This window comes from Herbaspirillum camelliae, assembly GCF_001929405.1.
Classification (GTDB): Bacteria; Pseudomonadota; Gammaproteobacteria; order Burkholderiales; family Burkholderiaceae_D; genus Herbaspirillum; species Herbaspirillum seropedicae.
The window spans coordinates 3,394,178-3,622,991 of sequence record NZ_KV880769.1 but is presented as its reverse complement, the minus strand read 5'-3'; the positions used below and the strand labels follow the sequence as shown (position 1 = coordinate 3,622,991).

Genomic DNA, 228,814 nt, shown 5'->3' with positions numbered 1-228,814 from the left:
GATACTGGATGCGGTCGTGAACACTGATCCCCACACCGCCGATCTCGCCAAAATCATGCGACAACTCTGAATAGACGACCGATGTCTTGCTACGATAATGGAGTTGAGGATTAAGCTGCAAAGTACCGCGTGGGATTTCAATGATCGGATTTTTAGGATCGTATCCCGTTCTAGGGATAAAAGTGTATTGATTGGGAGTCCGTTTCTGAGAAAAATAACGTACCCCGGCTAATATGGAAGTCCGGCCATCGTCCCACTTCACTGCAGGCGAGACCAGATATTCTTCGGGATTATCAAACCCGGCATAGTTTCGATTTGCGCCGCTTCCCGATATATTGAAACGGTATGTCAGATGATCGACCCCGGTGACCGGCCCTCCCAGGTCTAGCGCCAGGCCCTTATAGTCATTCGTCCCGTAACGCATGGTCAGCTTGCGAATCACCTTGGTGGTGGGTTGTTTGAGAACGATGTTGACAGCACCGCCACTTGCACTACTGCCCGTCAAGATAGAAGTAGGTCCTTTGAGGACATCAACTCGCTCAACGTCATCAATGGGAATTTGGCCGCTACCTCGGCTCCCATCAAAGCCGGAGACACCTGCACCGTCACTGTAGACCGCCGAAGACTGAAATCCACGAATCGTAAAAGTAGGAGCGTTCGCCTCACTTGAACCAAGAGTGACACCTGCCACGTTCTGTAGCGCATCGATGGCATTCGTCAAGGCTTGGGAATCGATCACATCCGCCGTCACCGTATTAACCGTCATCGGCAATTCCTTAGCCGCAGTACCAGCTAGCCGCATCGTATTACTTGAACCGACCGCCTGAAATCCGACGTCACCGAAGCGCGAGTCGTCCACGACGCCCACCACATCAACGGCATCCAGATTAACCGGCGCAGCCAGTTTCTGCGTACTCGGCACACTACTACCAAGTGGTGCCGCAGCAGGTGTCACAGCGGCACCACCTAGCACAACGGTGACACTGTCGTTCGACGAGACCATGAGCTGAAGACCACTGCCAGCCAGCACCCGTTCGAGCGCTTCACGCACACTGAGTCGCCCTTTGATTTCAATAGAGCGCCGCCCACTGACAAGTTCAGGCGCGAAAGAAATAGCAACATGACCCTGTTGCGAAATTGCGATCAAAACTCCTGCCAGATCACCAGATGGCATACTCACATCAATCGCATCATTCAGGCCGGCAAAAGCCGATTCCATGTAGATGACACAGCCAGCGACCACTGACATTTTCAGAAAAGTGACAACCCTTAATTTTTTAGACATTTTCACTCCCTCATTTTTAAGATTCTCATCTCCTTTGTGAAACCAGAATGAAAAAGACCCACAGGTTTTTGCAAAAAAAAAGTCACATTGACTTTTTCAACCGACTACTCTCAGAGACCGATTTTTCGGTCAGCGGCGGGGATACATATATTTCCATCGCACTCCATGGGTAAAGCTCCGGCATTTGCAGAAATCCGGCTCAATAATTCCTCGACCCGCTGTACCGGCGCTTCACCGAGCTTTGCTGACAATTCTTGAACAGCTATCATCCTTACTCTTGCTTCAGCTATGTTTCCTAGCGTCAGCAAGGCCTCAGAAATTGCGCATGAAATCCGCATCTGCACTTTCATGTCAGTGTTAGCTTCAGTACTGAGCACGGACTCAAGCTTTAACAGCGCAAGCAGTGCCAGATCCGCTGACTCGCGCGCCAGGCCATCCCGTTCAGGCAACACCGTCTTCTCAAGCAATCTTTCTGCGACATACAACAACGCAGGGAATGACTCTGGATAAATCTCATTCACCAGCCGGTGGGCATAGTTCATCGCGGCATCTCCTGTTTGAGCGAGCAGCAATTTAAAATATGCCAGACCATACGATGCCTCCAGTACCGGATAAGCCCCGAACGCTTCATGATAAACAGCAATTGCGTCAGCACGACGATCCTCGGCCAGCAGCCTGGAGACTGTCGCCTCCATGCGCCGTGCTTCTCGCACCCTGCTGTCAGTGAGCCACCGACGATGCGCCTCCGCCTCTTGCTCAAGATCCCAATCACCGTTCACTATGGCCGATAAGGCATGATCGATTTCCTGTGGGTGCCCCATCCAGGCAATACGTCCATCGCGATCCACGATAAAAGCGCTGGGAACACCTTGCTGGTATGCCGCCTCACACCAGACCAAGCGACTACGGCTATAACGCTCCCCAGGATTTCCCGCTCGATCCAGCGCAATGCGATAAGAGATTGCGTCACCCTGCTCGCGCACAAAGACTTCGACAATATCTGCATCTTTCCAGCCGACTGCGATGCCAAGGATGCACACTTCGGGATAATGTTGCTGCAAAGAACTCAAATGAGGAATGCTGGCCTTGCAGGGAGCACACCATGTCGCCCAGAATTCGATGACGTACACCGAACCGCGCTCGAAACGCTGAATGGGCTTACCCTTCAAAAAACATTCGATCTCAAGCGCGGGCGCCGGATCTCCCACAAGCAACTCATTGATTTGCATAAGAATGTCCAATATTTGTTAAGTCGCAGCCAGTCCGGCGAGAGCTTCTGCTCCGCGTCTTTTTGCGAATGAAGCTTGAATGTATCCGTATGAAATAAGATCTACCGGTACAGAATTTCCTTACTACTTAAGCTTTGTCGAACGAAACTGAAAAAATCCCACGATTGGGAAATATAAATGAGCACAGCGCATCTTTAACGTGTAGGCGCAGGAGTACAGCGCTACTCAAGAGGAGCAAGATGGGGTCTACCCGGAAAGGACGTTGGTTATGGTCGGGCGATGAGAGGAGCGCCGGATCGTATTCAATGCCGACAATACGTCGGAAATAATGAAAAAAAACCTACCTCACTGGCTGGCACCAGTGGAAGCCTAGACCTTCCCCGTCAAACGAGGAATCTCTTAAGAGCGCGGCTTCAACTCCCAGGCCTGTGCAAGCCTGGGATCAGAATATATCGTAGCCCAATGGCATTGATCACCTATCAGATGCCGAGGTGCACCCAGAATCCACTTGCTTGCTTCATGCTAAGCCCAACAGAACGTGCCATCATATGCAGTGAACCAATGGGATCGTACAAATTGAACAGGCCGGAAGCATGTCGCTGCCCAGCCATCGGACTTACGCGGATGATCCCGGCAAAATAAGGTCGTATTTGCTCGACAATCCGATCGATGGATTCATTGTGAACAATGGCCCAACCGGTCGTCCAGGAAACCGCAGCGCTGGCATCGACTATGCTGGCAGTGAGGCCATTCTGATCGAACAGGAAACGACTGCCAGGGCTCACGCCTATCGAGCCAACACCTCGTCCGGCAAGAGATCCATATCCCTTCACACCGACGATAACAAGCCCGTCAGGACGACGATCCAGCATGAATGTACCCGTGGCCGCGCTCAGCACCAAGTCGTCGACCTTGGCGGCAAAAGGCCTGGAATCGTTCGCATCCACCTCGACCATCATCAAGCCCTGCAATAAATCTACCCGACGTTGTGTGGGCTGCAACATGACGTTGATCGCCGACCTGGGTGCCAACGTGACACGAGTGCCGTCAAATAGCGCGAAACGGCTTTGCTCGGCAGTTTTAGTGTAATGGTCGCTCAACATCTGGTCGAGTGGCAGAAACCGCTGCACGACAGCTGCGCCGCCAGCTGCTGCCACTAACACACCTAATCCACCTCGCATCAAGGTACGCCGTCGACGCGAAGGAATATCAGACACCTGGCTTACCGCCTTGGCACCGATTCCGGTACGAGACACGATGCCAAAAGGCTGCAAACCAGAAGATATGCGCTGCCACGCAAGCATATTGGATTGATCGGCCTTGAGCCATGCCTCGAATTCGAGGCGCTGAATTTCCGTCATCTCGTTCGATGTCATCAACACCATCCATGACACCGCAGCACGACCTGCCGCATCGCCTTTCATTCGCATGCTGCCCTTGCCTGAATCAACCGACATCAAGACTCTTTCTTGCCAGATAAACCGCAGTGAAACCCTGCGTCATATATTTGCTCACCGCCCCCATCGAAACGCCGAGTGAAGCCGCAATTTCCTTGTTTGAAATACCATCAAGCTGACTCATCAGAAAGGCTTGTCGCGCACGCGAAGATAGACTCGACAGAGCCTCATCTATAGTAGTCAATGCCTCAATGAACATACATCGCTCTTCCGGGGAAATATGTACCGTCTCAGGTAAAGACATCAGTGCCTGTTCGTAAGCCAGTTCCAATTTCTTACGGCGGCGGGCATCGAATAACAAACGCTTTGCTATCGTCACCATCATTGCACGTGGCTCACGCACTTGTGCGACATTCGGGTGCGAAAGTAGCGACATAAATACGTCCGCCACAAGATCGTCAGGTGTATGAATGGTCCAAGATTGCTTGCGAAACCATAAATTTAGCCATCGGGAATGTTCTTTGAAAAGAACATCTATCAATGGTCCGTTGGCACTGGCTAAGGAATCTGGCATAGGCTTAATTCTCCTTATTTTCCTGCGAATAAACTACCCCTATACCTGAGGCAGATATATGCACGAAGAGCAAATTTTGTGCCAGATTTTTTAGGCGCTAGCTGCTTACCTTCGGTAAGTTTTGCACTTGAGCGGAAGGCACCAAGTTGTCAACAGCGCAAACACCGTGTTTTAGTTCAAGTACTGGCTTAGCAATGAATGCGTACAGACGCTCAAAACTGGCGCAATTTTTGTCCATAATAATGCAATTGTTGTATTTGGCGATACGTGACCTTACCTGCCCCTACCCCAATAAACAGTAGCATTTAAAAGTAGAATTTCCGACTTGATTTTTCATAATATGAAATTGGCGTCATGTCGTGAAGAAGAGCAAATTTACTGAGCAGCAGGTCGCGTTTGCACTGAAGCAGAAAGAGCTCGGCCCGGGGCGACATCGTTCCGGTGCGCGAACGGGTGGCGGCATCCTTTCAGCCGATTCTGAAGCAAGCGGACCGCCCGACAAGGCACGACGTCCTCCAGGACGTGTAGCGCTTACCTCCACGCTGGTGAACGCGGACGCCTCGAGCGAGGAGCATGATGCCGGGCACCTGGCTGCGCGGACCGGGGCCGTCCATTCATTCATGCACGGCTGGCTTCGACACCTCATTAGCCGCTACGAGGCTCGGAAGGTAAGCGTCAGGGAGTCTGCGCCGGCGGGAACGCGACGCGATTCCCCACCAGCGTGGATGGCAGCTAGCTTGATGCAGCCGCACTGAGGCCAAGGCTTGAAGCAATTGCCATCCGGCTTTCGAAATTAGTCTGCAACCAATCGAGGAAGACACGCACAGCGGGGTTGGCTCCACGGTTGACAGGCCAGAGCGCCGTAATGTTGTTCCGCTCGACGGCGAAGTCGGCCAACACCGGGACCAGTTCGCCGCGCGCCAGATAGGGCGCGGCAAGGAATGTTGCGGTGACGCCGATCCCCCCGCCCGCCGCCATCACCGCGACCACCGCGACCACCGCATCGCTCACGTCGACCACGATGCTCGCCGTCGGCACGACCTCAATCGTCCGCTCGCCGATTTGGAACGGCCAGTGAAAGGCTTGACCGCTGCTTTGGTAGCGCAGGTTAACCATGTCGTGCCCTGCCAGTTCGTCCGGGTGCACCGGGGTCCCGCGCGCCGCGAGATAGGCTGGAGCCGCATATGCGCAAAGATGACAGGGGCCAAGACGGCGCGACTTCAGGCCTGTGTCAGCGACCTCCCCGATGCGGATCGCTACGTCGATGCCCTGGTCGATGACGTTGACGACCTGATCGCTGATGCGAAGGTCGATCGTGACCTTGGGGTGAAGTTTGCGGAAGGCCGGCAGCGCAGGCGCGATGACATGCACGCCGAGCGGCAGCGACGTGGCGATGCGCAGTGAACCCGATGGTTCGGCCCGCGAACTCTTAGCCGCCAGTTCGATTTCCTCGGCATCACGAAGCAGCTTCAGCGCGCGCTCGTGGAGGTCGCGTCCTTCCGTCGTCAGGGTCAATGTACGGGTGGTGCGGGTGAAAAGCGAGATGCCGAGATGGCGCTCCAAGCGCTGAACGCTCTTGCTGACTGCCGATGGCGAGATCGATAGCGTTCGCGCCGCTGCGGTGAAGCTGCCCAGCGAGCCGGCTCGCGCGAACGCGATCAAACCGGTCAGTCGCTCCAAAGCTATTTGTTCCTTCATGGCATGAAATTAGCGACCTAAAGCAATATTGTCAACTTTTATTCCATTTGGCAAAATCTAGGCAATATATAAGTTTTCTGGCGGAGCTACTCATGACCAACATGATGAAGGTAGTACGGCTGCATACTTTCGGCGGTCCCGAAGTACTGCGCTATGAGGATGCGCCTCGCCCCGAACCCAAGACCGGTGAGGCGTTGGTGCGCGTCCACGCGGTTGGCCTCAATCCGCCGGATTGGTATCTGCGCGATGGCTATCGCTCGCTTCCGCCCGAATGGCAGCCCAGCCCATCCTTTCCACTCATCCTCGGATCCGACGTGTCGGGCACCGTTGCGGCCTCTGCGGATGACATAACCAGATTCGACGTCGGCGACGCGGTCTACGCGATGGTGCGGTTTCCGGCCGACGTCATGAAAGGTGGCAAGGCCTATGCCGAGTACGTCACCGTGCCGGTATCCGAACTGGCACCCAAGCCTTCGGGGATTGACCATATCCATGCCGCGGCTGCGCCGATGTCGCTGCTCACCGCCTGGCAGTTCCTGATCGAACTTGGTCATGACGAACTGAATCCGTTCCAGTCGTTCCGTCATGCGCCGGTGCCGCTCGAAGGCCGAACCGTCCTCGTCAACGGCGCTGGTGGCGGTGTCGGGCACTTTGCGGTGCAACTGGCGAAGTGGCAGGGAGCGCGCGTCATCGCCGTGGCGTCGGCCAAGAACGAGGCGCTCATGCGCGAGTTCGGCGTCGACCAATTCATCGATTACCAAAAGATCAAGGTCGACGAGGTGGTCCGCGACGTTGATCTAGTCCTTGATGCGGTCGGGGGCAAGGAGACGGTCCGCTTTCTCAAGACCTTGAAGCGCGGCGGAGCATTATTCCCGGTCTTCCCAATGGGTTTTGCCGACCGGGACGAAGCCGATAGGCTCGGTATTACCGTGTCGTCGACGCAGGTGCGCTCAAACGGCGCGCAACTGCTCAAGGCCGGCCGCTTGCTCGATGACGGCACTGTCCGCGTCGTCGTCGACAGCACCTATCCGCTTGCCGACGCCGCCCGCGCGCACCAGCGTGCCGAGCACGGCAGCATCCAGGGAAAGATCGTTCTGACCGTCGCATGACGGGCGGTGGCCGAGCATCGAGGGAACTAGCATGACCAAACGCGAGGTGATCCTTCCGGCAGAGTGGCGCACCTTTGACTTCTATATCAAGGTGGTTGCGCGACCGCCGTCCCTGGAGGAGCGGTGGATGGCGGAAGTCACCAAGATACGGCAGGGAACACCGGGCTGTTTGAGATGGTGGGTCATGTGATGACCGAAGCCGCCGAGCAGGCGGGCCTCTCCCCGAATCATAACGTCTCGCTGGTCGAGCGCTGCACCGATGGTGCCGATCTTGGTGATGGCCTGGTCGAGGGTCTGCGGTTCGACATAGTTGGCGGCAAGCCGTCATACCGCGTCGGAGTGCGGCCGGACGAGCACGGCGCCATCACTGTCGAGATCACGTCCGCAGCTGCGCGCGATCTGAACCGGCTACGCGGTGATGCAGTGGTGGCCGCGCTGGAGCGATATTTGGCTTTCGGCAAGCTTCGCCAGGATGGAGATCCGTCACACCTCGGCCCATGGATCGCGGCAACGAAAGAACCGATCGTCGATCGCACCGGCTGACGCGGACACCTTTGCCACCTTCCGATAAAAAGCAAAGCAATCCAGTCTGCGATGCAGTCGCCCTTGCTGAGCTCGGCGGAAACGGTCATGTCACAGCCGCAGCCAGCCGCCGTCGACGACTAGTGTCTGGCCGGTGACGAAGCGAGCGTCTTCGCTGGTGAGGAAGGCGACGGGTCCAGCAATGTCGGCTGGCGTGCCGAGCCGCTTAATCGCCTGCTGCATGTAAACCTGTGCTTTCTGTTCGTTCGGCATGCCGCTCGCGCCCTCGGTATCGGTAATTCCGGGATGGACGGCGTTGACGATAATGTTGTCAGGTGCAAGTTCACTCGCGAGCGCACGGACGAGACCGACCACCCCCATCTTCGAGGTGATGTAGTGCGAGAAGCCGAAGCCCGGCGGCGTCACCATACCGACCGCGTCGGAGCCAATCGCCACGATCGATCCGCCACCGGCCTTCTTCATCAACGGCACGATCGCGCGCGCTCCGAGCAGGTGGGAGTCGAGGTTCAGCGCCATCACGCTGCGCCATGTCTCGGGCGTCATTTCGGCCAGCGAGGCCATCGGATAGGCACCGGCGGCGTGAACGAGGATGTCGGCGCGGCCGAACGCGTCTTCCATCGTGCTCGCGACCTTGGACCAATCGGATTCGCTCGTGACATCCGCAGCGATTGCCATCGCGCCATGACCGATCGCTTGCGCCGCATCTGCCGCATCCGTGCGATTCACAATGACAACCGTGGCGCCTCGCCGAGCGAGCAGATCCGCCACGCCCCGGCCGATACCCTGCCGACCGCCGGTGACAATCGCTACTTTTCCTTCATGTGTGTTCATTTTATGGTTCCTTATCTGATTTGTGAGGAAGCGAGCGCGCGCAGTCGCAGCTCGCCGATTTCCGACAGCATGTCGGTATGGTGCGGAGACCAGTCGAGGGCCGCTCGGCTTGCCGCATCGCGCACGCGGCTTGACACGCTCATGATCAGCGCGCCGAACTCGCCCCAGATCTTGACTGCCTCGGTCATGCTGACACTGCGCGCGGCCAAGCCCAGATCGCGGGCGACAGCTTCGGCGATCCATCGGTTGGGGATTTCGCCGGCCACGGCATGGTAAAGCCCGCCCCTCTCACCCAATTGCAGTGCTTTGGCAAAGAGGTCGGCGATATCGTCAACGTGGACATTGCCGTAGGTCGCCAGACCCTCGCCGACATAGCAGGCGGCACCGGTAACAGAGACCGAGCTATACACCATCGACACATGGCCGTGATCGCCAGGCCCCCAGATGAGCGGCGCTCGCACCACCATCGCCCGTACACCGCGCCGTGCGGCAGCGCGTACGCGCTGTTCCGTCTCGACCCGGGCGACGGCGAGCGGCTCGGGCACGAAAACGTCATCTTCAGCAAAGCTGTCCGCGCTCCAGGCCCCTGTGGTGCGTTGGCACAGGACGCCCGATCCCGACAGGAAGAGAAAACCCTTTCCGGTGTCGGTCAGCGCTTCCAGCAGGTCAACGACCGCTTGCTTTTCGGCGAGCGGCGCGATCTGCGCGGCATAGATGACGGCATCTGCTGCGCGTGCGGCCGCAAGAACTGAAGACAGATCCGTTTCGATATCGCCATAGACAGGATCAATACCTGCATCGACGAGTTGTACCGCTTTGACGTCGTTGCGCGCCAGTCCGCTAACCCGATGGCCACTTTGAACAAGATGGCGTGCAATGGCACCTCCTACGAAGCCCGTTGCTCCTAATACGAAAATATGGGGCATGTTCAAGATCTCCTTGAACATAAGATACGACCGTCCTCTGTTTTAAAGAAGCCTATATAATTAGATGGCATCCATCGTAAGGAGCGATACATGCTCGATGGCGTTTCCCTCGATCAATTGCGCACTTTTATCGCCGCTGTGGATCACGGCAGCTTCTCGGCCGCAGGGCGAGCGCTCGGCCGCGCCCAATCGGTCGTCAGCCAGGCCATCGGCAATCTGGAAGGCCAACTTGGCGTCATGCTGTTTCAGCGCATCGGCCGTTACCCGCAACTGACTATCGAGGGCACCCATCTCGTCGCCGACGCGCGCCGCATCGTGACCGGCGCAGATGGACTAAAGGCTAAGGCGCGCAGCTTCGTTTCCGGACTGGAGCCAGAACTCTCGATCGTGGTGGACGTGATGTTCCCTCAAGCCTGCCTAACGCACGCCCTGTCGAGCTTCAAGCAGCGCTTTCCGTCCACCCCGCTGCGTCTCTACGTCGAAGCGCTGGGCGCGGTGGCGCAGATGGTCATCGAGGGTCGATGCAGCCTCGGAATTACCGGCACATTGCCTTACCCGCCGCCAACATTGATGGCCGAGCGGCTGTTCAGCGAGCGGATGATGACGGTCGTCGCGCCCGGCTCGCCCCTCTCAGGCAGAACCGGGCCGGTGCCCTTGAAGGACCTGATGGTCGAAACCCAGCTCGTTCTCACCGATCGCTCGTCTCTGACGGACGGCACCGATTACGGTGTGCAGGGCAGCAACATCTGGCGACTGGCCGATCTTGGGGCCAAGCACGCCTTCCTTCTTGCCGGCCTCGGCTGGGGACACATGCCCCGCTGGCTCGTCCTCGATGATTTGAAAGAAGGCCGGCTGGAAAGTATCGAACTCGAAGGCCCTGCCGCCGGGATCATGCCGTTCCAGGCGGTCTACCGGGCTGGACAGTTGCCCGGGCTCGCAGGCCGCTGGCTGCTCGAACGGTTTTGCACAGAGATGAGCGGCTTCCAGGCCTCAACCATCCGATACCCGTTGAAAGATGAGCGATAAACTACTGGAGATGGAGGTGTTCTTCCGTAACGCCGATAACGGCTCATTGACGGCTGCGGCTTTGGATCTCGGGCTCAGCGCCCAGACGGCGGGGCGATACCTTAAGGCGCTTGAGGAGCGGCTTGAAGTCACATTAATCGTTCGTCAAACCGTCCTCAGCACCTTTCGGAGGCTGGGGTGTCTTTCCTAGCCTCCTGCAGGACGATCCTTGCTACAGCATATGAGAGCGAGCAAAACACGAAGTCCCATGCCACACGTCCTGCCGGACGCCTACGTCTGACCGCCCCGGTTGGGTAGGGAACGCAGGTTCTAACTCCGCGCCTCGCCGAGTAACTCTGCTCTTTTCCGGATGGAGAATGCGTTGGTGTTGGTACGCGCTCACTACGATCGAATCGATAACACATGCTTGATTTCGGTTTCGTCCACCACAGCATCGATCAAACGTTCCTAGACATCCGTGCGACGCCACCTGGAGAACGCATATACACAGTGTGCCATCGGCCGAATAGCTTCGGCAAATCGCGCCACAGGCAACCGGTCCGGCCGATCCCAAGAACAGCTTCGACAAAACTAACAATTGTTGGCCGCTGGATGCCTTGCATCGCCCTCCTTGCCCGATAGACCGATTCGATTCTTGCCCGTACCGTAGTACTTCATCGTTCAATAAACTTCAAATCATTTTGTTCTGCTCGCTCGAAAGACAAGATAAAAACACATTTTTTCGAATGTGAACATACCCTAACCTATCTTAAACAACACCACTCTTGCTGGAGGAAAATTAAGCCAAGCGATAGCAGAATCCTGAAAGGCGAAGCGAGATGATAGGTGACGCAATGGTCCCCACAAGGCATACGTGAACTGTACGAGCCACGCTCCATGTGGTGCTAGCTTGCACCACTGACTGACGATAGTCTCAGCATCTTCAAACGGTAGAGAGCGCAGTGGGATACTGGAAACTATCGCATCAATTTTGATACTAGCAGGAATAAAATCTCGGCAATCGGCGGCGTCCGCGAGCACGACGCGCAATTGTGGAAAGCGCTTTTGTAGATATTCAAAAAGCACTTGTGAACGCTCTACGATCAGTAGCCGCTCTGGCTCGACGCCGTGATCAAGCAAAGCTTGCGTAACTACCCCAGTTCCAGCCCCAAGTTCAACGATGAGACCCGATCCTCCCACTGGCATAGCGGCGGCCATCTTGATGCCAAGTTGACGAGAGCTTGGCCATGGGGCTCCTGTTGTTGCTGGATTAGAGAAGAGCTCGCGTATGAACAATAGCGGTCCAACGTTCTGTGCAAACACGAGAGTGCGATCTTTGCACTGTCGAAAAAATGACATCAATAAACTGCGCTGAAAGCGCATACCCTATCTCCGTAATCCATTAAACACCACAGCATTAATGCCATTTCTTCCAGAAGAACGCATCGACTTTTTATTGCAATACCTTGAACGAACGCACCTCAAGCTTGGAGTCGCCTACCATTTCTTTGTCATATTTACCCGTGAGTTCGACTACTGTCTTTTCGTTGACCGATACTCCTGCAGGCCAATGCTTTTTATCGATTTTGACGAGCACTTCGCCGGTCTCATCGCGGAAACGGTATGTTTCGTCCCCAAGCTGCTGGATTAGGTAGCCGCGTATCACTACGCGCTGGTCATCCTTAGCATTGGCGCTCAATTCCTTGGCCGTAATAACCGACGGCGTTGCGCCAGGACCGGCATATTGTGCGTTAGCGGACATTACTACGCATGTTAGTAAGCTCGCAAGAATCAAGGTTCGCATCGTTTTTGCTCCTTTAGGTGGATTGAAAAAATAAAACCGATGAAATGCATTCTAGAAAAACAAAAATGAAGCCTGACTTAAGAAAATCGTTTCAATATACTTCTTCAGTCAATCTGAAACGATCATGTTCTGAAATACCAAATTCAAAGCGGGAGAAACGACGATGCGAATTCTGTTGATTGAAGACGACCCAATCATTGGGAACGGTTTACAACTAGGTCTGCGCCGGCAAGGCTACGCTGTCGACTGGGTTCAGGACGGCGCGGCCGCCAGTCTCGCTAGGCGCACTGTCCCTTATGAATTGCTCTTGCTCGATCTAGGCTTGCCGCATCAGGATGGAATGTCTATCCTGATGCAGATGCGTAATACTGAAGATGCAACGCCCGTCATCATCATCACGGCACGTGATGCTGTCTCCGATCGTGTGACCGGACTGGACGGCGGCGCCGACGATTACCTCGTCAAACCTTTTGCATTAGAGGAACTGCTGGCACGCATCCGACTGGTTACCCGACGTCAGGTCGGACGCATACAGTCAGTTATGACAGCAGGCGTCTTGCGCATCGATACAGCGCAACGCCGTTGTTGGCAAGCTGAACAGGAAATTTCCATTACCGCGCGCGAGTTTTCACTCCTCGAAGCTCTGATGCGTGAACCCGGCACCGTGGTCAGCCGTGAGCAGTTGGAAGAAAGCCTTTTCGGCTGGAACGAAGAGGTGGAAAGCAATGCCATTCAGGTGCACGTTTACAACCTGCGGCGCAAGTTTGGAGCTGACGTTATCCGCAATGTACGCGGCGTCGGCTATCGGATCGGAGTAGATCAATGAACGCCATTCCATTGAGCATGCGTCAGTGGTACATGTCGTCACTTCGGCGTAGATTGCTGTTGTGGCTGGTGCCTGCAACGTTGGTGGCGGGTATGCTTGCAAGTGCGGCCACCTGGTGGAAGTCGGTGTCCGACTTGAACGATCTTCTCGACGACCAGATGAAAGTCATTGGACGGCATATCCAAGTGGACAAAGAGGGCAAGCTGAATCTGGTTGGGAAAGACCGCAAGGGCCGCCTCTCTGGCCAACGGGCCGATGGGGTACTGCTGCAAGTCTGGCATGGAGGGGAGCTTCGCTTTAGTTCAGATGACGACGCCACCCTCCCAGCCCCAGGTCAGACGGGGCTCAACGAGATAGAGGCCAACAATGTAGTCTGGAAGACTTATGTCAGTCGCACCGGCGACATCGCAATCCGCGTTGCCCAAGCCAAAAATGCTCGCTGGACCGCCATCGCTGAGGTAGCAGTACATCTGTTCTGGCCGGTGCTGTCTATCTTGCCCATAGTGGCCTTGCTGCTGTGGTTCGGCATCGGTTATGGCTTGCGCCCCTTGCGACAGGTTTCAAGTGGTCTGGAACATCGAGACGCGAACAATTTTCAGACTATCAGCACAGCAGGAATTCCTAGCGAAGTCATTCCTTTAGTCACCTCCATCAACGATCTCCTAGTGCGTTTAGAACGGGCGTTTACCACGCAGAAGAATTTCATCGCCGATGCAGCGCATGAACTACGTACCCCGATCACAGGGCTTAGTTTGCAGGTCGGGCTGCTACCCCAAGCGGCCAACGCCGAGGAACACCATGCCATTATGATGCAGATTCAAAATGGAACTGCAAGGCTTGGACGCCTGGCGTCACAATTGCTGACATTAGCCCGTCTGGATCCAGAAAGTCATACTATGTCCACCGGCAATGTCGACTTGCATATGCTGGCAAAAGCCGTGGTGGCCGAACGTTCGCTCATCGCGGAAGCCGTTCCTGTAGATCTCGGCATCGATGAGCTATCGCAAACAGTCCAAATCAACGGCAACAGCGAAGAATTGCGGATATTACTCAACAATTTGGTCGATAACGCCGTCCGCTATAGTGGTACTCACGCTAGGGTTGATGTCGGTGCATTTCGCTCCGGTGCGTTTGCAATCCTTCAAGTACGCGACACTGGACCAGGAATCGCACCCGCTGAGCTAAAGCGCGTGGGTGAGCGGTTCTACCGCGGCACCGCCTCGGGTATGATCGGCAGCGGCCTTGGCCTGTCGATCGTGCATCGAATTGCGGAACAACATAAGGCTAGCGTCAGCATCGGAAACGGCGTAGAAAATCGCGGTCTATTAGTTAGAGTTGCGTTCCATCTTCCCTAAAAAAGCGCGGGCCATTGACAGATGCAAGTTGTGGCACAGATAAAATATCAGCCGATATCGAAATCCGAAACGACCTCGGGAAGCCTCCGGACCACTCGCTCGACCATGCCGTTTTGCTGCGAGCAATGTGGGGTAATGAACGCTTGTAATGACCCACTAAAAACCTGCTCAGTAGATAATCCTAAAAGGGAATCAAAATGAGCAAGGTCATGGAAGAAGAATTCAAACGTTGGACAGCCAAGCGCAAAGCGGCGCTGGTGATGGAAATCATCCAGGGAAAGACGACGGTAGCCGAGGCTAGCCGGTCGTTTGATATCCCGCCATCCGAGATCGAAGAATGGGTCGATGAAGGCCGCAAAGGGATGGAGAACGCCCTGCGCGCCAAGCCGCTGGATGTGAGAGAACAGTACGAGCGGCAACTCAAGGAGCTGCAGGAAGCCTACGGAGAAGCCATGCTGGAGCTGCGCGCCAGAAAAAAATTGGCGTCCCTGTTGGGCGAGGAAGACAAGTAATCGAGACCATCCGCCAGGGACTCAAACAAGACGGTTTCGATGTGGCTGTCAGCAAGATATGCGCGTGGTTTGGGATTGCCAGGCGCAGCGCTTACTACAAGCCGGTGAAGGCTGAGCCCAAGGTGCAGGAGCGCTTTGCCGAACCCATTCGCAAGATGATCCTGGAAGAGCCGTCCTTCGGCTATCGCACGGTGGCTGGCCTGCTCGGGTTCAATAAGAACACGGTGCAGAGGATCTTCCAGATCAAAGGTTGGCAGGTCAAGAAGCGTCCTATTGGTTTCCGGCCCAGGGTGAAGGCCTTGCCGTCGGTAGCCACAGGACCAGACCAGCGCTGGGCAACCGATCTGTGTCGGATCTGGACAGGGCGAGATGGCTGGGCGGTGCTAGCCTTGGTGATTGATTGCCACACGCGGGAATTACTGGGCTGGCATCTGTCGCGTTCGGGCAAGTCGAAGACGGCAGAGTCGGCCTTGGAGCAAGCGCTGATCGCGCGTTATGGCTCACTGGGTCGCGTGACGGCGCCGTTCTTGCTGCGCTCAGATAACGGCTTGGTGTTCACCAGCCGTAGTTACACCGCGTTGGTCCGCAGTTACGGGCTTCAGCAAGAGTTCATCACGCCGCATTGCCCACAGCAGAATGGCATGGTCGAACGCGTCATCAGAACCCTAAAGGAGCAATGCGCTCATCGACATCGCTTCGAAACATTGCAGCACGCCAGTCGCATCATTGGTGACTGGATCGGCTTCTATAACCACCGCCGGCCGCATCAGGCGCTGGGCATGAAGACACCGGCTGAGGCGTTTGCTTTAGCCGCATAACTTGAGCAGGTTTCGCTGGGTCATTACACGCTTGCTCCAGACTCTAACTACGAACCAAGGCTGTGTAGTTGCGAATGGTGAAGACAAAGCCGTTGTCCACTTTGATGGCCGCCGGCTTGCCGCGGTGAGCGACCAGGCGCGTCATCGCTTCGGCCACGTGTTCGCCACGCAGCGATTGATCCACCACAATGTCCAGGCACTCGTGAGTGAAATGGTCGATCACCGTCAGTAACCGAAAACGACGACCATCGAAGAGCGCGTCGCTGACGAAGTCCATACCCCAAAGCGTGTTGGCCGCCGTTGCCAACCTGATCGGCTGCCGACGACGGGCGCTGCGGCTGCGACGCGGCCGGCAAAGCCGCAATGAAAGGCCTTCTAGCTTATAAAGACGGTGAACGCGCTTGTGATTGTCCCGCCAGCCCTCACGCCGCAGCATGATAAAGACTCGGTCACACCCGTAGTGAATTCGCGTCTGCGTGATCTCTCGCATCCGCTGCCGGATCGCACTGTCGTCGCGCGCCTTGGCTTGATACGAATACGACGATCGTGACATCGACATGATCCGTAAGGCGCGTCGCTCGCTTGCGCCGAAGCTCTCCTGCAGCTGGCCTACCCAGGCTCGCCTTTGGGTAGGCCTTAGAGTTTTTTTGTTACCACCTCTTGGAGCATGGCCTTGTCCAGGCTCAGATCGGCCACCAGTTGTTTGAGCTTGCGATTCTCGTCTTCTAGCAAGCGCAATCGCTTCAGCTCCGAAGGCCCTAGACCGCCGTATTTTTTCCGCCAGACGTAGAACGTAGCCTCGGAGATACCCATCTTGCGGCAAATCTCACCGACCGCCGTGCCCAACTCGGCCTGCTTGAGCGCGTAGGCCATCTGCTCCTCGGTAAAACGCGACTTCTTCATGCGCTGACTCCTCGTTTGGTAACGGGGCCCAGACGGCCGAAATCTATACTTTACGACGAGCCAGTTATCAGGGGGTGGGTCACATCATGCAGGCCCCTGCCTGGTGTATCAGGGCACGCTCCTTGGCCGGCGATCCGAAGATGCTCGCTACGACAGTTTTTCGAGCGCCGGCGTCTTGCTTGCCGGTTGTGGAACGATTTGCTGAACGGGCCGAGCTTATCGCGACCAGTCGAGCACCTGGGCGCACTCGGGCTCCTCACGAGGCATGATGGCCTGTACCACCTTGTTCACATTCGTAGGGGTCACGACATCGATCGGTACACGGTCGTCCAGTCCGGGATGCGACGTCGTCAGTAAGCGATACAGCATCCATGAATCGCAGTTCGGACATTGCTTGATGAGCGTTTGGGCAAGCCTTTTCTTCAGCTCAACGAGCTGCCACTCAGGAACACGCTGGCCCCGGTTGCCCAAGCTGATAGAAAGCAACTTGCCGGCTTTCAACTCACGGTTGATCTGGTCTCTGGACTTCCCGGCCAGCTTGCCAAACAGCGGGATCGGCAGACTGCTCGGCGACTCGTAGATGGCCAGCATTTCCTCGCGTTCACGCTGGATTGCGGATACTTCCGGCTCTGGCGCATGCGTCGGGGGTGGAGGTACTTGCGACAGCCGCTGAAACGTGATGCCCCCGTTGTTCGGCGTCACGACGATGGGAGCGGCCACCACAGGCGGGGCTGAGGCGGCAGAGGGAGCTGCAACGAAGGTGTCGAGCTTGTCCTCCTCCACCATGGCCGGCACACCCTCGATGTGGATGGTGAGGTGCGCACTGGCTGCTTCCACCTGTCCCTGTTCGAGTAGATCGAGGCGATCGGACCAGTCCTGCATCATCCGCCGACGCGGCTCCACATATTTGGCGTGGTTGTAAGCCGAACTCACTTTGTTCGGGTCGGAGTGCGAGAGCTGCGCGTCCACCCAAATCTTGGGATAGCCGATCTCGTTGAGCGCCGTCGAGATGGTTCCGCGGATACCGTGGCCGGTCAGTTGGTCCTCGTAGCCCATCCGCTTCAAGGCTGCGTTGAGGGTGTTCTCGCTGATGCGCTTCTTGAGTTCGCTGCGGTGGGTGAGCAGATGAACCTGGGCTGGCCTCATCACCCCGAGGAGATAGCGCAAGATCTCGATGGCCTGAACGGACAGTGGCACGATATAGGGCGGCACGTCCTGCGGGCGCTTGCCGGCCTTGCGCATCTCGTCCTGAAGCTGTTTGACGATCTGCGGCGGGATGATCCACAGGCCGCGGTCGAGGTCGAACTGATCGGGGGTCGCCAGTCGCAGCTCGCCGGTGCGTACCCCGGTCAGGAACAGCAACCGGATACCGAGCTGGGTCTGCCAGCCACGCGGGTTGTAGAGCCTGAGCTTCTGCAGAAATTCGGGAAGCTCCGACAGGTGGAGGTACGGATTGTGGGTCACCGGGGGCTTAGGCTCGGCCACCACGTCCAGGTCGGACGCTGGATTGACTTCAAGCGCTTCCACGATGACAAGGGCGTAGCGGAACAACTGGCCCAGCCAGGTGCGGACCTTCTCGGCGGTGGTGAACGCCTTTCGCCACTCGATCCTCACCAAGACCCCCAGGAGCTGCGGCCGGCGAATGTCGTATATCGACATCTTCCCAATGCTGGGCAGCACATCCTTCTCGAAGATCCGCTTGATCTGCGACAGCGTGCTGTTCCTGCCTTCCTTGAGTTCCTTGGCGCGGTGCTCGACCCAGGCATTGAAGACTGCCTTGAACGTGTAGTCGAAGGCCAGCTTGACCGCGTGCCGCTTCTGCTTGCGGTCGGTATGGGGGTTGATGCCTTGGGCCAGAAGTACCCTGGCTTCGTCACGCAAGGTGCGTGCTTCGCGCAGGCCGATCTCGGGATAGCTGCCCAGGGAGATGCGCTTTTGCTTGCCGAGCCAGTAATAGCGCAGGTGCCACGATTTGCCCCCGGTGGGAGCGACCACCAAACCGAGGCCATCGGCGTCGGGGATGCTGTAGGTTTTCTCGGCGGCCTTGGCTTGCCGCACGGTCAGATCAGAGAGTGCCATCATCAAACTCCTAAGTCGTAAGACTTAGGCTCGATGCTGTTGCTCTTCCTGATCCAACCCCAGCAACAACCCGGAACCGACGCCACCCGCATTCTTTGGCCTCAATTCTGGCCTTAAAAATGCTGGCTGTCGGTGGATTTCCGTGGCTTTTGCTGGAATGAAAAAAGGAGCCGAAGCTCCACTTTTCAACGACTTACAGACATCACTGGAGGTCTGTAGATCATAACTTGGAGCGGGAGAAGAGTCTCGAACTCTCGACCTATACCTTGGCAAGGTATCGCTCTACCAACTGAGCTACTCCCGCATGGAGCGTACTGGAGGCGGGGGTCGGGATCGAACCGGCGTAGACGGCTTTGCAGGCCGCTGCATAACCACTTTGCTACCCCGCCTTGGGGACACGCATACTACCTAAAACGCGTGTTGTTTGCAAACATCTTTTTTGACTTTTTTCGACATCTGCCGAAGCCAAACTTTCAATGCTCGCTCACCTATCACAATAAAAAAAGGAAGCTTTGTTAGGCTTCCTTTTTTCCAAGTAACCTGGAGCGGGAGAAGAGTCTCGAACTCTCGACCTATACCTTGGCAAGGTATCGCTCTACCAACTGAGCTACTCCCGCATCGAAAACAGAACGCTATTATAAGCTGCCGTTGGCCTTTGTCAACTATCAATCTTGGTTTTTTAATTATTTATTTAATTATCTTCTTTCGATTCTCTGCATCGGCCTCTTTGATCATGGGCATCGCGCGGCGCAGGTAATACAGCATCGACCACACCGTCAGCACGGCCGCCACCAGCAGCAGCAGGCTGCCCCACAGACGGGTGTCGATGAAGCCGAACAACTGGTCGTAGTACAGCAGCATGGGAATGGCGATCATCTGCGCCGTGGTCTTGATCTTGCCCAACGAACTCACGGCCACCGACTTGGACGCGCCGATCTGCGCCATCCATTCACGCAGCGCAGAAATGGCGATCTCACGGCCGATGATGACAAAGGCGATCACCGGATGAACCCGGTCCAGATGGACCAGCACCAGCAAGGCGCCCGTGACCATGAGCTTGTCGGCCACCGGGTCGAGGAAGGCGCCGAAGGCTGAGGTCTGGTTCCAGCGCCGGGCCAGGAAGCCATCGAACCAGTCGGTGGCAGCCGCCACGATGAAAATGGCAGTGGCGGCAATGCCCTGCTCATAACGGTTCAGGCCGATCTCGGGCAGATAGTACACACCGACGACCAGAGGAATGAGCGCCACCCGCAACCAGGTCAGCAGAATCGGAATATTGAAAGGCATACGTCTTGAAGGGTTGGAGCGGCGTACACGAAAAAAAGTTACCGAATAGTAGCAGAGTCGCCCGCTGCTGCGCCCTCCTTTACGTGGGAGAGTGCGTGGCAAAACAACCAGGCCGACAAGATCAGTGCAATTGCCGGTAGATTTCCTCGGCCAGCTGGCGCGAAATGCCTTCCACGGAAGCCAGGTCGTCCACGCTGGCATCGGCCACGCCACGCAAGCCGCCGAAGCGCACCAGCAGGCGCTGGCGGCGCTTGGCGCCGATGCCTTCGATCTCTTCCAGGCGCGAACTCTGGCGCGCCTTGGCGCGCTTGGCGCGCATGCCAGTGATGGCAAAGCGGTGCGCTTCATCGCGGATCTGCGCGATCAGCATCAGCGCGGCCGATTCCTTGCCCAGTTCCTTGGGCGCGCGGCCATCGGCAAAGACCAGGGTTTCCAGGCCGACCTTGCGCCCTTCCCCCTTGGCTACACCGACGATGAGGCTGATGTCCAGGCCCAGTTCGGTCAGCACCTGACGCGCCATCTCGACCTGGCCTTTGCCACCGTCGATCAGCACGATGTCCGGCATCACGCCCTCGCCGTTGGCCACCTTCTCATAACGGCGCGTGAGCACCTGGCGCATGGCGGCGTAATCATCGCCGGGGGTGATGTCATTGATGTTGTAGCGGCGGTATTCGCCGTTCTGCATGGCATGGTGATGGAACACCACGCAGGAGGCCTGTGTGGCTTCGCCTTGCGTGTGGCTGATGTCGAAGCACTCGGCACGCAATTCGTCGAGGTCTTCGCGCTCCAGCTCCAGCACATCGGCCAGCGCGCGCGTGCGGGCCTGCTGCGAGCCCTGCTCCGACAGCAGCCGCGCCAGCGCAATCTCGGCCCCTTTGACAGCCATCTCGAGCCATTGGCGGCGCTGGCCCTGGGGCTGAAAGGTGAGCGTGATGCGATGGCCGCATTGCTCCATCAAGGCCATCATCAGCGCCGGGTCATCGAACTCGGTGCCGACGATGAGCGAGCCGGGAATGAACTTGTCGATGTAGTGCTGGGCCAGGAAGGCCTTGAGGACTTCGACGTCGATGCTCTCCTCGGCGGTGTCCATGGCATCGTCCACATGCGTGGGGAAGTAGGCGCGGTCACCCAGGTGGCGGCCGCCGCGCACCATGGCCAGGTTCACGCAGGCACGACCGCCCTGCACCACCACGGCAATGATGTCGATGTCGGCGTCGCTGACGGTCTCCATGCTCTGCTGGTGCAGCACGCTGGAGAGCGAGCCGATCTGGTCGCGCACGGCGGCGGCCTGCTCGAACTTGAGGTCGGCGGCGAAGGCGTGCATCTTCTGCTCCAGCGCTTCCATCACTTCGCTCTGGCGACCACGCAGGAATTTGGAGGCATTCTCCACATCGATGGCGTAATCCTCGCGACTGACCAGGTTCACACAGGGACCGCTGCAGCGATGGATCTGGTGCAGCAGGCAGGGCCGCGTGCGATTGGCGAAGACGGTGTCTTCGCAGGTGCGCAGCAGGAACACCTTCTGCAGGATCTGGATCGATTCCTTGACGGCGCCGGCATTGGGGAACGGGCCGAAATACTGGTTGCGCTTGTCCACCGCACCGCGATAGTAGGCCATGCGCGGGAAGGCATGGCCGGTGATCTTCAGGTAGGGATAGGACTTGTCGTCGCGGAAGAGGATGTTGAAACGCGGACGCAGCGTCTTGATGAGATTGTTTTCCAGCAGCAGTGCTTCGGCCTCGCTGCGGGTGACCGTGGTTTCCAGCCGGGCGATGCGCTCGACCATCATGGCGATGCGCGGGCTGGTCAGGGTCTTCTGGAAATAGCTGGAAACGCGTTTCTTGAGATCACGCGCCTTACCCACGTAGAGGACATTGTCCTCGGCGTCAAAATAGCGATAGACGCCCGGCAGGTGCGGCAGGCGGGCGACCGTCTCCAGTACGGCTTCGCGCGGGTCGGGCAGCGGGGAGGCAGGCAGGTCGGACATGGGCAACAGCGAAGACTGATCTACAGCGACTGCACCAGCGCGCGCGCAGCCAGATAACGCGGGTCGGCCTGCAGCGCGTCCCACTCCAGGGCCTCTCCGCAAGGCAGCAAGGTGGCGCGACGCGCAGCCGAGGCTGCATCCGCGCCGCCCTGCAAGCCTGCCAGGATGGCATCGGCCTTGTCCGGCGAATTGCAGATCAGGGCCACATCGCAACCTGCATCCAGTGCAGCCTGCGCGGCCTCCAGCGGACCACCGGCGACACTGGCGCCATGCATGCTGAGGTCATCGCTGAAGATCACGCCCTGGAAGCCGAAGCGCTCGCGCAGCATGGTCAGCCAGACCTTGGAGAAGCCCGCCGGCTGCGCATCCACCTTGGGATAGATGACGTGCGCCGGCATCACGGCGGCCAGGCTCATGCCCAGCCAGTCGTAAGGCGTGGCGTCGTCGCCGAGGATCTCATCGAGCTCGCGCTCGTCCACCGGGATGGCTACATGCGAATCGGCCGTGACGAAACCGTGACCAGGGAAATGCTTGCCGCAATTGGCCATGCCCGCCAGCGCCAGACCGTGATTGAGGCTCTTGGCCATCAGCGTGACCACGCGGGGATCACGATGGAAGGAGCGGTCGCCGATGACGGTGGAGGCTCCGTAATCGAGATCGAGCACCGGCGTGAACGACAAATCGATGCCGCAGGCGCGCAGTTCAGCGGCCAGCACGAAGCCGGTGGCAGTGGCCACCTTGGTGGCCTGCAGCACGTCGCGGTCCCACAGCTGGCCGAGCTGGCCCATGGCGGGCAGGCGCGTGAAGCCATCGGTGCGGAAGCGCTGCACGCGCCCTCCTTCATGGTCCACGGCGATGAGGATGCCGGGACGGGCCTGGCGGATCGCGCTGGTCAGGGCGACCAGTTGCGCACGGCTTTCGTAATTGCGGGCAAACAGGATGACCCCGCCGGTCAGCGGATGCTGGAGGCGGGCGATATCGGCCGCATCCAGCCGGGTGCCGACCACGTCCAGCATCACCGGACCGAGCGGTTTGACGGCTTGATTCATGACTTCTCCACGATGACAAAGGCGACGGCGTATTCCACTTCGTCGGTGAGGGACACCTGGGCCGTCAGGCCCTGCTCTTGCATCCATTCCTGCAAGGCGCCGCTACAGACCACCACCGGCTTGCCGCTGGGTGCATTCAGCACCTGCATGGCGCGCCAGGTCATGGGCATGCGCATGCCCAGGCCGATGGCCTTGGAAAAAGCTTCCTTGGCGGCAAAGCGGGTGGCCAGGAAGCGCACGCCACGGGCTTCCACCTTGGCCTTGCGGCGCAGGTATTTTTCCATTTCCTGCGGACCCAGGATCTTGCCGGCGAAGCGGTCGCCATTGCGTTGCAGGGCGGCCTGCAGGCGCGAGATCTGGAGGATGTCGGTACCGATGCCGTAGATCATGCGGTGCGCCTCAGGCTTTGGCCTTGAGCGCTTCCAGGCGCGCCTTGATCATGATGGCCTTCATCTCCGAGACCGCATTGCGCCAGCCGGCAAAGACCGCATGGGCCACCACCGCATGGCCGATATTGAGTTCGGCAATCTCGGGGATGGCGGCGATGGGCTGGACATTGGTGTAGTGCAGGCCATGGCCGGCATTGACCTTCAGGCCAAGCTTGACGCCTTCCTGCACGGCCAGGCGGATGCGCTCCAGCTCTTCCTGCTGTTCCTGCTCGCTGGTGGCGTCGGCATAGCGGCCGGTATGCAGCTCGATGACCGGCGCGCCGGACTCGGCGGCGGCCTTGATCTGCTGGACATCGGCATCGATGAACAGCGACACCCTGATCTGCTCCTGCTGCAACTGGCGGATCGCCGCCTGCACGTCGGCGAAATGGCCGGCCACATCCAGACCGCCTTCGGTGGTGACTTCGGTGCGCTTTTCCGGCACCAGGCAGACATCCTGAGGGCGGATGAAGCAGGCGAAATCGATCATCTCGCGGGTCACCGCGGCTTCCAGGTTCATGCGGGTCTGCAGCAGCGGACGGATGGCTTTCACATCGTCGTCGCGGATGTGGCGGCGATCTTCGCGCAGGTGCAGCGTGATGGCGTCGGCGCCGGCTTCCTCGGCTTCCAGTGCGGCCCGGATCGGGTCGGGATAGCGCGTGCCGCGCGCATTGCGCAAGGTGGCGACGTGGTCGATGTTGATACCCAGTTCAATGGCCGGGCCGGCGGGCTGCAGGAAACTCATGGCGTCAGGAAGCTTCGTGTGAATGATGTTCGGATGTGCTCAGGACTGCACCTCGATGACGGTGCAGCCAGATCTGGATTGTAGCGGCATGGGGGCGGATGTGGGCAGAGCGCTGCGCAGACGGCGGCGCGATGAGCGCGGCCGCATCACAATTGCATGAGGTCGATCAGGATCTGGCGCGTATTCAACTGCGCGCCACCCAGATGGTGCGCCAGCAGGTAGCGCATGAGGAACTTGCTCTGCAGTTGCGTGGTGGGATCGCTGTAGTCCTCGCGCTCCATGTCCAGCAGGGTCTTGCCGCTGACCTTGGGGGCGCGGTCGGACAGGCGCTCGGGACGGGTGCCCTGCTCCGGATCGACCACGTAGATAAGATCGGGCCGCACGGTCTTGCCGCTGGCCACGCAATGGCTCCAGTTGCCGGCTACGCCAGTCTGCTTCAACAGGATGCGCTCGAACTGGCGCAGCACGATGGGGGCATTCTCGCCGTGGGCCAGCTTGTTGAGCGTGGCCACGTAATGGTCGAACAGCGCCGGGTGCGCATCTTCGCGCGCCAGCAGCTTGACCAGCAATTCATTGAGATAGAAGCCGCACAACAGGGCTGACTTTTCCAGCGGCAGCAGGCCGCCGACCCATTCGGCATCGGTCAGCGTACGCACTTCGGACTTGCCGCTCCACGACAGCGAGAGCGGCTGGAAGGTCTGCAAGGCCCCGCGCAGCTTGGAATGCGGGCGCTTGGCGCCCTTGGCCACCAGCGCCACGCGACCATGATCACGCGAGAAGACGTCGATGATGAGGCTGGTTTCCTTGTAGGGATAGCTGTGCAGCACGAAGCCCGGCTGCGCCAGGACCTTGTGCTCCTTCTCTGGCACGGCGCGGCTGCGCGCACGCGGGGCGGCCGTCTTGCGCGCGGGCGTCTTGGCAGGCGCCTGCGGCGCGACCACCGGCGCTGCGGCGTTGGCCGGGTCAGCCTGACTGTCGAGCTGGGATTCGGTGAGCATGGTGGTCATGGATATCCGTCCTGAATGCGTGAAGCCACGTCGTTAGGGCGCGGCGTAATGCCATGATGATGCAGGAATTCCGTGCAGCCCGCAGGACGGGCTGCAGCCGGGATCATTCGTAGCCGTAGGCGCGCAGGCCGGCTTCGTTGTCGGCCCAGCCCGATTTGACCTTGACCCAGATTTCCAGGTAGACCGGACCGCCAAAGAGACGCTCCATGTCCAGCCGCGACTGGGTGGAGATTTCCTTCAGGCGCGCGCCCTTCTGGCCGATCACCATGGCCTTGTGATTGTCGCGCTCGACCAGGATGGCGGCGAAGATGCGACGCAGGTTGCCTTCCTGCTCGAACTTCTCGATGAGCACCGTGCTGGTATAGGGCAGCTCTTCGCCGACGAAGCGGAACACCTTTTCGCGCACGATTTCGGAGGCCAGGAACTTCTCGCTCCGGTCGGTGATGTCGTCTTCGTCGAACATCGGCGGATTCTGCGGCAGCAGCTTGCGCACCTCTTCCTGCAGGCGATCGAGCTGGAAGCGCTGCTTGGCCGAGACCGGCACCACGGCGGCGAAATCATGATGCGAGGCCACTTCGCGGGCGAAGGGCATGAGCGTGGTCTTGTCCTTGTTACGATCGGCCTTGTTCAACACCAGGATGCAGGGCACGTTGGCCGGCAGCAGGTCCAGCACCTGCTTGTCGGCCGGGCCGAAGGTGCCGGCTTCGATCACGAACAGGATCACGTCGGCCGCAGTCAGGGTGTTGGTGACGGTGCGGTTCAGGGTCTTGTTGAGGGCATTGCTGTGACGCGTCTGGAAGCCAGGCGTGTCGACATAGACATACTGGGTATTCTCGATGGTCTGGATGCCAGTGATGCGGTGGCGCGTGGTCTGGGCCTTGCGCGAGGTGATGCTGACCTTGGCGCCGACCAGCACGTTCATCAGGGTCGACTTGCCGACGTTGGGACGACCGACGATGGCGATGTAGCCGCAACGGTAATCGCTATCGGGGGTCTGCGCCGACGCGTCGTCGGCCATGGGGGAATCTGTCATGCTGTTCTGGATTGCGTGGCGGATGAAGCCGCCGAAATGGGTTCTGCCGCGGCCGTTTCAGGGCGGTCGCTGGTATTCTTGGCCTCGCTGCGGGCAGTTGCAGAAGCACTCTTCTGCTCCTTGGCAGGCTTGGCCGGCTTGCCGGTGCTGGCTGGAGGGGCGTCGGGGCGATTCCCCTTGCCGCCTTCGTGCTCCGGCGCATCCGGCTGGATGGTGGCAATGCCGGCCAGCTTCAACTGGGTAGTACGGGTACGCGGCTTGCGGCCGGCCGAGGGCGTCTTGGCCAGGGCCAGTTGCACCGCCTCCAACGCCAGCTTGGCAGCGGCCTGCTCGCCTGCGCGCCGGCTGCCGCCGGTGCCGAAGACCTGGATGTCCAGCTTGGGCACCAGGCACTCGATCTCGAATTCCTGGCTGTGGGCAGCACCGTGGGTGGCGATGACGTTGTACTGCGGCAGCGGGATCTTCTTGCCTTGCAGGAATTCCTGCAGCAGCGTCTTGGCGTCCTTGCCCAGGGTGCGTGGATCGACGTGTTCCAGCACGGGCACGTAGAGCGAGCGGATCACTGCGCGCGCGGCCTCGAAGCCGGAATCGAGGAAGATGGCGCCAAAGAGCGCCTCCAGGGTATCGGCCAGGATGGAGGGACGGCGGAAACCGCCCGACTTGAGCTCGCCCTCGCCCAGGCGCAGAAATTGCGACAACTCCAGCCGCTGGGCGATCTCGTACAGCGATTGCTGCTTGACCAGGTTGGCGCGCAGACGCGAGAGGTCGCCCTCGTCGATCTTGTCGTAACGTTCGAAGAGCAGCGAGGCCACCACACAGTTCAGCACCGAATCGCCGAGGAATTCCAGCCGCTCGTTATGCAAGGCGCTATGGCTACGGTGGGTCAAGGCCTGCTGCAAGAGCGAAGCATCCTTGAAAGTGTGGCCTAGCCGTTGTTGCAAGAGTTGAGGATCCATTTTTTCATCCGTCATTCAGTCTGCCGCCCCGGCGCGCAGCGGCGCGATTGTCGGGGATTACCAGCCTGACCAGTCAGCGGGATCGGTTCAAAGCAAAGCTGAAAACTGCTCCGGGTCTGCCTCCACAATGCAAAGTTGCCAAATGGAAACTGCGGAAACTACGAAAGCTGCTGGACCAGGATGCGGCGCGCTCTTAGTGGAAGCTGCCGATCCGCTTGATATCGCCCAGGTTCATCCAGACAAAGAAGGCCTTGCCGACGATGTTCTGGTCCGGCACGAAGCCCCAGTAGCGGCTGTCGAGGCTGTTGTCCCGGTTGTCGCCCATCATGAAGTACTCGCCCGGCGGCACCGTGCAGGCGAAACCTTCGGCGTTGTAGGTGCACAGCTCGTGATGCGGGAAGGCATCGGGATTGGGCACGAAGTTGGGAGCGCGCTCATCGGTCAGAATCTTGTGCTCCACGCCGGTCAGGTTTTCCTGCCACTGCTTATAGTACGTCAGATTTTCCTCGTCCAGATAATCCGGCAGCGCTTTATAAGAAATTTGTTCACCATTAACCGTTAAGCGCTTGTTTTTATAGACTATTTTATCACCAGGCACGCCCACTACGCGCTTGATGTAGTCCACCGACATGTCCTTGGGGTACTTGAACACCATCACGTCGCCACGCTGCGGCTGGTTCACTTCGACGATCTTCTTGTTGATGATGGGCAGGCGGATACCGTAGGTGAATTTGTTCACCAGGATCAGGTCGCCCACCAGCAGGGTCGGCACCATGGAGCTGGACGGGATCTTGAACGGCTCGTACAGGAAGGAGCGCAGGCAGAACACCAGCGCGATCACCGGGAAGAAGCTGCCCGAATACTCGATCCAGGCCGGCTGCTTCAGGTGATGGGCCTGCAGGTCGGCGCGGCTGCTGGCGACGCTGCCATCGCGCTTGATGCCTTGCGCCTCGTCGCGCGCCACGCGGGCGTCGAACTCGGCCAGGGCGGCGTCGGCGCGGGAGCGGCGCTGCTTGGAGAGGAAGAAGGTATCGGCAAACCAGATCACGCCGGTCACCAGCATCAGCACGAACAGAATCAGTGCGAAGTTGCCCAACAAAGCCTGCATGTTATTTGTCTTCCACTTGTAAGATTGCCAGGAATGCTTCCTGCGGAATTTCGACCGAGCCCACCTGCTTCATGCGCTTCTTGCCGGCCTTCTGCTTTTCCAGCAGCTTGCGCTTACGGGAGATGTCGCCGCCGTAGCACTTGGCCAGCACGTTCTTGCGCATGGCCTTGACGTTTTCACGCGAGATGATGGTGGCGCCGATGGCGGCCTGGATGGCCACGTCGAACATCTGGCGCGGGATCAGTTCGCGCATCTTGGCCGCCACCTGACGGCCACGGATCTGCGCGGCGGCACGGTGCACGATGATGGCCAGCGCATCGACCTTTTCGCTGTTGATCAGCATGTCCACCTTGACCACGTCGGCGGCGCGGTATTCCTTGAACTCATAGTCCATGGAAGCATAGCCACGCGAGGTGGATTTGAGGCGATCGAAGAAGTCCAGCACGATCTCGGCCATCGGCATTTCATAGGTCAGCTGCACCTGCTTGCCGTGGTAGCTCATGTTCATCTGGATGCCGCGCTTCTGCGTGCACAGGGTGATGACCGAGCCCACGTATTCCTGCGGCATGTACAGGTTGACGGTGACGATGGGTTCACGGATTTCTTCGATCTTGGACACTTCCGGCATCTTGGACGGGTTGTCCACCATCAGCAGGGTGCCGTCGCGCTGCTGCACTTCGTACACCACCGTCGGCGCGGTGGTGATGAGGTCCATGTCGAACTCGCGCTCCAGGCGTTCCTGCACGATTTCCATGTGCAACAGGCCCAGGAAGCCGCAGCGGAAGCCGAAGCCCAGCGCCTGCGAGACTTCCGGCTCGTACATCAGGGCAGCGTCATTGAGCTTCAGTTTTTCCAGCGAGTCGCGCAGGGCGTCGTACTGGTTGGCCTCCACCGGGAACAGGCCCGCGAACACCTGCGGCTGCACTTCCTTGAAGCCAGGCAACGGCGCCGGGGCGGGCTTGCCGGCCAGGGTAATGGTATCGCCCACGCGCGCGGACTTCAGTTCCTTGATACCGGCGATGACGAAACCGACCTGCCCTGCCGACAAGGATTCACGCGATTGCGACTTGGGCGTGAACACGCCGATGCTTTCAGTCAGGTACTGGGTTTCGGTGGCCATCAGCAGGATCTTGTCCTTGGGACGCAAGGTGCCGTTGACGATGCGCACCAGCATGACCACGCCGACGTAGTTGTCGAACCAGGAATCGATGATCAGCGCCTGCAGCGGTGCATCCGGGTCGCCCTTGGGGGCCGGCACCTTGGCCACGATCGCTTCGAGCACGTCTTCCACGCCCAGACCGGTCTTGGCCGAGCAAGGAGTGGCGTCGGAGGCGTCGATGCCGATCACGTCTTCGATCTCGCTCTTGGCGTTGTCGGGATCAGCGGAGGGCAGGTCGATCTTGTTCAAGACCGGCACCACTTCCACGCCCAGGTCCAGGGCGGTGTAGCAATTGGCCACTGTCTGCGCTTCCACGCCTTGGGAGGCGTCGACCACCAGCAGCGCGCCTTCGCAGGCCGACAGCGAGCGCGAGACTTCATAGCTGAAGTCGACGTGACCCGGGGTATCGATCAGGTTGAGGTTGTAGATCTGGCCATCCTTGGCCTTGTAGGCCAGGGCTGCGGTCTGGGCCTTGATGGTGATGCCGCGCTCGCGCTCGATATCCATCGAATCCAGCACCTGAGCTTCCATCTCGCGGTTGGACAAGCCCCCGCACAACTGGATGATGCGGTCGGCGAGCGTGGACTTGCCGTGATCGATGTGGGCGATGATCGAGAAATTACGGATATTGTTCATTAACAGACTGGAAACGATGAAAAAAGGCGCTCAGTAGCGGGCTTTGCCCAGCCGAGCGCCTTTGCAACAGCTTATTCGACCCGGCATTTTACCGGAATTCACAGGGACAAGCCCGACTTTCCGGTGCAGGCTGGCGCGTCGGCGCACCGAAAAGCATCAGCCTACGCGCGGGCTCAATTACCGTGAAGCAAGAAATTTGCGCAAGGCCGCCTCATCCAGATGGTAGTGGCACAGCTGCACCCACCGCCCCTCCCGGTCACACCCCATCAGCACCGGGACCAGCTCGTCATATTGCGCCACCAGCGCGGCGTCGGCGTCCACATCCACCATCTCGACCCGGGCTGCCGTCTCCCCCAACGCGGCTAGCAAGGCCTCTCGCAAGTCTTCGCAGAGATGGCAGTAACTGCGCGAATAGATCAGGAACTGCAGGGCATCGGAACCGGAAGGGTTCGGAGACGAGGTGAGGGACATAAAAAATTACAAGCGGATAATAGGATGGAAAAAGGCTGCGATCCACGCGGAATCGCAGCCTCGACGTCACAAGCCCACCTGGGGCTGCGAGGGATCAGTTACCGCCGTTGGGGCGCAGCGGCACGAACTGCGAAGAATCGCCACGACGCACCAGGACGGCGGCGCGCTTCTTGGCGTCCAGCTTGGAGACGAGCTGGGCGAACTGCTTGGCGTCCTTCACATCCACTTCGTTGAGGCGCTGGATGACGTCTCCCGGGCGGATGCCGGCCGCGGCAGCCGCACCATTGACGGCCTCGACCAGCACACCGTTATCGACCTTCAGTTCCTTGCGCTGGGCATCGGACAGGTCACTGACCACCAGACCCAGGGAATTGGGCGCGTTGTCAGGCTTGGCCTTCTTCTCTTCGGCCTGCTTGGGCTTGTCGGCTTCCAGCTCGACCACGGTCACGCTGACGTCACGCGCACTGCCCTTGCGCCAGATGCTGACGGTCGCCTTGGCGCCCGGCTTGGTGGAACCCACCATGCGCGGCAGGTCGCTGGGACGCTCAATAGCGGCGCCGTTGTACTTGAGGATGATGTCACCGGCCTCCAGCCCCGCCTTCTCCGCCGGGCCGCCGGCCTCGACCCGCTGCACCAGCGCGCCCTGAGCACGCGCCAGCCCCAGCGATTCGGCGACATCCTTGGTCACCTCACCGATCTGCACGCCGATACGGCCACGGGTCACGCGACCGCTGGCCTTCAACTGATCGGCCACACGCAGCGCCTCGTCGATGGGCACGGCGAAGGAAATCCCCATGAAGCCGCCGGAGCGGCTATAGATCTGCGAATTGATGCCGATCACCTCGCCCTTGAGGTTGATCAGCGGACCACCGGAGTTGCCCGGATTGACGGCCACGTCGGTCTGGATCAGCGGCAGGTAATCGCCGGTGTCACGGGCCTTGGCCGAGACGATGCCGGCAGTGACCGTGTTTTCCAGGCCGAAGGGCGAACCGATGGCCAGCACCCATTCACCCACGCGGATCTTGTCGGAGTCGCCCATGTTCAGGCGCGGCAGGTTGCTGCCATCGATCTTGAGCACGGCCACGTCGGTGCGGGTATCGGAGCCGACGATCTTGGCCTTGAATTCACGCTTGTCGGTCAGGGTGACATAGACCTCGCTGGCGCCCTCGACCACGTGGGCGTTGGTCATGATGAAGCCATCGGCCGAAATGATGAAGCCCGAGCCGACCCCGCGCGGCACTTCCTCCTGCTGCCCTTGACCACCCTGCTTGCCATTGCCGCGCGGAGTGCCAGGCTGTTGCTGGCGTGGAATGGGGATGCCGAAGAAGCGGCGGAAGAATTCCTGCATCTCCGGATCATCGACACCGCCCTGCCCCTGGGCATTCTGGCGCACGCGTTCGGTAGTGCGGATATTGACCACGCCCGGACCGGTGCGCTCGACGATATCAGCGAAGTCCGGCAAGGCAGCCACAGCGGGCGACGCCACTGGCGGAGCGGCCAGCGCGACGGGGGCGGCAACAAATACGGAAGCGGCCAGCAAGGCGCTGGCAAGGGTAGTCTTCAAGGGTGTCATTGCAACAGTCTCTTTTATTTGGATTTCAATTCTATGGAATCAGCCACTTGCCGGATCGCGGCCGCCGGCACTTCCCCCACCACGGTGAGCCAGTAGTCCCCCTGGGGACGCCCGAGGATATGCATGGCGCCCTGCTGGGCGCTGCCCTCCTCACGACCCGGGCTGCCCGGCTCGATGAACACCGAGATGGCGGCCAGGCCATCGGAAAACACGATCTGCGACACTTCACGCTCGGCGGCCCTGTTCTGGGCCGGCGCCGCACCTTCGGCCGCACTCCCAGCCATCAGTCGACGCACTTGCTGGATCTTGCGAAACCCGGGCGGCGGCGTGACCTGCCACTGTGGCAGCTCGATGGGCGTCATGACGGCCTTTTCGATATGCCAACCATGCGTGTCCTTGTAGCTAGGGCTGACCCGGGCGCGATCAATCCCGCCGATCTCGATCTGGGTGAAGGCAATCTGCTCGATCACTTCGCCCTGGCCATCCAGCGTCTGGGCGCGCAGCAGCAAGCCAGTGGCCTTGTCGGTCCAGAAGCGGTAGCCATAACGCAGTTTATCGCGCGGCTCCAGCACGACGACCTGGCAATCGCGCCCGGCTACGCGCTCGTCGCTACCGGCACGCAGACGGTATTGCGCACCCAATTCCTGCGGCCGGACATCGACAATGGCGGGAAAGACGTCACGGGTGACGCGCTTTTCCATCCGGATCGTACGCGATTGCGGCAAATAACTGGCCACTTCGTCGTTACTGCGGATGAATTCAGCAGGCTTGCCGTCGAGCAATTCGAGTTTTTCCAGCTCATTCTTGCCCACGACCACATGCGTGACACGTGAACTGCGTATCAGCGCAGCCTGCTGATAGACGAAACTACCGGAATAATTCAGGTGCTGGGCGGACGATTGCATTTTCTGCAATTGCGCCATCAGCGAGGAAGAAGCGGAAGCCTGCTCGCCATCCGCCGCATGGGCGGATGGCAAGAGCAACGCGGGAAGCAAGCACAGTACGCCTAACAGACGCCCCGTTTGACGCATATTACTTGTCAGCGTCAGTGGAGAAGGCTGCGGAACGGGCGTATTGCGCCGAGCTGTAGGAGGGCGAGAAACGCTGATGGGCGAACAGGTAGTCGTCAATGCGCGGATCGCGCTTGACTTCACCCTGCTGGGCCAGCGAACTCACCTGGGTGACGTTCTGGGGATTGGCATTGGTGGTGGACACCGTGGCAATCGCCGAAGGCACATTGACCGGCGCCACGGCCACCTGGCTGACCGGCGCAACCGCCTTGGCGTCGGCAGTCACCATGGCCTGCTGCTGCGGCATGGCCACGAAGACAGCGGCCACGGCAGCTGCTGCGGCAGCCGCACTGGGCATCAAGAAGCGCACCAGGCGCCCCGGACGGGCGGCGCGATGATCGCCATTGGCTGCCGCCTTGGCAGCCTGCACGGCCACGGCCGGCTGCGCCGCAGGAGCAGCCTCTGCGGCCGTCGCTTGCGGTGCAATGATAGTCGGTTCGGCATCCAGCAAGGCGCTCATGCGCGCGGAGAAACCGGCGCTCAGGGGAACATCCATCTCCTCCGAACGCAGCACCTCGCCAATGCGATGATAGTCTTCCCACGCCTGCTGCGCATCCTGGGAGGAACGCAGACCCGCGAGGGCAATGGTCATTTCTTCAGCACTCAGCTCGCCATCGGCAAGGGCTGAGGTCTGTTCTCTGGTCGTTACTTTGGTATCCATGAGCAGTCACCCGGCAAATATCTTAGTTCCATATCCCGCTTTGTTATTTTGCTTTTTCAACAACAGCCTTGCGGCTGCATCACCAGCGCTTGTCCGCTGCCGTATCCAGCAGTGGACGCAACTTCTCGGCAATTGCTTCCCGGGCGCGGAAAATACGGCTGCGCACGGTGCCGATCGGACAATTCATCGCATCTGCAATTTCGTCGTAGCTCAACCCCTCGATCTCGCGCAACGTAATGGCAGTACGTAATTCTTCCGGCAATGCTTCCATCGCCACGTTGACCGTCTGAGCAATCTGCTTGGTGGCCAACATCGACTCTGGAGTGTTGATGTCCCTCAGATGGTCTGCATCGTCAAAAGTTTCCGCTTCTTCTGCATCTGCTTCAGTCGATGTGGGCGCCCTTCTGCCCATGGTGACCAGATAGTTCTTCGCGGTATTGATACCAATACGGTAGAGCCAGGTATAAAAAGCTGAATCGCCACGGAATTGCGGCAGCGCACGATAAGCCTTGATGAAGGCTTCCTGCACCACATCCTCGGCTTCAGCCTGGTCGCGGACCAGCCGCGAGACCAGGCGCATCAGCTTGCGTTGGTACTTGACCACCAATAGCTCGAACGCCTTCTTGTCGCCACGCTGGACGCGCTCAACAAGCTGCTGGTCTATTTCGCGTTCTGTCGTCAAACCGGGTTCCTTGTTTTTTATGGCAGTATTGTTTTATCGTCATTGCCAGAGGCAGATGCTTCCACCTCGGCAATTTTCAAGTCTGCCGACCTTACTTTTCCAGCATCCTGGCTTTGGCCGTATTGTGACTGATCAGCCAACGACATGCCACGGAAAGTGCGCGGAATGTATCTTCGGAAACAGAATCCGACAGGACGGGGATAGTGCGGGTCTTGCCGCTTTCAAGGCGCAGCCGCAAAAACAGCATGCCGGGCCAGATCGTGCTGCCGGCCAGCAATTGCGCCAGTCCGGCGCTCATGACTTGCGGTTTGGCGCGGCTCGAGGCGGTCAGCAGATGTTCCACCACGCGAATCTGCCCGGTGCCGGAAATATGCAGCCAGATGGTCTTGCGCTCGCGCAACACCGTCAGCAGCGCCACGCCGGCGGCGATAATGCAAGCCAGCGCCAGTGCAATACGCGCGGGCCAGGACCACGATCCCGGCAGCCACACGCACAGCAGGACGCCGGTCAACGCCACGCACAGGCAGGCGAAACCAGTGACCAGCAGAAGCAGGCGGGAAGGTTTGATATCCGCAGAGACAGCTATCGACATGAGAGGCCCGGGCGCGAAGTGCGCAATGTGCGCCATTAAAACGACAAACCCGGCTTCCGCAGGGAAGCCGGGTCATGCATTTTACATCTTGCCGATGACCAGGGTACCGTTGGTGCCGCCGAACCCGAAAGAGTTCTTGACGGCAATATCGATCTTCATGTCCCGCGCCTGGTTGGCGCAGTAATCCAGATCGCATTCCGGATCCTGGTTGAAGATGTTCATCGTCGGCGGCGACACTTGGTTGTGTACTGCCAGCACGGTCAACACCGTTTCCAGGCCACCGGCGCCACCCAGCAGGTGACCGGTCATGGATTTGGTCGAATTGACAACCATCTTGTAAGCATGGTCACCGAAAGCGGCCTTGATCGCGTCCGACTCGTTCTTGTCCCCCAGCGGGGTCGACGTGCCGTGCGCGTTGAGGTACTGCACTTCATCCGGGTTCACGCCGGCATCGCGCAGTGCATTGAGCACGCAACGACGCGGACCATCCAGATTGGGCGCAGTCATGTGGTAAGCATCGCCGCTCATGCCGAAGCCGAGCAGTTCTGCATAGATCTTGGCGCCACGGGCCTTGGCGTGCTCGTACTCTTCGAGCACCATCACGCCAGCGCCCTCGCCCAGCACGAAGCCGTCACGATCCTTGTCCCAGGGACGGGACGCAGTCGCCGGATCATCATTGCGGGTAGACAAGGCGCGCGCCGAAGCGAAACCACCGATGCCCAGCGGCGAAACGCTGGATTCGGCGCCGCCGGCCACCATCACATCCGCATCACCGTACATGATCATGCGCGCGGCGGAGCCGATGCAATGCAGGCCGGTGGTGCAGGCGGTGACGATCGCCAGGTTGGGACCCTTCAGGCCGAACTTGATGGACAAGTTGCCCGAGATCATGTTGATGATCGAGGCCGGGATGAAGAAGGGACTGATGCGGCGCGGACCACGGTTGGTCAGTTCGGCGTGGGTTTCTTCGATCAGCGGCAAGCCGCCGATGCCCGAACCGATCATGACGCCAATGCGCTCGGCATTCTCATCCGTTACCGTCAGGCCACTGTCTTGCATGGCCTGGATACCGGCGGCCATGCCATAGTGGATGAAGGTATCCATATGACGCGCTTCCTTGGCGGGGATGTAATCCTCGATATTGAAGCCCTTGACTTCACCGGCGAAGTGCGTGGTGAAGGGGGTTGCGTCGAACTTGGTGACGGTAGCGATGCCGGACTTGCCTTCCTTGATGGCACTCCACGTATCGGCGACGTTGTTGCCGACAGGCGAGATGCATCCCAGGCCGGTGATGACTACACGACGTTCACGAGTGCGGCTCAAGCAATTCTCCTGAAACTTTGACCAAAGCCCTTATCAGGCCTTGACTTGCGACTTGGCGTAATCGATCGCCTGTTGCACGGTGGTGATCTTTTCGGCTTGTTCGTCGGGGATTTCCATTTCGAACTCATCTTCCAGTGCCATGACCAGCTCGACGGTGTCCAGCGAGTCGGCGCCCAGGTCGTCCACGAACGACGATTCGTTCTTGATGTCGGCTTCGGCGACGCCCAGTTGCTCAGCGACGATCTTCTTCACGCGTTGTTCGATATCGGACATAGTGTTCCTCCAGAGGGATGATAGGTTACAAAAGTGCGCGCATTTTAGCAGGTTTGCGCGCGGAAAATTTACTTTTAACTATTCCTGGCAAGATTGCGCCAAGTGCAGCTTAACTTCAAACAAAAGTCGTCAAAAGGACTTGAATCAAGCCCTCAAGACTTACTTAACCCATGTACATGCCGCCATTGACATTGAGCGTGGTGCCGGTGATGTAGGCCGCCTGCGGCGAGGCCAGGAAGGCTACAGCATAGGCGATCTCCTCGGCCGCACCGAGGCGGCCCAGCGGGATCTGCTGCAAGATGGCGGCGGACTGCTGCTCGTTCAAGGCGCGGGTCATGTCGGTATCGATGAAACCGGGGGCCACGCAGTTGACAGTGATATTGCGGCTGCCGATCTCGCGGGCCAGCGCACGGCTCATGCCGGCCACGCCCGCCTTGGCGGCGGCATAGTTCATCTGGCCAGGATTGCCGGCCTCGCCCACCACCGAGGTGATGTTGATGATGCGACCGGTGCGGGCCTTCATCATGCCACGCAGCACGGCGCGCGAGAGGCGGCCGACGGCGGTGAGGTTGGTGGCGATGACGCTGTCCCATTCCTCATCCTTCATGCGCATGGCCAACTGGTCCTGGGTGATACCGGCGTTGTTGACCAGGATGGACAGGGAACCGAAGTCCTTCTGCACCTGCTCCACCAGCGCCACGCTGGCCTGGGCATCATTGACGTTCAGGACCGCGCCGCGGCCGGCTTCCGGACCCAGCGCAGCCAGGTACTCGGTGCTCGCGGCTGCGCCCGACTCGGAGGTGGCGGTACCAACCACCTTGGCGCCCTGGCGGGCCAGTTCGGTAGCGATGGCGCGGCCGATACCGCGCGATGCGCCGGTCACCAGGGCGACCTGGCCTTGCAGATTCTGTGCACTCATTTCAGCGACTCCAATACTTTGTTCAGGGATTCCTGGTCGACGATGGCTTCACCCACCAGCTCGCCATTGATGCGCTTGGTCAGACCCGTGAGGACCTTGCCAGGACCGCATTCAACCAGATGGGTCACGCCCTCGGCGGCCATCTTCTGCACGGTCTCGACCCAACGCACGGGTGCTGCAGCCTGACGCACCAGCGCATCCTTGATGGCAGCCGGATCATTGACCACGGCGACGTCGACGTTATTGATCAATGGGATCTGCGGCGCGGAAAACGCGACATTGGCCAGGTAGGCTTGCAGACGATCCGATGCGGGCTTGAGCAGCGACGAGTGGAACGGCGCCGACACCGGCAACGGCAGCGCGCGCTTGGCGCCTTTGGCCTTGGCGATGTCGCAGGCGCGTTCGACCGCAGCCTTGTGACCAGCGATCACGACCTGGGCCGGCGCATTGAAGTTGACGGCCTCGACCACTTCGCCCTGGGCGGCTTCGGCACAGGCCGCACGCACGTCCTCATCGGACAGACCGAGAATGGCCGCCATCCCGCCCTGCCCGACCGGCACGGCTTCCTGCATGGCCTGGGCGCGGAAGCGCACCAGCGGCACGGCATCCTTGAAGGCGATCACGCCGGCGGCGACCAGCGCCGAATATTCACCCAGGCTGTGGCCGGCGACCAGCGCCGGCGCCTTGCCGCCCGCTGCCAGCCAGGCGCGGTAGAAGGCTACTGCAGCCGTCAGCATGACCGGCTGGGTGTTGGTGGTCAGGTCCAGGTCTTCCTTGGGGCCTTCGGCGATGAGCTTGCCCAGGTCGAACTGCAATGCATCGGAAGCTTCAGCGACGGTCTGGCGAACGACTTCATTGTCGGCAAAACCATTGAGCATCCCGATGGCCTGAGAACCTTGGCCCGGGAAAACGAAAGCAAATGTTGTCATGCTTGGATGTGATTGAAGTTGGATAAAAATGCCATGCGACGGAAGGCGGCTCGATGAACCGCCCCGCCCTGCTTACATGCGCACCAGCACGGCGCCCCAAGTGAAGCCGCCGCCCACGCCTTCCATCATGACGGTGTGGCCAGGCTGGATGCGGCCATCGCGCACCGCCTGGTCCAGCGCCAGCGGAATGGAGGCAGCCGAGGTATTGCCGTGTTCGGCAACGGTGACGACCATCTTTTCCAGCGGCAGGCCCATCTTCTTGGCCGTGCCCTGCATGATGCGGATATTGGCCTGGTGCGGCACCAGCCAATCCACGTCGGTGGATTGCATGTTGGCCGCTTCCAGCGCCTCGCGCGCCACCTTGTCCAGCAAGGACACCGCCAGCTTGAACACCGCCGGACCATCCATGTAAAGATAGGCGCTGCCAGCAACGGCGCCATTGTTGACGCTGCCTGGCACGCACAGGATGTGACCATGGCTGCCATCGGCGTGCAGCTTGGTGGCCAGCACGCCGGGCTCCTGCGAGGCGCTCATGACGATGGCGCCGGCGCCGTCGCCAAAGAGCACACAGGTAGTGCGATCCTTGAAATCGAGGATGCGTGAGAACACTTCGGCGCCGATCACCAGCACGTTCTTGTGGGCGCCCGACTTGATGAAGCTGTCCGCCACCGACATGGCATAGACGAAGCCGCTGCACACCGCCTGCACGTCCATGGCCGGCGCGCCGTTGGTGATGCCCAGCTTGCGCTGGACCACACAGGCGGTGCTGGGGAAGCCACCCAGGTGATCCGGGGTGGAAGTGGCCATGATGATCAGGTCGATATCATTGGGCTGCAGGCCTGCGGCTTGCAATGCGCGCTGCGCGGCCTGCAGCGCCAGGTCGCTGGAGAGCTCGGCGGGCTCGGCGTAGTGGCGCGCGGAAATACCGCTACGCGTGACGATCCATTCATCCGAGGTCTCGATGCCCTGCTCGGCCAGTTGCGCCGCCAGTTCCTGATTGGTCACGCGCTTGGCAGGCAGATAGCTGCCGGTGCCAATGATTTTGCTGTAAGTGGTCATGCCGTCTTCTTGCTCTGTTAGTTCGGTTGATCCAGCGAGACCGGCGCCGGCTCGGAAGCCACCGCTGCGACCTCGGCCGTGCGCCCCTGCCCCTGGGGCATCAGCTCCGCCATGCTGGCGGCAATACGGGCCAGCACATCGTACTTGGCCGCGTCGTAGGCGCGGCGGATAGCCCATTCAAACGCATACACATCGGCGCCACCGTGGCTCTTGAAGACCAGGCCCTTCAGGCCCAGCAGGCTGGCGCCATTGTAACGGGAAGGATTGAGCCGGCGCGACAGCGCCTTGATGGCGCCATAGGCGATCAATGCGCCCAACTTGTTCACCAGGCCCTTCTTGAATTCACTGGTGAGCACCTGCTTGACGAAGCGCCCCAGGCCTTCGGAGGCCTTCAGCGTCACATTGCCCACGAAACCGTCGCAGACCACCAGATCGGTGGTGCCTTCGAAGATGTCGTTACCTTCCACGTTGCCGTAGAAGTTGAGGATACCCTTCTCATGATCGGCACGCAGCAGGCCGGCAGTCGCCTTGACCAGCTCGTTGCCCTTCATGTCTTCCTCGCCCACGTTCAAGAGGCCCACCGTCGGCTTGGCCTTGCCTTCCATGACCGCCACCAGGGCCGAGCCCATCAGTGCAAATTGATGTAAATGCTGTGGCTCGCAGTCGACATTGGCGCCGAGGTCGAGCATGTAGGTGGGGCCATCCTTCTGGTTGGGCAGGATGGTGCAGATAGCCGGACGATCAACGCCCGGCAAGGTCTTCAGGACATAGCGCGACACCGCCATGAGCGCGCCGGTATTGCCGGCCGACACGGCCGCCTGGGCCTGCCCGTCCTTGACCAAGGTCACGGCTACGCGCAGGGAAGAATCCTTCTTGCGGCGCAGGGCCACCTCAACCGGATCTTCCATGGTCACCACCTCGGTGGCATTGTGGATACGGATGCGGGCTTCGCCAGCCAGCTTGTATTTCTTCAGCAGCGGCTGCAGCACGGCTTCCTGGCCGACCAGGATCAGCTCCGCATCAGATTGGCGCTTGAGGAAGGAGGCAGCGGCCGGGAGAGTGACTGACGGGCCATGATCGCCACCCATGCAGTCGATTGAAATTTTGATTGTCATCGATTTGATTCAGAGCCTTGCCAGCCCACATTATGAGGCAGTTTGGAGACCGTTCAAACAGGCACACTCGGACAATGCGCCTGATGAAGGTTCACGCAAGCAGGCAGGCGGATCCGCACACGGATGTCGCGGACATAAAAAAGCGGCGCAAAATGAACCTCCTTAAACAGAAGCTCATTGCGCCGCTTTTCTCCAAAAACAGCAAGCTCAATGAATGAGATTACTCGTCGTTCTTGGTCTTGAGCACCTTGCGACCACGGTAGAAACCGTTGGGGCTGATGTGGTGACGCAGGTGGGTTTCACCAGTCGTCGGCTCCACAGCCAGCGGGGGTGCAGTCAGAAAGTCGTGTGCACGGTGCATACCGCGCTTGGACGGGGTCTTTTTGTTCTGTTGAACGGCCATGATTACTCCTAAACCTTACTTAAGATTGAAAATTTTAACACACCGGATTCAGGTTTCCGTAAACCCGCTGTGCCGCTGCCCGGCACCTGCCAGACATCCCCAAACAATTACTGCTTCAACTTCTTCAGTACCTCAAACGGGGAAGCCCGTTCAGCACTTTTGGCCTCGACCGCCGCACTACCACCCTCGGGACACTTGTCATGCTTGGGTGCCACCGGCAGAGCCAGCAACGCTTCGTCCTCGATCAGGTAGTTCACATCGAAGGCTGCCGAACCGACAATGACATCGATCTCGTCATCATCGATCAGTTCTTCGATTGCGTCGGCCTGGGCCTCATCTTTTGCCAATACCAGCAGCGACTTCGAATCAATCTCGAAATTCAATGCCATCAGGCAACGCTGACAGATCAGATTAACTGCACCCGACACTGCCAGACTGAGTTGAGCATGCCCCAGCTTGTCGATATCGCCGGACAGAGCCCAACGAATCGTGCCGGAACGGTCAACCGTCTCTTGCGCCAGACGACCTAATTCAGCAACCGGAATCTCGCCCTGTGCCTGCTGTTTCAGCCGACAGAAGTCGAACGCGTCGATCACAAATGCATTCATAGCCAAAGCAGAATCCGGAAAACCTGCGATAATAACAGAAAATTTCCTTACCAGTCAAAGCCTTAGCGCGGCGTTTGCGAATTTCTCACAAAAAATATCCTGACGCGGCCTGATGAAAGGCTTCTGAGCCCATCTTCGGGCAAATACCACGATTGCCGCGCAAACCCATCCCTTCCGGCCACCGACCATGTCGCATTCCCACCTCACCGCTCCAACCACCCGCCTCATCCTGGGCTCCAGCTCGGTGTATCGCAAGCAACTGCTGGAGCGCCTGGGTCTGCCCTTCGAGACCATGACGCCGGATATCGATGAAACGCCGCACGCCGGCGAGACGCCGGAAGCGACTGCGCTCAGGCTGGCTCGCGCAAAAGCGGCCGCCATTGCCGCGCGCGCTGGCGCCGCCCTGGTGATCGGCTCGGATCAAGTGGCCACCCTGGATGGGCAGCAGATCGGCAAACCCGGCAATCACGCCAATGCCTTGAGACAACTGCAGATGATGCGCGGACGCGAAGTGATCTTCCATACCGCATTGTGCCTGTGGGATGGCCGCCGCCCTGACGCCGCCCAGGCAGCCCAGCTCCGCAATGTGCAAACCCTGGTGCGCATGCGCGACCTCTCCGACGCCGAGCTCGATGCCTACCTGCACATCGAACAACCCTACGACTGCGCCGGCAGCGCCAAGAACGAAGGGCTGGGTATTGCCATCTTGGAAAGCATCCGCAGCGACGACCCCACTGCCCTCACCGGCCTGCCGCTCATTGCCCTGACCACGATGCTGCGCCAGGCGGGCGTAGGCTTTTTCGGACTGGCCTCGCCTCAGTAATTGCGACGCGGGTAACCCTGCTCCAGGATACGCTGCCACACCCGCTCACGCTGGTCCACATCCATGAAGACCCATTGCGCCACCTCATCGACGGTACGGCCGCAACCGCGGCAGACATCATCAAAGGTCGTGGAGCAGACCGCCACGCAAGGCGTGTCGGGCCGCTCAGGCAGGGACTGGGGCGACGAGGGGGAGACGGAAGCTGAAGACATTGAGGTGTTCTGAACGAATGACAGGAAGCAGCGCACCCGTGGATCCCGGCGCTGCACACGCCATCTTACCAAGAAGCGGCGCATCCCCGGCCCTGATGCCGGAAGGGACAATCATTTCAGCGCGACGGCAGAAGAAGAAAAAGGCAAAAAAAAAAGCCCGCGACCAAGAGGTGCGGGCTTGAATCCAATTTCTTAAGGAGGAGATTGGAGGAGACAGGTGCAACTATAGTCATCCCCGCCCATCACGTCTGCTTTATTGTGGCAATAGCAGATATTCACCAGAAAAATATCTAGCAAGGCTACAAGCTGCCCGCCATCCGATCAACCCGCCTCTATTTGAGCCTCCAGCGCCGAGGTGACCGGCTTGGGCGGATTGGCCTCCTGGCGCTGGCAAGCCTGCAGCACCAGCATGGCCGACAGCAGCATCAGCAACGCCTTGGTTCTCATCAGCTTCTCCTCACGTGTTCGCTCCAGCGGCGCACACCGCCATCGCCGCAGAATCCCCCTCCCCGCGCCACCTGTCAAGCCGCACTGCGCAAGCCCGGCCCGCTGCGTGCAGCAGCCAGGTTCTTTTCATACAGGGCGGCAATCATGTCCGACTGGGTCAGCATGCCCGCCAGCTTGCCGTCAGCCTGGACGACCGGAATCTGATGCAGGCCATCGGCCATGCGCGGCACCAGCTCCAGCAGCGGCGTGTCGACCTGGGCTATCACCACGGGCCGGCTCATGATCTGCCCGACCACTTCAGGCTTGTCGGAATGAAGCAGCGGCACGCGATGCAACAGCGCCCTCAATTGCGCCGTCAGCCCGGTATGCACCTGCACGCCGGCATGCTCCAGGAAATCGCTGCGGCTGATGATGCCGATGACATGGCGACCACGATCAATGACCGGCAAGGCGCGCAGGCGATGCGCCTGCAAGAGTCGCCAGGCTTCATCAAGGCCGGTGGCAAACTCCACCGCCACCACGTCGCGCGACATCACCGAGGCGCACAGGGTCTGGCCGAAACGGCGGTGATAGGCGCGCATCTCGGTCTGCAAGAAAATTTCTTCCAGGTCATCCCGGCCGATGTCGAGCACCTGGTTGTAGCGCTTGAGCACCTCGTCCAGGTCCTCATGGGAAAAGCCCAGCCGCGTAATCGGCAATTCATCCCGCGTATGGTGCGGATGAGGCGCGGCACTCTGCTGGGCATGCGGGTAGCGGCGACCGCTGGCATTGTTGAAGAACAGCGCCGTGGCCAGCAGCAATACCGAATTGAGCAATACCGGCGAGAGCACGAAACCGTACCCCATGGCCTGCACCGCCGGCCCACCCAACACTGCGGTGAGCGCGACCGCACCGCTGGGCGGATGGATGCAACGCAGATAGAACATCGCACCGATGGCCAGGGCAATGGCCAAGGCCGCTGCCAGGGCCGGCTCCGGCACCAGCTTGGCGCAGGTCACGCCGATGAGCGCTGCGCACAGGTTGCCGCCGATGATGGACCATGGCTGGGCCAGCGGACTGGATGGCACAGCAAACAAAAGCACCGCCGACGCCCCCATGGGCGCAATCAACCAGATCGTGCCGGCCTTGTGCGGCAGCACCGCATAGCTGACCACACCGACCAGCAGGATGCCAAAGAGGCTGCCAGCGCAGGAGCGCATGCGCTCGAAGCGATCGACATTGGCCTTGGCAGGAATAAAACTTTTGAACCACAGCGAGATAGAATCCGGCATATCCATTTCCGCGACGACGTTTCATACGAATTGGCCCTGCGCACCGCCACCCGCTGCGCCGGCCAGACCGCAATTACATCACAAGATGATATATATGTCCCGATTCCCCGCTGTCGAGCCGTCCTCCACCTCCATCGAAGAATGGAGCCAGCAGCCATGACAAGCCCATCCCGCCTGCAAAAGGATGATTTCGAAGCCCTGTCGGAATTTCGCTACCAATTGCGCCGTTTCCTGCGTTTTTCGGAAGAGGCGGCCCAGAGCGAGGGGCTCACGCCCCTGCAATATCTGCTGCTGCTGCACATCAAGGGATTTCCCGGCCGCGACTGGGCCAGCATCAGCGAACTGGCTGAGCGACTGCAATCCCAGCACCACGGCGTGGTGGCGCTGGTCACGCGCTGCGTGAAGGCCGGCCTGGTCACCCGCACACCCGATGACCGCGACAAGCGCCTGGTCCAGGTCCGCCTGACCACCCTGGGAGAGCAATACCTGCACCGCCTGGCGCAATTGCATCGCAATGAGCTGCAGTCCTTGTCCGGCGTATTCCAGGTCTCGTACATCTCGGCCTTCAATGACCGCGATTAGAAGGCGGCCCCGCGACTGCCTGTGGATGTCCGCAGGGGCGCTGCCGTCATGCTGCTGTTATGCTTGCGGCAACCTCTTTGACAGACCGCAACGATGAGCCACAAACCCGAGCCCCCTGCCATGCCAACGCGCGCCGTCACCAAGGAAGACGTCGCGCGCGCAGCCGGCGTGTCGCACATTACGGTCTCGCGCGTGATCAATACCCCTGAAAAGGTCTCGCCGGCCACGCGCGAGCGCGTCGAAGCCTTCATCGCCAGCATGGGCTATATCCCCAACCTGCTGGCCGGCGGACTGGCCTCGCGGCGCACCCGCATCGTGGCGGCCATCGTTCCCACCATCAGCCATTCCATCTTTGCCGAGACGCTGCGCGGGCTGTCGGAACAATTGTGCATGCAGGGATACCAGTTGCTGCTGGGCCAGACCAATTATTCGGAAGAAGCGGAAACGGGACTGGTAGAAGCTTTCATCGGCCGTCGCGTGGACGGCCTGGTGCTGACCGGCGTACAGCATTCACCGATGACCCGCCAGCGCTTGAAGGCGGCTGGCATCCCGGTCGTGGAAACCTGGGACCTGACCGACACGCCCATCGACATGCTGGCCGGCTTCGACAATCACGCCGCTGGCCGCGCCATGGGGGACTACCTGTACCAGAAGGGATATCGGCGCATGGCCTTCGTGGGCGGCGACGATCCGCGCGGGATGGCGCGGGTGGCCGGATTGCGCGAGTCGCTACACCACCATGGCGCAGCCGAACCCGTGCATCTGGTGATGCCCATGGGCGCCTTCCTGCAAGCTGGGCGTGAAGCCATCGGCCGCCTGCTGAGCCAGCATCCGGAAGTGGATGCCGCTTTCTTCAGCAATGACGTGATCGCTGCGGGCGCAGTGCTGGAGTGCGCACGGCGCGGCGTTGCCGTCCCCGGGCGCATTGCGCTGGCCGGCTTCGCCAACCTGGAGATTGCCACCGAAGTGCTGCCGGCGCTGACCACGGTACAGATCAGCGCACACCAGATCGGCCTCACCGCGGCCGAGATGCTGCTGACCCGTTTCGACGGCGATCCTCTGGACCAGGCGGTACACGACCTGGGCTACTCCATCCTGGAGCGCGACAGCACCTGAGCCACGGCTCAGGACGGCGCCCCGTCCACGCCCTCCTCCTCGCCGGCCAGCTCGACGCGATTGCGCCCCAGCTTCTTGGCGCGGTAGAGCGCAATGTCGGCCTGCTTGATCAGATGCTCCAGCCCCGGTCCGCCGTTTTCGGCGGCTACGCCGAAGCTGGCCGTGACACGAATGCGGCGACCACCATCGATTTCGAATTCACCCGCCGCCAGCGCCGCGCGCAGCTTTTCGCTGGCCGCAGCCGCCTGCAGCAGGCTGGATTCGGGCAGGAGAATGATGAATTCCTCGCCGCCGTAACGCGCCAGCACATCGACCTTGCGCAAGAGTTGCGACACCGACTGCGCCACACCGCGCAGGATGGCGTCGCCGGCCTGGTGGCCGTAGGAATCATTGATCTGCTTGAAGTGATCGATATCGAACAGCACCACCGCCAGTTCGCGTCCGTAGCGCTTGGCGACGGTCATCTGCTGCTGCCCATGGGTAAAGAAGGCGCGGCGGTTCAAGACCCCGGTCAGGAAATCGGTATTGGAAGAGGTCTGCAATTGCGTGATCAGCGCCTCGCGCTCGCGTGCCAGGCTGTTGCGTTCGCGCATGCGCTGGCGCAGCACCTTAAGCGCCCGCATCATGGCGCTGATCTCGTCCTCGTAGCGGGGCTGCGGAATCTCCTGGTCCAGCCGCCCCTCCACGAGGCCTGAGACCAGATCGGTCGCCAGCACCAAGGGCTGCACCACGCGGCGGCGGATCAGCACCATCAGCACCTGGAAGAACAGGCAAGCCACCACCGTTACGGCGATCACCAGCAGCAGGTAGTTGCGGGCGCGCCGGTTGTGGCGCTCGGCCTGCTCCATCATGTCGTCCAGCAGCAGATCGCGCAGGTCGGTGATGGACTTCATCTGTGGCACGTAGAAACGGAACAGGTCCACCGACGTCAGGCCGTAGTCGCCTGAGGCGACACCCGTCTGCAAGAGGAAATCGAGGAACTGGAAGCCATTGTCGAAATATTGCTTATCCACCAGCTCCAGCGCGCGGGCGAACTCCGGGCGCTGGACGTAGCTAACCATCTGGGTATTGAGCAGACCGCGCAGCAACTCGATGCGGCCATAGAGCCGTCCGATCTCGATGACCTCGTCCTGGGTCAGCTTGCGATGGGCGATCAAGGCCGGCGTAAACCGCGACCCGACCTGCCCGGCGTATTCGCGCAAGCTGGCGGCGGCACGGATGGCGGCCAGCCCCTCGCGCAACTCCGGATCGGCATGATCGACTTCGCTGCTCAGTTCGGACGCCACGCGGATCATCAGCGGAATCATGTCGACCATGCCGCCCACGGCCGAGAGTACATAGACATTATTGCGCTCGGCCTCAGGCTGGCGGCCGATACGGTCGATGGCGGCGCGCGCCGGCTCCAGCGCCTGCTGGACCGTCTTGACCTTGTCCAGCGACCATGACTGGCGTAGTCGGGCATGCGATTGCAGCGCCTGGCGCAAGGCTGCCAAGGCGGCGTCGGTCTCGGCCCGGGCGCTCTTGAGCTTGTCGGCGACAGCCTCGCGCTGGCTGGCCGACGCGCCCATGTAGGCATTGGCCGGCCCCCGCTCGGCCGACAGTTTTTCCAGCGCCACCAGCGCCAGCCTGAACGTGCGCAAGGCCGGCACACTGTTGGCGCCGTTGCGATAGCTGTTCCACTCGGTCCAGACCAGCGAGACTGCAAATGCCAAAAACAGCAGCAGCAAGGCGATGGAAATGAGCCGGAACAGTCGATTCAGGGACATGATGAATCCGCTACGAAGGCAAACGCGTTGGACGACTATATCAAGGCCGGCGGGCCGGCGACACTGCTTCTTGGCGCAGGGGGTGAATAACCACCACGCCAGCGAAGGCCGCGCGGATCGCCCTGTAAGGCGGGAAGGATGACAGCCTGGCGACCCGCTCCCCCCACGAGAACGCGCCGCTGGCAATGATGATGCCGTCGCACAGCCGGCCACTCCCCTCGAGCAGCCTGCCAAAGCGACAGATAAAAAAATAAGGCCCTGAAGAATCAGAGCCTTATCTCAACAACTTCTACAACTTGTGAGCCAACTGGCGGAGAGGGTGGGATTCGAACCCACGGTACGGGAAACCGTACGCCTGATTTCGAGTCAGGTACATTCGACCACTCTGCCACCTCTCCGGTTAACTTCGGTCGTTTCACTGCGTGGTGCAGCAAAGACAGCGACTATAGCAGAACTATTTTCAGAGTGGAACTATTTTCACAAAAAAAAGTTTAAAAAATAATGTCCACCTGATAACGCCGCCCCAGCACGCAACGTAGGTGAAGGAATTTTCATCTCCCCTAGCGCAGAGCTGCCCGGCATCATCATCTTGTCATAAATCACTTCTAGCATCCGTAAACTATTTGCCGTTCTTTCGACCATTCCAACCCGGTACCTGCCAGATGGCGCCCCTTTCCAACCTTTCCTTCCCGCTCGGCGCTGAAGTCGCCGACCTGATCGCCCGCGCTGCGGGAGGTACGATGTCCGGGACCGAGGACCCGATGCTCTCGCTGCTGCATGAGATCATTGCCCAGCGCAAGCTAACGGCCCTGTTCCAGCCCATCGTGCGCATGCGCAATGGCGAGATCCTGGGCTATGAGGGCCTCATCCGCGGCCCTTCCAATACCCCCCTGCATTCGCCGCTGGCGCTGTTCAAGGTAGCGCGCGCACACAATATGTCGGTACAGATGGAATACCTGTGCCGCCACATCGTGCTGACCCGCTTCGCCCAGCTGGGCCTGCCGGGCAACCTGTTCCTCAACGTCTCGCCGGGGGCGCTGATGCAGCCCGAGGCGATCCAGGGTGAAACCCTGCGCTATCTCGATACCCTGGGCGTGAACCCGCAGCGCATCATCATCGAACTGACCGAGAACGAACCCACCTACGACTACGCCCAACTGCGCAATGCCGCCATGCATTACCGCGACATGGGATTCCAGATCGCCATCGACGACCTGGGCGAAGGTTTTTCCAGCCTGCGCCTGTGGTCGGAATTGCAGCCGGAATACGTGAAGGTGGACATGCACTTCGTCCAGGGCATCAACCACGACCCGATGAAGCTGCAGTTCGTCCGGTCGATCCAGGAGATCGCCGAGAAGTCCGGCTCCATCGTCATCGCCGAAGGCATCGAATCTCAGGCCGAACTGCTGACCATCCGCGACCTGGGCATCGCCTGCGGCCAGGGATATCACATCTCGCGCCCGCTGCCGGAGCCACCGGTGTCGATCTCGGATGACGTCACCAAGACCCTGCGCCGCGACAAGGTGCCGCTGGACGCCAAGAAATACGGCCCCGGCAAGCACAACGCCACCGTCTTCAAGCTGTTGCGCGAGACCCGTTACGTCAGCCCCGAAGTGAGCAACGACACGGTCTACGACATGTTCGTCAACGATCCCCAGCTGCAGGCCCTGCCGGTGGTCAGCAACGGCCTGCCGATCGGGCTGATCAACCGCTACAGCATGGTCGAACGCTTCGCCCGCCTGTACGGGCGCGAGCTGTATGGCAAGAAGTCCTGCGCCTTCTTCATGGACCCCAATCCCATCCTGACCGAGCAGAGCACCAGCCTGCAGGACCTCTCCAACCTGCTGGTGCATGCCGAGTCGCACCACCTCTCCAACGGCTTCATCATTACCGACCGTGGCCAGTACATGGGCCTGGGCACCGGCCACGACCTGCTGCGCGAGATCACCCAGATGCAGATCGACGCGGCCCGCCATGCCAATCCGCTCACGCAATTGCCGGGCAATGTGCCCATCAACGACCACATCGAATACCTGCTGCAAAGCGGCGTGGAGTTCTGCATCTGCTATTGCGACCTGGACCTGTTCAAGCCCTTCAACGATGTCTACGGCTACCGCAAGGGCGATGACATGATCCAGGCCACCGGCCGCGTACTGCAGCAGGCCTGCGATCCTGAACTGGATTTCATCGGCCATATCGGCGGCGATGATTTCCTGATCCTGTTCCAGAGCGAAGACTGGGAAAAGCGCTGCCGCAGCATCCTGGACAATTTCGACGCCGAGACCCGCAGCTTCTACTACGACGAAGACGTCGAACGCGGCGGCTACTACACCGACGACCGCCAGGGCAACCGGATCTTCCATCGGCTGGTGTCGGTGTCGCTAGGTGCGGTCAAGATCGAGCCCTCGCAATACTCCTCGCCGCACCAGATCGCCTCGGCCGCCACACGGGCCAAGAAGCAAGCCAAGAAAATCCCCGGCAACAGCCTCTTCATCGAGCGCCGCATCCCGGCAACCTTCTCGTGGGCACTCAAGGACGCCTAGCCAGCGCCATCAAGAAAACGTTTTCACCGTCCGCAGCAAAAAAGCGGCTGCCTCAATCAGAGGCAGCCGCTTTTGCATGCAGCGCAGCGGGAATGCTCAGGTGTCAGGCATCCGGGGCCAGCCGGATCACGCCGCCCATGTAGGGCTGCAGCGCCTCGGGGATATCAACGCTGCCATCGGCCTGCTGGTAGTTTTCCAGCACGGCCACCAGGGTGCGGCCCACGGCCAGCCCCGAACCGTTGAGCGTATGCAGCAGTTCCGGCTTGCCCTGGGCATTGCGGAAACGCGCCTGCATGCGACGTGCCTGGAAGGCTTCGCAGTTGGAGACCGAAGAAATCTCGCGATAGGTGTTCTGCGCCGGCAGCCAGACTTCGATGTCATAGGTCTTGGCCGCACCAAAGCCCATGTCGCCGGTGCACAGGGTGATGACGCGGTACGGCAGGCCGAGCTTCTTGAGGATGGCCTCGGCGTGGCCCAGCATCTCGTCCAGCGCTTCGTAAGACTTCTCGGGATGGACGATCTGCACCATTTCCACCTTGTCGAACTGGTGCTGGCGGATCATGCCGCGGGTATCACGGCCATAGGACCCGGCTTCCGAGCGGAAGCAAGGCGAATGGGCGGTGAACTTCATCGGCAGCGCATCACCGGCCACGATCTCGTCGCGCACGAAGTTGGTCAGCGGCACTTCCGCGGTGGGGATCAGGTACAGCGCGGCATTCTCGGCCTCGCCTTCCTGGCCGCCCTTCTTGGCCGCAAACAGGTCGGCCTCGAACTTGGGCAACTGGCCGGTGCCGCGCAGGCTGTCGGCATTGACGATGTAGGGGGTGTAGCACTCGGTGTAGCCATGCTCGATCGTGTGCGTGTTGAGCATGAATTGCGCCAGCGCACGGTGCAGGCGGGCGATGCCGCCCTTGAGCACGGCAAAGCGCGAACCGGTCAGCTTGGTGGCGGTATCGAAGTCCAGGCCCAGCGCAGCGCCCACATCGACGTGATCCTTGATCTCGAAGTCGAACTGGCGCGGCGTGCCGACCTTGCGCAGCTCGACGTTGCCGCTCTCGTCATTGCCCACCGGCACCGATTCGTGCGGCAGATTGGGTACCGCCTGCAGGAACAGGTTCATCTGCTGCTGCACTTCTTCCAGACGGGTGGCGGAAGCCTTCAACTCGTCGCCGATGCCGTTGACCTCGGCCATCACTGCGGAAGCGTCTTCGCCCTTGCCCTTGAGCATGCCGATCTGCTTGGACAGGCTGTTGCGCTTGCCCTGCAGTTCTTCGGTACGGGTCTGGATCTGCTTGCGCTCGGCTTCGAGCGCATTGAAGCCTGCCACGTCCAGGACGAACTTGCGGGCCGCCAGGCGGGCCGCGACGTTCTCGATGTCTTTACGGAGGAGTTGGATGTCGATCATGGGAAGAAAATACGATAGGTTTGGTGCTCGAAACCGCGATTGTACCAAGTCAGGCGGCCACCACGGGCCTCCAGCAACGCCAGTCCGCAAGAAAATGCCACTTCAGCGCCGGCCAGGGTTATCCGGGGCCTATCCGGGCGGGTTACCATTCGGCCAATTCCGCCATCCAGAGACCCTGTCCCTTTCGCCATGTCTGCACCGCAAGATCCCCGCGCCCCGCGCGACGTCCCTGTCCTGTTTTCCTTGCTAGGTCTGGTAGCCGCCTTCACCCTGGGACTGTGGGCCGGCATCCATTACATGTCCAACGACGCCAGCCTGTTCTACGGACTGATCGCCGGCCTCTCCTTCGGGGCGGCCTTTGCCTTCGGCCAGCAGATCAAGAACCGCTTCGTCCCGCCCAAGGCGCGCAAGAGCGACTGGAAGGTGCAGGCTCCGGGCGCCGCCGAGCTGTCTCCGGCCCGGCTGGCGGCGCAGCAGGCGCGCAAGATCAGCGTCGCATTCGATGACGAAGAAATCCGCACCATGGTGCGCGGTGCCAAGCGCGAAGGCATCGCCTGGGCAGAGGTCAAGGACGTGACCATCCGCATCAGCGAAGGCCACTTGCCGCAACCCGAATGGATACTCTCGGGCCAGAGCGCCGAAGGCATCAAGGGCATCCTGGTCCCGAACGACGCCGAGGGCCTGGAAGCGCTGATGGAAGCCATGAAGCAGCGCCTGCCCGGCTATGACAACGACCAGAACTACAGCATCGTGATCGCCGCCATGTCGGCCATGGAAGGCAGCTTCCATGTCTGGAGCCGCCCGGCCGCCTGAGGCCCCCTCAGCGCGCCGCCTTGCCGCCGCCCGCCAGCGTCGGCTCCTGCGCCAGCCGCTGGGCCAGGAACTGGACGAAGGCGCTCAGGCGCGGCGGCAGATGGCGCGTGGCGGGATACAACGCCCACAGCTCGCCGCAGTAGTGCGTCCTGAAGCTCCATTGCGGCAGCACCTGCACCAGACTGCCCTCCTCCAGCGCCGGCCTGGCGATGAAATGTGGCAGGCTGGCAATGCCCAGATGGCGCAGCACGGCATCGAGCCGCACGCCGGTATGGTTGGCCGCATACCGTCCCTGCACCTCGACATTGACCGACTTTCCCTGCCGGCGGAAACGCCAGCGCGCATCCGCCGGCGATTCGCCGAGATAGATGCAACTATGCTCCTTGAGGGCCTGGGGATGGGCTGGGGTACCGTGAGTGGCCAGGTAATGCGGCGTGGCGCACAGCAGATGATCGATGCGCATCAGGCGCCGCCCCATCAGGCCCGGTGGCGGATGATCGGTGATGCGGATGGCCAGGTCGACCTGATCGTCGATGAGGTCCATATAGCGGTCTTCCAGCCGCAGCAACACGTCCACCTTGGGATGCGCGGCCAGGAAATCCGGCACATGCGGATGCACCAGCGCATGCCCGACCGCCTTGGGCACGCTCACCCTCACCTGCCCCTGCGGCTCGGCGTCGAAAGCGCCTGAGACAGCCAGTACGGCCTGGGCCGCATTGAGCATGTCGCGGCAACGGGCGTGGATGTCCTGGCCGCTCTCGCTCAGGCGCAGCTTGCGGGTGGTCCGCTGCAGCAATTGGGTGCCCAGGGCCTTTTCCAGCCGGGCGATGGCGCGGCTGATGGCTGAGGGCGTGGCGCCCAGCTGGCGGGCCGCTTCCGAAAAGCTTCCGGTCTCCACCACCTTGGCGAAAACCGCCATTTCGTTCAGCAGCGCGATGCTTTGATTTGTGCTCATGGTGCAAAGATCATTTGCTCAGGAGCTGGATTATCGCAACTCCAGCCGATCGATACAATGCAGGACACTTGCTGCCAGCCAATCGGAAAGCCTAGCCATGACAGAACGCCTTTACCTCACCGACCGCGCCCTGCGCGCCGACATCCACGTACTGGACTGCACCCCGCAGGACGATGGCCGCTACGCCATCCGCCTCTCCGCCACGCCCTTTCATCCGCAAGGCGGCGGCCAGCCCAGCGATACGGGCTTGATCGCTGAAGCCGAGGTACTGCGCGTGGTCAGTGAAAGTGACGGCGTCGTTCATTACACCACTGCCCCCGTCACACCCGGCCCAGCCGTCGCACTGGTCGACGCCCAGCCGCGCCAGCTGCATACGCGGCTGCATTCGGCGGGACATGTGATTGGCCAGGTCATGACCGAACTGGGATGGAAGCCGACCAAGGCCCACCACTGGCCGGGAGAAGCACGCGTCATGGGCGTGGCCGCCTCGACAGAGGTCGCGGCGCAAGAGCTGGTGCCGGCGGAGCTGGAGCGCCGTTGCAATGCCTTGCTGGCGCAGGACCTGCCCTGTGTGATGGCGATGCAAGACGGTTTGCGGCAGATCGGCTTTGGGGATTTGCCCGCCTATCCTTGTGGCGGGACGCATGTCGCCGCTCTGGGAGAGATCGGGCAGATCCGCATTCAATCCGTGCGGATCAAGAAAGGCGAGGCGTCGGTTCGCTATGAAGTAGTTGAATGAATGCCGACTTGGCTCAATTAAACGTGTAGCCAGAACCTTGCCCTGATTGCCGAAAAAATTAATTATTCACTGGCGTATTGGCAATGTCGCACTGACCTGCCCCAAGAATGAGCAAAAAGCACCTCATCGGGTGCTTTTTTGTATTGATAGTAATGCGTCTGAGACTAACTTTCTTCCGATTCATGAGCATCGACCTTCGGCTTAAGGAGGCTGGTCAGCTTTTCTACTTGCTCATTTCTCTTCGTTATGGCCTCAGTACCAACCCTTTGAGAAGACTTTAGGAACTTCTCTGCCAGCTCATTGGCAAGACCCGCACTTCTGACCTTACCGGCTACCTTCACTGGCTCGCTAGACTTGATATGAGTCACATCTTTGACTTTCTTCAACTCGCCTTCAAGATAGGCCCAGAACGGTTGCGAGGCGTAATGGGCTTCTGCTTTTGTGATCGAATCTTGAGCAGCATAGAAATCAGGAATGACCACGGACTTGCGAAGATCCAGCCATTCCACGAGCTTTTTAGGCTTCCCATTGCTGGCTTCCTTGAGGACATCCAGCGCATGCATGATGGGCAAGTCCTCTGAAACCGCGAGTTCACACACAGGAAGCAGATCCAGCATGAGATGAATAGCGGTGTCTTCCAAGTCGCCATCGACCAGACCACCATGAGCGACCAAATTCCTCAGCACCGGGAACTTGAAGGAATAGTATTCAAAAAAGAAAAAGCTCCGCATCTTGCCATCAATGTGTTGAAGCTTGTCGTTCAATGACGAGATGTCTAGCTGGCTTTCGGAGACACCAATTTCTCTACAAATATCGGCAAAAATCCCCTCAATCTGCAACGGGGCCATGCTGACCAAGGAAATGTAGTCCTTTGCTTCGAAGTGCCGAAGCATTGTCTCAATGATATGTTTTCGGCTGGACAGGATGTGAGATTTCCCCACTAGATCCAGAAGCTTTTCCCGAACGCTTGGAAGCTCACCAGGAAATCCGTTGATATAAGCAAGCGCATATTCCTTGAACTTCGCTGGTGAACTCTTGCATTCCTTCATCATTTCCCGGTAGCCGGACACTGGCAGATCCATGAATTTATTGGAATACGAGTCCAGCGAACGAACGTCGTAAGGATCGGCTGGTGCCCAATGGAACCTCCGACCAAAAGCATACGGACTATCCCCAAACAAAGAAGTAGAGAATGCAAAGACAGGACTTTTCACGGAGGCTTTGGAGATTGCATATGGCCTGATCTTGTTTGTCATGAAATCAACGATCTCATCCTTGGCCACAAGATTCTTGTTCTCAAAGTATTCCAGTTGGTTCCTGTAGTACCGCTCATCCGCAGTCAGTCGCCCATCGTTCTTCTTTTTTTCCTCTAGGCTAACTAGCTCTTTCCTGATGAAAGAAAGGTTCTTTGCAAGTGCAACAAGATCCTCATTCACACGGAAGCAGATCTCGGAAAATTTCTCTTTTGGCTCATCCTCAAGGTGCAGATACTCTTTCTCCACGAAGCTCCAAAACTCCGCTGAATCAGCAGGAATTTTTTCTCGTGGGGAGCATGCCTTGTAAGCTGCCTCAAGCTCAGCTTCGGTGGAACTCACGTTGAGTTCAAGAAGCTCACAGAGAAAAATCTTCGCAAGCTTCCGCTTGCCCAACTTGAACACATCGTTCTCGGCTAGGACCTTGCCACTCAGACCGAGAATTTCCCCAAAGGTGGTGGATTCGTTATAAGCCATCTATAGAAAGTCCTTGTTTTTCTTTTTTTGTCTTTATCAACGTGCGTGGCGAGCAATACACCAGCCGCACAACCTCACATGAAGTTGAGCATGAGACGGCCGATGGAGTTGGTCAGATCACGAGCGAAGAGAGCAAGCCACCTCTGGGAGTCGTCACCAAAGTGGGACTCGCTGAATCCATTGCGCGAGTTCGCGATCGCGTTGGTCAGCGTGGGCATGGCATTGACGATCTCAACAGGAAACGGACCTTGTGCCTGAAGTTTTTTGCTGATGTCGTCCTTCACCATCTTGCACAACGGCATGAGATCCGTCAGAGCAGCTTGAGCAGGAACGTGCTTGCGAACATATGCCTTGTAGAGCCCTTCAAGACACGTGTAGCTCAGTGTCGTTGCCCGGTTGTAGTGGTGGGCATCGATAGCCTGGTCAATGTCCTTGAGGCTCTTGTTCAGCTTCTCCGAGTTCCAAAGATCAACAGGAACGACCGTGACAGGCACGGCCTGCCCACCGCCAAACACGATGTTCCGCACGTTGTCAGCGGCAGCCTTGTCGTGAGGCTCAACGTGGTCGACAAACACGCGGTACAGGCGGAAACGTTGCTCTTCTGGCAGATTCTGAATCAAGTCCCAGTAGAAGTCTTTTCGCGAGGTGGACTTACCCTGCTGCTGTCTCAACGCAATCAATTGCTGGTAGCTCGGAGAGCCAGGATCGACCTGCTGCAACATGCGGCAGAACGTAGAACCGCCGACATACAGCGCTTGGTTCTCGCTGTTGAAGGCCAAGAACAGGTAGTTGTAGGCGGCGATCCAATTCACGGAGGCGTTCATTTTTCCACCACCGGCTCTGCCTCCAAGAAATCAGACTGCTGCACGGCAATGGGCTCAATGAACTTGCACAGCTCTTCCTGCTGTGCCACAAGGAACGGGGCTTCTTTCACCTTGTCATAGAGCTTCAGAAGGCGCTGTTCAGCCCGGTTCAAGATGATACTGTACAGCAAGGGCTGAATCTTCACCCTGTCGTTGTCTTCGGTGCGGGTGCCACCCTCACCACTCTCAATCTGATCCCCAAGAACGAAGCCATCCACCCGCGTCTCCGGCTGGATGTACCCCTTCTGCTTCAACTCCTTCACATACTTCCAGATCTGTTCTTTTTCCTTGGACCCCAGTGAAAGCTTGGTGGTCTTCAGGTCAACAATGACAAGGTGGCCCACGCCCACCTCTTCATGTTCCTCGTTGTAGGAAGGCAGCGAGTAGAAGCCGATGCTGCCATCACCGCGGATCACAAAGTCTGGCCTGTTCAACGAAGCCTTTTCAGCCTTTCCGTCAAACAGCTCGCGGATGACGGTCGTCATGCCCTTGTTGGACGTGAAATGGATGGACTCAAACTTATCTCCGAACATCCACAAACCCTTGGCAAAGAGCGGTTGGAGTTCCTTGACCTCATCGATTCCAGCAACCTGAATCTTGATCCGCAATTCGTTGATGACCTTCAGGCGGCCCTGGATTTCGTCAAGGACGACCTTCGCCATGCCAATGGTCCACTGGCTAAGCACTTCGTGAAGGGCATCCAGATCATTCGGATCTTGGTTGTGCAAGATTTCTAGCAAACCGTACTGCGACTTGCTCTTCTCCAGCTTCGCCAGGATGCCAGTCAGTTGAACGATCTCCTGCTCACCGAAATTCGGGCAGGTGTCCACAACCTCATTGACGAATGTGGTGACACGATCCTTGCTCAGAAGAGGAAGAGCGTTGACCGACTGACCGACTCGCTCAAGAACAGCACTACGCTTGTCTTCGCGTTCGGCAGCACTGGTGTTGTCAATGATCTCTCGAATCTTGTCTTGAACGATGGGTCTGGTTGCTTCCCATGCCGGGTTCTTTTCAATGAAGCCTGACCAGTCTTCCTTGACGGCGTTTTCCTTGTTCAGAAAGTCAGCTTGAACAATGAAGGTGAACCGCTTGGCCTTTTCGGTTCTGCCATCAAGAATGCGTTCAACGTCGGCGCCACGCCAACGGCAATCGCCCACTGCACGGTTCATGACCCACCACGCGATGCCATGCTGCTTCGTCGTCTTGTCAGCCTTGCGAGTGTCAATGTGGTAGATCTTGACCGTACCGTAACTGGGCACCTCAACATCCACGATAGACAGGGACGACTTGCTGATGTCGGAAAACGAAATCGGCGTTCCGTTCAGGATGACCTTGAAGGACGGATTGGCGAGGAACCGTCCACCTAGAAGCTCTCTGGCTTGCTCTACGGGGAGGTTGACTTGACGGATCTCACCGTCACCGACGATAGTCGTTCCGTGCCCCTCCACATCCTTCTCAACGAACTCCACAAGTTCAGTGATCAGCGGCTTGTTGGGCGTTCTGCTGACCTTGTAGACGAACTTCTGACCGTCTTTGATCGAGGTGATCTGGTAGTTCTTGGCGAGGCAAAAGCTGGCGAATCGGCCTTTGCCATTCTTGCCGAAGACGAAGCGCGGAAGACCTTCTACACCTGGTGGCGGTGCGGTTGTGACACCACCCTTGGCGATACGGTCATAGGACATGGCACGCCAGATGTAATCGAATTCGGCCTTTGTCATGCCCTTACCGTTGTCCGAGATGGAGAACTGCTTGTGGGTCTTTGGATCAGGCCAGCTTATCTTGACTTCGGTGGCGTAGGCATCCCAACAATTGGCAACGAGTTCGACAATAGCCGTGCTGGGATTGGTGACGATGGCACCCGCCCAACTTTCAAGAAAACGGTCCTCATAGAAGAGGTCTTCTTGCTGCAAGTTCTCATTGTTTGATGAATCAGACATCGCCCCTCCAGAAAAATCTTATTTTTCGCCAGCTTCCTCGTCCCACTTCTTCAGCATGGCGAGCTTCTCGCCGATCTTGATCTCCAAGCCCCTTGGCACTGGCTGATACCAGCTAGGTTCTGCAATGCCTTCAGGCAGGTAGGTTTCACCAGCAGCGTAAGCATTGGGTTCATCATGAGCATAACGGTATTCATGCCCATAACCTAGTTCCTTCATGAGCTTTGTCGGAGCATTGCGAAGATGAACAGGAACCTCCCGGCTCTTGTCTTGCTTCACGAAGGCTCGTGCTTGGTTGTAGGCGTTGTATCCAGCATTGCTCTTGGCAGCGACAGCTAGATAGATGACCGCCTGACCAAGTGCAAGCTCACCTTCTGGACTTCCAAGCCGCTCATAGGTCAAGGCAGCATCGTTGGCTATCTGCATGGCTCTTGGATCAGCCAAGCCAATGTCTTCCCACGCCATACGAATAATGCGGCGGGATAGATACCGAGGATCAGCACCACCGTCTAACATTCTTGTTAGCCAATAGAGGGCAGCATCAGGATGCGAACCACGAACAGATTTATGCAATGCCGAAATCTGGTCATAGAAGTTGTCGCCACCTTTATCAAAACGCCTTGCATTGAGTGATAAAGCATTCTGTATGAATTCGGCATCAATCCTCTGCACACCAGCAGCCCCGGCAGCGGTCTTGCACTGCTCAAGCAGGTTCAAGAACCTCCTGGCATCACCGTCTGCATAGCCGACAATCGTATCAACAGCTTTGTCTTCAAACTCCAAATCGCCAAGAGCTTTTTCTTGTGCCCTCTTGAGCAAGAGCTTCAATTCGTCATCTGTTAGCGACTTCAAGACATAGACCTGAGCCCGCGACAACAAAGCCGAGTTCACCTCAAAAGAAGGGTTCTCAGTTGTGGCACCAATGAAGGTAAACAAGCCTGATTCAACATGAGGCAACAGGGCATCTTGTTGAGACTTATTGAATCGGTGAATCTCATCTACAAACAAGATTGTGTTCTTGCCCTGCGCAAGATATTGCCTTGCTTGATCCATTGCTTCCCTGATGTCTTTGACGCCAGAAAGAACAGCAGACAAGGCGATGAACTCGCACTTGAAGGCACTGGCCGTGAGCCGTGCCAACGTGGTCTTGCCAACGCCGGGAGGCCCCCAGAAGATCATGGAGTGCGGCTTGCCTGACTGGAAGGCCAGTCTCAGAGGCTTGCCTTCGCCCAGCAAGTGAGACTGCCCAATGACCTCATCCAAGGTTTGGGGGCGAAGGGCTTCAGCCAGTGGTGCAGATGGCTCTGGTGCGAACAGATCAGACATGGTTTCCCGCCTCAGAACAATGGGGGAGCCCAATAATTTGCACAATCAGGCTTGTAAGTCGTTGATTTACATATGACTTGACAGCTTTGTTGAAGCGGTGGATTTCATCGACGAACAAGATGGTGTGCTTGCCCATCGCCAGGTTCTGCTCGGCCTGTTCCATGGCCCCGCGTATATCCTTCACGCCCGAGAACACCGCCGACAAGGCGATGAACTCACACTCGAAGGCCGTCGCGGTCAGGCGCGCCAGCGTGGTCTTGCCCACGCCCGGCGGGCCCCAGAAGATCATGGAATGCGGCTTGCCGGACTGGAAAGCCAGGCGCAGCGGCTTGCCTTCTCCGAGCAGGTGCGACTGCCCGATGACTTCGTCGAGCGTCTTGGGCCGCAGCGCTTCGGCCAGCGGTGCAGTGGGCTCTTGGGCGAACAGGTCAGCCATGAGGACGCTCCTCCAGAGAGCTGGAAGCGACGAAGAAGCAGGACCGCTGCAGGGCAGCTGGGGAAATAAAGTTCATATTCATCAGGATGCGGGCGTAGCGCCGGATTGCCAGACGCGTTCACCAAAGGCCGTAGTCTAACGCAGCAGGCGGCGATGGGGGCGATGGGCGAGGCCTGCAGCCATCCGGCCCAGCGGTTAGAATGCGGCCTGCGCCTATTTCTTCACCCTGCCTTCTCCATGCCCTTCGTCGTCACCGATTCCTGCATCCAGTGCAAATATACCGATTGCGTCAGCGTCTGCCCGATGGACTGCTTCGTGGAAGGCCCGAATTTCCTCGTCATCGACCCGGACGGCTGCATCGATTGCTCCATGTGCGTGCCGGAGTGTCCGGTCGGGGCGATCTACAACGCGACCGACCTGCCGGCGACCCTGGCGCATTTCGAGGAATTGAATGCCCGACTGTCCCGGCAGCCGGGCTGGAAACCCATCACCCAGGCCAAGCCGCCCCTGCCCGGGCACGAGAAATGGAAGGACGTGGCGGACAAGCTACCGCTGCTGGAACAGCCGCAGGCCTGACCCAGTGCAACATGAAGACAGCCCCGCAAGCATATGCCTGCGGGGCTGTCTTCATTCTTGCCACTCGATCCGTGCAGATCAGTTTCAGTTGTTGAAGACGTCCGCGCCCTTGGGAATGGTGAAGCTGAAGCTGTTGACCTTCAGCGGCGGATTCTTCTCGAAGCTGTCGAAACTCAGCAGCGAGACCTGGCCGAAGGAATCATGCAATTCCATGGCCACCGGCGTGCCATTCTTCAAGCCGATGCCGATACGGTCGAAGGTGGTGTCCTTGCTCTTGGGGACGGCTTCCAGCCACTCCAGGCCGTCCTTGTCGCCGGCTTCCTTGAGGGTGAAGTTCTTTTCCAGATCATTGCTGCCGAACAGGATGGCCGCTGGCGAAGAGCCGAGCGCATTGCCCAGCTTCTTGGTGGTGACCTGGTTGAGGTCCTTGTCGTAGATGAACAGTTTTTCGCCATCGGCCTGGATCACCTGCTCGTACGGTTTCTGGTAGGTCCAGATGAACTTGCCCGGGCGCGAGAACACGAAGCTGCCGCTGGAGGTGTTGACCACCTTGGTGGTGCCATTCTCGGTCCTGACCATGCGCTGGGTGAATGCCCCCTTGGCCGACTGGGTGCTGCTGACGAATTGCTTGAACTGGTCCAAAGCGGCTGCCGAGGCGCGGCCCGGCGTCAACGCCGTGATGGTGATGGCGCCAGCCACTACCAGGGCCGACAGGCCGGCTGCCATGAGCCGACGGCGCAGCGTGGAGGCAGGCGCTTGCGCGGTGCGCAGGCGAGATGCGTATCTGGAATTGTCCATGTTATTTGATTCCTTCTTGAGGTGGGCCGCCGCCAGGGTGGCGGCCTGCTTATTCGACCTGCTTATTCGGCCGGCTTATTCAGCGGCATCGCTGGCGCCAGCCGGCACCAGGATTTCACGGTTGCCATTGGATTGCATGGTGGAGACCAGACCGCTCTGCTCCATCTGCTCCAGGAGGCGCGCGGCCCGGTTGTAGCCGATGCGCAGGTGGCGCTGCACCAGCGAGATGGAGGCGCGGCGATGCTTGAGCACCACGGCCACGGCCTGGTCGTACATCTCGTCTCCCTCGCCGCCGCCGGCTCCGCCAGCCGCAGCACCGCTGCCGCCGCCGTCGGCGTCTTCGAGCACGCCTCCCTCTAGGATGCCCTCGATGTAATTCGGTTCCCCCTGGGATTTGAGGTGTTCCACCACACGATGCACTTCATCGTCCGAGACGAAAGCGCCGTGCACACGCACCGGCAGCCCCGTACCCGGCGGGTTGTAGAGCATGTCGCCCATACCCAGCAGGGTTTCCGCACCCATCTGGTCGAGGATGGTGCGCGAGTCGATCTTGGAGGAGACCTGGAAGGCGATGCGCGTCGGCACGTTGGCCTTGATCAGGCCGGTGATGACGTCCACCGAGGGACGCTGGGTAGCCAGGATCAGGTGAATACCGGCTGCGCGCGCCTTCTGGGCGATGCGGGCGATCAGTTCTTCCACCTTCTTGCCCACCACCATCATCAGGTCGGCCAGTTCGTCGATGATGATGACGATGGTTTCCAGCTGCTCCAGCGGCTCCGGCGCGTCCGGGGTGAGGCTGAAGGGATTGGGGATCTTCTCGCCGCGTTTTTCGGCGTCGGCGATCTTCTGGTTGTAGCCAGCCAGGTTGCGCACGCCCAGCTTGGACATCTTCTTGTAGCGCCGCTCCATCTCTTCCACCGCCCAGTTCAGCGCGTGGCCAGCCTGGCGCATGTCGGTCACCACGGGCGCCAGCAGATGCGGGATGCCCTCGTAGATCGACAGTTCCAGCATCTTGGGGTCGATCAGGATCAGGCGCACCTGGCGCGGGGTGGACTTGTAGAGCAGCGAGAGGATGGTGGCGTTGATGCCCACCGACTTGCCCGAACCGGTGGTGCCGGCCACCAGCAGGTGGGGCATCTTGGCCAGGTCGGCCACCACCGGGTTGCCGGCGATATCCTTGCCCAGCGCCACGGTGAGGCTGGAATGGCTGTCGTTGTAGACCTTGGAGCCGAGGATCTCGGTCAGGCGCACGATCTGGCGCTTGGGGTTGGGCAATTCCAGGCCCATGTAATTCTTGCCCTGGATGACTTCCACCACCCGGATCGAGGTCAGCGACAGCGAACGCGCCAAGTCGCGCGCCAGGTTGACGATCTGGCTGCCCTTGACGCCGGTGGCCGGTTCGATCTCGTAACGGGTGATCACCGGGCCGGGATAGGCCGCCACCACCTTGACCTCGACGCCGAAGTCGGAGAGCTTCTTCTCGATCAGGCGGCTGGTGAATTCCAGGGTTTCCACCGACACCGTCTGCTGCGACGGCGGGGCCTCGTCCAGCAGCGACAGCGGCGGCAGGTCGGTGCTGACGTCATCGAACAGGCTGGTCTGCTTTTCCTTCTGGACGCGGTCGGATTTCTGCACCTCCACGATCTGCGGCTCGATGCGGATGGGCGGCGCTTCGACGATCTTGGCGCGTTCCTGCACCACGGTTTCCTCGCGCTTGACAGCGGCCTCCTGGCCAGCCTTGCGGTCGGCCCGGGCGGCGAAGAAGTCGCGCACCCAGAACAGGCCATCCTCGATGAGTCCGCCGATGCGCTCCACCGCTGCCAGCCACGAGACATGGAACAGCAGCGAGAAGCCCAGGCCGAACAGCATCAGCAGCAGCAGCGTGGAACCGGTGAAACCGAAGGTGGGCTGCACGGCCGAACCGATCATTTCGCCCAGCACGCCACCGGACGAATGCGGCAGCTTGGGGGCAAAGCGATGCATGCGGGTGAATTCGATGCCCATGCTGCCAGTGAGCATGAAGACGAAGCCGACGGCGCGGATGAGCGGCTCCTGCTGGTGTTCCGGTTCCACCGGCTGGGCCACCAGGAAGCGGTTGGACAGGCGCCGATAGCCGCTCCACACCGAGCGCGCGGCCAGCACGCACCACCACCAGGCCGACAGGCCGAAGATGTAGAGCATCAGGTCGGCCATCCAGGCGCCCACGCGCCCGCCCCAGTTGCCCACGCGCGGCACCGAGCTGGCCACCGACCAGCCGGGGTCGGTCTTGGAATAGCTCAGCAGGATCAGTACCAGGTAGACCAGCAAGGCGGACAGCGCCAGCCAGCGCGCCTCGGATAACAGCCGCACCAGACGGCTGGGCATGGGGGGCGCCGGCGCCTTGGTGTTGCGGATGTGGGCTTGACTCGTCTTCGACATAACTTCCGTGCAAAAAAAACCAGCCGCCATTGTAACGGCATTGAATTGGCGCTTCGCGGTTTTACCGGGCAGAGGCGTCCTACGCTGCACTGACCGGTCCCGACGGTAATCGTTCTTCTGTTGCTGTGTTGCCTGCGCGGCCCCCTGCGGCTATCGCCGGCATAGCGTAATTCCATCGGCCCGCAGGAGGGCTTGGACTATAATCTTACCCGTTTTGCAGCGCGGCAATCCGTTTGTCCGTTTGCCCGTGTGAATCCCGTCTCCTGAACGGCTGCGCAGCCCGCCCGTGGTCAGGAATTGAAATCCCGGGTCACGCCTCAAGCTAGGGAGGCGAACCCACAACATACGAAGAGTAGCTTATGAGCACGACGCCCAAACATGCCAAGGTCCTGATTCTCGGCTCCGGCCCCGCCGGCTATAGCGCCGCCGTCTACGCCGCGCGCGCCAACCTCAACCCGGTGCTCATCACCGGTGTGGAGCAAGGCGGCCAGTTGATGACCACCACCGACGTCGAAAACTGGCCGGGCGACCCGCTGGGCGTGCAAGGCCCCGAGCTGATGCAGCGCCTGCTGCAGCATGCCGAGCGCTTCAAGACCGAGATCATCTTCGACCATATCCACACCACCAAGCTGTCGGAGCGCCCTTTCCGCCTCATCGGCGACAGCGGCGAGTACACGGCCGACGCCCTCATCATCGCCACCGGCGCCTCGGCGCAATACCTGGGCCTGCCCTCGGAGCAAGCCTTCATGGGCCGTGGCGTGTCGGCCTGCGCCACCTGTGACGGTTTCTTCTACCGCGGCAAGGAAGTAGCCGTGGTCGGCGGCGGCAACACGGCTGTGGAAGAGGCGCTGTACCTCTCCAACATCGCCAGCAAGGTCACCATCATCCACCGCCGCGACAAGTTCCGCGCCGAGCCCATCCTGATCGACCGCCTGCTGCACAAGGTCAGCGAAGGCAAGATCGCCATCCAGTGGCACCACACGCTGGATGAAGTGGTCGGCGACGACAGCGGCGTGACCGGCATCAAGATCAAGTCCACCCAGGACGGCTCCATCACCGAGATTCCAGTGCACGGCCTGTTCATCGCCATCGGCCACAAGCCCAATACCAGCATCTTCGAAGGCCAGTTGGCGATGCAGAACGGCTATCTCAAGACCCGTACCGGCACCGAGGGCTTTGCCACGGCCACCAGCATCGACGGCGTCTTCGCCGCCGGCGACGTGCAGGACCACGTCTATCGCCAGGCCATCACCAGCGCCGGCACCGGCTGCATGGCCGCGCTGGATGCACAGCGCTACCTGGAAGGACTGGAATAATCTTGCTGCGCTGCGAGAACTCGCAGCGCGACGGAGCATCCAAGGGCCGGGACGAGCAGATCGTCCCGGCTTTTTTGTTTTCAATCCGGCAACTCCCTCTTTCCCCAAGGAAAACAACGTGCCCCGTCCCGCGTCCGCCATCACCGTCGCCCTCGCCCTGCTGGCCCTGGGCGGCATCCTGGCCGCCTGCAGCGCCTCGCGTGAGCCGCAGGGCACTGCCGCCACTGATCCGGCCGATGCTGCCGCCAGCCAGTGCGACGCCGGTAAGGTCCAGCGCTGGATAGGCGAAGACCTGAGCGGCTATGTGGAACGCCAGGCGGCCGCCGAGTCCGGCGCCCAGGAAACACGCGTGCTCAAGCCCGGCGACGCGGCCACGATGGACTTCAATCCGCGCCGGCTCAACATCCACGTCGACCCGGGCGGCGTCATCATCAAGCTGGCCTGCGGCTGAAGACTGCGCCAGCTTCTGCTACAGTAGCCCGCTCAGGGACAAATTCGCTACAGGGTTGGGGTGGCTGTCATGGCGACTATGAAGGATTTTGCGGCGCTCAAGGGATTGCGCCGCGACCTGCAAGAGCAGGAAAAAGCGCGCGCGCTGGCCTTGGCCGAGCGAGCGCGCCAGGAAGCGGCCATCCGCGAAGAGGCCAACCTCTTCCGCAACAGCATCGGCCAGATCGCGCCGCTGCGCAGCAAGGCCATCGACAAGGCGCTTCACTTGCCCGACGCGCCCTTGCCCATCCCGCGCCAGCACCTGGCCGATGAGCAGGCGGCGCTGCTGGAGTCGCTCTCCGACGAATTCACCATCGACACACTGATGGACAGCGACGAAAACCTCAGTTTCGCCCGCCCTGGCGTGGGCATGGACGTGCTCTCCAAGCTGCGGCGCGGCAACTGGGTGATCCAGGCCCAGCTCGACCTGCACGGCTACCGGCGCGATCAGGCGCGTGAAGCATTAGGTGAATTTTTGCGTCAATCGCGCCGCCGTGGCCTGCGCTGCGTGCGGGTGATCCATGGCAAGGGCCTGGGCTCGGTCAACAAGGAGCCCGTACTCAAGCACAAGGTACGCAACTGGCTGGCCCAGAAGGATGAAGTCATGGCCTTCTGCCAGGCCCGCGCGGCCGACGGTGGCGCGGGGGCGCTGGTGGTGCTGCTCAAGTCCAGCGAGCGGGCCTGACCGAACGGCCACCGGCAAGCTCCGCATCAGAACAGATCCATCTGCCCGTCCGACCTGGCTGGCTGCCGCAGCGCTTCAGGCGCCCACTGTGGCCGCTTGAAGCAACTTGCATCCAGCGTAGCAAACGCCCGGTTGCGATGATGGATACCCAGACGCCGGCTGGCCTTCTCGAAACGCTGATGCAGCAGGTCCGCCCAGACGCCCGTGCCACGCATGCGGGTGGCGAAATCGGCGTCGTAATCCTTGCCGCCGCGCATGTCCTGGATGCGGTTCATCACCCGCGCCGCCCGGTCGGGGAAATGCGCCTGCAGCCATTGCCGGAACAGCGGGCTGACCTCCCACGGCAACCTCAGCACGATATAGCCCGCCTGGCGTGCGCCAGCCTCTACTGCCGCCTCCATCACCCGTTCCAGATCAGGTTCAGTCACAAAGGGAATCACCGGCGCAATCGACACGCTCACCGGGATGCCCGCCTCGGCCAGGGTGCGGATCACCCGCAAGCGCCGCGCCGGGCTGGCCGCGCGCGGCTCCAGCGTGCGGGCGATGGCGGGATCGAGCGTGGTGATGGTGACAGCCACGATGGCCTGATCCTTGGCGGCCATGGCGGCCAGCAAGTCAATGTCGCGCTCGATCAGGGCGGACTTGGTGATCAGGGCGACCGGGTTTTCGCAATCGTGCAGGATCTGCAGAATGCGCCGGGTCAGTTGGCGTTCGCGCTCGATGGGCTGGTAGGCGTCGGTATTGATGCCCACGGTGATGGTGTCGGGCTGGTAGGAGGGCTTGGCCAGCTCGCGCAGCAAGAGCTCGGGGGCATTGGTCTTGGCCACCAGCCGGCTTTCGAAGTCCAGGCCTGGCGAAAGCCCCAGGTAGCTGTGCGATGGACGGGCAAAACAGTAGATGCAGCCATGTTCGCAGCCCCGGTAGGGATTCAAGGACAGCGAGAACGGCAGGTCCGGTGAGCTATTGCGGCTGATGATGGACTTGGCGGTTTCTTCGGTGACGATGGTCTTCAGGCGCGCCGGCTCCTCGTCGTGCTCAAGCGCGGCAGCACCCTCTCCCTCGGCCCAATGCATGGGCTGCCAGCCATCGTCGAACTCTTCCCGGCTCACCGATTCATAGCGCCCCCGCAGGTTGGTGACCGCACCCCGTCCCTTCTGGGCTACCTGGCTGCGATGGATGAAGGTCGCAGGCGTGAGGCTAGGATCGTCCTCTGCCGTGGGCGCTGGCTGGGTCGGAAAAGGTTGGGCGATGCCCTGCGGAAATTTGGGGAAGGAGGCCACCGGAAGCTCAACAATACTGTATTTATATACAGTATTCTGCCTTCACTTGGACGGCCCTGCAAATGCTGTTTCAATTTGTCCGGCTGCCGCATTAATCGGTTATGCTAATTCACCCTCAGCTTCCCAACAGAGAAGAAAGCCACCACAAGGGGGAACAAGGACCGCCAGAGGTCCCAAGGAGACAAGGATGCAATACCAGGCAAACCGGCCCGGCGCCGGTGCATTGCTGGGCACCTCGCCGCTGGTGCAGGCCAGCACCGATGGCGTGCCGGATCTGCAGGCCATCGAGCGCTCTCACCAGCGCAGCTCGTCCTACGGCATCACGCGCGGCCAGCGGCCCGACCTCGACTCGCTCTCGCGCGCCGACCTGGCGCAGACCCTCGAAGCCAACCAGACCCTCTCCGGCCACGCCCGCCCGGTCATGGAAACCCTCTACGACCAGATCCGCAATACCCACAGCATGGTGATCCTGTCGGATGCGGAAGGCACCATCCTGCATACCCTCGGCGACAGCGATTTCCTGGCCAAGGCTGATCGCGTGGCCCTTGGGCCGGGTGGTCGCTGGTCCGAGCAACTGCGCGGCACCAATGCCATCGGCACAGCGCTGTTCGAGCAGAAGCCCACTACCGTGCACGCCCAGCAGCATTACCTGGACGCCAATCGCTTCCTGACCTGTTCGGCCGCCCCCATCTTCGACCATCGCGGCCAGGTGCTGGGGGTGCTGGATGTCTCGGGCGAATGCGGCAGCTTCCACAAGCACACCATGGCGCTGGTGCGCATGTCGGCGCAGATGATCGAAAACCATCTGTTGGCCGGCAGCTTTCCTGATTGCATCACCCTGCATTTCCACAGCCGCGCCGAATTCGTCGGTACGCTGGTCGAGGGCATCGTCAGCTTCACGCCGGGCGGTCGCTTCCTGGCGGCCAATCGCAGCGCGCAGTTCCAGCTGGGGCTGACGCTCTCGGCACTGCAGTCGCATACCTTTGCGTCGCTCTTCGGGGTGCCGCTGTCGCTGCTGTTCGAGCATCATCGCAAGGCCGCCCCAGGCCTGCTGGAGCTGTGCCTGCACAATGGCATCCGCATCCATGGCCGCGCAGAACTGCGGCTGCGCGACCAGCATTTCCAGAATGCGCGCGAAGCCGTGATCGAGGCACCGGAAGTACTGCCCGCCAGCCCATCTGCTCGCCCAGCCCCACCTGTGCGCCCCCATCCGGGCCAGCCGCGTGGCGGCCTGCAAGCCCTCGATACCGGCGACGCCCGCATGAGCGCCATCATCGGCAAGTTGCGCAAGGTGATCGACCGCGACATCCCGGTCCTCATCACCGGTGAAACCGGCACCGGCAAGGAGTGGCTGGCACAGGCCATCCACCGCGAAAGCGCACGCTGTAGTACCACCCAAACCCGGGGCGGCGCAGCCCCCTTCGTAGCCGTGAATTGTTCGGCCATTCCCGAGAACCTGATCGAGGCCGAACTGTTCGGTTATGAAGACGGCGCCTTCACCGGAGCCCGCCGCAAAGGCGCGCTGGGCAAGATCGCACAGGCCCAGGGCGGTACCCTCTTCCTCGACGAGATCGGCGACATGCCGCTGGCCCTGCAAGGCCGCCTGCTGCGCGTGCTGCAGGAACGCGCAGTAACACCCTTGGGTAGCCAACGCGTCATCCCGGTGGACTTTGCGCTGGTGTGCGCCACCAACCAACCCCTGCGCGAGATGACTGCGCGTCATGCCTTCCGTGAAGATCTGTACTACCGCATCAACGGTTTGCAGGTAAAGCTGCCCGCCTTGCGCGAGCGCAGCGACCTGAGCGCCCTGATTGACCGCATCCTGGAACAGGAAGGCGGCCGCGATGCACCCCGCTTTGATACCCAGGCCCTCGCATTGCTGCAGGCCAGCCGCTGGCCGGGCAATCTGCGGCAACTGTCCAACCTGATCCGCACCGCGCTGGCCATGGCCGATGGAGAGGCCCGGATAGGCGTAGAACACCTGCCAGATGACTTTCTGGAAGAGGCAGCGCCGCTGCTGGCGGCGGGCGGGATGCCTGCCCCGGCAGCCTATGAAGAGATGGACGAAAAACCGCTGTCCATGCACGACAACGAATGGGCCGCCATCGAACGCGCCCTGCGCACCCATGACGGCAACGTCAGCGCCGCCGCCAAGGCGCTGGGGGTATCGCGCAATACGCTCTACCGCCGCTTCAAGTCACGCGGGCACTGAGCGGGGCCAGGGCGTCATACTCCTCATCGGTAAACAGCCGCGAGCGCGTCAGGAAGCGCTTGCCGCTGCCGTTCTCCAACGAGAACATGCCGCCATTGCCATTGACCACATCAATGATCAGTTGCGTGTGCTTCCAGTACTCGAACTGGTCAGCGCCGATGTAGAACGGCACGCCATCGATGTCGCCAAGATAGACATCGGTATCGCCCAGGGTGAAATCGCCCTCGGGATAGCACATCGGTGCGCTGCCATCGCAGCAGCCGCCGGACTGGAAAAAGATCAGCGCGCCATGCCGCGTCTTCAACTGTCGCAGCAGGTCCACGGTAGCGTCGGTGGCGGTGACGCGGGGTAAGGCTGTCATCGGCATCCTCCTGCCTCAATGATCCAGATAAAAACGGCGCCGGCCGCACAGAGCGGACCGGCGCCGAAGCTGCCTTGCTGCAAAGGAGACCAGCGAAGGTTCAGAAGAAGCCCAGCGCCTTGGGGCTGTAGCTGACCAAGAGGTTCTTGGTCTGCTGGTAGTGGTCCAGCATCATCTTGTGGTTCTCGCGGCCAATGCCGGATTGCTTGTAGCCGCCGAAAGCCGCATGCGCCGGATAGAGGTGATAGCAGTTGGTCCACACACGGCCAGCCTGGATCTCGCGGCCCATGCGGAAGGCGCGCGTGCCATCCCGGGTCCACAGGCCCGCGCCCAGGCCGTACAGCGTGTCATTGGCAATGGCCAGCGCTTCTTCTTCATCCTTGAAGGTGGTCACCGAGACCACCGGGCCAAAGATTTCTTCCTGGAAGATGCGCATCTTGTTATTGCCCTGGAACACGGTCGGCTTGACGTAGTAGCCCGAGGCCAGGTCGCCGCCCAGTTCTTCCCGTCCGCCGCCGGCCAGCACCTTGGCGCCTTCCTGCTTGCCGATGTCGATATAGGACAGGATCTTTTCCAACTGCTCCTGCGAGGCCTGCGCGCCGATCATGGTGCTTTTGTCCAGCGGATTGCCCTGCTTGATGGCCGCCACGCGCTTCAAGGCGCGTTCGATGAAGCGGTCATAGATCGATTCCTGCACCAGCACGCGCGAGGGGCAGGTGCAGACCTCGCCCTGGTTCAGCGCAAACATGGCGAAGCCTTCCAGGGCCTTGTCAAAGAAGTCGTCGTCCTTGTCCAGCACGTCGGCGAAGAAGATGTTGGGCGACTTGCCGCCCAGCTCCAGCGTCACCGGGATCAGGTTCTGCGAAGCGTATTGCATGATCAGGCGGCCAGTGGTGGTCTCGCCGGTGAAGGCGATCTTGGCGATGCGCTTGTTGGAGGCCAGCGGCTTGCCGGCTTCCACGCCAAAGCCCTGCAGGATGTTGACCACGCCGGGCGGGATCAGGTCGGCGATCAGTTCGATGAGCACCATGATGGAGGCCGGGGTCTGCTCGGCGGGCTTCAACACCACGCAGTTGCCGGCGGCCAGCGCCGGGGCCAGTTTCCACACCGCCATCAGGATGGGGAAGTTCCAGGGGATGATCTGGCCGACCACGCCGAGAGGCTCATGGAAGTGGTAGGCGTAGGTGTCATTGTCGATGGGGCAGATGCTGCCTTCCTGGGTGCGCACGGCAGCGGCGAAATAGCGGAAGTGATCGATGGCCAGCGGGATGTCGGCGGCCATGGTCTCGCGGATGGGCTTGCCGTTGTCCAGGGTTTCGGCGGTGGCCAGCAGCTCCAGGTTGGCTTCCATGCGGTCGGCGATCTTCAAGAGCATATTGGCGCGCTCGGTGGGAGAGGTCTTGCCCCAGCTCTTCTTTGCCGCGTGGGCGGCGTCCAGCGCCAGTTCCACGTCTTCGGCGCTGGAACGGGCCACTTCACAGAAGGCGCGTCCGATCACCGGGCTGATGTTCTCGAAGTATTCACCCTTGACCGGCGGCACGAATTTGCCACCGATGAAATTGTCGTAACGTTGCTTGAAGGGGTCGCGTACGCCGAGTTTGCTGATGTCTGCCAGGTTCATGTCGTCTCCGTTGGGGTTATGGTTGAAATCCCGCCACGGCCAAGGTCGCGGCGAACGTTCATCCCTCTGGATGGCAAATCGCATGCCAGCCCTGAAGCCCAGCGTGGACGCGCCTGCGTGGCCAGCGCCCCTGTCACGCTGTGTCAATCTGGCGCAGCCTGTGACACGCCAGGGCAACAGCCTGCAACACCCTGCCCGCCTGCAACGGACGTAAAAAAACCGGCCAGGTGGCCGGTTTCTGGTGATGCGCAACGCAGTTCGGGATCAGACGGCATCCGGCCCGGTTTCGCCGGTACGGATACGGATCACCTGCTCCACTTCCTGCACGAAGATCTTGCCGTCGCCGATCTTGCCGGTACGGGCCGCCTTGATGATGGCGTCCACGGCCTGCTCGACCACCTTGTCGTCCACCACGACTTCGATCTTGACCTTGGGCAGGAAGTCGACCACGTATTCGGCACCGCGATAGAGTTCGGTATGGCCCTTCTGGCGCCCGAAGCCTTTCACTTCGGTGACCGTCAGGCCCGTGACGCCGACTTCAGCGAGGGATTCACGCACCTCGTCCAGCTTGAACGGTTTGATGATGGCGGTCACTTGTTTCATGGCAATTCCTCTCTTGGTATGTCGTAAAGAAACGATCTGTTGAATAGCGGTTAAGCATTGTTGTTATTTTACGGGCAAGGTCGCGGCACCCTGCCCACTTGCACATTGTCAATCAGGCTTGCGCAGCTTTCAACCTCCGTACGCAGGCAGGACCGTAAAAAGCGCGTTTCAGCCCTCCAGATCGGGAATCCTTTCCAGATCCTGCAACCAGACGGTGGCCTCGCCATCGCTGGGCGCGCGCCAATCCCCACGTGGCGAGAGCGAGCCGCCACTCCCCACCTTGGGGGCGTTGGGCACGCAAGAACGCTTGAACTGGCTGGTCTTGAAGAAACGATAGACAAAGATGCCCAGGTTCTTCTTGATCTGCGGCAAGCTGTATTCGTTGTGCGTACCGTGCAGGCCGTCGGGCCAATGCCCGACCTCGCGGTCGTGCCAGGCGCTGTGCGCCAGGAAGGCAACCTTGGCCGGCGTGAAGCCGTAGCGCAGGATGTAGTAAAGATTGAAGTCCTGCAGCTCATAGGGGCCGATGAAGTCCTGGGTGCGCTGGCCCGGCTCGCCATCGGAGGCGCCCGGCACCAGTTCCGGACTGATCTCGGTTTCCAGGACGTGGATCAGCACTTCCGGCTGCTTCAGTTCCAGCGAACCCGATTCGGCCACCCAGCGCACCAGGTGGGTGATGAGGGTCTTGGGCACGCTGGCGTTGACGTTGTAGTGCGACATGTGGTCGCCCACCCCGTAGGTACACCAGCCCAGCGCCAGCTCGGAGAGGTCGCCGGTGCCGATGACGATGGCCCCATGGTGATTGGCCAGGCGGAACAGATGGTTGGTGCGTTCACCGGCCTGCACGTTCTCGAAGGTGATGTCATAGACCGGCTCGCCGCGCGAATACGGGTGGCCGAGGTCCTTCAACATCTGTTCGCAGCTGGGACGGATATCGATTTCCTGCGCCGAGCATCCCACCTGCGCCATCAGCTGGTGCGCCTGCACCAGCGTGCGGCTGCTGGTAGCGAAGCCCGGCATGGTATAGGCCAGGATGTTGCTGCGGGGCAGACCCAGCTTGTCCATGGCCTTGGCGCAGACCAGCAGCGCATGGGTGGAGTCGAGCCCGCCCGAGACGCCGATGACCACCTTCTTCAATCCCGCCGACGACAAGCGCTGCACCAGCGCCTGTACCTGGATGTTGTAGACCTCGCGGCAGCGCAGTTCGCGCTGTTCGGCATTGGCCGGTACATAGGGGAAGCGCGCCACCCGGCGTTGCAGCGGCAGCGCCTGCTGCTGCGGGATCTGCACCTCGAAGCCGACCACCTCGAAACGGCGCACTTCGTCGGCATGACGACGCACCGACTGGCCGAAGGTGGTCTGGTGGAAGCGCTCGCGGGAAAGGCGTTCCAGGTCGACATCGGCATAGATCACATGGCCGCCCTGGGCGAAGCGCTCGGACTCGGCCAGCAGTTCGCCGTTCTCGCAGATCAGCGCCTGGCCGTCCCAGGCCAGGTCGGTGGTGGACTCGCCATTGCCCGCCGACGAATACAGATATGCCGCCAGGCAGCGTGCCGATTGCTGCGAGACCAGCTGATGGCGGTAGCCCGACTTGCCCACCACGATATTGGACGCCGACAGGTTCACCAGCACGGTGGCCCCGGCCAGGGCCGCGAAGGAGGATGGCGGGATCGGCACCCAGACGTCTTCGCAGATCTCGATGTGGAAACGGAAGTCGGGGATATTGCGGATCTCGAACAGCAGATGGCTGCCGAAACCCACCTCCTGCCCCAGCAGATGCACGCTGCGCGTGACTGCGCAATCGGCGCTGCTGAACTGGCGCGCCTCGTAGAATTCGCTGTAGTTGGGCAGGTAGCTCTTGGGCACCACGCCCAGGATGCGACCGTGATGGACCACCACGGCACAGTTGTAGAGTTGGTGATCGACCTTCAGCGGCAGCCCCACGATCAGTGCCGCCGGGATGCGCATGGAGGCCTCCAGCACCGATTGCAGGGCCTGCAGGGAAGCGTCGAGCAAGGCGCGTTGCTGGAACAGGTCTTCGCAGCTATAGGCCGACAGGCCCAGTTCGGGGAAGGACACCAGCACTGCGCCACGGGCGGCGGCCTGTTCGGCCAGGGCGATGGTGCGCTGGGCATTGAAGCCGGGATCGGCCACCTTGCAGTCCGGCACCGCCACCGCGACGCGGGCGAAACCGTGGCTGTAGAGATTGAAGAAGGGGCTTTGCATAGCGTGTTCTGGACTCCGTGCACGTCGCCGCAGCGGCGACGCGTTTTGTTCATTTTGCGTAGAATGCCTGTTCGAGCGGGGCCGTGGGCCGCGCCATCTTTCGCAGGTCACTCGCAGTCCATGGATTATCGCACGCGAATCGTTTCTTCTCTGGCCGAGATCGGCCAGGCCCGCTGGGACGCTCTGGTAGCGGCCCAGGAGGAAGGCAATCCCTTCCTCTCCTACGCCTTCCTGCATGCGCTGCACGAGAGCGGCAGCGCCAGTCCAGAGTCGGGCTGGGAGCCGCACTACCTGACGCTATGGCAGGACGAGGCCCTGGCGGCCGCCCTGCCCCTGTACCGCAAGTTCCATTCCTATGGCGAATACGTCTTCGACTGGGCCTGGGCCGAGGCCTACCAGCGCCATGGCGTGGAGTACTACCCCAAGCTGCTCTCGGCCATCCCCTTCACGCCGGTGCGCGGCGCACGGCTCATGGCCATCGACGAGACCGCCCGCGCCGCCCTGCTGGAGGCGCTGCAAAGGCTGCAGCAGCAAGGCCAGCACTCGTCCACCCATATCCTCTACCCGCCTGAGCAACAGGCTGGACAACTGGCCGAAGCCGGCTTCCTGCTGCGTAGCGGCGTGCAGTTCCATTGGCACAATGAAGGATATGGCGATTTTTCAGAATTCGTCGATACGCTGGACCGCAAGAAGCGCAAGAACATCCTGGCCGAGCGTCGCAAGGTGGCCGAACAGGGCGTGCGCTTCGTCTGGCTGCGCGGCGCCGAGATCACCGATGCGCACTGGCGCTTCTTCAACCGCTGCTACCGGCACACCTATGCCGCGCACTACTCCACGCCTTACCTGAACCTGGATTTCTTCCGCCGCATCGGCGACACCATGCCGCAGCACCTGCTGCTGACGGTGGCCCTGCGCGGCGAGGAGCCGATCGCCTCCTCGCTGACCGTGCATGATGCCGATACCCTCTACGGGCGCTACTGGGGCGCGCTGGAACACGTCCCCTGCCTGCACTTCGAGACCGCGTATTACCAGCCGCTGGAATTCTGCATCGCCGAAAAGATCCGCTGGTTCGAAGGCGGCGCCCAGGGCGAGCACAAGATGGCGCGCGGCTTCCTGCCGCAGAAGACCTGGTCAGCGCACTGGCTGGCCCATCCGGGGTTCTACGATGCGGTGGAACACTTCCTGTCACGCGAAAGCAATGGCATCGACGGCTATATTTCCGAGTTGAACGAACACAATCCCTTCCGGGATCCGCCGCGCTGAACGGTGCCTGCCCCCTCCCGACGGGCAGGCATAAAAAAACCGGTCCATGCAGCGCATGGACCGGCTTTCCTTGAAAACGATATAAATCGTCTAAATCATTTATATCCGACACGATCCAGCATCTGCAACACCTTCTGCTGGTTGGCGCCCACTGCGCCGATATTGATCACCTCCGCCTTGAACGGCCCCATCTTGACCAGAGCCGGGTTCTCAGTCTTCACGCTCTTGACGGCGGGCCATTCGTTATTGCCCTCAGCGAAGTAACGCTGGGCCGAATCGCTGGCCAGGTATTCCAGGAACTGCACCGCTTCGGCCTTGTGCGGCGCATGCTTGGCCACACCACCACCGGCGATGTTGACGTGGGCGCCATAGCTCTTCTGGTTGGGCCAGACGATGCCGACCTTTTCCATCAGCGCCACGTCTTCCGGCTTGGTCGAGCGCATCAGGCGCGCCACGTAGTAGGAGTTGGAAATGGCCACGCCGCACTCGCCCGAGCCGACGGCCTTGATCTGGTCGGTATCGCCACCGACCGGCTGGCGCGCCTGGTTGGCGACCATGCCCTTCAGGATGGATTCGGTCTTGGCCGCACCGTCATGCTCCAGCAAGGCGCCGAACAACGACACGTTGTAGGGGTGCGAACCGCTGCGGGTGCACAGCTTGCCCTTGTTCTTCGGGTCGCCCAGGGCTTCGTAGGTCTCCACGTCTTCCGGCTTGACGCTGGCCTTGTTGTAGACGATCACGCGGGCGCGAGTGGAGAAGCCGAACCATTGCGTGCCATCGCTGCCTTCCTTGCTGTGCAGGTTGGCGGGAATGCGTTCATCCAGCAGCTTGGACTTGACCGGCTGGAACAGGCCATCGCTCTGCGCCTTCCACAGGCGGGCGGCGTCCACCAGCAGGATCACGTCGGCCGGGCTGGAGGCGCCTTCGCTCTTCAAGCGCGCCAGGATGCCGGCGTCGTCACCGTCGATGCGGTTGATCTTGATGCCGGTGGTCTTGGTGAAGTCGGCGTAGAGCGCTTCATCGGTCTGGTAGTGGCGCGCCGAGTAGAGGTTGATGACCTTCTCCTGGGCGAAGCTGGACGTGGCAATGGCAGCCAGCATGGCGCCGACGGCGAGTTGACGAGGGAACATGGACCATCCTTTTCAAAAAAAAGTAAACGACCACCGTGGCAAAACGGCGTTTTCTTTTGGCGCGGAAGACGGTCCGGGAGCGCGCTCCTGGGGGACTTGGCTGTCGCAGCGGGCGGCCTGATGGTCGCCTCGTTATGAGTATGAGTATGCGGTTGATAAACCGCAGGCGACTATATCACAAATAAGAAGCATTATCATCGGCAGAATCCCCCTGCCCGAGAAAGCAAAACGCCCTCGCCGGCGATTGCGCGGCAAGGGCGTTTGCGGGTAGCGCCAGACAGTCAGGCGCTCAGATCACCTTGACGGCGAAATCGACGCCGATGCCGGCCCACCACTCCTGCTCCTTCTGGAACCAGAAGGAAATGCTGGGATGCTCCTTGATGTAGTCACGGCGGATTTCCAGGTCGATCCTGCTCTTGAGCTTGACCCGCACCTTCTCCAGATCCAGCGTGATATGCGCATGACGGAACATCACCGCCAGGCGCAGGGCCAGCACGGCCTTGGCGAAATCGATGTCGGCCAGCATCTCGCTGATCTTCTTGAGGTTGCCCTTCTGTCCGAGGATGAGCGTGCTCATCAGGCGCTGCTCGCGGGTGGTGAACCCCGGCAGGTCGGCATTGGCGATCATGTAGGCCGAATGCTTGTGATAGCCGGTCGGCGAGACCACCAGCCCGGTCTCGTGCAACAGCGCGCTCCAGTAGAGGTAGCGGGCATAGGAATCGGTAGCGGGCTTCAAGAGCTCGAAGAAGCCCAGCGCCGTATCGGCCACGCCATGCGCGCGGGCGGCGTCGATGTGGAAGCGGCGGGCGAACTCCTCGACCGAACGGTCGCGGCGGTCGGCCTTGGTGGCGCGCAGTTGCAGGTCCCACATCACGCCCATGCGCAGGCCGGCTTCCACCGGGGTGATGACCTCGATGCCGAATTCCTGCATGAACCCGATCAGCACCGCCAATCCCCCCATGATCACGCCTGCGCGGTCGGGTTTCATGCCGTCCAGCGAAATCTGGCTGACGTGGCCGAAGTCGATCAGGCGTTGCATCAGGTCGGCCAGGCTGGGCAGGGAGATGCGACCGTCGCCCATATTGTTGCGGTCAATGGTGTCGGCAATGGCGCGCATGGTACCCGAGGAGCCGTAGACGTTGACCCTGCTCGCATCGAAGCTGAACAGATGGACAGCGTCCTCCACATGCGAGCGGGCCGAGATGATGGCACGCTCGAAGGCAGCGGCGGTAATAGCGCCGTCAGGGAAGAAGGCCAGGCTCTGGTTGACCGTGCCGATGCCGAAGGACTCGACGTGACGGATATGTTCGCCCAGCCCGCGGATGACCTCGGTGGAGCCGCCGCCGATGTCGATGACCATGCGCTCTTCACCCGCATCGGCCAGCACGCCGGCCACGCCCATGTAGATCAGGCGGCCCTCTTCCTCGCCGGAGATGATTTCCACCGGATAACCGATGGCGCGCTCCAGCGCCGGCAGCAGTTCACCGGCGTTCTTGGCCACGCGCAGCGTATTGGTGGCCACCACCCGCACAGCGGTCAGCGGATAGTCGCGCAGGATGGCGCGAAAGCGCGTGAGCGAATCGATGGCGCTCTGACAGGCCTGTTCGGTGAGATTGCCGGTCTTGTCGATGCCGGCAGCCAGGCGAATGGGGTCGCGCGCGCTCTTGATGACGCGTATGCCCTCGTCCTCGTACTTGCCGATGTGCAAGCGAAAACTGTTGGAACCGAGATCTACCGCAGCAAACATGCATTTCCTTCCGCAAGGGTTCCGGGCGGATGGCCCCCGAAACAATTGCTAAATAATTTAAACCGCATCCTGTCTCCACTCCGACAAGATAATGGGCGCGCATTACACTTTGATGACAGCTTGCACCCTGTAGAATGGCGGCTCAGCGAAGTCGTGCTGCGTTGCACATATTATTTTATACAATTTATCCAATTTTCCCCCCATGCCCGGCATTCTTTATCTGGTTCCCAACACGCTCGGCACCGCCGAACTCAGCGCAGAGCCCGGCGCCGCCCATCCGCTGGAGGCCATCATTCCACGCCAGGTGCAGGTCATCGCCGCTGGCCTGGACTACTTCGTGGCCGAGAACGCCAAGAGCACACGGGCCTTCCTGAAGCTGCTGGGCAGCAGCCAGGCGCTGGCCAAGCCGATCCAGGAAATCGAGATCAGCGAGCTCAACGTCAACACCCCGGCAGCCGCCCTGCCGACCCTGCTCGCACCCCTGCTGGCCGGTCGCGATGGCGGCCTGATCTCGGAAGCAGGTGTGCCCGCGGTCGCCGACCCCGGCGCCAACCTGGTACGGCTGGCGCACCAGCATGGCATCCAGGTGCGACCGCTGGTGGGCCCCTCTTCCCTGCTGCTGGCCGTCATGGCCAGCGGGTTGAATGGTCAGAGCTTCGCCTTCAATGGCTACCTGCCCACCGATGCCGAGGCGCGCAGCAAGCGCATCCGCCAATTGGAAGACCGTTCCCGCAAGGAAAAGCAGACCCAGCTGCTCATCGAAACGCCCTATCGCAACGGCGCCATGCTCGATGCACTGGCGCAGAGTTGCCAGCCTGGCACCTTGATCTGCGTGGCCACGGACCTGTCGCTGCCCACCGAAACGGTGCGCACGCAGACAGCGGCCCAGTGGCAGGCCGCGCTGGCGGCCAAGCAGGCCCCGGACTTCCACAAGAAGCCCACGGTCTTCCTGCTGCTGGCAGACTAAGTCGGCTGCACCACCAGCGTCAACAGCACCAAAGACCACCAAAGACCAGCAAAGACAAAGGCCGGTTGCACCACGCAACCGGCCTTTTTACATCCAAGAACCTGAAGCGTCAGCGCAACTGCGGCAGCGACGACGACATTACGGTCTTGGCGAAGCCGGCGCCAAAGGCGACGCCGAATTTCTTGAGCACGCGCTCGGAGAGGTTCTCGGTCTGGGTGTAGTCCACCACGTCCTCGGCCTTGATCTCATCGCGCGCCACGCTGTCCACCGTGCCAAAGCCATCGGCCAGGCCCAGTTCGACCGCCTTGGAGCCGGTCCAGACCAGACCGGAGAAGGTGTCCGGCGTTTCCTTCAGGCGCGCGCCGCGTCCCTGGCGCACCACTTCGATGAACTGCTGGTGGATCTCCTGCAGCATGGACTGCGCATATTCGCGCTGCTTGGGGCTCTGCGGGCTGAAGGGGTCGAGGAAGCTCTTGTTCTCACCGGCTGTGAGCAGTCGGCGCTCCACCCCCAGCTTGTCCATCAGGCCGGTAAAGCCGAAGCCGTCCATGAGCACGCCCACCGAACCGACCAGGCTGGCCTTGTTGACGAAGATCTTGTCAGCCGCCGCGGCGATGTAGTAGCCACCGGAAGCGCAGACCTCTTCGACCACCACGTAGATGGGCTTCTTCGGATATTGCTTGCGCAGGCGGGTGATCTCGTCATTGATCATGCCGGCCTGCACGGGGCTGCCGCCGGGACTATTGATCTTCAGGATCACGCCCACCGAGTCGTTGGCGGCAAAGGCCTTGTCCAGCGCGGGGATCACTACGCCAGCCGAGCCCTGGCCCTCGGAATCGATGGCGCCCTTGATCTCGACCAGGGCCGTATGCGGTCCCAGCGGCTCGTTCTCGATGCGGTTGAAGGTGAAGGCCATCCACACGCCCAGCACCACCACCGCCAGCAGCGCGATGCGGAAGAACACGCCCCAGCGGCGTCGTGCGCGCTGTTCCTTGACGGCGAACAGGGCCAGCTTTTCCAGGACATCGCGCTCCCAGCCGCTCTTCTTGTCATCGCGCACGCTGGCGGGAATGGAAGAAGGAGGTGCAGGCGGCGTGGATTGCTGTTGCGATTCCGGATGTTCAGATTCGTTGTTGCTCATAGGCTCACTCAAGACTGCGCAGCCAGCTGCGCCGGATTTCCCTCGAAGCTCATGCCTCGACGGGCTTGACGACATCGTCCGGGCGCCAGAACACCTGGCCGTCCCGCTCAACCGTCATGATCTTACGCAAATGCGCGCCGGTACAGGGACCGCCCGCGCATTTGCCGGTATCAGGCGCATACACTGCGCCATGTGTTGCACACATGAGATACAGGCCGCTGGACTCGAAGAACTCGCCCTCGGCCCAGTCCAGTTCCACCGGCACATGGGCGCAACGGTTCAGGTAGCCATAGACCACACCGCCATAGCGCACCACGAAGCCGCTGGCCTCATCGCCCCGCACCTGCACCGGAAAGCGCTTGCCCAGGCCGCCCTCGGCCAGCTCGGCCGAGGCGCAGATGAGGATGGCGTCGGAAGCGGTCATGGCTGCACCTTATGCGTGATCGCAGAGCCACTGGTGCAGTTCGCGGATGGAGCGCGCCGAGTACAGCGGCGACAGGGTCTGCAACTGTTGCGGCGGATGCGCGCCGAATTCTACCGCCACCCCGGCCGCGCCGGCATTGATAGCCATCTGCAGGTCGTGCGTGGTGTCGCCGATCATCAGGGTGCGATGCATGTCCTGACCCAGCTCGCGGGTCAGTTCCTGCAGCATGGCCGGATGCGGCTTGGAAAAGGTTTCATCGGCGCAACGGGTGGCGTCGAACATCGACAGCAATCCGGTCGTGTTCATGGCCCGGTTCAGCCCGACCCGGCTCTTGCCGGTGGCCACGGCCAGGAAATAACCCTGCTGCGACAGGTCGGCCAGCATCTCGGGCACGCCCTCGAAGAGGGTGAGGTCCTTGTCCTGGCCCAGGTAATGATGACGATAACGCTCGACGATGCGCGGGTAATACTTCGGGTCCACATCCGGGATGGCGGCCTGCATCGCATCCTGCAAGCCCAGCCCGATCACGTAGGAAGCCGCGCTCTTGTCGGGAATGGGCAGACCCAGGTCGCGCGCCGCCGCCTGGATGCAGCGCACGATGGTGGAGGTGCTGTCCATCAGGGTGCCGTCCCAGTCGAAGACGATCAGGTCGAATTGCTTTCTTGCCATGATTGAGATGCTCTTTGCTTGCCCGCCCGTCGCCAGATCCACATTGGCGAACGGGCATGCGATTCTGTTAATTCCGGGCAGAAAGTATCATATCCCGGCCAACTCCGTGTACTGTCCTTCAGCCCTCCGCGTCAGCCAGCATGCCGTAGGGCAACAGCTCGCCCTCCTCGCCGCCTTCCAGGCTGCGCAGGAAGCTGGCGCATTCCTGCGGCAGGCCGGCCTTGAGGGTGACGGTGTCGCCCGACTCCGGATGCCTGAAGCTGATGCGCCAGGCGTGCAGGAACATGCGCTTGAAGGCGATGCGGCGGCCATCGGCCTTCTGCAGCGCCTTGTTGAGGGCGAAATCGCCATACTTGTCGTCGCCGACGATGGGAAAGCCGCTGGAAGACAGGTGCACCCGGATCTGGTGGGTGCGCCCGGTCTTGAGTTCGGCTTCCAGCAAGGCGAAGTCGCCGAAACGGCGCAACAGCGAAAACACCGTATGCGAAGGCTGGCCATCGGCCTGCACCCGCACGCGGCGCTCACCATCAGGTGTGCTGTACTTGAAGAGCGGCAACTTCACATGCTGGCGGGCATTCTTCCAGTCGCCCTGGACCAGGGTGAAGTAGCGCTTGTCGGTGGTGCCCTCGCGCATCTGGTCGTGCAGGTTGGTCAGGGCCGAGCGCTTCTTGGCGATCAACAGGACGCCGGAAGTGTCGCGGTCCAGCCGGTGCACCAGTTCCAGGAACTTGGCCTGCGGCCGGGCCGCGCGCAACTGCTCGATGACGCCGTAGCTCACCCCGGAACCGCCGTGCACGGCCACGCCGGCCGGCTTGTCGATGACCAGCAGGTGGCTGTCTTCCAGAAGGATACGGAATTCCGCCCCCGGCACCACCGTTTCTTGCTTCTCTGCAACTCGTATTGGCGGCACGCGCACCACGTCGCCTTCGGCCAGCCGATAGGTCTGGTCGATGCGGCCCTTGTTGACGCGCACCTCGCCCGAGCGCAGGACACGGTAGATATGGCTTTTCGGAACGCCTTTGCAGACCCGCAGCAGGAAATTGTCAATCCGCTGGCCCGCCTCTTCGTCGGAAATGGTCAGCAACTGCACCTGAGGGACGCTCTGCGAGGCTGTTGCGTTCCGGGAGGCCGGCGCCGCTTTGGCGCTTTCAGAAGCCCCCCTAGAAAATCTCGCTAAGTCCTTCATTTTGAATATATAATCGTTCGACGCTGAACAAAAAAGCAGCGTCAGTAGAATAAAAAGGAACATTCTACACAAGAGGAGACTTCGTCAGCCTCGCTCATTTGCAAAATAGACGGAGGGGGCCCCGAAAACCACGACGCGCGGCATCGCAGACGCTTCAAAAGCGCTGCAACGGTTGACAATACAGCCGATCATCCGCTTGCCTGGTCCACATAAAGGCCTCGAAACGAGTACGCATCTTCCCTGCGCGAGTCCAGTTTGCACCGCAGTTGCAATCGGATAACGCACTTGGAAGCGGAACAGAATTGTTTGGATCATCAGGATAAAAGTCTGGCAAGACTCGCATCCGGCGTTCCGACCCAGGACAGCAGTGCACAGCCCACCGGCGACCAGCAGCGCAATAGCGGCAGGCTCATCCGCCTTCCCTCTTGCAGCGCATCGCACGGGCCATGCCGCAATCCAGGCCGAGCGTCGCGAAGCTTGCCGGTTGATGCAGTGAAACCCGATCGCCGTCGCCAACCCAATTGATATGTTACGTTTGGCTCCACAGACCAGCTTACCGTCCGCAGTTGCCTGCGCGACCGCCTATGGCGGAGCGCGCGGCGCGGATACGGCGCTGCCCGGCGTTCCGGTCCACCGCATCCGCGCCCCTTTGTGCTGGAGCGCCCGCTAAGGCGCACTCACACAATCAAGGCAATTCCCTCCCCCGATCACTTCGTTCCCGCGTACATCCCCTGTACTTTTGGCCCGCTACCACATACGGACGGGCCATTTGAAGGACCTACGGGTCCCGGAGTGAAAACATGAAACGTATGTTGTTCAACGCAACGCAGCAGGAAGAACTGCGCGTAGCGATCGTTGACGGTCAGAAGCTGATCGACATCGACATCGAAACGACTGGGCGCGAACAGCGCAAGTCCAACATCTACAAGGGCGTCATCACCCGCATCGAGCCCTCGCTGGAAGCCTGCTTCGTCAACTACGGCGAAGAGCGCCACGGCTTCCTTCCTTTCAAGGAAGTGGCCCGTACCTACTTCAAGGAAGGCATCGACGTCCGCAACGCCAGCATCAAGGAAGCGCTGCGCGAAGGTCAGGAAATCATCGTCCAGGTCGAGAAGGAAGAACGTGGCAACAAGGGCGCCGCCCTGACCTCGTTCATCTCCCTGGCCGGCCGCTATCTGGTGCTCATGCCCAACAACCCGCGCGGCGGCGGCGTCTCCCGCCGTGTCGAAGGCGAAGACCGCCAGGAACTGCGCGAGACCATGGACAAGCTGGACCTGCCCAATGGCATGTCCGTCATCGCCCGCACTGCCGGCATCGGCCGCAACGTCGATGAGCTGCAGTGGGACCTGAACTACCTGATGCAACTGTGGCGCGCCATCGAAGGCGCCGGCCAGTCCGCCTCGGGCGCCTTCCTGATCTACCAGGAGTCCTCGCTGGTCATCCGCGCCATCCGCGACTACTTCCAGCCCGATATCGGCGAAATCCTCATCGATACCGACGACATCCACGACCAGGCCCAGCAGTTCATGGCCCACGTGATGCCGGACATGGTCCACCGCGTCAAGCGCTACCGCGACGACGTGCCGCTGTTCTCGCGCTTCCAGATCGAACACCAGATCGAGACCGCCTACTCGCGTACGGTCCCGCTGCCTTCCGGCGGCGCCATCGTGATCGACCACACCGAAGCGCTGGTGTCGGTGGACGTGAACTCGGCGCGCGCCACCCGTGGCAGCGACATCGAGACCACCGCCTTCAACACCAACCTCGAAGCGGCTGATGAAGTGGCCCGCCAGTTGCGCCTGCGCGACCTGGGCGGCCTGATCGTGATCGACTTCATCGACATGGAGAATTCCAAGAACCAGCGCGAAGTGGAAGGCCGTCTCAAGGACGCCCTGCACCACGACCGCGCCCGCGTTCAGATGGGCAAGATCTCGCGCTTTGGCCTGATGGAACTGTCGCGCCAGCGCCTGCGTCCGTCGCTCTCCGAAGGCAGCCACGTGACCTGCCCGCGTTGCAACGGCACCGGCCACATCCGCGATACCGAATCCTCCGCCCTGCAGGTGCTGCGTATCATCCAGGAAGAGGCCATGAAGGAAAATTCGGCCGCCATCCACGTGCAGGCCCCGGTCGATGTGGCCGCCTTCCTGTTGAACGAGAAGCGTGGCGAAATCCTGAAGATCGAGACGCGCCATCGCGTCACGGTCATCATGATCCCCAACAAGCACCTGGAAACCCCGCACTACAAGATGGAACGGATCAAGCACGACGATCCGCGCCTGGACGAGGCCCAAGCCAGCTACACCATGGCCGAGCAGGCCGACACCGACATCGGCTACAGCAAGCGCCAGAAGGAAGAAGTGCGTCCGCGCCAGGAAGCCGTGGTCAAGGGCATCACCCCCGACCAGCCGGCCCCCATCGTCGAGCGCAAGGCCCCGGAACCGGTGGCTGCTCCTGTGCCGCCGCCGACGCTGGCGCCGGAATCGGGCCTGCTGGGCAAGATCTTCAGCTTCTTCCGCAAGAAGCCGGTCGCGCCGGTGGCGGCTCCTGCTCCGGTGGAAGCCAAGGCCCCCGCCAAGCGTGAAGGTGAGCGCAATGGCCGTGGCGGCGATCGCAATGGCCGCAGCCGCAACCGTAACGAGCGTGGCGAACGCGCAGAGCGCAATGGCCGCAACCCGGTTGCTACCGAACTGAAGGCAGGCGAAGCCGCCGAAGGCAAGCAGGTGCGCGCACCGCGTCCTCCGCGCGAACCCAAGGAAGGCCGCGAGCCGCGTGAACCGCGCGAACTCCAGGCCCAGGCCCGTGACGGCCAGGAAGCCAAGGAAGCCCGCCGCAACGAGCCGCGTGAAAACCGTGAGCCTCGCGAAGCCCGTGAGCCGCGTGAAGGCCGCGAAGGCCGTGAACCGCGTGCTCCTCGCGAGCCGCGTGAACCGCGCGCCCCGCGTGGCGAACGCAAGGAAGCCAAGTCCGAGGAAGGCCTGCCGCTGGAAGCCGCCCTGGCTGCCGGCACTGCCGGTGTGGCCGTGGCCGCTGGTGCAGCCGTCATCGCCAGCGATGAGGCCGCCACGCAAGTGGACGCCGCGCAGATCGAAGCTGGCGAAGCTGTCGAAGGCGCTGAAACCGCCGAAGGCGCAAGCGAGCCGCGTCGCCGCCGCCGTCGCGGCGGTCGCAACCGTCATCGCCGTGAACGCGACGAGAACGGCAACCTGATCGACAACGCCGAAGCTGGCGACGGCGCTGAAGGTGATGGCGCTGAAGCCGCAGAAGGTGCTGAGGCTGTCACCCCGGCCTTCGTGCCCGTGGCGGATGCCGCTGCAGCCTCGGCGCAGGCTGCCGTGGCCCAGGCCTCCTTTGCCGCATCGCCGGTACCGGCCGCAGAGAATGCCCCTGTTGCAGAGAGCGCAGCAAAGGTAGAAAGCGGCGTCAACTCGGTGGAAGCCGTGGCCGCTGCAGCTGCCGAAGCTACCGAAGCCGTCTTCTCGCACCAGCCCGCCATCGAGCCGGTCGCGCCGTCCATCGACGCCAGCTTCGCGCCAGCGCCGGTACAAGCGCCAGTGCAGGCTCCGGCAGCTTCGGAAGCACCTGTGGAAGTAGTCCCTGCGGTGGCTGCCGAACCTGTTGCAGCGCCCGCTCCGGTGGTGCAGCAGCAGATCAGCCTGCTGGACGCTGTGGAAGCAGCGCCGGTGGTTGCCTCCGCGCCTGCTGCACCAGCAGCGCCTGCCGCGCCAGCCCCGCAAGCAGCCCCTGCCCCGGTGCAAACCGCCGGCAATGGCGCCCAGTGGGACTCGCTGCAGCAGATGCTGTCGCAGGCCGGTCTGACCCTGGCCACCACCGATCCGGTCAAGCTGCGTGCAGCTCAGGAAGCCGCAGCGGCCTTCGAGCCGGCGCCGCGCGCGCCACGCGAGCGCAAGCCGTTGCCGCCGCAGTCGACCGAGCCGCTGGTGCAGGTGGAAACGCGTCGTTGATCGACCAGGCAAGCGCCTGATGGTCCAGAAAAAAGGGAGCTTCGGCTCCCTTTTTCGTTGTCAGCCTCATAGGCGGCGCGTCTTGCCATCGGCAATCCAGCCCCTATTTGGTGACAGTTGACCGAAGACCCGCGCGATACAGTGCAAGCCCTCTTTCCGCGCCCATTCTGCCTGGGCCGCGCCGGTGCTGGGGTTGCGCAGCACTGATCGGTTAGACGCCGGGAAATATGCATGATCATGCATCTACGCCGGATCGCCAGCCGTGCTATCGTTACACACCTGTTACCGCCAGCCAGCATGAACCAGCGCGTCATTCCCATCGTCGATTACCGGCAAGCCTTCCCCGCCAACGAGGCAGGACGGCTTGCGCCGATGGCAGTGCAACCCACCGGCTGGCTCAGCGACAGCCTGGGCCGCCCGCTGCATGACCTGCGCATCTCGGTCACCGACCGCTGCAATTTCCGTTGCGTCTATTGCATGCCCAAGGATGTGTTCGACAAGCAGTACCAGTTCCTGCCGCATTCGGATCTGCTGACCTTCGAGGAACTGACCCGCGTAGCGGCCCAGTTCGTCGCCCATGGCGTGCGCAAGATCCGCCTGACCGGCGGCGAACCCCTGCTGCGCAAGAACATCGAGACCCTGATCGGCATGCTGGCCGCCCTGCGCACGCCTGAGGGCGAGCCTGTCGATCTCACCCTGACCACCAACGGCACCCTGTTGAAGCAAAAGGCCCAGGCACTCAAGGACGCCGGACTCAAGCGCGTGACGGTATCGCTGGATTCGCTCGATGACGAGAGCTTCCGCCGCATGAACGACGTCGATTTCCCGGTGGCGCGCGTGCTGGAGGGCATCGCCGCCGCCCACGCCGCCGGCCTGGGTCCGGTGAAGATCAACATGGTGGTCAAGAAAGGCGTCAACGACGACCAGATCCTGCCCATGGCGCGCTATTTCAAGGGCACGCCGGCCATCCTGCGCTTCATCGAATACATGGACGTGGGTTCCTCCAACGGCTGGCGCATGGATGAGGTCTTGCCCTCGGCCGAGGTGGTGCGACTGATCGCCGCCGAGATGCCACTGGAAGTGGCCGATCCCAACTACACCGGTGAAACCGCCGAGCGCTGGCGCTATGCCGATGGCAGCGGCGAGATCGGCGTCATCTCCAGCGTCACCCAGGCCTTCTGCCAGGATTGCTCGCGCGCCCGCCTGTCCACCGAGGGGAAGGTCTACACCTGCCTCTTCGCCAGCGAGGGCCACGACTTGCGCAGCATCGTGCGCAGCGGCGGCAGCGATGCCGAGATCGCCGGAGCCATCGCGGCACTGTGGGGCCAGCGTGGCGATCGTTATTCCGAATTGCGCAGCGCCCTGCGGGAAGCACCGCTGCGCAAGGTCGAGATGTCCTATATCGGCGGCTGAGCCGGGGCCGATCATGCGCTCCGCCGCCACCACCAACCCCATCTTCTCCGCCAGCCACATCACCGGCCTGGTCTTGGCCGGCGGCCGTGGCACGCGCATGGGCGGCGTCGACAAAGGCCTGCAGTTGCTGCATGGCAAACCGCTGGTGCAGCATGTGCTGGAAAGGCTGGCGCCCCAGGTCGGCCCGCTGGCCATCAACGCCAACCGTTCCCAGCTGGACTATGCCCGCTTCGGCTATCCGGTCTGGCATGACCTGGAGGAAGGCTTCCCCGGCCCGCTGGCCGGCCTGCACAGCGGGCTGGTCCATTGCACCACCGATTTCCTGGCCAGTACCCCCTGCGACTCACCGCTGATTCCCTACGACATGGTGGCCCGGCTGGCCACTGCGCTGGCCGAGGCCGGCGCCGACGCTGCGGTGGCGCTTACCGATGGCGCGCATGGCCGGCAGCGCCATCCTGTCTGCTCCCTGCTGCGCCGCTCCACGCAAGCCTCGCTGCAAGCCTTCCTGGCCGCCGGCGAGCGCAAGATGGACCACTGGTTCGCTACACTGGCCTGCGTGGAAGTCGAGTTTCCCGACGAGCGTGCCTTCTGCAACATCAATACCGGGCTGGAACTGCAACGGCTCGAAGAAGAACAATGACCCCTCCTTCCCTGAACGATATCGTCAGCTGCATCAGCGGCTATGACCCGCACGCCATGACCGTGGAGCGCGCCCAGGCGGTGATCCGCGAGTTCATCCACCCCATCGAGGCGGTCGAAAAACTGCCTATCCGCAGCGCCCTCTCGCGCGTGCTGGCGCAAGACATCGTCTCGCGCATCGATGTCCCCGCGCATGACAACTCGGCCATGGATGGCTATGCGCTGCGCGGCGAAGACCTGGCCGAGGGCCGCGAACTGCGCCTGCAGATCATCGGCGAAGTCCGTGCCGGGGACCGCTTCACGGGCCAGGTCGGGCCTGGTCAGTGCGTGCGCATCATGACCGGTGCGCCCATGCCCGCAGGTTGCGACACGGTCATCCCGCAGGAATTGACGGTGGATGCAGACCAGAGCGCGGTCACCGTGCCACCCGGTCGCGTGCGTGCCGGTGACAACCGCCGTCTGCGTGGCGAAGACCTGGCGTTAGGCAACGTGGCGCTGCCGCGCGGGCGCATACTGCGGCCTTCCGACATCGGCCTGCTGGCCTCGCTGGGCCTGGCCGAGGTGCCGGTGCAGCGCCGCCTGCGCGTGGCCTTCTTCTCTACCGGCGACGAATTGCGTTCAGTGGGCGAGCCGCTCGATGAGGGCTGCGTCTACGACTCCAACCGCTACACCCTGCACGGCATGCTCACGCGCCTGGGCTGCGATGTGCTCGACATGGGCGTAGTGCCGGACGATCCGGTAGCGCTGGAAGCGGCTTTCCGCAGCGCCTGTGAAGAGGCCGATGCGGTCATCACTTCGGGGGGCGTGTCGGTCGGAGTGGCCGACTATACCAAGCAGATCATGGCCAGCCTGGGCGAGATGGCCTTCTGGAAGATCGCCATGCGTCCGGGCCGTCCGCTGGCCTTTGGCCGCATCCGTTCGCGCGGGCGGGAGGCCTACCTGTTCGGCCTGCCGGGCAATCCGGTGGCGGTGACGGTGAGCTTTTCCTTCTTCGTGCGCGACGCCCTGCTACGCCTGGCCGGGGCCGAAACCAAACCCTTGCCACGCCTGCGCGTGAAGACCGCCACGGCGATCCGCAAGAAGGCCGGGCGCACCGAGTACCAGCGCGGCATCCTGGCGCCTGATGACAGTGGAAACTGGAGTGTGCGCCTGACCGGCATGCAAGGCTCGGGCATCCTGCGCTCCATGTCAGATGCCAATTGCATCATCGAACTGGAGCATGATCGCGGCGATGTGGCTGCGGGTGAAGAAGTGGCGGTGGTCTTGTTCGACGGACTGGTGTGAATCAGTTCAGCCAGATCGACGCACCTCTCCCACCCCGTTCTCCCTGAGTAGACGCATCGCGTCGTATCGAAGGGCGCACCACCGGTAGCGCGCCTTCGATACGCTGCTTGCGCAGCTACTCAGTCCGAACGGGAGGTTCAGAACGCCAGCAAATCAAGGACGGACGGGTTCAATTTTCCGTGCTGCGATTGCATCGCGCTCACACTGCCTCGTCCGACTCGCCCAGGTCTGGTTCCGCCGCGCCCAGCAGCTTCTGCGCAGCGTCTGCCGGCAAGGCTTCCACCGACTTGAGCTTGCGGGTCATCTGGCGGGTCCGGGTCTCGGCCTGGTCGATGTTGCGGGCGGCGCGTTCCAGGGCGGTCTTGGTGGAGGCCAACACTTCACCGAACTTGCCGAACTCGGTCTTGACTGCGCCCAGCACCTGCCACACTTCCGAAGAACGCTTTTCCAGCGCCAGGGTGCGGAAACCCATCTGCAAGCTGTTGAGCAGCGCCGACAAGGTAGAGGGTCCGGCAATGGTGACCCGGCAGCTGCGCTGCAGATCATCGGACAGGCCAGGCCTGCGCATCACCTCGGCATACAGGCCTTCGGTGGGCAGGAAGAGGATGGCGAAATCGGTCGTCAGTGGCGGCGACAGGTATTTCTCGGCAATCGTCCTGGCCTCGGTGCGCACGGCGCGCTCGAGCTCCTTGCCGGCGGCGGCCACACCATCGGCGTCGGCGCGCTCGGCGGCCTCGACCAGGCGTTCGTACTGTTCCTTGGGGAATTTGGCATCGATCGGCATCCACACCGGCTCGCCCGCTTCCTTCCCGCCCGGCAGGCGGATGGCGAATTCGACCCGCTCGCCGCTACCGCGCACGGTCTCGACGTTCTTGCCGTACTGCTCGGGAGTGAGCATCTGCTCCAGCAGGATTTCCAGCTGGACTTCGCCCCAGGTGCCACGAGTCTTCACATTGGTCAGCACGCGCTTGAGATCGCCCACGCCGGTGGCCAGTTGCTGCATCTCGCCCAGTCCCTGGTGGACCTTGTCCAGGCGGTCCGACACCAGCTTGAAGGATTCGCCCAGACGTTGCTCCAGCGTGGCGTGCAGCTTCTCATCGACGGTCTTGCGCATCTCGTCGAGCTTTTGCGCGTTGTCGGTCTGCAGGTCCTTGATCTTGGCTTCCAGCGTGGCCCGCACTTCGCCCATGCGCTGGGCGTTGGACTCGGTCAGGGCCGACAGTTGCTGGTTCAGGGTATCGCCAAAGCGCTTGAGCGAGACCGCCTGCTCCTCGCGGCTGACCTGGGCCTGCAGCGTGATGGACTGACGCATGCTGTCCAGCTGCTGGGCATTGGTCTCGTTGAGCTTGACCAGTTGCTGGGCAAAGCCATCGATCTGCTGGTTCTGCAGGCTGGCCACGCTGGCCATCTGGGTCGCCAGCGTCTGTTGCAGCTGCGCGAAGCTGGCGCCCAGCTCCTGGCGCGTGCTCTGGGCGCTGGCCTGGACCTGGCTGCGCAGCTCGCGCTCGATGCGCTCGCCGATATCCTGCTGGTGGCGCTGGAGCACCTGCTGCATGTGCTCCAGCATCTCTTCGACCTCGGCGCTGGCCTCCTCGCGCTGGCCCGAACGCAGCAGCACCAGCACCTGCAGCACGATGCCGGCCACCACCAGGCCGGCCAGGATCATCTCGAATGGGTTCATGGGGAGCTTACTCGGGCTTGTTGCGCATCCAGTCAGCGGTCTGGTAGAGCGCTGCCAGCAGGCGTTTCATCAGGTCTTCCGGCAGGCCCACGTCCTGCATGGCCCAGGTCATGCAGCGCAGCCACTGGTCGCGCTCCGAAATGCCGATGGGGAAAGGCAGGTGGCGCGCCCGCAGGCGCGGATGGCCGAACTTCTCCATGTACAGGCTGGGACCGCCGGTCCAGCCGGAGAGGAACATGTAGGTCTTCTCGCGCGAACCCTCCAGCGAGGGCGGATGCAGGGCGCGGATGCCGGCGAACTCCGGCTCCAGGTCCATCAGGTCATAGAAACGGTCGACCATCTCGCGCAGTTTTTCCGCGCCGCCGATGAGTTCGAAGGTGGTGGGTTGGTTGGGGTCTTCGATTTGCATAAGAGCGTCATGATACCGCAGCCGGCCAGCCCACGGCGGGCCGCCCGGCGGCGATATGCAGGCGATTTGACCTGGCGCGCATCAGGCCTCGCGCAGCGTCTGCAAGGGCGGACGGCGCAGCACATGGCGCAACCCGGCCCAGCCACCCAGCGCCGAGCAGGCTGCACCCAGGCCCATGCCGGCCAGCCATACCAGCGGGCTGAAGCTCCAGTCGAAATTGAAGACATAGTGCACCAGCGCCCAGCCAATAGCAGCCGCCCCGCTGGCCGCCAGCAACCCCGCCAAGGCACCCACCAGCAGCACCTCGATGCGCTGGGCGCGCGCCAACTCCACGCGGGTGGCGCCCAGCGCGCGCAACAGTCCGGCCTCGCGCACCCGCTCGTCCTGCGAGCCTGCCAGCGCCGCATACAGCACCAGCACGCCGGAGCAGAGCGTGAAGAGGAACAGGAATTCCACCGCCGAGATCACCTGCCCCACCACGTCCTGGATCTGGCGCAGCACGCTGCCGATATCGACCACGGTGAGGTTGGGATAGTCACGCGTGAGGGTGTTGCCCAGCGCTTCCTGCTGCGGGTTCAGATGGACGGCGGTGATCCAGCTTTGCGGCGTGTCGCGCATCAGCGTGGGATTGAGGATGACAAAGAAATTCACCCGCAACGAGCCCCATTCCAGCTTGCGCAGGCTGGTCACAGGAGCTTCCACCAGTTGCCCGGCGATGTCGAATTGCAGGCGGTCACCCAGCTTGATCCCCAGCGTCTGAGCCAGGCCGCGTTCCACCGAGGCTTCCGGCTGGCTGTCGTCGTACCAGCGACCCGCCACGATGCCATTGCCAGGGGGGATCTCGCGCAGGGTCGAGAGATTGAACTCACGGTCCACCAGGCGCTTGGCGCGATCCTCGGCATAGTCGGCGGCGCTGATGGCGCGCCCGTTGATCTGCACCAGCCGGCCACGGATCATCGGATACAGCGCAACATCACCCACCCCGCCCTGGCGCAGCAACTGTTCCACCGCCTGGCGCTGGTCGGGCTGGATGTTGATGATGAAGCGGTTGGGAGCATCGGCGGGAGTGGCCTCACGCCAAGCACCCACCAGATCGCCGCGAATGACCGTCAGCAACAGCAGCGCCATGAGGCCCAATCCCAGCGCCACCACCTGCATCACGGCAGCAGCAGGACGGCGTTGCAGGCCGTCGATGGCAAAGCGCCAGCTCTGGCGATCCACCAGGCCGCGCAGCGAACGCAGTCCCCGCAGGCACAGCCACGCCACCAGCGCAAACAGGCCAAAGCCGCCGAGGAAACCGGCGATGGTCAGCAGGCCCAGCTTCAGGTCACCCGCCTGCCACAGCAGCAAGCCGGAGAACACCAGGGTACCCAGCCCGTAAGTCGCCACCGTCAAGGGTTGCGGTGCGAGCTGATCGCGGCGGATCACGCGGTTGTGCGGCACGTTGCGCAATTGCAGGATGGGTGGCAAGGCAAACCCCAGCAGCAGCAACAGGCCGGCCGCCACGCCCTGCACGGCCGGCTGCCAGCCGGCAGGCGGCAAGGCGGTCGGCATGAAATTGCCCAGCCATTGCAGCAGCGCGAAATGGGCGGCATAGCCGATGAGCATGCCCAGCACGCTGGCGGCCAGGCCGACCAGCAGGAATTCACCCAGGTACAGCCGCGTCACCTGCGCCTGCGTGAGGCCAAAACAGCGCAGCATGGCGCAGGCGTCCAGGTGGCGCAGCATGAAGCGGCGCGCCGCCATCGCCACGGCCAGCGCGGCCAGCATGGCCGACAGCAGGCCCACCAGGGAGAGGAACTGCTCGGCGCGGTCCAGCGTGGCGCGCATCTCGGGGCGGCCGTTTTCCAGCGATTCCAGGCGCACGCCGCGCAGCTTGTCGGCCTCGATCTGCCGCTCCACCTCTTGCTGGAATTGCTTGACGACTGGCGCCGGCCCGGCGAGAAGCAAGCGATAGGTCACGCGCGAGCCGACCTGCACCAGATGGGTGGCGGCCAGGTCGGCCTCGCCCAGCATCACGCGGGGGGCGAAGTTGACGAAGGCGCTGCCGCGATCAGGCTCCACGGCGATGACCGCCGCGATCTTCAGGGGCAGGTCACCGATCTTGAGGGTATCGCCCACCCGCACATCCAGTTGCGAGAGGATTTGCGGATCTACCCAGACCGTGCCTGGCTGGGGGATGCCCTCAGCCGGACGGTCAGCACCCGACGCCGTTTGCAACCTGAGCTGGCCGCGCAGCGGATAGCCCGCCGTGACCGCCTTGATGGACGCGAGCACCGCACGCGCCGCATCGCCCTCCCCGGCCTGGGCCATGCTCGGGAAGACCTGGGTCTGCGCCTGCTGCAGGCCCTGCGCGGCGGCACGCTGCATCCATTGCGGCGGCAAGGGCTGGTCTGCCGCCACCAGCAGGTCGGCGCCCAGCAACTGGTGGGCGTCGCGGGTCATGCCCGCGCGCATGCGGTCCACGAAGAAACCGACCGAAGACAGCGAGGCCACTGCCACGATCAACGCGATCAGCAGGAAACGGAGTTCACCTGTGCGCCAGTCGCGCCAGGTCATGCGCAGTGCTTGTAGGAACATGCGGAAAAGAGAGGTAATGGGATGAAAAAGGCGGCCTGTGCCTCAGCAAGGCCGCTTCAGAGTGTCCAAGGATGCCTAAGAATGCTTTAGCGCCACCACAGCGCCGCCAACCCCACCGCCAGCAGCACGCAGAAGGCCGTCTGCATGCGCAGGCGGCGGCGCATGCCATCGACGGTGGCCACCAGCTGTGCATTCTGCTCGGCCAGGGTGTTGATGAGCTGGGTGGCTTCCAACTGCTCGGCCTCGAGCTGGCCGATACGCTGGGCCAGCCGTTCGGCATCGGTGGCGGCGGGCGCGACCTGCGGGGCCTGGGCCGCCGTATTGGCCTTGCGGGTGCGCGACCACAGTTCGCGCGCGCCCTTGACGATGCCCGGCGTGGCCTGGACCACATCGCCCCAGGGAATCAACTTGATGGCAGACAACCAGCTCAATCCCATCGCTACCTCTCCTTTTTCGGCTCATGCCGGATACGGCTTGTTGCAAATGACCGAGAACCTCAGCCTTGCGCGTTCTTCTAAGACACGCAAAACGTGATTTTATCCCGACGAAGCACGGTACGCGGTCCCGCTGCGGCTTCGTCCTCGCCCATGGAGTCCCCAAAGATGAAAGCTCTCTTGCGTTCCCTGTCCCTGCTGGGCGCATTGCTGGTCCTGGGCAGTCAGGCCGCCCAGGCCGCCGACTGCACCAAGGCCGCCACCCAGGCCGAGATGAATGCCTGCGCCTCGCAGACCCTGACCCAGAGCGACGCCGACCTCAACGCCACCTACATGGCCTACCGCGACAAGCTCGACCGCGCCCGCCAGAACGAGTTGCGCGAAGTACAACTGGCCTGGCTGAAATACCGTGACCTGTCCTGCCGCTTCGAAAGCGCCGCCAGCGCCGGCGGCTCGGTCGCCGCCACGGTGCGCCAGACCTGCCTGGCCGAGAAGACGCGCCAGCGCACCGATGAGCTCAAGGCCCTGGCCGGTTGCCAGGAGGGGGACGTGGCCTGCGTACGCTAGTCAGTGGCAAACTTTCATGCTGTAATGCGCTCGTCTGAATTAACAGACACCGCATCCACCAGCCCCTGGGAGAATCCAATGAAAAAACTGCTCTTCGCCATGACCACTTTCGCACTGGCCGCACCGCTGCTGGTGGCTTCCCCCGCCATGGCGGAAAACGCCCAGCAGAACAAGATGAAGCAGTGTAATGCCGACGCCACCGCCTCTGGCAAGAAAGGTGACGAACGCAAGGCCTTCATGTCGTCCTGTCTGAAGAAGGACGCGCCCAAACCGGCCACCCAACAGGACAAGATGAAGCAGTGCAATGCCGACGCCGCCGGCAAGAAAGGCGACGAACGCAAGGCCTTCATGTCGTCCTGCCTGAAGAAGGACAAGTAATCCCCCTTCCGGCCACTGGCAATAAAAAACCCGCAAGTCACTGGCTTGCGGGTTTTTATTGGGTGGCGAGTTCAGTGCTGCGTGCGCTTGAAGAAGAACAATCCCGCCCCCACCAGCATGAGCACGCCGCCGAAGAAGCGGTTCTGCGCTCGGATCGCCTTCTGGCTGCGGAAGAAGCGCTGCAGGCGGCTGGCCGCAAAGGCATAGCCGTGCATCACCACCAGGTCCACCGCTACCATGGTCACCGCCAGCACCAGCAATTGCAGCCACAGCGGGCGGTCGTGGTCGATGAACTGCGGCAGCACCGCCACCATGAAGACAATACCCTTGGGATTGGTGGCATTGGTGAGAAAACCGGTCATGCAACGCTGCCACCAGGTCTGGCGAGCATGGGCGCGCGCCGAGGCATTGGCCGCGTCCAGCGCTTCGCCCTGTTCTTCGCTGGGCACGCGCGCACGCCATTGCGAGAAGCCCAGATAGATCAGATAGAGCGCCCCCGCCACCTTGATGACATTGAAGGCCGTCTCCGAGGCCACCAGCAGCGAACCCACGCCCGCACCCGCGATGATGAGGATCACCACCAGCGCGATCTCCAGCCCGAGGATGGTGGCGCTGGTGCGGCGCACACCGTAGTTCAGGCCATGGCTCATCGACAGCACCGCGCCCGAACCGGGGGAGATGGCGATGACGCAGGCAGCGGCGAAGAAGGCAAACCAGGTTTGATAATCCATGGGAATCTCGATGGGCAGACAGGAAAGCCCACCATTATAGAGAAGCAGCCCGCGCACTGCTGGGCCCGTCACACATCGGGCAAATCGGGCCGCGCCGACGCCAGCAACGAATGCTTACAAATCCACGATGAATTGAAACACTTTGACGTCGTCCTTCCCGTCGCCGGGTCGTTATAGGAAGCAAGGCGCAACGAAACGATGTAGCGATTACGCAAAATCAAGCGCCGAGCGTAATAACCACTTTCAAAAGGAAATTGCCATGAAAACCAAATCCGTCATCGTCGCTTCCCTGCTGACCGCGCTGGCCCTGCCGGTGTTTGCCCAGAGCGGCGCCACCGCCCCTGCCGCCGCCGCGCCGGCTGCGACCACGGCCGCTCCGGCCAAGGCGGAAGCAGGCAAGACCGAAGCGACACCCAAGGCCAAGTCCGAACATCACGCCAAGCACAAGAAGTCCGAGAAGAAGTCGGAAGCCAAGGCTGAAGGCAAGACCGAGAAGAAGGCAGAAAAGAAGGAAGCCGCAGGCGCTGACGCCAAGCCGGCCGCCGACACTGCCAAGACCAAGTAAGACCGGCACCACGCCGTACTACTGATTCATCAGATTCATTCGGTTCATTACTGACACCGTCACAGACATTACCGACATTACCGACATCCGTCTTCGAAAGGACACCATCATGAAAACCAAGACCATCATCGTTGCTTCCCTGCTGTCGGCCCTGACCCTGCCCGTGTTCGCCCAGACTGGCGCCGCTGCTCCCGCCACCCCTGCTGCTCCGGCTGCGACCGCCGCCGCACCGGCCAAGGCAGAAGCCGCCAAGAGCGAGACTGCACCCAAGGCCAAGCATCACGCCAAGCACAAGAAGGCCGAAAAGAAGGGCGAAGCCAAGGCTGAAAAGAAGGAAGCCGCTGGCACCGAAGCCAAGCCGGCCGCTGACGGCGCCAAGAAGTAAGCGCTGGCACTGAGCAAGACCGGGCGTGTGCAACGCCCACCCATGTCAGGGATGACAGGGATATCGCCCCCGCACCATCAGGTCCGGGGGCGATATTTTTTATATCATTTACATTATTTGACTGATTCAGTCCGGCTGCCAGCGCAGGCTGATGCGCTCTCCGCAAGCCGCAAACTGCCCGCAATCCATGCCAATCCCCGCCGCAAAGAGTAAGGACTCGCCCGCCCAGACCAGCGGCAGATAGGGACGCTCCCAGGCCGGCACGTCCGCGCTCTGGTATTGCTGCTTGAGACTGCGCGCCGGACGGTTGGTCGCCAGCCTGATGCGCTCCCCGCCGCTGCGTCCGCACGCCAGCAGAGACTGTCCCTGCAGCCAGGCGGGATCGAAACCTGGGCGGACGTCATCGGCGCCGATACGGTCGAAGTGCAGCGTCCCGTACCACGCCGGCAAGCGCCATTGCGCCTGGCCGTCCCACCGCAGCGTGGCCACGGCGCCCTCCTCGGGCGGCATACGGCGCGGCGCAAGGAAAACGCGCTCGCGATAGCGATGTACTTCACCATCAGGATGGGAGACGCACAATTGCGCCTCCACATCGGCTTGCAGCAATTGATGGCGCATTTCCTGCATCCACGCTGCCGAAGGCATGCGCATGCCGCGCAGGCCGAACCAGTGGCGCATCAGGTTCAGGAAACGCTGTTCGCTGAGCTCGCGCAAGGGCGGCATGCGTAGGTGCTCATCCTCACGGCAGTGCGCCAGGTCCTGCTCGGCCACTTCGCGCAGCAGTTCCTGCGCGCCCTGCGCGTGGCCTGCGGCGCGCGCCAGCCGCTGCTGATAGCCGGGGAAGACCTGGCCCAGCGCCGGCATGACCTGATGGCGCAAGGCGTTGCGGGTATAGCGCGGATCGCTGTTGGACTCGTCCTCGACCCACTTCAGCGACATCGCATCGGCCACCACCTCCAGCTGCGCCCGGGTCACGCCCAGAAAAGGCCGCGCCATCAGCAATCGATCGTCGCCCAGCAAGGCCGGGGCGGTATTGCAACGGTCCATGCCGGACAGGCCGGCCAGGCCGCTGCCGCGCAGCAGTTGCAACAGCACCGTCTCGGCCTGGTCATCCAGGTGATGGGCCATCAGCAGCACCCGCGCACCCTGCTGGCGGCACAGGCGGCCCAGCGCCGCATAGCGGGCCAGCCGCGCCGCTTCTTCGACGCCGCTGTCGGCCACCCCTTCCAGCTGCACACGCTCGGACTGCAAGACCAGCCCCAGTTGCGCGCAACAGGCCTGGGCATGGGCCAGCCAGGCATCGGCATGGGGACTGAGGCCATGATGCACATGCAGCGGCGCCAGCCTGCTAGTGCCGCCATTCTCACGCGCCCATTGCGCCGCTACCCACAGCAGCACGGTGGAATCGAGCCCGCCGCTGTAGGCCACGGCCAGCGTGTCGTGGGCGGCGTCAAAGCCGCTGGCGGACAGGCAGTCCTGCAGCGCCTGCTGCAAGAGGACAAGGGTGGTTTCGTGAGCGTGACGAGGATGAGCGGACATGGAAAAAATCAAAGCCGGAAAAGACAAACGCCAGCGAAGCAATCGCTGGCGCCTGGGCGGACAAAGCAAGCAGGGAGGATTATTCCGCCGAATTCAATTCCTTGAACTTGCCATAGGCCATCAGCTTTTCGTGACGCGCGGCCAGCAGGTCCTTGGTCTTCATGCCCTGGAACTGGCGCAGCGAATCCGACAGTGCGCGCTTGAGCAGGCCGGCCATCTGCTTGGGATCACGATGGGCCCCGCCCAGCGGTTCGTTGACGATCTTGTCGATCAGGCCGATGGCCTTCAAGCGATGGGCGGTCAGGCCCAAGGCTTCGGCCGCGTCGGCGGCGCGGTCGGCGGTCTTCCACAGGATGGAAGCACAGCCTTCCGGCGAGATCACCGAGTAGGTGGCGTATTGCAGCATCAGCACCGAGTCGCCCACGGCGATGGCCAGCGCGCCGCCGGAACCGCCTTCACCGATGATGGTGGCGATCAGCGGCACCTTCAGTTCGGCCATCACGTACAGGTTGTGGCCGATGGCTTCGGACTGGCCGCGCTCTTCGGCGTCGATGCCGGGGAATGCGCCCGGGGTATCGACAAAGGTAAAGATAGGCAAACCGAACTTCTCTGCCACCTTCATCAGGCGCATGGCCTTGCGATAGCCTTCCGGCTTGGGCATACCGAAGTTGCGCATGGCGCGTTCCTTGGTGTCGCGCCCCTTCTGGTGGCCGATCACCATGCAGGCCTGGCCGTTGAAGCGGGCCAGACCGCCGACGATGGACTGGTCGTCGGCAAAGGTGCGGTCGCCGTGCAGTTCGTGGAAGTCGGTGAAGATCTCGCGCACGTAGTCCATGGTGTACGGACGTTGCGGATGGCGGGCGATCTGGGAGACCTGCCAAGGGGTGAGCTTGGCGTAGATGTCCTTGGTCAGTTGCTGGCTTTTCTTGACCAGGCGTTCGATCTCTTCGGAGATGTCAACGGCCGAGTCGTCCTGTACGAAACGCAACTCTTCGATCTTGGCGTCCAGCTCGGCGATGGCCTGCTCGAAGCCCAGAAAAGTCGTTGTCGATTTAGTCATTGTGTTCCTTTTCAACAAGTCCGATCATGCGGCGAGGATCGGTGAAAATGCCGGCCCGGTGCGGGTTGCGGCGCGATGATCCCGGATGTATCGGTTTGCCTTCAATTCTTGCGAGGACGGGAGTATACACCAGCAGTGCCTGCGCCCTCTTCCCCTTGGATCAATAATCGGAGGGCAGCGGGTCCAGGCTGCGCCACAGATACCAGGTCGCCACGGTGCGCCACGGTTCCCAGTTCGCGGCGACTTCCCGCGCATCGCTGCGCGAGACGGGCTCGCCCGAGAAGTAGCTGATGCTGATGCCCTTGAGCAATCCCAGGTCATCCAGCGGCAGCACATTGGGGCGCAGCAGATTAAATATCAAAAACATCTCGGCTGTCCAGCGGCCAATGCCACGGATCTGGATCATCTCGGCAATGACGGCTTCGTCTTCCATCTCCGCCCATTTGTCGGGATGCACCGTCTTGGCCTTGAAATGCGCGGCCAGGTCGAGGATGTATTCGGCCTTGCGCTTGGACAGGCCGCAGCCGGCCAGCCCTTCCGGACCGGTGCGGATCACCTGGCCAGGCGTGCAGCGCGGGCAGGCTTCCAGGAAGCGCTGCCAGACCGCATTGGCGGCCTTGGTCGAGATCTGCTGGCCGATCACCGAACGCGCCAGCGTGGTGAAGGCGTCGCCGCGCACCGTCAGTTGCAGGTCCCCGAACTGCGGGATGATCTTGCGCATGATGCGGTCGCGCTTCATCAGCTCGGCCTTGGCCTCTTCCCAGTAGGCCGGCACGATCAGGCTGGGATCGACGTCGCTGGCTTTTCGGTTGGTATTCAAATCACGCTCTCCGCCATTCGGTCAGCCCGCCCGGCTTGTCTTCCAGGATGATGCCGGCCTCGGTCAGTTCGGCCCGGATGCGGTCGGCTTCGGCAAAGTTCTTGCCGGCCTTGGCGGCCTTGCGGGCAGCGATCAAGGCCTCGATTTCGGCTTCGCCCAGGCCGTCCGTGGCCGCCACGCCGCCCTTGAGGTACTCGCCGGGCTCCCGCTGCAACAGGCCGAGGATGCCGGCCAGCGCCTTGAGCTGGCGCGCCTGTGCGGGCGAACGGCTACGGTTGACCTCATTGGCCAGTTCGAACAGCACCGCGATGGCCACCGGCGTATTGAAGTCATCATTGAGCGCGTCGGCCAGGCGCAGGGCATGGGCGTCGTCGGCCACCAGACCGCCGGCTTCCGGCGGCACGTCCTTCAGGGCCGTATACAGACGGGTCAGCGCCTGGCGGGCGTCGTCCAGGTGTGCATCGGAATAATTGAGCGGGCTACGGTAGTGGGCGCGCAGGATGAAGAAGCGCAGCACTTCCGGGTCATACTTCTTGAGCACATCGCGGATGGTGAAGAAATTGCCCAGGGACTTGGACATCTTCTCATTGTCGATGCGCACGAAACCGTTGTGCATCCAGTAGTTCACGAAGGTGTGCTGGTGCGCGCCTTCGGACTGGGCGATCTCGTTTTCGTGGTGCGGGAACTGCAGGTCCTGACCGCCGCCGTGGATGTCGAAGTGGTCCCCCAGCAGGTCGCTGGACATGGCCGAGCACTCGATGTGCCAGCCCGGACGGCCACAGCCCCAGGGCGAATCCCACTTGGCCTCGTCCGGTTCCGCCGGCTTGGCCGCCTTCCAGAGCACGAAGTCCAGCGGGTCGCGCTTGCCGGTGTTGACATCGACGCGCTCGCCAGCGCGCAGGTCGTCCAGCGACTTGCCGGAGAGCTTGCCGTAGCCGGGGAAATCGCGCACCGAATAATTGACGTCGCCATCGCTGGCCTTGTAGGCCAGGCCGTTCTTTTCCAGCTTGCCGATCAGGTCCAGCATCTGCGGCACGTACCTGGTGGCGCGCGGCTCATGGTCGGGACGCTGCACGCCCAGGGCGGCGGCATCCTCGTTCATGGCATCAATGAAGCGATTGGTCAATTGGGCGATGGTCTCGCCGTTTTCCACGGCGCGCTTGATGATCTTGTCATCGATGTCGGTGATATTGCGCACATAGGTCACCTCGTAACCGGAGGCGCGCAGCCAGCGCTGCACCATGTCGAATACCACCAGCACGCGAGCATGGCCAATATGGCAATAGTCATAGACGGTCATGCCGCACACGTACAAGCGCACCTTGCCGGGTTCGATCGGAGAAAAGGTCTGCTTATCACGCGCTAGCGTGTTGTAAATCTTGAGCTCGCTCATGGGATGGGATTATGGATCTGGCGACGCCGCAGAAGGCGCCTGGTTCATGCATTGTGCGTGGGGTTCGCGCCGCGAAAGCCCGCGCGCCGAAACACCCCTGCCGGGGGATCATTGTTCTAGCAGCAGTTGCAACATGAACGGGTCACGGTCGCCAAACCTCTTTTGGTCTTACTTGTTTGATATAAAATGCCAGCTTTCTTCGAATCTCTTCGAGTATAGCATCGATAAAACCATGGCCCCAGAATCACAAGAACAGACACCCATTCATGGTTTGCGCGATCTGATCAGCAAAACTGCCCACAAGACGGCAGTGATGTCCAGCCTGGTGGCCGCCCTCTTCGCGGCGCCCGCCAGCCTCGCGCATGCCAGTGAAATGTCTGACATCAACAAGCTGATGCGGGCCGGACAGTATGCCGAAGCGCTGACCAAGACCGATGCCGTGCTGGCGAAACACCCGCGCGATGCGCAACTGCGTTTCACGAAGGGCCTGATCTTAGCAGAACAAAACCGTTCTGCCGAGGCCATCGCGGTATTCACCAAGCTGACCGAAGATTTCCCTGACCTGCCCGAACCCTACAACAACCTGGCCGTGCTGTACGCGGCCGATGGCCAGTACGACAAGGCCCGCGCGGCGCTGGACATGGCCATGCGCACCAACCCGACCTATGCCACCGCGCTGGAAAACCTGGGCGATGTCTATGCCAAGCTGGCCAGCCAGGCCTATGACAAGGCCTTGCAGATCGATCCGGGCGCCAATGTGCCGCAACCCAAGCTGACGCTGCTGCGTTCGCTCAACGGCAATACCACCGGCGGCACGGTGCCGCGCCTGGCCTCGGCAGCCGCCACCCAGCGCGATGCCAAGGCCAAGGCTGAAGCGAGCGCGGCCGAACAGCAGCAACGCGCCAAGGCCCTGGCGGCGGAAAAACTGGCCCAGCAGGCCGCTGCCGACAAGGCCGAGGCCGAGAAGAACGCCATCTCCAAGGCCACCAGCGAGAAGGAAAAGGCCGCTGCCGACAAGGCTGCAGCGGAGAAAGCCGCCGCCGAAAAGGCTGCTGCCGACAAGGCTGCCGCTGAAAAAGCCGCCGCTGACAAGGCTGCCGCCGAGAAGGCCCGTGCCGAGAAGGTGCGCGCCGAGCAACTGGCTGCCGAACAGGCGCGCGCGCAAAAGGCGGCTGCCGACAAGGCCGCCGCCGAGCAGAAGCAGAAGGAACTGCTAGCCCAGAAGGACAAGGAACAGGCCGACAAGCTGGCCCGCGAGCAGGCCGCCCGCGCCGAGAAGGAAAAGGCCGCCCAGGCTGCCGCCGAAAAGGCCAAGGCCGACAAGCTGGCCGCCGCCGAGAAGGCCAAAGCCGAGAAGCTGGCCGCAGCCGAAAAGGCCAAGGCAGACAAGGCCCGCGCCGACAAGGAAAAAGCCAAGGAACAAGCCAGCGCCGAACAGGACAAGACCGCCGTGCTGGCTGCCTTGAACGGCTGGGCCAAGGCCTGGAGCGACAAGGACGTGCGCAGCTACCTGGGTCACTACGCCAGCGACTTCGACACCCCCAAGGGCGCCTCCCGCAAGGAATGGGCCGAAGAGCGCCGCGCCCGTATCGAAGACAAGGGTCGCATCAGTGTCAAGGTCAGCAATGCCACGGTGAGCATCAATGGCAACACCGCCACCGTGCGTTATCGCCAGATATATAATTCGGATCGATTAACAGTAGACAGCCGCAAGACCCTGATCTTCGTAAAACAGGGCAATCGATGGCTGATCAAACAGGAACGATCGGGAGGGTAATTGGTGGCTAGCGCTTTGCAAGGGCGTCCCGCGCGCATGCTGGGACGCCTGCTGATCTTGTGTCTGGCGGGTCTGCCTTCGGTGGGCAGCGTCGCTTCCTCGTCTTCCATTCCGCCCCAGAGCGCCCCGGCCGGTGCGCCTGCCGCCAAGCCGGACCCGGAAGCCCTGTTGATCGACATCTACAAGGACCTGGGCGCCAACCGCCTGCGCGAAGCCCAGGCCAAGGCCGACGCCCTGGTGGCGGCCTACCCGACCTTCCGCCTGGGCCATCTGGTGCGTGGCGACCTGCTGTTGATGCATGCGCGGCCGGTGCGCAATTTCGGCGCGATGGCGGACGGCCCCGCCGACAAGCTCAAGGAATTGCGCGATGAAGCCATGGTGCGCATCCGCTCCCTGCAGGAAAAACCCGACCCCAACCTGATCCCCAAGGCCGTGCTGCAAGTGGGCGAAGACCAGAAGAACGTGCTGGTGGTCGACACCACGCGCTCGCGCATGTACGTCTATGAGAACCAGGGCGGCGAGCTGAAATTCCAGACCGACTTCTACATTTCCCAGGGCCGCTTCGGCGCCAACAAGTCCAAGTCCGGCGACCAGCGCACGCCCATTGGCGTGTACTACGTCAACAACCGCATCCCCGGCCCCAAGCTGCCTGATTTCTATGGCACGGGCGCGCTGCCCCTGTCCTACCCGAACGAATGGGACAAGCGCAATGGCCGCAGCGGCTATGGCATCTGGCTGCACGGCACGCCCTCGGACAACTTCAGCCGCCCGCCCCTGTCCTCGGACGGCTGCGTGGTGCTGGCCAACCCGGACCTGCAGAGCCTGTACTCCACCGCCGAGGTCGGCAAGACGGTGGTGGTGATCAGCCAGCATGTGCAGTTCGTGGACAAGAATGAATGGGCGCGCCAGCGCGACGCCGCCTCGGCCATCCTGGAACAATGGGGCCAGTCACTGGAAAACGCCGACCCCGAGAAGGTGTTGTCGTATTATTCCCCCGAATTCCGCTCGGCCCAGGGCGAAAGCCTGGCCACCTGGTTCGGTCGCCAGCAGAAGAGCCTGAACGGCGCGCGCTATACCAGTGTCAAACTGCGCGATGTCAGCCTGTTCCGCTACCCGGGCACACCGGAAGACATGATCGTCAGCACTTTCACCCAGGAAAGTGCGGTCGGCAAGAGCAAGAACGCGATCCGCAAGCGCCAGTACTGGGTGCGTGAAGGTTCGCAATGGAAAATCATTTACGAAGGCAACGCATGATCCTCTCCCGTCGTCACCTGCTGCGCATGGCCGCAGCATTGTCTCTGTCCGCTGCACTGGCCGCCCCGGCCCTGGCTGCTGACGCCCCGCGCGTGCTGCTCAAGACCAGCATGGGCGATATCACCGTCGAGCTGAACCCCGAAAAGGCGCCGGTCTCGGTGGAGAACTTCCTCAAGTACGTCAAGAAAGGCCAGTACAACGGCACCGTCTTCCACCGCGTCATCAATGGTTTCATGATCCAGGGCGGCGGCATGGACCAGAACCTGCGCGAAAAGCCCACCGACGCCCCGATCAAGAACGAGGCCAATAACGGTTTGAAGAACGAGGTTTATACTATCGCCATGGCGCGCACCTCGGCCCCGCATTCGGCGACCGCGCAATTCTTCATCAATGTCGCCAACAACCGCTTCCTGGACTATCCGGGCCAGGATGGTTGGGGTTACGCCGTGTTCGGCAAGGTCGTCGCCGGCACTGAGGTAGTCGACAAGATCAAGCAGGTGCGCACCGGCGCCGGCGATGTACCGACCACCCCGGTGGTGATCGAATCGGCCACCCTGGTCAAGTAAGCCAGCCGGCGCTACAGGCCTCGGCGGCATCAGAGGTATCAGAGGTATCACAAGGCGGGCCCATGTCGCCCGCCGGTTTTTTATTTCCCCTACATCAGCAAAGGATTCATCATGGCAGTTCTGCTCACCACCAACCACGGCACCATCAAGATCGAACTGGATGTGGAAAAGGCGCCCAAGACCGTTGAAAACTTCCTGGCCTACGTCAACGCCGGCCACTACGACGGCACCATCTTCCACCGCGTCATCGACGGCTTCATGATCCAGGGCGGCGGCTTCGAACCCGGCATGAAGCAGAAGGAAACCCGCGATCCGATCGAGAACGAAGCCAAGAATGGCTTGAAGAACGAGCCCTACACCCTGGCCATGGCCCGCACCGCCGCTCCGCACTCGGCCTCGGCGCAGTTCTTCATCAACGTCAAGAACAACAGCTTCCTGGACTACCCGGGCCAGGACGGCTGGGGCTACTGCGTCTTCGGCAAGGTCGTCGAAGGCACTGAAGTGGTCGACAAGATCAAGGGTGTGAAGACCACCCGTGCCGGCATGTTCGCCGACGTGCCTGCGGAAGACGTGGTGATCGAGAAGGCAGAAGTGGTCTGAGCCCGGCCTTGACCGCTGACTTCATCGACCATGACTGATTTCCAGTTCATGCAGAAAGCGCAACCGACGGTTGCGCTTTTTGTTTCCGACCTCCATTTGCAGGCCAGCCTGCCGCGCACCACGGCCGCCTTCCTGGCCTTCCTGCAGAGCCATGCGGTACAGACGCAGCAACTGTACCTGCTGGGCGACATCTTCGAATACTGGGCCGGTGACGACGACCTGGCCACCCCCTACAACCAGTTGATTGCCGACGCGCTCAAAACGCTACAGGCTCAGGGCGTGCAACTGTACTGGATGGCGGGCAACCGTGACTTTCTGGTCGGCCAGGCCTTTGCCGATGCCGCCGCACTGACGCTGCTGCCGGACCCGCACGTCATCACCGCCGCTGGTCGCACGCTGACGCTGGCCCATGGCGACGCCCAGTGTACCGATGACCATGCCTACATGGCCTTCCGCGCCCAGGTACGCCAGCCGGCCTACCAGCAACAGTTCCTGGCCATGCCGCTGGCGCAGCGCAAGGCCATCATCGAAGGCATCCGCAAGAACAGCCAGGACGCCAACCAGAGCAAGGAAATGGCGATCATGGATGTCAACGCTGGCGCCATCGACGCGCTCTTTGCGCAGACCGGCACCGATACACTGATCCACGGCCATACGCATCGCCCTGCCCTGCATCGCCTCGGTGAAGGCCACGCGCAGAAGCTGCGTTATGTCCTGCCGGATTGGGAATACGACGTGGAAACGCCGCGCGGCGGCTGGATCAGCCTGACTGCCGATGGCGCACTGCACCGGCATGATGTGAACGGCGACGAGATCGCCTGAGCGAAAGCCAAGACGAACCACGCAGCCGGTCTGATACCGGCTGCGCCCCTCCTCCTCAATCGACCAGCCGGTTCAGTTGCGCGGCGTCGAATTGTCCGGCCTCTTCCAGGCGTCGACACCCTATCCCCGCTCCCTGCAAGGCGGCCAGCATCACCTGGAGCTGCTGCTCCTGGGCCGCCACCTGGTTGATGAGCCCATGCAGGGCCTTCGACAGCGGATCGTCGCCGTTGGGCATCACGCCATAGGCCGCAAACAGCCGCGCAGCCGCCTGATCAGGCTCTGCCGAGACGATGTTGCGTTCGATGATGCGTGCCGGGTTACCCACCGCCGTCGCTCCGGCCGGCACTTCCTTGGTCACCACGGCATTGGAACCGACCTTGGCTCCATCACCGACGGAGAAGCCGCCCAACACCTTGGCGCCAGCGCCGATGATGACGCCACGGCCCAGCGTAGGATGGCGCTTGGCGCCCTTGGCCAGCGATGTGCCGCCCAGCGTCACGCCCTGGTAGATGGTGCTGTCGTCCCCCACGATGGCGGTCTCGCCGATCACCACGCCCATGCCGTGATCGATGAACACACGCCGCCCTATGGTGGCGCCTGGATGGATCTCGATGCCGGTGAGCATGCGTCCCAGCTGCGAGATGAAACGGCCCAGCCATTTCAGTTGCGCCTGCCAGCAGGCCTTGGCCCAGCGATGCAGGATCAGCGCATGCAGGCCGGGATAACAGGTCAGCACCTCCCAGCTGTTGCGTGCGGCGGGGTCACGCGCACGGATGCTGGCGATGTCTTCTCTGAGTCGGCTGAACATGATGACTTTCCTGAACGATATAAAAAGAATAAAAGGAATAAAAGGAATAAAAGAAAAGTGGAATGACAAAAAAAATCGCCGGACACACAGTCCGGCGATGCTGTCATGCGGAGATGACCGGACTTACTTGGGCAAGCGCTGGCGTCGCGCCTCGTACAGACACACACCCGACGCTACGGACACATTCAAGCTCTCGACCGAACCGAACATGGGGATGTTGACCAGCACATCGCAAGTCTCGCGGGTGAGGCGGCGCATACCCTCGCCTTCGGAGCCCATCACCAGTGCGGTGGGACCGGTGAAGTCGCCTTCGTAGAGACCCTTCTCGGCATCATCGGAGGTACCGATGATCCACACGCCGCGCTCCTTCAGGTCGCGCATGGTGCGCGCGAGGTTGGTGACTGTGATGTAGGGCACGGTATCGGACGCACCGCTGGACACCTTCATGGCCGTCGCATTCAAGCCCACGGCGCGATCCTTGGGAGCGATCACGGCATGCGCGCCGGCACCGTCGGCCACGCGCAGGCAGGCGCCCAGGTTGTGCGGATCGGTGATGCCATCGAGGATCAGCAGCAGCGGCGGGCCGACCACAGCATCCAGCAGCTCATCGAGGGTGCGCGCCAGCGACAGCGCGGCGGCCTTGGCCACCACGCCCTGGTGGCGGCGCGTGCCGACCATGGCCGCCAGGCGCTGGTCATCGGCCTGGATGATGCGCACATTGGCTTCCTTGGCCGCATGCAGCAGATCCAGCATGCGGCGGTCGCGGCGCTCGGCATCCACGTAGATCTCGTCCACCGAGGAAGCCTCGTGGCGGATGCGGGAGGTCACGGCATGGAAGCCGAAAATCATTTTGCTCTTCATAGATCCTGCTTGTGTCTTTCGTCTTGCTTGATGGGGCATCTGCCCCTGGTTCCATCAAACCCGGCCTGCGCATCACACCATCACGCCATCACGCGCGACCGGGGACATGCTCATCGCTTCTTCTTGCCCTTGGTGAAACCCTTGGACGCTGCGCGCTTGCGGTCGGCCTCACCGGGCCGCGCCGTGCTGGTGCGGGCTCCGCCAGCCTTGGCCTTGGCGCCGCCCTTGGCCTTGCTGCCAGCGGCGGCTGCCGCGGCTGCCGCAGTTGCTGGCTTGGCGGCCGCGCCCTTCTTGCCACGGGCGGCAGGCTGGCCTTCAGCCTGGACTTGCCTGCCACCACCGGACTTGCCGCGCGCGGCGTTTTCAGCACGCTTGGCTTCGTTCTTGATGAGGGTACGGATGCCCGGCTCGTTAACCAGCGCCAGGTCGATCTTGCGTGCATCCAGGTCCACGCGGCTGACCTGCACGGTGACGCGGTCGGTCAGCTGGTAGCGGATGCCGGTGCGTTCGCCGCGTAGTTCGTGGCGGGCCTCGTCGTACTGGAAGTAATCGGCGCCCAGTTCGGTGACGTGCACCAAGCCTTCGATGTAGAGCGCATCCAGTTGGACGAAGATGCCGAAGGTGGCCACGCCGGAGATGGTGCCGGTGAATTCCTCGCCCAGCTTGTCGCGGATGAAGTAGCACTTCAGCCAGGCTTCCACATCACGCGAAGCCTCGTCGGCGCGGCGTTCGTTGGCCGAGCAGTGCAGGCCCAGCGCTTCCCAGATCGCCAGCGCACTCTCGCCGCGCGGCTTCTTGCCGGCCGCCTTGTCGGTGGCACGCTGCAGCGCCTGCGCCTTGCGGGCGGCGGGCGAGATGGAGGTGTTGAGCGCAGTGCTGTCGATGCCCTTGGGTTCGTAGCGCTTACCTTGCAGCACGGCCTTGATGGCACGGTGCGTCAAGAGGTCGGGATAACGGCGGATCGGGCTGGTGAAGTGCGCGTAGGACTCGTAGGACAGGCCGAAGTGGCCGATGTTGTCAGGGCTGTAGACCGCCTGCTGCATGGAGCGCAGCAGCATGGTCTGGATCAGCACCGCATCCGGACGGGCCTTGACCTTGGGCATCAGCTCGGCATAGTCGGAGGCGCTGGGGGTGTCGCCACCGCCGAGCGTGAGGCCGACTTGCTTGAGGAAGGTACGCAAGGTCGTCAGCTTTTCCTTGGTCGGACCGGCGTGGATGCGATAGAGCGCCGGATGATCGTGGCGCTTGAGCAGGTCGGCCGCGCAGACGTTGGCGGCCAGCATGCATTCCTCGATCAGCCGGTGCGCATCGTTGCGGGTGCGCGGCAGGATCTTCTCGATCTTGCCGGCGGCGTTGCAGACGATGTAGGTCTCGGTGGTCTCGAAGTCGATGGCGCCGCGCGCCTGGCGCGCCGTCAAGAGCGCCTGGAACACTTCGTAGAGGTGCGTCAGGTGCGACACCAGGCCGATGCGGCGCGCCGCCTCCGGACCCTTGGTATTGGCCAGGATGGAGGCCACTTCGGTATAGGTCAGGCGGGCTGCCGAGTGGATCACGGCGGGATAGAACTGGTAGGCCTTGATCTCGCCCTTGGCAGTGATGACGGCGTCGCACACCAGGGTCAGGCGGTCCACGTCCGGGTTCAGCGAGCACAGGCCGTTGGAGAGCTTTTCCGGCAGCATCGGGATGACCCGGCGCGGGAAGTAGACCGAGGTGCTGCGCTCCAGCGCATCCACATCCAGCGCGTCGTTGGGCTTGACGTAGTGGCTCACGTCGGCAATGGCGACGATCAGGCGATAACCCTTGGTGCGGCCGATCTTGACCGGTTCGCAGTAGACCGCATCGTCGAAGTCGCGGGCGTCCTCGCCATCGATGGTGACCATCGGCACGTCACGCAGGTCGACACGATCCTTCAGGTCCGCCGCCTTGACTTCGCTGGGCAGCTTGGCCGAGAGCTTCTTGGCGGCTTCGGAGAATTCATGCGGCACGCCGTACTTGCGCACGGCGATTTCGATTTCCATGCCGGGGTCGTCGATGTCGCCGAGGATCTCGACGATCTTGCCGACCGGCTGCGTGTAGCGCGAGGGATGCTCGGTCAGCTCCACGCTGACCACCTGCCCCGCCTTGGCCTTGCCCGGGGGGCCGGCCAGCAGCACGTCGTGGCCGATGCGCTTGTCTTCCGGAGCGACGATCCAGACACCGTTTTCATTGAGCAGGCGGCCGATCACGTGGGTGTTGGCGCGCTCCACGACTTCGACGATGGTGCCTTCCGGACGGCCACGGCGGTCGGTGCCGACGATGCGCGCCTGGACGCGGTCGCCGTGCATGACCTTCTGCATTTCCTTCTCCGGCAGGAACAGGTCATCGCTGCCGTCATCGGGCAGCAGGAACCCGAAACCATCGCGATGGCTGGAGACACGGCCCAGGATGAAGTCGGGCGAATGGGTCAGTTTGTAGTGACCTGCGCGATCCGGCTTGATCTGGCCGTCACGCTCCATGGCGTTGAGGCGGCGCGTCAGGCCATCCATTTCTTCAGGCTTGACGCCGAGCGCGGCTGCCAGGGCGGCAGCGTTTTGCGCGCCGGACGAAGTGCGCAGGATGCCGAGGATTTCTTCCCGGCTGGGAATGGAATAGGGAAATTGGCTCAAAAGTTTCGTTTCGCGCAATTGTTAACAATGCCGGGACAGGAAAACAACGGTGTATCAAGCGCCCCGGCGGGTGGATGTGCCTAGTGTAACGGAGTTGCGGCCATTTACCTAACCGCAATAATAGGTGTTGAAGGGCTTGGAGCATCGTATTGCAACGAAAAATCCTTCACTGCAGCAAAAAAGCTGTTGACAGTTCTCGCAGACCGTCTATAATCACGTTCTTCGCTTTACAGCGCAGCCCACGTGGCGGAATTGGTAGACGCGCATGGTTCAGGTCCATGTGCCGCGAGGTGTGGGGGTTCGAGTCCCTCCGTGGGCACCAAACAAAAAAGGTCGATTGATGAAAATCAATCGACCTTTTGCGTTTTGGGACCACAACACACCCTCCTCCCGTTCGGACTGAGTAGCTGCGCCATGCGCAGCGTATCGAAGGCGCAAGGACGAATCACCATCCCATGCGCGCCTTCGATACGCGCCTGCGGCGCTACTCAGTCCGAACGGGCGGGATATCGTAGATCCGCCTTCCCTGCGCCCCAGCACCACCACCACCTGCACGCATCCTGTGTCAAAGCTGGGTCACCGCCCTCCCATCCGGGCCGATGCACTTCAAATCTCTTATCATCTGTGGCGACAGGGCTGCCCAGCAGCCATCCCGGATGCTATCCATCCCATCCTCCTCCACCGTTCATCATCATCGCAATGCCCCAATTCGACAGATCCCTGGTCTGGTTCCGCCGTGACCTGCGCATGACCGACCACGCTGCGCTCTACTACGCGCTTTCGCAGAGCCGGCAAGTGTGGTGCGTGTTCGTCTTCGACACCGACATCCTCGCTGCCCTCAAGGCCGAGGGCGTCACGCAGGATCGCCGCATCGATTTCCTGCTGGCCAGCGTGGTCGAGCTCGATGAAGCCCTGCGCCACGCCGGCGGCGGACTGATCGTGCTGCACGGGTCGGCCGTCACGCAGATCCCGGCGCTAGCCGCCGAGCTGGACGTGCAAGCGGTTTATACCAACACCGACTACGAACCCGCTGCCGTGGAACGCGATGCGACAGTGGCCCAGACCCTGGCCAAGAAGGGCGCACAATTGTTGAGCTACAAGGACCAGGTGATCTTCGAGAAGGATGAAGTGCTGACGCAATCGGCCAAACCCTTCTCGGTCTTCACGCCCTACAAGAATGCCTGGATGAGCAAGCTGGCCGCAGCCGACGGCGACTTCTTCCTCAAGCCCTATCCGGTCGAGAAGTACCTCAAGGCCCTCGCCACCCCACCCGGCAAGACCGGACACAACCTGCCGTCGCATCAGCAACTGGGCTTTGCGCCCAGCAATCTGCAGGAACTGAAGATTCCCACCGGCATGTCGGGCGCACAAAGCCTGCTGGACGAATTCCTCGGCCGCATCGGCAGCTATGGTACGGCGCGCGACTTCCCGGCAGTGAAGGGACCGTCCTACCTGTCGGTGCATCTGCGCTTTGGCACCATTTCCATCCGCACCCTGGCGCGGGCGGCCATGCAGGCCATGCATGCCGGACAAGGACCGGCGGGCGCGGCGGTGTGGCTATCGGAACTGACCTGGCGCGATTTCTATTTCATGATCCTGCACCACCACCCCCGCGTCACCCGCCGCGCCTTCAAGCCCGAATACGACGCCATCCAGTGGGAGCAAGGCCCGCAGGCCGAAGCACTCTTTGCCGCCTGGTGCGAGGGCCGCACCGGCTATCCGCTGGTCGATGCCGCCATGGCCCAGATCAACCAGAGCGGCTACATGCACAACCGCCTGCGCATGGTGGTGGCCAGCTTCCTGACCAAGGACCTGGGCATCGACTGGCGCTGGGGCGAGCGCTATTTTGCGCGTCACCTCAATGACTTCGACCTCGCCGCCAACAACGGCGGCTGGCAATGGGCCTCATCCTCGGGCTGCGACGCCCAGCCCTACTTCCGCATCTTCAATCCGGTGACGCAGTCCGAGAAATTCGACCCCGATGGCAAGTTCATCCGACGCTATCTGCCGCAACTGGCCAAGCTCCCCAACAAGCGCATCCATGCCCCGTGGACGGCTACACCAGATGAACGCATGGATGCCGGGGTGGTGCTGGGACAGAACTATCCCCGCCCTATCGTCGATCATGCGCAGGCGCGTGAGCGCACGCTGGAGCGCTATGCCGTCATCAAGAAAGCCGGGCAGCCGGAATAATCTCCATGCGCAAAAAAGGGACCGCATGTGGTCCCTTTGGTTTTATCGCGCCAAGCCTAGGGTTCATTCCGACATCACCGGCTCGACCTTCTTGTCCTGATCGAAGCGGATAGGCGGCACCCGGCGCACCATCCACAGCCCCACCAGCGCGGCGACGATGGCAATCGCAATACCCATGTGGATGGCTCCCACCAAGGCCTCGCGGGCCGCCTCCAGCAAGGCCGAACCATCATGGCCGGCTTGCATCAGCTGGGCCAGCAGCACCGACTGGATGTCGTGGTTGACCAGCACTTCAGGGTCACTGAAGTCCTTGAGCCATTGCGCGGCATGATCGCCCTCCAGCGCCTTCTCGACGCCCGCCCCATACATCTGGCTCACCAGCGTACCGGTGATGGCCGTCCCCAGCATCCCGCCTATCATGCGCAGCGATTGCAGCAAGGCCGTCGCAATGCCCAGGTGCTCGCGCGCGGCGGCCTGCTGGGCGAACACGGTCAGGTTGGGCAGGACCAGCCCCAGCCCGAACCCGCCGGCCAGCATCACCGCCAGCAGGAAGCCCTTGCCCGTGACGCGGTCGCACAGCACGATGCCCAGGCAGGACGCGGCGATCAGGGCAAAGCCCAGATTCATCATCAGGTTGGGATTGGGAATACGGGTGATGATGCGTCCGTTGACGATGCTGGCCACGGTGATACAGGCCACCAGGGGCGTGATCAGCAGCCCGGCCTCGCGCGGACTCAGGCCGAACCCGCCCTGGAACAGCAGCGGCGCATACATGAGCATCGAGAACATGGCAAAGCCGGCCAGCACCGACAGCAGGAACAGGCTGGCCAGCGCACGGTCACGCAGCATCTCGAAGGGCAGGATAGGCTGGGCGGCGCGCTGCTCCCATTTCCACAAGGCGTAGAAAGCCGCCACCGACACCGCCAGCAAGACCAGCATGCCGCTGGTGACGCCACGTTTGGGCAAGAGCTCCACCAGCAGTTGCAGGCTGCCCAGCGACAGCGAGATCAAGAGCGCGCCGGGCCAGTCCAGCCGCATCTTGCCGACATGCTGCATATGGCGGATATGCGGCACGAAACGCCACACGAAGAACAACGAAATCACGCCGATGGGCAGGTTGCAATAGAACACCCAGCGCCAGCCCAGGCCCTGGGTCAGGAAGCCGCCCAGCGAGGGACCCACCGCCGTGGCAATGCCAAAGGACACCGAGAGGATGATCTGCCAGCGCAACCGCACCCGGGGATCGGGAAACAGGTCGGCCACCGAGGCAAAACAGGTGCCCACCAGCATGCCCCCGCCAATGCCCTGCAAGCCGCGCGCCAGCACCAGGAACAACATGCTGTTGGCCATGCCGCACAAGGCGGAGGCGCCGACAAAGACGATGATGGAGGCGATCACGAAAGGCTTGCGACCGAAGTAGTCGCCCAGCCGCCCGAAGATGGGCACGGTGATGACCGAGGTCAGCAGGTAGGCTGTGGCGACCCAGGCGTAGAGCTCGAAGCCCTTGAGCTCGGCCACGATGGTGGGAAGCGCGGTGCCTACGATGGTCTGGTCCAGCGCCACCAGCATGATGACGAAGCAAATGCCCAGCGTGGCCAGCAAGGATTCGCGAAACGGCAGGACTTGGCCGCTGGAATGGGCGGCGTCGGTATGGAGGGCCATGTTGCGGGGAAGCTAATCCGGAAAGTCGCGCAAGGCGCAATCCGCCATTCTAGCGCTGCGCCGGACAGCTTGCCGGCGTGCTCACAGCAGCAGTTCGTAGCGCTGCTCCTTGAGCTTCAGGCTCCAATGCGAGCCGATGCGCTCGGCAGAGCAGCGCATCGCCCACGCCGCGCCGGCGCAGTTGCCCAGAGGTGATGAATCAGCACAGCCATGTCGCAAGACATGGCGGCCGGCGCCAGACTCAGTCGCCCGCGATGGTCATGCTTTCCAGCAGGATGGAACCGGTTTTCTTGGTGCCGCGGATGAGCGTGTCGTTGCCCACGGCCACGATCTGGCGCAGCATGTCCTTCATGTTACCGGCAATGGTGATCTCTTCCACCGGATACTGGATCACGCCATTCTCGACCCAGTAACCGGAAGCGCCGCGCGAATAGTCACCGGTGACGTAGTTCACGCCCTGGCCCATCAGCTCGGTCACCAGCAAACCGGTGCCCATCTTCTTCAACATGCCCTTGAAGGTATCGGCGCGAGTGGTCAGCGCCGAACGCAGCGTGAGGTTGTGCGAACCGCCCGAATTGCCGGTGGTCTGCATGCCCAGCTTGCGGGCCGAATAGGTGGACAGGAAATAACCCTGCACCACGCCATTGCGCACCACTTCGCGCTTGAGGGTACGCACGCCCTCTTCATCGAAGGGGGCCGAGCCGACGCCACCGATGACGTGCGGATCTTCCAGGATCTGGATGTGCTCCGGAAACACCTGCTGGCCCAGGGAGTCCAGCAGGAAAGTCGATTTACGGTACAGCGCACCACCCGAGACGGCCTGCACGAATGCCCCCAGGAGACCCGCGGCCAGCGGCGCCTCGAACAGCACCGGGCACTTGCGGGTGCTCAGCTTGCGGGCGTTCAGGCGCGCCAGCGCGCGCTCGGCGGCATAGCGGCCGATGGCTTCGGGCTGGGCCAGTTTCTTCGGATCGCGCTTGGAGGAATACCAGTCGTCGCGCTGCATGCTCCCGCCCTTGCCGGCGATCGGTGCCACCGAGATGGTGTGGCGCGAGAATGGATAGCCACCCATGAAACCACGGCTGTTGGCTGCGATGAAATGCGAGTGTTGCACGTAGACACCAGCGCCTTCGCTGTTGCTGATGCGGGGATCCGTCTCCAGCGCAGCGGTTTCGCAGCGTTGGGCCAGCGCCACAGCTTCTTCAGCGGAAATATTCCACGGCGAAAACAATTTCAGGTCGCGCGGCGACATTTCCAGCATGTCGGCATCAGGCAGGCCGGCGCAGTCATCGATGGAGGTGAAGCGGGCAATGTTGTAGGCGGCCTCGACCGTTTCCTTCAGGGCCTGCTGCGAGAAATCCGAGGTGCTGGCGTTGCCGCGCCGCACCTGGCGGCCTTCTCCGAGGAACACGGTCACGCCGATGCCCTTGTCCTTGTTCTGCTCGATGGTCTCGATCTTGCCCTTGCGCACCGCTACCGAGAGGCCACTGCCTTCGCTGATGTCGACGGCGGCGTCCGAGGCGCCCTTGTCACGGGCATAACGCAGGACATCCTGCGCCAACTGCTTCAACTGGTCCTGACTGTGCGTGAATGGGGTATCGCTCATGAGCCTGTTTTCTCTGAAATCCGGGTAAAGCGGTTATCATAGCAGCCGTTAAGCTTTATTTCTCGAAGTCACGATATGCCCAATGCCAACCGCGGCGCTGTCGGATTCCAGTCCAGCGAATTCGAACAGGAATACGACCGCCCCTCCAAGTCCCAGCTCAAGCGCGAGATGGATGCCCTGCAAAAGCTGGGCGAATCCCTGGTCAACGAACCGCGCGACCGCGTCAAGCGCGTGCCCATGCCCGAGGATGTGCGCGACGCCATCCTTGAATGCCAGCAGATCAAGGATCACGAAGGCCGTCGCCGCCAGATGCAGTACGTGGGCAAGAAGATGCGCACGCTGGAACCCGACGAACTGGCCATCATCCAGAAGACCATCGACAGCTGGCACGGCGCCTCCAAGGCCGAAACCGCCGCCATGCACGCGCTGGAACGCCGCCGCGAAAAGCTGCTGGCCGACGACCAGGCGCTGACCGAACTGCTGAACCGCCACCCCGAGGTGGACGTGCAGCACATGCGCACCCTGATCCGCAATGCCCGCAAGGAGCAGGCGGAAAACAAGCCGCCCAAGGCCTACCGCGAGATCTTCCAGATCCTCAAGCAGCTGCAGACCCAGGCCGCGCTGGCCAAGGGCGAAGCCGCCGAGCAGGCCGATGACGAGCAGGACGGCGATGGGCGCTGAAGCAGTTCAGCGTGAGGTGCTGCGGGTGGGGCTGGTGTCGATCTCGGACCGCGCCTCTGGTGGCGTCTATCAGGACCAGGGCATCCCGGCCCTGAAAGAATGGCTGGGCCGTGCGCTTCGCAGCGCCTTCGAGGTCCAGACCCGCCTCATCCCCGACGAACGCGCCCAGATCGAGCAAACCATCGTCGAACTGGTCGATCTGGCCCGTTGCGACCTGGTACTGACCACCGGCGGCACCGGCCCCTCGCGGCGCGACGTCACGCCCGAAGCCACGCTGGCCATCGGCACCAAGGAAATGCCGGGCTTTGGCGAGCAGATGCGCCAGATCAGCCTGCAGTTCGTTCCCACGGCCATCCTCTCGCGCCAGGTCGCGGTGATCCGCGAAACGGCCGACCATGCCGCGCTGGTGCTGAACCTGCCCGGCCAGCCCAAGTCCATCCGCGAAACCCTGGAAGGCTTGAAGGATGAAGACGGCAAGACCCGCGTAGCCGGTATCTTCGCCGCCATCCCCTACTGCATCGACCTCATCGGCGGGCCCTACATCGAGACCGATGACGCGGTCTGCAAGGCCTTCCGCCCCAAGTCGGCAATCCGCCCGACCAGCCCGGCCGGCAAGTAAGCCCGGCCAGTCCTAGTTGGGGCATCTGCCCTCGTCTGGCCCGCCGCACAGCGTGGCCGCATTGAGCAAGTCCAGGAACTGCTGCAGTCGCTCCGGACTGATCCGGTAGGCAAACTGCTTCAGTTCATTCTCGGTGGACGGACGCCAGCTGAACTGCACTACGAACAGACGCTCCTTGCCCTCGAAGACGGCCATCACCGAGCCTTCGCCATAGGGCGCGCTGGGTCCCAGCCGGTCGCAGAAACCACCGCTCACGGAAGTCGGAATATTGTTGGTCAGGCTGTCCTTCTGCCCCATCGGCACGAAACGGCCAGGACACTTGCGCTGTGCGATCTGCATCACTTCCGAGATCGCCACCTGCGGCATGGTCAGGTTGCGGGCGCGGATGTTGTCCCGCAGGGCGGCTTCCGGAAAGGTGCGGCGCTGCACGCTCATGTAGCCTTCGCGCCAGGAATCGTGGGCCTCGTTCTGCGGCAGGAAATCGACCACATAATCTCCCTCCGGATCGCCATCCATATAGGCCAGCCGCCAGCCGGCGGGCGGCGCGATCATCAGGTTCTCGCCGGTGGGCTGGAACAGCCGACCCTCGGCCTCGGCCTGCGCCAAGGGCGGCGGCAAGACCAGCAACAGGCTCAGGGCGCCGGCCAGCAGTCCGGAAAATCGTTTGCACTTCATCAAGGCTCCTTGTGACCGATCGCAGCAGGACGGCCGCGTTCATCGTATGATGTGAGCCCATCACCCAGGCGCACATCCTTGGACAAAACCGTATTGTGCGCCCGGGCAGCGAGACAGACAAATCGCCCCCCAACCGCACAGGAATCAGGAACCGCACGCCCATGGCCGCACAACTCGACACCATCCAGATCGATACCGCTCCCAACCCCACCGCCTCCGTCATCTGGCTGCACGGCCTGGGAGCCGATGGCTCGGACTTCGTGCCCATCGTGCGCGAGCTGGACCTCTCGGCCTGTCCGCCGATCCGCTTCATCTTCCCGACCGCACCGACCATGCCGGTGACCATCAACGGCGGCTATGTGATGCGCGCCTGGTACGACATCTTCGCCCCCGACCTGGTGCGCCGCGAGGATGAACCCGGCCTGCGCGCCTCGCAGGCCGCCATCGAAGCCCTGATCGCGCAGGAAAAGGCGCGCGGCGTCCCGGCCAACCGGATTGTGCTGGCCGGCTTCTCGCAAGGTTGCGCCATGACCCTGCAAACCGGCCTGCGCCATCCGGAACGCCTGGCGGGCCTGATGTGCCTGTCCGGCTACCTGCCGCTGGCCGCCACCATCGAGGCCGAACGCCACGCCGCCAACCACGACACGCCCATCTTCATGGCCCATGGCACCATGGACCCGGTGGTGGTGCTGGAGCGCGCCGTGCAGTCGCGTGAATTGCTCACGCAACTGGGCCATCCGGTCGAGTGGCATGACTATCCGATGCAGCACTCGGTGTGTGGCGAAGAAGTCGAGGATATCGGCGCATGGCTGACGCGCGTGCTGGCGTAAAGATGGATGGGCGAGAGAGGTGCAAGCCATTCCTTCGCGCCCCGCCGCCCGTTCGTCCTGAGTAGGCCCGCAGGGCCGTATCGAAGGCGTGCAGGCAGCAGCACCTTCGATACGCGGCTACCGCCGCTACTCAGGACGAACGGTTAGCAGGTACACAAAAGGCAAAAACGCAAAAGGCCCCTGGACACATGCATGCGTCCAGGGGCCTTTCTGCGTTCGAAGCAACGCGCCCTGCGCGACTTCACGCGCAGGGCAAGCGGAGGCAATTACTTCAGGCGGAACTTCAGCTCTTCACCCGCCTGGCGCATCGCCGTCTGCACCGCCGGCACCTTGGCCAGCACGTTCAACAGGCCAAAGTCGTGGATCATGCCGTTGTAGCGCACGCTGGTCACGGCCACGCCGGCAGCAGCCAGCTTGCGGCCATACTCTTCGCCCTCGTCACGCAGCACGTCCTTTTCGGCGGTCTGGATCAGGGTCGGCGGCAGGCCGGACAGTTGCGCCGGGGTCGCGTTCAAGGGCGAGGCGGTGATTTCCTTGCGCTTGGCGGCGTCGGTGGTGTAGCTGTCCCAGAACCACTTCATCATGTTCTTGGTCAGGAAGTAGCCATTGGCGAACTGGTTGTAGGATGCGGTCTCGAAGTTGGCATCGGTCACCGGCCACAGCAGCACTTCCGAGCGCAGCGCCGGGCCGCCCTTGTCCTTGGCCATCAGAGCCACCACGGCCGCCATGTTGCCGCCCACGCTGTTGCCGGCCACGGCCAGGCGCTGGCCATCGACGTGGATCTCCTTGCCATGTTCGGCCACCCACTTGGTCGCGGCATAGGCCTGGTTGATCGCCACGCCATAACCCGCTTCAGGCGAAGGCGTGTAGTTCACGAACACCGCCACTGCGCCCGAGTTGGCCACCAGGTCGCGCACCAGGCGCTCGTGGGTGGGGAAGTCGCCCAGCACCCAGCCGCCGCCGTGGAAGAACATGAAGGCCGGCAGCGTCTTCTTGCCCGAACCGGCCGGACGCACGATGGTCAGCTTGATCTGCTGGCCGTCGGCGCTGATGGTCTTCTCGGAGACGTCGGCCTTGGGCAGTTGCAGCTTCACGCTGGCTTGCGCCCCCACCAGCACGGCGCGGGCGTCGGCCGGCGAAAGCTGTTCCAGGGGCTTGCCGCCGCCGGCTTCGAGGGCCTGCAGGAAAGCCTGGGTGGTGGGTTCCACGCCGGCGTCGCCAGCGGCGTAGGCATTACCGAATACCAGGCCGATGGCGGCGACGGCGGCGAGTTGCTTGAACGATGTCATGATCTTCTTCCTTTATCAAATATCAATCGGTGCGTACACCGGGAAACTGCAACGAGGGGACTGCGTTGGGCTACGACAAAAACGGCGCTTCAATTAAAGAACTATTAAATAGCAAACTACTTATATGGCGCTATTGGCTCTCGGTATAACTGCCCTCTTCCGGACCTGTCGGAAGGAAAGAATGAACCTGCACATCAACCTGCGTACTACTTACTGAATGCGTAATTACATACTATTAAATAGTGCACTATATATTTGACTCTAAAAAGGGGGCACGCCATCCGGCCCATGTCCCTGTCTGCATTGCTCTTGCTCTGCGGCGTCTGACTAGTCGCCGGTATTCTTGTGCAGGCGCGCCCGCAACTGCATCAATTCTTCCTTGATCGCCGCCAGTTCCGCAGCGGTCGATTCGGTGGCGCGCAAGACTTCACGCGGCAACTCGACGGCCTTCTCCCGCAGCGCGTCGCCCTCGGCGGTGAGCGAAATGACCACCTGCCGCTCGTCGCTGGCTGCGCGCTCCCGGGTCACCAGGCCCTGCGCTTCCATGCGCTTGAGCAGGGGCGTCAGCGTGGCCGAATCCAGCACCAGGCGTTCACCGATCTCGGAGACGGTGAGCTCATCCTGCTCCCACAGCACCATCAGCACCAGGTACTGCGAATAGGTGATGCCCATGTCGCGCAAGAGCTTGCGGTAGAGCTTGCTCATCGACAGGGATGTCGAATACAGCGCAAAACACAACTGGGCATCCAGTAGCGGGGCCGCCTTGCGTTTGTCTGTTTTCGATACCATGGAACGCAGTTTAGCGAGGTCAAAATTAAATAGCAAGCTATTTAATTGAAATATCTGCCATCGTTGTCACGTCAGATTCCTGACAATACCCGCCCTCCTCCTGAAATCCCTACGGCGCTGTGCTAGCCTTCGCTCTTTGATCAGCGAGGAGACCGGGATGAAAGTCGCAGTGATGGGTGCAGGCGCGGTGGGCTGTTATTTTGCCGGCATGCTGGCGCGGGTCGGGCATGAGGTGGTGCTGGTGGGCCGGCCGCAGCATGTGGAGGCCTTCAACACCCGCGGCCTGCGCCTGGAAACCAAGGCCTTCGACCAGACCATCGCGGTCAAGGCCAGCACCGATGCAGCCATTGCCGCTGGTGCGGAGCTGGTGTTGTTCTGCGTCAAGTCGCCCGATACCGAAACTGCCGGCGCGCAACTGGCGCCCCATCTCGCGCCCGATACGCTGGTGCTGAGCCTGCAGAACGGCACCGACAACGCCGAGCGCCTGCGCACCGTGCTGCGCCAGCCGGTAGCGGCCGCCGTCGTCTATGTGGCCACCGAGATGGCCGGACCTGGGCACGTCAAGCATCATGGCCGAGGCGAGCTGGTCATCGAGCCCGCAGCGGGGAGCCGCGCTGCCGCCGATGCGCTCGTCGCAGCGGGGGTACCCACCGAGATATCAGACAATGTGCGCGGCGCGCTCTGGCTCAAGCTCATCATCAACTGCGCCTACAATGCCCTCTCGGCCATTGCGCAACTGCCTTATGGCAAGCTGGTCGAAGGCCCTGGCATCTCCGAGGTGATTGCCCAGCTGGTGACTGAATGCAAGGCAGTTGCTGCGGCCGAAGGCGTGAGCTTGGCCGGCGACGTGGACAGCGCCGTGCGCAAGATCGTCCAGACCATGCCCGGCCAGTTCTCATCCACCGCCCAGGACCTGGCGCGCGGCAAGCCCAGCGAGATCGATCACCTCAATGGCTTCATCGTGGCACGCGCCCAGGCGCATGGACTGTCCACCCCGGTCAACCTGACCGTCCATGCCCTGGTCAAGCTGATCGAAAGCAAGGCTCGCTAAACCTGTCCCCCCTCATCAGCCGAACAGTCTGGCGTCAAACTGGAACAGCTTCTTTTCCACCACCTTGATGCCAGACATCTGCGGATGCAGCGGATTGAGCAAGACATTGAAATCGCTCGGACTGACGACCGAGGGCACTTTCATCATCAGGTGTTTTCCCTCTTCTATCCAGTGCTGCCCGATGGCCGCCGTGCTGGCCGGGTCACGCGTGATATCGGCCCAGTCCGGCGGCAGGCTCGGCACGTAAGCCTTGCGCAGTTCGGCATCGGGCGCCTCCAGCACGATCAGATAGTAGTGGGCGCGGGGCATGAGCCCGGCCATGTGGACCAGGGATTCGAGCAAGGCCGTCGAGGCGCTGCAGCAGGTGTAGAGCACTCGCAAGCCACGCGGATTCCAGCGTCCGCCACTCAAGGCTGCGCCATTGCCTGAGATATCTTCTGCTGCGTAGTGACCTGGCTTGTCCTTGGCCAGGCGGTACAGTTTCACGCAGCCACTCCAAAGGCAATGCGGGAGAGAATATCGCGCACCCGGTCATAGCCGGGTTGGGTATCGAGCACTTCCAGCGGGGTCATGCCGCCCAGCGCCGCATTGGCGCGGCGCATCCATTCGGCGGCCAGCTCCTCATCCTCGAACACGTCCGCCGCCTGCTCGCGAATGTAGAGCACGCGGGCGATGCGGTCGGATTCGGAACCGGAGAGTCGTTCCTTTCGGGAAATCTTGCGCAAGATGGTGGAGCTGGGCAATCCCAGGCCGGCCAGCAGCGTCTGCAACGGAATCTGCAGCAGCTCCCTGGCCACCCGCTCGGCGATGATGGCGTCCATGCCATCGCGGATGGTGCGGCCCTGGCTGATCGGATCCATGCTGGCAAAGCGCTGGAAGTCATTAGGCCTGGCACCCAGTCCCTGGCTGCCTTTGCTCACTACGCGGATGCTGCTGGATCGGGTTGCCATGGCCTGCCTCTCATCTGGGAATTGTTACCCTCTCATCCTAGAACCTTCTCAAACGAGAGTCAACAAACAACCAAACGAGAAAAGAAGCAAAACGCAGCCGCTCAGCGCAACATCGCCGACATGGCCGAAAGACTGTTGAGCACCCGCACCGCATATTCCGCCGTGGGGGCATCAAACTCCACGCTGACATTGTCGCAACGTTCCACGATGGGCAACTGGCTGAACAGGTCGGCCAGCGCCACCGTCTGCGCCTGCAAGCGGCAGCGCAACGGCCCGCGCAGGGGTCGCGCAGGCATGGCCTGCGGATCGGCCAGCCAGGCCGCCACGGCCTGTTGCGCGCGCGCTTCCAGCAAGGCGCAGGACTGCTGGGGCGTGAGCGAGTCGCCGCTGTTGGCGCCATAGGCCTTCTTGGTCTCGGCAAAGACCGCGTGGGCAAACAGGGGCTGGTTTTCTTCGATGAAGGCATCGTCGCCACTGCCAAAGATCACCGGTGCCCCGTGTTCGGCAGCCAGCGCGCCATACAGGCCGGCCTCCCCCATTTCCTGCCCATCCAGCCAGACGCGGGCAAAGGCGAAGCTGTTGGTGGTGTGCGCCAGGATGCCGCGCCCCTGCGCCCGCGAGTGATAGCCCACCAGCATGACCGCATCGATGTCGTGATCCACGCCGCCCATCATCCCCAGCACGCGCGGCTTGCCCAGCACCATGCGCGCCTGCGGGTGCAGCAGGTCGGGCAAGAGGTTGCGGAAACCGCCGTGCGAATCATTGACCTTGATGGCCGTAGCGCCTGCGGCCAGCGCGCCCCGGATGACGGCGTTGGCCTCCTCGGTCATCCAGCGCCGGGCGCGTTCGTATTCGCCGTTGCCAGCGCGGGTCTGCTCGGGATGGAAGACCCCGGCCACGCCCTCGATATCGACGGAAACCAGGATGTTGGCGCGCTTGCTCATGGGAGGTTCTTTCAGGAATGCCATTCAGGAAGCCAGCCGCTCGCGCAGACTCATGCGTACATGGCCGTCGCGCCCGCGCACGGTCTGGGCGGCCAAGAGCGCATGGACGATGGCCTGCTCGACACTGTCAGCAGCGGCATGGAACAAGGGGTCCAGCAGGTGATCGGCCAGCAGCGCCATCTGCACGCAGTCGGCCTCGGCCTCGATCTGCTGCGCCGTGGAAAAGGCCAGCGCGATATCGCCGCTGCCATGGCCATAGGCCGAGCCGGTACGCGCCAGGCCCGCGCCGGCGCGGGTGGCCAGGCGCTTCAACTGGCGTGCATCCAGCGGCGCATCGGTGGCCAGGATCATGATGATGGACCCCTTCTCGGGCGCGCTGTCGCTGCTGCCCTGGCCCGCCAGCTGCGCGCCCAGTGGCTCGCCAGCAAGGATCAGCTCAGGCAGGCGGCCAAAATTGGAGAGCACCAGCGCGCCCACCGTAAAACCCTGCGCCGCCTTGCCCAGCGCCACGCAGCGCGAGGCCGTGCCAATGCCGCCCTTGAGTTCGAAGCAGGACATGCCCCGTCCCGCTCCTACCGCGCCCTGGACGACCTCTTCCGACAACGCCTGCAACGCCGCCTCGAAATGCGCCGGTTGCACCGCCATGCGCTGCAGGTCGTTGAGGTAACCGTCATTGCATTCCAGCACCAGCGGATTGACCGTGGGCAGGCTGCGGCCGCATTCGGGATTGGCGCGCAGGGTGTGGCGGATCTGGGCCTCCAGCAGCGCGCCCACGGCAAAGGTGTTGGACAGCGCAATGGGCGTCTCCAGCGTACCCAGCTCTTCCAGCTGCACCAGCCCGGCGCTCTTGCCGAAGCCATTGATGACGGCCGCCGCCGCCGGCAGCTTGTGGGTGAAGAGATTGCCCGGGTGCGGCGCGATCACGGTCACGCCGGTCTGCACCGCGCCGTCATCGAGCGTGCAATGCCCTACGCGCACGCCCGCCACATCGGTGATGCTGTTGCGCGGCCCGGCGGGCAAGCGGCCTATATGCGGTACCGGCAAACTCATTGCATCAACGCTGATCAATCTTGGGATCGAGCGCATCGCGCAAGCCATCGCCCAGCAGGTTGAAGGCCAGTACCGTAAGGAAGATAGCGATGCTGGGCACCAGCGCGACGTGCGGCGAAGTGACCATGTCGGCGCGGGCTTCGTTCAACATCAGGCCCCACTCCGGGGTCGGCGACTGCGCGCCCAGGCCGAGGAAGGACAAGCCTGCGGCAGTGATGATGGAGGTGCCGATACGCATGGTGAAATACACCACGATGGCCGAGATGGTGCCGGGGAAGATGTGCTTCCACATGATGGTCATGTCAGAGGCGCCGATGCTGCGGGTGGCCTCGATATAGGTCAGGTTCTTCAACTGCAGCGTATTGCCGCGCACCAGGCGCGCAAAGGCCGGGATGCTGAACACCGACACCGAGATGATGACGTTGATCATCCCGCCGCCCAGGATGGCGACGATGCCGATGGCCAGCAGGATGCCGGGGAAGGCGAACAGCACATCGCAGATACGCATGGTGATGCGGTCCCACCAGCCTTCGTAGTAACCGGCGAGCAAACCGAAGACGGTGCCGATCACCGCGCCGATGGCCACCGAGAAGAAACCCGCCGCCAGCGAGATGCGGGTGCCCATGACGATGCGACTGAAGATGTCGCGGCCCAACGAATCCACGCCAAACCAATGCACCCAGGTGGGTGGCGAATTGAGGGCGTCGTAGTCGAAGAAGTTTTCCGGATCGAAGGGGACGATCCACGGCGCCAGGACAGCCACGGCGACCAGGAACAGGATGAACACCCCCGCATACACGGCCAGATGCTGCTTCTTGAACTTGCGCCAGAATTCGCGCCAGGGCGTGCGGATCTTCTGGCCGCTGGCGGCCACAGCAGGACCGGGCGGCGGCAAGGGGGCGCCGGTATCGGAGACGGGTGCATTGGAGAGCGACATGATTCCCCTCACTTGAAGCGGATGCTGGGGTTGATCACGGCATAGAGCACGTCCACCACCAGGTTGATGAAAATGAATTCCAGCGAGAACAGCAGGATCTCGGCCTGGATGACGGGGTAGTCACGCATCTCGACGGCGTCCACCAGCAGGCGGCCCATGCCCGGCCAGTTGAACACCACCTCGACCAGGATGGAGCCGCCCAGCAGGAAGCCGAACTGCAAGCCCATCATCGTCACCACCGGAATCAAGGCATTGCGCAGGCAATGCTTGATGACCACCACGGTCTCGGTCAGGCCCTTGGCGCGCGCGGTGCGCACGAAGTCCTCTTGCAGGATCTCGATGAAGGAAGAACGGGTAAAGCGCGCCATCACCGCCGCCACCGCCGCGCCCAGCGTGATGGAGGGCAGGATGTAGTGAAGCCAGGTATCGTCGCCGACCGTGGGCAGCCAGCCCAGCTTGACCGAGAACACCTGCACCAGCAGGATGCCCAGCGAAAAGGCCGGGAAGGAAATGCCCGACACCGCCAGGGTCATGCCCAGCCGGTCCGGCCACTGGTTGCGCCACACCGCCGAGGAAATACCGATGATGAGGCCGAACAGCACGGCCCAGACCATGGCCACCACGGTCAACCACAGCGTGGGCCAGAAGCGCGCGCTGATCTCTTCGGATACCGGACGCTTGGTGCGGATGGAATGGCCGAAGTCGCCGCGCGCGGCATTGAGGAAGAAATTGACGAACTGCTCCGGCAAGGGCTTGTCCAGGCCGAGGTCGGCGCGCACCAGCGCGACGGTCTTGTCGTCGGCCTCGGGACCGGCGGCCAGCCGCGCCGGATCGCCCGGCAGCAGGTGCACGAACAGGAACACCAGCACCGCTACCAGCAGTAGCGTGGGAATGAGGCCTAACAGGCGTTTGATGACAAAGGAAAACATGATGCTCTCTAAGATGGCCTCGCCGGGGAAACCCACCCGCGCTGGTTGCCGCGACGGGCCGCCGCCCATCGCAAGAATACTGCCGGCGGCGCCGCTGCGACGCCGCCGGAGAGGTACTGCCTGACTACCGCCGTACTACGGCCGTACTACTGCGGCTTACTTGACCAGCTCGATGTTCTCGAACTCGATGGCCTGGTCAGGCATCACATAGACGCCCTTGAGGTTCTTGTTGCGCGCATAGAGCAGTTTTTCGGTGACCAGGAAGGCCCAGGGTGCGTCCTTCCAGATTTCCTGCTGGGCGTCCTTGTACAGGGCTTCCTTGTCCTTGCGCTCGGTCAGGGTCAGCGCCTTGGCGATGTCGGCATCGACCTTGTCATTCTTGTAGTAGGCGGTGTTGTACAGACGCGGCGGGAAGGATTCCGAGGCCAGCAGCGGACGCAACGCCCAGTCGGCTTCACCGGTGGAGGACGACCAGCCGATGTAGAGCAGGCGCACCGGTGCGGTGGCCGGGTCTTGCCAGCTTTCCACGCGTTCCACGCGCTGACCGGCTTCCAGGGCCTGGATCTTGGCCTTGATGCCCACCTGCGCCAGTTGCTGCTGCAGGAACTGGATGATCTTCACCGCCGTGCTGTGGGTATAGGCCGACCACAGTTCGGTCTCGAAGCCATTCGGATAGCCCGCCTCGGCCAGCAGCGCCTTGGCCTTCTTCACGTCATAGGGCCAGGGACCGGTCTTGTAGGCATAGTCCACGCCCTGCGGCACCACACCGTCCATCGGCACGGCGTAGCCATTGAAGGCCACCTTGACCAGCGCCTGCTTGTTGATGGCGTAGTTGATGGCTTCGCGCACCTTGGGGTTGTCGAAGGGCTTCTGCTTGGTGTTCATCGACATGTAGCGCTGGATGATCGAGGGCGCCGCCACCACATCCAGGTTGGATTTGCTCTTCAACAGGTCGGCCTGCTCATAGGGCAGCGGATAGGTGAACTGCGCCTCGCCGGTCTGCATCATGGCCGAGCGGGCGTTGTTGTCCACCACCGGTTTCCAGATGATCTCATCGACCTTGGGATAGCCCGGCTTCCAGTAGCCGTCGAACTTGGCCACCTTGACGTAGTCGGTCTGCTTCCATTCCACGAACTTGAAGGGACCGGTGCCCACCGGGTGGAAGGCGATGTCCTTGTTGCCGTATTGCTTGAGCGCGGCCGGCGAGATCATCACCGCAGACGGGTGCGCCAGCACGTTGATGAAGGCCGAGAACGGTTCCTTCAGGACCACCTTGACGGTGTAGTCGTTCAGGATCTCGGTCTTGGCGATGCGGTTGAAGAGGTTGTAGCGCTTCAACTTGTTGTCCGGGTTGGTCACGCGGTCGAACACGGCCTTGACAGCGTCGGCCTTGAAGTCGGTGCCATCCTGGAACTTCACGCCTTGCTTCAAGCGGATGGTGTATTCCAGGCCATCCTTGCTGACCAGGTAGCCTTCGGCCAGCACCGGGATCAGCTTCATGTCCTTGTCGAAGCCGAACAGGCCCTGGTAGAAGGACTTGGCCATGGACAGCGAGAGCGTGTCGTTGGCGTCGTACGGGTCCAGCGTGGTGAAGGTCGAATAGACCGCCAGGGTCACGGTCTTGGCCGCGAAGGCATGCGCTGCGGCGAACTGCAGCGTGGTACCCAGGGCGGCGACAGCCAGCCATTTGGCCGCCGACACTCCCTTGTGAGTTGCTGTTGTAGACATGTGGTCTCTCCTGATCAGTAGACGGTAAACAGAAAACAGTAAAGCGAGGTTGGTACGACGTAATTGATTTTTACTGCCTGGACTGCATTTTTGTACAACATCAAAAAACCGGAACGCACCGCTGCTCAGAAAGCGCCGGCAATACGGTGCTGGGCCACGAAATGCCCCGGCGCCACTTCCTGCAAGGGTTCGACCTTGGGCTCATCGCCTACCAGCCGGATCGGGCTGGGAATTTCATCGGTCAGCAGCTTCTTGCCCGGCTGGCGCAGGGTCGGATCGGCCACCGGCACGGCGGCCATGAGCTTGCGCGTATAGGGATGCTGCGGATTCTCGAAGATCGCCCGGCGCGGGCCGATCTCTACGATCTGTCCCAGGTACATCACCGCCACCCGATGGCTGATGCGCTCCACCACCGCCATGTCGTGCGAGATGAAGATGAAGGAGATGCCCAGCTCGGCCTGCAAATCCAGCATCAGGTTGACGATCTGGGCCTGGATCGACACATCCAGCGCCGACACCGATTCATCGGCAATGACGATCCTGGGGTTCAGCGCCAAGGCGCGCGCAATGCAGATGCGCTGGCGCTGGCCGCCGGAGAATTCGTGCGGATAGCGCTGGCCATGCTCGGGCGTGAGGCCCACGCGGGTCAGCAGCGCATCCACGCGTTCCTGCGCGCCCTCCTTCATTCCATGCACCAGCATGGGCTCCATGATGGAATAGCCGACCGTCATGCGCGGGTCCAGCGAGGCGAACGGGTCCTGGAAGATGAACTGGATGTCGCGGCGCAACTGGCGCAATTCCGAACGTGGCAACTGCGCCAGATCGCGCCCGCCGAACTCGACCTTGCCGCCGGCGATATCGACCAGGCGCAGCAGCGAGCGGCCCGTGGTGGACTTGCCGCAACCGGATTCGCCGACGATGGCCAGGGTCTCGCCGGCATACAGATCGAAGCTGACCTTTTCCACCGCATGCACGCGCTGCCTGACGCGACCGAAGAGGCCGCTCTTCACATCGAAGCGGGTGGTCAGATCGCGCACCTTGAGGATGGGCTGGCGTTGCGCGGCAATCTCGGCCTGGGCCTGCAATTCGCTGGCGATCAGGTCGGGACGCGCCTCGGCCTGGGGCGCGATGCCAAAGCGCAGCGGCTTGTCGGTGCCGCGCATGGAACCCAGACGCGGCACCGCGGCCAGCAGCGATTGGGTGTAGGGATGGGCCGGTGCGGCAAAGAGCGCCTTGACCTCGTTCTCTTCTACCTTCTCGCCCCGGCACATCACCACCACGCGGTCGGCCACTTCGGCCACCACGCCCATGTCGTGGGTGATGAAGATCACGCCCATCTGCATCTCCTGCTGCAGCGAACGGATCAGTTGCAGGATCTGCGCCTGGATGGTCACATCCAGCGCCGTGGTCGGTTCATCCGCAATCAGCAGCGAGGGCTTGCAGGACAGCGCCATGGCGATCATCACACGCTGGCGCATGCCGCCGGAGAGCTGGTGCGGATGGCGGCCCAGCACGCGCTTGGCTTCGGGGATGCGCACCATCTCCAGCATGCGCAGGGCCTCGGCCTGGGCAGCGGCGCGTCCCAGCCCCTGGTGCAGGCGGATCGATTCGGCGATCTGCTCGCCGACGGTGAAAACCGGGTTCAGCGAGGTCATCGGTTCCTGGAAGATCATGGCAATCTCCGCGCCCCGGATGCTGCGCATGGTGGCGTTGTCGGCCTGGGCCAGGTCCAGCCTCTGGCCGCTGCGGCGCAGGAACTGCATGCTGCCGCTGGCGATCTTGCCGCCGCCATGTTCGATCAGGCGCATGATGGCCAGCGACGACACCGACTTGCCCGACCCCGATTCACCGACGATAGCCAGGGTCTCCCCCTGGTCCACATGGAAGGACAGGTCGCGCACCGCATCCACGGTCCGCTCGGAGGTGGAAAAGCGCACGCTCAGGTGATTCACGTCCAGCACGCGTTGTGACTGTTGCATCTTGATTCTCTCCTGCTGGGCCGCGTCAGGCCTGGGCTGCGTAGATGGCCGTGACCGCGGCCAGCTCGCCGCGTCCGTAGGCGCGATACATGCCCTCGGTATTGAAAGGCAGGGCCAGGTTGCCCTGGCCGTCGATGGCGATGACGCCGCCGCGTCCGCCGACCTTGGGCAAGGTCTCGAACACCACGGCGTGGCTGGCCGCCTCCAGGCTCTGGCCGGCATAGGCCATGCGGGCGGCGATGTCGTAGCAGGCCGCAGTGCGCATGAAGGCTTCGCCGGTGCCGGTGGCCGAGACCGCGACAGTAGCGTTGTTGGCGTAGCAGCCCGCGCCGATGATGGGCGAGTCGCCCACGCGGCCCGGCTGCTTGTTGGTGATGCCGCCCGTGGAGGTGGCTGCTGCCAGGTTGCCGAACTGGTCCAGCGCCACTGCGCCGACGGTGCCGAACTTGTGGTCGGGGTCGATGGGCTCGGCGGGGGCTGCCGCTTTTTCCGCGAAGGCGAAGGAAGAGGCATCGTGGTCCAGCATGGCGCGCGACTGCCCGCGCACGCGCAGCCATTGCTCATGACGGGCATCGGTATGGAAATAGGCCGGCTCGACCGTGACCGCACCATGGCGCGCGGCGAAGGTTTCGGCAGCGGGGCCGACCAGGAGCACGTGCTCGCTGTGCTCCATCACCGTGCGCGCCGCCAGGACGGGATTACGCAGGCGGGTCACGCAGGCCACCGCACCCGAGGCGAGGTCGGCGCCGTTCATGACACAGGCATCGAGCTCGTGCTTGCCTTCGCTGGTATAGACCGCACCGTGGCCGGCATTGAAGAGCGGACAGTCTTCCAGCAGGCGCACCGCCTCGGTCACGGCTTCCAGCGCCGAGCCGCCGGCATTGAGCACGGCCTGGCCGGCGGCCACGATGTCGGCCAGGGCCTGGTGGTAGCGGGCTTCGTCCTCGGCCGTGAGCGAGGCACGGGTGATGGTGCCGGCGCCGCCGTGGATGGCGATTACGGGAATGGTCATGCTTTGGTCTTTCGTCGGGTTGAAACGTCCTTGGCGATCTTGGCGATCTTGGCGGTCTTGGCGGGCCGTGCGGCCCTGCTCACGACCGGGCGTTGTTGCTGCTGCGGCAGGTACAGCCAGGGCAGCACGAATTCGGCCATCTGCGAGGCGGCCTGCACCGAGCGCCGGGCGCGATGAGCCACGGCATCGCACAGCGCCTGGATCAGGATCAGCGCGGCTGCATCCGAGGTGGGTGAAAGCTTGCGGTCGGTCTGGGCATAGATGGTCACATCGGCCAGCGGCACCAGGGGCGAGCCGGGGCTGTCGGTGATGGCCAGTATCCTGGCGCCCTTCTCCACCGCGCGCTGAGTCAGCCAGACGGTATCGGCGGCATAGCGCGGAAATACCATGGGGATGACCAGGTCGCGGTTGTCGAGTTTGAAGAATTGCCGGCCTGCCTGCGAAGGACCACCGGCCAGCGCCACCGAGGACACCGTGCGCACATAAGGCTCCAGCGCATGGGCCATCAGGCCGGCCAGATAGGCCGATGCGCCAAAGCCGGTAATGAAGATGCGCTCGGCCGCCAGGATCATGTCCACCGCCGCTTCGCAATCGGAGGCCGTGAGCATGCGACGCGTGGCTTCGATATTGGCGATGTCGCTGTCGAAGGCCGCCGCCATGATCTCGGCGCTGGTGGCGGCGCGCTGGACTTCATTGCGCAGCTTTTCGACCGGCGCCAGGGTGGTGGCGAAGTCCGACACCAGCGCGGCGCGAAAGGACGCATAGCCGTCAAAACCCAGTGCATGGGCAAAGCGGTTTGCGGTAGCGACCGAAATGCCAGCCGCTTCCGAAAGCTCATCGATGGTCATGGTGGCCGCGCGAAACGGATTGCCCAGCACATAGTCGGCCGTCTTGCGGTGCGACTTGGACAATTGCGCATACAGCTTGCCCACCGCCTGCGCGACCGCGCCTGCGCCCTGCAAGCTGATGTTCTTCTGCTGTTGCGTCACCGTCGGCCATCCCGTTTTTCTTGATCGTCATGATGTCGTCGCCGAAAATGATATAAATCATTTCCATGCGGCTCACCACCCCACTACTGCACCGGTATTCAGGTCGTATTTATCATGCAGCGAGAGGTGATCAACTGTCCCTGCCCGCTGAAAAAATGTAAATATATTTTCATTTTCTTCGAGAGTAAAGAAAAAATACTTTCAAATTTCGAATATCGATATAACGCACCAGAAGCACACAAATAAGACGACGTAATGCACCAGATCAACACAGGAAGCCAGCAGTGTTATGGCGCAGCGCACCAAAACTGACGCGCCGGCTATTCGCCTGATGGCGATAAAATACGCCCTTCCTTCCGCCTGAAGCACGTATGAACATCCGCTTTCTCGAAACCTTCGTCTGGCTGGCCAGGCTGCGCAATTTCCGGCTCACCGCCGAACGCCTGCACACCACCCAGGCCGCCGTCTCCAGCCGCATCGCCTCGCTCGAACAGGACTTCGGCGTGCGCCTGTTCGACCGCAGCGCGCGCGAGGTGGCGCTCACCGCCGATGGCAGCAAGGCGCTGGTGCATGCCGAGCGCATGGTCAAGCTCATGCGCGAGATGAAGGAAGACATGTCCGACCGCGAAGTCTATGCGGGCGTCATCCGCATCGGCGTGATCGAATCCATCGTGCACAGCTGGTTCCCGGATTTCCTCGGACGCTTGCACAAGACCTTCCCGCGCCTGCAGATCGAGATCGTCAGCGACACCACTATCCACCTGCACGAACAGTTCAGCAAGGGCAACCTCGACCTGGTGCTGCAGGCCGAAGCGGTGATCGGCCCGCAGGTCAGCAATCTGGCGCTGTGCGAATTGCCCATGCGCTGGGTCGGCAGCCCCAAGCTCGACATCGGCAGCGAGACCTTGTCGCTGGCCGACCTGGCGGCCTTCCCCATCATCAGCTTCGCCCGCAACTCGGGGCCGCATGCGGTGATCGAGCGCCTGTTCTCGGGCAGCCAGCGCAGCGAGCGCACACTGCACATCAATTGCATCGCCTCGGTGGCCACCATGATCCGCCTGGCCACCGATGGCTTTGGCATCACCGCCGTGCCGCCAGCCATCATCCAGCGCGAACTCAATGAAGAGAGCCTGCACCTGCTGAGGGTGGATACGGAATTCCCGGCGCTGGTGCTGATCGCCTCGTTCCGCTCGGACCATGAGAATCCGCTGACCGAAACGGTGGCGCGCATTGCCCAGGAAACCGCTGCCGATTTCGCACTCAATTGGGGCCACGAGATCGCCCGCCTGCCCGCCCCGCTGAACTGAAGAGCGCGCCCGCCCCCGCCGCAGCGGGCCGGCGCGGCAGGCCGGGCTTGCGCGCACAGCACCATCCTGAAGCAAACCCTGCCCTGCTTTTGCTCATAAGATTTTTCAATCAAGCCTGCTCAGATTTTCTTGTTGGACAGCGCCTGCCCCGCATCCCCATACTGATTTCAGACCGAGACGGCAGCACCGTATGAACCCGGCATGCCGGATTGCCTCTGCAGCTCCGGCCACATCTTCATTTCCAACAGACCACAGCACGACGCCGCAGCAGCGGACGCCGGCATTACCCGAGGAGGTTTTCATGTCCTATTCCCCATCCGCAGCGGCCACGCCTGCGGCCCATGCCAGCGCGGCAGCGCCGCTGGAAGTCACCTACCGCAAGATCGCCTGGCGTCTGATTCCCTTCCTGGTCTTCCTGTTCGTGCTGGCCTGGATCGACCGCGTCAACGTCGGCTTTGCCAAGCTGCAGATGCTGCAGGACCTGCAGTTCTCGGAAGCGGTCTATGGCTTGGGGGCAGGCATCTTCTTCATCGGCTATTTCATCTTCGAAGTCCCCAGCAACCTGCTGCTGGAAAAGATCGGCGCCCGCAAGACCCTGGCGCGCATCACCATCCTCTGGGGGCTGGCGTCGATGGCCATGGCCTACGTCACCACGCCGACCAGCTTCTACGTGCTGCGCTTCCTGCTGGGCATCTTCGAGGCCGGCTTCTTCCCCGGCGTGGTGCTGTACCTGACCTACTGGTTCCCGGCCCAGCGCCGCGCCCGCGTCAATGGCCTGTTCATGACGTCGTTCGCCATCGCGGGCGCAGTCGGTGGTCCCATTGCTGGGCTCATCATGAGCGGCATGGAAGGCGTGGGGCATCTGGCCAACTGGCAGTGGCTCTTCATCCTCGAAGGCATTCCCTCCATCCTGGCCGGCTTTGCCGTACTGGCCTGGCTGCCGGAAAAACCGGCCAACGCCAAGTGGCTCAGCGAGGCGGAAAAGAACGCCGTCACCCAAGTGCTGGCCGCCGAGAACAGTGCGCCGGGCAAGCATTTCTCCTTCAAGGATGCCTGCACCAACTATCGCGTCTGGATCTGTGCCGCCGTGTATTTCTGCGTGGTCAGCGGCAACGCCACCATCGCCTTCTGGGCTCCGTCCATCATCAAGGAAATTGGCGTGAAGGGTAACCTGCAGATCGGCCTGATCTCGGCCATCCCCTTCGTGGCCGGCACGCTGGCGATGATCTGGAACGGCTTCCATTCCGACAAGACCGGCGAGCGCCGCCTGCACAGCGCCATCGCCACCCTCATCGCCTGTATCGGCCTGGTCGCCACCGGCATGACGCTGGGCAACGCCACCCTGGCGCTGTGCTCGCTGACACTGGCAGCCATCGGCATCCTGGCGGCCTTCCCGGTGTTCTGGTCCATCCCCGGCGCCTTCCTGGCCGGCACCGCAGCCGCTGGCGGTATCGCCCTGATCAACTCCATCGGCAACCTGGCCGGCTTCGTTGCGCCCTTCATGATCGGCGCATTGAAGACCAGCACCGGGTCGCTGTCCTCGGGCCTGTACTTCGTTGCGGCGCTGGAACTGCTTGCCAGCTTCCTGGTGGTGGTGTTCATCAGGAAGTCCTGAACCCGCCCTTCCCCTCTCCCATTGACATTGATTCACCCTGTTGGATAGACACTCATGAAGCTGACCTTTACCCTCCCCGATCAATCCTCCCTCCAGGCCGAGATCCACACCCTGGTCATCGCCGGCTGGGCTGGCCGCGACATGGCCGCCATCGAGCACCACATCGAAGAACTGGAAGCCCTGGGCATCTCCCGCCCCAGCGCGGTGCCGCTGTTCTACCGCGTCTCGGCCAACCAGCTCTCGCAAGCCGCTCAGGTGCAGGTGCTGGGCGAAGCCTCCTCCGGTGAAGTGGAGACCTTCGTCTTCAACGCCGGTGGCGAACTCTATGTCTCCATCGCCTCGGACCATACCGACCGCAAGCTCGAAGCGCACAGCGTGGCCTTCTCCAAGCAGGCCTGCGTCAAGCCGGTCGGCACGACCGCGTGGAAGCTGGCGGATGTAGCCGAGTACTGGGATGAACTGGTGATCCGCTCCTGGATCGAGGAAGACGGACAAACCAAGCTCTATCAGGAGGGCCCGCTGGCCTCGCTGCGCACCCCGACCGACCTGATCGAACGCTTCACCGAAGGCGGCGCGCAGCTGCCCGAAGGCTGCGGCATGACCTGCGGCACCGTGGGCGCCATCGGCGGCATCCGTCCGGCCGCCTCCTTCACGATGGAATTGTTCGACCCGCGCCGCCAGCGCGCCCTGCGCCATCGCTACGTGGCGCAGTCGCTGGCCGAAGTGGCCTGAGCGCTCCCCCGCTGCGGCCGGCCAGGCCGGCCGTTTTGTGGGATGTCCGCAGCAGTGCGATACTGCACGCTTTGATCGCCTGCGGGCGTCCCTGCCTGAGAACCACGACTTCCTCATCATGCCAAGCACACTCTCCCGACTGGCCGCCGACCTCGATGCCGGCCGCATCACTTCCCTGCAACTGACCGAACAAGCCCTGGCCCGCATCGCCGACCCGGCTGGCGAAGGCGCGCGTGTCTTCACCCGCGTCTATGCCGAGCAGGCGCGCGCGGCAGCCCGCGCCTCCGATACCCTGCGCGCAGCCGGACTGTGCCGCTCGCCACTGGAAGGTGTACCGGTCTCGGTCAAGGACCTCTTCGACGTGGCCGGTGAAACCACCCTGGCCGGCTCCGTCGTCCTGCGCGGCAAGCCCGCGGCCACCGCACATGCGGCCGTGGTGCAGAACCTGATGAAGGCCGGCGCCATCGTCATCGGCAAGACCAACATGACCGAGTTCGCCTACTCCGGCCTGGGCATCAACCCGCACTACGGCACGCCGCAGAACGCCTGGGAGCGCAACATCGGGGGCGGCCGCATCCCGGGCGGCTCTTCCTCCGGCGCGGCCATTTCGGTCACCGATGGCATGGCCTTTGCGGCAGTCGGTTCGGACACCGGCGGCTCGGTGCGCATCCCCTCGGCGCTCAATGGCCTGACCGGCTTCAAGCCGACGGCGGCGCGGGTGTCCATGCAAGGTGTACTGCCACTGTCCGCCTATCTGGATTCGATTGGCCCGCTGGCTGTATCGGTGCAATGCTGCGCCATCATGGACGCTGTCCTGGCCGGTGAAGACTATGTACCCGTCCTTGCGCACCCGCTGCGCGGGCTGCGCCTGCTGGCGCCGACCAATGTGGTGCTGGATGGCATGGACGACACCGTCGGCCAGGCCTACCGCACAGCGCTGGGCAAGCTGGCCGCCGCCGGCGCCATGATCGTGGAGGCCGAAGTGCCGGCCTTCAACGCCCTGGCGGCCATCAATGCCAAGGGCGGCTTCACCGCCGCCGAGGCCTACGCCTGGCACCGCGCGCTGATCGCCGAGAACGCCGCCGGCTATGACCAGCGCGTAGTCTCGCGCATCCTGCGCGGCAAGGACATGAGCGCCGCCGACCTGCTGGACGTGCTGCACGCCCGCCCGCGCTGGATCGCCGAGGTCGAGGTGCAACTGGCCGGTTATGACGCGCTGGTCATGCCCACCGTCCCCATCGTCGCCCCGCGCATTGCCGAGCTGCAAGCCAGCGACGATGCCTACTATGGCGCCAACGGCAAGATGCTGCGCAATCCCACGCTGATCAACTTCCTCGATGGTTGCGCGCTGTCCCTGCCCTGCCACGCCCCCGGCAGTGCGCCGGTCGGGTTGTCGTTGGCGGCCTGCGCCGGCCAGGACAAACGCCTGCTGTCCATCGGCCTGGCGGTGGAGGCCTTGCTGGCGGCCTAAGTCGCTTCTGAGTCGCTTATTTGCCACTTTGACAAGGCTTGTGCTTGCACAAGCCTTTTTTATGCGCGTAATTAACCGCAGTTACCAGCGGTTACCAACAGCTCCTGCCCTGAAGGGAACATTTCCTCGCCCCGGACGCCGAATTCCTGGAATTTTCATTAGAATGCGCTTTTGCAGCGCACGATAGCCCGAGCTGCGGGCCTCGGCGCTGGGCAAACAGAGACACGACAACCCTTCCGGCATCAGCCACGACCACTCATCTGCATGGCAACCAAGAAAACCTCCCCGTCCGACTACAGTGAATCATCGATCCGCGTCCTCAAGGGACTGGAGCCGGTCAAGCAGCGCCCGGGCATGTACACCCGCACCGAAAACCCGCTGCACATCCTCCAGGAAGTGATCGACAACGCCTCCGACGAAGCGCTGGGCGGCTATGGCAAGAGCATCATCGTCACCATGAACGCCGACGGCAGCGTCAGCGTGGAAGACGATGGACGCGGCATTCCCGTGGGCCTGCACCCGGAAGAAAAGGTCCCGACCGTCGAGATCGTCTTCACCCGCCTGCACGCCGGCGGCAAGTTCGACAAGGGTTCCGGCGGCGCCTACGCCTTCTCGGGCGGCCTGCACGGCGTGGGCGTATCGGTCACCAACGCCCTGGCCACGCGCCTGGAAATCACGGTCTGGCGCGAAGGTGGCGTCCACACCCTGGCCTTCTCGGGCGGCGACGTCATCGAAAAATTGCAGTCGCGTCCCGCCACCCGCGACGACAAGAAATCCGGCACCCGCGTCACCGTCTGGCCCGACGCCAAGTATTTCGACTCCCCCACCATCCCCATGGGCGAGCTGCAACGTCTGCTGCGCTCCAAGGCGGTGCTGCTGCCGGGCGTGAAGGTCACGCTGAACAATGGCAAGACCGGCGACAGCCAGAGCTGGCAATACGACCAGGGCCTGCGCGGCTACCTGATGGAACAACTGGCGCAGACCGGCAGCGGCGAGACCCTGATCCCGCTGTTCGAAGGCGAACAGTTCGCCGGCAAGGATGCCGAAGGCTTCGCCGAGGGCGAAGGCGCATCCTGGGTGGTAGCCTGGACCGAGGAAGGCGCGGTGGTGCGCGAGTCCTACGTCAACCTGATCCCAACCTCCAACGGCGGCACCCATGAATCGGGCCTGCGCGAAGGCCTGTTCTCGGCCGTGAAGAGCTTTGCCGAGATGCATTCGCTGCTGCCCAAGGGCGTCAAGCTGCTGGCCGAGGACGTCTTTGCACGCGTCTCCTTCGTGCTCTCGGCCAAGGTGCTGGACCCGCAATTCCAGGGCCAGATCAAGGAACGCCTGAACTCGCGCGATGCCGTGCGGCTGGTGGCCGGTTACTCGCGTCCGGCGCTGGAGCTGTGGCTGAACCAGCACGTCGAGTACGGCAAGAAGCTGGCCGAGCTGGTCATCAAGCAGGCCCAGAGCCGCCTGCGCTCGGCGCAGAAGGTCGAGAAGAAGAAGTCTTCCGGCGTGGCCGTGCTGCCCGGCAAGCTGACCGACTGCGAATCCTCGGATGTGACACGCAATGAAATCTTCCTGGTCGAGGGCGACTCTGCCGGCGGCTCGGCCAAGATGGGCCGCGACAAGGAATTCCAGGCCATCCTGCCGCTGCGCGGCAAGGTCCTGAACGCCTGGGAAACCGAACGCGACCGCCTCTTCGCCAACAATGAAATCCACGACATCGCGGTAGCCATCGGTGTCGATCCGCATGGCATCAATGACACCCCGGATCTGTCCGGCCTGCGCTACGGCAAGATCTGCATCCTCTCCGACGCGGACGTGGACGGCTCGCACATCCAGGTGCTGCTGCTGACGCTGTTCTTCCGTCACTTCCCCAAGCTGATCGAGAACGGCAACATCTGCGTGGCGCGTCCCCCGCTCTATCGCGTCGATGCGCCAGCGCGCGGCAAGAAGCCGGTGCAGAAGCTCTATGCGCTGGACGATGGCGAACTCGAAGCCATCGAAGACAAGCTGCGCAAGGATGGCCTGAAGGAAGGCGCCTGGAGCATTTCCCGCTTCAAGGGCTTGGGCGAGATGAATGCCGAGCAGCTGTGGGAAACCACCATGAACCCGGACACCCGCCGCCTCTTGCCGATCAGCTTTGGCGAGCCCGGCGTGCAGACCTCGGAAGAGCGCTTCAACATGCTCATGGGCAAGGGCGAAGCCGCCTCCCGCCGCGCCTGGATCGAAGAGCACGGCAACGAGGCTGAAGCGGACATCTGACATGCCCCGTGCCGCCTTGCCGCCTATCCATCTGCTCGCCACCGCCCTGCTGGGCGGAGTGACGCTGCTGTGCGCTGTACCGGTACAGTCGCAGCAAGTGGTCCGGTACACCGATGCCGATGGCGTGCAACACATGCGGGTGGAAGCGGCTGACAGCAGCAGCGATGGCGCCAGCAAGGGTAGCGGCAGCAAGAAGGCCCAGAACATTGTGTACCGGTACACCGACGCCGATGGCGCAGTCCATTTCTACGCCCAGACGCTGGATGACCCCGACAAGCTCATGGCCAGCAGCGCTGCCCTGTTGAATCACGCAGAGAGCAAGGAAGCGGTCACGCCCGCCGATCCGCCCTTCGTGCGCACCATGCTGTCGCACCGCGACGCCCGCAAGTACGACCCGCTGCTGACCCAGGCCGCCAGCGAATTCGGCCTGGACGCGGCCCTGCTCAAGGCCGTGATGACGGCTGAATCCGGCTTCAACGCCAAGGCGATATCCAGCAAGGGCGCGGTGGGCCTGATGCAGATCCTGCCCGATACCGCCGAGCGCTACGGCCTGCAGGGCGACCGTCGCAAGACCCTGCACCAGAAGCTGACCGACCCGAAGATCAACATCCGCCTGGCGGCGCGCTACCTGCGCGACCTGATGGCGATGTTCCCGCAGCATGTGGAACTGGCCATCGCCTCCTACAACGCCGGTGAAGGCGCGGTGCAGAAGTATGGCAACAAGATTCCTCCCTATCCCGAGACGCAGGGGTATGTGCGGCTGGTGTCGCGGTTCTACCAGCTGTATCGCCCCGATGGCGGCCCCACCCTGGCCTCGGCCGGATCGGCCCGCCTCAAGGTCACCCTGCCGCCCCATGCGCCTGTTACGGCCAGCGGCAATGACTGAACGATCAACCCAGTGACACAAGAAGACTACGCCCCATGACCGATCAACCGACCCTGTTCGACCAAGCCCCGAGCGCGCCCGATGGCGAATCGCTGACGCTGTCCACCTTCGCCGAGCGCGCCTATCTCGACTATGCGATCTCGGTGGTCAAGGGCCGCGCCCTGCCCGACGTGGCCGACGGCCAGAAGCCGGTGCAGCGCCGCATCCTCTATGCGATGAATGAACTGTCGCTGAACTCGGCGGCCAAACCGCGCAAGTCCGCCGCCGTGGTCGGCGACGTGCTGGGCAAGCTGCACCCGCACGGCGACCAGTCGGTGTATGACGCGCTGGTGCGCATGGCCCAGGACTTTTCGCTGCGCTATCCGCTCATCGACGGCCACGGCAACTTCGGTTCGCGCGATGGCGACGGCGCGGCGGCAATGCGCTACACCGAAGCACGCCTGACGCCCATCAGCAAGCTGCTGCTCGATGAAATAGACATGGGTACGGTGGAGTTCCAACCCAACTACGATGGTTCCACCGAAGAACCGCGCCTCTTGCCGGCGCGCCTGCCCTTCCTGCTGTTGAACGGCGCTTCCGGCATTGCCGTGGGCATGGCCACCGAGATTCCTTCGCACAATCTGACCGAAGTGGCCAAGGCCGCCGTGGCGATGATCCGTAACCCCAAGATCAGCCACGCCGAACTGATGGAGCTCATCCCCGGCCCCGACTTCCCCGGTGGCGGCCAGATCATCACCCCGCAGGCCACCATCGCCGACATGTACCAGAGCGGCCGTGGCAGCCTGAAAGTGCGCGCACGCTGGAAGATCGAAGAACTGGCGCGCGGCCAGTGGCAGGCGGTCATTACCGAACTGCCGCCGGGCGTCTCCTCGCAGCGGGTGCTGGAAGAAATCGAAGAACTGACCAACCCCAAGGTCAAGCTGGGCAAGAAGTCGCTGACGCCCGAACAGCAGGCCCAGAAAGCCGCCATCCTCGGCCTGCTCGACGCCGTGCGCGACGAGTCCGGTCGTGAAGCGCCGGTGCGCCTGGTGTTCGAACCCAAGTCCAAGAACCAGGACCAGACCGAGTTCATGAACACGCTGTTGGCCCAGACTTCGCTAGAAACCAGCGCCTCGCTGAACCTGGTGATGATCGGCGGCGATGGCCGTCCGCGTCAGAAGAACCTGACCGACATCCTGACCGAGTGGATCAGCTTCCGCTTCGAGACCGTGACCCGCCGCACGCAATTCCGCATGCAGAAGGTCAACGACCGCATCCACATCCTGGAAGGCCGGGAAGCGGTGCTGCTCAACATCGACAAGGTCATCAGGATCATCCGCGAATCGGATGAACCCAAGCCGGCCCTGATCGAGGCCTTCAATCTCTCCGACCGCCAGGCCGAAGACATCCTGGAAATCCGCCTGCGCCAATTGGCCCGCCTGGAAGCCATCAAGATCCAGCAGGAGCTGGCCGAGCTGCGCGGCGAGAAGACCACGCTGCAGGACCTGCTGGACAATCCTGCCTCGATGAAGAAGCTGGTCATCAAGGAAATCGAAGGCGACGCCAAGACCTATGGCGACGCCCGCCGCACCATCATCGAAGAAGCCGAGCGCGCCACCTTCGAACAGAAGGTGATCGATGAACCGGTGACGGTGATTATTTCGCAGAAAGGCTGGGTGCGCGCACGCACCGGCCATGGCCACGATGCCACGCAATTCACCTTCAAGGCCGGCGACAGCCTCTATGGCGTGTTCGAGTGCCGCACCGTGGACAACCTGCTGGCCTTCGGCTCCAATGGCCGGGTCTATACCATTGCCGTCAATGCCCTGCCCAATGCGCGTGGCGACGGCGTGCCTGTGACCACGTTGGTGGAACTGGCCAGCGGCAGCAGCATCCTGCACTACTTCGCCGGTCCCGCCGACACCACGCTGCTGCTGGCCTCGGATGCGGCGGCGGGCTTCATCGCCAAGGCTTCCGACATGTTTGGCCGGGTCAAGGGCGGCAAGGCCTTCTTCACGCTCGATGAAGGCGCCCTGCCACTGGCTCCGACCCCGGTGGCTGCAGATGCCAGCGCGGTTGCCTGCGTCTCCGGCAATGGCCGTCTGCTGGTGTTTGGCCTGGACGAGATGAAGACGCTCTCTTCCGGTGGCCGTGGCGTGAACCTGATGGAGCTGGAAAAGAACGAGAAGCTGGTCGCCGCCCAGGCCATCAGCCAGAAGGGTGTGGTGGTGTACGGCACCGGCAATGTGGGCAAGGCCAAGGAGATTGCCTTGTCGGCCGTCTCGCTGGCCCTGCATATCGGCAAGCGCGCCCGCAAGGGCAAGGCGCTGGAATCGCGTATCAAGGTGATGGGATTGCGGGCGCAGGTCTGACGCGCTTTCTGCTCACTGAAAATCGCCCCCTCGCCGGCAGGCATAGGGGGCGATTTTGCGTCCGCAACCCTGCTGAACCTAACATAGCGACAATACAATTCGAGCTTTCATGCAAGAAAGAGAAGATCAAACGATGGGCGTAGCTTATAAGCTACAATCATCCGCATGGTCGAATTACTCCGATATCAACGCCGGGACGGGCGTGAACCAGTTTCTGAATGGCTGGATCAATTGCGCGACAAAGTCGCGCAGGCCCGCATCCGGATACGCTTGCGTCAGGTTCAAGCCGGCAACTTCGGCGATTGCGAAGCCGTCGGCGACGGAGTAATCGAGCTACGGGTCCATGTGGGAGCGGGATATCGTGTCTATTGTGGTCAGCACGGAAAGACCCTGGTGATCCTTTTATGTGGCGGCGACAAGCGCTCACAGCAAGGTGATATCAGGTTGGCCAGGCAATATTGGGAAGAATGGAAGCGGAGGCAAACATGAACAAGATCAAAGCTGCGGTCTCTCATCATGAGCGGGAGATTGCCGAATTACGTGCGGATCATGCGCTGGCAGTTGCCTATTTGAAGGCAGCCATGGAATCGCTCGACAATCCTGATGACCGTGCTGCCGGTCTGCTGGCACTGCGTACCGTAGCAGAAGCGTATGGCGGATTGGCCGCCGTCGCGGCCGAGGCCGGGATCAGTCGCGAATCCTTGTACCGCACCTTGTCCCCCAAGGGAAACCCAACGCTCAAGACACTGCTGGCCGTGCTAAAGACGGTTGGAATGCGCTTGTCGGTCGAGCCGGAACATCCCGCGCACGCCTGATTTCTCCTCCGACGGGATCATCAAGCAATCGCCACCGACACCCGATACAACAACACCCCCAGCAAGCCAAACGCCCCGGCGAGCATGCAATACGGCGCCCAGCGATAGCGGCGCAGGCCATATCCGAGCAATAGCAGGCCGATGCTGGCCGCGGGGATCAGGGCGGAAGGACTGGTCAGGTCGGGCATGGTGGTTCTCCGGTCAAGTTGCCCCCGCCTGCGCCGGGCAGGCGGGGCGATATCGCCATCACGCCATCTGGCTGATGGTCTTCCTGAAGCGGCCCAGCGCCGCCATGAACAGCACCGCGCCAATGCCAAAGATGGCCAGCAGTTGCGGCCAGATCACTTCCAGGCCAGCGCCGCGGTACAGGATGGCTTGCCCGGCCGCCACGAAGTGCGTGGTCGGGGCGGCCAGCATGATGTCCTGTACCAGCACGGGCATGCTCTCGCGTGGCGTGGAGCCGCCCGACAGCAATTGCAGCGGCAGCAGCACCAGCACCGTCAACATGCCAAACTGCGGCATCGAGCGCGCCAGCGTGGCCATGAAGATGCCCATCGAGGTAGTGGCAAACAGATGCAGGCAAGTGACCAGCATGAACAGCGCCACCGAACCTTCGATGGGCACATGCAAGGCGCCCCGCACGATCAACAGCAGCGACGCCAGCGCCGCCAGCGCCACCACCACGCCCATGGACCAGACCTTGGCCAGCATGATCTCTGCTGGCGTCACCGGCATCACCAGCAGGTGTTCGATGGTGCCGTGCTCGCGCTCACGGATAAGCGCGGCGCCGGTCAGGATGATGGAGAGCATGGTGACGTTGTTGATGATCTCCATCAACGAACCGAACCAGGACTGCTCCAGGTTGGGATTGAAGCGCATGCGCAAGGCCAGGCTGACCGGCGCGCTGGCCGCGCCCTCCTGGCGCTGCACGAACTGCGTGACCTCGTTGGTGACCATCTGCTGGATGTAGCTGTTGCCGGTGAAGGCCTGGCTCATGCGGGTGGCGTCCACATTCAGTTGAACTGCTGGAGCGCGTCCGGCCAGCACATCACGCTGGAAGTCGGCGGGGATGTCCAAGACGAAGGTGTAGACGCCATCATCCAATCCGGCATCGGCTTGCCGGGCCGTGACCAGCCTGGCCACCTTGAAATGCGGCGGATAGAAGGAAGCGGCAATGCGCGCCGACAGCGGCGAACCGTCGTTGTCCACGATGGCGATGGCGGCGTTGTGCAGGCTCTCCGGCATGGCCGTGGCGGCCACGTAGATCGAGAGCGAAAAGGTGTAGGCAATGAGCACCAGCATGGCCGGATCACGCAAGAGGCTCCACAGCTCCTTGATGCCCAGACGGTAGATGTTGGCCCAGGAATTGCGCATCTCACCGCTCCTGCTTCTTGAGCAACAGCACCGACAAGCCCAGGATCACGGGCGCGGCCACTACCAGCGGCCAGAACGAGGACGTGAGGTCGCCCAGCGCGAGCGCCTTGCTGAACACACCCCGGCTGATGGTCAGGAAGTGCGTGGCCGGATAGATCTGGCCGATCAGCGCGCCCATGCCCTCCAGCGACGAGACCGGATTCAACAGGCCGGCGAACTGCACGCAGGGAATGATGGTGCCGATCATGGTCACGAACAGCGCCGCGATCTGGCTGTTGGTGAAGGTGGAGGCCAAGAGACCCAAGCCAGTGGAACAGATGACGAACACCAGCGCAGCCAGCGTCAGCGTCAACAGGCTGCCCTTGACCGGTACGCCGAACACGGTCACGGCCAGCAGCGTGAGCATGGCGAAATTGAGCATGCCCAATAGCAGGTAGGGCAACTGCTTGCCCAGCAGGAATTCGGTGCGGCTCACCGGGGTGACATACAGGTTGAGGATGGAACCCAGCTCCTTCTCGCGCACCACCGACAAAGCCGTCAGCATGGCCGGGATCATCATCAGCAAGAGCGGGATGATGGCCGGCACCATGGCCGGCAGGCTCTTCACATCGGGGTTGTAGCGATAGCGCGTTTCGATGCGGGCGGGCATGGCCAGGCTTTGCCCGAGCCGGTGCGTGGCCATGTCGGCCAGCCATAACTGATGCATGCCCTGGACGTAGCCGCGCACGGTCTCGGCGCGCGTCGGCATGGCGCCATCGACCCAGGCGCCCACCTCCACCGAGTGACCGCGCGCGATGTCGCGGGCAAAGCCGGGCGGGATCTCGATGGCCAGGGAAATCTCGCCGCTGCGCATGCGCCGGTCCAGTTCCTGGTAATCGCTGATGGGCGGCTTCTCGATGAAGTAGCGCGAGCCTGAGAGGTTCAGCGCGTAGTTCTGGCTCAGGCCGGTCTGGTCGCGGTCGAGCACGGCGTAGCTGAGGTTTTCCACGTCGAGGTTGATGCCATAGCCGATGATGAACATCAGGATGGCCGTGCCCAGCAAGGCCAGCGTGGCGCGCACCGGATCGCGGCGCAGCTCCAGGCTCTCGCGCTGGCTGTAGCTCAGCGCCCGGCCCAGGCTGGTGCGCCAGCGGCTCAGGCGAGGGGATGGGGTCGCGGCAGGCGGCGCCACGGCGACGGCCACGGCGCTGGCAGTCGCGGCGGTGCTGCTGCCCTTCCCTGCTGCCTCTTCCAGATAGCCGATAAAGGCCTGTTCCAGCGTATCCGCGCCGCGCTGCTGCATCAGCGCCTGCGGCGTGGCGCTGACCAGCACCCGGCCTGCATGCATGAGCGAGATGCGGTCGCAGCGCAGCGCCTCGTTCATGAAGTGGGTGGAAATGAAAATGGTCACCTGGTCTTGTCGCGCCAGGCCGATCATCAGTTGCCAGAACAGGTCGCGGGCGATCGGGTCCACGCCCGAGGTCGGTTCATCCAGGATCAGCAGTTCGGGCTTGTGGACCATCGCCACGGCCAGCGACAGGCGCTGGCGTATGCCCAGCGGCAGGCTTTCGGGCAGGCTGTCCATCACCTCCAGCAGGCCGAAGCGGCTGGCCATTTCTTCGGTGCGCGCGACAATCTGGTCTTCGGGGACGCGGTACAGGCGCGCATGCAAGACCAGGTTCTGCCGCACGCTCAGTTCGCCATACAGCGAAAAGGCCTGCGACATGTAGCCCACCCGCGCGCGCGTGGCCATGTCGCGCGGATCGACCTCGCGTCCGAACAGCCAAGCCTGGCCTTCGCTGGCCGGCAACAGGCCGGTGAGCATCTTCATCGTGGTGGACTTGCCGCAACCATTGGAGCCGAGGAAACCAAAGATCTCGCCACGCCGGATGCGAAAGTCCACATGGTCCACCGCCAGGAAATCGCCAAAGCGCATGGTCAGCCCCTTGGCCTCGATGGCCACGCCACTATCGATGGTGTCGTCCAGCGGCGTGACCTGCACGGCCTGGTGGCCGCGCCGTTTTTCTTCGGGCAGCAAGGCGATGAAGGCCTCTTCCAGCGAATCTGTACCGGTACGCTGATGCAACTGTACCGGTGTACCGGTGGCCAACACCCTGCCCTCATCCATGGCCACCAGCCAGTCGAAGCGGTCGGCCTCTTCCATGTAGGCGGTGGCCACGATGACGCTCATGCCGGCGCGCTGCTGGCGGATGTGGGCGATGAGGTCCCAGAACTGGGCGCGCGAGAGCGGGTCCACGCCGGTGGTGGGCTCATCCAGGATCAGCAGGTCGGGATCGTGGATGAGCGAACAGCACAAGCCCAGCTTTTGCTTCATGCCGCCGGAGAGCTTGCCGGCCGGGCGCGCCAGGAACTTGTCCAGGCCTGTGCTGGTGGTCAGTTCATCGATGCGGCGGCGGCGTTCGCTAGCATCCTGGCCGAACAGGCGGCCAAAGAATTGCAGGTTTTCTTCCACCGACAAGGTGGGATAGAGATTCTTGCCCAAGCCCTGCGGCATGTAGGCGATGCGCGGGCAGGCCTGCTGGCGATGACGCTGCTGGCGCATGTCGCCGCCCAGCACTGCCAGTTCGCCCTGCTGCAGCGCGCGTGCGCCGGCCACCAGCGATAGCAGGCTGGACTTGCCCACGCCATCGGGGCCGATCAGGCCGACCATGCAGCTGGCGGGGATGTCCAGCGACACCGCGTCCAGCGCCACGGTCTTGCCATAGCGCAGGGCGACCCGCTCCAGGCGGGCCACGCAAGCGCCGCCCGGGAGCGTATTCATTGCGGGACCTGCACGGCCAGTTGCGCCGGCCAGGGCTGGTTCTGGTCAGTCCTGACCCAGGCCACGCCAGGCAACCCCGTCTTGACCAGCGTCAGGTGCTGTTGCAGCAGCGCCGGATCGATCTGCGCCTTCACACGAAACATCAGCTTCTGGCGCTCGCTAGCCGTTTCCACCGTCTTGGGCGTGAACTGCGCGGTGCTGGCGACGAAGGAGATGCGCGCCGGGATCACGTACTGAGGCGCGGCATCAAGGATGATGCGGGCCTCGCTGCCCAGCGCCAGCTTGCCGGCCACCACCTCGGGCAGGAAGAAGGTCATGTAGACATCGCTGAGGTCCACCAGGTTGAGCACCTTGCCGCCACCGCCCAGCACTTCACCCGGCTGGGCGATGCGATATTGCACGCGGCCCGCGCGCGGTGCGGCCAAGGTGCTGTCGTCGATATCCACCTTGATGCGCTGGACCGTCGCCTGCGCCGCCGTCACGGTGGACCTGGCCCCGCTGACCTGGGTGCGCGCGGCCACCACGGCCGCCTCGGCCGCCGTCACCTGGGCCTTGGAGGCGGTGACCGCCGCGTCCATGCTGCGCACGCGGGCGCGGTCATCATCGACTTCCTGCACCGAGGAAGCGCCTTCGCGCACCAGCACTTCAGAGCGCGCCAGGCGACGACGGGCGGCGTCCAGTTCGCTCTCGCGCTGGACCGTCTGGGCCAGGGCCGCCTGGTAATCGCTCTGGCGCACCGCCACCTGGGCTTCGGCGCTGGCCACGGCGGAGAGGGATTGCTGTTGGTGCGCCAGGGCTTCGTCGCGCTGGGCCTGCAGCGACAGCACCTGCATGCGCGCCAGCGGCTGGCCGGCGCTGACGAAATCGCCCTCGTTGACAAGGATGGCCTCGACCCTGCCGCCCAGCTTGGTGGCCACATCCACTTCGGTCGCCTCGATGCGGCCATTGCCGCTGGCGAAGCCCTCACCGGGGCCGCTGTGATGCAGGCGCTGCCAGGCAAAGAACGCAGCACCCAGCAACAGCAGCAATGCGGCCCCGGCCAGCAGGGGTTTCTTGAGAAGGGGAAGCTTCATGATCATGACCCGGAACGAGAGGGGGAAGGTGATGATAGGACTGCGGCAACGCCCTCCCCGCCCAGCGCCGCATACAGCGCCACCGAGGAAGACAGCAGTGCGCGCCTGATCTGCACCAGTTGCTGCTGGGCGCTCAAGAGGTCGCGCTGGGCGTCGAGCACGTCGAGGAAAGGCGCAGCGCCATTGTCATAGCGCAGCGCCGACAGCCTTGCCCGCTCGCGCTGTACGCGCACGGCGGACTGTGCAATCTCCAGCTGCTGCGTGAGCCACTGGCGCGCGGCCAGGGCATCGGCGACTTCGCGAAAGGCCGTCTGCACCGTCTTTTCGTAAGCGGCCACGGCCAGGTCGCGGCGCACCTCGCTCAACGCCAGGTTGTTGCGCAGCCGGCCTGCGGTAAAGATAGGCAGCGTGATGCTCGGCGAGAAGGTCCAGGCATGGCTGCCGTCGCGGAACAGGCCGCTCAGTTCAGCGCTGGCCGTGCCGACATTGCCGGTCAAGGAAATGCTGGGGAAGAAGGCCGCGCGCGCCGCGCCGATATTGGCGTTGGCGGCCATGAGGCGATGCTCGGCGGCAGCCACGTCGGGCCGGCGCGTGAGCAACAGCGCCGGCAAGCCCGGCTGCAGCGGCGCAAACACGGCATCCAGCCCGGTGCGCGCCTGCCCAACCGGCAGCGCTACGGGGCTACCCACCAGCAGGGTCAGTGCATTGAGGCGCTGGGCGCGTTGCTGCTGCAGTTGTGCTCCCAGGGCCTGGGCCTGGGTGAGCAGGGTTTCGATCTGGGTCAGGTTCAGGCGCGAGGTCGCCCCTACTTCCACCCGGCGTGAAAAGATGCGGAAACTCTCTTGCCGGCTGGCGATGGTCTGGTTGGCGATCTCCAGGCGCTCGTCGAGTTCGGCCAGTTCCAGCCAGGCATCGGCCACTTGCGCCATCAGGCTCAGGGCGACGGCGCTGCGCGTGGCCTGGCTGGCGCGTGCGCTTTCCAGGGCGGCGTCGTCGAGACTGCGCAGGCGGCCCCACAGGTCGATCTCCCAGCTGCTCAGGCCCAGCCCGGCCTGGTAGGCGCTGCCCACCAGCGGGCGACGGGTCAGGTTGAGGTCAGCAGGTGTGCGCGAACGATCCAGCCCGGCCTGCGCGCCAATGGTAGGAAACAGGTCGGCATGCCCGATGCCATACAAGGCTTGTGCCTCCTGCACCCGCAAGACGGCTGTGCGCAGGTCGCGGTTGTTCTCCAGCGCCTGGGTGATGAGGGCTTGCAGATGGGGATCGGTGAAATAGTCGCGCCATGGCAGCGGCGCGCTGGCCACCTCATTGACTAGCCCGTCCGGATAGACGGAAGCCACCGGTGCAGCGGGACGTTGGTAATCCGGCGCCAGGCTCTGGCAGGCGGTCAGGCACAAGGGCAAGACCGCCAGCAGCAGGCGTGTTCTCGTCAGCAGCGGGCGCGTGGTGGTCATCGGCGTGGGCAGATAATGTGGCGACGAAGTTCGTCTTTTGTGTCCACATTATGAAGATCCAAGCCGATTGAGCCCTTGATGTGCGTCAGGTTACTGACTGATGGGTTGGTTATTTCAGGACCAGACCAGGCCATCCCATCCACGCCGGACCGGGGCCACTCTCCAGTGGCTCCGGTCCGGTGGCGATCAGTCTAGCAAGGCCCTGATCTGTGGCACGGTGAGGTCACGCCGGACCGCATGCTTGTCGAGGAAGGCGATCATCTCGGCGATATTGCCCAGATCGCCGTCCCGCTCCACCGAGGGTGGCACGGCCAACACTTCGCACAGGTACACGCTCAGGGCCGCCACATCCAGGCTGTCCAGACCGGCGTCATAGAAGCTCTCCTCTTCACCGGTCAGCTTGACCCCGTAGCGGGCCCCGCCCATGGTGTAGGGAACGACCTCATTGATGATATTGATCCATTCCATTTCATGTCTCCTTCTGGGATTGATGATCGGTGCTGCGCAACACCTTGGGCACTTCGATGACACACACGGAGGGTTCTTCGTCGCGATAACGGATGAAGGCCACGCCCTTGACCTCGCGCTGGTGCAAGCACTGATGGATCAGGTTGCGCAAGCTGAAGACCGGGTCGATATCGGCCGAGAGCAGATCGATGATGAACAGGTACGGTCCATCCTCGATCTCCTGGCCCCAGTAGTCCAGCCTGGATTGCGAGGCGCGCAGTTGCTCGACCCAGCTTTCGGAGACGAACTTCCAGGCCACGAACTGCAGCGGCCGGGCTTGCCCGGTTTCCTTGTGGCAGGCCTCCAGGTAGTTGAAGTTGTTGTTGGCCAGCGCTTCGCGCCAGCGCGCCAGCATGAAGCCCACCGGATAGCGCCCGTGCAGGGCCGAAGCTCCGGCCAGCAAGGTCGCGCCGCCAAGGATGCGCTGCAGATCGACGGGGTTGATCATGTTCTTCATCCGATCACCTGATGGGAAAGCACTACGTTGTCGAGATAGAAGTCCACCTTGGCCGGCGCCATATTGCGCAGGGCGTGTACCTCCATGACGTTGGTCCCCGCCACCGACACCGTCAGCAAGGACGCGCCGGTGGAGACGGTGTGGTCACCCACCTTGTAACTGCCGGCATCGTCCTTGTTGAAGGAGAAGCGGATATCTTCGGGTCGCACCGTGGTGGTCTTCATGAGGCTGCCAGCGATATTGCTCAGGTCGACACGATCGATGGTGGTGTCTTCCTTGCCGGCGCCGCCGTTGACGAACAGTTGGGCGGGCTTGGCCGTATCCAGCAGATCGTTCAGACCGAAGGAGAAGGCATTCTCCGACTGCAGGGAAGCCAGTCCCTTCCATGCCGCGCTCGAACGTCCCATGCCTGGTCCGTCCGAGCGCATCTGGAAGTAGGTCTTGGCGGCGGCATCATAGGCGTCCAGCTCGTTACCGCTACGCGCGGACAGCACGTAGAAGTCATCGGCGCTGCTGCCTGCCTTGTGAACCACCACCTTGTTGCCCAGGGTATTGGCGGCGACTTCGCCGGTGGCGCTGTAGAGATCGACCCGGCTGTTGTCAGCCTTGTCGGCCAGGATCACCACCGGCTGCTTGCCACTGTTGATGACGATCTGCTTGGCCGTATCGGTCACCAGCAGCGAGGCCGGATGATTGCCGTCCAACGAGAAGTCGATGCGATCGGTCTTGTCCGAGATGGCGAAGTTCTGGATGTTGCTGTAGCTCAGGCTGGCCTGCTTGCTGTCTTTGCCGTCCAGATACTCATAGGAAATCTTGCCTTCCTTGATGCTGACCGTGCTCAGGTTCAGGCTGTCGGCAAAGCCCAGGGTGTCGGCCTGTTTGGCGCTGCCGGTGACTACCTGGGTCTTGGCCGAGGCCAGGAAGATGGTGGCGGCGTGGTCGCTGCCGATCATCTCGCGTGCGCCCTCCAGGGTGCTGGCGCCATCCCCGGCATGCAGCACCATGTGTTGCTGCGCATCGCTGCTGGTGACCTTGATGAGGAAGTTGCCCTTCTCCAGGTAGAGATGCTCGTCCTTGCCCTTGAGGTTGGCGCCATCACCGATGAAGTAGAGATTGGCGCGCTTGCCCTCGGCGGTGCTCAGATGCACGCTCTCGCCCGACAAGCTCAGGCTGACCGCATTGATGACATCTGGATGCAGGTTCTTGTCGATGTCGGCCATGCGCGCCACCGGCAGGTACAGATCGATCGCGCCATCTTGGCCCAGTCGCCACAGCTGGTGGTACATGTGCGTAGGGGCGACGATCTTGGCCAGGCCGGTGTAGGGACCGATGTCGCTGAGCACGGCATAGGAATTCTGGCTGACCGCCTGGCCGTTGGGCAGCGTCGTATTCTTGCCGGAAGCGATGTTGAGCATGAAGCGGAAGTCCTGCTGATAGAGATTGCTCAGCAAGGCCAGCTTGTCGCGCACGGCCTGCTGGCCGCCCCCGCCGGCGCGGTACCGGCCCCAATCGATCAGGCCGCTGCCACCGCTCAGGTAAGGCACATCGGAGGTCAGGAAATTGAAGAGCAGGTTTTCCGCCAAGACCAGCTTGGCAAAGTTGGACTGGGCATTGACGTTGTTGCCGGGTGCATCGCTGAAGTCCGGTTCGTACTGGATGAGGTTCTTGAGGGTGGTGGTGACCGCAGCAGTGGCCGCAGGACCGACGAGTGCCCCCAACAGCATCGATGAACCGACCATCTGCCCGTACTGCGCGTTCTGCAGCATGTACAAGGACTTGAACGGCGCGCAGGAAGCCAGGTAGCCCTGCTCCAGGACGCCATCACGAGCCACGGCGGTGTTATAGCCGAGCAAACCGCTCACATCGCTGATCAGCGACAGACGGTCATACATGACAGCCGCCATGGCTGCGCTCTGGAAGTTGGGCATGGTCACTTCGAAGAGCACCACAAAGGGCAGCACCTCGGGGACGGCCATGGCGATGACGTCCAGGGTGATGAAGATCATGTCCTGGATCAGCGCCAACGTCGGTTGCAGGATATTTTGCGCCGTGTAATTCAGGCCATGCAGGATCATGTCCACCCCCGTGGCGATCAGGCTGAGCACCGCCCCCGCCGAGATGCCGGCGGCTTCGATGGCGGGCAGCGAGCTGGTGTACTTCGACAGGAAGCTGAACTTGTTGATGTTGACCATCGAATTGAGCCAGGAAGCCGCGTCGGAGGCCAGATAGGCAAAGCTGGAGATCGAGCTGATCAATTGCTGCAGCAAAGTCAGCGACTTGCTGGCAATCTCGGTGCTGCTCAGATCGTCCCCGTTTGCCAAGGCCTTGCCCGTGTCGACCGCCCCCCAGAGCGCCGTAATGATGCCGCCCACGTCGGCGCTCAGGCAGATCAGCGATGTGGTGCAGATACGGAAGGCCTCGGCGTTGTTGCTGCCGATCTTGAGCGGCTCGTTCTTCTTGCTCTCGAGCAGCCTGTCGAGCATGGACTGCAGCGATGTCCCGTCTTCGCCGACGATGTGGTTCACGCCATCGATCTCGGCCAGGGCGGCCACCTTGGACACTTCCGCCTTGAACGTCTTGAGGGCCTCGGTGTAATCGCCGACGATGGAACCGCTCTTCATGGGCGAGGCCATTTCGCCGCGCATCTCGAAGAGCTTTTTGAAGGGATTGGGCAAGTCCTTGTCTTTCAATGCGTTGCCGAACTCCGTGCCGTCGCCGAACTGCTTGAAGTTCCCGTCCACCGCATGACTGACGAGGGCATGCATCAGGTAGTTCACCGGCACCTGCAGGCAAGACGCCATGGTGGAAACCAGCTTGGTGACTGCCAGCGCTTTGGCCGTGCTGTCCTGGCCGCTCTTCTCGATATCGGCTCCCATGGCGCCCGCCGCCGACACCAGGCGGTACAGCGAGGCATAGAAGCGCACGCTCTGGTAGAGCCCGTTGACCTTGTCGACATTGGCGATCTGGTCCTTGACCGATCCGTAGGCTGCGTTGAGCTGGTCGAAGCTGTGCAGCAAGGACTGCTTGCTCGCGTCATCCTCTCCCGGGGTCCAGTGGTTGATGGTATCGCGGATCTGGCTGGCGCCCGCCTCCCATTGTCCTTCCGGTAGCGCCTTCTTCATGTCGTACACCCAGGTCGAAAAGAAATTGCGCGCCGAGGAAACCGTCGAATAGGCGAAGCCATAGGGCCACATCTTCCAGCCAGGCAGCTTCAGGTCGAGCACATTCTTGATCGCGACATCGTCCATCTCAGGGCGGATCTGCTGGAGCACATCCGCCGTCAGTCCTGGCATGTTGGTGAGCAGCGAGTACATGCCGTTCAGATGCGCACGTTGGGTGCTGGCGATATCGAACTGCTTGATCGCATCGTCAACCGCATGACGCTGGTCCGTGGAGAGCGTGCCATACAACGGCAAACCGGCCAGGCTGCGCAGGGTGCTCTCGCCCAGATGGCTGATCACCGGGGCCGGCAGCATCTGCGCCGTCAGCGGCGCGTTCCCTTCGTGCGACAAGGCATCGATGCGGCTGGCCAGACGCTGGTACAGCAGATCGGCGCCATCCGCAGAGAGTTTCTGGTCGCTGCCCTGGTTCAGCATTTCCAGCACCGTATTGATCGGCAAGGCTTTGATCTGCGGCTCGGTCAGCTTGGACAGACGTCCCGAATTGCCCCATTCGTTGAGCACTGCCGCCGACACATGGCGGAAGAATTCAGGGGCCAGCGTGGCAATGCTGACAGGATCGAGGTCCTTGAGCACGGCCACGCCATAGACGTTGTTGGCCAGCAGGTAATTCTGATAGGTGCTCAGGGTGGCCAGCTCGCCGACCTCCTGGGCCGATTGCGCATGGAGCACCCGCACGCCGCGCGCCCAGTCCAGCGCCACGCCCTGCGAGGTGGGGGTATCCACCAGCGCGGAGGCCGCCATCGACTCGGGCGACAGCACCACGTTGCCAAAACCGAAATCGTTGTAGGCAGGGTTAGGCTCCAGATCCTTGAGTTCGAGACGCACCGGAGCGCTGCCCACTGGAGCGCGGAAGCTGATGCTGCGAACGGCCCAGGCTTCCTCGGCCTTTGAGGTGATCACGGGGCCGGTAGCCACGCCGTTCACATAGAGCTGCAAGCGCGCCTGGTTGGGACCTGCGCTATTGATCATGCTCAATTTCAATGCATAGTCCTGGCCGGCTTGCAGTCCGCCTACATCAGCGCGCCAGAAGGCCTTGCTCACGTCGGGGCCGCCGTCGACCAGCAGGAACTTGCTGCCATCGCCGGTGGGACCGCTGCGCGTGGCAAAACCCCATCCCTCGGGCATCTGATCGGTCAGCGTCGCAGAACCGTAGCCAAGCGTGAGGCGGGGATTGTCAGTGATGCGATAGTCGGTGGAAAAGTCGGCCAAGCCGTGAGTGAAGTCGCCATTGGAGATCACGCCGAAGTTGGCAGTGTTGATGGGCTTCAACGACACTTTGCCAAAACCAAAATCGTTATAGGCAGAGTTAGACTCCAGATCCTTGAATTCAAGGAGCACGGGGGCGCTGCCGGCAGGAGCGCGGAAGCTGACGGTGCGATCAGCCCAGGCTTCTTCAACCCTTGAGGTGAGCACCGGACCGGTGGCCACGCCATTCACATAGAGCTGCAAGCGCGCCTGGTTGGGACCGGAACTGAGCATGCTCAGTTGCAGTGCATAGTCATGGCCAGCTTGCAGTCCAGCCACCTCGGCGCGCCAGAAGGCCTTGCTCACATCGGGGCTGCCATCGACCAGCAGGAACTTGCTGCCATTACCGGTGGGTCCGCTGCGCGTGGCAAAACCCCATCCCTCGGGCATCTGATCGGTCAGCGTCGCAGAACCCCAACCAAGCGTGGTGCGGGGATTGTCAGTGATACGATAGTCGGTGGCAAAGGCGGCCAAGCCGTGAGTGAAGTCGCCATTGGCGATCGCGCCGACGTTGGCGATGTCGACGGGCTTCACCGACACGTTGCCAAAAGCAAAATCGTTATAGGCAGGGCTAGGCTCCAGATCCTTGAGCTCAAGGCGCACCGGGGCGCTGCCATCAGGAACATGGAAGCTGATGCTGCGACCAGCCCAGGCGTCCTCGTATCTTGCACTGACCACCGGTCCGGTGGCCACGCCGTTCACGTAAAGCTGCAAGCGGGGCGGATTGATGGGGCCAGCGGCAACGATCATGCTGAATTGCAGGGCATAGTCCTGGCCGGCTTGTAGTCCGGCCACATCGGCACGCCAGAAGGCTTTGGTCACATCGGGGCCGCCATCGACCAGCAGGAACTTGGTGCCTTTCCCTGACGGGCTGCCGTGCGCCGCAAAGTTCCACGCATCGGGTATCCAATCGGTCAGCGTCGCTGAACCCGCACCAAGCGTGAGGCGGGGATCGTCAGTGATGCGATAGTCGGTGGAAAAGGCGGCCAAGCCGTGAGTGAAGTCGCCATTGGAGATCGCGCCGACGTTGGCAATGTCGACGGGCTTCACCGACACGTTGCCAAAAGCAAAATCGTTATAGGCAGGGCTAGGCTCCAGATCCTTGAGCTCAAGGCGCACCGGGGCGCTGCCCTCAGGAACATGGAAGCTGATGCTGCGACCAACCCAGGCGTCCTCGTATTTTGAACTGACCACCGGTCCGGTGGCCACGCCATTCACATAGAGCTGCAAGCGCGGCTGATTGATGGGGCCAGCGGCAACGATCATGCTGAACTGCAGGGCATAGTCCTGGCCGGCTTGCAGTCCGGCCACATCGGCACGCCAGAAGGCTTTGGTCACATCGGGGCCGCCATCGACCAGCAGGAACTTGCTGCCTTTCCCTGACGGGCTATCGTGCGCCGCAAAGTTCCACGCATCGGGTATCCAATCGGTCAGCGTCGCTGAACCCGCACCAAGCGTGGTGCTGGGATCGTCAGTGATGCGATAGTCAGTGGAGAAATCGACCGCGCCGCGCTTGAAGTTGCCGTTGGAGATCCCGCCGATGTTGGCCAGTCCCGGTAAGGTCAACAGGCTCTTGGCGCCCCACATCGACACCAGGGCGGACTGCAGCGATGCCTCCTCGCCGCGCGCGATGAAACTATCACTGCCGCTGCCAGCCCGATTGGCGAAGTATTTGAAGACCGCGTTCGCGCCCGTGCCCAGCAAGGGGCGCACCACGTCGCTGTTGAGATCCTTGAGCAAGAGACTGCCCTGACCGCCCAGGTCGATCTGCACCGAGGGCAGCGCGCCGGCCAGCTTCAGTGACTGGATGCGGTGGCTGACGGTATGCTTCTGGTCGTCCTGATAGACCAGGTAGAGATCCAGCTGAGGCCGGCTGGCATCTCCTGTCTTATAGAGCAGCAACTGGGCATCGGCCGGCAAGGTGATGGGAACGTGCATGACCACCGAAGATCCGCTGCCCAGCTCGGCCACTGCGCCGTTGGTCACCGTGGCCAAGGTGTGCACCGTCGTCGATGCGCTTTGCTTGGCCATCAAATTGCCGTGGGTCAGCAGCGCCGCATTGCCGTAGCCGCCGTCGAACCGGTATTGGCCCTGCCGGGCCAGATCCAGCACGACGTTGCCGTTGCGGCTGAAGCTGTAGGTGCTGCCGCTGTTACGGGCGTTGAGCACATAGTTGGCGTCTTGGCCCATGGCGATGTTGCTGGCCAGGCCTGCGCCGAATTCACCGTCGATCAGGCCATTGCCACTACGCGCGAAGTTGAGGTTGCCGACCACCCCGCCATTGTTGAACAGGAACAGGTTGCCGGCGCCGCTGTTGTTATGTACGTCCAGCTTCTGCCCCAGCAGATCGATGGTGGTCGCACCGGAGGTGTTGCGCACCACATCGGTCCAGACGACAATGGAGCCGTACTGCACGCCGGTGGTCAGATAGTTGTTGCCGCCGTTATCGTTGATGGTGGTACCCAGCAAGGCCGAGATCCGCAGCGAATTCTGTCCGGCCAGGCTGGCTTTGGCCCAAGAGCCGCCGAAGACATCGGCATACCAGGTCGAGCCACGGCTGTTGACGGACAGGTCGGCATTGCCCAGCGCATAGGTTTTCCAGCGCGCCACTTTCCAGGGCTGGCTGGCGTCCTGGTTGTCGATCTTCAGGTTCAGGCTGAAGGAGTTGCTGAAGCCGCTGACCTGGGCTGTCTGCGCGGTGATCTCCAGGCTGCCTGTCAGGTACAGCATCTGCGAATAGTCCAGGCGGCCCAGTCCCTTGACGACGCTGGCATTGATACCGCTGTTGATACGAACCCGGTCCGCGCCATCTCCGGTACTGATGTCGTTGTTGCGTCCGCCGACCACCACCGTGATGTCATCATCACCGTCGGCAGTACTGACGATGTTGTAGCCGGCGCTGTTCACGCGTACCGTCTGGTTGCCGTTACCCTTGGTGGCGTAGTACTTGTTGGCTTCCAGCCCGGAGATATCGACCACGAGCGGTGCGTCCACGCGGTCGATGTTGATGGTATTGCCATAGGCACGGGAGTGGATCTTGCTCTCGCCCGAGAGCACACCTGCGGCAACCGTGGTCCAGCCCGATCGATACTTCGAGCAGTCCAGCGACAAGGCGCCATTGCCCTTGATGATCTCGGTCGCGACCCCCAACCCGAGATGGATGCTATCCTTGCCACCGGCCACTGCGACGAGGTTGTAGCGGCCGCCTTCGGGGATGGTGATATTGTCATCGCCATCGGCGGTGCGCACCTTGACCTCGCCTGGGCCGGAGGCCGTGATCGTCTGATTGCCCCCTCCCACGTTGACGTCTACCCAGCATAAGCCATAGACGTCGATGGAAGACGAGTCGGCGCTGCCCCATATCCCCACGCCCCAGGCGGCGATGCCCATCTCCAGATACCTGGCCCGCTTATCAGTCCATAGCTTCACGGCCTCGGACTGGTGCGCGCTGGCCCTGACCACCATCGAACCGGTGCCGTGATAGTAGATATCGCTCCAGGTCCCTCCCCCCCATATCTGGGACTCATTGTCTCCGTAATAATCGTGGCGGCTTCCCATGTTTTTCTCCTTATTTATGATTGACGGAGCTGTCAAGTCAGCGCAATTCGCTTTGCGCTGACTGCTCCGCTTACGCCAACGCCTGCGGCAAAGCGGCCACGGAGTGGTCGCTTCGGTGCGCAGACGCAGATGCTTGACGTGCTGGTTGTAGTAGATGAGTGGACAGGGAGCCATCCGCTACCATGGCGGCTCCCTCACAAGCAAGCCCAACAGCGGCGGGATCGAAAAGACAGGAAACAGGCGCAATGTGCTGGTGCGGGCGACAGACGGCCTGTGCCGTTGCAAAGCGCGCAAAGCTCGTTGTGACCCCGTTGACAGTGGCGTCCATCGGCGTCTCCCCTCCGTGACGGATGATTATTCTTACTTGCTTGTGCGACGGAGTATTGATTTTGGGAGATGAACGAACAATTACCCCAAAGGACAGGGATACGAGTGCAAGTTCACTCGGAGAAGGCGGCGTGTTCTTCTTCTTTCACACGCGCAGAAGGGAAGCTGACATTTCGAGAAGAAACTCGAAATTTTTCTAGATCACTATTTTACCGATGCGGGACGCCACGACCGGATCGACACCGGCGGCGCGAGGAGGAGGAAGATGGGGCAGGAAACGCTCGTCAGTGCGCCACGCCTACCTGATCCACATAGTGCTGCACTTCGGCAGCGACTGCGGCGAACAGGGTCCGCAGCTCGGGCAGCGTGGCCCGGGCGCTCTGCGGCGGTTCGGTGCGCGACTGCACCTCGACGGCCTTGAGCATTTCGGTCAACACGGCCGCCCCGACCAGGGCGGTCATGCTCTTGAGGCTGTGGGCTTCGCGTTTGACCTGGGCAGCATCATCGGCCAGGATGGCCGCTTCCAAGCGTGCGAAGTTGGCCGGTGCACTCTTGGCGAAGGTGCCGAACATGTGGCGGCAGGCAGTCGCATCACCGCCCATGGCCTCGAGCAAGGGTTCAGGATTGATGTGCTGGTAGTGGTAGTCGTTCACGCTTTTCTCCCTTTGGCAGACACAATCACAATATACGCAAGATATTGCACTTCTGCCAACTTTAATGAGCAGCTTCCGGGGCGGTCCGATCAACTTGCCCGGTTCGTGAGCCGAAACACAAGGTAGAACCATAACGTAACCAAGCAGGTAATCGCCGTCAATCAATACTGCCGCCGCCCATGCAAAAAACCGCCCGATGAGACGGGCGGTTGGCTGCTTTTTCCTGCAGGACAGGACGGTGACGATCAGGCCGCGCGTTCGAGGCGCTGGACGTTGTCGTCCTGGCTGCCGATCTCGATCTTGCGCGGCTTGAGCGCTTCCGGAATCTCACGGACCAGCTCGATGTTGAGCAGGCCGTTTTCCAGGTTGGCGCCGACCACCTTGATATGGTTGGCCAGCTGGAAGCGCTGTTCGAAATCGCGGGCGGCGATGCCGCGATGCAGGAAGTTGACCTGCTTGTCTTCCTTCTGCTTGCGGCCGGTGATCTTCAGGGTTTCATTCTCGGTCTCGATGTCGATCTCGCTGCGGGCGAAACCGGCGACGGCCATGGTGATGCGGTATTTGTCCTCGGCCACCAGTTCGATGTTGTACGGGGGGTAGCTGGGCTGATCGGCACGCTGGGCGTTGTCGAACATCTGGGCCAGGCGATCGAAGCCGATGGCGGTACGGTACAGGGGGGAGAGATCAAAAGTACGCATAAAAATATCCTTTCAGTTAAGCGATGTTTTCGTCGCAGACCTCAACATCAAGCATCTGCTGGTACCGATCTAGGGATGCGTTTTTGGGTTTTCAAGAGATTTTTTTCAAAAAAATCGAGCGCCCCGGTCAAGCCGCCTTCAACGCCGCTACCAAGGCCCGCAACGCCCCCTGCAAGCGCGCCTCCTTGAGCCGCGAATGCAGCCTCACCTGCGCCAGTGGCAGGCGCGGCAGGCCCAGGCTTTCTCCTACGTCCACGGCGCCGGGCGGGGCGCTGCGGTACAGCAGCGCCGACACCGCCAGTCCCGCGCTCACGGCTGCGCCCACGGCCAGGATGCCGCCGCCCACGAACACTTCCACCCAGGCAATGCCCGCCGCATCCAGCCGCCGCAGCGACAGCTCACGGATGCGGCAGGCCTGGGAAAACGTCGCCACGCGCAAGGCTCCGCCAGCCCAGCATTGGGCATCGGGATGGGCGAACCAGCCGATGCGTTCTTCCATGACCAGCTTGCCGCCCCGGTCCTGCGGCTCGCGGCGCACGATCACGGCATCCAGCTCACCACGTTCATAGAGCGGCATGAGGTCATGCGAAGAACCGACCCGCACTTCCGCTACCACGCCGGGATCAAGCGCATGCACCTGCGCCAGCGCACGCGGCAGGCTGGCGCCCGCCACGTGATCGCTGATGCCCACCGAGAAACGGACCGGCCCCTGGTCGAGTTGTTCAAGCGCGCGCTCATGCGCGGCCAGCAATTCCCGCGCCGCCGGCAGGAACTGCTGGCCCTCGGCCGACAGCCGCACCTGGCGCGGCGTACGTTCCAGCAGGCGGCGGCCCAGGCGCTGCTCCAGCTTCTTGAGCTTGAGGCTGATGGCCGACTGCGTGCTCTCGAGCGCCTCGGCCGCGCGGGTGAAACTGTGCAGATCGGCCGCCAGGACGAAGGCCTGGACGGCGTCCAGGTCGAGGGGTTTTTCCATGGCTTGGGCTCCCTTCTGTTGAGCTATTCAATGATGATGAATTCAAATCATTGAAATCATGAATCAGTGGTTTTTCAAATCATTGCGCCAGCATAGCATGCAGGGCATGGGCTTCGCGCCCTGCCCCGCTTTCACACCACAAGGAGAACAGCATGCCCCTGGTCCGCATTTCCCTGTTGCGCGGCAAGTCCCGCGCCTACCGCAGCGCCATCGCCGAGAACGTCTACCAGGCCCTGCGTGAGAGTTTCAATGTGCCCGAGGATGACCGCTTCATGGTCATCACCGAGCATGATCCGGAAGAGCTCATCTTCAGCCGCAGCTACATGGGCATGGCGCGCACGGAGGACTTCGTGCTGATCCAGCTCACGGTCAGCAATACCCGCACGCAGGCGCAGAAGAACGACCTCTATGCGCGTATCGTGGAGCGTCTGCAGCACGACCCTGGCATCGCGCCCGATGACGTCATGATCAGCCTGGTCGAGGGCGACAAGGGCAACTGGTCCTTCGGTCGCGGGCTGGCGCAATACGTGATGTGAGCCGGCCCGGTGGCGGCCTCCTGCATGCCCTGCCGCCACCTGCTAGGATGTCGCTCATTCCATTGACTGCGCGCCCGGCTGCGCCTTTGCCATGCCCCCTGCGACATCCCGTTCCTGGCCGCGACTGCGGCGTGTTCTCGCCACGGCTGGCGTCCTGATGCAGGCGACCAGCCTGGGCGCCTGCTCTTCGTCCGGCAAGTATGCCGACCCCAGCAAATCGAATCGCACCGACAGCGGTTTTCGCAACAACTATGCGCAACCCGAGCGCGGCTCCTTCTGGAAGTGGCAGTGGGAGCGCCTGACCCAGGGCCTGCCCAAGCCGCCGGAAAACAATTACCAGTTCACCGTACTCAAGCCGGACCTGGCCTGGCTCAAGGACAATGATCGCCACCCCAGCGTGACCTGGATAGGCCATGCCACGGCGCTGGTGCAACTGGGCGGCAAGAATGTGCTGACCGACCCCATGTTCTCGCAGCGCGCTTCGCCCTTCGCTTTCATCGGCCCGTCGCGCAAAGTGCCGCTGCCCGTGCAGATCAGCGAGCTGCCGCACATCGACGTGGTGGTGATTTCGCACAACCACTACGACCACCTGGACCGCGCCAGCGTGGAGCAATTGAACCTGCAGCCGGGTGGCCCGCCGCTGTTCCTGGTGCCGCTGGGACTGCGTGACTGGTTCCTGGCGCTGGGCATCACCAACGTGCAAGAGATGGACTGGTGGGACAAGACTTCGCTGGACCAGCTCGACATCCATTTCGTCCCCGCCACGCACTGGTCGGCGCGCGGCCTGTTGGACCGCTCCGAAACGCTGTGGGGCGGCTGGGTGCTGCAAGCCATGGACTGCCCGGGCAAGGCCGATACGACGCGGCAGTCGCCGGTGGCGCCCTTCTCGGTCTACTTCGCTGGTGACACGGGTTATTCGAAGGATTTCCGCGACATCGGCGAGCGCTTCGGCCACTTCGACCTGGCGCTCATCCCCATCGGCGCCTATGCGCCGCGCTGGTTCATGCAGAACCAACACGTCGATCCGGCGCAGGCGGTGCTGATCCACCAGGATGTGCATGCCCGGCGCTCGGTCGCCATCCATTGGGGGACCTTCGAACTGGCTGATGACGCGCTAGACGAGCCTCCCAGGGAGCTGGCCAAGGCCATGCAAGCGGCTGGATTACCGCAGGAGCAGTTCGTCACGCTCAAGCATGGGGAGACGCTCAAGCTGGATCGATGAATCACCCGCGCATCAACAACAAGGCCCGCATCGTTTCCGACGCGGGCCTTGGCAAACGGGTGGCGGCGAGAACGCCGCCGAGGCTGCAATTCAATCCACGATAAACAACTTCGCCCCCACCTCCGTAGACGAGCGGTGCGGCTCAGCCCCATCGGCCACCTGATAGCTCATGCCAGGCTTGAGGACGAAACTGCGGCCATCCTCCAGCTCGGTATGCAGCTCCCCTTCCAGGCACAGCAGCACATGGCCCTTCACACACCAGTGATCGGCCAGGTAGCCGGGTGTGTATTCGACCATGCGCACGCGCAGCTCGCCGAACTGGCAGGTGCGCCACCAGGCCTTGCCGGTCACGCCGGGATGCTCGGTGGCGGGGACCTGGCTCCAGTCGGTGGTGCCGAAGGGCAGATTGGCGATCTTCATGCGTGGACCGACCCGCCTGATTACAGCTTGGAAGCGATCAGCTTGCCCAGGCGTTCCACACCAGCGCGGATCTGTTCCGGCGGCACGGTCACGAAGGACAGGCGCAGCGTGTTCTTCTGCGCTACGTTGGCGTAGAACGGTGCGCCGGGGACGAAGGCGACCTTTTCCTGCTCCACCGCTTCGTTCAACAGCACGCCCGCATCGATGTGCTCGGGCAGGGTCACCCAGATGAACATGCCGCCTTCCGGCTTGCTCCAGCTGCAGCTGGCCGGGAAGTACTGTTGCAACGCATCCAGCATGGCCTGGCACTGGTCGCCATAGAGCTTGCGGATGGTCGGCACGTGCTGGTCCAGGAAGCCGTCCTTGATGGCTTCGTACACCACCATCTGGGTCAGCTGGGCGGTGTGCAGGTCGGTGGCTTGCTTGGCCTGTTCCATCTTCAGGATCAGCGGACGCGGCGCGACCACGTAACCCAGGCGGATGCCGGGGGTCAGCACCTTGGAGAAGGAACCCATGTAGATCACGCCCGAGGGATTCATCGACAGCATCTTGGGCAGCGGAGCGTTCTGGTAGCTCAAGGCGCCGTACGGATCATCTTCGATCAGCGGCAGGCCCAGGCGGGCACAGGTTTCCACCAGCTTGAAACGACGCTCGGTGGGCAGGGTGCGCCCCGTCGGGTTCTGGAAGTTGGGCAGCGAATAGAGCATGCGTGCACCACCGGCGATGGCTTCGATGGTCTCGGGTTGCAGACCGAATTCGTCGCTGGGCACCGACTCGAACTTGGCGCCGTAGAGCGCGAAGGCTTGCAGCGCGCCCAGGTAGCTGGGGGTCTCGACCAGCACCTTGCTGCCTTCATCGATCAGGACCTTGCCCAGCAGGTCCAGGCCTTGCTGGGAACCGGACACCATCAGCACCTGTTCGGCGCTGATTTGCGCGCCATTGGACGACAGCGAGGCGGCGATCCATTCACGCAGCGGCAGGTAGCCGTCGGTGGGGCCGTATTGCAGGGCCATCTTGCCTTGCTGGCTCAGCACGCGGTCGAAGGCGGTCTTCATGTGCTCGACCGGGAAGGTCAGCGGCGACGGCAGGCCACCGGCGAAGGAGGTGATGTCGGGACGCATCGTCACCTTCAGGATTTCACGGATGGCCGAGCTCTTCATGGCGTCGGCGCGCTGGGAGAACTGCCACTGCAGCGGTGCGGGATTTTCGAGTTTCATACGGTCGTTCAGTCTGTTCTGTGTTCTGTGTGAGATGGTGCGGGGGCCGTGCGGCTTCTGTGGCCGCAGCAGCCGGCAAGGCGATGGATCAGGCGATCTCGGCGATCATTTCGATCTCGACGCAGGCGCCCATGGGCAGCTGCGCCACGCCAAAGGCGGAACGGGCGTGCTTGCCGGCCTCGCCGAAGACTTCGCCGATCAGCTCGGAGGCGCCATTGGTGACCAGGTGGTGCTCGGTGAATTCGCCGGTCGAGTTGACCAGGCTCATCAGCTTGACGATGCGCTTGACGCGGGTGAGGTCGCCGCCGCAGGCTGCCTGCAGCGTGGCGATCAGGTCCACGGCCACAGCGCGTGCGGCCAGCTTGGCGTCGTCGGTGCCGATATCGCGTCCCAGCTGGCCGACCCATACCTTGCCATCCTTCTTGGCCAGGTGGCCGGAGAGGAAGACGGTATTGCCGGTTTGCGCATACATCACATAGGCTGCTGCCGGGGTGGCCACGGCGGGCAGTTCGATGTTCAGTGCTTTCAGCTTTTCATAGACGGACATGCGGTACTCCCTGTTGGACAGCGCCCCTGCGGCTGTAGGCCGTGGGCTCTGCGCGTTAAGAAAAATAAGTGGACGATTATCTCAAATATCCGGACTTTTGGTCGGCTCCGGCCGAACTATTTCGGCTCGCAATGCCGTTCAGATTCGGGTCAGCAGCCCCGCCCGGCCTGCATCAGCGGCGTACCGCCATGCGCCGGCCAATGGCCACGACCACGATCACGGCCAGGGCGAAGAGCATATTGCTCGCATCCAGCGCCTCGCCGGCGATGACGGCTGCGCCCAGCAGGCTCATGAAAGGTTGCAACAATTGCACCTGGCCAACACGGGCAATGCCGCCCAAGGCCAGGCCCTTGTACCAGAAGAAGAAGCCGATGAACATGGAAAACAGCGACACGTAGCCGAAGGCCAGCCAGGCTGGTGCGGAAGCGCTCAGTCCATCCTGCCAGCCCAGCCACAGCGAGACCGGCAGCATCACCGGCAAGGCCACCACCAGCGCCCAGGCAATCACGTTCTGCCCGCCCATGCTCTGGGCCAACCGCCCGCCCTCGGCATAACCCATCGCAGCGGTGATGACGGCGGCGAAGAGCGCGAAGTCGGCCGCATGGAAACTGCCCCCACCCTCGCGCAGTGCAAAGGCAATGACGATGGCCGATCCGGCCAGCGCGGCCAACCAGAAACCGCGCGAGGGGCGTTCGCCGAAACGCAGCGCGCCGAACAGGGCGGTAGCCAGCGGCAAAAGTCCGACCACGACGGCGCCGTGGGCCGCCGGTACGTAGCGCATGGCAATCGATGAAAACAGTGGAAAGCCCACCACCACCCCCAGGGCGGTGATGACCAGGCCGCGCAATTGCTGCGCGTTCGGACGCGGCGCCCGCACCCACGCCAACAGTGCCAGCGAACACAGGCCCGCTATCACGGCGCGGCCAAAGGCGACGAAGGCGGGGCTGAGTTCAGCCACGGCGATGCGGGTAAAGGGCAAGGTGAGACTGAAGACGGCCACCCCGATGAGCCCCAGCCACATGCCCCGGCTTTCATTGCGCGCCACGTTGCCTGCGGGTGTGGCGGTCACGGCTGGTTTGCTGCTTGCCTGCATGAGAACTCCCCTGTGATCAAACAAATCGATGCCAATTGACTGAGGCCTGCGCGCCACCTTCAGCGCCAGATCAGAGCCAGATGGCCAATGCCGAATAGAGCGTGAGCAGCACCATGACCGCCGCAAAGGCCATGCGCCACAGCGGGCGCTCCAGGTAACGGCGCAGCACCGCCCCCGCGCCCGCCCAGACCGATACGCAAGGCAGGTTGATGGCGCAGAACACCAGGCAGTAGACCAGGATTGCCAGCGCGCCGGGCAGCTTATGCAGCATCGGCATGAAGGCCGAAGCGCCGGTCACGGCCATCACCCAGGCCTTGGGATTGGCGAACTGGAACAAGGCCGCCGCACCGAAGGACATCGGCTGGGCCGCCCGCTCGGTCGCGCCGGCCACGCCCATGCGGCGCAATTGCCAGGACAGGTACAGCAGGTAGGCGCAACCCATGGCCTTGAGCAGCCACACCAGTTGCGGCACGGCGATGACCAGTTCGCCTATACCAAAGGCGCATAAGGCCAGCAGTACGCCAAAGCCGAAGGTGATGCCCAGCATGTGCGGCAGCGAGCGGCGAAAGCCGAACCAGATGCCCGAGGAGGTCAGCATGATGTTGTTGGGCCCGGGCGTGATCGAAGAGACGAAGGCAAAGGACATCAGCGGCAGCAAGGTCTCGATCATGCGCTTCTCCTCTGAGGCAAAGATGTCAGCGGCAACACCTGCGCCGGCGCCAGCAGCATGTCGGCGGGAGCCGCTGCACGCGCCAGTACGCGCGCCAGCACATCGTGATCGACATTGCCGCCCGAGAGCGTGACGCCGACCTTCAGGCCGCGCAACCGCGCACGCAATTGCCAGGCCGCCGCCAGCGCACAGGCGCCCGCTCCTTCGGCCACGTTGTGGGTGGCGATGTAGGCCAGCTTGATGGCGTCCATCACTTCGTCATCGGTCACGGCCACGACTTCATCGACCTCGGAGAACAGCACCTCCAGCGAGGCCTGGTCCGGCACCCGGCAGGCCACGCCGTCGGCAATGCAGGTGCTGACCGGCGATTCGATCTTGCGCCCCGCTTCGAAGGACAGCTTGTAGGCCAGCGCATGGGCCGAGACCACGCCGATGATGCGGGTCGACAAGCCCAGCGCATTGCGTGCAGCCACTGCGCCGCACATGCCCGAGCCCTGGCCGATGGGGACCAACACCACATCCAGCCCCGGCTGGGCCGCGAACAGTTCCATCCAGTAGGTGGCCACACCAGCCACCAGGTCGCGGTGCAACGAGGGAATCATGTGCAGTTGCCGCTGGGCGGCGAGCTGCTGGGCATGCTCGCGGCTTTCCTGGAATTCGCTGCCATGTTCGATCAATTCCACACCCAGGGCGCGCATGGCGGCATTCTTCTCCTGGCTGTTGCCCTGCGGGACCACGATGGTCGCAGAGATGCCCAAGCGCCGCGCCGCCAGCCCGACAGACTGGCCGTGGTTGCCGCGGGTGGCCGAGATGACGCCGGAGAGTTGCGGCTGCTGGCGCGCCAGGTGATGCAGGTAGACCATGCCGCCGCGCACCTTGAAGGCGCCGGTGGGCGCATGGTTCTCGTGCTTGACCCAGACTTCCGCGCCCAGCGCTTGGTTCAGCAGCGGCCAGCACAGTTGCGCTGTCGGCGCCATGCCTGCGTAGACAATGCCGGCGGCCTGTTCGATGTCGGCCAGGCTGGGCAAGAGGGTACGGGCGGCGTGCGACATGGGGAATCTCCTCGGACGATGATGGTTCAGGCAGGCGGCAAGCGGCCTCTAGGGCGCCTGGCAAAAATGTGTCTGCGCTTGTAATGAAAGTCATCGTAGCCGACAATACCGATACAGTACCTGTACAGTTTTCCGAATAATTTTCATAGTGTCACGGCAATATGACCAATACAGTCAGGCAACACCCCACCAGACAGCAAGAGCTCAGCCCCCATGGCACGGGTCCCGACAATGGCCAGCCAGGCTGGCCGCTGTTGCTGCGCGAAAGCGGCGACTCCCTGGTGGAACAGATCGTGCGGGGCATCCGCGCCCGTATCGATGACAAGCTCTTGCGCAGCGGCATGCGCATGCCCTCGATCCGCCAGTTTGCCGATGCCAATCAGATTTCCCGCTTCACGGTGGTGGAGGCTTACGACCGGCTGGTGGCCCAGGGCTATCTGGAGTCGCGCCGGGGGTCGGGCTTCTATGTGAGGGAGCGCACACCGCTGGGCGGCAGCTACGGCGCGGCCCAGGCCGAGCTGGACACCGAACCGGGGCGCGGCCTGGATGTGGTCTGGCTGGTGCGCAACATGTTCCGCCAGATGCCCCCGGCCAAGATGCCCGGGGGCGGCTTGCTGCCGCCGGACTGGCTCGATGGCGAACTGATCGCCAATGCCCTGCGCGCGATCAGCCGCGACAATCCGCATCTGCTGCTGGGCTATGGCACGCCGCAGGGCTTCCTGCCGCTGCGCCAGCAATTGCAGTTGAAGCTGGCCGAGCTGGAGATTGCCGCCGCGCCCGAGCAGATCGTGCTGACCACCGGCGTCACGCAAGGGCTGGATACGGTGGCGCGGCATTTCCTGCGTCCCGGCGACGTGATCTTCGTGGATGATCCGGCCTGGTTCCTGATGTTCGGCTCCTTCGCCGCACTGGGCGCCAAGGTGGTGGGCATCCCGCGCCTGGGTGACGGCCCTGACATCGCCCGCCTGCGCGAGCTGGCGGCAGTGCACAAGCCCAAGCTGTACGTGATCAACTCAGTGCTGCACAACCCTACCTCGACCTCGCTGTCGGCGGCCAAGGCCTTCCAGGTGCTGCGCACCGCCGAGGAGCATGATTTCATCATCGTCGAGGACGACATCTATTGCGACATGCATCCCGGTTCTGCCGTGCAGCCGGCCACCCGCATTGCAGCGCTGGACCAGTTGCAGCGGGTGATCTATCTGGGTGGCTTTTCCAAGACGCTGTCGGCCAATTTACGGGTGGGCTATATCGCCACCTCGGCCGAACTGGCGCGCAGCCTGGCCGACCGCAAGCTGCTCTCGACCCTGACCACCGGCGAGATCGGCGAGCGGGTCGCCTACAAGGTGCTCTCCGAGGGCCATTACCGCAAGCACGCCGAGCGCGTGCGCGCGCGTCTGAACGGCGCGCGCGACAAGGTGATGCGCCAGCTCGAACGACTGGGCATGGACGTGGTGGAAGCGCCGCCCTGCGGCATGTTCCTGTGGGTCGATACCGGGCGCGACACCAATGTGATGACCGAGGCGGCCATGCAGGAGGGTTTCCTGCTGGCGCCCGGCAGCCTGTTCTCCCCGGCCCAGTTGCCCTCCACCTACATGCGCATCAACGTGGCCAGCATGGCCGACCCCGGCATCTGGCGCTTCCTCGCCCAGGCGATGGAGCGCTGAACACCGGCGCCTGCGCCTGCGCTACTCAGGCGGTCACCAGGTGGATGCGCGCCACCTCCGTGTTGCTGCTGTTGTAGAAGGCATAGTCGGTGGTGCCGGGGAAATAGACGTAGTGGTCCGAACCATTGGCCGCAATCTGCAAGCTCTCACCGGCGCTCATCTTCACGGTCAGGATGGTGGAGGTCGAGCCGCTGGGCATGCCCATGCGGATCACGTCCTGCGCCGTGATGAGGATGTTGGTGCTGCCCCCGGCACTGACGTCCAGCGTGGTGATGCCGCTGACCTTGCTGGAGAAGTTGCTCAGGTTCAGCGAGTTGCCCAGGTCGGCGAAGTGCAAGGTGGTCACACCCGCACTACCGGAAATGGAGTTGATGTTGGATTGACCGGTATTCTGGTTCACCATGTCGCTCTGCGCCCCCAGTGAGCTGTGCGAACCGGCGCTGACATTGATCAGGTTGTTGCCGCTGCCCACGGTCACCGTGTTGTGTCCGCCTTCGACCACGTTGTAGGTATCCGTACCGGAACTGGCCCCGCCGCCGCTGAGCGAGTTGGTGGTGCTGTCGCCGCGCGCGGTGAGCGTGTTGGCGCTGGCATTGCCGGTCAGTGAACTGTTCACGTTGGCGCTGCCCTCCAGGTTGGCGATGCCCGAGTAGGTATCGCCGCTGGCGTCGCCGCCACTGCCGACGGATCCGGCGACCAGGCTTACCGTGATGTCGCCGCTGGTCGAGTAGTAGTAGCTGACCGTATCGTTGCCGCCGCCACCGGTGAAGGCATTGGCGTCGCCACTGGCGTAGAAGGTGTCATTGCCGGCGCTGCCCACGACATTCTGGATGTGGGAGTAGGTGTCGCCTGCGGCATAGCTGTTGGCCACGCCGCTGGGGGCGCTGCCGGTGCCATGGAACAGGTCCACCACCACCCCCGCCGATCCGGAACGGGCATAGTTGACGGTATTGACGCCCGCCCCACCCTCGAAGGCATTGGCCGCGCTGCTGGCATAGAAGGTGTCATTGCCGGAGCCGCCGATGAGGTTGGCGATATTGGTGAACTTGTCGCCGACCGCGTACGCGCCGCTGGCGGCCAGGGTGTTGGTCAGGTCCACCGTCACACCACCGGTGTCGTTGGCGTAGCTCACCGTATCGGAACCGCCGCTGCCGCCGTCGAAGTTGTTGGCCTGGGTGCTGGCCACGAAGGTATCGGAATAGGCGCTGCCAATGACATTGTCGATGTTGACCAGGGTATCGCCCTGGGCGTCGCCGCCGCTGCCGGTGGCGTTCTTCAGGTCCACCGTCACCGCCGAGGACGATCCGGCATAGGACGCATAGGTGTTGGCGCGATTGGCCGCTACCGCCGTGATGACGTCAGCCCCTGCACCGCCTTCCAGCACCGAGCGCACGCCCACGGTGGCAAAACCGGTGAGGCGATCCTGATAGGCGCTACCCACGGCATTTTCGATGTTGGCGTAGGTATCGCCATCGGCATAGTTGCCGCTGCCACTGCCGGCGGAAAGATCGACCGTGACGCCGTTGACGCCATCGCTGCTGGTGGAGAGCGAATAGTTCACCGTATCCGAGCCGGCCCCGCCATCGAGCTTGTTGGCATTGGCGCTGGCGTAGAAGGTGTCGTTCTGGCTGCTGCCGATGAGGTTATCGATGTTGAAGAGCGTATCGCCCTGAGCGTCGCCGTTGCTGCCCACGCCCGTCTGCAGGTTGATGCTCACGCCATTGGCCGAGCCGGCGTAGGAGGCATAGGTGTAGGCGCGGTTGGCATCGATGGCGGTGAGCTTGTCGGCGCCCTTGCCGCCGGTCAGCACCGAGGTCACGCCGACGGTGGCAAAGCCGGTCAGGGTGTCGGCGAAGTCGCTGCCAATGACATTCTGGATGTTGGCATAGGTATCACCCTGGGCGTAGTTGCCGCTGCCGGTGCCCGCCGACAGGTCCACGGTCACGCCGGTGCTGCCGTTGCTGCTGGTGGAGCCGGCATAGCTGACCGTATTGGAACCCGTGCCGCCATCGAGGAAGTTGGCGACGGCGCTGGCGACGATGGTGTCGTTGCCGCTGCCGCCGGTGACATCCTGGATGTTGGCGTAGGTATCGCCATTGGCCAGGCTGCCCGCGCCGCCAGTGCCGGTGTTGCTGACCAGGTTGATGGTCTCGTCAACGGTGGAGTTGGCGTAGCTGACGCGGTTGTGGCTGCCGCCGCCGCCATCGAAGGCATTGGCTGCCGCACTGGCCACGAACGTGTCATCGGCGCTGCCACCGGTGGCGTCCTGGATGCTGGTGTAGCGGTCGCCATTGGCCAGGCTGCCAGCGCCGCCGCTGCCCTGGCCGAGGAACAGGTCCACCGTCTCGGCCACAGTGGAAGTGGCGTAGCTGACGCGGTTGTGGGTGCCGCCACCGCCATCGAAGGTGTTGGCCGCCGTGTTGCCGTAGAAGGTGTCGTTGCCACCGCCGCCCGTGACGTCCTGGATGTTGAGATAGGTGTCGCCCGCGGCCAGGGTGCCACTGCCCTGCCCGCTGACCAGGTTGATCGTCTCGGCTGCGTTGGAGTTGGCGTAGCTCACGCGGTTGTGGGTGCCGCCGCCGCCATCGAAGGCATTGGCCGCTGCGCTGGCGATGAAGACATCATCGGCCGTGCCGCCAGTGACGTCCTGGATGTTGGTGTAGGTATCGCCATTGGCCAGGCTGCCTGCGCCGCCAGTGCCATTGCCGTTGAACAGGTCGACCGTTTCGGAAACGGTGGAACTGGCATAGCTCACGCGGTTATGGCTGCCGCCGCCGCCATCGAAACGGTTGGCCGCCGCGCTGGCGATGAAGGTGTCATTGGCGCTGCCGCCGGTCACGTCCTGGATGTTGGTGTAGACGTCGCCGGCGGCAAAGCTGCCCGCCCCGCCACTGCCCAGGCCGGCGATCAGGTCGACCGTCTCGGCCACGGTGGAATTGGCGTAGCTGACCCGGTTGTGGGTGCCGCCACCGCCATCGAAGGTGTTGGCAGCCACGGTCGCCACGAAGGTGTCATTGCCAGCGCCGCCGGTGACATCCTGGATGTTGGCATAGGTGTCGCCATTGGCCAGGCTGTTGAGGCCGCCCGAACCGGTGCCGTTGTAGAGGTCGATGGTTTCATCGGCGGTCGAGCTGGCATAGCTGACGCGGTTGTGCAGCGAGCCGCCGCCGCCGTCGAACCGGTTGGCTGCCGCGCTGGCGATGAAGACATCGTCGGCGCTGCCGCCGGTGGCGTCCTGGATATTGGTGTAGCGATCGCCATTGGCCAGACTGCCCGCCCCGCCGCTGCCCTGGCCGTTGAGCAGGTCGATGGTCTCGGCCACGGTGGAGCTGCTGTAGTTGACCCGGTTGTGGGTGCCGCCGCCGCCGTCGAAATTGTTGGCGGCGGTGTTGCCGTAGAAGGTGTCGTTGCCGCTGCCGCCGGTCACATCCTGGATGTTGACGTAGGTGTCGCCATTGGCCAGGCTGCCCGTGCCGCCACTGCCCTGGCCGGTGACCAGGTTGACGGTTTCATCGACGCTGGAATTGGCGTAGCTCACGCGATTGTGCAGCGAGCCGCCGCCGCCATCGAAGTTGTTGGCGGCCAGGCTGGCGATGAAGACATCATCGGCCGTGCCGCCGGTGACGTCCTGGATGTTGGCGTAGGTGTCGCCGTTGGCCAGGCTGCCTGCACCACCGCTGCCGACGTTGTTGAACAGGTCCACCGTCTCGGCGACGGTGGAGCCGCTGTAGTTGACCCGGTTGTGGCTACCGCCGCCGCCATCGAAACGGTTGGCCGCCGTGTTGCCGTAGAAGGTGTCGTTGCCGCTGCCGCCGGTGGCGTCCTGGATGTTGGCATAGGTGTCGCCATTGGCCAGGCTGCCGATGCCGCCACTGCCCTGGCCGCTGACCAGGTTGATGGTTTCATCGACGGTGGAGTTGGTGTAGCTCACCCGGTTATGGCTGCCACCGCCGCCATCGAAGGCGTTGGCCGCCGCGCTGGCCACGAAGAGGTCGTCGGCGCTGCCGCCGGTGACGTCCTGGATATTGGCATAGGTATCGCCATTGGCCAGGCTGCCCACGCCGCCGCTGCCGACGTTGTTGAACAGGTCGACGGTCTCCGAGACGGTGGAGTTCTGGTAGCTGACCCGGTTGTGCAGCGAACCGCCACCGCCATCGATGTTGTTGGCCGCCGCATTGGCGATGATGAGGTCATCGGCGCTGCCGCCAGTGACGTCCTGGATGTTGGTGTAGCGGTCGCCCTGGGCGTAGGTGCCTGTGCCACTGCCATTGAAGAGGTCGATGGTTTCGCTGGCGCTGGAGTGGGCGTAGCTGACGCGGTTGTGCAGGCTGCCGGTGCCGCCGTCGAAGTTGTTGGCGGCCAGGCTGGCCACGAAGGTATCGTCGAACTGGCTGCCGGTGAGGTCCTGGATGTTGGAGAGCTTGTCACCGGTGGCATAGCCGCCGGAGGTGCCGGTGCCATCGGTGTAGGTCAGGTCCACCGTCACACCGGCGCCGGAATTGGCGTAGCTCACACGGTTGTGCGCGCCGGTCGCGCTGACGCCACCGTCGATGGTATTGGCGTCGCTGCTGGCGATGATCAGGTCGTCCTGGGCCGAGCCGACCACGTTCTGGATGTTGGTGAAGGTATCGCCATCGGCAAAGCCGCCCGTGCCGGTACCGGTGACCAGGTTCACCGTCACCGCTGCCGTCGAGTTGGCGTAGCTGACGGTGTTGGAACCCTGGCGGCCATCGAAGATATTGTGGTTGTTGTCGGCCACGAAGGTGTCATCGTAGGCCGTGCCGATCACGTTCTGGATGTTGGCATAGGTATCGCCGGCGGCAAAGCCGTTGCTGCCGCGGCCATTGAACAGGTCCACGGTCACGCCGTTGCCATCGCCGGCCTTGGCATAGCTCACCGTGTTGTTGCCGGCGCCGCCATCAAAGGCATTGGCCGCCAGGCTGGCGATGAAGGTATCGTCGAAGCCGCTGCCGGTGACATTCTGGATGTTGGCGTAGGTATCGTTGTTGGCATAGCCGCCCGTGCCCACGCCCAGCACCAGGTCCACCGTCACCGCCGAGGTCGAGGCGGCATAGCTCACGCGGTTGGAACCGGCTCCGCCATCGAAGTTGTTTTCGGCCAGGCTGGCGACGAAGGTATCGTTGCCGGCGCCGCCGGTGAGGTCCTGGATGTTGGTGAGCTTGTCGCCCTGCGCATAGCCCCCCGACGTGCCGGTGCCATTGCTGTAGTTCAGGTCCACCGTGACGCCGACGGTAGAGGCCGCATAGCTGACGCGATTGTGCAGCGAGCCGGTACCACCGTCGAAGCTGTTGGCGTCGGCGCTGGCCACGAAGGTGTCGTCGTAGACGCTGCCGATCAGGTTCTGGATATTCGTGAATGAATCGCCGGCCGCATAGTAGCCGCCAGTGCCGGTGCCGATGGTATTGGTGAGATCGACCGTCACGCCACCGGTCGAATAGAAATAGCTGACCGTATTGGAACCGCCACGGCCATCGAAATTGTTGACGTCGGCGCTGGCGATGAAGGTGTCGTCATAGCTGCTGCCGATGACGTTCTGGATATGCGCCAGCACGTCGCCCTGCGCGTAGCCGCCGCTGCCGGTGCCATGGAACAGGTCGACCGTGACGGCGGCATTGGAGAAGGCGTAGCTGACGGTGTCCGAGCCCCCCAGGCCGCCGTTGAAATTATTGGCAGCAAGGCTGGCGATGAAGGTATCGGAATAGGAACTGCCGACGATGTTCTGGATATTGCTGTAGCTGTTGTTCTGGGCGTAACCGCCGCTGCCGACCAGGTTGATCATGTCCACCGTGACCGCGCCGGTGGAGCCGCCGTAGTTGACGGTATCGGAACCTCCGCTGCCGCCATCGAAGTGACGACTGTCCACGCCAGCAAAGAAGACATCGTCAAAGGCCGAACCGATGGCGTTCTGGATGTGGTTGTAGGTGTCGCCCTCGGCATTGCCGCCAGTGCCACGACCAGAGACGAAGTTGACCGATACGCCCTGCGCCGACCCAGCATAGCTGACGGTGTCATTGCCGCCGCTGCCGCCATCGAAGCTGTTGGCGTCGGCATTACCCACGAAGGTGTCGTCGCCAGCCGTGCCAATGACGTTCTGGATGCGCACATAGGTGTCGCCCTGTGCGGCGCCACCGCTGCCCACACCGGTGAGCAGGTTCACGTTCACGCCCACCGCCGAATTCACGTACGACACCGTGTTGGACCCCGCACCACCATCGAAACGGTTGGCATCGCCGCTGGCGATGAAGATGTCGTTGAAGGCGCTGCCCACGACGTTCTGGATGTGGGTATAGGTATCGCCCTGGGCGTGGCCGCCGCTGCCGGTACCGGTCACCAGGTTGACGGTGACGGCGGCATCGGAAGATTCGTAGGAGACCGTATCGGAGCCGCCGCTGCCGCCATCGAGGCGGTTCACCGAGGCATTGGCCACGAAGGTGTCGCTGTAGGCGCTGCCCTTGAGGTTCTGGATGTTGGAGAGCTGGTCGCCCTGGGCGTCGCCGCCGGTGCCCACGCCGGTGACCAGGTTGACGTTCACGCCGGCGTTGGAGTTGGCGTAGCTGACCGTATTGACGTTGGTGCCGGTGCTGTTGACGCCGCCCACCAGGCGGTCCGCGCCTGCGCCGCCATCGAAGAAGGTATTGCCGCTGCCGCCATAGATGGTGTCGTTGCCGGTGCCGCCGTAGAGCAGGTCGTTGGCATTGCTGCCATAGATGGTCACGCCGCCATTGCCGGCATGCACCTCGTGCGGCAGCCCTTGCGCGGGCAAGACCAGCACCGGATCGCCGGTGGCCGGATCGAGGTAGCTCAGGTCGCCATAGGCGGTGGCGTCCTTGAGCGCGACATGGCGCACGTCATTGAGGGTCAACTGCCCCAGCGAGGTCGCCACCAGGGTGGTGAAAGTCAGGTCGAAATGCTGGTGCACCGGCGAGGCCGTATTGGCTTCTACCGTGTTGTACTGCAGCTGCATCGGGAAATCGGTCTGCCCGCTCGCCACCGACATCTGGTAGCGGCCACCGCCCAGGTTGGTGGCGTTGACGATGGACATGTTGGCCGGCACGCCCGAGACGATCACCGAGAGCACATTGCCGTTGCCACTGATGGTGACGTCAAACACCTTGATGAAGGTGCCGGCATTGTTGCCCGCTGCATAGATGGTGTGCACATCATTGCCGGCATTGATGACCTGGGTGCTGAACTGCAGCGGCAGGCCGGCGTCGGTGGCCGAGACCGGAATGCCGCCGCTGCCGAAGAGGCTGTCGCCGGTCTGGGTGATGGTGGTGAGGTTGACCAGCTTGATGGCCATCGACGGTTGCGACGGATCGACCACGATGGTCGAGGGAATCGTGCCCGGCTTTTCCGGCGGCAACTGCGGATCGACCGGCCGGATCGGCGCGTCATTCGAACTGGGGTTGAGGGCCGCCGCAATGGAGGCCGCCACGCTGACCTGGGACGAATCCCCCACGGTCGGCTGGGTCGGCACCGACAGGTTCTGGCTGCCATTGCTGGTCAACGAACCGGCATTGTCGGTGATGATCTTGGACAGCTGGCTGATGCCATCGCTGCCCACGCTGGCGGCATTGCGGTCCACCGTCACATGCGGCTGGGCCTGCGCATGGGCATCGAAACTGGCCACGTTGTCGGCCACGGCGATCGGATCGGAATTGAGGATGCGCGACTGGTCGTTGGGCTTGAGGGGGATCTTGCCGACGGCGTCGAGCAGCTTGCCGGTCTCCGAGCTGCTGTCGGCGAACTTGACCTTGGACTTGTCATCCATGGCTTCCATGGCGCCGCCGGCCAGCACCACCTTGCTGCCGTCGGCCATGTGCAGCACCATGTCCACATCGACCACCTGCACATGCTGGACCGCGCCACGGTTGGCGTTGATCTGGAAGCTGCCGCTCTGGTCGGGCATCACCACCCGTACCGGGCCGGTGACCTTGTCGCTGGAGTTCACTTGTGATGAGCTTGCGGTTGCCATGGTTTCCTCGCTATCGAAGATCGGTTCGAATCAGTCTGTCTGCGTAATCTCTGGTACGTAATACTTAGTACTTAATAAGCAATGCGTAATACGTAATGCTTAATGAGTGCTTAGTGAGTAATACGCAGCCTCATTGCAATATCTGCGCACGCGGCCCATCGGCCACGATGCGCCCGCCGTCGATGACGACGATACGGTCAAGGTGGCGCAACAGCGCCGGGCTATGCGTAGCCACCACCAGGGTGCGGCCGCCGGCATAGCCGACCAGGCGCTCGATGATGCGGGCTTCGGTCTGCTGGTCGATACCGGTGGTGGGCTCGTCCAGCAGCAGGATGCGCGGCGTGCAGGCGATCACCCGGGCCAGGGCCACCATCTGGCGCTGCCCACCCGAGAGATTGCCGGGAGCCTTGATGAGCTGGTCTAGGCGCAGCTCGCCGCGCGCGATCAGGTCATCCAGCGAAGACACCGCCAGCGCCGCCTCATACACCTGCCCCGGCACGCGGTCGCCCACGAAGATATTGGCCGCCACCGTCCCATCGAAGAGGAAGGGTTCCTGCGGCTTGAAGCCGATGCAGCGCATGCGCACTTCTTCGGCATAGGCCGTCACGGCCACGCCATCGATGAGCACATGGCCCTCTTCGGCCTGGTGCAGTCCGGCCAGCGTGCGCAGCAGCGTGGACTTGCCCGAGCCTGAGCGGCCCACGATGCCCACCTTCTCGCCCGGCTGGATGGTCAGCGAAATGTTCCTGAGCGTGGGTGTTTCCTTCTTGTCCAGGTGCAGCAAGAGATTGCCGACCTGGATCAGGCCGCGCATGTCCTGGCGCAGCACGTCGGCGGTGGGCACTTGCGCGGGCTCCTCGAAAAGCTGGTCGAATTCGGCGCGGGCGCGGCGGAACATCTCGATGCGCCCCAGGAAGGCCGCCAGCGACGAGAGCACCGTGGCCGCCCGGCTGATGAGCAGCGAGCAGGCGATCAGCGCGCCCACGGTCAAGAGATTGTCTTCCACCAGATACACGCCTACCACGAGCGTGGCCACCGAGATGAGGGTGTAGCCCACCGAGGAGATGGCATAGCTGGTGTTCATCCAGAAACGGCTCTTGGCCTGGGCCACCGCATTGGCCGAGGCATCGGCCAGGAAGGCGCGCATGAGGCGATGTTGCAGCGGCGAGGTCTTGAGCGTCTCCATGCCGTAGACGATGCTGGCCAGCTTGTCGACCTTGCCGGTGCCGGACTTCATGGCGCTGTTGGCGTAGTCGTTGCCGGGCACCTTCAACAGCAATTGCAGCCCCACCAGCAAGCCGCCGCCCACCAGCAGCACCCACACCATGTGACCGCCGATCAAACCCAGCACCACCAGGTAGAGCAACAGGAATGGCAGGTCCACCAGCAGCAGCATGTAGTTCGACGACATCAGGTCGCGCGCCGCCGAGAGATCGCGATAACGCGCCAGCACCACGCCCACCGGGGCCTGCACCCGGGCGGTGAGCATGCGCCGCGCCGAGACTTCATCGAACTCGCTGTCGAGGCGGCCAGCCAGCTGCTCCGTGTAGTACACGCGGATGATGCGCAACACCAGCTCCAGCGCCACGAACAAGAGCATGCCCAGGGTCAGCGCCCACAGGGTTTCGGGAATGTGGTTGCCGATCACCTTGTCGTAGATCAGCCGCGAATACAGCGGCATGAGCAGGCCCAGCACATTGACCACGATGCCGGCCACGATGATCTCGACGAAGCGGCTGCCATAGGCGCGCAACAGCGACAGGTAGCTGGGATCGGCGCGCAGGTCCTGCAGGACTTGCGGCTGATCGATGTGGACCTGTTCGCTGGCGTTCATGGGCGGCTATGGCTATCCATGGGGGGAAGGCTGCGCTTACGCGCCGCGCACGGCGGTGATTTCGCGGATGGCTTCGCGCATCTCCAGGCGCAGGTCCTTGACCATGGTCTGGCGACCAGTGCGCATCTCGTCGATGACGGTCTGCCAGTTGATGTTCTGGCGCATCAGCGCTTCGGTGATGGAAGTGAGCGACTGCGGGATCGCGCCCAGGTTCTTGACGCGGTCGTTCTGGGTCGCCATGTGCTTGGCCAGGTCGATCTGCAACTGGCGCGCCGAGAGGGCGTCGCGGGCCATGTTGCTGGAGTTCTCGCCGATGGTGTTGCCCAGCTCGTTCAGGCGCGCCGCCACGGTGGCCTGCAATTCGCCCTGGTACTGGATGGCGCCCATCTCGTCGGCCAGGCGCACCGAGATCTGGTTCAGCAGCGCCGGCAGTTGCGCAATGTTCTGCGCATTCTTCTCGTTCATGTTGGCGATCTCGCCCTGCTGCGTCTGCAGCGAGGTCAGCGCCGAGGACAGCGCCAGCTGACCGGCCTGGATGGTGGTGACGATCTGCGGCAGGACTTCGAAGGTGCGGTTGGCGATATCGCCGTTGACCGAGAGACGCTCTTCCAGCGAAGACAGGCTGTCGGAGAGGTCGCGCGCCGAGGTGATCTTGGTATTGATCAACTGGCCGACGTTGCGGATCTCTTCCAGTGTCTGCTGTGCCGTTTCGTGCATGCGCGGGCCGAAGGCCACCAGCTGGCGCAGGCTGCGCGATTCTTCCATGCTGTCGTTGAAGAGCTGGACGATGTTGTTCAAGCGGTCGTTCAGGCCTTCGAGCTTGATGCCGGCCTGCAGCGATGCTTCCGAACTGTTGCGGGCGGCCATGATGGATTCGCGCTGCAGCACCATCAGGTCTTGCAGGAACTCGGCCAGGAAGGATTCGGACACACCCTGGCGCTGGGTCGCAGCCGGGCCGCTCATGTCGTGCACGACGTGCTGCACCATGTCGCTGATGCATTCGCGGGCGCGGCTGACCAGCTTCTTGCTGGCCGCGCGCAGGGGCGTCAGCGTCAGGCCCAGGGCCAGCGAACCAATCAGGCCGAACATCGAGGCCGAGAACGCGGTGCCCATCGAGGCCAGCGGCTTTTGCAGGTCGGCCACCAGGTGCATGAAGGAGGCATCCATGTCGCCGCCCGAGCTGGCCTTGCCGAAGCCGTCGATCAGCGCGGCCGTGCTGACCAGGGTTTCCAGCAGGCCGATGAAGGTGCCCAACAGACCCAGCGCGATCATGAAGCCGGTCAGGAATTGCGGGAACTCGGTCTTGGCGTCGAGGTGGGCGCGCAGGTCATGCAGCGAACCTTCGATGGTTTCCTGTTCGATACGGGAGGTCAGCCGGCCCTTGGTGCTGGCCACCGAGACCAGCACCTGGCCGATCTCGGTACCCTCGAATTCAGGAGCCTTGACCAGGCTCTCCATGGATTCGCCAGCCTTGGTGCGCTCATAGAACTGCATCAGCTTGGCGTGTTCCCAGTTCACGCGCCAGAGGTTGTAGCCGATCAGCGCAATGCCGAACACCGCCACGGCGATGATGAACAGGTTCAGGAAGGGATTGATCTGGATCGCATGCAGCACGAAGCCCCGGAACAGGAACGCGCCCAACAGCAGCAACAGCGTCGGAATGGCAGCGAGTGCATAGAATTGGCGAAGATTTTTCATACGTACGATGTTCCGGAGAAAAGGACGCGATGGGAATGAAATCGGAAATGGAGGTGGATGGTGCAGAAAACGTCAACGGCCCGCCCACGCAAGAGCAGGCCCGACAAGCGCAGGCAGGCGGCGATCATCGCGGCTCCCTCAGCGCACCCTGACCGAAACGGGACAGTGGCGACATCAGGTACTGCCAGACCGTGCGGCGGCCGACGATGATGTCGGCGCTGGCGGTCATGCCGGGCATGAGGGCCAGCTTTTGCTGTACCTCGTCATGACCGCGCTTGACCTCGATCTTGAGGCGATAGAAGCGCTCGCCACGCGGACTGCCTTCGTCGGGAACGGTGTCGGCGCTGATCTCGGTGACCACGCCGTCCATGGCGCCGTAGACGCCATAGTCATAGGCCGAGACCTTGACCCGGGCACGCGCACCAGCGACCAGCTCGGCGCGGTCGGTGGGCGAGATTTTGGCTTCGATGACCAGCTTGTCATCGCTGGGGGTCATCTCGATGATGGGGTCGCCGGGACGCACCACACCGCCGATGGTATTGATCATCACGCGGTTGACCACGCCATCCATGGGCGCCTTGACCTCGGAGCGCGAGACGCGGTCATTGCGTGACTTGATCTCTTCCTGCAGGCGCGCCAGTTCGGTCTCGGCCGCGGTCAATTCGGTGCGGGCATCGGAGCGGAAGCGCGACGCCGCTTCGCCCTGCTTGGCCTGGGCTTCGGCAATGGCTGCGTTCAGGCGCGGGATCATGGCGTTGGTGGCGGCCAGCTTGCTCTGGGCGTCCTGCACGCGCGAGGCGGCCTGGATGTCTTCCAGTTGCGAGGCGGCATTGCGCACCAGCATGTCGTGGATCAGCTTGTACTGGCGCTGCGCCAGTTCCAGCTCACTGGTCTGGCTCTTCTGGCGGCTGATGGCCTCGCCCAGCTCGGCCTGGCGCTGGGCCGACTGCTCGCGCAGCACCGACATTTCCTGCATCAGCTTGGAAGAACGCGCCGCAAAGGCGGCCTGTTCACTCTGCACGGCCGGGTCGTCGCGTTCCAGGTCATCGGGCATCTGCAGGCTGGAAGCGCCCGAGGCTTCGGCGCTCAGACGAGCGATCTTGGCGCGCAGGCCGAGGATCTTGACGCGTCCCTCGCCCAGGTCGGCGTTGGCGCGCACATCCGAAATCGAGATCAGGGTCTGGCCCTTCTTGACCGCAGCGCCTTCGCGCACCAGGATGGCCGAGACGATGCCGCCCTCCAGGTGCTGGATGACCTGGTTGTGTTCGGACGCGACGATGCGGCCACTGCCGCGCACCACCATGTCGATAGGGGCCAACACCGACCACAGCACCAGCAAGGCCAGCAACACGGTCACGGCCAGCACCGCCAGGCGCGGGCGCGGCATGGTGGCCAGTTCGCCCAGACGGCGATCCAGCCGTGGCGCCAGGCGGCGCATGAAGCCCTGGCCGCGGGCGCCTATCCCGTGGGTAGCGTTGGGCTTGAGCGAGAGCGTCATTTTGCGCTGGTCTGGTATTGGACGACCACGCGGGAATCATTGGCCGCGCCATTGTCGGAGGTGGCCACGCGGCTGACCACGCGTTCCTTGTCCACGCCGGCGTCGATCAGGTAATTGCGCACCGCCACCGTGCGGTAATAGGCGCGGCGACGGCTTTCGCTGTAGGCGCCGCTGCCGATGACGCCGGTGATGACGATCTTGCCCTGGCTGGACTTGGCGCGCCGGACCCAGTCGCCGATGCTCTTGTCGAGGGCCTGGCTGCCATCCGCGCTCAACTGGGTGGAATCCACGTCGAAGTTAAGGGTGACGGCCTTTTCATTGGCGTCGATGCGCAGACCGGGGGCCACTTCCTTGTCGCTGGGCTCGGCCTTGACCTGGATGGCGTTGGGGCTGGAGGGCGCGGCGGCGCTACGCAGGCTGCCGGCGTCGGACTGCAGGGGCGGCGCGGCCAGCTTGGCCTTGAGGGTGGCCACCTCGCGCTTGAGCTGTTCGATCTCCTGCGCCTTCTCGCGCTCGCCCGGCGTCTCGGCGGCCTTGGTGCTGCTGCTCTCCGGGGTGGCCTGGGCGTCGGTCTGGCTGGCCTTCTGCGCGCCCACCACTTGCACATGGCCCTGCGAGATGAGCTTGCTGACCTTCATCTGCGCCAGTTTCTGCGAGTAGTAGAACAGCGTCACCACGAACACCACCACCACGAAGATCATCACCAGCACCACGTTGGACAACGCATCCACGAAGCCTGGCCAGAAATTCTGCTCTTTTCCACTCTCCATCTTGCCCTCGCCCTACTTCTCTGCCTGCGTCGGCGTGAGCACCGCGGCCGAAGCGCGGCCGGTGTTGCGCAGGATCTGGTAACTGATATCGGCCTGCTGGAACAGCAGGTTGGAGAAATCCACGCGCGCCTGGTAGGCCTGCTGGTAGGCGTCGAGCACATCGATCAACTGCTTGCTGCCCGCCGAGAGCTGATCGAGGAAGACATCGGCCACATTGGCATTGGTCAGGTAGGCCTGGCGCGAGATGTCCATGCGCTTTCTCACCGCGCCCAGGGTGCGGTAGTTGATCTCGATCTGCTCGCGCAATTTGCGCTCCAGGTCCAGCACCGTATTGCTCTTTTCCACGTACTTGGCGCCGGCCTGCTTGCTGTAGTAGACGTCGGAACCGCCATTGAGCAGGTTCATCGTCATCACCAGCATCAGGCGGCGGTCGGTGGACAGTTGCAGGCTGTTGGTGCTGGAGTTGGTGGTATCGATGGCACCACCGGCCCCACGGGTCTTGGTCTGGGTGAATTCCACGGCCAGCGTGGGCGAGAACTTGGCCCGCGCCGACTTCAGCTCCTGGTTGGCGGCCTCCACGTCCTGGCGCGCAGCGCGCACGCCGGGATTGGTGTCATAGACGTCCTTGAGGGCTAGCTTGGAGGTGTCCGGCACTGGCGGCATCATGTGGTCCGGCACTTCGAGCTGCTCGATCTTGCGCCCGGTGATCTGGTTCAGCGACACCATGGCGCTTTCCAGCGCGCCTTCGGCTTCGGCCACGGCGGCCTGGGCGGTCAGCGAGCGTCCGCGCACCCGTTCGAAATCGATGCGGCTGGCGCCGCCGCCTTCAAGACGCTTGCGCATGTATTCCAGCAAGGCGTTCATGCGCTGGGCATAGCTGCGCGAGAACGACAGCGTGGCATAGGCGCGCATGACGTCGTAATAGGACTTGATGGCGGTGTAGTACAGGGTCTCGCGGGCGTCTTCGCGGCGCAGGTCGGCCGCGTCGGCCAGGGAACTGGCCTTGCGGTAGTCGAAATAGGAGCCCGGCGCAAAGATGGGTTGGCGGCCGATCACCGTGACATCCCAGCGTTTGTGGTCGGACGCGCGCCGGACCAGGCCGGTATTGGGATCGATCACCGAGGACGGCGAGGAATACTCCTGCCCCTTCTGCGCCCGCACGTCCAGGGTCGGCCCCATCTGCCCGGCGGTGGCGCGGGCGGCATAGCGCGCCTGGTCGGCCTGGGCCGAGGTAGCGGCGTAGCTGTAGCTGTTGTTGATGGCCAGGTCCAGCACCTGGCGCAGGGTCAGGTCATTGACCGATTCGCCTTCGGGCACCACGCTGATCTGCGGCAGCACGATGGCGTTGCCCGAGAACTCGGGATCGGCCTGGCGCAGCAACTGAAGGATCTCGTCCTGCGGCGAGCCCATGGCGGACTCGCCCGGCAAGGCCGGCAATCTGAAATCGCCGACGGCGGCGCCGCCCGGGTCGGCGCCCAGGCGAATCTGCGGCGGACTGTCCAGCGGTGCGGCCGTAGCCGGTGAGACCACCTGCGTCGGCGCTGGCGGCTCGGTGAATGCGGGCGGCGTATCCGCCGCACTCACCATCTGATGCGTGGCCAATCCCAGTGAAACCCCAATGAGGAAACGCTTGCTTTTTACTTTCATCAACACCATCGGCCGGCATCACGCCAGCCACCCCTACCCCAACCTTCACCCAAGGAAAGATCGGCGGCACCCACGCCACCGGTCCGGTCATCCAGCTAGCCAAACCCATATTCTTTTTCTTTGCGGGCGATACCTGCGAGGTATCCTGAGAGAATGAAAACTTACCATTTTGGCAAGGTCATTTTACCATCGGTACATGGCAACAGAATTACAAAAGTACAAAAAACTCGTTTGTTTTCAATTGACTTGATCAAAGTTAAGACCACTGATTATGGTCAGCAAGTTGACCTCCCGCCAGCAGGAAATCCCCCATTCGTGCCGAAATACATAAAAACGCACAAAAACACAGGAAAAAGCATGAAAAAATGCGGTTGAAAAACCACAAGGCCCGCCCTATATCCAGCCCACCGGCAATTGTCTTTGCCTATCCACCCGATCCATTTCTTCAATAAGGACCTCAACATGGCAACCGAAAAACAGACCATGGGCTTCCAGGCCGAAGTCAAGCAACTGTTGCAACTGATGATCCACTCGCTGTACTCGAACAAGGAAATCTTCCTGCGCGAGCTGGTCTCCAATGCCTCCGACGCGGCCGACAAGCTGCGTTTCGAGGCGATCAACAACGCCAGCCTGTTCGAGGACGACCCCGAACTGAAGATCAGGATCAGCTTCGACAAGGCCGCCCGCACCATCACCATCTCCGACAATGGCATCGGCATGAACCGCGAGGAAGCCATCTCGCACCTGGGCACCATCGCCAAGTCGGGCACCAAGGAATTCTTCTCGCGCCTGTCCGGCGACCAGCAGAAGGACGCCGCCCTGATCGGCCAGTTCGGCGTGGGCTTCTATTCCGGCTTCATCATCGCCGACCGCATCACGGTCGAGACGCGTCGTGCCGGCACCCCGGCTTCCGAGGGCGTGCGCTGGGAATCCGAAGGCGCGGGCGACTTCTCGATCGAACAGATCGACAAGCCGCGCCGCGGCACCGATATCATCTTGCACCTACGTGAAGGTGAAGATGAGTTCCTCTCTTCCTGGCAGTTGAAGTCCATCATCCGCAAGTATTCCGACCACATCTCCCTGCCCATCCAGATGAACAAGGAAGAGTGGGATGAAGAGAAGAAGGAAACCGTCCAGAAGGACGAGCTGGAAACGGTCAACCAGGCCAGCGCCCTGTGGACCCGCAGCAAGTCCGAGATCACCCCGGAACAATACGAAGAGTTCTACAAGCACGTCTCGCACGACTTCGGCGCACCGCTGGCCTACACCCACAACCGCGTGGAAGGCCGCAGCGAATACACCCAGCTGCTCTACATCCCGGCGCGCGCCCCCTTCGACCTGTGGGACCGCAACAAGCGCGGCGGCATCAAGCTCTACGTCAAGCGCGTGTTCATCATGGATGACGCCGAGCAGCTGATGCCGGTGTACCTGCGCTTCGTCAAGGGTGTGATCGATTCGGCCGACCTGCCGCTGAACGTCTCGCGCGAGATCCTGCAGGAGTCGCGCGACGTGCGCGCCATCCGTGACGGCTCGGCCAAGCGCGTGCTGAGCCTGCTGGAAGAACTGGCCAACAGCGACGAGCAGGCGCAGAAGGACAAGTACAGCACCTTCTGGACCGAGTTCGGCCAGGTGCTCAAGGAAGGCGTGGGCGAAGACGCGGCCAACAAGGAGCGCATCGCCAAGCTCTTGCGCTTTGCCTCCACCCACAACGACAGCGACGTGCAGAACGTCTCGCTGGCCGACTACGTGGGCCGCATGAAGGAAGGCCAGGACAAGATCTACTACGTCACCGCCGAGACCTGGCAAGCCGCCAAGAACAGCCCGCACCTGGAAATCTTCCGCAAGAAGGGTGTGGAAGTGCTGCTGCTGACCGATCGCGTGGACGAATGGATGCTGTCCTTCCTGACCGACTTCGACGGCAAGGAACTGGCCTCGGTGGCCAAGGGCGGCCTGGACCTGGGCAAGCTGGAAAACGAAGACGAGAAGAAGCAGCACGAAGAGACCCAGGCCGAGTACAAGGACCTGGTCGAGAAGATGAAGACCGCCCTGGCCGACAAGGCCAAGGAAGTGCGCGTGACCTTCCGTCTGACCGACTCCCCGGCCTGCCTGGTGGCCGACGAGAATGAACTGTCGGGCAACCTGGTGCGTATGTTGAAGGCCGCCGGCCAGGCCGCGCCGGAATCCAAGCCGACCCTGGAAATCAACCCGGACCACCCGCTGGTGCAACGCCTGAAGTATGAAGAAGCCCGCTTCGACGACTGGTCGCACATCCTGTACGACCAGGCCCTGCTGGCCGAGGGTGGCGCGCTGGCCGATCCGGCCAGCTTCGTCAAGCGCCTCAACGACATGCTGTTGGCCATGGCCACCAAGTAAGCAAGCAACTAAGCAAGTTAAGCTTGCCGCCCCCGATCACGGGCCGGGAACGATGACACCGCCTTCCGGTCCAGCCGGAAGGCGGTGTTTTTTTGCTGGCTTGCCTGGCCTGTCTCTCATCGATAACATCGGATCCTCTGCTTACCGGCCCGCTCCATGGAACTGCACTTCATCAATCCACGCAAGAACGCCCTGGTCTACCTGATCAAGATCCTCTCGGGCTGCCTGGTCCTCTGGTATGGCCTGCGCGCGGTGGGCATTGCCGAGCCCTACTGGGCGATGATCTCGCTGATCATCGTCACCGAACCGGACATGACGGTAGCCAAGGCCAACTTCCGGGCGCGGCTGATCAATACCCTTTCCGGCTGCATCGTCTCCTGCATCGCGCTGGTCCTGTTCGGCCCGACTTTCCTGGCCATGCTGGCCGCGCTCACCGCAGCGGTAGTGGTGGCCATGCTGCTGCAGAACTATCCCAGCAACTGGCGGCTGGGGCCGGCCACGGTGGTGATCCTGCTATCGGCCGCCTTCAGCGGACAGGGCCTCAACGAGGAGCTGCACCTGGCGCTGATGCGGGTGGGTGAAGTCATCGTGGGCAGTACGGTGGCGCTGTTGCAGACGGTGGTCTATATCTGGCTGGTCAAGCGCAAGGAGGCTGACGATGGTCCCGCTGCCGGCGCCTGAGTCGCCGCTGCTGCGCGGTCCGCGCGTGCTGCTGCGACGTTGGCGGGCGTCGGATCGCGCGCCGATGGCGGCCATCAATGCCGATGCGCAGGTCATGCAGCATTTCCCGGCGCCGTTGTCGCGCCAGGAGAGCGATGCCCTGGTCGACCGGATAGAGGAGCACTTCGCCCAGCACGGCTTCGGCGCGTGGGCCCTGGAAATCCCCGGCGTGACCGAATTTGCAGGCCTGGTGGGCCTGATGCGGGTGGCGTTTGCCGCTCCCTTCACACCGGCCGTGGAAATCGGCTGGCGCCTGGCGCCCGCCTGCTGGGGCCAGGGCTATGCCAGCGAAGCGGCGCGCTGTGCGCTGCGCTATGGCTTCGAGACGCTGGAACTGGCGCAGATCGTCTCCTTTACCGTAGCGGAGAACCAGCGCTCGCTGGCCGTGATGCAAAGGCTGGGCATGCAATGCGATGTGCGCGAGGACTTCCTCCATCCACGCCTGCCGCCGGGCCATCGGCTGCGCCTGCACCGGCTCTACCGGATCGAGCGCCAGCAGTGGCTGGCGCAGAACAAGCCAGCCGGCTGAGGACGAAAAAAAGGCAGGACCGCAGTCCTACCTTTTTTGCTGCTGCAACCAGCGGCCAGCGTAACGGCGCTTAGTGCGTCACGCGGGTGGTGCGGCCGTTGGACAGCAGGCGCACGCGCTCGCCTATGCGGAAGGGCTCGTCGGCATCCTGGGTGATGGCGCGCAGTTCGCCGTTATCCAGGCGCACGGTGATTTCCAGGCCGGGACGGTTGCTCAGGTGCGCTTCGGCCTGGTTGCCCAGCACGCCACCGGCCAGGGCGCCGACGATGCCGGCCGCCAGGGCGCCATTGCCGCCACCGATATTGGAGCCGGCGGCGATACCGCCCAGCGCCGCGCCGCCCAGGGTGCCGACGCCGGACGAGCCCTTGTCGATGGTCACGTTACGGATCGACTCGACCACGCCCATGCGTACCGTCTGCTCGCCCTGCGCCTGGCGGGTGTTGTAGACGCTGGCCGAATTGGGGGTCACGGCGCAGCCGGCCACCAGGGAGCCCAGGGCTGCGATCACAAGCAATTTCTTCATAACAAAAATACTCCGACTGAATTAGGAGCCCGGCTTCGGGCGGCGTGGCATCCGGCAGGTGCGCACGGATGTGCAATGTTCGCGCATTTTCCGTTTGCGCCAACAACTTCTTACATCTTAATACAAAGATGATGTTTGACGCCTCAATAGGCGATGCGCCAGCGACGGTACAGGAAGGCCAGCACGAACAGCGGGCCGATCAGCAAGAAGCGCAGGTCCTCGAAGAAGGAAGGCTTGCGCCCCTCTATCCGGTGGCCGATGAACTGCCCTACCCAGGCCAGCACGAAGATCACCGCCGATACCGGCAGCACCGCCCCGGCAGGCAAGCGCGCCAGGAACACCAGCATCAGCGCCGCCATGGTCAGCATGCCCACGGCGAAAGGCGGCGACAGGCGCAGATAGTAGGCCAACGCAGCCGCCGCGACCACCAGCGCCACGGCCGGAGAAAGACTCCAGCACAATCCCAGCAGCGACAACACGATGGCCGGCACGCAGATACAGTGGATGCGCTCATTCATGGGATGGCGGTGACTCTGGGCATAGCGCGCCAGCAGCACATCGACGGGACGTTCGGAACGGGAAGAATGCATGCTGGCCTCCGCTGTGGGTCGGGGATCGGGGTTCAAGGATCGGAGTTCAAGCTTGGCACGACTGGCCGCCGCGCTCAACGGCCGCCAGAGACATCGATGAAGGTGCCGGTGGCATAGGAAGCCTCTTCGGAGAGCAGCCACAGGATGGCGTTGGCCACCTCGGCGGCGCTTCCTCCGCGCTTCATCGGCACGGCGTCCTTGAGCCTGTCCACCCGCCCGGCCTCGCCGCCGCTGGCGTGGATATCGGTATAGATCAGACCGGGACGCACCGCATTGACACGGATGCCTTCGGCGGCCACTTCCTTGGCCAGACCAATGGTGAAGGCATCGATGGCCCCCTTGGAGGCAGCGTAGTCCACATACTCCCCGGGCCCACCCAGCTTGGCCGCCATCGAAGACAGGTTGACGATGGCCCCACCCTGTCCGCCATGGCGGGTGGACATGCGCTTGACCGCTTCGCGGGCGCACAGGAGGCTGCCGGTCACATTGGCGATGAGCACGCGATTGATGCGTTCGGCGCTCATGTCCTCCAGGCGCGACTGATGGTCCAGCACGCCGGCGTTATTGACCAGGGCGGTCACGCGCCCCAGTTCGCGATCGACGATGGCGAAGAGCTGCAACACATCTCCCTCACGGGCCACGTCACCGCCCACTGCGATAGCCCGACCACCGCCGGCCTGGATCTGCGCGACCACCGCGTCGGCGGCCGCGCGGTTGCTCACATAGTTCACCGCGACCGCATAGCCGCGCTGCCCGGCCAGGAGCGCGGTGGCCGCGCCGATGCCACGGCTGCCGCCTGTGACGAGGATGACTTTATCTGCCATGTTCATGTCTCCCTGAACTGAAAAATCGGAAATGCCCCGCGACACTGCGGATGCGGTAGCTTGCAAGCTTCGTTAGGGCTTACGTTAAGATGTGCATTTTGCCGCAAGCACGCGCCCCGTGCAGCCGCCGCACCATTGTGCATGGCGGGGAACGGCGTGAGCGCTTGCTGAAATTCTTTTCATCTTCTCCGGCATCATGGCTGCACGCAAAACCATCCCCTCTTCTGCTCCCGCCTCCCCGCTGACGTTCACTGCCAGCGATCCCTTGCTGGCGAGCTTTCCCCCGGTGGTGGCGCGCGATACACGTACCCTGATCCTGGGCAGCTTGCCGGGCGCGGCCTCGTTGCAGATGCGCCAGTATTATGGGCATCCGCGCAACGCGTTCTGGAAGCTGGTCGGCGAGGTGCTCGGCGCGGACCTGTACGCAATGGACTACCCGACGCGCCTGCAAACCCTGCTGGCACATCGCGTCGGCCTATGGGACGTGATTGCCCAGGCGCGCCGCATCGGCAGCCTGGACAGCGATATCCGGGATCATTCGCGCAACGACCTTCAAACGCTGCTGGCCCAGTTGCCCGCCCTGGAAACGATCGCCTTCAACGGCGGCACGGCCGGGAAGATCGGTCTGCAAGCGCTGGGCGAACAGGCCGGACGCTACCGCATCCTGCTGCTGCCCTCCAGCAGCCCGGCCTATGCCGCACTCTCCTATGCCCAGAAACTGGCTAGCTGGCGGCAACTCGCCCAAGTAGCCAGTCTTAAGTGAGAGCTTGTTCCTGAACAGCAGGTAGTCGTAGAACTTCCCTTGACCAGGGAGTCTGTGCGCCCTATCCAGGCGCATCGACATTCCATTGCCGCTACCCGCCCAGCGTAGCCATCTGACGGCAATCGACGAAGGCTCGTAGGCCGGTTGAGCATATGCAGGCTTGGGCGCGGTCTATTGCCCCTGCGGATTTCACACCTTGGCTGATTCTACAAGCAGGATAGCAATCGCCAAGCATCGGGTCGCAAGCAGCTCGCCCTGCTCATCACATCATGACTCCAACCCGCGCGCGTCAAGGCTCTGCGTTAAAAAGCCAGGGACAAGCTGTGCGCCCCATCTCCGCCAAGCACTGCAATCCCCTGCATTCTTGATCTTCCGCATAACAATGAATATTAAAAATATGCGGTAAGTGCAACATTAAACAGTATACTGACCATCATATTTAACATATTTTTCATTATTTTCACTTTATGACGAGTGATACTTGAACACCTGCTTCCGCCCGCACGGCGAAAGCAGCGACGACAAGAGGCAAGAATATGTGGACCGTCAAGACATGACCGGACGCACGATAGAGGCTAGTTAAGCGTCAGGCCGATGTAGTTGGACGAACAGTTGACCATTTTTTTCCAGAAAGGCTGGCACGTCAAACCGTTGCACACAAGGTGTCGAGTGTGATGACAAACAGCTCAGACCAGGCCGCGAAAGCAATGAGGCGTGAGTCAGCGGATTCTAACTACCAAGGCTTGCGGCAAACCATCACTGCAACAAGGCCGGATATAGAACTGCAGCCTGGCTCGTCTGACAGCACGCGCACATTCGTGGCAAACGGGATGCGTCCAAGTGGAACCCTATGAAAGTATCGACACGGCTGATAGTGCTCACCATGGTTGCACTCGCGGGGCTTCTTGCGATCGGGAGCTGCGGGCTCTACAGCCTTCGCCAGGCAATGCTCTATGACAAACGCGAGCAGATCATCAATCTGCTTGAGATGGCGAACCACCTGGCGACCCATTTTCATCAAGAAGAGGTCGCCGGAAACATGACGACCGAGCAAGCTCAGGCGGCAACCAAGCTGGCATTGAACCAGTTGAATTACACCGCCAAGAGTTTTTTCTGGGCGCGGCGACCCAACGGCTTGACCCTGATCCACCGTGATCCAACGGTGATTGGAAAAATCAATATGGGCCGGGCGCCAGATGGCCGACCGGATGGCGAGCTCTATCAGGAAATGCTCAATCGGGAGCGGACACCGGTCATCATGGTGCAAGCCAAACACCCTGAAACAGGAGCCGTCGTCCAGAAGATGAATGGCCTGATCGAATTCAAGCCCTGGGGATGGTGGATCGGGACTGGCGTTTTCACAGATGATATCGACACCACATTCTGGAATATCGGTGGAATCCTGATCGGATTGATCGGATTGGTCACCATCGGCATCGGACTTATTTCCTGGCAGATCATTCGACGACTAACCGGGACACTCGGTGGTGAGCCGATCTACGCCGGAGAAGTCATGAATCGCATCGCGGCTGGTGATTTGGGCTTCGCCATCGATCTGCGCCAGGGCGACAGAACCAGCTTGCTAGCGGCAGTTGCACGTATGCGCCAAAGCCTGACGGAAATGATCTACAAGATTCGTTCAAGCTCAGATGCGGTCGCGGTCGGTTCTACGCAGATTGCCCAGGGGAACATAGATCTGTCATCTCGCACCGAGGAACAGGCCGCAGCGTTAGAGCAGACTGCGGCGAGCATGGAACAGCTCACCGAAGCCGTCAAACATAATGCCAGCAACGCCGACCAGGCGAGCAGCCTTGCCACTAGCACGTCCAATATAGTCATCGAGGGCAGCAAGCTTGTTGCCGAGGTGGTCCACACGATGACCGGCATTCAGGAAAGTTCGAACAAGATCTCCGAGATCATCGGCATCATGGAAGGGATTGCATTCCAAACCAATATCCTGGCCTTGAATGCGGCGGTGGAAGCAGCTCGCGCAGGTGAACAGGGACGTGGTTTTGCGGTGGTTGCGAGCGAGGTTCGCAATCTGTCGCAACGTTCGTCGACTGCGGCCAAAGAAATCAGGGACCTGATCAAAACGTCGGCAGATCGGGTACGTGGCGGGACGGAATTGGTGGGGCGCGCCAGCGAGGCAATGGAGCGAGTCAGCCGCGAAATCGGACGCGTGACCCACATCATGGATGAGATCGTCGAGGCCTCACATGAACAGAGCAACGAGCTTGAGCAAATCAATGATGCGATTACTCAAATGGACGATGTCACGCAGCAGAATGCTGCGCTGGTAGAACAGGCAGCAGCAGCAGCGGGCTCGCTGCAGGGACAGGTAGAGCAGTTGCGCAAGGCCGTCGCGATATTCCGTACCTAGCGCCTTGCCAGCATTCAATCTGCGAGCGCTTCCGCATGAGGCTATTTCCGGAAGAATAGATAATCGTAAAACTCGCCCGACAAGCCGCCGTTGAAGATCAGGTATTGCAGCGCCTTGGCAAAGAAGACGATGGCGGCAAACACCAGGGCAAGCTTCAGGCAGAGGATGATGTTCTTGAGCATGATGGCCGCAGTGTAATAGAGTGCGGTCCGGCTGGGCGCTCTTTGCGTCGGCAAGCGCACAAAAAAACGCCCGATGCACGGGCGGTTGAGCGGCTGGGGTGGCCAGGGTCGCCAGCCGCATCGGCGGCAAGGCCAGCATCAGAAGGCTGGTACCAGCGAGCCCTTGAACTCGGTCTCGATGAACTTGCGCACCTCCTCGGAGTGGTAGGCCTGCACCAGCTTACGGACCCAGGGACGATCCTTGTCTTCGGCGCGGGTGGCGATGATGTTGGCATAACGCCCGCGCGGGTCTTCCACGGCAATGGTGTCTTTCTGCAGGGATAGGCCGGCCTTGAAGGCATAGTCATTGTTGATCGATGCGGCCGCCAGATCATCCAGCGAGCGTGGCAGCTGCGCCGCGTCCAGTTCCACCAGCTTGAGCTTGCGCGGATTCTCGAACACGTCCAGCGGCGTCGCGTTCACGCCATTCTCACCTACACCGGGCTTGAGCCGGATCAGCCCGGCTTTCTGCAACAGCAGCAGGGCGCGATTGCCGTTGGAGGGATCGTTCTGGATGCCGATGGCGGCTCCCTGCGGCAGCTGTTCGACCGAACGGAACTTGCGCGAATAAATGCCCAGCGGCGCGGTGATGGTCAGCCCGACCGGCACGATGCGATAGCCGCGCGCGGCGATCTGGCTTTCCAGATACGGACGGTGCTGGAAGGCGTTGGCGTCGAGGTCGCCCGCCGCCAGCGCGGCATTGGGCTGGAGGTAATCGCTGAAGACCACGGTCTGGAGCTCCAGCCCGTCGCGAGCGGCCACCTTCTTGACGACCTCGAAGATGGCTTCCGCGCTGCCGACCGAGATGCCGACCTTGATCTTCTGCTTGTCCTGCGCCTGGCCAAGCTGCGGGACCAGGGCCAGAGACAGGGCGCCAACGACGGCGAGACGCTTGAAGTAGGAAGCGAAATGCATGGAAACTCCGGGAATGATGAGCCCCGCATGCTCACACGAGGGCGCAGCCGGATGAAGGAATGAATCCGCATGTCGATATGCGCAAAGTGCGTTGCCCCGCTGACCGGGGGCTGGGCAAGGTATCATTCGGCATCCGCAGGCCGCACCTTCCTCGTGCGCCTGGCCAGATTCATTCACATCATGCTTATCCGAAGAAAATCCATCGAAGCCCAGGCCAATACCAAGGCCGGCCCCAACCGTCGCCGCCAGCAGCTGGAAGCCGACGCCAGCAAGCCGCGCAAGATCAAGTACGCGCCCGTGACCCTGTCCGAACTGGAGGGGGTGCGCTACCTGCACTTCGGTACCGAATGGGTGCAGGGGGCCATGCGCATCCGCAAGCCGGACTGGATCGAACTGGAGTACGCCCAGCAGATGATGGCCTGGATGCTGTTCAATCGCGACCCGCGCCACATCGTGCAACTAGGCCTGGGGACGGGCGCGCTGACCAAGTTCAGCTATCGGCAGTTCGCCCAGGCGCAGGTGACGGCGGTGGAGTTGAATCCGGCCGTGATCACGATCTGCCACAGCATGTTCAAGCTGCCCGAGCCGGACGAGCGCCTGATGATCCTGGAGAGCGACGCCATGGACTTCATCGTCCATGCCGCCAGCCACGGCATCATCGATGCGCTGCAGGTAGACCTTTACGACGCCACGGCGCGCGGGCCGGTGCTGGACACGCCCGAGTTCTACCAGGCCTGCTACGACAGCCTGGCGGACGGCGGCGTGATGACGGTGAACCTGTTCGGCGATCATCCCAGCTATGCCAAGAATCTGCGCGCCATGGAATATGCCTTCGATACCGTGGTCTCGCTGCCGGAAGTCCATGACGGCAATGTCGTGGCGCTGGCCTTCAAGGGCGAGGTCCGGTTCGATTTCCCCGAGCTGTATGCGCGTGCGGCACTCATCGAGACCCAGACCAAGTTGCCGGCCAAGTCGTGGGTGAACGGGATCAAGTCGGCGTTGCAGTAAGGCCGCTCTTCATGCCCCCAGGACGGGGATGACAGTGAGGAAAACGCGCCACAGCCGGGGCGCAGCGGAGGGGGGTGAGCGTGGGCAGATAAAATATTTTCATATTTTGTTCACAAAATGCTTGCACTACCCCCGCCCCCCACCTATAATGCGCTCTCTCTTGCAGCACACAGCAACAACGAGTGCAGCAATGGGGCGTTAGCTCAGCTGGTAGAGCAGCGGACTCTTAATCCGTAGGTCCACAGTTCGAATCTGTGACGCCCCACCAAATTTCCAAAAGGCCTCCTCAATAGAGGCCTTTTTATATTCCCGGTCATCCTGCCTCTGGCGGGATCGGCGAACGGGGCGTTAGCTCAGCTGGTAGAGCAGCGGACTCTTAATCCGTAGGTCCACAGTTCGAATCTGTGACGCCCCACCAAATTTCAGCGCCCAACTGTTATCAGTTGGGCGTTTTCATTTGTGCGTCCTGCAAGAGACACAGGGCTCCCGCACATTCTGCGTGTGCCCCCCCGGCTCCAGCGGACTGGCAGGAACTTCCCCGGTCGCCCTCCCCCGCTCTTCTCTCGGAATCGGCTCCAGCTTCTTAGCCGTAGCGCATGACCTGCATCGAGCCCATTCATACATTCCAGAGTTGCAATCTGCGCTCATGGACGAAGACACTTTGCTGCAACACAAAGCGTTGTGGGTGGACGAATCGACGCAGCATCCAGCAACGGAACTGGCGCTACTGACAGAACAAGAGCAGCAACTCTAGCGGGACCTCAAGCAGCAGCGCTGGGGGCAAAACGTTCGCTTGGAGCAGGAGCGGATCGACTGGGCTACCGCACGCAGTGTGTCGCAGCGGACATTGGCCTAAAGCCACTGACCCACAATGATTGCCTGCCAATGGCAGAACCTATCAACGCAACGCGTTCAGCACTTTTTCGGCTTCCGGCCAGGGCAGCCGGCGCTTGCCAGACTTCATGCGGTCAAGCGCCTTGAAGGCGTCGTCGACCGACAGTAGCTGGTTCTCGATCATGGCGCACAGTAACCCAATGGTACCCATGACGCTGACCTGCTCCTTGTTGGCAACCATCCGCAAATTGGCGTCGCCGGTCAGCAAGGTGCAAGCCTCTTGCTTCGCAAGCGCCAATGCCAAGTAGTCGTTGTGACTGGGCTTGGGACCGTTTTTCGCGGGAAGCAGACGGTTGTACTGGGCAGCCAACCGCTCTGTATAAGCCACGAAGTCGCCGTTGACCTCCATGATTTGCAAGCCCAGGTCTTCAAGGCCAGGGCTGCCCGGTTCAATTTCTTCGTAGTACAGCAGATCAGGGATACCGAACTGCATTGGCAGCTGGAAGAGCGTCTCCATCAACGCTCCCGCTTCCATATCGATCAAGATGTTCGCATCACTGATGAGCAACCGCATCCGATGACTCCATCTGGCGTTCTTTGTGGAAGCGCATCATCGGAATGCCCAGCAGTTCCGCCGCCTTGCCTTCGGAAATGTATCGCTCAGCCAAGGCGCGGTACACCAACTGATCAAATAGTCTTGGGTGCTCTTGCGGCAGGGGCTGGCCAGGCTCGGTCTTGCGCCAGCCCCTGGCCGAAAACCGCTTGAACATAGAGAGATGAACGGTCTCGGTGATCACGCCACACTGTTTGGCGCGCTGCAGCCATCCGGTCATCGACAGACCGAACTCGTGCTTGAGCACATACAGCTCTTGCCATTCCAGCGCATGGCGCTGTACCCCAAGCAACTGCAACACTGCGACGCGCGGAGCCAGAAAGGCACCGGCGAACCAGTCGCAGGCTTTCTCTTCGTCGATGCCCTCAGCCAGTCGTCCTCCGAGCAGCAGATGTCCCAACTCATGCGCCAGCGTGAACCGCTGCCGATCACCGGGCCAGCGCTTGGAAACAGCCGCGACCGGATACTCGCGCCCATCTTCGGTCCGTGCCTTAGCCGTCAAGCCAGAAAAGCCCGGGTTATCTTCATCGACCACGATGACCAGCAAGCCAAGGCCTTCGAGGGTGTCGGTGAGGTCAGCAATCGGATTCAACCCCAACTGCCAAGCGTTGCGGACCGTATCCGAGAACGCATCGATCTCATCCAGCGAGGCGATGTGCTGGGGCAGATTCGCGGGCGGCGCAAACGCCGGGACCGGCAGTCGGGGAAATGCGCTGAGCAACTCCACGCGCCTTTCCACCAACTCGACGACCTTTATCTTCAGCGCATCCTGCGCCGTCTTGCCAAAGGACGCGAGCTTGCGGAACTCGGGATGCAGCAGTTCAACCGTATGCGTGCGGAAGAAGTATTCAGTACGGATGCCACAGGCACGGGCCAGCTTGAGCAGTTGCGTCGACGACGGTGTCAGTAGACCCTTCTCGTACTTCTGGATGGCGGTGTGAGAAACACCCACCTGATCGCCCAACGCACTCAGGGTCAGACCTGCCGCCAATCGTGCTTGACGAATGCGATCTGCAATCATGACGCCTCCTTGGGCTGGGTTTAAAACAGTCTCTATCTTACCAAATTTTTAAATCAAAGAGAGCGCCGCCCATCTCGCAGGCCGTGGCATCACTAGGGGGTGACTGCCTCCACGATGATACGGACGTCGATGGGGACGTTTCGGCACCGTTGAGATAAACTGTTTGAGTTTCTGCCATACCCCGCCACCAATATCAAAAAAGCACCATGAGCGATCACGGTGCTTTTTGATATTTCTGCCGCCTGCAAGCGCAGGCTAATCTTGCACGCTCTCACCGCTTGCATTGGTTTCGGCGCCCTCGTTGCCCTCTCCCTCCTTGGTACGGACTTCATTGAGAAAATCCTTCTGCTTGCGAGGACGGCCCACCGGCAACTTGCGCTGCCGACCGGGACGGACCCGCACCTCCTCGGGAACGGCGAAGAAATCACGCTTCTTGCGGCTGGCCCTGACCATGTCGGCCATGCCGGCCAGCAGTTGTGTCAGCGCGCTGCGCGTGGCCTTGTCGACGCTGCGGTAGCAGGCGATGAGCTGACTCTCTTCGGGGCTGGGCGTGGCGCCGCGTACACCGGTCAACACATAGGTGACATCGATGCCGATCGCATCCAGGCCGTGCAGATAGTAGGCGTCGGGGGCGGTTTCGCCAATTTCGTACTTGATCTGAGTGCGTGCGGTGATATCGAGATTATCGGCGATGGATTTCTGGGTGTGGCCGCAGCGGCTGCGCTCTTTGGCCAACCTATCACCAAGTGTTGTCAAATATTCGCTTTTATTCGATGACATATGAAAAGGACCTCTCCTAGGATATTGCTTTTGGACCAACAAGCCAGGAGACATCTTATGGCAGCGACGCAACAATCCGAACGCAAGCCCGCAAATGGAACATCCCGTCTGGTTAATTTTCGACTTACCCCGGCGGAATTCGAAGAAGCAGAACACTTTGCGAGACAAAGTTACCGCTCAAAGGCACTTTTCGTCCGTCTCATGTATTTGAGGGGACTGCAGGCCTATCAGCAGGATCTGAAAGAGGAGAAATAGCCGCGCGACCCTCTGCACGGGGCTGTTTTCGGCCTGCGGGATCGCCTTCAGCGCAGGAAATCCGCAACGGCGCGCAGCACCGCATCGGGCTGCTCCCGGTGGGGGACGTGGCCGCAACCTGGCAGGATGAGACTGCGCCCCTGCCCGGGAAATGCCTGCGGCTGCGTGGCGATCCTCTGCGGGTGCGCCAGCGATCCGTATTCATCCTCGTCGCCATGAATAGCCAGCACCGGGCAGTGCAGACGCGCCAGCGCCAGCGTCAGGGACCAGTTGGCAAACTCCGGCGCGAGCCAGGTCTCGGTCCAGGCTTCCAGCACCCACTGCGCCTTGTCCAGATCCTGGCCGTGATGACGCGCCAACCGGGCCAACTGGTCCGGATGGGCGAATTGTTCGCGCGCCTTGCGTATGCCTTGCAGGGTGCGGTCCTCGACGAAGGCTTGGGCCGATTCGGTGATCACCGCCACCACCCGCTCCGGCAGCGCCGCCGCGGCGGAGATGGCCATGCCGCCACCGACGCTGTGGCCCAACAGCACCACCTGGGCCAAGCCCAGTTGCTGCAGCACCGCCAGCAGCCATGGCCGGGCTTCTTCTGCAATGAAACCGGCCGCCAGACGATCCTGGCGCGCGCTGGACTGACCGAAGCCATAACGGTCGTAGGCCACTACTGCCCTTCCCGTTTGCTGCGACAGCTGCAAGGGGAAATCACGCCATAGCGACACCGCGCCCAGCGAATCGTGCAGCAGGACGATGGCCGGCAGCGGGCCATCCAGCCGGCCCCAGCTACTGGCATGCAGGCTGACCGCGCCAACCTCGATACGGTGATGCCTGGCCTCACTCATCTCGACCTCCCCATGGAAACAGGCGACGCCCACACTGGTTGCGCCAACGGCACAATCGGGATAGGGGCAGCCAGAACCTGGCCGATCCCCTCCCACACCACCCGGCGTGCGGGTCCGCACCGGGCGGTTCGAGTCGTTGAGGTCAACAGAGCCGAGGCACCCCGAGCCGGTCGAAGTAAGCGATGGGCATGGCTCGGTTCAGTCGATGGTAGCTGTTGCGCCACCATCGACAGCTATTGGCCGCCACCTTGGCGGCGTCCGCCTCCGAGGCGCCCAGCGCCCGCAATTTCCGGTATATCGTAGGCCCTCGACGCCAGTGCTTGAGTTGCAAGGCGCGTAGCCGGTGCCTGATCCACTCGTCGAGTTCACGGAACACCCGTGGCGTCTGCGCCAGCTGGAAGTATGCCTTCCAACCCGGCATATAGGTCCGCAGCCGTTCCGCTACCTCCGACAGGCTGCGCCCGCACGTGCGACGCGTCAACTCCCGGATACGCTGTTTGAAGGTCTTCATCGCCTTGCCCGCCACCGCGCATTTGATCTGTCCGTCCCGGCCTTGCCATAGGGCATATCCCAGGAACTTGCGGCCAGTCGCACGCGCCACCGCTGTCTTGGCTTCGTTGACCTTCAGGTGGAGTCGCCCATAGAGCTTGCGCAGGCCTTCCAGCACCCGTACACCCGCGCTCAAACTGCGTACATACACGTTGCAGTCGTCGGCATAGCGCACGAAGCGGTGTCCCCGTCTCTCCAATGCTCGATCCACCTCATCCAGCACCACATTGGCCAGCAGCGGCGACAGCGGCCCGCCTTGCGGCGTACCTTCGTAGCGTTCGCTGACCACCCCGCCATCCATGATCCCAGCCTCCAGGTAGCGACGTACCAGCCGCAGTACGGCCTTGTCCGCAATCCACCTCGATAGCCTTTCCATCAGTATGTCGTGGTTGACCCGATCAAAGAATTTCTCCAGATCCACATCGACCACCACCCGGTAGCCAGCCTGCACATGCTGCTGTGCCTTCAGCACCGCATCCCGTGCCCGCCGTCCCGGACGAAAGCCGTAACTGTGTTCCGAGAAGCTCGGATCAATCATGGGCTGCAATACTTGCAACAGAGCTTGTTGGATCAGCCTGTCCCTGACCGCCGGGATCCCCAATTCACGCAGGCCACCTTCAGGTTTCGGGATTTGGACTCGTCTGACCGGCTCCGGCCGGTAACTGCCATCCAGCAACGCTTCCCGTATCCTAGGCCATTGCGTTTTGAGGTCTTGCGCCGTCTCAGTGATCGACTTCCCATCCACCCCGGCACTGCCGCCATTGGCTTTGACGCGCTTCCACGCCTTCACCAGATTGGCTCTGGCGAGCACCTGCTCCAGCAGGCCTGCTCGCCCCGGACCTCCGGTGTCTTGATGCGCCGTCTGTGCTTCATCACGCAACCCTTCGGGCGTGGCTTCACCTCGCCTTACCGCGTCGCGCCCTGCTTGCGCAGGCTTCTGATGCAATGCACCTCCGAGCAACATGGCCTTCGGTCCTCCTACTCGTTCGGCCCTTCACCCCCAAATGGCGGCTACTATGGCCTCTGCTGACTCCTCGCTCCGGTTTCACACCGTCGCCCTTTCAGGCGTGAGGCGAGGTCTCCCCAGGTAAGAACGCACTCCTTCATCGCACAACCGCCGCATTTACGCCGCTTCGCCTTGGTCACAAGAGCTTCGCGGTTCTTTGCCCGCTCGCCCTGCTCGGCAGCGCCTTCTATGCGATTCTTGTTCATCGGCTCGCGATTTACGCTCCACGCTTCCTTCCCACACTTGGTCGCCCTCATGCAGTTGCGCTTCACTTCATTCACTGTGACCAGCTCATGGCGGGACTTGCACCCGCAGGAGTGCGCCCATGCTGGGCGCACAAAGAAAAGGCGCACCCGAGGGTGCGCCTTAAACAGCATTCAAGAGGTATGCCTCCCCCTTAATATACCGGACACGCTGTCAGCCAGGCGACGTGCGAGCCCCAGTATCACGCTGTGCGCATGCTGAGGCGGGCTCGTCGCCAGGCATCAGTGATGCGCACCGCCGCCCAGATAGGCGGCCTTGACCGCCGGGTCGTTCTGCAGTTTGTCGGCGGGTCCATGTACGGATATCTTGCCATTCTCCAACACATAGCCGTAATCCGCAACATTAAGCGCTGCCGCAGCGAACTGTTCGACCAGCAGCATGGTCACGCCCTGCTCCTTCAGACGCACGATGATGCGGAAGACCTCGTCGACCAGGATGGGCGCCAGCCCCATGGAGGGCTCGTCCAGCAGGATCACCTCGGGGTTCAGCATCACCGCCCGCGCCATGGCCAGCATCTGCTGCTCGCCGCCCGAGAGCGTACCGGCCAACTGGGCCTGCCGCTCCTTCAGGCGCGGGAACAGCTCCAGCGCACGCTCCAGGTCATGGGCGATGTCGCCCTTGGGACGCGCCCGGGTGAAGCGCGGGAAAGCGCCCAGGAGCAGGTTGTCGGTCACGCTCATGGTGGCGAAGACGCGCCGCCCTTCGGGCGAATGCGCCAGCCCGAAGCGGGCGATCTTGTGCGAATCCAGGCCGGTGATGTTCTTGCCGCCGAGCGTGACTTCCCCGCCCTTCGGTTTGATCATGCCGGAGATGGCGCGCATGGTGGTGGTCTTGCCGGCGCCGTTGGAACCGATCAGGGTCACCACCTTGCCCTTGGGTACCTCCATCGAAATGCCATGCAGCACCTCGACCTTGCCGTAAGCGGCGTGCAGATTGGAAATGGTCAGCATGTTCAGGCTCCCGCGGGGCTGGATGTGTTGTCGTGGGCATCGCCTGCGCCACTGCCGAGGTAGGCTTCGATGACCTTGGGGTCAGCCTGGACCTGGGCCGGCTTGCCTTCGGCGATCTTCTGGCCGAAGTCGAGCACGGTGACGGTATCGCAGATCGACATGACCACGTCCATGTGGTGCTCGATCAGGATGATGGTGATGCCGGCTTCGCGGATCTTGCGGATGATGGCGACGAGCTCCTTGATGTCCGGCGCGGTCAGGCCGGCAGCAGGTTCGTCCAGCAGCAGCAGGCTCGGGTTCAGGCCCAGTGCGCGGCCGATTTCGAGCAGGCGCTGCTTGCCGTAGGGCAGGTTGCGCGCCTCTTCATTGGCCAGGTTGGCCAGGCCGACGAACTCCAGGATGGCCGCTGCGCGTTCGCGTGCAGCCTGCTCTTCGCGCACATAACGCGGCGTATTGACCATCACATCGACCACATTGCTGTTGAAGGTGTGATGCAGGCCCACCAGCACGTTTTCAGTCGCCGTCATTTCACCGAACAGCTGCACGTTCTGGAAAGTACGCGCCACGCCGCCCAGGGCGATGGCCGAAGGCACATTGCCGGAGATCGGGCGGCCATCGTATTCCACCACGCCATCGGTGGGACGATAGATGCCGGTCAAGACGTTCATCATGGTGCTCTTGCCGGAACCGTTCGGTCCGATCAGGCCATGCACGGTACCCTTGCGCACATCCAGGTCAACGCGGTTGAGCGCCTTCAGGCCGCCGAACTGCATCAGGATCTGGTTGACCTTCAGCAGCGTCGCGCCGGCATCCTTGACCGAGTCGGTCGTGATGACGGCACGCTCCTTGTCACCGGCGATCTGCTGGGCCACCGGCACATGCTTGGTCAGCACGCGGCCAAACAGGGTGCGGCAGAAGCCGACGATACCGTCCTGCAGGTAATACACCACGAACAGGGTCATCAGACCAAAGATGGTCAGACGCCAGTCGGTGATGTTTTCCAGCTTATAGGAGAAGGCCGCCATGGCGATGGTCGCCACTACCGGCACGACCACGGCGCGCACGGTCTTGGTCTTGCGCGCCACCTGGACGCCCGCACCGGCCACTACAATCACCGCCAGCACGGTAGCGATCTGACGGAACAGCGCGATATCGGACAACAGGCTGGGCAGCATCACCACGATCAGCGCGCCGATGAGCGAGCCGATGCGCGACTTGCGACCGCCCATGATCACCGCCAGCAAGAACATGATGGTCAGCTCGAAGTTGTAGGTATTGGGCGAGATGTACTCTTCCGAATACGCGTACAGGGCTCCGGACAGACCGGCAAGAGCGGCGCTGATGATGAAGGCGTAGACCTTGTAGCGATACACTGACACGCCCATGCAGTCCGAGGCGATGGGGCTGTCGCGCAGCGCCTGGAAGGCGCGCCCCAGGTTGGACTTGAGGATACGGTGCACCACCAGCATGGAGAAGACCATCAGGATCGCCACCAGGTAGAAGAACTGCACTTCGCTCATCTTGTCGCCACCGATCATGGGCTTTTGCAGCTTGATACCCAGCGGACCTTCGGTGAGGAAGGTCATTTCGTTGATCAGGATCTGGATGATGGTGCCAAAGGCCAGCGTCACCATGGCCAGGTAAGGCCCGGTCACGCGCAGCGCCGGCAACGCCAGGATGGCGCCGAACACAGCCGTCACGGCAATGGCCGCCGGCACCGTCACGAAGATCGGCATGCCCAGCTTGAAGAAGAGCACGCCAGCCGCGTAGGAACCGATGCCGAACAGGCCGGCATGGCCCAGCGAGACCTGGCCGGTGTAGCCGACCACGATGTCCAGCCCGAACAGCAGGATGGCGTAGATGAGGATGGTTTCGATCAGGTGCAGGTAATACGGGTTGTGCACCACCATGGGAATGCCGCCCAGCGCGACAACGCCCAGCAAGGACAGCAGCAGGATTTTCTTGTTCATGGCATCAGACCTTCTTGATCGCAGTTTTGCCGAACAGGCCTGCAGGTTTCACCGCCAGCACCAGCAACAGCAGTACCAGTCCCGGAACTTCCTTGTAGCCGGTCGAGATGTAGAAGCCGGTCAAGGTCTCGGCCACGCCCAGGATCAGGCCGCCGACGATGGCGCCCATGCCCGAGGTCAGGCCGCCGATGATGGCCACCGCAAAGGCCTTCAGGCCCAGCGCCGCCCCCATGGTGGCGCCGGTCAGGGTCAGCGGCGCCACCAGCACGCCCGCGAACGCAGCCGTGGCCGAGGACAGCGCATAGGAGAAGGTGATCACCATGCTGGTATTGATGCCCATCAGGCCGGCGGCATCGCGGTCATTGGAGGTCGCCACCACGGCCTTGCCGTAGATGGATTTGCGGTTGAACAATTCGACCGCCGCCATGATCAGCAGCGCGCCCACCACCACCAGCACCTGCATGGGCTGCACGTTGGCGCCCAGGATCTGGAACGGTGCGCCCGAGATCGGCGAGGGGAACGGCAGGTCATCCTTGCCCCAGATGTTCTCGGCGACGTTCTTGAAGATGATGGCCAGTGCAATGGTGGACATGATCCAGCCGAACTCGGACTTGATCTTGATGGCCGGGCGTACCCCGATCCATTCCACGAACATGCCTTGCAGCGCGCCGAAGACCAGCACGATGGGGATCATCAGCCAGTAGTTGAGATAAGGTCCGCCGTGGATGTTGCCCACCACGGACAGCCCCACCAGCGCGCCCAGCATCAGGGCTTCGCCCTGGCCGAAGTTCAGTGTGCCGGAGGTGGCAAAGGTCAGTTGGTAACCGAAGGCGATCACGGCATAGATCATGCCGAGCGCGATCCCGGAGAAGACCAGTTGTAAAAGGATATCCATTGTATTTCCCAAGAAGCGGCTACCGCCGGGTGGCGGCACAGAGCTGCGACGATCCGCGGCGCGGTGCCACCGTGCCGTTAGGAATTCGTCAACAGATCGTATTAAAAAGGCCAGCCCCCGGATCGCAAGGACTGGCCTCTTCGACTACTGTGCGTGATGCGAGTCGAGTCTTATTTGCCGAGGATGACGCGGCCGTTCTTGACCTCGCCCATCACGACCATGGCAGGCTTGATGGCTTCGTGATCGTCGTGGGTGAACGGCTTGTCGTAGGTGGTGACCACGCCTTCGACCTTGGTGTTCAGGTTTTCCAGCGCAGCGCGGACCTTGTCGCCGTCAGTGGTGCCGGCTTGCTTGATGGCGGCGGCCAGCAGCAGGATGGAGTCGTAGCCTTGGGCTGCCGAGACGGCCGAGGGCATGCGGTCAACCTTGTAGGCTTTCTGGTAGGCCTCGATGAAGGCCTTGCGCTTCGGGGTGTTGCCGTCCTGGATGAAGGTCTGCGGCATGCGGGCGCCGTTGCCGTTCTTGCCGGAGTTGTCGATGAAGTTGCCCATCGACAGCGGCCAGCTGCCGATGATGGGCACGTGCCAGTTCAGCTTTTCCATGCCGTTGGCGATCTGCGCCAGTTCCGGGCCGATGCCATAGGTCAGCACCGCCTGGGCGCCGCCCTGCTTGGACTTGAGCAGTTGGGCCGTCATGTCCACATCCTTGATGTTGTACTTCTCGACGGCGACCGGGGTGACCTTCTTGTCAGCCAGCACCTTTTCCAGGTCTTCACGACCGAGCTGGCCGTAGTTGGTGGAGTCGGCCAGGATGGCGACCTTGGTGAACTTCTGCTTGTCCACGGCTTCGTCGGCGATCATCTTGGCCTGGATCTTGTCGGCAGCGGAGGTACGGAAGACGTAGTTGTCCTTTTCCTTCTCGAACTGCTTGGTGATCACGGTGCCGGTGGCCACGTTGTTGATGACGGGGATCTTGGCTTCCTGGTAGAAGCGCTGCGAGGCCAGGGCCACGCCGGTGTTGATGAAGCCGACGGTGGCGACCACTTTTTCCTTGTTGATCAGCTCCTGGGCGATCTGCACGCCGCGCTCGTTCTTGGCTTCGTCATCGCGCTCGATCAGCTGGATCTGGCGGCCCAGCAGGCCGCCGGCAGCGTTGATCTCGGCCACGGCCAGCTTGACGCCGTCACGCATGGACACGCCCATGGGGGCAGAACCGCCGGTGTAGGGACCGGACACGCCGATCTTGATCGGGTCGGCAGCCTGCGAGGTGAGCGCCAGGCTCATCAGGGCGGCAGCAACAAAGGCTTGGGTCTTGTATGTCATGTCATCCTCCAGAATGTAATTGTTGGCTTGCACATCGGTGACGGGCTAAGCGCTTTTTGAACCCGCTCCGTGTGAAACGAATTCTCCGCTCCCCCCGCTCTGTGGCGGTTCCTTGCGGGAGTGTCGGGCCGATTCTGTCCCAGTTTCCTTGCGCCAAACTTACAAGCTTGTCAGCAGCTGTCGCAGCTGTTCTGGCAGCGCGGTGGACTTTTCTTTCTTGAAATCAACCCAGACGATTTTTGCGGCACCGTCAGCATAAATGATCTGCTCGTCGGCCGCGTCGCGGATGATATACGTAGTTTCCACACTCGTGCGACCTAAATGACCCGCGGACATCTCCACACAGATGCGCGCCGGATACTTCATCTGGCGACGGAAATTGCAGTGGGCGTTGACGATGACGGGCCCCTCTTCGCCCGCGATGGTGGGTCCGAAGACCTCCTCGAGCCACTCGATGCGGCACTGCTCCATGAAGCGGAAATAGACCGTATTGTTGACGTGGCCGAACGCGTCCATGTCCCCCCAGCGGATGGTCTGCCGGGAGAGATACAACTGCTTGGAATTGGCCTGCGGGTGACTGCTCATCGTGGGTCCTTTTCAGGTTTGATTCATCAATGAATGTAATTTTTTTCATGCGGCGCGTCGGCGCGATGTCGCATTTACGACTCAGGGACCAAGTGCACTCTCAGGTCATTATCGAGTCATCAGACCACTAGGAGTGCTGCCCCTGCAGTCTGCGTCATGGCTGCCGGCTATGTCGAGACGACAAGACAATATAAGAGGACAGCGCAAAATCCAATAAAATAGCTGCATTCAGGGAAACATATTCCGGGTCCGGCACCCTGCCGCCCCGCACTTGCCTCTGCCTTGTCAACAGCAAACCGCCGGCAAGCGCACTAAAAGGATCTCAACTACAGGGAAATGCAGATTTCCTCTAGCGTTCCTTCGAAAAATAATTAACAATAGCACGATCGTTCGAAAACAGGCAGTTCATATAAACGGGACACCCATGACTTCTTCTCAAGACTTGATCGCTCAGTACGGCCCACGGGAATCGATGGAATACGACGTGGTCGTCGTCGGCGGCGGCCCGGCCGGCCTGTCGGCGGCCATCCGCCTCAAACAGCTGGCCGCCCAGCAGAACCGCGAGGTCTCGGTCTGTGTGCTGGAAAAAGGCAGCGAAGTCGGCGCCCATATCCTCTCCGGCGCAGTGATGGACCCGCGCGCACTGAGCGAACTGATCCCTGACTGGAAAGAGCAAGGCGCCCCGCTCAACACCCCAGTGACGGAAGACCGCTTCCTCTTCCTCTCCGCCAGCAAAGCCTACAAGACGCCCAACTGGCTCTTGCCCACCTGCTTCCAGAACCACGGCAACTACGTCATTTCGCTCTCCAACGTCACCCGCTGGCTGGGCCAGCAGGCTGAAGCCCTGGGCGTGGAGATCTTCCCCGGCTTCCCGGCAGCCGAGGTGCTCTATCACGAGGATGGCTCGGTCAAGGGCGTGGCCACCGGCAACATGGGCATCAACAAGGAAGGCGAACCCGGTCCGGAATTCCAGCTGGGCATGGAACTGCATGCCAAGTACACCTTCTTCGCCGAAGGTGCACGCGGCCACCTGGGCAAGCAGCTGATCAGCAAGTACCAATTGGACGCCGGCCGCGATCCGCAAACCTATGCCATCGGCATCAAGGAACTGTGGGAAGTGAAGCCGGAAATCCACCAGCCTGGCCTGGTCGTGCACACCGCCGGCTGGCCGCTGGACAACGATACCTATGGCGGCTCCTTCCTCTATCACCTGGAAAACAACCAGGTGGCGGTTGGCTACGTGGTCGGCCTGGCCTATGAAAACCCCTACCTCTCGCCCTTCGAGGAATTCCAGCGCTACAAGACCCACCCCGAGATCCGCAAGTTCTTCGAAGGCGGCAAGCGCATCTCCTACGGCGCCCGCGCCATTACCGCCGGCGGCGTGCAGTCCCTGCCCAAGCTGGTCTTCCCGGGCGGCGCGCTGCTCGGTTGCGATGCCGGTTTCCTCAATGCCTCGCGCATCAAGGGCAGCCATGCCGCCATCAAGAGCGGCATGCTGGCCGCCGACGCCGCCTTCCACGCGCTGGGCGAGAACCGCCAGTCCGATGAACTGTCGGCCTACCCCGCCGCCTTCGAGGCCTCGTGGCTCAAGGAAGAGCTGCACAAGGCGCGCAACTTCAAGCCCTCGATGAGCAAGGGCCTGGTGACCGGCACACTGCTGGTGGGCATCGACCAGGTGCTCTTCGGCGGCAAGGCGCCGTGGACGCTGCGTCACAGCCATGCCGACCACGAATGCCTCAAGCCGGCCAGCAACTACGCTCCCATTGCCTATCCCAAGCCGGATGGCAAGCTGACCTTCGACCGGCTGTCGTCGGTCTTCATCTCCAACACCAACCACGGCGAAGATCAGCCGGCGCACCTGACGCTCAAGGACAAGAACGTGCCGGTGCAGGTCAACCTGGCCAAGTATGCGGGCCCGGAATCGCGCTACTGCCCGGCGGGTGTCTACGAATTCATCAAGAACGAAGACAATAGCGACCGGCTCCAGATCAACGCCCAGAACTGCGTCCACTGCAAGACCTGCGACATCAAGGACCCGACCCAGAACATCGTCTGGGTCACGCCCGAAGGGGGCGGCGGACCGAACTACTCCGGCATGTAATGCAAAACGCTGGTTCCAGAAACACCAAAGCCGCATCCAAGGATGCGGCTTTTTTACGGGCTGACGCAGCGGCGGCTCAGACGCCGGCCGGACGCGGTGGCGGCGTCCATGCCCCGCTCAGGATCTTCTCCAGCCAGAACACGCCGATCACGGTCTTCACGTCGGTGATCTCGCCATTGCGCACCTGTTCCAGCAGTTCTTCCAGCGGCGCCTTGTAGATATCGAGGAACTCACCCTCATCGAGCTTGCGTTCGCCTTGCGTCAGTCCGCGCGCTACGTACAGCACCAGATGTTCGTCCGAGTAGGCGATGGCGTTATGGATGGTGCAGACATACTGCCATTCGGCAGCGCTGTAACCGGTCTCTTCCTGCAGCTCGCGCTTGGCGCAATCCAGGGTATCTTCGCCCGGATCGATCTTGCCGGCGGGGAACTCGATGAAGACGCGGTGCAAGGGGTAGCGGAACTGGCGCTCCATCAGCACGCTGCCATCGTCGAACAGCGGCAGCACCGCGACTGCGCCGGGATGCTTGATGTACTCGCGTACGGCATGCTTGCCGTCGGGCAGGATGACCGTATCCTGCTGCACCTTGAGGAAGTGGCCGGTGTAGACCTGGCGATTGTCTTTCTGGGTCTCTTTGAGATGGGCGTCCATGTGATGACCGTAGAAGGTGGAGGAGCGATCAGGGGAGATGGCCGGGCTCACGCGGCCTCGGGACGCCCGGGCTCATCGCCAGGCGATCCCCCAGCCCGCACTGGCCGGCGGGGCAGTCGGAAACTCAGGCGTTGCTCTTGCGCAGATAGCGCATCACATAGCCGGGGTAGGCCAACACCAGGAACAGACAGCCAGTGATGGCATAGAATTCCCAGCCCTGCGAGAAGACATTACCCACGCCGGCTTCGAGCAGGTGAGCAACGACGCCGACGACAAAGTAAAGCACCAGCAACTCGAGCAGACGCAGCCAGACCGGCTTGACCCAGGCGGCATCCTTCTTCAACGGGATGAGCGCGAACAATTGCTGGTTCAAGAACGGCAAATTGGCCGCGAGCGCGGCCAACAGGATGACGATCCAGCTGAACAGGGAAATATTCATTCCCCTGTTCCCTTAGGCGACGACCTTGCTGAGGAAGGTCGCCAGCGTGGTCACGATGGCATTGGTGCAGGCATCCATCAGGTGACCCGGCCACAGGCCGATGGCCAGGGCGGCGATACCGTTGAGGCTCAGCACGACGCGCATCTCGGGCGTAGCGACGATCTTGCTGTTGTCAGCCGGCTCGTCGAAGTACATCACCTTGACCACACGGATGTAGTAGAACGCGCCGATCAGCGAGAAGATCACCGCCAGCACCGGCAGCCAGATCTGGCCGGTGGCCATGGCCGCCTGCAGCACCGACAGCTTGGCGTAGAAGCCCACCAGCGGCGGGATGCCAGCCAGCGAGAACATCATGATCATCATCACGGCGGCAAACCACGGGCTGCGCTGGTTGAGGCCCTTGAAGTCATCCAGGGTGTCGGCTTCGAAGCCCGAGCGCGACAGCAGGATGATCACGCCGAAGGAGCCCAGCGTGGTGATCACGTAGGTCACCGCGTAGAACAGCGAGGAGCTGTAGGCGTTCACGGCCGAGAACAGGTTGCCGTCGACCACGCCCGACATCATGCCCAAGAGCATGAAGCCCATGTGCGAGATGGTCGAGTAGGCGAGCATACGCTTGATGTTGGTCTGCGCGATGGCGGTGACGTTACCCAGGATGATGGACAGCACGGCCAGCACCATCAGCATCTGCTGCCAATCCACGGCCAGCGGCAGCATGCCTTCGACCAGCAGACGGAAGGTGATGGCGAAGGTGGCCAGCTTCGGTGCGGCACCCAGCAGCAGGGTCACCGGCGTGGGCGAACCCTGGTAGACGTCAGGCACCCACATGTGGAAGGGAACAGCGCCCAGCTTGAAGGCCAGACCGGCCACCACGAAGACGATGCCGAACACCAGCGGAGTACGGTCAACGGTACCGGAGACGATGGCGCGGAAGACTTCGTTCAACTCCAGCGCACCGCCGGTCGCACCATAGAGCATGGACATGCCGTACAGCAGGAAGCCGGAAGCCAGCGCACCCAGGATGAAGTACTTCATGCCGGCTTCGGTGGAAGCAGCGTGGTCACGGCGCAGGGCCACCAGCGCGTACAGCGACAGCGACATCAGTTCCAGGCCCAGGTAAATGGACAGGAAGCTGTTGCCGGAGATCATGACCATCTGGCCCAGCAGCGCGAACAGCGCCAGGGCGTAGTATTCGCCGCCGAGCATGCCGCCGGTGATGCCGCGCGCAGTGTTGTACTGGCGCGAGTAGATCAGCGTGACGCCCACACCCAGGTAGGTGAACAGCTTCAACAGGTTGGCCAGCGGATCGGACACGAACATGTTGTTGAACGTGTAGACCGTAGCGCCCGTGTTGAGGTCGGCAAAGGTCAGTACCGCGCACACCACCAGCGCTGCCAGCGACAGCAGATAGGTGATGACGCGCTTGCTTTCCGGCAGGAACATATCGATCAGCAGGATCGCGGAAGTTGCGATCAGCAGAAATATTTCCGGATAGACAGGGATCAGATTCATGTTATTCATTTAGTTACTACCGCTTGTGTTCGCCCGCTTGTGTCGCGACTTCCCGCCGCGCCGCCCGACCGGCAATATCACACCGGCTCGTCTCGTTACTCGTTGTTGCCCAGCTTCTTTGTCGGCGGGACGCAAGCGCCCCGCCCTTCACATCTTTACTGCGCAGATCAGTTGATCTTGGAGACCGCCACGTGCTTCAACAGGTCGGTCACCGAGGTCTGGATGCTGTCGGTGATGATGCCCGGATAGACACCCATGACCAGGGTCGCAATCGCCAGCAGACCCAGGATCAGGAACTCGCGGCCATTGAGGTCCACCAGCTCGGCCACGTGATGGTTGGTCACGGCGCCGAAGATGACGCGCTTGGCCAGCCACAGCGAGTAGGCCGCACCCAGGATCAGGGCGGTGGCAGCCAACAAGCCGATCCAGAAGTTGAACTTCACTGCACCCAGGATCACCATGAATTCGCCAACGAAACCGGAAGTGGCCGGCAGGCCGCAGTTGGCCAGCGAGAACAGGATGAAGAAGAAGGCGAAGCGCGGCATCTTGTTGACCACACCGCCGTACTGCGAAATCTCGCGGGTATGCATCTGGTCATACAGCACGCCGATACACATGAACATCGCGCCGGAGACGAAGCCGTGCGAGATCATCTGCACGATACCGCCCTGCACTGCCATGTCGTTGAACATGAAGAAGCCCAGGGTGACGAAGCCCATGTGGGCGATCGACGAATAGGCCACCAGTTTCTTCATGTCCTGCTGTACCAGGGCCACCAGACCGATGTAGATCACGGCCACCAGCGACAGGAAGATCATGAAGCCGGACAGCGCATGGCTGGCGTCAGGCAGGATGGGCAGCGAGAAGCGCAGGAAACCGTAGGCGCCCAGCTTGAGCATGATCGCGGCCAGCACGATGGAGCCGCCGGTCGGCGCCTGCACGTGGGCGTCCGGCAGCCAGGTGTGCACCGGCCACATTGGCACCTTCACCGCGAAGGCTGCCAGGAAGGCGAAGAACAAGACCTTCTGCTCGATCATCGACAGCGGCACCTGATGCCAGGTCGGGATCTCGAAGCTGCCGCCCGACACGTAGTACAGGTAGATCAGCGCGATCAGCATCAAGAGCGAACCCAAGAGCGTGTACAGGAACAGCTTGAAGGCTGCATACACGCGGTTGTCGCCGCCCCAGACGCCCACGATGATGAACATCGGGATCAAGGTCGCTTCGAAGAAGGCGTAGAACAGCATCGCATCCAGCGACGAGAACACACCGACCATGATGCCCGAAAGGATCAGGAAGGCGCCCATGTACTGGGCCACGCGCTTCTGGATCACCACCCAGCCGGCCAGCACCACGATGACGGTGATGAAGGCGGTCAGCGGCACGAACCACAGCGAGATGCCGTCCAGGCCCAGGAAATAGCTGATGTTGAAACGATCGATCCAGGGCGTCTTTTCGACGAACTGGTAACCGTGCGCCAGCGGATCGAAATGCTGGATCAGCGGGAAAGTAACGACCAGGCCGACCAGCGAACCGAACAGCGCCAGCCAGCGGGCCAGGCCCGGATTGCTGTCGCGGCCCAGTGCCAGGACGAGGATGCCGAAGACGATCGGTACCCAGATCGCGAGGCTCAGGATGGGAAATGTTGACTGCATCATGGTTGTTATCTACTCGGACAGCTTATTTGGCGAACGGGAACGGCATGAACCACACCAGGAAACCCAGCACCCCGATGATCATCACGAACGCATAGTGATAGATGTAACCGGACTGCCAGAGACGCGTGAATTTCGAGAACCAGCCGACGACCTTGGCGCTGCCGTTGACGAACAGGCCGTCGATGATGCCACGGTCGCCCACGGTGGACAGTCCGCTGCCCAGCAGGCGGGCACCGCCGGCGAAGACGACTTCATTGAACTTGTCCATGTAGTACTTGTTGTCCAGGATGGTGTAGATGATGCTGAACTTTTCCTTGAACCAGGCCGGCACGCGCGGGTTGATCATGTAGCAGTAGTACGCCACGACCACACCGGCGATGGCCAGCCACAGCGGCGCGCTGGTGAAGGCGTGCAGCACCATGGCCACCGGACCGTGGTATTCGTGGGCCAGTTCTTCCATGACCTTGTGGTTGTCGCCGAAGAAGATCACGCCCTTGAAGAAGTCGCCATACAGCATCGGCGAGATCGCGAAGAAACCGACGATGACCGAGGGAATGGCCAGCAGGATCAGCGGCAAGGTCACCACCAGCGGCGACTCGTGCGGCTTCTGGCCCGGGGCCAGTCCGTGATGGTGTTCATCATGGCCATGGTCATCATGTGCATCGTGGGCATGGTCATCATGCACGCCATGGGCCGCAGCCGGGGCGTGATGATCATCATGGCCGTGGGCCTGACCGAAACGCTCCTTGCCATGGAAGACCATGAAGTACATGCGGAAGGAGTAGAAGGCGGTCACGAAAACGCTGGCCAGCACGGCGAAGTAGGCAAAGCCCGAACCTGCCAGGTGCGACTCGGCCGCGGCTTCGATGATCGAATCCTTGGAGTAGAAGCCCGAGAAGAACGGTGTGCCGATCAGGGCCAGCGAACCCAGCAGCGAAGTGATCCAGGTGATGGGCATGTATTTGCGCAGGCCGCCCATGTTGCGCATGTCCTGGTCGTGGTGCATGCCGATGATGACCGAACCGGCGCCCAGGAACAGCAGCGCCTTGAAGAAGGCGTGGGTCATCAGGTGGAACACGGCCACCGAGTAGGCCGATGCGCCCAGGGCGACGGTCATGTAACCCAGCTGCGACAGCGTGGAATAAGCCACCACGCGCTTGATGTCGTTCTGCATGGTGCCCAGGAAGCCCATGAACAGCGCCGTGATGGCACCGATCACCAGGATGAAGGACAGCGCGGTGTCGGACAGTTCGAACAGCGGCGACATGCGGGTGACCATGAAGATGCCGGCCGTCACCATGGTGGCGGCGTGGATCAGCGCGGAAATCGGGGTCGGGCCTTCCATCGAGTCCGGCAACCAGACGTGCAGCGGGAACTGGGCCGACTTGCCCATCGCACCCACGAACAGGCAGATGCAGGCCACGGTCAACAGCATCCAGTCAGTACCCGGCAGGGTCAGCTGGGCCAGCTCGGCGCGCTTGTCGAAGACTTCGGTGTAGTTCATCGAACCGGCATAGGCCAGCAGCAGGCCGATGCCCAGGATGAAGCCGAAGTCACCCACGCGGTTGACCAGGAAGGCCTTCATGTTGGCCTTGATGGCGGTCGGACGGGTGTACCAGAAACCGATCAGCAGATAGGACACCAGGCCCACCGCTTCCCAGCCGAAGAACAGCTGCAGGAAGTTGTTGCTCATGACCAGCATGAGCATGGAGAAGGTGAACAGCGAGATGTAGGAGAAGAAGCGGTTGTAGCCTTCATCTTCGGCCATGTAGCCGATGGTGTAGATGTGGACCATCAGGGACACGAAGGTCACCACGCACATCATCATCGCCGTCAGGCTGTCGACCATGAAGCCGATCTCCAGCTTGAGGCCGGCCACCGTCATCCAGTTGTACAGCGTACCGTTGTAGGTGGCGCCGTCCAGCACTGCGAGCAGGGTCTGGATGGAGATGATGGCGGCGATCAGCACGCCCAGGATGGTCGCGGTATGCGACACCTTGCGGCCAACGACGTTGCCGAAGAATTTGGTACCCAACAGACCGGCGATGGCCGAACCTGCCAGCGGCGCCAGGGGTACAGCAAGAAGAAGATGTGGGTTAAGTTGCCCAGCCATGATGAACCTTATCGCTTATTGGCTGCCCCGCCTGCACCATCTGCTGCAAGGGGGCCTCCCATCTTTAAATGAAATCCAAACCAGAACGCAAGAACAGGACGCTGCGGATGCCGACTCAGCCCTTGAGGCTGTCGAGGTCTTCCACGTTGATGGTATCCAGGTTACGGAACAGCACCACCAGAATCGCCAGACCGATCGCGGATTCAGCCGCAGCCACGGTCAGGATGAAGAACACGAAGATCTGTCCGCCCGCGTCACCGAGGTAATGCGAGAAAGCAATGAAGTTCATGTTGACCGCAAGCAGCATCAGTTCGATCGCCATCAACAGCACGATGACGTTCTTGCGGTTCAGGAAAATGCCGACGATCGAGATCGCGAACAGGATCGCGCCGATGATCAGGTAGTGGGAGAGCGTGATTGCCATGATTCTTGATCGCCCTTCTTAAGATTGTTGACCGGCGGCCGGCTTGTCTGCCGCAGCGGCGGCGTCGGCGGGCGGCTCGTTACGGGTGGACTCGGCCTTCATGCTGACCAGGCGCACGCGGTCCGACGCCTTGACCTTGACGGCCTTGGCCGGGTCGAAGTACTTGCTGTCCTTGCGGCGGCGCAAAGTCAGGGCCACGGCGGCGACGATGGCCACCAGCAGGATGACGGCAGCGATTTCGAAGGCGTAGACGTATTCGGTGAAGATCAGCTTGCCCAGCGGCTTGGTCTGGCCCAGCGTATCGGAGGCGGCAGGCACCTGCGTTTCCGGGGTCCAGAAGCTGCGCAGCAGCACGGCGGCCATTTCCAGCACGATGATCACGCCGATGGTCGCGGCCAGCGGGAAGTAACCCCAGAAGCCCTCACGCAGCTTGTCCATGTTGATATCGAGCATCATCACCACGAACAGGAACAGCACCATCACCGCACCGACATAGACCAGCACCAGCACGATGGCCAGGAACTCGGCCTTGAGCAGCATCCAGATACCGGCTGCCGAGAAGAAGGACAGCACCAGGAAGAGCGCCGCATGCACCGGGTTGCGGGCCGTGATGACGCGTACGGCGGCGATCACCAGGATCACCGCGAACACGTAGAACAAGACAGTTTTAAATTCCATAATCAACCAGAAGTTGGTTCATTCAATCAGCACGGGACGGCAAGCACCGGCCACCCCTCGCAATCCATCCGACATCGTCCTGCGACTTCCCCTACCCTGCCCGACCACCCTGTCCTGCAGGGCGGCCCGGCAGCACCATCAACGGTAGGCAGCGTCAGCGGCGCGGGCAGCGGCGATTTCGTTTTCGTAACGATCACCCACGGCCAGCAGCATTTCCTTGGTGTAGTACAGGTCGCCCCGCTTTTCACCGTGGTATTCCAGGATGTGCGTTTCGACGATCGAGTCGACCGGGCAGGACTCTTCGCAGAAACCGCAGAAAATGCACTTGGTCAGGTCGATGTCGTAGCGGCTGGTGCGACGGGTACCGTCAGCACGCTGCTCGGACTCGATCGTGATGGCCATGGCCGGGCAGACCGCTTCGCACAGTTTGCAGGCGATGCAGCGTTCTTCACCGTTGGGATAACGGCGCAGCGCATGCAGACCACGGAAACGCGGCGACATCGGCGTTTTTTCCTCGGGGAATTGCACCGTGATCTTGCGCTTGAACAGGTAGCGACCCGTCAGGGCCAGGCCCTTGAACAGCTCGCGGAGCATCAGGCTGCCGAAAAAATCCTTAATAGCTTCCATTTTTAGCCTCAGCCTTCCAACTTATTTCCAGATATTCCACGGCGACTGAATCCAGATCGCCACGACCACCAGCCACACCAGGGTCAGCGGAATGAACACTTTCCAGCCCAGACGCATGATCTGGTCATAGCGGTAGCGCGGGAACGATGCGCGGATCCACACGTACAGCGACAGGAAGAAGAAGGTCTTCAAGCCCAGCCAGATCCAGCCCGGGATGAAGTCCAGCGCCGACACCGGAGCCGACCAGCCGCCGAAGAACAGCAGTGCGGTCAGGATCGAGATCAGGATCATCGCGGCGTATTCAGCCAGGAAGAACATGGCGAAGGACATGCCCGAGTACTCGATCATGTGACCGGCCACGATTTCGGATTCACCTTCCACCACGTCGAAGGGGTGGCGGTTGGTCTCGGCCACGCCGGAGACGAAGTAGATCACGAAGATCGGCAGCAGCGGCAGCCAGTTCCACGACAGGAAGTTCAGGCCCATGCTGGCGAAGTGACCCTGGGTCTGGCCCATGACGATGTCGGTCATGTTCAGGCTACCCGAGACCATCAGCACCACCACCAGGCAGAAGCCCATGGAGATTTCGTAGGACACCATCTGTGCCGAGGCGCGCATCGCACCCAGGAAAGCGTACTTCGAGTTGGAGGCCCAGCCGGCGATGATGATGCCGTAGACTTCCATCGAGGTAATCGCCATCAGGTACAGCAGACCGGCGTTGACATTGGCCAGCACGTGTTCCGGCGAGAACGGCACCACCGCCCAGGCGGCCAGCGCCGGCATGATGGTCATCACTGGCGCCAGGTAGAAGAGCGCCTTGTTGGCCTTGGACGGGGTCGAGATTTCCTTGAAGATCAGCTTGACGGCATCAGCGATGGGCTGCAGCAGGCCGGCCGGACCGACGCGGTTGGGGCCCAGACGCACGTGCATCCAGCCGATCAGCTTGCGCTCCCAGTAGGTCATGTAGGCCACGCACACCAGCAGCGGCACCATCACCGCCAGGATCTTGACCAGCGTCCACACCAGGGTGAACAGGGTCGGACCCAGGTAGGCCGGGCCTACCGTATTGATTTGGGCGATCAGGTGATCCATTTTTACGCTTTCTCCACGACGATTGCGCCAAACATGCCGCCCAGTGCAGCCGTGGAGGCGTGCGCAGCAGCGACGCGAACCACGTTTTCCGGCAGTTTCTTATCGATGGCTGCGGTCAGCGCTACGCTGCCCGAGCCTTGCTTGACCTTGACCTGGTCGCCTTCGGCCACACCCAGCTTGGACGCCAGTGCTGCCGACAGCCATGCCTTGGGCGCCTGGCCGTCACGGGTTTCCAGCAGCGGCGCGGAACGGCGTGCAATCGGATCGGCGAAGTAGATGGGCACATCGGCCACGCGCTCGACTTCAGCGGCGGCGGTCGAGACAGCCTGCAGCGGTACGGAGGCGAGGTTGTTCAGGCGCGCCGACAGGTCGGTCTCCTTGCCCAGCAGTTCGTCACGGATGGACTCGGACGTCTCGTACTCGAAGTTTTCCAGTTCCAGCAGGTTGCCCAGCACGCGCAGGACCTTCCAGCCCGGACGCGCATCGCCGGCCGGCTTGACGGTGCCGTTGAAGCTCTGGGCGCGGCCTTCGGCGTTGACGAAGGTGCCGGAGGTCTCGGTGAAGGGAGCGATCGGCAGCAGCACGTCGGCGTAGTCGGCGCCATGCTTGAAGGCCGACATCACCACGACCATATCGGCCTGCTTGAGGGCGGCGCTGGCGGCTTGCGGGTCGTAGCTATCCAGTTCCGGTTCAGCGTTGAGCAGCAGGTAAGCCTTGCGCGGCTGTGCGAAAACCGCAGCAGCCTTGCCCGCAGCCGGCACGGCGTTGGCCAGGTAGCCGCCCACGGCGTTGCCGCCTTCGGTCAGCACACCCAGCTTGGCGCCGGTCTGTTCTGCGATCCATTGTGCGGCAGCGTGCAGTTGCGCCGCTTGCGGATGCTGCACGGCGGCGTTACCCAGGAACACGCCCTTGGCGTCGCCCGACAGCAGGCTGGCCGCAGTGGCCTTGGCGGCATCCGAGGCCGTCACGCCAGCGTAGGCCGACGGTGCTGCCACACCCTTGGCTTCGGCCACGGCCACGGCCACTTCGGCCAGGGCGGAGAGCCATGCCGAGGGCGCGGCGATGATCTTGTTGGCGATCGGCATGAGCAGATCGTCGTCGGTGGCGTGCAGCACGCTGACCTTGGCGCCGCTCTTGGCGGACTGGCGCAGGCGGGCCGACAGCAGCGGGTGGTCCTTGCGCAGGAAGGAACCGATCACGAAGACGCGGTTCAGCTGCGAGAATTCGACGATGGACATGCCCAGCCACGGCTTGATCTGGCCATCCAGGCCGAAGTCCGATTGACGCAGGCGGAAATCGACGTTCTCCGAACCGACGCCGCGCACGATCTTCTGCAGCAGGCTCAGTTCTTCCAGCGTGGAGTACGGGGTACCCAGCGCGGCGATGGCATCAGCGCCGTGTTCGTAACGGATGTTGCGCAGGCCGTGGGCGACGTATTCCAGCGCGGTCTGCCAGTCCACTTCCTGCCACTTGCCGTCCTGCTTCAACATCGGCTTGGTCAGGCGTTGTTCGCTGTCCAGCGCTTCGTAGGCGAAACGGTCCTTGTCGGAGATCCAGCACTCGTTGACTTCTTCGTTTTCGAAGGGCAGCACGCGCATGACCTTGCCATTCTTGACCTGCACGATCAGGTTGGCACCGACGCTGTCATGCGGGCTCACCGACTTGCGGCGCGACAGTTCCCAGGTACGGGCGCTGTAGCGGAACGGCTTGGAGGTCAGGGCACCGACCGGGCACAGGTCGATCATGTTGCCCGACAGTTCGGAGTCCACGGTCTTGCCGACGAAGGTGGTGATCTCGGAATGTTCACCGCGACCCAGCATGCCCAGTTCCATCACGCCGGCCACTTCCTGGCCGAAGCGCACACAGCGGGTGCAGTGGATGCAGCGGTTCATTTCCTTCATGGAGATCAGCGGACCGACGTCCTTGGGCTCCACGACACGCTTTTCTTCCTGGTAGCGCGAGGAGGAACCGCCGTAACCGACGGCCAGATCCTGCAGCTGGCACTCACCGCCCTGGTCGCAGATGGGGCAATCCAGCGGGTGGTTGATCAGGAGGAATTCCATCACGCCCTTCTGGGCCTTGACGGCCTTGTCGCTGGCGGTGCGCACGATCATGCCGTTGTTGACCGGCGTGGCGCAGGCAGGCAGCGGCTTCGGGGCCTTCTCGACCTCGACCAGGCACATGCGGCAGTTAGCCGCGATGGACAGTTTCTTGTGATAGCAGAAGTGAGGAATGTACGTGCCGAGTTTATTGGCAGCGTCCATGACCATGCTGCCTTCCTGCACTTCAACCTTCTTGCCGTCTATTTCGATTTCAACCATGGCTGTTTGCCCAAGCTAAATATTCTTGCCAACAATACCGGTGGAAGGCTTATTCCATTCCACCTGGCATCCCCTGCCCTGTTCAGATGTATGCCGGAACCAGGCAGTGTTTGTGCTCGATGTGGTATTCGAACTCTTCGCGGAAATTCTTCACGAACGCACGTACCGGCATGGCCGCTGCATCACCGAGCGCACAGATGGTGCGGCCCTGGATGTTGTCGGCCACCGAGTTCAACACGTCCAGATCTTCCAACTTGCCGTGACCGTTCTCGATACGCTCCACCATGCGGTACATCCAGCCGGTGCCTTCACGGCACGGCGTGCACTGGCCGCAGGATTCTTCGTAGTAGAAGTAGGACAGGCGCAGCAGCGACTTGACCATACAGCGCGTCTCGTCCATCACGATCACCGCGCCCGAACCCAGCATCGAGCCGGCCTTGGCGATGGCGTCGTAGTCCATGGTGGTGTCCATCATGACGTCGCCACGGATCACCGGTGCGGACGAACCACCCGGGATGACGGCCTTGATCTTCTTGCCGCCGCGCATGCCACCTGCCAGTTCCAGCAGCGTGGAGAACGGTGTGCCCAGCGGGATCTCGTAGTTGCCCGGACGCTCGACGTCGCCCGAGATCGAGAAGATCTTGGTGCCGCCGTTGTTGGGCTTGCCCATCTCGGCGTAGGCCTGCGGGCCCACCTTGAAGATGAATGGCACAGCCGCAAAGGTCTCGGTGTTGTTGATGGTGGTCGGCTTGCCATACAGGCCAAAGCTGGCCGGGAACGGCGGCTTGAAGCGCGGCTGGCCCTTCTTGCCTTCCAGCGACTCCAGCAGGGCGGTTTCTTCGCCGCAGATGTAGGCGCCATAACCGTGGTGCGCGTGCAGCTGGAAGCTGAAGCCGGTGCCCAGGATGTTGTCACCCAGGAAGCCGGCGGCGCGCGCCTCTTCCAGCGCTTCTTCGAAACGCTCGTAGGCGGAGAAGATTTCGCCGTGGATATAGTTGTAACCGACAGTGATGCCCATCGCGTAACCGCCGATGATCATGCCTTCGATCAGCGCGTGCGGATTGTAACGAATGATGTCACGGTCCTTGAAGGTGCCCGGCTCGCCTTCATCTGTATTGCAGACGAGGTACTTCTGGCCGGGGAACTGGCGCGGCATGAAGCTCCACTTCAGGCCCGTCGGGAAACCCGCACCGCCGCGGCCACGCAGGCCCGAGGCCTTGAGGTCGGCGATGACCTGTTCCGGAGTGATCTTTTCATTGAGGATGCGCTTGAGCGACTCGTAGCCGCCGCGCTTGACGTAATCCTCGAGGTGCCAGTTCTCGCCATTCAAGTCGGCGAGGATCAGCGGTTTGATGTGGCGGTCGTGCAGGCAGGTCATTTCTTCAGTTCCTCCAGCAGCGCGTCGATCTTCTCGTTGGACATCCAGCTGCACATTTGATGGTTGTTGACCAGCATGACCGGTGCGTCGCCGCAAGCGCCCATGCATTCGCCTTCCATCAGCGTGAACTGGCCGTCGGCCGTGGTTTCGCGATAGTCGATGCCCAGCTTGTGCTTCAGGTGATGGGCGGCGCGCTCGCCACCCGACAACAGACACGGCAGGTTGGTGCACACGGTGATCTTGTGCTTGCCCACCGGGCTGGTGTTGAACATGTTGTAGAAGGTCGCCACTTCCTGCACGGCCACGGCGGGCATGCCGATGTAGTCGGCAATCTCCTGCTGCAGCTCGGCCGGCAGCCAGCCATATTCCACCTGAGCGATGCGCAGTGCGGACATGACCGCAGACTGGCGCTGGTCCGCCGGGTATTTCGCGAGTTCGCGATCGATTTTCTTAAGGGCTTCTTGACTTAACAGCATATCGTTGGCCATCCATGCGCATCAGTACTGCGCGGTTATTGGATATTCCCCAAACCTGACGGGCTTCTCATCGAAGCCCGCCTTGACTCTTACTCTTGCTCTTCGACTTATCGGTCGATTTCCCCGAACACGATGTCTTGCGTACCGATGATAGTGACCGCATCGGCAATCATGTGGCCCTTGGCCATTTCGTTCAGGGCTTGCAGGTGGGCAAAGCCCGGGGCACGGATCTTCAGGCGGTACGGCTTGTTGGCGCCGTCCGAGACCAGATAGACACCGAATTCGCCCTTCGGATGCTCGACGGCGGCATACGCTTCGCCGGCAGGCACGCGGAAACCTTCGGTGAACAGCTTGAAGTGGTGGATCAGGTCTTCCATGTTGGACTTCATGTCCGCACGTTTGGGAGGCGCGATCTTGTGGTTGTCGGTAATGACCGGGCCCGGATTGTTGCGCAGCCATTCCACGCACTGCTTGATGATGCGGTTGGACTGGCGCATTTCGGCAACGCGCACCAGGTAACGGTCGTAGCAGTCACCGTTCTTGCCGATGGGGATGTCAAAGTCCAGCAGGTCGTAGACTTCATACGGCTGCTTCTTGCGCAAGTCCCAGGCGATGCCCGAGCCACGCAGCATCGGACCGGAGAAGCCCATCTGCAGGGCGCGTTCCGGCGAGACCACGCCCACACCCACCAGACGCTGCTTCCAGATACGGTTGTCGGTCAGCAGGGTTTCGTATTCGTCGACATAGGTCGGGAAGCGATTGGTGAAGTCTTCGATGAAGTCCAGCAGCGAACCCTGACGGTTTTCGTTCAGTTCGCGGATGGCCTTCTCGTTGCGCACGATGGACGCCTTGTACTGCGGCATGCTGTCCGGCAGGTCGCGGTAGACGCCGCCCGGACGATAGTAGGCCGCGTGCATGCGGGCGCCGGAGACGGCTTCGTAGCAGTCGAACAGGTCTTCACGTTCACGGAAGGCATACAGCAGCACGCCCATCGCACCCACGTCCAGTGCGTGCGCACCGATCCACATCAGGTGGTTCAGCAGGCGGGTGATTTCGTCGAACATCACGCGGATGTACTGCGCGCGCAGCGGCACTTCGATACCCAGCATACGCTCGATGGCCAGCACGTAACCGTGCTCGTTGCTCATCATCGAGACGTAGTCCAGGCGGTCCATGTAAGGCACGGACTGCAGGAAGGTCTTCTGCTCGGCCAGCTTCTCGGTGCCACGATGCAGCAGACCGATATGGGGGTCGGCGCGCTGAATGACTTCACCATCCAGCTCCAGCACCAGGCGCAGCACGCCGTGCGCGGCCGGGTGCTGAGGACCGAAGTTCAGCGTATAGTTTTTGATCTCTGCCATTATTTGATCCCGTAGTTTTCTTCACGAATGATGCGCGGGGTGATTTCGCGCGGCTCGATCGTTACGGGTTGATAGATGACGCGTTTCTGTTCGGCGTCGTAACGCATCTCGACATAGCCGGACACCGGGAAGTCCTTGCGGAACGGGTGGCCGATGAAGCCATAGTCGGTCAGGATGCGGCGCAGGTCGGGGTGACCGTCGAAGAGGATGCCGTAGAAGTCGAAGGCTTCACGTTCGTACCAGCCAGCCGAGTTCCAGATCGGATCGACCGAGGCCACGATGGGCAGATCGTCATCCGGGGCAAACACGCGCACGCGCACACGCCAGTTGTGCGCGATCGACATCAGGTGCGACACCACGGCAAAGCGCGGACCTTCCCAGGCGCCATCGCCGTAGGTGGAGTAGTCCACGCCGCACAGGTCGAGCAACTGTTCGAAACGGGTGTCGGCATGGTCGCGCAGCACGCGCATGGCCGACAGGTAGTCAGCGGCCTTGACCACCACGGTGACTTCACCGAGGGCCACGGTCAGGTTCTGAAGATACCCTCCAAGCGCATTACGCAGGGCGG

General features: G+C 62.2%; 199 protein-coding genes, 7 tRNA genes and 3 pseudogenes (2 of these 209 cut by a window edge). 66 read left to right on the top strand and 143 right to left on the bottom strand.

Going from position 1 to position 228,814, the window contains the following annotated elements; translation table 11 throughout:
* The 5 genes from BGK68_RS16145 to BGK68_RS16125 form a co-directional block, all read right to left on the bottom strand.
* A protein-coding gene (locus tag BGK68_RS16145) for a TonB-dependent siderophore receptor (protein WP_075257930.1) crosses the window boundary here: on the bottom strand, positions 1–1,285 show its 5' portion. The gene continues 1,187 nt to the left of window position 1, outside the view; only the first 1,285 of its 2,472 coding nucleotides appear in the window; the start codon lies at positions 1,283–1,285; the stop codon falls past the left edge of the window.
* 110 nt (positions 1,286–1,395) lie between these two features.
* A complete protein-coding gene (locus BGK68_RS16140; protein ID WP_075257929.1) occupies positions 1,396–2,514 on the bottom strand; it encodes a TlpA family protein disulfide reductase in 1,119 nt (372 codons plus the stop codon).
* Between the two features lie 479 nt (positions 2,515–2,993).
* On the bottom strand, positions 2,994–3,971 hold the full coding sequence (locus tag BGK68_RS16135; protein WP_075257928.1) for a FecR family protein: 978 nt from the start codon (positions 3,969–3,971) through the stop codon (positions 2,994–2,996).
* Positions 3,961–4,485, bottom strand: a complete 525-nt coding sequence (locus BGK68_RS16130) for a sigma-70 family RNA polymerase sigma factor (RefSeq protein WP_075257927.1) — start codon at positions 4,483–4,485, stop codon at positions 3,961–3,963. Before BGK68_RS16130 ends, BGK68_RS16135 begins: the two co-directional genes overlap by 11 nt.
* A 732-nt stretch (positions 4,486–5,217) precedes the next feature.
* Positions 5,218–6,183 carry a LysR family transcriptional regulator gene (locus BGK68_RS16125; protein ID WP_075257926.1) on the bottom strand — a complete coding sequence of 322 codons (966 nt, stop codon included), beginning with the start codon at positions 6,181–6,183 and terminating at the stop codon, positions 5,218–5,220.
* Positions 6,184–6,275: 92 nt separating this feature from the next.
* Between BGK68_RS16125 and BGK68_RS16120 the strand changes: the two genes are divergently transcribed.
* From BGK68_RS16120 to BGK68_RS16115, 3 genes are read left to right on the top strand one after another with little or no spacing between them, the layout of a single operon-like run.
* Positions 6,276–7,292: an NADP-dependent oxidoreductase gene (locus tag BGK68_RS16120; RefSeq protein ID WP_075257925.1), complete on the top strand. Its 1,017-nt coding sequence runs from the start codon at positions 6,276–6,278 to the stop codon at positions 7,290–7,292.
* Between the two features lie 31 nt (positions 7,293–7,323).
* Entirely contained in the window at positions 7,324–7,482 is a 159-nt protein-coding gene (locus BGK68_RS28035) for a hypothetical protein (RefSeq protein ID WP_198937214.1), read from the top strand.
* Positions 7,482–7,835, top strand: coding sequence for a hypothetical protein (locus BGK68_RS16115; protein WP_198937213.1), 354 nt, complete (start codon positions 7,482–7,484; stop codon positions 7,833–7,835). The genes BGK68_RS28035 and BGK68_RS16115 overlap by 1 nt, the downstream gene beginning before the upstream one ends.
* 90 nt (positions 7,836–7,925) lie before the next feature.
* Here BGK68_RS16115 and BGK68_RS16110 read toward each other — a convergent pair whose 3' ends face one another.
* A complete protein-coding gene (locus BGK68_RS16110) occupies positions 7,926–8,666 on the bottom strand; it encodes an SDR family NAD(P)-dependent oxidoreductase (protein WP_075257924.1) in 741 nt (246 codons plus the stop codon).
* Positions 8,667–8,677: 11 nt separating this feature from the next.
* A complete protein-coding gene (locus BGK68_RS16105) occupies positions 8,678–9,592 on the bottom strand; it encodes an NAD-dependent epimerase/dehydratase family protein (RefSeq protein ID WP_075259859.1) in 915 nt (304 codons plus the stop codon).
* A 90-nt stretch (positions 9,593–9,682) separates the two neighbouring features.
* Between BGK68_RS16105 and BGK68_RS16100 the strand changes: the two genes are divergently transcribed.
* Positions 9,683–10,618, top strand: a complete 936-nt coding sequence (locus BGK68_RS16100) for a LysR family transcriptional regulator (RefSeq protein WP_075257923.1) — start codon at positions 9,683–9,685, stop codon at positions 10,616–10,618.
* Entirely contained in the window at positions 10,608–10,808 is a 201-nt protein-coding gene (locus BGK68_RS28690; RefSeq protein ID WP_075257922.1) for a helix-turn-helix domain-containing protein, read from the top strand. Before BGK68_RS16100 ends, BGK68_RS28690 begins: the two co-directional genes overlap by 11 nt.
* Before the next feature lie 247 nt (positions 10,809–11,055).
* On the opposite strand, the gene BGK68_RS28685 is transcribed toward BGK68_RS28690, so the two are convergent.
* From BGK68_RS28685 to BGK68_RS16080, 3 genes are all read right to left on the bottom strand, one after another.
* Positions 11,056–11,250 (bottom strand): transposase, encoded by a 195-nt coding sequence (locus BGK68_RS28685; RefSeq protein WP_407645730.1) that lies wholly within the window; start codon positions 11,248–11,250, stop codon positions 11,056–11,058.
* A gap of 106 nt (positions 11,251–11,356) precedes the next feature.
* Positions 11,357–11,980 carry a class I SAM-dependent methyltransferase gene (locus tag BGK68_RS16085; RefSeq protein WP_083657825.1) on the bottom strand — a complete coding sequence of 208 codons (624 nt, stop codon included), beginning with the start codon at positions 11,978–11,980 and terminating at the stop codon, positions 11,357–11,359.
* 70 nt (positions 11,981–12,050) lie between these two features.
* Entirely contained in the window at positions 12,051–12,401 is a 351-nt protein-coding gene (locus BGK68_RS16080) for a NirD/YgiW/YdeI family stress tolerance protein (protein WP_075257921.1), read from the bottom strand.
* 163 nt (positions 12,402–12,564) lie between these two features.
* On the opposite strand from BGK68_RS16080, the gene BGK68_RS16075 reads away from it, so the two are divergent.
* The 4 genes from BGK68_RS16075 to BGK68_RS16060 all read left to right on the top strand — a co-directional run bounded on the left by BGK68_RS16075 (position 12,565) and on the right by BGK68_RS16060 (position 15,912).
* Complete coding sequence (locus tag BGK68_RS16075; protein WP_075257920.1) at positions 12,565–13,227, top strand: response regulator; 663 nt, start codon at positions 12,565–12,567, stop codon at positions 13,225–13,227.
* A complete protein-coding gene (locus BGK68_RS16070; protein WP_075257919.1) occupies positions 13,224–14,582 on the top strand; it encodes an ATP-binding protein in 1,359 nt (452 codons plus the stop codon). The genes BGK68_RS16075 and BGK68_RS16070 overlap by 4 nt, the downstream gene beginning before the upstream one ends.
* A gap of 197 nt (positions 14,583–14,779) precedes the next feature.
* Positions 14,780–15,094 carry a transposase gene (locus tag BGK68_RS16065; RefSeq protein WP_017455550.1) on the top strand — a complete coding sequence of 105 codons (315 nt, stop codon included), beginning with the start codon at positions 14,780–14,782 and terminating at the stop codon, positions 15,092–15,094.
* 41 nt (positions 15,095–15,135) lie between these two features.
* Positions 15,136–15,912 (top strand): IS3 family transposase, encoded by a 777-nt coding sequence (locus tag BGK68_RS16060; protein WP_075255802.1) that lies wholly within the window; start codon positions 15,136–15,138, stop codon positions 15,910–15,912.
* A gap of 79 nt (positions 15,913–15,991) precedes the next feature.
* Here the strand turns inward: BGK68_RS16060 and BGK68_RS28335 are convergent.
* The 27 genes and pseudogenes from BGK68_RS28335 to plsX form a co-directional block, all read right to left on the bottom strand.
* Positions 15,992–16,815, bottom strand: a pseudogene (locus tag BGK68_RS28335) (IS3 family transposase); the annotation flags it as partial.
* Positions 16,816–17,031: 216 nt separating this feature from the next.
* Entirely contained in the window at positions 17,032–18,894 is a 1,863-nt protein-coding gene (locus BGK68_RS16045) for an integrase arm-type DNA-binding domain-containing protein (RefSeq protein ID WP_198937291.1), read from the bottom strand.
* Between the two features lie 228 nt (positions 18,895–19,122).
* Positions 19,123–19,198, bottom strand: a tRNA-Gly gene (locus tag BGK68_RS16040).
* 11 nt (positions 19,199–19,209) lie between these two features.
* A tRNA-Cys gene (locus BGK68_RS16035) sits at positions 19,210–19,283 on the bottom strand.
* Positions 19,284–19,435: 152 nt separating this feature from the next.
* Positions 19,436–19,511: transfer RNA gene (locus tag BGK68_RS16030), tRNA-Gly, on the bottom strand.
* A 70-nt stretch (positions 19,512–19,581) separates the two neighbouring features.
* Positions 19,582–20,181 carry a CDP-diacylglycerol--glycerol-3-phosphate 3-phosphatidyltransferase gene (gene pgsA / locus BGK68_RS16025; protein WP_075257917.1) on the bottom strand — a complete coding sequence of 200 codons (600 nt, stop codon included), beginning with the start codon at positions 20,179–20,181 and terminating at the stop codon, positions 19,582–19,584.
* A gap of 121 nt (positions 20,182–20,302) precedes the next feature.
* Complete coding sequence (uvrC, locus tag BGK68_RS16020; protein ID WP_075257916.1) at positions 20,303–22,168, bottom strand: excinuclease ABC subunit UvrC; 1,866 nt, start codon at positions 22,166–22,168, stop codon at positions 20,303–20,305.
* Between the two features lie 20 nt (positions 22,169–22,188).
* Complete coding sequence (gene nagZ, locus BGK68_RS16015) at positions 22,189–23,217, bottom strand: beta-N-acetylhexosaminidase (protein ID WP_075257915.1); 1,029 nt, start codon at positions 23,215–23,217, stop codon at positions 22,189–22,191.
* Positions 23,214–23,606 (bottom strand): holo-ACP synthase, encoded by a 393-nt coding sequence (gene acpS / locus BGK68_RS16010; protein ID WP_075257914.1) that lies wholly within the window; start codon positions 23,604–23,606, stop codon positions 23,214–23,216. The genes nagZ and acpS overlap by 4 nt, the downstream gene beginning before the upstream one ends.
* 10 nt (positions 23,607–23,616) lie before the next feature.
* Positions 23,617–24,390 carry a pyridoxine 5'-phosphate synthase gene (gene pdxJ, locus BGK68_RS16005; protein ID WP_075257913.1) on the bottom strand — a complete coding sequence of 258 codons (774 nt, stop codon included), beginning with the start codon at positions 24,388–24,390 and terminating at the stop codon, positions 23,617–23,619.
* A gap of 146 nt (positions 24,391–24,536) precedes the next feature.
* Complete coding sequence (gene recO / locus BGK68_RS16000; protein WP_075257912.1) at positions 24,537–25,397, bottom strand: DNA repair protein RecO; 861 nt, start codon at positions 25,395–25,397, stop codon at positions 24,537–24,539.
* Positions 25,398–25,500: 103 nt separating this feature from the next.
* On the bottom strand, positions 25,501–26,430 hold the full coding sequence (gene era / locus BGK68_RS15995) for a GTPase Era (protein ID WP_069373766.1): 930 nt from the start codon (positions 26,428–26,430) through the stop codon (positions 25,501–25,503).
* Positions 26,427–27,386, bottom strand: coding sequence for a ribonuclease III (rnc, locus tag BGK68_RS15990; RefSeq protein WP_075257911.1), 960 nt, complete (start codon positions 27,384–27,386; stop codon positions 26,427–26,429). Before rnc ends, era begins: the two co-directional genes overlap by 4 nt.
* A 193-nt stretch (positions 27,387–27,579) precedes the next feature.
* Positions 27,580–28,494 (bottom strand): signal peptidase I, encoded by a 915-nt coding sequence (gene lepB / locus BGK68_RS15985; protein ID WP_075257910.1) that lies wholly within the window; start codon positions 28,492–28,494, stop codon positions 27,580–27,582.
* 1 nt (position 28,495) lies between these two features.
* Positions 28,496–30,289 carry a translation elongation factor 4 gene (gene lepA / locus BGK68_RS15980; protein ID WP_075257909.1) on the bottom strand — a complete coding sequence of 598 codons (1,794 nt, stop codon included), beginning with the start codon at positions 30,287–30,289 and terminating at the stop codon, positions 28,496–28,498.
* A 177-nt stretch (positions 30,290–30,466) separates the two neighbouring features.
* Positions 30,467–30,760 (bottom strand): glutaredoxin family protein, encoded by a 294-nt coding sequence (locus BGK68_RS15975; RefSeq protein ID WP_075257908.1) that lies wholly within the window; start codon positions 30,758–30,760, stop codon positions 30,467–30,469.
* Between the two features lie 94 nt (positions 30,761–30,854).
* The gene (locus BGK68_RS15970) at positions 30,855–32,333 is read right to left on the bottom strand and encodes a DegQ family serine endoprotease (RefSeq protein WP_075257907.1); all 1,479 of its coding nucleotides are present in this window, start codon (positions 32,331–32,333) and stop codon (positions 30,855–30,857) included.
* Between the two features lie 14 nt (positions 32,334–32,347).
* Complete coding sequence (locus tag BGK68_RS15965) at positions 32,348–33,364, bottom strand: MucB/RseB C-terminal domain-containing protein (RefSeq protein ID WP_075257906.1); 1,017 nt, start codon at positions 33,362–33,364, stop codon at positions 32,348–32,350.
* 1 nt (position 33,365) lies between these two features.
* On the bottom strand, positions 33,366–34,064 hold the full coding sequence (locus tag BGK68_RS15960; RefSeq protein ID WP_075257905.1) for a sigma-E factor negative regulatory protein: 699 nt from the start codon (positions 34,062–34,064) through the stop codon (positions 33,366–33,368).
* A gap of 79 nt (positions 34,065–34,143) precedes the next feature.
* A complete protein-coding gene (gene rpoE, locus BGK68_RS15955) occupies positions 34,144–34,746 on the bottom strand; it encodes an RNA polymerase sigma factor RpoE (protein WP_006463502.1) in 603 nt (200 codons plus the stop codon).
* A 91-nt stretch (positions 34,747–34,837) separates the two neighbouring features.
* Complete coding sequence (locus BGK68_RS15950) at positions 34,838–35,338, bottom strand: protein YgfX (protein WP_075257904.1); 501 nt, start codon at positions 35,336–35,338, stop codon at positions 34,838–34,840.
* Between the two features lie 81 nt (positions 35,339–35,419).
* Positions 35,420–36,661, bottom strand: coding sequence for a beta-ketoacyl-ACP synthase II (fabF, locus tag BGK68_RS15945; RefSeq protein ID WP_008327974.1), 1,242 nt, complete (start codon positions 36,659–36,661; stop codon positions 35,420–35,422).
* 33 nt (positions 36,662–36,694) lie between these two features.
* The gene (gene acpP / locus BGK68_RS15940) at positions 36,695–36,934 is read right to left on the bottom strand and encodes an acyl carrier protein (protein ID WP_006463505.1); all 240 of its coding nucleotides are present in this window, start codon (positions 36,932–36,934) and stop codon (positions 36,695–36,697) included.
* 163 nt (positions 36,935–37,097) lie between these two features.
* Positions 37,098–37,853, bottom strand: coding sequence for a 3-oxoacyl-ACP reductase FabG (gene fabG, locus BGK68_RS15935; RefSeq protein ID WP_075257903.1), 756 nt, complete (start codon positions 37,851–37,853; stop codon positions 37,098–37,100).
* Positions 37,850–38,782, bottom strand: coding sequence for an ACP S-malonyltransferase (fabD, locus tag BGK68_RS15930; protein WP_075257902.1), 933 nt, complete (start codon positions 38,780–38,782; stop codon positions 37,850–37,852). Before fabD ends, fabG begins: the two co-directional genes overlap by 4 nt.
* A gap of 72 nt (positions 38,783–38,854) precedes the next feature.
* Positions 38,855–39,841 carry a beta-ketoacyl-ACP synthase III gene (locus tag BGK68_RS15925; RefSeq protein WP_075257901.1) on the bottom strand — a complete coding sequence of 329 codons (987 nt, stop codon included), beginning with the start codon at positions 39,839–39,841 and terminating at the stop codon, positions 38,855–38,857.
* A gap of 17 nt (positions 39,842–39,858) precedes the next feature.
* The gene (gene plsX / locus BGK68_RS15920; protein ID WP_075257900.1) at positions 39,859–40,956 is read right to left on the bottom strand and encodes a phosphate acyltransferase PlsX; all 1,098 of its coding nucleotides are present in this window, start codon (positions 40,954–40,956) and stop codon (positions 39,859–39,861) included.
* A 74-nt stretch (positions 40,957–41,030) separates the two neighbouring features.
* On the opposite strand from plsX, the gene BGK68_RS27840 reads away from it, so the two are divergent.
* A complete protein-coding gene (locus tag BGK68_RS27840) occupies positions 41,031–41,174 on the top strand; it encodes a hypothetical protein (protein WP_158035462.1) in 144 nt (47 codons plus the stop codon).
* Between the two features lie 2 nt (positions 41,175–41,176).
* On the opposite strand, the gene rpmF is transcribed toward BGK68_RS27840, so the two are convergent.
* The gene (rpmF, locus tag BGK68_RS15915; protein ID WP_006463510.1) at positions 41,177–41,359 is read right to left on the bottom strand and encodes a 50S ribosomal protein L32; all 183 of its coding nucleotides are present in this window, start codon (positions 41,357–41,359) and stop codon (positions 41,177–41,179) included.
* Between the two features lie 107 nt (positions 41,360–41,466).
* Positions 41,467–41,967, bottom strand: coding sequence for a YceD family protein (locus tag BGK68_RS15910; protein ID WP_233149320.1), 501 nt, complete (start codon positions 41,965–41,967; stop codon positions 41,467–41,469).
* Between the two features lie 187 nt (positions 41,968–42,154).
* Between BGK68_RS15910 and BGK68_RS15905 the strand changes: the two genes are divergently transcribed.
* Positions 42,155–42,790: a Maf family nucleotide pyrophosphatase gene (locus BGK68_RS15905; RefSeq protein ID WP_075257898.1), complete on the top strand. Its 636-nt coding sequence runs from the start codon at positions 42,155–42,157 to the stop codon at positions 42,788–42,790.
* On the opposite strand, the gene BGK68_RS15900 is transcribed toward BGK68_RS15905, so the two are convergent.
* From BGK68_RS15900 to BGK68_RS15895, 3 genes are all read right to left on the bottom strand, one after another.
* Positions 42,784–43,002: a DUF1289 domain-containing protein gene (locus tag BGK68_RS15900; RefSeq protein ID WP_075257897.1), complete on the bottom strand. Its 219-nt coding sequence runs from the start codon at positions 43,000–43,002 to the stop codon at positions 42,784–42,786. The genes BGK68_RS15905 and BGK68_RS15900 overlap by 7 nt on opposite strands.
* Positions 43,003–43,323: 321 nt before the next feature.
* Complete coding sequence (locus BGK68_RS28535) at positions 43,324–43,449, bottom strand: hypothetical protein (protein WP_267889714.1); 126 nt, start codon at positions 43,447–43,449, stop codon at positions 43,324–43,326.
* 74 nt (positions 43,450–43,523) lie between these two features.
* Positions 43,524–44,720 carry an HPP family protein gene (locus tag BGK68_RS15895; RefSeq protein WP_198937212.1) on the bottom strand — a complete coding sequence of 399 codons (1,197 nt, stop codon included), beginning with the start codon at positions 44,718–44,720 and terminating at the stop codon, positions 43,524–43,526.
* 156 nt (positions 44,721–44,876) lie between these two features.
* On the opposite strand from BGK68_RS15895, the gene BGK68_RS15890 reads away from it, so the two are divergent.
* Complete coding sequence (locus BGK68_RS15890; RefSeq protein ID WP_075257895.1) at positions 44,877–45,302, top strand: MarR family transcriptional regulator; 426 nt, start codon at positions 44,877–44,879, stop codon at positions 45,300–45,302.
* 120 nt (positions 45,303–45,422) lie between these two features.
* Entirely contained in the window at positions 45,423–46,418 is a 996-nt protein-coding gene (locus BGK68_RS15885; protein ID WP_233149319.1) for a LacI family DNA-binding transcriptional regulator, read from the top strand.
* Between the two features lie 8 nt (positions 46,419–46,426).
* On the opposite strand, the gene BGK68_RS15880 is transcribed toward BGK68_RS15885, so the two are convergent.
* Both BGK68_RS15880 and BGK68_RS15875 read right to left on the bottom strand, forming a co-directional pair.
* Complete coding sequence (locus BGK68_RS15880) at positions 46,427–48,184, bottom strand: diguanylate cyclase (RefSeq protein ID WP_075257893.1); 1,758 nt, start codon at positions 48,182–48,184, stop codon at positions 46,427–46,429.
* Positions 48,185–48,492: 308 nt separating this feature from the next.
* Positions 48,493–48,582 (bottom strand) — tRNA-Ser (locus tag BGK68_RS15875).
* A 264-nt stretch (positions 48,583–48,846) separates the two neighbouring features.
* On the opposite strand from BGK68_RS15875, the gene BGK68_RS15870 reads away from it, so the two are divergent.
* Positions 48,847–50,727, top strand: a complete 1,881-nt coding sequence (locus BGK68_RS15870; RefSeq protein WP_075257892.1) for a GGDEF domain-containing protein — start codon at positions 48,847–48,849, stop codon at positions 50,725–50,727.
* Positions 50,728–50,830: 103 nt separating this feature from the next.
* On the opposite strand, the gene serS is transcribed toward BGK68_RS15870, so the two are convergent.
* On the bottom strand, positions 50,831–52,132 hold the full coding sequence (serS, locus tag BGK68_RS15865; RefSeq protein WP_075257891.1) for a serine--tRNA ligase: 1,302 nt from the start codon (positions 52,130–52,132) through the stop codon (positions 50,831–50,833).
* 189 nt (positions 52,133–52,321) lie between these two features.
* Between serS and BGK68_RS15860 the strand changes: the two genes are divergently transcribed.
* Positions 52,322–52,945: an anaphase-promoting protein gene (locus BGK68_RS15860; protein ID WP_143433072.1), complete on the top strand. Its 624-nt coding sequence runs from the start codon at positions 52,322–52,324 to the stop codon at positions 52,943–52,945.
* A gap of 7 nt (positions 52,946–52,952) precedes the next feature.
* On the opposite strand, the gene BGK68_RS15855 is transcribed toward BGK68_RS15860, so the two are convergent.
* Positions 52,953–53,900, bottom strand: coding sequence for a LysR family transcriptional regulator (locus BGK68_RS15855; RefSeq protein ID WP_075257889.1), 948 nt, complete (start codon positions 53,898–53,900; stop codon positions 52,953–52,955).
* A 97-nt stretch (positions 53,901–53,997) separates the two neighbouring features.
* On the opposite strand from BGK68_RS15855, the gene BGK68_RS15850 reads away from it, so the two are divergent.
* Positions 53,998–54,639, top strand: coding sequence for an alanyl-tRNA editing protein (locus BGK68_RS15850; RefSeq protein ID WP_075257888.1), 642 nt, complete (start codon positions 53,998–54,000; stop codon positions 54,637–54,639).
* 164 nt (positions 54,640–54,803) lie between these two features.
* Here BGK68_RS15850 and BGK68_RS15845 read toward each other — a convergent pair whose 3' ends face one another.
* From BGK68_RS15845 to BGK68_RS15825, 5 genes and pseudogenes are all read right to left on the bottom strand, one after another.
* Positions 54,804–56,369 (bottom strand): hypothetical protein, encoded by a 1,566-nt coding sequence (locus BGK68_RS15845; protein WP_075257887.1) that lies wholly within the window; start codon positions 56,367–56,369, stop codon positions 54,804–54,806.
* A 74-nt stretch (positions 56,370–56,443) separates the two neighbouring features.
* Entirely contained in the window at positions 56,444–57,193 is a 750-nt protein-coding gene (locus BGK68_RS15840; RefSeq protein WP_083657824.1) for a hypothetical protein, read from the bottom strand.
* Positions 57,190–59,172 carry an ATP-binding protein gene (locus BGK68_RS15835; protein ID WP_075257886.1) on the bottom strand — a complete coding sequence of 661 codons (1,983 nt, stop codon included), beginning with the start codon at positions 59,170–59,172 and terminating at the stop codon, positions 57,190–57,192. Before BGK68_RS15835 ends, BGK68_RS15840 begins: the two co-directional genes overlap by 4 nt.
* A gap of 18 nt (positions 59,173–59,190) precedes the next feature.
* The gene (locus tag BGK68_RS15830) at positions 59,191–60,495 is read right to left on the bottom strand and encodes a replication-associated recombination protein A (protein WP_075257885.1); all 1,305 of its coding nucleotides are present in this window, start codon (positions 60,493–60,495) and stop codon (positions 59,191–59,193) included.
* Between the two features lie 28 nt (positions 60,496–60,523).
* Positions 60,524–60,931, bottom strand: a pseudogene (locus BGK68_RS15825) (AAA family ATPase); the annotation flags it as partial.
* Between the two features lie 237 nt (positions 60,932–61,168).
* Between BGK68_RS15825 and fdxA the strand changes: the two are divergent.
* Complete coding sequence (gene fdxA / locus BGK68_RS15820; protein ID WP_075259855.1) at positions 61,169–61,507, top strand: ferredoxin FdxA; 339 nt, start codon at positions 61,169–61,171, stop codon at positions 61,505–61,507.
* Positions 61,508–61,591: 84 nt separating this feature from the next.
* On the opposite strand, the gene lolA is transcribed toward fdxA, so the two are convergent.
* A complete protein-coding gene (gene lolA / locus BGK68_RS15815; protein ID WP_075257883.1) occupies positions 61,592–62,305 on the bottom strand; it encodes an outer membrane lipoprotein chaperone LolA in 714 nt (237 codons plus the stop codon).
* 75 nt (positions 62,306–62,380) lie between these two features.
* Positions 62,381–64,723 carry a DNA translocase FtsK gene (locus BGK68_RS15810; RefSeq protein WP_075257882.1) on the bottom strand — a complete coding sequence of 781 codons (2,343 nt, stop codon included), beginning with the start codon at positions 64,721–64,723 and terminating at the stop codon, positions 62,381–62,383.
* Positions 64,724–65,082: 359 nt separating this feature from the next.
* Between BGK68_RS15810 and trxB the strand changes: the two genes are divergently transcribed.
* From trxB to BGK68_RS15795, 3 genes are all read left to right on the top strand, one after another.
* Positions 65,083–66,039, top strand: a complete 957-nt coding sequence (trxB, locus tag BGK68_RS15805; RefSeq protein WP_075257881.1) for a thioredoxin-disulfide reductase — start codon at positions 65,083–65,085, stop codon at positions 66,037–66,039.
* 118 nt (positions 66,040–66,157) lie between these two features.
* Positions 66,158–66,490: an I78 family peptidase inhibitor gene (locus BGK68_RS15800; RefSeq protein WP_075257880.1), complete on the top strand. Its 333-nt coding sequence runs from the start codon at positions 66,158–66,160 to the stop codon at positions 66,488–66,490.
* A 69-nt stretch (positions 66,491–66,559) separates the two neighbouring features.
* A complete protein-coding gene (locus tag BGK68_RS15795; protein WP_171941729.1) occupies positions 66,560–67,213 on the top strand; it encodes a Smr/MutS family protein in 654 nt (217 codons plus the stop codon).
* A gap of 26 nt (positions 67,214–67,239) precedes the next feature.
* Here the strand turns inward: BGK68_RS15795 and BGK68_RS15790 are convergent, their stop codons facing one another.
* Entirely contained in the window at positions 67,240–68,493 is a 1,254-nt protein-coding gene (locus BGK68_RS15790) for a PA0069 family radical SAM protein (RefSeq protein WP_075257879.1), read from the bottom strand.
* Between the two features lie 187 nt (positions 68,494–68,680).
* Between BGK68_RS15790 and BGK68_RS15785 the strand changes: the two genes are divergently transcribed.
* Positions 68,681–70,705, top strand: coding sequence for a sigma-54-dependent Fis family transcriptional regulator (locus BGK68_RS15785; RefSeq protein WP_075257878.1), 2,025 nt, complete (start codon positions 68,681–68,683; stop codon positions 70,703–70,705).
* Here BGK68_RS15785 and BGK68_RS15780 read toward each other — a convergent pair.
* From BGK68_RS15780 to BGK68_RS15765, 4 genes are all read right to left on the bottom strand, one after another.
* Complete coding sequence (locus BGK68_RS15780) at positions 70,686–71,066, bottom strand: DUF779 domain-containing protein (RefSeq protein WP_041310527.1); 381 nt, start codon at positions 71,064–71,066, stop codon at positions 70,686–70,688. The two genes, BGK68_RS15785 and BGK68_RS15780, sit on opposite strands and share 20 nt — an antisense overlap.
* A gap of 100 nt (positions 71,067–71,166) precedes the next feature.
* Positions 71,167–72,687, bottom strand: coding sequence for an aldehyde dehydrogenase (gene adh / locus BGK68_RS15775; protein ID WP_075257877.1), 1,521 nt, complete (start codon positions 72,685–72,687; stop codon positions 71,167–71,169).
* A 264-nt stretch (positions 72,688–72,951) separates the two neighbouring features.
* Entirely contained in the window at positions 72,952–73,290 is a 339-nt protein-coding gene (locus BGK68_RS15770) for a P-II family nitrogen regulator (RefSeq protein ID WP_006463535.1), read from the bottom strand.
* A 168-nt stretch (positions 73,291–73,458) separates the two neighbouring features.
* On the bottom strand, positions 73,459–75,516 hold the full coding sequence (locus tag BGK68_RS15765) for an NAD(+) synthase (RefSeq protein WP_075257876.1): 2,058 nt from the start codon (positions 75,514–75,516) through the stop codon (positions 73,459–73,461).
* A 120-nt stretch (positions 75,517–75,636) separates the two neighbouring features.
* Between BGK68_RS15765 and BGK68_RS15760 the strand changes: the two genes are divergently transcribed.
* Positions 75,637–76,779: a GNAT family N-acetyltransferase gene (locus BGK68_RS15760; protein WP_198937211.1), complete on the top strand. Its 1,143-nt coding sequence runs from the start codon at positions 75,637–75,639 to the stop codon at positions 76,777–76,779.
* Between the two features lie 95 nt (positions 76,780–76,874).
* On the opposite strand, the gene BGK68_RS15755 is transcribed toward BGK68_RS15760, so the two are convergent.
* Complete coding sequence (locus tag BGK68_RS15755; RefSeq protein ID WP_075257874.1) at positions 76,875–77,909, bottom strand: extracellular solute-binding protein; 1,035 nt, start codon at positions 77,907–77,909, stop codon at positions 76,875–76,877.
* Positions 77,910–78,198: 289 nt separating this feature from the next.
* The gene (locus BGK68_RS15750; RefSeq protein WP_075257873.1) at positions 78,199–79,656 is read right to left on the bottom strand and encodes a Ppx/GppA phosphatase family protein; all 1,458 of its coding nucleotides are present in this window, start codon (positions 79,654–79,656) and stop codon (positions 78,199–78,201) included.
* 202 nt (positions 79,657–79,858) lie between these two features.
* Between BGK68_RS15750 and BGK68_RS15745 the strand changes: the two genes are divergently transcribed.
* Complete coding sequence (locus tag BGK68_RS15745) at positions 79,859–80,623, top strand: SAM-dependent methyltransferase (protein ID WP_075257872.1); 765 nt, start codon at positions 79,859–79,861, stop codon at positions 80,621–80,623.
* A 109-nt stretch (positions 80,624–80,732) separates the two neighbouring features.
* Here the strand turns inward: BGK68_RS15745 and BGK68_RS15740 are convergent, their stop codons facing one another.
* The 4 genes from BGK68_RS15740 to BGK68_RS15725 all read right to left on the bottom strand — a co-directional run bounded on the left by BGK68_RS15740 (position 80,733) and on the right by BGK68_RS15725 (position 84,043).
* Entirely contained in the window at positions 80,733–81,764 is a 1,032-nt protein-coding gene (locus BGK68_RS15740) for a S49 family peptidase (protein WP_075257871.1), read from the bottom strand.
* A 49-nt stretch (positions 81,765–81,813) separates the two neighbouring features.
* A complete protein-coding gene (locus tag BGK68_RS15735; protein WP_075257870.1) occupies positions 81,814–82,188 on the bottom strand; it encodes a Rieske (2Fe-2S) protein in 375 nt (124 codons plus the stop codon).
* A 9-nt stretch (positions 82,189–82,197) separates the two neighbouring features.
* Positions 82,198–82,857: an HAD-IIIA family hydrolase gene (locus BGK68_RS15730; protein ID WP_075257869.1), complete on the bottom strand. Its 660-nt coding sequence runs from the start codon at positions 82,855–82,857 to the stop codon at positions 82,198–82,200.
* A 118-nt stretch (positions 82,858–82,975) separates the two neighbouring features.
* Positions 82,976–84,043: an RluA family pseudouridine synthase gene (locus BGK68_RS15725; RefSeq protein WP_075257868.1), complete on the bottom strand. Its 1,068-nt coding sequence runs from the start codon at positions 84,041–84,043 to the stop codon at positions 82,976–82,978.
* An 800-nt stretch (positions 84,044–84,843) separates the two neighbouring features.
* Between BGK68_RS15725 and BGK68_RS15720 the strand changes: the two genes are divergently transcribed.
* From BGK68_RS15720 to moeA, 4 genes are all read left to right on the top strand, one after another.
* Complete coding sequence (locus BGK68_RS15720; RefSeq protein ID WP_075257867.1) at positions 84,844–88,005, top strand: Rne/Rng family ribonuclease; 3,162 nt, start codon at positions 84,844–84,846, stop codon at positions 88,003–88,005.
* A 297-nt stretch (positions 88,006–88,302) separates the two neighbouring features.
* Positions 88,303–89,418 (top strand): GTP 3',8-cyclase MoaA, encoded by a 1,116-nt coding sequence (moaA, locus tag BGK68_RS15715; RefSeq protein WP_075257866.1) that lies wholly within the window; start codon positions 88,303–88,305, stop codon positions 89,416–89,418.
* Between the two features lie 13 nt (positions 89,419–89,431).
* The gene (gene mobA / locus BGK68_RS15710; protein ID WP_075257865.1) at positions 89,432–90,058 is read left to right on the top strand and encodes a molybdenum cofactor guanylyltransferase MobA; all 627 of its coding nucleotides are present in this window, start codon (positions 89,432–89,434) and stop codon (positions 90,056–90,058) included.
* The gene (moeA, locus tag BGK68_RS15705) at positions 90,055–91,341 is read left to right on the top strand and encodes a molybdopterin molybdotransferase MoeA (protein WP_075257864.1); all 1,287 of its coding nucleotides are present in this window, start codon (positions 90,055–90,057) and stop codon (positions 91,339–91,341) included. The genes mobA and moeA overlap by 4 nt, the downstream gene beginning before the upstream one ends.
* A 199-nt stretch (positions 91,342–91,540) precedes the next feature.
* On the opposite strand, the gene rmuC is transcribed toward moeA, so the two are convergent.
* The 4 genes from rmuC to BGK68_RS15685 all read right to left on the bottom strand — a co-directional run bounded on the left by rmuC (position 91,541) and on the right by BGK68_RS15685 (position 96,448).
* Positions 91,541–93,022: a DNA recombination protein RmuC gene (rmuC, locus tag BGK68_RS15700; protein WP_233149318.1), complete on the bottom strand. Its 1,482-nt coding sequence runs from the start codon at positions 93,020–93,022 to the stop codon at positions 91,541–91,543.
* A gap of 7 nt (positions 93,023–93,029) precedes the next feature.
* Positions 93,030–93,431 carry a group II truncated hemoglobin gene (locus tag BGK68_RS15695; RefSeq protein ID WP_013233882.1) on the bottom strand — a complete coding sequence of 134 codons (402 nt, stop codon included), beginning with the start codon at positions 93,429–93,431 and terminating at the stop codon, positions 93,030–93,032.
* Positions 93,432–93,512: 81 nt separating this feature from the next.
* Positions 93,513–96,011 (bottom strand): ABC transporter permease, encoded by a 2,499-nt coding sequence (locus tag BGK68_RS15690; protein WP_075257862.1) that lies wholly within the window; start codon positions 96,009–96,011, stop codon positions 93,513–93,515.
* 86 nt (positions 96,012–96,097) lie between these two features.
* On the bottom strand, positions 96,098–96,448 hold the full coding sequence (locus BGK68_RS15685) for a hypothetical protein (RefSeq protein ID WP_069373732.1): 351 nt from the start codon (positions 96,446–96,448) through the stop codon (positions 96,098–96,100).
* 165 nt (positions 96,449–96,613) lie between these two features.
* On the opposite strand from BGK68_RS15685, the gene BGK68_RS15680 reads away from it, so the two are divergent.
* Both BGK68_RS15680 and BGK68_RS15675 read left to right on the top strand, forming a co-directional pair.
* The gene (locus BGK68_RS15680; RefSeq protein WP_013233880.1) at positions 96,614–97,012 is read left to right on the top strand and encodes a lysozyme inhibitor LprI family protein; all 399 of its coding nucleotides are present in this window, start codon (positions 96,614–96,616) and stop codon (positions 97,010–97,012) included.
* 78 nt (positions 97,013–97,090) lie between these two features.
* Positions 97,091–97,390: a PsiF family protein gene (locus BGK68_RS15675; RefSeq protein WP_013233879.1), complete on the top strand. Its 300-nt coding sequence runs from the start codon at positions 97,091–97,093 to the stop codon at positions 97,388–97,390.
* A 71-nt stretch (positions 97,391–97,461) separates the two neighbouring features.
* On the opposite strand, the gene BGK68_RS15670 is transcribed toward BGK68_RS15675, so the two are convergent.
* On the bottom strand, positions 97,462–98,121 hold the full coding sequence (locus BGK68_RS15670; RefSeq protein WP_013233878.1) for a LysE family transporter: 660 nt from the start codon (positions 98,119–98,121) through the stop codon (positions 97,462–97,464).
* A 259-nt stretch (positions 98,122–98,380) separates the two neighbouring features.
* On the opposite strand from BGK68_RS15670, the gene BGK68_RS15665 reads away from it, so the two are divergent.
* Positions 98,381–98,686, top strand: a complete 306-nt coding sequence (locus tag BGK68_RS15665; protein WP_013233877.1) for a hypothetical protein — start codon at positions 98,381–98,383, stop codon at positions 98,684–98,686.
* Between the two features lie 109 nt (positions 98,687–98,795).
* Positions 98,796–99,071 (top strand): hypothetical protein, encoded by a 276-nt coding sequence (locus tag BGK68_RS15660; RefSeq protein WP_075257861.1) that lies wholly within the window; start codon positions 98,796–98,798, stop codon positions 99,069–99,071.
* 126 nt (positions 99,072–99,197) lie between these two features.
* On the opposite strand, the gene tilS is transcribed toward BGK68_RS15660, so the two are convergent.
* The 4 genes from tilS to cysS form a co-directional block, all read right to left on the bottom strand.
* Positions 99,198–100,610: a tRNA lysidine(34) synthetase TilS gene (gene tilS, locus BGK68_RS15655; protein ID WP_075257860.1), complete on the bottom strand. Its 1,413-nt coding sequence runs from the start codon at positions 100,608–100,610 to the stop codon at positions 99,198–99,200.
* A gap of 79 nt (positions 100,611–100,689) precedes the next feature.
* Complete coding sequence (locus BGK68_RS15650) at positions 100,690–101,670, bottom strand: acetyl-CoA carboxylase carboxyltransferase subunit alpha (protein ID WP_013233874.1); 981 nt, start codon at positions 101,668–101,670, stop codon at positions 100,690–100,692.
* Between the two features lie 160 nt (positions 101,671–101,830).
* Positions 101,831–102,490, bottom strand: coding sequence for a DNA-3-methyladenine glycosylase family protein (locus tag BGK68_RS15645; RefSeq protein ID WP_013233873.1), 660 nt, complete (start codon positions 102,488–102,490; stop codon positions 101,831–101,833).
* Between the two features lies 1 nt (position 102,491).
* The gene (cysS, locus tag BGK68_RS15640) at positions 102,492–103,883 is read right to left on the bottom strand and encodes a cysteine--tRNA ligase (RefSeq protein WP_075257859.1); all 1,392 of its coding nucleotides are present in this window, start codon (positions 103,881–103,883) and stop codon (positions 102,492–102,494) included.
* Positions 103,884–104,115: 232 nt separating this feature from the next.
* Between cysS and BGK68_RS15635 the strand changes: the two genes are divergently transcribed.
* The 5 genes from BGK68_RS15635 (at position 104,116) to BGK68_RS15615 (ending at position 108,902) form a co-directional block, all read left to right on the top strand.
* Positions 104,116–105,660, top strand: coding sequence for a nuclear transport factor 2 family protein (locus BGK68_RS15635; protein ID WP_075257858.1), 1,545 nt, complete (start codon positions 104,116–104,118; stop codon positions 105,658–105,660).
* Between the two features lie 36 nt (positions 105,661–105,696).
* Positions 105,697–106,914, top strand: coding sequence for a L,D-transpeptidase family protein (locus BGK68_RS15630; RefSeq protein WP_143433208.1), 1,218 nt, complete (start codon positions 105,697–105,699; stop codon positions 106,912–106,914).
* Positions 106,911–107,480: a peptidylprolyl isomerase gene (locus BGK68_RS15625; protein WP_075257856.1), complete on the top strand. Its 570-nt coding sequence runs from the start codon at positions 106,911–106,913 to the stop codon at positions 107,478–107,480. The genes BGK68_RS15630 and BGK68_RS15625 overlap by 4 nt, the downstream gene beginning before the upstream one ends.
* 111 nt (positions 107,481–107,591) lie before the next feature.
* Positions 107,592–108,080 carry a peptidylprolyl isomerase gene (locus BGK68_RS15620; protein ID WP_075257855.1) on the top strand — a complete coding sequence of 163 codons (489 nt, stop codon included), beginning with the start codon at positions 107,592–107,594 and terminating at the stop codon, positions 108,078–108,080.
* Positions 108,081–108,110: 30 nt separating this feature from the next.
* Positions 108,111–108,902 (top strand): UDP-2,3-diacylglucosamine diphosphatase, encoded by a 792-nt coding sequence (locus BGK68_RS15615; protein ID WP_075257854.1) that lies wholly within the window; start codon positions 108,111–108,113, stop codon positions 108,900–108,902.
* Between the two features lie 55 nt (positions 108,903–108,957).
* Here the strand turns inward: BGK68_RS15615 and cysE are convergent, their stop codons facing one another.
* The 3 genes from cysE to rnr all read right to left on the bottom strand — a co-directional run bounded on the left by cysE (position 108,958) and on the right by rnr (position 113,216).
* Positions 108,958–109,710 (bottom strand): serine O-acetyltransferase, encoded by a 753-nt coding sequence (cysE, locus tag BGK68_RS15610; RefSeq protein WP_075257853.1) that lies wholly within the window; start codon positions 109,708–109,710, stop codon positions 108,958–108,960.
* A gap of 123 nt (positions 109,711–109,833) precedes the next feature.
* Positions 109,834–110,571 (bottom strand): 23S rRNA (guanosine(2251)-2'-O)-methyltransferase RlmB, encoded by a 738-nt coding sequence (gene rlmB, locus BGK68_RS15605; protein ID WP_013233865.1) that lies wholly within the window; start codon positions 110,569–110,571, stop codon positions 109,834–109,836.
* Positions 110,572–110,681: 110 nt separating this feature from the next.
* A complete protein-coding gene (gene rnr, locus BGK68_RS15600) occupies positions 110,682–113,216 on the bottom strand; it encodes a ribonuclease R (RefSeq protein ID WP_075257852.1) in 2,535 nt (844 codons plus the stop codon).
* 237 nt (positions 113,217–113,453) lie between these two features.
* On the opposite strand from rnr, the gene BGK68_RS15595 reads away from it, so the two are divergent.
* Both BGK68_RS15595 and BGK68_RS15590 read left to right on the top strand, forming a co-directional pair.
* Positions 113,454–113,538 (top strand) — tRNA-Leu (locus BGK68_RS15595).
* 377 nt (positions 113,539–113,915) lie between these two features.
* Positions 113,916–115,409: a cryptochrome/photolyase family protein gene (locus BGK68_RS15590; RefSeq protein WP_075257851.1), complete on the top strand. Its 1,494-nt coding sequence runs from the start codon at positions 113,916–113,918 to the stop codon at positions 115,407–115,409.
* A gap of 63 nt (positions 115,410–115,472) precedes the next feature.
* Here the strand turns inward: BGK68_RS15590 and BGK68_RS15585 are convergent, their stop codons facing one another.
* Together BGK68_RS15585 and pmbA are read right to left on the bottom strand one after the other, a co-directional pair.
* Positions 115,473–117,071: an MDR family MFS transporter gene (locus BGK68_RS15585; protein WP_075257850.1), complete on the bottom strand. Its 1,599-nt coding sequence runs from the start codon at positions 117,069–117,071 to the stop codon at positions 115,473–115,475.
* A 241-nt stretch (positions 117,072–117,312) separates the two neighbouring features.
* A complete protein-coding gene (gene pmbA, locus BGK68_RS15575) occupies positions 117,313–118,677 on the bottom strand; it encodes a metalloprotease PmbA (RefSeq protein ID WP_075257848.1) in 1,365 nt (454 codons plus the stop codon).
* 75 nt (positions 118,678–118,752) lie between these two features.
* Between pmbA and yjgA the strand changes: the two genes are divergently transcribed.
* A complete protein-coding gene (gene yjgA, locus BGK68_RS15570; protein ID WP_075257847.1) occupies positions 118,753–119,358 on the top strand; it encodes a ribosome biogenesis factor YjgA in 606 nt (201 codons plus the stop codon).
* Complete coding sequence (gene mog / locus BGK68_RS15565) at positions 119,348–119,977, top strand: molybdopterin adenylyltransferase (protein ID WP_075257846.1); 630 nt, start codon at positions 119,348–119,350, stop codon at positions 119,975–119,977. The genes yjgA and mog overlap by 11 nt, the downstream gene beginning before the upstream one ends.
* Before the next feature lie 12 nt (positions 119,978–119,989).
* On the opposite strand, the gene BGK68_RS15560 is transcribed toward mog, so the two are convergent.
* Positions 119,990–120,652: a hypothetical protein gene (locus BGK68_RS15560; RefSeq protein ID WP_075257845.1), complete on the bottom strand. Its 663-nt coding sequence runs from the start codon at positions 120,650–120,652 to the stop codon at positions 119,990–119,992.
* 161 nt (positions 120,653–120,813) lie between these two features.
* Here BGK68_RS15560 and BGK68_RS15555 point away from each other — a divergent pair, with 161 nt between their 5' ends.
* A complete protein-coding gene (locus tag BGK68_RS15555) occupies positions 120,814–121,482 on the top strand; it encodes an alpha/beta hydrolase (protein WP_075257844.1) in 669 nt (222 codons plus the stop codon).
* A gap of 266 nt (positions 121,483–121,748) precedes the next feature.
* Here the strand turns inward: BGK68_RS15555 and BGK68_RS15550 are convergent, their stop codons facing one another.
* Both BGK68_RS15550 and BGK68_RS15545 read right to left on the bottom strand, forming a co-directional pair.
* A complete protein-coding gene (locus BGK68_RS15550) occupies positions 121,749–122,771 on the bottom strand; it encodes an alpha/beta hydrolase (RefSeq protein ID WP_075257843.1) in 1,023 nt (340 codons plus the stop codon).
* A gap of 327 nt (positions 122,772–123,098) precedes the next feature.
* Positions 123,099–123,560 (bottom strand): MarR family winged helix-turn-helix transcriptional regulator, encoded by a 462-nt coding sequence (locus tag BGK68_RS15545; protein ID WP_075257842.1) that lies wholly within the window; start codon positions 123,558–123,560, stop codon positions 123,099–123,101.
* 52 nt (positions 123,561–123,612) lie between these two features.
* On the opposite strand from BGK68_RS15545, the gene BGK68_RS15540 reads away from it, so the two are divergent.
* Positions 123,613–124,611, top strand: a complete 999-nt coding sequence (locus BGK68_RS15540; protein ID WP_324617642.1) for a ketopantoate reductase family protein — start codon at positions 123,613–123,615, stop codon at positions 124,609–124,611.
* 15 nt (positions 124,612–124,626) lie between these two features.
* Here BGK68_RS15540 and BGK68_RS15535 read toward each other — a convergent pair whose 3' ends face one another.
* From BGK68_RS15535 to BGK68_RS15490, 10 genes are all read right to left on the bottom strand, one after another.
* A complete protein-coding gene (locus tag BGK68_RS15535; RefSeq protein ID WP_075257840.1) occupies positions 124,627–125,097 on the bottom strand; it encodes an RES family NAD+ phosphorylase in 471 nt (156 codons plus the stop codon).
* The gene (gene parS, locus BGK68_RS15530; RefSeq protein ID WP_075257839.1) at positions 125,094–125,561 is read right to left on the bottom strand and encodes a type II RES/Xre toxin-antitoxin system antitoxin; all 468 of its coding nucleotides are present in this window, start codon (positions 125,559–125,561) and stop codon (positions 125,094–125,096) included. Before parS ends, BGK68_RS15535 begins: the two co-directional genes overlap by 4 nt.
* A gap of 101 nt (positions 125,562–125,662) precedes the next feature.
* The gene (locus BGK68_RS15525) at positions 125,663–126,505 is read right to left on the bottom strand and encodes a M55 family metallopeptidase (RefSeq protein WP_075257838.1); all 843 of its coding nucleotides are present in this window, start codon (positions 126,503–126,505) and stop codon (positions 125,663–125,665) included.
* A gap of 24 nt (positions 126,506–126,529) precedes the next feature.
* The gene (locus tag BGK68_RS15520; RefSeq protein WP_143433070.1) at positions 126,530–127,555 is read right to left on the bottom strand and encodes a DmpA family aminopeptidase; all 1,026 of its coding nucleotides are present in this window, start codon (positions 127,553–127,555) and stop codon (positions 126,530–126,532) included.
* Between the two features lie 4 nt (positions 127,556–127,559).
* The gene (gsiD, locus tag BGK68_RS15515) at positions 127,560–128,492 is read right to left on the bottom strand and encodes a glutathione ABC transporter permease GsiD (RefSeq protein WP_083657822.1); all 933 of its coding nucleotides are present in this window, start codon (positions 128,490–128,492) and stop codon (positions 127,560–127,562) included.
* A gap of 8 nt (positions 128,493–128,500) precedes the next feature.
* Positions 128,501–129,421, bottom strand: coding sequence for a glutathione ABC transporter permease GsiC (gsiC, locus tag BGK68_RS15510; protein ID WP_013233847.1), 921 nt, complete (start codon positions 129,419–129,421; stop codon positions 128,501–128,503).
* A gap of 156 nt (positions 129,422–129,577) precedes the next feature.
* Complete coding sequence (gsiB, locus tag BGK68_RS15505; RefSeq protein ID WP_075257837.1) at positions 129,578–131,149, bottom strand: glutathione ABC transporter substrate-binding protein GsiB; 1,572 nt, start codon at positions 131,147–131,149, stop codon at positions 129,578–129,580.
* 125 nt (positions 131,150–131,274) lie between these two features.
* Positions 131,275–133,128, bottom strand: a complete 1,854-nt coding sequence (locus BGK68_RS15500) for a dipeptide ABC transporter ATP-binding protein (protein WP_075257836.1) — start codon at positions 133,126–133,128, stop codon at positions 131,275–131,277.
* Positions 133,129–133,153: 25 nt separating this feature from the next.
* The gene (locus BGK68_RS15495) at positions 133,154–134,140 is read right to left on the bottom strand and encodes an isoaspartyl peptidase/L-asparaginase family protein (protein WP_075257835.1); all 987 of its coding nucleotides are present in this window, start codon (positions 134,138–134,140) and stop codon (positions 133,154–133,156) included.
* The gene (locus tag BGK68_RS15490) at positions 134,137–135,129 is read right to left on the bottom strand and encodes a MurR/RpiR family transcriptional regulator (protein WP_075257834.1); all 993 of its coding nucleotides are present in this window, start codon (positions 135,127–135,129) and stop codon (positions 134,137–134,139) included. Before BGK68_RS15490 ends, BGK68_RS15495 begins: the two co-directional genes overlap by 4 nt.
* A gap of 371 nt (positions 135,130–135,500) precedes the next feature.
* Between BGK68_RS15490 and BGK68_RS15485 the strand changes: the two genes are divergently transcribed.
* The 9 genes from BGK68_RS15485 (at position 135,501) to BGK68_RS15445 (ending at position 146,559) form a co-directional block, all read left to right on the top strand.
* Entirely contained in the window at positions 135,501–136,436 is a 936-nt protein-coding gene (locus tag BGK68_RS15485) for a LysR family transcriptional regulator (protein WP_075257833.1), read from the top strand.
* Between the two features lie 301 nt (positions 136,437–136,737).
* A complete protein-coding gene (locus tag BGK68_RS15480; RefSeq protein ID WP_075257832.1) occupies positions 136,738–138,051 on the top strand; it encodes an MFS transporter in 1,314 nt (437 codons plus the stop codon).
* Positions 138,052–138,105: 54 nt separating this feature from the next.
* Entirely contained in the window at positions 138,106–138,783 is a 678-nt protein-coding gene (locus BGK68_RS15475; RefSeq protein ID WP_075257831.1) for a DUF2848 domain-containing protein, read from the top strand.
* Positions 138,784–138,901: 118 nt separating this feature from the next.
* Complete coding sequence (locus BGK68_RS15470; RefSeq protein WP_075257830.1) at positions 138,902–140,254, top strand: amidase; 1,353 nt, start codon at positions 138,902–138,904, stop codon at positions 140,252–140,254.
* 264 nt (positions 140,255–140,518) lie between these two features.
* Positions 140,519–142,507, top strand: coding sequence for a DNA topoisomerase IV subunit B (locus BGK68_RS15465; RefSeq protein ID WP_075257829.1), 1,989 nt, complete (start codon positions 140,519–140,521; stop codon positions 142,505–142,507).
* Position 142,508: 1 nt separating this feature from the next.
* The gene (locus BGK68_RS15460; RefSeq protein ID WP_075257828.1) at positions 142,509–143,393 is read left to right on the top strand and encodes a lytic transglycosylase domain-containing protein; all 885 of its coding nucleotides are present in this window, start codon (positions 142,509–142,511) and stop codon (positions 143,391–143,393) included.
* A 35-nt stretch (positions 143,394–143,428) separates the two neighbouring features.
* Positions 143,429–145,744 (top strand): DNA topoisomerase IV subunit A, encoded by a 2,316-nt coding sequence (gene parC, locus BGK68_RS15455; RefSeq protein ID WP_075257827.1) that lies wholly within the window; start codon positions 143,429–143,431, stop codon positions 145,742–145,744.
* A 165-nt stretch (positions 145,745–145,909) separates the two neighbouring features.
* Entirely contained in the window at positions 145,910–146,233 is a 324-nt protein-coding gene (locus BGK68_RS15450; RefSeq protein ID WP_198937210.1) for a type II toxin-antitoxin system RelE/ParE family toxin, read from the top strand.
* Positions 146,230–146,559, top strand: a complete 330-nt coding sequence (locus BGK68_RS15445) for an addiction module antidote protein (RefSeq protein ID WP_075257825.1) — start codon at positions 146,230–146,232, stop codon at positions 146,557–146,559. The genes BGK68_RS15450 and BGK68_RS15445 overlap by 4 nt, the downstream gene beginning before the upstream one ends.
* 20 nt (positions 146,560–146,579) lie before the next feature.
* Here BGK68_RS15445 and BGK68_RS27835 read toward each other — a convergent pair whose 3' ends face one another.
* From BGK68_RS27835 to BGK68_RS15395, 11 genes are all read right to left on the bottom strand, one after another.
* Entirely contained in the window at positions 146,580–146,747 is a 168-nt protein-coding gene (locus BGK68_RS27835; protein WP_158035460.1) for a hypothetical protein, read from the bottom strand.
* A gap of 58 nt (positions 146,748–146,805) precedes the next feature.
* Positions 146,806–147,933: an ABC transporter permease gene (locus tag BGK68_RS15440; RefSeq protein ID WP_075257824.1), complete on the bottom strand. Its 1,128-nt coding sequence runs from the start codon at positions 147,931–147,933 to the stop codon at positions 146,806–146,808.
* Between the two features lies 1 nt (position 147,934).
* Entirely contained in the window at positions 147,935–150,694 is a 2,760-nt protein-coding gene (gene rbbA, locus BGK68_RS15435) for a ribosome-associated ATPase/putative transporter RbbA (RefSeq protein WP_075257823.1), read from the bottom strand.
* A complete protein-coding gene (locus BGK68_RS15430; RefSeq protein ID WP_075259852.1) occupies positions 150,691–151,767 on the bottom strand; it encodes an HlyD family secretion protein in 1,077 nt (358 codons plus the stop codon). The genes rbbA and BGK68_RS15430 overlap by 4 nt, the downstream gene beginning before the upstream one ends.
* 2 nt (positions 151,768–151,769) lie before the next feature.
* Positions 151,770–153,221, bottom strand: coding sequence for an efflux transporter outer membrane subunit (locus BGK68_RS15425; RefSeq protein WP_075257822.1), 1,452 nt, complete (start codon positions 153,219–153,221; stop codon positions 151,770–151,772).
* Positions 153,222–153,407: 186 nt separating this feature from the next.
* Complete coding sequence (locus BGK68_RS15420) at positions 153,408–153,689, bottom strand: phosphopantetheine-binding protein (RefSeq protein ID WP_075257821.1); 282 nt, start codon at positions 153,687–153,689, stop codon at positions 153,408–153,410.
* Position 153,690: 1 nt separating this feature from the next.
* Complete coding sequence (locus tag BGK68_RS15415; protein WP_075257820.1) at positions 153,691–154,185, bottom strand: toxin-activating lysine-acyltransferase; 495 nt, start codon at positions 154,183–154,185, stop codon at positions 153,691–153,693.
* The gene (locus BGK68_RS15410; protein ID WP_143433068.1) at positions 154,182–162,170 is read right to left on the bottom strand and encodes an autotransporter outer membrane beta-barrel domain-containing protein; all 7,989 of its coding nucleotides are present in this window, start codon (positions 162,168–162,170) and stop codon (positions 154,182–154,184) included. Before BGK68_RS15410 ends, BGK68_RS15415 begins: the two co-directional genes overlap by 4 nt.
* Positions 162,171–162,781: 611 nt before the next feature.
* Entirely contained in the window at positions 162,782–163,150 is a 369-nt protein-coding gene (locus BGK68_RS15405) for an Hpt domain-containing protein (RefSeq protein ID WP_075257818.1), read from the bottom strand.
* 245 nt (positions 163,151–163,395) lie between these two features.
* Positions 163,396–163,848, bottom strand: coding sequence for an Hsp20 family protein (locus BGK68_RS15400; protein WP_013233827.1), 453 nt, complete (start codon positions 163,846–163,848; stop codon positions 163,396–163,398).
* Between the two features lie 127 nt (positions 163,849–163,975).
* Positions 163,976–164,821 (bottom strand): LysR family transcriptional regulator, encoded by an 846-nt coding sequence (locus BGK68_RS15395; protein WP_075257817.1) that lies wholly within the window; start codon positions 164,819–164,821, stop codon positions 163,976–163,978.
* A gap of 152 nt (positions 164,822–164,973) precedes the next feature.
* Here BGK68_RS15395 and BGK68_RS15390 point away from each other — a divergent pair, with 152 nt between their 5' ends.
* Positions 164,974–165,357: a tautomerase family protein gene (locus tag BGK68_RS15390; protein ID WP_075257816.1), complete on the top strand. Its 384-nt coding sequence runs from the start codon at positions 164,974–164,976 to the stop codon at positions 165,355–165,357.
* 157 nt (positions 165,358–165,514) lie between these two features.
* On the top strand, positions 165,515–166,579 hold the full coding sequence (locus BGK68_RS15385; RefSeq protein ID WP_075257815.1) for an MBL fold metallo-hydrolase: 1,065 nt from the start codon (positions 165,515–165,517) through the stop codon (positions 166,577–166,579).
* 90 nt (positions 166,580–166,669) lie between these two features.
* Here the strand turns inward: BGK68_RS15385 and BGK68_RS15380 are convergent, their stop codons facing one another.
* The 6 genes from BGK68_RS15380 to BGK68_RS15355 form a co-directional block, all read right to left on the bottom strand.
* Complete coding sequence (locus BGK68_RS15380) at positions 166,670–166,999, bottom strand: DHCW motif cupin fold protein (RefSeq protein WP_075257814.1); 330 nt, start codon at positions 166,997–166,999, stop codon at positions 166,670–166,672.
* Positions 167,000–167,019: 20 nt separating this feature from the next.
* Entirely contained in the window at positions 167,020–168,216 is a 1,197-nt protein-coding gene (locus tag BGK68_RS15375; RefSeq protein WP_075257813.1) for an aminotransferase-like domain-containing protein, read from the bottom strand.
* An 88-nt stretch (positions 168,217–168,304) separates the two neighbouring features.
* Positions 168,305–168,763, bottom strand: a complete 459-nt coding sequence (locus tag BGK68_RS15370) for a RidA family protein (RefSeq protein WP_013233815.1) — start codon at positions 168,761–168,763, stop codon at positions 168,305–168,307.
* Between the two features lie 172 nt (positions 168,764–168,935).
* On the bottom strand, positions 168,936–169,856 hold the full coding sequence (locus BGK68_RS15365) for a DMT family transporter (protein WP_075257812.1): 921 nt from the start codon (positions 169,854–169,856) through the stop codon (positions 168,936–168,938).
* A 70-nt stretch (positions 169,857–169,926) separates the two neighbouring features.
* Positions 169,927–170,526: a LysE family translocator gene (locus tag BGK68_RS15360; protein WP_075257811.1), complete on the bottom strand. Its 600-nt coding sequence runs from the start codon at positions 170,524–170,526 to the stop codon at positions 169,927–169,929.
* Positions 170,523–171,578, bottom strand: a complete 1,056-nt coding sequence (locus BGK68_RS15355) for a threonine dehydratase (RefSeq protein ID WP_075257810.1) — start codon at positions 171,576–171,578, stop codon at positions 170,523–170,525. The genes BGK68_RS15360 and BGK68_RS15355 overlap by 4 nt, the downstream gene beginning before the upstream one ends.
* A gap of 161 nt (positions 171,579–171,739) precedes the next feature.
* On the opposite strand from BGK68_RS15355, the gene BGK68_RS15350 reads away from it, so the two are divergent.
* Positions 171,740–173,242: an aminotransferase-like domain-containing protein gene (locus tag BGK68_RS15350; RefSeq protein WP_075257809.1), complete on the top strand. Its 1,503-nt coding sequence runs from the start codon at positions 171,740–171,742 to the stop codon at positions 173,240–173,242.
* A gap of 25 nt (positions 173,243–173,267) precedes the next feature.
* On the opposite strand, the gene BGK68_RS15345 is transcribed toward BGK68_RS15350, so the two are convergent.
* The 6 genes from BGK68_RS15345 to BGK68_RS15320 all read right to left on the bottom strand — a co-directional run bounded on the left by BGK68_RS15345 (position 173,268) and on the right by BGK68_RS15320 (position 188,694).
* Positions 173,268–181,238, bottom strand: a complete 7,971-nt coding sequence (locus BGK68_RS15345) for a calcium-binding protein (protein ID WP_075257808.1) — start codon at positions 181,236–181,238, stop codon at positions 173,268–173,270.
* A 130-nt stretch (positions 181,239–181,368) separates the two neighbouring features.
* Positions 181,369–183,072 (bottom strand): peptidase domain-containing ABC transporter, encoded by a 1,704-nt coding sequence (locus BGK68_RS15340; RefSeq protein WP_075257807.1) that lies wholly within the window; start codon positions 183,070–183,072, stop codon positions 181,369–181,371.
* 36 nt (positions 183,073–183,108) lie between these two features.
* Complete coding sequence (locus BGK68_RS15335) at positions 183,109–184,770, bottom strand: hypothetical protein (protein ID WP_013233808.1); 1,662 nt, start codon at positions 184,768–184,770, stop codon at positions 183,109–183,111.
* A gap of 124 nt (positions 184,771–184,894) precedes the next feature.
* Positions 184,895–186,268: an HlyD family type I secretion periplasmic adaptor subunit gene (locus tag BGK68_RS15330; RefSeq protein ID WP_075257806.1), complete on the bottom strand. Its 1,374-nt coding sequence runs from the start codon at positions 186,266–186,268 to the stop codon at positions 184,895–184,897.
* A complete protein-coding gene (locus BGK68_RS15325) occupies positions 186,265–187,038 on the bottom strand; it encodes an OmpA family protein (protein WP_075257805.1) in 774 nt (257 codons plus the stop codon). Before BGK68_RS15325 ends, BGK68_RS15330 begins: the two co-directional genes overlap by 4 nt.
* Positions 187,039–187,050: 12 nt before the next feature.
* On the bottom strand, positions 187,051–188,694 hold the full coding sequence (locus tag BGK68_RS15320) for a TolC family protein (RefSeq protein WP_075257804.1): 1,644 nt from the start codon (positions 188,692–188,694) through the stop codon (positions 187,051–187,053).
* A gap of 144 nt (positions 188,695–188,838) precedes the next feature.
* Between BGK68_RS15320 and BGK68_RS27525 the strand changes: the two genes are divergently transcribed.
* The 4 genes from BGK68_RS27525 to BGK68_RS15305 all read left to right on the top strand — a co-directional run bounded on the left by BGK68_RS27525 (position 188,839) and on the right by BGK68_RS15305 (position 192,307).
* Positions 188,839–189,060, top strand: coding sequence for a hypothetical protein (locus tag BGK68_RS27525; RefSeq protein ID WP_143433066.1), 222 nt, complete (start codon positions 188,839–188,841; stop codon positions 189,058–189,060).
* A gap of 87 nt (positions 189,061–189,147) precedes the next feature.
* Entirely contained in the window at positions 189,148–191,058 is a 1,911-nt protein-coding gene (gene htpG / locus BGK68_RS15315) for a molecular chaperone HtpG (RefSeq protein WP_075259851.1), read from the top strand.
* A 156-nt stretch (positions 191,059–191,214) separates the two neighbouring features.
* On the top strand, positions 191,215–191,739 hold the full coding sequence (locus BGK68_RS15310; protein ID WP_075257803.1) for an FUSC family protein: 525 nt from the start codon (positions 191,215–191,217) through the stop codon (positions 191,737–191,739).
* Positions 191,717–192,307, top strand: coding sequence for a GNAT family N-acetyltransferase (locus BGK68_RS15305; protein WP_075257802.1), 591 nt, complete (start codon positions 191,717–191,719; stop codon positions 192,305–192,307). Before BGK68_RS15310 ends, BGK68_RS15305 begins: the two co-directional genes overlap by 23 nt.
* 70 nt (positions 192,308–192,377) lie before the next feature.
* On the opposite strand, the gene BGK68_RS15300 is transcribed toward BGK68_RS15305, so the two are convergent.
* The 3 genes from BGK68_RS15300 to BGK68_RS15290 form a co-directional block, all read right to left on the bottom strand.
* Positions 192,378–192,830 carry an outer membrane lipoprotein gene (locus BGK68_RS15300; protein ID WP_075257801.1) on the bottom strand — a complete coding sequence of 151 codons (453 nt, stop codon included), beginning with the start codon at positions 192,828–192,830 and terminating at the stop codon, positions 192,378–192,380.
* A gap of 143 nt (positions 192,831–192,973) precedes the next feature.
* Entirely contained in the window at positions 192,974–193,420 is a 447-nt protein-coding gene (locus BGK68_RS15295; RefSeq protein ID WP_075257800.1) for an Mpo1 family 2-hydroxy fatty acid dioxygenase, read from the bottom strand.
* A gap of 74 nt (positions 193,421–193,494) precedes the next feature.
* On the bottom strand, positions 193,495–194,244 hold the full coding sequence (locus tag BGK68_RS15290; protein WP_075259850.1) for an SDR family oxidoreductase: 750 nt from the start codon (positions 194,242–194,244) through the stop codon (positions 193,495–193,497).
* Positions 194,245–194,509: 265 nt separating this feature from the next.
* Here BGK68_RS15290 and BGK68_RS15285 point away from each other — a divergent pair, with 265 nt between their 5' ends.
* A complete protein-coding gene (locus tag BGK68_RS15285; RefSeq protein WP_075259849.1) occupies positions 194,510–195,007 on the top strand; it encodes a DNA-deoxyinosine glycosylase in 498 nt (165 codons plus the stop codon).
* Positions 195,008–195,857: 850 nt separating this feature from the next.
* Positions 195,858–197,387, top strand: coding sequence for a methyl-accepting chemotaxis protein (locus BGK68_RS15280; RefSeq protein WP_075257799.1), 1,530 nt, complete (start codon positions 195,858–195,860; stop codon positions 197,385–197,387).
* A gap of 41 nt (positions 197,388–197,428) precedes the next feature.
* Here BGK68_RS15280 and BGK68_RS28030 read toward each other — a convergent pair whose 3' ends face one another.
* Together BGK68_RS28030 and BGK68_RS15275 are read right to left on the bottom strand one after the other, a co-directional pair.
* A complete protein-coding gene (locus BGK68_RS28030) occupies positions 197,429–197,569 on the bottom strand; it encodes a hypothetical protein (protein WP_198937209.1) in 141 nt (46 codons plus the stop codon).
* Between the two features lie 138 nt (positions 197,570–197,707).
* Positions 197,708–198,523: a MetQ/NlpA family ABC transporter substrate-binding protein gene (locus BGK68_RS15275; protein ID WP_075257798.1), complete on the bottom strand. Its 816-nt coding sequence runs from the start codon at positions 198,521–198,523 to the stop codon at positions 197,708–197,710.
* Between the two features lie 180 nt (positions 198,524–198,703).
* Between BGK68_RS15275 and BGK68_RS15270 the strand changes: the two genes are divergently transcribed.
* From BGK68_RS15270 to BGK68_RS28680, 4 genes and pseudogenes are all read left to right on the top strand, one after another.
* A complete protein-coding gene (locus BGK68_RS15270; protein WP_075259848.1) occupies positions 198,704–199,531 on the top strand; it encodes a class I SAM-dependent methyltransferase in 828 nt (275 codons plus the stop codon).
* A gap of 192 nt (positions 199,532–199,723) precedes the next feature.
* Positions 199,724–199,799 (top strand) — tRNA-Lys (locus tag BGK68_RS15265).
* 74 nt (positions 199,800–199,873) lie between these two features.
* Positions 199,874–199,949, top strand: a tRNA-Lys gene (locus BGK68_RS15260).
* A gap of 81 nt (positions 199,950–200,030) precedes the next feature.
* A pseudogene (locus tag BGK68_RS28680) lies at positions 200,031–200,387 on the top strand (Wadjet anti-phage system protein JetD domain-containing protein).
* Positions 200,388–200,429: 42 nt separating this feature from the next.
* On the opposite strand, the gene BGK68_RS15250 reads toward BGK68_RS28680, so the two are convergent.
* The 3 genes from BGK68_RS15250 to BGK68_RS27520 all read right to left on the bottom strand — a co-directional run bounded on the left by BGK68_RS15250 (position 200,430) and on the right by BGK68_RS27520 (position 202,779).
* Entirely contained in the window at positions 200,430–200,939 is a 510-nt protein-coding gene (locus tag BGK68_RS15250) for a PIN domain-containing protein (RefSeq protein WP_075257797.1), read from the bottom strand.
* Positions 200,920–201,999, bottom strand: a complete 1,080-nt coding sequence (locus BGK68_RS15245; RefSeq protein ID WP_075257796.1) for a helix-turn-helix domain-containing protein — start codon at positions 201,997–201,999, stop codon at positions 200,920–200,922. Before BGK68_RS15245 ends, BGK68_RS15250 begins: the two co-directional genes overlap by 20 nt.
* A 255-nt stretch (positions 202,000–202,254) precedes the next feature.
* Complete coding sequence (locus tag BGK68_RS27520) at positions 202,255–202,779, bottom strand: helix-turn-helix domain-containing protein (RefSeq protein ID WP_075257795.1); 525 nt, start codon at positions 202,777–202,779, stop codon at positions 202,255–202,257.
* A 57-nt stretch (positions 202,780–202,836) separates the two neighbouring features.
* On the opposite strand from BGK68_RS27520, the gene BGK68_RS15235 reads away from it, so the two are divergent.
* Positions 202,837–203,034, top strand: coding sequence for a hypothetical protein (locus BGK68_RS15235; protein ID WP_075257794.1), 198 nt, complete (start codon positions 202,837–202,839; stop codon positions 203,032–203,034).
* Between the two features lie 47 nt (positions 203,035–203,081).
* On the opposite strand, the gene BGK68_RS15230 is transcribed toward BGK68_RS15235, so the two are convergent.
* The 7 genes from BGK68_RS15230 to BGK68_RS15195 all read right to left on the bottom strand — a co-directional run bounded on the left by BGK68_RS15230 (position 203,082) and on the right by BGK68_RS15195 (position 211,414).
* Positions 203,082–203,873, bottom strand: coding sequence for an alpha/beta fold hydrolase (locus BGK68_RS15230; protein ID WP_075257793.1), 792 nt, complete (start codon positions 203,871–203,873; stop codon positions 203,082–203,084).
* Between the two features lie 142 nt (positions 203,874–204,015).
* A complete protein-coding gene (gene ltrA / locus BGK68_RS15225; RefSeq protein WP_075257535.1) occupies positions 204,016–205,386 on the bottom strand; it encodes a group II intron reverse transcriptase/maturase in 1,371 nt (456 codons plus the stop codon).
* Positions 205,387–205,913: 527 nt separating this feature from the next.
* Complete coding sequence (locus BGK68_RS15215; protein ID WP_075257792.1) at positions 205,914–206,642, bottom strand: ABC transporter ATP-binding protein; 729 nt, start codon at positions 206,640–206,642, stop codon at positions 205,914–205,916.
* 2 nt (positions 206,643–206,644) lie between these two features.
* Positions 206,645–208,612: a branched-chain amino acid ABC transporter ATP-binding protein/permease gene (locus tag BGK68_RS15210; RefSeq protein WP_075257791.1), complete on the bottom strand. Its 1,968-nt coding sequence runs from the start codon at positions 208,610–208,612 to the stop codon at positions 206,645–206,647.
* Positions 208,613–208,616: 4 nt separating this feature from the next.
* Complete coding sequence (locus tag BGK68_RS15205; protein WP_075257790.1) at positions 208,617–209,507, bottom strand: branched-chain amino acid ABC transporter permease; 891 nt, start codon at positions 209,505–209,507, stop codon at positions 208,617–208,619.
* Between the two features lie 170 nt (positions 209,508–209,677).
* A complete protein-coding gene (locus BGK68_RS15200) occupies positions 209,678–210,829 on the bottom strand; it encodes an ABC transporter substrate-binding protein (protein ID WP_013233790.1) in 1,152 nt (383 codons plus the stop codon).
* A 159-nt stretch (positions 210,830–210,988) separates the two neighbouring features.
* Complete coding sequence (locus BGK68_RS15195; protein ID WP_013233789.1) at positions 210,989–211,414, bottom strand: acyl-CoA thioesterase; 426 nt, start codon at positions 211,412–211,414, stop codon at positions 210,989–210,991.
* 424 nt (positions 211,415–211,838) lie between these two features.
* On the opposite strand from BGK68_RS15195, the gene BGK68_RS15190 reads away from it, so the two are divergent.
* Positions 211,839–213,515, top strand: coding sequence for an electron transfer flavoprotein-ubiquinone oxidoreductase (locus tag BGK68_RS15190; protein WP_075257789.1), 1,677 nt, complete (start codon positions 211,839–211,841; stop codon positions 213,513–213,515).
* A 76-nt stretch (positions 213,516–213,591) separates the two neighbouring features.
* Here BGK68_RS15190 and BGK68_RS15185 read toward each other — a convergent pair whose 3' ends face one another.
* From BGK68_RS15185 to BGK68_RS15120, 14 genes are all read right to left on the bottom strand, one after another.
* The gene (locus BGK68_RS15185) at positions 213,592–214,167 is read right to left on the bottom strand and encodes an NUDIX domain-containing protein (RefSeq protein WP_075259847.1); all 576 of its coding nucleotides are present in this window, start codon (positions 214,165–214,167) and stop codon (positions 213,592–213,594) included.
* 124 nt (positions 214,168–214,291) lie between these two features.
* Complete coding sequence (locus BGK68_RS15180; RefSeq protein WP_075257788.1) at positions 214,292–214,606, bottom strand: DUF2818 family protein; 315 nt, start codon at positions 214,604–214,606, stop codon at positions 214,292–214,294.
* Positions 214,607–214,618: 12 nt separating this feature from the next.
* Entirely contained in the window at positions 214,619–216,127 is a 1,509-nt protein-coding gene (gene nuoN / locus BGK68_RS15175; RefSeq protein WP_075257787.1) for an NADH-quinone oxidoreductase subunit NuoN, read from the bottom strand.
* Positions 216,128–216,285: 158 nt separating this feature from the next.
* On the bottom strand, positions 216,286–217,776 hold the full coding sequence (locus BGK68_RS15170) for an NADH-quinone oxidoreductase subunit M (protein ID WP_075257786.1): 1,491 nt from the start codon (positions 217,774–217,776) through the stop codon (positions 216,286–216,288).
* A gap of 22 nt (positions 217,777–217,798) precedes the next feature.
* Positions 217,799–219,889, bottom strand: coding sequence for an NADH-quinone oxidoreductase subunit L (gene nuoL, locus BGK68_RS15165; RefSeq protein WP_075257785.1), 2,091 nt, complete (start codon positions 219,887–219,889; stop codon positions 217,799–217,801).
* 115 nt (positions 219,890–220,004) lie between these two features.
* The gene (gene nuoK, locus BGK68_RS15160; protein ID WP_013233782.1) at positions 220,005–220,313 is read right to left on the bottom strand and encodes an NADH-quinone oxidoreductase subunit NuoK; all 309 of its coding nucleotides are present in this window, start codon (positions 220,311–220,313) and stop codon (positions 220,005–220,007) included.
* 18 nt (positions 220,314–220,331) lie between these two features.
* A complete protein-coding gene (locus BGK68_RS15155; RefSeq protein ID WP_075257784.1) occupies positions 220,332–220,991 on the bottom strand; it encodes an NADH-quinone oxidoreductase subunit J in 660 nt (219 codons plus the stop codon).
* 138 nt (positions 220,992–221,129) lie between these two features.
* Positions 221,130–221,618, bottom strand: coding sequence for an NADH-quinone oxidoreductase subunit NuoI (gene nuoI, locus BGK68_RS15150; protein WP_006712947.1), 489 nt, complete (start codon positions 221,616–221,618; stop codon positions 221,130–221,132).
* Positions 221,619–221,639: 21 nt separating this feature from the next.
* On the bottom strand, positions 221,640–222,710 hold the full coding sequence (gene nuoH / locus BGK68_RS15145) for an NADH-quinone oxidoreductase subunit NuoH (protein WP_075257783.1): 1,071 nt from the start codon (positions 222,708–222,710) through the stop codon (positions 221,640–221,642).
* Positions 222,711–222,712: 2 nt separating this feature from the next.
* Complete coding sequence (gene nuoG, locus BGK68_RS15140) at positions 222,713–225,031, bottom strand: NADH-quinone oxidoreductase subunit NuoG (RefSeq protein WP_075257782.1); 2,319 nt, start codon at positions 225,029–225,031, stop codon at positions 222,713–222,715.
* A gap of 82 nt (positions 225,032–225,113) precedes the next feature.
* The gene (nuoF, locus tag BGK68_RS15135) at positions 225,114–226,409 is read right to left on the bottom strand and encodes an NADH-quinone oxidoreductase subunit NuoF (protein ID WP_075257781.1); all 1,296 of its coding nucleotides are present in this window, start codon (positions 226,407–226,409) and stop codon (positions 225,114–225,116) included.
* Positions 226,406–226,897 carry an NADH-quinone oxidoreductase subunit NuoE gene (gene nuoE, locus BGK68_RS15130; protein ID WP_075257780.1) on the bottom strand — a complete coding sequence of 164 codons (492 nt, stop codon included), beginning with the start codon at positions 226,895–226,897 and terminating at the stop codon, positions 226,406–226,408. The genes nuoF and nuoE overlap by 4 nt, the downstream gene beginning before the upstream one ends.
* Before the next feature lie 95 nt (positions 226,898–226,992).
* Entirely contained in the window at positions 226,993–228,246 is a 1,254-nt protein-coding gene (locus BGK68_RS15125; protein WP_075257779.1) for an NADH-quinone oxidoreductase subunit D, read from the bottom strand.
* Positions 228,246–228,814: the 3' portion of an NADH-quinone oxidoreductase subunit C gene (locus BGK68_RS15120; RefSeq protein WP_039876418.1), read on the bottom strand. It continues 28 nt past the right edge of the window; 569 of the gene's 597 nt are visible here — the last part of the coding sequence; the start codon falls outside the window, past its right edge; its stop codon occupies positions 228,246–228,248. Before BGK68_RS15120 ends, BGK68_RS15125 begins: the two co-directional genes overlap by 1 nt.

What these genes read in the sequence shown, in the direction of transcription:
- BGK68_RS16140 (WP_075257929.1), bottom strand. Translation starts at nt 2,514, where the DNA reads ATGCAAATCAATGAGTTGCTTGTGGGAGATCCGGCGCCCGCGCTTGAG.
- BGK68_RS16135 (WP_075257928.1), bottom strand. Translation starts at nt 3,971, where the DNA reads ATGTCGGTTGATTCAGGCAAGGGCAGCATGCGAATGAAAGGCGATGCG.
- BGK68_RS16130 (WP_075257927.1), bottom strand. Translation starts at nt 4,485, where the DNA reads ATGCCAGATTCCTTAGCCAGTGCCAACGGACCATTGATAGATGTTCTT.
- BGK68_RS16125 (WP_075257926.1), bottom strand. Translation starts at nt 6,183, where the DNA reads ATGAAGGAACAAATAGCTTTGGAGCGACTGACCGGTTTGATCGCGTTC.
- BGK68_RS16120 (WP_075257925.1), top strand. Translation starts at nt 6,276, where the DNA reads ATGACCAACATGATGAAGGTAGTACGGCTGCATACTTTCGGCGGTCCC.
- BGK68_RS28035 (WP_198937214.1), top strand. Translation starts at nt 7,324, where the DNA reads ATGACCAAACGCGAGGTGATCCTTCCGGCAGAGTGGCGCACCTTTGAC.
- BGK68_RS16115 (WP_198937213.1), top strand. Translation starts at nt 7,482, where the DNA reads ATGACCGAAGCCGCCGAGCAGGCGGGCCTCTCCCCGAATCATAACGTC.
- BGK68_RS16110 (WP_075257924.1), bottom strand. Translation starts at nt 8,666, where the DNA reads ATGAACACACATGAAGGAAAAGTAGCGATTGTCACCGGCGGTCGGCAG.
- BGK68_RS16105 (WP_075259859.1), bottom strand. Translation starts at nt 9,592, where the DNA reads ATGCCCCATATTTTCGTATTAGGAGCAACGGGCTTCGTAGGAGGTGCC.
- BGK68_RS16100 (WP_075257923.1), top strand. Translation starts at nt 9,683, where the DNA reads ATGCTCGATGGCGTTTCCCTCGATCAATTGCGCACTTTTATCGCCGCT.
- BGK68_RS28690 (WP_075257922.1), top strand. Translation starts at nt 10,608, where the DNA reads ATGAGCGATAAACTACTGGAGATGGAGGTGTTCTTCCGTAACGCCGAT.
- BGK68_RS16085 (WP_083657825.1), bottom strand. Translation starts at nt 11,980, where the DNA reads ATGCGCTTTCAGCGCAGTTTATTGATGTCATTTTTTCGACAGTGCAAA.
- BGK68_RS16080 (WP_075257921.1), bottom strand. Translation starts at nt 12,401, where the DNA reads ATGCGAACCTTGATTCTTGCGAGCTTACTAACATGCGTAGTAATGTCC.
- BGK68_RS16075 (WP_075257920.1), top strand. Translation starts at nt 12,565, where the DNA reads ATGCGAATTCTGTTGATTGAAGACGACCCAATCATTGGGAACGGTTTA.
- BGK68_RS16070 (WP_075257919.1), top strand. Translation starts at nt 13,224, where the DNA reads ATGAACGCCATTCCATTGAGCATGCGTCAGTGGTACATGTCGTCACTT.
- BGK68_RS16065 (WP_017455550.1), top strand. Translation starts at nt 14,780, where the DNA reads ATGAGCAAGGTCATGGAAGAAGAATTCAAACGTTGGACAGCCAAGCGC.
- BGK68_RS16045 (WP_198937291.1), bottom strand. Translation starts at nt 18,894, where the DNA reads ATGGCACTCTCTGATCTGACCGTGCGGCAAGCCAAGGCCGCCGAGAAA.
- pgsA (WP_075257917.1), bottom strand. Translation starts at nt 20,181, where the DNA reads ATGCCTTTCAATATTCCGATTCTGCTGACCTGGTTGCGGGTGGCGCTC.
- uvrC (WP_075257916.1), bottom strand. Translation starts at nt 22,168, where the DNA reads ATGTCCGACCTGCCTGCCTCCCCGCTGCCCGACCCGCGCGAAGCCGTA.
- nagZ (WP_075257915.1), bottom strand. Translation starts at nt 23,217, where the DNA reads ATGAATCAAGCCGTCAAACCGCTCGGTCCGGTGATGCTGGACGTGGTC.
- acpS (WP_075257914.1), bottom strand. Translation starts at nt 23,606, where the DNA reads ATGATCTACGGCATCGGTACCGACATCCTCCAGATCTCGCGCCTGCAG.
- pdxJ (WP_075257913.1), bottom strand. Translation starts at nt 24,390, where the DNA reads ATGAGTTTCCTGCAGCCCGCCGGCCCGGCCATTGAACTGGGTATCAAC.
- recO (WP_075257912.1), bottom strand. Translation starts at nt 25,397, where the DNA reads ATGACCACCATGCTCACCGAATCCCAGCTCGACAGTCAGGCTGACCCG.
- era (WP_069373766.1), bottom strand. Translation starts at nt 26,430, where the DNA reads ATGACAGATTCCCCCATGGCCGACGACGCGTCGGCGCAGACCCCCGAT.
- rnc (WP_075257911.1), bottom strand. Translation starts at nt 27,386, where the DNA reads ATGGATCCTCAACTCTTGCAACAACGGCTAGGCCACACTTTCAAGGAT.
- lepB (WP_075257910.1), bottom strand. Translation starts at nt 28,494, where the DNA reads ATGCAGGCTTTGTTGGGCAACTTCGCACTGATTCTGTTCGTGCTGATG.
- lepA (WP_075257909.1), bottom strand. Translation starts at nt 30,289, where the DNA reads ATGAACAATATCCGTAATTTCTCGATCATCGCCCACATCGATCACGGC.
- BGK68_RS15975 (WP_075257908.1), bottom strand. Translation starts at nt 30,760, where the DNA reads ATGTCCCTCACCTCGTCTCCGAACCCTTCCGGTTCCGATGCCCTGCAG.
- BGK68_RS15970 (WP_075257907.1), bottom strand. Translation starts at nt 32,333, where the DNA reads ATGACACCCTTGAAGACTACCCTTGCCAGCGCCTTGCTGGCCGCTTCC.
- BGK68_RS15965 (WP_075257906.1), bottom strand. Translation starts at nt 33,364, where the DNA reads ATGCGTCAAACGGGGCGTCTGTTAGGCGTACTGTGCTTGCTTCCCGCG.
- BGK68_RS15960 (WP_075257905.1), bottom strand. Translation starts at nt 34,064, where the DNA reads ATGGATACCAAAGTAACGACCAGAGAACAGACCTCAGCCCTTGCCGAT.
- BGK68_RS15950 (WP_075257904.1), bottom strand. Translation starts at nt 35,338, where the DNA reads ATGTCGATAGCTGTCTCTGCGGATATCAAACCTTCCCGCCTGCTTCTG.
- acpP (WP_006463505.1), bottom strand. Translation starts at nt 36,934, where the DNA reads ATGTCCGATATCGAACAACGCGTGAAGAAGATCGTCGCTGAGCAACTG.
- fabG (WP_075257903.1), bottom strand. Translation starts at nt 37,853, where the DNA reads ATGAGTGCACAGAATCTGCAAGGCCAGGTCGCCCTGGTGACCGGCGCA.
- fabD (WP_075257902.1), bottom strand. Translation starts at nt 38,782, where the DNA reads ATGACAACATTTGCTTTCGTTTTCCCGGGCCAAGGTTCTCAGGCCATC.
- BGK68_RS15925 (WP_075257901.1), bottom strand. Translation starts at nt 39,841, where the DNA reads ATGACCACTTACAGCAAAATCATTGGCACCGGCAGCTATCTGCCTGCC.
- plsX (WP_075257900.1), bottom strand. Translation starts at nt 40,956, where the DNA reads ATGACAATCAAAATTTCAATCGACTGCATGGGTGGCGATCATGGCCCG.
- BGK68_RS27840 (WP_158035462.1), top strand. Translation starts at nt 41,031, where the DNA reads ATGCGCCTGATGAAGGTTCACGCAAGCAGGCAGGCGGATCCGCACACG.
- rpmF (WP_006463510.1), bottom strand. Translation starts at nt 41,359, where the DNA reads ATGGCCGTTCAACAGAACAAAAAGACCCCGTCCAAGCGCGGTATGCAC.
- BGK68_RS15910 (WP_233149320.1), bottom strand. Translation starts at nt 41,967, where the DNA reads ATGAATGCATTTGTGATCGACGCGTTCGACTTCTGTCGGCTGAAACAG.
- BGK68_RS15905 (WP_075257898.1), top strand. Translation starts at nt 42,155, where the DNA reads ATGTCGCATTCCCACCTCACCGCTCCAACCACCCGCCTCATCCTGGGC.
- BGK68_RS15900 (WP_075257897.1), bottom strand. Translation starts at nt 43,002, where the DNA reads ATGTCTTCAGCTTCCGTCTCCCCCTCGTCGCCCCAGTCCCTGCCTGAG.
- BGK68_RS28535 (WP_267889714.1), bottom strand. Translation starts at nt 43,449, where the DNA reads ATGAGAACCAAGGCGTTGCTGATGCTGCTGTCGGCCATGCTGGTGCTG.
- BGK68_RS15895 (WP_198937212.1), bottom strand. Translation starts at nt 44,720, where the DNA reads ATGCCGGATTCTATCTCGCTGTGGTTCAAAAGTTTTATTCCTGCCAAG.
- BGK68_RS15890 (WP_075257895.1), top strand. Translation starts at nt 44,877, where the DNA reads ATGACAAGCCCATCCCGCCTGCAAAAGGATGATTTCGAAGCCCTGTCG.
- BGK68_RS15885 (WP_233149319.1), top strand. Translation starts at nt 45,423, where the DNA reads ATGCCAACGCGCGCCGTCACCAAGGAAGACGTCGCGCGCGCAGCCGGC.
- BGK68_RS15880 (WP_075257893.1), bottom strand. Translation starts at nt 48,184, where the DNA reads ATGTCCCTGAATCGACTGTTCCGGCTCATTTCCATCGCCTTGCTGCTG.
- BGK68_RS15870 (WP_075257892.1), top strand. Translation starts at nt 48,847, where the DNA reads ATGGCGCCCCTTTCCAACCTTTCCTTCCCGCTCGGCGCTGAAGTCGCC.
- serS (WP_075257891.1), bottom strand. Translation starts at nt 52,132, where the DNA reads ATGATCGACATCCAACTCCTCCGTAAAGACATCGAGAACGTCGCGGCC.
- BGK68_RS15860 (WP_143433072.1), top strand. Translation starts at nt 52,322, where the DNA reads ATGTCTGCACCGCAAGATCCCCGCGCCCCGCGCGACGTCCCTGTCCTG.
- BGK68_RS15855 (WP_075257889.1), bottom strand. Translation starts at nt 53,900, where the DNA reads ATGAGCACAAATCAAAGCATCGCGCTGCTGAACGAAATGGCGGTTTTC.
- BGK68_RS15850 (WP_075257888.1), top strand. Translation starts at nt 53,998, where the DNA reads ATGACAGAACGCCTTTACCTCACCGACCGCGCCCTGCGCGCCGACATC.
- BGK68_RS15845 (WP_075257887.1), bottom strand. Translation starts at nt 56,369, where the DNA reads ATGGCTTATAACGAATCCACCACCTTTGGGGAAATTCTCGGTCTGAGT.
- BGK68_RS15840 (WP_083657824.1), bottom strand. Translation starts at nt 57,193, where the DNA reads ATGAACGCCTCCGTGAATTGGATCGCCGCCTACAACTACCTGTTCTTG.
- BGK68_RS15835 (WP_075257886.1), bottom strand. Translation starts at nt 59,172, where the DNA reads ATGTCTGATTCATCAAACAATGAGAACTTGCAGCAAGAAGACCTCTTC.
- BGK68_RS15830 (WP_075257885.1), bottom strand. Translation starts at nt 60,495, where the DNA reads ATGTCTGATCTGTTCGCACCAGAGCCATCTGCACCACTGGCTGAAGCC.
- fdxA (WP_075259855.1), top strand. Translation starts at nt 61,169, where the DNA reads ATGCCCTTCGTCGTCACCGATTCCTGCATCCAGTGCAAATATACCGAT.
- lolA (WP_075257883.1), bottom strand. Translation starts at nt 62,305, where the DNA reads ATGGACAATTCCAGATACGCATCTCGCCTGCGCACCGCGCAAGCGCCT.
- BGK68_RS15810 (WP_075257882.1), bottom strand. Translation starts at nt 64,723, where the DNA reads ATGTCGAAGACGAGTCAAGCCCACATCCGCAACACCAAGGCGCCGGCG.
- trxB (WP_075257881.1), top strand. Translation starts at nt 65,083, where the DNA reads ATGAGCACGACGCCCAAACATGCCAAGGTCCTGATTCTCGGCTCCGGC.
- BGK68_RS15795 (WP_171941729.1), top strand. Translation starts at nt 66,560, where the DNA reads ATGGCGACTATGAAGGATTTTGCGGCGCTCAAGGGATTGCGCCGCGAC.
- BGK68_RS15785 (WP_075257878.1), top strand. Translation starts at nt 68,681, where the DNA reads ATGCAATACCAGGCAAACCGGCCCGGCGCCGGTGCATTGCTGGGCACC.
- BGK68_RS15780 (WP_041310527.1), bottom strand. Translation starts at nt 71,066, where the DNA reads ATGACAGCCTTACCCCGCGTCACCGCCACCGACGCTACCGTGGACCTG.
- adh (WP_075257877.1), bottom strand. Translation starts at nt 72,687, where the DNA reads ATGAACCTGGCAGACATCAGCAAACTCGGCGTACGCGACCCCTTCAAG.
- BGK68_RS15770 (WP_006463535.1), bottom strand. Translation starts at nt 73,290, where the DNA reads ATGAAACAAGTGACCGCCATCATCAAACCGTTCAAGCTGGACGAGGTG.
- BGK68_RS15765 (WP_075257876.1), bottom strand. Translation starts at nt 75,516, where the DNA reads ATGCAAAGCCCCTTCTTCAATCTCTACAGCCACGGTTTCGCCCGCGTC.
- BGK68_RS15760 (WP_198937211.1), top strand. Translation starts at nt 75,637, where the DNA reads ATGGATTATCGCACGCGAATCGTTTCTTCTCTGGCCGAGATCGGCCAG.
- BGK68_RS15755 (WP_075257874.1), bottom strand. Translation starts at nt 77,909, where the DNA reads ATGTTCCCTCGTCAACTCGCCGTCGGCGCCATGCTGGCTGCCATTGCC.
- BGK68_RS15750 (WP_075257873.1), bottom strand. Translation starts at nt 79,656, where the DNA reads ATGTTTGCTGCGGTAGATCTCGGTTCCAACAGTTTTCGCTTGCACATC.
- BGK68_RS15745 (WP_075257872.1), top strand. Translation starts at nt 79,859, where the DNA reads ATGCCCGGCATTCTTTATCTGGTTCCCAACACGCTCGGCACCGCCGAA.
- BGK68_RS15740 (WP_075257871.1), bottom strand. Translation starts at nt 81,764, where the DNA reads ATGAGCAACAACGAATCTGAACATCCGGAATCGCAACAGCAATCCACG.
- BGK68_RS15735 (WP_075257870.1), bottom strand. Translation starts at nt 82,188, where the DNA reads ATGACCGCTTCCGACGCCATCCTCATCTGCGCCTCGGCCGAGCTGGCC.
- BGK68_RS15730 (WP_075257869.1), bottom strand. Translation starts at nt 82,857, where the DNA reads ATGGCAAGAAAGCAATTCGACCTGATCGTCTTCGACTGGGACGGCACC.
- BGK68_RS15725 (WP_075257868.1), bottom strand. Translation starts at nt 84,043, where the DNA reads ATGAAGGACTTAGCGAGATTTTCTAGGGGGGCTTCTGAAAGCGCCAAA.
- BGK68_RS15720 (WP_075257867.1), top strand. Translation starts at nt 84,844, where the DNA reads ATGAAACGTATGTTGTTCAACGCAACGCAGCAGGAAGAACTGCGCGTA.
- moaA (WP_075257866.1), top strand. Translation starts at nt 88,303, where the DNA reads ATGAACCAGCGCGTCATTCCCATCGTCGATTACCGGCAAGCCTTCCCC.
- mobA (WP_075257865.1), top strand. Translation starts at nt 89,432, where the DNA reads ATGCGCTCCGCCGCCACCACCAACCCCATCTTCTCCGCCAGCCACATC.
- moeA (WP_075257864.1), top strand. Translation starts at nt 90,055, where the DNA reads ATGACCCCTCCTTCCCTGAACGATATCGTCAGCTGCATCAGCGGCTAT.
- rmuC (WP_233149318.1), bottom strand. Translation starts at nt 93,022, where the DNA reads ATGAACCCATTCGAGATGATCCTGGCCGGCCTGGTGGTGGCCGGCATC.
- BGK68_RS15695 (WP_013233882.1), bottom strand. Translation starts at nt 93,431, where the DNA reads ATGCAAATCGAAGACCCCAACCAACCCACCACCTTCGAACTCATCGGC.
- BGK68_RS15690 (WP_075257862.1), bottom strand. Translation starts at nt 96,011, where the DNA reads ATGTTCCTACAAGCACTGCGCATGACCTGGCGCGACTGGCGCACAGGT.
- BGK68_RS15685 (WP_069373732.1), bottom strand. Translation starts at nt 96,448, where the DNA reads ATGGGATTGAGCTGGTTGTCTGCCATCAAGTTGATTCCCTGGGGCGAT.
- BGK68_RS15680 (WP_013233880.1), top strand. Translation starts at nt 96,614, where the DNA reads ATGAAAGCTCTCTTGCGTTCCCTGTCCCTGCTGGGCGCATTGCTGGTC.
- BGK68_RS15675 (WP_013233879.1), top strand. Translation starts at nt 97,091, where the DNA reads ATGAAAAAACTGCTCTTCGCCATGACCACTTTCGCACTGGCCGCACCG.
- BGK68_RS15670 (WP_013233878.1), bottom strand. Translation starts at nt 98,121, where the DNA reads ATGGATTATCAAACCTGGTTTGCCTTCTTCGCCGCTGCCTGCGTCATC.
- BGK68_RS15665 (WP_013233877.1), top strand. Translation starts at nt 98,381, where the DNA reads ATGAAAACCAAATCCGTCATCGTCGCTTCCCTGCTGACCGCGCTGGCC.
- BGK68_RS15660 (WP_075257861.1), top strand. Translation starts at nt 98,796, where the DNA reads ATGAAAACCAAGACCATCATCGTTGCTTCCCTGCTGTCGGCCCTGACC.
- tilS (WP_075257860.1), bottom strand. Translation starts at nt 100,610, where the DNA reads ATGTCCGCTCATCCTCGTCACGCTCACGAAACCACCCTTGTCCTCTTG.
- BGK68_RS15650 (WP_013233874.1), bottom strand. Translation starts at nt 101,670, where the DNA reads ATGACTAAATCGACAACGACTTTTCTGGGCTTCGAGCAGGCCATCGCC.
- cysS (WP_075257859.1), bottom strand. Translation starts at nt 103,883, where the DNA reads ATGAGCGAGCTCAAGATTTACAACACGCTAGCGCGTGATAAGCAGACC.
- BGK68_RS15635 (WP_075257858.1), top strand. Translation starts at nt 104,116, where the DNA reads ATGGCCCCAGAATCACAAGAACAGACACCCATTCATGGTTTGCGCGAT.
- BGK68_RS15630 (WP_143433208.1), top strand. Translation starts at nt 105,697, where the DNA reads ATGCTGGGACGCCTGCTGATCTTGTGTCTGGCGGGTCTGCCTTCGGTG.
- BGK68_RS15625 (WP_075257856.1), top strand. Translation starts at nt 106,911, where the DNA reads ATGATCCTCTCCCGTCGTCACCTGCTGCGCATGGCCGCAGCATTGTCT.
- BGK68_RS15620 (WP_075257855.1), top strand. Translation starts at nt 107,592, where the DNA reads ATGGCAGTTCTGCTCACCACCAACCACGGCACCATCAAGATCGAACTG.
- BGK68_RS15615 (WP_075257854.1), top strand. Translation starts at nt 108,111, where the DNA reads ATGACTGATTTCCAGTTCATGCAGAAAGCGCAACCGACGGTTGCGCTT.
- cysE (WP_075257853.1), bottom strand. Translation starts at nt 109,710, where the DNA reads ATGTTCAGCCGACTCAGAGAAGACATCGCCAGCATCCGTGCGCGTGAC.
- rlmB (WP_013233865.1), bottom strand. Translation starts at nt 110,571, where the DNA reads ATGAAGAGCAAAATGATTTTCGGCTTCCATGCCGTGACCTCCCGCATC.
- BGK68_RS15590 (WP_075257851.1), top strand. Translation starts at nt 113,916, where the DNA reads ATGCCCCAATTCGACAGATCCCTGGTCTGGTTCCGCCGTGACCTGCGC.
- BGK68_RS15585 (WP_075257850.1), bottom strand. Translation starts at nt 117,071, where the DNA reads ATGGCCCTCCATACCGACGCCGCCCATTCCAGCGGCCAAGTCCTGCCG.
- pmbA (WP_075257848.1), bottom strand. Translation starts at nt 118,677, where the DNA reads ATGAGCGATACCCCATTCACGCACAGTCAGGACCAGTTGAAGCAGTTG.
- yjgA (WP_075257847.1), top strand. Translation starts at nt 118,753, where the DNA reads ATGCCCAATGCCAACCGCGGCGCTGTCGGATTCCAGTCCAGCGAATTC.
- mog (WP_075257846.1), top strand. Translation starts at nt 119,348, where the DNA reads ATGGGCGCTGAAGCAGTTCAGCGTGAGGTGCTGCGGGTGGGGCTGGTG.
- BGK68_RS15560 (WP_075257845.1), bottom strand. Translation starts at nt 120,652, where the DNA reads ATGAAGTGCAAACGATTTTCCGGACTGCTGGCCGGCGCCCTGAGCCTG.
- BGK68_RS15555 (WP_075257844.1), top strand. Translation starts at nt 120,814, where the DNA reads ATGGCCGCACAACTCGACACCATCCAGATCGATACCGCTCCCAACCCC.
- BGK68_RS15550 (WP_075257843.1), bottom strand. Translation starts at nt 122,771, where the DNA reads ATGACATCGTTCAAGCAACTCGCCGCCGTCGCCGCCATCGGCCTGGTA.
- BGK68_RS15545 (WP_075257842.1), bottom strand. Translation starts at nt 123,560, where the DNA reads ATGGTATCGAAAACAGACAAACGCAAGGCGGCCCCGCTACTGGATGCC.
- parS (WP_075257839.1), bottom strand. Translation starts at nt 125,561, where the DNA reads ATGGCAACCCGATCCAGCAGCATCCGCGTAGTGAGCAAAGGCAGCCAG.
- BGK68_RS15525 (WP_075257838.1), bottom strand. Translation starts at nt 126,505, where the DNA reads ATGAGCAAGCGCGCCAACATCCTGGTTTCCGTCGATATCGAGGGCGTG.
- BGK68_RS15520 (WP_143433070.1), bottom strand. Translation starts at nt 127,555, where the DNA reads ATGAGTTTGCCGGTACCGCATATAGGCCGCTTGCCCGCCGGGCCGCGC.
- gsiD (WP_083657822.1), bottom strand. Translation starts at nt 128,492, where the DNA reads ATGTCGCTCTCCAATGCACCCGTCTCCGATACCGGCGCCCCCTTGCCG.
- gsiC (WP_013233847.1), bottom strand. Translation starts at nt 129,421, where the DNA reads ATGTTTTCCTTTGTCATCAAACGCCTGTTAGGCCTCATTCCCACGCTA.
- gsiB (WP_075257837.1), bottom strand. Translation starts at nt 131,149, where the DNA reads ATGTCTACAACAGCAACTCACAAGGGAGTGTCGGCGGCCAAATGGCTG.
- BGK68_RS15500 (WP_075257836.1), bottom strand. Translation starts at nt 133,128, where the DNA reads ATGCAACAGTCACAACGCGTGCTGGACGTGAATCACCTGAGCGTGCGC.
- BGK68_RS15495 (WP_075257835.1), bottom strand. Translation starts at nt 134,140, where the DNA reads ATGACCATTCCCGTAATCGCCATCCACGGCGGCGCCGGCACCATCACC.
- BGK68_RS15485 (WP_075257833.1), top strand. Translation starts at nt 135,501, where the DNA reads ATGAACATCCGCTTTCTCGAAACCTTCGTCTGGCTGGCCAGGCTGCGC.
- BGK68_RS15480 (WP_075257832.1), top strand. Translation starts at nt 136,738, where the DNA reads ATGTCCTATTCCCCATCCGCAGCGGCCACGCCTGCGGCCCATGCCAGC.
- BGK68_RS15475 (WP_075257831.1), top strand. Translation starts at nt 138,106, where the DNA reads ATGAAGCTGACCTTTACCCTCCCCGATCAATCCTCCCTCCAGGCCGAG.
- BGK68_RS15470 (WP_075257830.1), top strand. Translation starts at nt 138,902, where the DNA reads ATGCCAAGCACACTCTCCCGACTGGCCGCCGACCTCGATGCCGGCCGC.
- BGK68_RS15465 (WP_075257829.1), top strand. Translation starts at nt 140,519, where the DNA reads ATGGCAACCAAGAAAACCTCCCCGTCCGACTACAGTGAATCATCGATC.
- BGK68_RS15460 (WP_075257828.1), top strand. Translation starts at nt 142,509, where the DNA reads ATGCCCCGTGCCGCCTTGCCGCCTATCCATCTGCTCGCCACCGCCCTG.
- parC (WP_075257827.1), top strand. Translation starts at nt 143,429, where the DNA reads ATGACCGATCAACCGACCCTGTTCGACCAAGCCCCGAGCGCGCCCGAT.
- BGK68_RS15450 (WP_198937210.1), top strand. Translation starts at nt 145,910, where the DNA reads ATGGTCGAATTACTCCGATATCAACGCCGGGACGGGCGTGAACCAGTT.
- BGK68_RS15445 (WP_075257825.1), top strand. Translation starts at nt 146,230, where the DNA reads ATGAACAAGATCAAAGCTGCGGTCTCTCATCATGAGCGGGAGATTGCC.
- BGK68_RS27835 (WP_158035460.1), bottom strand. Translation starts at nt 146,747, where the DNA reads ATGCCCGACCTGACCAGTCCTTCCGCCCTGATCCCCGCGGCCAGCATC.
- BGK68_RS15440 (WP_075257824.1), bottom strand. Translation starts at nt 147,933, where the DNA reads ATGCGCAATTCCTGGGCCAACATCTACCGTCTGGGCATCAAGGAGCTG.
- rbbA (WP_075257823.1), bottom strand. Translation starts at nt 150,694, where the DNA reads ATGAATACGCTCCCGGGCGGCGCTTGCGTGGCCCGCCTGGAGCGGGTC.
- BGK68_RS15430 (WP_075259852.1), bottom strand. Translation starts at nt 151,767, where the DNA reads ATGAAGCTTCCCCTTCTCAAGAAACCCCTGCTGGCCGGGGCCGCATTG.
- BGK68_RS15425 (WP_075257822.1), bottom strand. Translation starts at nt 153,221, where the DNA reads ATGACCACCACGCGCCCGCTGCTGACGAGAACACGCCTGCTGCTGGCG.
- BGK68_RS15420 (WP_075257821.1), bottom strand. Translation starts at nt 153,689, where the DNA reads ATGGAATGGATCAATATCATCAATGAGGTCGTTCCCTACACCATGGGC.
- BGK68_RS15415 (WP_075257820.1), bottom strand. Translation starts at nt 154,185, where the DNA reads ATGAAGAACATGATCAACCCCGTCGATCTGCAGCGCATCCTTGGCGGC.
- BGK68_RS15410 (WP_143433068.1), bottom strand. Translation starts at nt 162,170, where the DNA reads ATGGGAAGCCGCCACGATTATTACGGAGACAATGAGTCCCAGATATGG.
- BGK68_RS15400 (WP_013233827.1), bottom strand. Translation starts at nt 163,848, where the DNA reads ATGCGTACTTTTGATCTCTCCCCCCTGTACCGTACCGCCATCGGCTTC.
- BGK68_RS15395 (WP_075257817.1), bottom strand. Translation starts at nt 164,821, where the DNA reads ATGGAAAAACCCCTCGACCTGGACGCCGTCCAGGCCTTCGTCCTGGCG.
- BGK68_RS15390 (WP_075257816.1), top strand. Translation starts at nt 164,974, where the DNA reads ATGCCCCTGGTCCGCATTTCCCTGTTGCGCGGCAAGTCCCGCGCCTAC.
- BGK68_RS15385 (WP_075257815.1), top strand. Translation starts at nt 165,515, where the DNA reads ATGCAGGCGACCAGCCTGGGCGCCTGCTCTTCGTCCGGCAAGTATGCC.
- BGK68_RS15380 (WP_075257814.1), bottom strand. Translation starts at nt 166,999, where the DNA reads ATGAAGATCGCCAATCTGCCCTTCGGCACCACCGACTGGAGCCAGGTC.
- BGK68_RS15375 (WP_075257813.1), bottom strand. Translation starts at nt 168,216, where the DNA reads ATGAAACTCGAAAATCCCGCACCGCTGCAGTGGCAGTTCTCCCAGCGC.
- BGK68_RS15370 (WP_013233815.1), bottom strand. Translation starts at nt 168,763, where the DNA reads ATGTCCGTCTATGAAAAGCTGAAAGCACTGAACATCGAACTGCCCGCC.
- BGK68_RS15365 (WP_075257812.1), bottom strand. Translation starts at nt 169,856, where the DNA reads ATGCAGGCAAGCAGCAAACCAGCCGTGACCGCCACACCCGCAGGCAAC.
- BGK68_RS15360 (WP_075257811.1), bottom strand. Translation starts at nt 170,526, where the DNA reads ATGATCGAGACCTTGCTGCCGCTGATGTCCTTTGCCTTCGTCTCTTCG.
- BGK68_RS15355 (WP_075257810.1), bottom strand. Translation starts at nt 171,578, where the DNA reads ATGTCGCACGCCGCCCGTACCCTCTTGCCCAGCCTGGCCGACATCGAA.
- BGK68_RS15350 (WP_075257809.1), top strand. Translation starts at nt 171,740, where the DNA reads ATGACCAATACAGTCAGGCAACACCCCACCAGACAGCAAGAGCTCAGC.
- BGK68_RS15345 (WP_075257808.1), bottom strand. Translation starts at nt 181,238, where the DNA reads ATGGCAACCGCAAGCTCATCACAAGTGAACTCCAGCGACAAGGTCACC.
- BGK68_RS15340 (WP_075257807.1), bottom strand. Translation starts at nt 183,072, where the DNA reads ATGAACGCCAGCGAACAGGTCCACATCGATCAGCCGCAAGTCCTGCAG.
- BGK68_RS15335 (WP_013233808.1), bottom strand. Translation starts at nt 184,770, where the DNA reads ATGAAAAATCTTCGCCAATTCTATGCACTCGCTGCCATTCCGACGCTG.
- BGK68_RS15330 (WP_075257806.1), bottom strand. Translation starts at nt 186,268, where the DNA reads ATGACGCTCTCGCTCAAGCCCAACGCTACCCACGGGATAGGCGCCCGC.
- BGK68_RS15325 (WP_075257805.1), bottom strand. Translation starts at nt 187,038, where the DNA reads ATGGAGAGTGGAAAAGAGCAGAATTTCTGGCCAGGCTTCGTGGATGCG.
- BGK68_RS15320 (WP_075257804.1), bottom strand. Translation starts at nt 188,694, where the DNA reads ATGGTGTTGATGAAAGTAAAAAGCAAGCGTTTCCTCATTGGGGTTTCA.
- BGK68_RS27525 (WP_143433066.1), top strand. Translation starts at nt 188,839, where the DNA reads ATGAAAACTTACCATTTTGGCAAGGTCATTTTACCATCGGTACATGGC.
- htpG (WP_075259851.1), top strand. Translation starts at nt 189,148, where the DNA reads ATGGCAACCGAAAAACAGACCATGGGCTTCCAGGCCGAAGTCAAGCAA.
- BGK68_RS15310 (WP_075257803.1), top strand. Translation starts at nt 191,215, where the DNA reads ATGGAACTGCACTTCATCAATCCACGCAAGAACGCCCTGGTCTACCTG.
- BGK68_RS15305 (WP_075257802.1), top strand. Translation starts at nt 191,717, where the DNA reads ATGGTCCCGCTGCCGGCGCCTGAGTCGCCGCTGCTGCGCGGTCCGCGC.
- BGK68_RS15300 (WP_075257801.1), bottom strand. Translation starts at nt 192,830, where the DNA reads ATGAAGAAATTGCTTGTGATCGCAGCCCTGGGCTCCCTGGTGGCCGGC.
- BGK68_RS15295 (WP_075257800.1), bottom strand. Translation starts at nt 193,420, where the DNA reads ATGCATTCTTCCCGTTCCGAACGTCCCGTCGATGTGCTGCTGGCGCGC.
- BGK68_RS15290 (WP_075259850.1), bottom strand. Translation starts at nt 194,244, where the DNA reads ATGGCAGATAAAGTCATCCTCGTCACAGGCGGCAGCCGTGGCATCGGC.
- BGK68_RS15280 (WP_075257799.1), top strand. Translation starts at nt 195,858, where the DNA reads ATGAAAGTATCGACACGGCTGATAGTGCTCACCATGGTTGCACTCGCG.
- BGK68_RS28030 (WP_198937209.1), bottom strand. Translation starts at nt 197,569, where the DNA reads ATGCTCAAGAACATCATCCTCTGCCTGAAGCTTGCCCTGGTGTTTGCC.
- BGK68_RS15275 (WP_075257798.1), bottom strand. Translation starts at nt 198,523, where the DNA reads ATGCATTTCGCTTCCTACTTCAAGCGTCTCGCCGTCGTTGGCGCCCTG.
- BGK68_RS15270 (WP_075259848.1), top strand. Translation starts at nt 198,704, where the DNA reads ATGCTTATCCGAAGAAAATCCATCGAAGCCCAGGCCAATACCAAGGCC.
- BGK68_RS15250 (WP_075257797.1), bottom strand. Translation starts at nt 200,939, where the DNA reads ATGCGGTTGCTCATCAGTGATGCGAACATCTTGATCGATATGGAAGCG.
- BGK68_RS15245 (WP_075257796.1), bottom strand. Translation starts at nt 201,999, where the DNA reads ATGATTGCAGATCGCATTCGTCAAGCACGATTGGCGGCAGGTCTGACC.
- BGK68_RS27520 (WP_075257795.1), bottom strand. Translation starts at nt 202,779, where the DNA reads ATGTCATCGAATAAAAGCGAATATTTGACAACACTTGGTGATAGGTTG.
- BGK68_RS15235 (WP_075257794.1), top strand. Translation starts at nt 202,837, where the DNA reads ATGGCAGCGACGCAACAATCCGAACGCAAGCCCGCAAATGGAACATCC.
- BGK68_RS15230 (WP_075257793.1), bottom strand. Translation starts at nt 203,873, where the DNA reads ATGAGTGAGGCCAGGCATCACCGTATCGAGGTTGGCGCGGTCAGCCTG.
- ltrA (WP_075257535.1), bottom strand. Translation starts at nt 205,386, where the DNA reads ATGTTGCTCGGAGGTGCATTGCATCAGAAGCCTGCGCAAGCAGGGCGC.
- BGK68_RS15215 (WP_075257792.1), bottom strand. Translation starts at nt 206,642, where the DNA reads ATGCTGACCATTTCCAATCTGCACGCCGCTTACGGCAAGGTCGAGGTG.
- BGK68_RS15210 (WP_075257791.1), bottom strand. Translation starts at nt 208,612, where the DNA reads ATGAACAAGAAAATCCTGCTGCTGTCCTTGCTGGGCGTTGTCGCGCTG.
- BGK68_RS15205 (WP_075257790.1), bottom strand. Translation starts at nt 209,507, where the DNA reads ATGGATATCCTTTTACAACTGGTCTTCTCCGGGATCGCGCTCGGCATG.
- BGK68_RS15200 (WP_013233790.1), bottom strand. Translation starts at nt 210,829, where the DNA reads ATGACATACAAGACCCAAGCCTTTGTTGCTGCCGCCCTGATGAGCCTG.
- BGK68_RS15195 (WP_013233789.1), bottom strand. Translation starts at nt 211,414, where the DNA reads ATGAGCAGTCACCCGCAGGCCAATTCCAAGCAGTTGTATCTCTCCCGG.
- BGK68_RS15190 (WP_075257789.1), top strand. Translation starts at nt 211,839, where the DNA reads ATGACTTCTTCTCAAGACTTGATCGCTCAGTACGGCCCACGGGAATCG.
- BGK68_RS15185 (WP_075259847.1), bottom strand. Translation starts at nt 214,167, where the DNA reads ATGGACGCCCATCTCAAAGAGACCCAGAAAGACAATCGCCAGGTCTAC.
- BGK68_RS15180 (WP_075257788.1), bottom strand. Translation starts at nt 214,606, where the DNA reads ATGAATATTTCCCTGTTCAGCTGGATCGTCATCCTGTTGGCCGCGCTC.
- nuoN (WP_075257787.1), bottom strand. Translation starts at nt 216,127, where the DNA reads ATGAATAACATGAATCTGATCCCTGTCTATCCGGAAATATTTCTGCTG.
- BGK68_RS15170 (WP_075257786.1), bottom strand. Translation starts at nt 217,776, where the DNA reads ATGATGCAGTCAACATTTCCCATCCTGAGCCTCGCGATCTGGGTACCG.
- nuoL (WP_075257785.1), bottom strand. Translation starts at nt 219,889, where the DNA reads ATGGCTGGGCAACTTAACCCACATCTTCTTCTTGCTGTACCCCTGGCG.
- nuoK (WP_013233782.1), bottom strand. Translation starts at nt 220,313, where the DNA reads ATGGCAATCACGCTCTCCCACTACCTGATCATCGGCGCGATCCTGTTC.
- BGK68_RS15155 (WP_075257784.1), bottom strand. Translation starts at nt 220,991, where the DNA reads ATGGAATTTAAAACTGTCTTGTTCTACGTGTTCGCGGTGATCCTGGTG.
- nuoI (WP_006712947.1), bottom strand. Translation starts at nt 221,618, where the DNA reads ATGGAAGCTATTAAGGATTTTTTCGGCAGCCTGATGCTCCGCGAGCTG.
- nuoH (WP_075257783.1), bottom strand. Translation starts at nt 222,710, where the DNA reads ATGGATCACCTGATCGCCCAAATCAATACGGTAGGCCCGGCCTACCTG.
- nuoG (WP_075257782.1), bottom strand. Translation starts at nt 225,031, where the DNA reads ATGGTTGAAATCGAAATAGACGGCAAGAAGGTTGAAGTGCAGGAAGGC.
- nuoF (WP_075257781.1), bottom strand. Translation starts at nt 226,409, where the DNA reads ATGACCTGCCTGCACGACCGCCACATCAAACCGCTGATCCTCGCCGAC.
- nuoE (WP_075257780.1), bottom strand. Translation starts at nt 226,897, where the DNA reads ATGGCCAACGATATGCTGTTAAGTCAAGAAGCCCTTAAGAAAATCGAT.
- BGK68_RS15125 (WP_075257779.1), bottom strand. Translation starts at nt 228,246, where the DNA reads ATGGCAGAGATCAAAAACTATACGCTGAACTTCGGTCCTCAGCACCCG.